Annotated in this window: 178 protein-coding genes, 2 tRNA genes and 3 pseudogenes; 93 read left to right on the forward strand and 90 right to left on the reverse strand. The window is 65.3% G+C overall.

The features are described 5' to 3' along the window. Nucleotides 1–89 precede the first annotated feature (89 nt). Nucleotides 90–917 carry an inositol monophosphatase family protein gene (locus tag AC1RNP_RS14640; RefSeq protein WP_493052184.1) on the reverse strand — a complete coding sequence of 276 codons (828 nt, stop codon included), beginning with the start codon at nucleotides 915–917 and terminating at the stop codon, nucleotides 90–92. Between the two features lie 88 nt (nucleotides 918–1005). On the opposite strand from AC1RNP_RS14640, the gene AC1RNP_RS14645 reads away from it, so the two are divergent. After that, the gene (locus AC1RNP_RS14645; protein ID WP_493052018.1) at nucleotides 1006–1767 is read left to right on the forward strand and encodes an RNA methyltransferase; all 762 of its coding nucleotides are present in this window, start codon (nucleotides 1006–1008) and stop codon (nucleotides 1765–1767) included. Between the two features lie 154 nt (nucleotides 1768–1921). Here AC1RNP_RS14645 and AC1RNP_RS14650 read toward each other — a convergent pair whose 3' ends face one another. Together AC1RNP_RS14650 and AC1RNP_RS14655 are read right to left on the reverse strand one after the other, a co-directional pair. Next, nucleotides 1922–2581: an exopolysaccharide biosynthesis protein gene (locus AC1RNP_RS14650; protein ID WP_493052019.1), complete on the reverse strand. Its 660-nt coding sequence runs from the start codon at nucleotides 2579–2581 to the stop codon at nucleotides 1922–1924. Beyond that, complete coding sequence (locus AC1RNP_RS14655) at nucleotides 2571–3878, reverse strand: hemolysin family protein (protein ID WP_493052020.1); 1308 nt, start codon at nucleotides 3876–3878, stop codon at nucleotides 2571–2573. The genes AC1RNP_RS14650 and AC1RNP_RS14655 overlap by 11 nt, the downstream gene beginning before the upstream one ends. A 228-nt stretch (nucleotides 3879–4106) precedes the next feature. On the opposite strand from AC1RNP_RS14655, the gene AC1RNP_RS14660 reads away from it, so the two are divergent. Further along, nucleotides 4107–4733: a DUF47 domain-containing protein gene (locus tag AC1RNP_RS14660; RefSeq protein ID WP_226468776.1), complete on the forward strand. Its 627-nt coding sequence runs from the start codon at nucleotides 4107–4109 to the stop codon at nucleotides 4731–4733. Between the two features lie 138 nt (nucleotides 4734–4871). Continuing rightward, the gene (locus AC1RNP_RS14665) at nucleotides 4872–5993 is read left to right on the forward strand and encodes an inorganic phosphate transporter (RefSeq protein ID WP_493052021.1); all 1122 of its coding nucleotides are present in this window, start codon (nucleotides 4872–4874) and stop codon (nucleotides 5991–5993) included. A gap of 36 nt (nucleotides 5994–6029) precedes the next feature. Here the strand turns inward: AC1RNP_RS14665 and AC1RNP_RS14670 are convergent, their stop codons facing one another. Further along, a complete protein-coding gene (locus AC1RNP_RS14670; protein WP_493052022.1) occupies nucleotides 6030–6440 on the reverse strand; it encodes a hypothetical protein in 411 nt (136 codons plus the stop codon). A gap of 47 nt (nucleotides 6441–6487) precedes the next feature. Here AC1RNP_RS14670 and AC1RNP_RS14675 point away from each other — a divergent pair. Together AC1RNP_RS14675 and AC1RNP_RS14680 are read left to right on the forward strand one after the other, a co-directional pair. Beyond that, a pseudogene (locus AC1RNP_RS14675) lies at nucleotides 6488–6811 on the forward strand (MGMT family protein); the annotation flags it as partial. Nucleotides 6812–7044: 233 nt separating this feature from the next. Continuing rightward, on the forward strand, nucleotides 7045–7710 hold the full coding sequence (locus AC1RNP_RS14680; protein WP_493052023.1) for a rhomboid family intramembrane serine protease: 666 nt from the start codon (nucleotides 7045–7047) through the stop codon (nucleotides 7708–7710). A 91-nt stretch (nucleotides 7711–7801) separates the two neighbouring features. On the opposite strand, the gene AC1RNP_RS14685 is transcribed toward AC1RNP_RS14680, so the two are convergent. The 6 genes from AC1RNP_RS14685 to AC1RNP_RS14710 all read right to left on the reverse strand — a co-directional run bounded on the left by AC1RNP_RS14685 (nucleotide 7802) and on the right by AC1RNP_RS14710 (nucleotide 17206). Next, nucleotides 7802–9865, reverse strand: coding sequence for a M13 family metallopeptidase (locus tag AC1RNP_RS14685; protein WP_493052024.1), 2064 nt, complete (start codon nucleotides 9863–9865; stop codon nucleotides 7802–7804). Nucleotides 9866–10031: 166 nt separating this feature from the next. Beyond that, nucleotides 10032–12155: a M13 family metallopeptidase gene (locus tag AC1RNP_RS14690; protein WP_493052025.1), complete on the reverse strand. Its 2124-nt coding sequence runs from the start codon at nucleotides 12153–12155 to the stop codon at nucleotides 10032–10034. Between the two features lie 123 nt (nucleotides 12156–12278). Beyond that, nucleotides 12279–13460, reverse strand: a complete 1182-nt coding sequence (locus AC1RNP_RS14695; protein WP_493052026.1) for a low temperature requirement protein A — start codon at nucleotides 13458–13460, stop codon at nucleotides 12279–12281. A 10-nt stretch (nucleotides 13461–13470) separates the two neighbouring features. After that, complete coding sequence (locus AC1RNP_RS14700) at nucleotides 13471–13725, reverse strand: hypothetical protein (protein ID WP_493052027.1); 255 nt, start codon at nucleotides 13723–13725, stop codon at nucleotides 13471–13473. Between the two features lie 99 nt (nucleotides 13726–13824). After that, complete coding sequence (locus tag AC1RNP_RS14705; RefSeq protein ID WP_493052028.1) at nucleotides 13825–15528, reverse strand: CHASE2 domain-containing protein; 1704 nt, start codon at nucleotides 15526–15528, stop codon at nucleotides 13825–13827. Between the two features lie 13 nt (nucleotides 15529–15541). Next, complete coding sequence (locus AC1RNP_RS14710) at nucleotides 15542–17206, reverse strand: FecR family protein (protein ID WP_493052029.1); 1665 nt, start codon at nucleotides 17204–17206, stop codon at nucleotides 15542–15544. Between the two features lie 507 nt (nucleotides 17207–17713). Between AC1RNP_RS14710 and AC1RNP_RS14715 the strand changes: the two genes are divergently transcribed. Beyond that, nucleotides 17714–19063, forward strand: coding sequence for a DEAD/DEAH box helicase (locus AC1RNP_RS14715; protein ID WP_493052030.1), 1350 nt, complete (start codon nucleotides 17714–17716; stop codon nucleotides 19061–19063). Between the two features lie 24 nt (nucleotides 19064–19087). On the opposite strand, the gene arsC is transcribed toward AC1RNP_RS14715, so the two are convergent. From arsC to trxA, 8 genes are all read right to left on the reverse strand, one after another. Continuing rightward, nucleotides 19088–19507: an arsenate reductase (glutaredoxin) gene (arsC, locus tag AC1RNP_RS14720; protein WP_493052031.1), complete on the reverse strand. Its 420-nt coding sequence runs from the start codon at nucleotides 19505–19507 to the stop codon at nucleotides 19088–19090. A 20-nt stretch (nucleotides 19508–19527) separates the two neighbouring features. Next, nucleotides 19528–21345 (reverse strand): DUF885 domain-containing protein, encoded by a 1818-nt coding sequence (locus AC1RNP_RS14725; RefSeq protein ID WP_493052032.1) that lies wholly within the window; start codon nucleotides 21343–21345, stop codon nucleotides 19528–19530. Nucleotides 21346–21434: 89 nt separating this feature from the next. Beyond that, entirely contained in the window at nucleotides 21435–22196 is a 762-nt protein-coding gene (locus tag AC1RNP_RS14730; protein ID WP_493052033.1) for a queuosine precursor transporter, read from the reverse strand. A gap of 92 nt (nucleotides 22197–22288) precedes the next feature. Further along, the gene (locus AC1RNP_RS14735) at nucleotides 22289–22720 is read right to left on the reverse strand and encodes a DUF3592 domain-containing protein (protein WP_493052034.1); all 432 of its coding nucleotides are present in this window, start codon (nucleotides 22718–22720) and stop codon (nucleotides 22289–22291) included. 43 nt (nucleotides 22721–22763) lie between these two features. Further along, nucleotides 22764–23456, reverse strand: coding sequence for a DUF502 domain-containing protein (locus AC1RNP_RS14740; RefSeq protein WP_493052035.1), 693 nt, complete (start codon nucleotides 23454–23456; stop codon nucleotides 22764–22766). Between the two features lie 131 nt (nucleotides 23457–23587). Then, nucleotides 23588–25714: a bifunctional serine/threonine-protein kinase/formylglycine-generating enzyme family protein gene (locus AC1RNP_RS14745; RefSeq protein WP_493052036.1), complete on the reverse strand. Its 2127-nt coding sequence runs from the start codon at nucleotides 25712–25714 to the stop codon at nucleotides 23588–23590. Between the two features lie 135 nt (nucleotides 25715–25849). Further along, nucleotides 25850–26308: a DUF4442 domain-containing protein gene (locus tag AC1RNP_RS14750; RefSeq protein WP_493052037.1), complete on the reverse strand. Its 459-nt coding sequence runs from the start codon at nucleotides 26306–26308 to the stop codon at nucleotides 25850–25852. Between the two features lie 66 nt (nucleotides 26309–26374). Next, a complete protein-coding gene (gene trxA, locus AC1RNP_RS14755; protein WP_493052038.1) occupies nucleotides 26375–27259 on the reverse strand; it encodes a thioredoxin in 885 nt (294 codons plus the stop codon). Between the two features lie 118 nt (nucleotides 27260–27377). On the opposite strand from trxA, the gene AC1RNP_RS14760 reads away from it, so the two are divergent. Both AC1RNP_RS14760 and AC1RNP_RS14765 read left to right on the forward strand, forming a co-directional pair. Further along, nucleotides 27378–27773 carry a hypothetical protein gene (locus tag AC1RNP_RS14760; RefSeq protein ID WP_493052039.1) on the forward strand — a complete coding sequence of 132 codons (396 nt, stop codon included), beginning with the start codon at nucleotides 27378–27380 and terminating at the stop codon, nucleotides 27771–27773. A 75-nt stretch (nucleotides 27774–27848) separates the two neighbouring features. Continuing rightward, nucleotides 27849–28454 carry a DUF998 domain-containing protein gene (locus tag AC1RNP_RS14765; protein WP_493052040.1) on the forward strand — a complete coding sequence of 202 codons (606 nt, stop codon included), beginning with the start codon at nucleotides 27849–27851 and terminating at the stop codon, nucleotides 28452–28454. Here AC1RNP_RS14765 and AC1RNP_RS14770 read toward each other — a convergent pair. The 4 genes from AC1RNP_RS14770 to AC1RNP_RS14785 form a co-directional block, all read right to left on the reverse strand. Next, the gene (locus tag AC1RNP_RS14770) at nucleotides 28433–29389 is read right to left on the reverse strand and encodes a cyclase family protein (RefSeq protein ID WP_493052041.1); all 957 of its coding nucleotides are present in this window, start codon (nucleotides 29387–29389) and stop codon (nucleotides 28433–28435) included. The two genes, AC1RNP_RS14765 and AC1RNP_RS14770, sit on opposite strands and share 22 nt — an antisense overlap. A 100-nt stretch (nucleotides 29390–29489) precedes the next feature. Continuing rightward, nucleotides 29490–29741 carry a SemiSWEET transporter gene (locus tag AC1RNP_RS14775; protein WP_493052042.1) on the reverse strand — a complete coding sequence of 84 codons (252 nt, stop codon included), beginning with the start codon at nucleotides 29739–29741 and terminating at the stop codon, nucleotides 29490–29492. Further along, nucleotides 29738–31087, reverse strand: a complete 1350-nt coding sequence (locus AC1RNP_RS14780) for a metal-dependent hydrolase family protein (protein ID WP_493052043.1) — start codon at nucleotides 31085–31087, stop codon at nucleotides 29738–29740. Before AC1RNP_RS14780 ends, AC1RNP_RS14775 begins: the two co-directional genes overlap by 4 nt. A gap of 78 nt (nucleotides 31088–31165) precedes the next feature. Beyond that, nucleotides 31166–32347, reverse strand: coding sequence for a M23 family metallopeptidase (locus tag AC1RNP_RS14785; RefSeq protein WP_493052044.1), 1182 nt, complete (start codon nucleotides 32345–32347; stop codon nucleotides 31166–31168). Between the two features lie 280 nt (nucleotides 32348–32627). Between AC1RNP_RS14785 and leuS the strand changes: the two genes are divergently transcribed. From leuS to rlmH, 6 genes are all read left to right on the forward strand, one after another. After that, nucleotides 32628–35354, forward strand: a complete 2727-nt coding sequence (gene leuS, locus AC1RNP_RS14790; RefSeq protein WP_493052045.1) for a leucine--tRNA ligase — start codon at nucleotides 32628–32630, stop codon at nucleotides 35352–35354. A 76-nt stretch (nucleotides 35355–35430) separates the two neighbouring features. Next, nucleotides 35431–36018, forward strand: a complete 588-nt coding sequence (locus AC1RNP_RS14795; RefSeq protein WP_493052046.1) for an LPS-assembly lipoprotein LptE — start codon at nucleotides 35431–35433, stop codon at nucleotides 36016–36018. A gap of 39 nt (nucleotides 36019–36057) precedes the next feature. After that, nucleotides 36058–37086 (forward strand): DNA polymerase III subunit delta, encoded by a 1029-nt coding sequence (gene holA, locus AC1RNP_RS14800; protein WP_493052047.1) that lies wholly within the window; start codon nucleotides 36058–36060, stop codon nucleotides 37084–37086. Continuing rightward, complete coding sequence (gene nadD / locus AC1RNP_RS14805; protein WP_493052048.1) at nucleotides 37083–37748, forward strand: nicotinate-nucleotide adenylyltransferase; 666 nt, start codon at nucleotides 37083–37085, stop codon at nucleotides 37746–37748. Before holA ends, nadD begins: the two co-directional genes overlap by 4 nt. 29 nt (nucleotides 37749–37777) lie before the next feature. Then, nucleotides 37778–38200, forward strand: a complete 423-nt coding sequence (rsfS, locus tag AC1RNP_RS14810) for a ribosome silencing factor (protein ID WP_493052049.1) — start codon at nucleotides 37778–37780, stop codon at nucleotides 38198–38200. Nucleotides 38201–38275: 75 nt separating this feature from the next. Beyond that, nucleotides 38276–38746 carry a 23S rRNA (pseudouridine(1915)-N(3))-methyltransferase RlmH gene (gene rlmH / locus AC1RNP_RS14815; RefSeq protein WP_493052050.1) on the forward strand — a complete coding sequence of 157 codons (471 nt, stop codon included), beginning with the start codon at nucleotides 38276–38278 and terminating at the stop codon, nucleotides 38744–38746. A gap of 131 nt (nucleotides 38747–38877) precedes the next feature. Here rlmH and AC1RNP_RS14820 read toward each other — a convergent pair whose 3' ends face one another. Beyond that, a complete protein-coding gene (locus tag AC1RNP_RS14820) occupies nucleotides 38878–39549 on the reverse strand; it encodes an energy transducer TonB (RefSeq protein ID WP_493052051.1) in 672 nt (223 codons plus the stop codon). A gap of 492 nt (nucleotides 39550–40041) precedes the next feature. Between AC1RNP_RS14820 and AC1RNP_RS14825 the strand changes: the two genes are divergently transcribed. Together AC1RNP_RS14825 and AC1RNP_RS14830 are read left to right on the forward strand one after the other, a co-directional pair. Then, complete coding sequence (locus AC1RNP_RS14825; RefSeq protein WP_493052052.1) at nucleotides 40042–42822, forward strand: TonB-dependent receptor; 2781 nt, start codon at nucleotides 40042–40044, stop codon at nucleotides 42820–42822. A gap of 389 nt (nucleotides 42823–43211) precedes the next feature. Further along, nucleotides 43212–46040 carry a TonB-dependent receptor gene (locus tag AC1RNP_RS14830; RefSeq protein WP_493052053.1) on the forward strand — a complete coding sequence of 943 codons (2829 nt, stop codon included), beginning with the start codon at nucleotides 43212–43214 and terminating at the stop codon, nucleotides 46038–46040. A 123-nt stretch (nucleotides 46041–46163) separates the two neighbouring features. Here AC1RNP_RS14830 and AC1RNP_RS14835 read toward each other — a convergent pair whose 3' ends face one another. Further along, on the reverse strand, nucleotides 46164–46907 hold the full coding sequence (locus tag AC1RNP_RS14835; RefSeq protein ID WP_493052054.1) for an SIMPL domain-containing protein: 744 nt from the start codon (nucleotides 46905–46907) through the stop codon (nucleotides 46164–46166). A 122-nt stretch (nucleotides 46908–47029) separates the two neighbouring features. Here AC1RNP_RS14835 and AC1RNP_RS14840 point away from each other — a divergent pair, with 122 nt between their 5' ends. The 4 genes from AC1RNP_RS14840 (at nucleotide 47030) to tldD (ending at nucleotide 54617) form a co-directional block, all read left to right on the forward strand. After that, nucleotides 47030–47644 carry a Maf family protein gene (locus AC1RNP_RS14840; RefSeq protein WP_493052055.1) on the forward strand — a complete coding sequence of 205 codons (615 nt, stop codon included), beginning with the start codon at nucleotides 47030–47032 and terminating at the stop codon, nucleotides 47642–47644. Next, nucleotides 47641–49161 (forward strand): ribonuclease G, encoded by a 1521-nt coding sequence (rng, locus tag AC1RNP_RS14845; RefSeq protein WP_493052056.1) that lies wholly within the window; start codon nucleotides 47641–47643, stop codon nucleotides 49159–49161. The genes AC1RNP_RS14840 and rng overlap by 4 nt, the downstream gene beginning before the upstream one ends. A gap of 27 nt (nucleotides 49162–49188) precedes the next feature. Next, nucleotides 49189–53067, forward strand: coding sequence for a YhdP family protein (locus tag AC1RNP_RS14850; RefSeq protein ID WP_493052057.1), 3879 nt, complete (start codon nucleotides 49189–49191; stop codon nucleotides 53065–53067). A 98-nt stretch (nucleotides 53068–53165) separates the two neighbouring features. Next, nucleotides 53166–54617, forward strand: a complete 1452-nt coding sequence (tldD, locus tag AC1RNP_RS14855) for a metalloprotease TldD (protein WP_493052058.1) — start codon at nucleotides 53166–53168, stop codon at nucleotides 54615–54617. A 122-nt stretch (nucleotides 54618–54739) separates the two neighbouring features. Here the strand turns inward: tldD and yjgA are convergent, their stop codons facing one another. Beyond that, entirely contained in the window at nucleotides 54740–55294 is a 555-nt protein-coding gene (gene yjgA / locus AC1RNP_RS14860) for a ribosome biogenesis factor YjgA (protein ID WP_493052059.1), read from the reverse strand. A gap of 98 nt (nucleotides 55295–55392) precedes the next feature. Here yjgA and pmbA point away from each other — a divergent pair, with 98 nt between their 5' ends. The 5 genes from pmbA to AC1RNP_RS14885 all read left to right on the forward strand — a co-directional run bounded on the left by pmbA (nucleotide 55393) and on the right by AC1RNP_RS14885 (nucleotide 60620). Continuing rightward, on the forward strand, nucleotides 55393–56784 hold the full coding sequence (pmbA, locus tag AC1RNP_RS14865; RefSeq protein WP_493052185.1) for a metalloprotease PmbA: 1392 nt from the start codon (nucleotides 55393–55395) through the stop codon (nucleotides 56782–56784). Nucleotides 56785–56865: 81 nt separating this feature from the next. Further along, a complete protein-coding gene (locus tag AC1RNP_RS14870; RefSeq protein ID WP_226470059.1) occupies nucleotides 56866–57243 on the forward strand; it encodes a DUF4870 domain-containing protein in 378 nt (125 codons plus the stop codon). A gap of 160 nt (nucleotides 57244–57403) precedes the next feature. Next, complete coding sequence (locus tag AC1RNP_RS14875) at nucleotides 57404–58879, forward strand: DUF1800 domain-containing protein (RefSeq protein ID WP_493052060.1); 1476 nt, start codon at nucleotides 57404–57406, stop codon at nucleotides 58877–58879. A 2-nt stretch (nucleotides 58880–58881) separates the two neighbouring features. Next, a complete protein-coding gene (locus AC1RNP_RS14880) occupies nucleotides 58882–60039 on the forward strand; it encodes a DUF1501 domain-containing protein (RefSeq protein ID WP_493052061.1) in 1158 nt (385 codons plus the stop codon). Nucleotides 60040–60167: 128 nt separating this feature from the next. After that, complete coding sequence (locus tag AC1RNP_RS14885; protein WP_493052062.1) at nucleotides 60168–60620, forward strand: DUF4870 domain-containing protein; 453 nt, start codon at nucleotides 60168–60170, stop codon at nucleotides 60618–60620. Nucleotides 60621–60700: 80 nt separating this feature from the next. On the opposite strand, the gene AC1RNP_RS14890 is transcribed toward AC1RNP_RS14885, so the two are convergent. From AC1RNP_RS14890 to tilS, 3 genes are all read right to left on the reverse strand, one after another. Continuing rightward, complete coding sequence (locus AC1RNP_RS14890) at nucleotides 60701–61600, reverse strand: polyprenyl synthetase family protein (protein WP_493052063.1); 900 nt, start codon at nucleotides 61598–61600, stop codon at nucleotides 60701–60703. Between the two features lie 10 nt (nucleotides 61601–61610). Further along, nucleotides 61611–61874, reverse strand: coding sequence for an exodeoxyribonuclease VII small subunit (locus AC1RNP_RS14895; RefSeq protein WP_493052064.1), 264 nt, complete (start codon nucleotides 61872–61874; stop codon nucleotides 61611–61613). A 112-nt stretch (nucleotides 61875–61986) separates the two neighbouring features. After that, complete coding sequence (gene tilS / locus AC1RNP_RS14900; protein WP_493052065.1) at nucleotides 61987–63321, reverse strand: tRNA lysidine(34) synthetase TilS; 1335 nt, start codon at nucleotides 63319–63321, stop codon at nucleotides 61987–61989. 103 nt (nucleotides 63322–63424) lie between these two features. On the opposite strand from tilS, the gene AC1RNP_RS14905 reads away from it, so the two are divergent. Together AC1RNP_RS14905 and lepB are read left to right on the forward strand one after the other, a co-directional pair. Beyond that, nucleotides 63425–64486: an NADH:flavin oxidoreductase/NADH oxidase gene (locus AC1RNP_RS14905; RefSeq protein WP_493052066.1), complete on the forward strand. Its 1062-nt coding sequence runs from the start codon at nucleotides 63425–63427 to the stop codon at nucleotides 64484–64486. Nucleotides 64487–64547: 61 nt separating this feature from the next. Next, nucleotides 64548–65222 (forward strand): signal peptidase I, encoded by a 675-nt coding sequence (gene lepB, locus AC1RNP_RS14910; RefSeq protein ID WP_493052067.1) that lies wholly within the window; start codon nucleotides 64548–64550, stop codon nucleotides 65220–65222. 18 nt (nucleotides 65223–65240) lie between these two features. Here the strand turns inward: lepB and AC1RNP_RS14915 are convergent, their stop codons facing one another. The 5 genes from AC1RNP_RS14915 to rnhB all read right to left on the reverse strand — a co-directional run bounded on the left by AC1RNP_RS14915 (nucleotide 65241) and on the right by rnhB (nucleotide 72595). Further along, entirely contained in the window at nucleotides 65241–65981 is a 741-nt protein-coding gene (locus tag AC1RNP_RS14915; protein ID WP_493052068.1) for a tetratricopeptide repeat protein, read from the reverse strand. A gap of 51 nt (nucleotides 65982–66032) precedes the next feature. Continuing rightward, nucleotides 66033–66992 carry an acetyl-CoA carboxylase carboxyltransferase subunit alpha gene (locus tag AC1RNP_RS14920; RefSeq protein WP_493052069.1) on the reverse strand — a complete coding sequence of 320 codons (960 nt, stop codon included), beginning with the start codon at nucleotides 66990–66992 and terminating at the stop codon, nucleotides 66033–66035. 200 nt (nucleotides 66993–67192) lie between these two features. Continuing rightward, nucleotides 67193–70747 (reverse strand): DNA polymerase III subunit alpha, encoded by a 3555-nt coding sequence (gene dnaE, locus AC1RNP_RS14925; RefSeq protein ID WP_493052070.1) that lies wholly within the window; start codon nucleotides 70745–70747, stop codon nucleotides 67193–67195. A gap of 280 nt (nucleotides 70748–71027) precedes the next feature. Beyond that, nucleotides 71028–71657 (reverse strand): hypothetical protein, encoded by a 630-nt coding sequence (locus AC1RNP_RS14930; RefSeq protein WP_493052071.1) that lies wholly within the window; start codon nucleotides 71655–71657, stop codon nucleotides 71028–71030. 275 nt (nucleotides 71658–71932) lie between these two features. Next, entirely contained in the window at nucleotides 71933–72595 is a 663-nt protein-coding gene (rnhB, locus tag AC1RNP_RS14935) for a ribonuclease HII (protein ID WP_493052072.1), read from the reverse strand. Between the two features lie 371 nt (nucleotides 72596–72966). Here rnhB and AC1RNP_RS14940 point away from each other — a divergent pair, with 371 nt between their 5' ends. Then, nucleotides 72967–74721, forward strand: coding sequence for a peptidoglycan-binding protein (locus AC1RNP_RS14940; protein ID WP_493052073.1), 1755 nt, complete (start codon nucleotides 72967–72969; stop codon nucleotides 74719–74721). A 65-nt stretch (nucleotides 74722–74786) separates the two neighbouring features. Here AC1RNP_RS14940 and lpxB read toward each other — a convergent pair whose 3' ends face one another. The 12 genes from lpxB to pyrH form a co-directional block, all read right to left on the reverse strand. Further along, entirely contained in the window at nucleotides 74787–76025 is a 1239-nt protein-coding gene (gene lpxB, locus AC1RNP_RS14945) for a lipid-A-disaccharide synthase (RefSeq protein ID WP_493052186.1), read from the reverse strand. A gap of 78 nt (nucleotides 76026–76103) precedes the next feature. Beyond that, the gene (lpxA, locus tag AC1RNP_RS14950) at nucleotides 76104–76889 is read right to left on the reverse strand and encodes an acyl-ACP--UDP-N-acetylglucosamine O-acyltransferase (RefSeq protein ID WP_493052074.1); all 786 of its coding nucleotides are present in this window, start codon (nucleotides 76887–76889) and stop codon (nucleotides 76104–76106) included. A gap of 1 nt (nucleotide 76890) precedes the next feature. Continuing rightward, a complete protein-coding gene (gene fabZ / locus AC1RNP_RS14955) occupies nucleotides 76891–77346 on the reverse strand; it encodes a 3-hydroxyacyl-ACP dehydratase FabZ (RefSeq protein ID WP_493052075.1) in 456 nt (151 codons plus the stop codon). Then, on the reverse strand, nucleotides 77346–78365 hold the full coding sequence (lpxD, locus tag AC1RNP_RS14960) for a UDP-3-O-(3-hydroxymyristoyl)glucosamine N-acyltransferase (RefSeq protein WP_493052076.1): 1020 nt from the start codon (nucleotides 78363–78365) through the stop codon (nucleotides 77346–77348). Before lpxD ends, fabZ begins: the two co-directional genes overlap by 1 nt. Before the next feature lie 23 nt (nucleotides 78366–78388). After that, complete coding sequence (gene bamA, locus AC1RNP_RS14965; RefSeq protein ID WP_493052077.1) at nucleotides 78389–80974, reverse strand: outer membrane protein assembly factor BamA; 2586 nt, start codon at nucleotides 80972–80974, stop codon at nucleotides 78389–78391. A 71-nt stretch (nucleotides 80975–81045) separates the two neighbouring features. Continuing rightward, entirely contained in the window at nucleotides 81046–82410 is a 1365-nt protein-coding gene (gene rseP, locus AC1RNP_RS14970) for an RIP metalloprotease RseP (protein ID WP_493052078.1), read from the reverse strand. 15 nt (nucleotides 82411–82425) lie between these two features. Then, nucleotides 82426–83655: a 1-deoxy-D-xylulose-5-phosphate reductoisomerase gene (gene dxr / locus AC1RNP_RS14975; protein WP_493052079.1), complete on the reverse strand. Its 1230-nt coding sequence runs from the start codon at nucleotides 83653–83655 to the stop codon at nucleotides 82426–82428. Then, a complete protein-coding gene (locus tag AC1RNP_RS14980; RefSeq protein ID WP_493052080.1) occupies nucleotides 83652–84476 on the reverse strand; it encodes a phosphatidate cytidylyltransferase in 825 nt (274 codons plus the stop codon). The genes dxr and AC1RNP_RS14980 overlap by 4 nt, the downstream gene beginning before the upstream one ends. 76 nt (nucleotides 84477–84552) lie before the next feature. Beyond that, nucleotides 84553–85317 (reverse strand): polyprenyl diphosphate synthase, encoded by a 765-nt coding sequence (gene uppS / locus AC1RNP_RS14985; protein ID WP_493052081.1) that lies wholly within the window; start codon nucleotides 85315–85317, stop codon nucleotides 84553–84555. A 14-nt stretch (nucleotides 85318–85331) separates the two neighbouring features. After that, the gene (frr, locus tag AC1RNP_RS14990) at nucleotides 85332–85892 is read right to left on the reverse strand and encodes a ribosome recycling factor (RefSeq protein ID WP_226470032.1); all 561 of its coding nucleotides are present in this window, start codon (nucleotides 85890–85892) and stop codon (nucleotides 85332–85334) included. A 162-nt stretch (nucleotides 85893–86054) separates the two neighbouring features. Next, nucleotides 86055–86975: a cation diffusion facilitator family transporter gene (locus tag AC1RNP_RS14995; protein ID WP_493052082.1), complete on the reverse strand. Its 921-nt coding sequence runs from the start codon at nucleotides 86973–86975 to the stop codon at nucleotides 86055–86057. A gap of 153 nt (nucleotides 86976–87128) precedes the next feature. After that, nucleotides 87129–87851: a UMP kinase gene (pyrH, locus tag AC1RNP_RS15000; protein ID WP_226470030.1), complete on the reverse strand. Its 723-nt coding sequence runs from the start codon at nucleotides 87849–87851 to the stop codon at nucleotides 87129–87131. Between the two features lie 436 nt (nucleotides 87852–88287). On the opposite strand from pyrH, the gene AC1RNP_RS15005 reads away from it, so the two are divergent. The 4 genes from AC1RNP_RS15005 (at nucleotide 88288) to AC1RNP_RS15020 (ending at nucleotide 93790) form a co-directional block, all read left to right on the forward strand. Beyond that, a complete protein-coding gene (locus tag AC1RNP_RS15005; RefSeq protein WP_493052083.1) occupies nucleotides 88288–88881 on the forward strand; it encodes an RNA polymerase sigma factor in 594 nt (197 codons plus the stop codon). After that, nucleotides 88878–89906 carry a FecR family protein gene (locus AC1RNP_RS15010; protein WP_493052084.1) on the forward strand — a complete coding sequence of 343 codons (1029 nt, stop codon included), beginning with the start codon at nucleotides 88878–88880 and terminating at the stop codon, nucleotides 89904–89906. Before AC1RNP_RS15005 ends, AC1RNP_RS15010 begins: the two co-directional genes overlap by 4 nt. A 244-nt stretch (nucleotides 89907–90150) precedes the next feature. Continuing rightward, nucleotides 90151–93030 carry a TonB-dependent receptor domain-containing protein gene (locus AC1RNP_RS15015; RefSeq protein ID WP_493052085.1) on the forward strand — a complete coding sequence of 960 codons (2880 nt, stop codon included), beginning with the start codon at nucleotides 90151–90153 and terminating at the stop codon, nucleotides 93028–93030. A gap of 64 nt (nucleotides 93031–93094) precedes the next feature. Beyond that, entirely contained in the window at nucleotides 93095–93790 is a 696-nt protein-coding gene (locus AC1RNP_RS15020; RefSeq protein WP_493052086.1) for an AIM24 family protein, read from the forward strand. A gap of 152 nt (nucleotides 93791–93942) precedes the next feature. On the opposite strand, the gene AC1RNP_RS15025 is transcribed toward AC1RNP_RS15020, so the two are convergent. The 6 genes from AC1RNP_RS15025 to AC1RNP_RS15050 form a co-directional block, all read right to left on the reverse strand. Further along, entirely contained in the window at nucleotides 93943–94746 is an 804-nt protein-coding gene (locus AC1RNP_RS15025; RefSeq protein WP_493052087.1) for a M15 family metallopeptidase, read from the reverse strand. Nucleotides 94747–94819: 73 nt separating this feature from the next. Further along, on the reverse strand, nucleotides 94820–95425 hold the full coding sequence (locus tag AC1RNP_RS15030; protein ID WP_493052088.1) for a PH domain-containing protein: 606 nt from the start codon (nucleotides 95423–95425) through the stop codon (nucleotides 94820–94822). Next, nucleotides 95422–95607 carry a type II toxin-antitoxin system antitoxin gene (locus tag AC1RNP_RS15035; protein ID WP_493052089.1) on the reverse strand — a complete coding sequence of 62 codons (186 nt, stop codon included), beginning with the start codon at nucleotides 95605–95607 and terminating at the stop codon, nucleotides 95422–95424. Before AC1RNP_RS15035 ends, AC1RNP_RS15030 begins: the two co-directional genes overlap by 4 nt. Nucleotides 95608–95630: 23 nt before the next feature. Continuing rightward, nucleotides 95631–95816 carry a hypothetical protein gene (locus AC1RNP_RS15040; RefSeq protein WP_493052090.1) on the reverse strand — a complete coding sequence of 62 codons (186 nt, stop codon included), beginning with the start codon at nucleotides 95814–95816 and terminating at the stop codon, nucleotides 95631–95633. A gap of 37 nt (nucleotides 95817–95853) precedes the next feature. Then, nucleotides 95854–96717 carry an SPFH domain-containing protein gene (locus tag AC1RNP_RS15045; protein ID WP_493052091.1) on the reverse strand — a complete coding sequence of 288 codons (864 nt, stop codon included), beginning with the start codon at nucleotides 96715–96717 and terminating at the stop codon, nucleotides 95854–95856. 142 nt (nucleotides 96718–96859) lie between these two features. Further along, nucleotides 96860–97798 carry a hypothetical protein gene (locus AC1RNP_RS15050; protein ID WP_493052092.1) on the reverse strand — a complete coding sequence of 313 codons (939 nt, stop codon included), beginning with the start codon at nucleotides 97796–97798 and terminating at the stop codon, nucleotides 96860–96862. A gap of 184 nt (nucleotides 97799–97982) precedes the next feature. Between AC1RNP_RS15050 and purT the strand changes: the two genes are divergently transcribed. Together purT and AC1RNP_RS15060 are read left to right on the forward strand one after the other, a co-directional pair. Beyond that, nucleotides 97983–99206 (forward strand): formate-dependent phosphoribosylglycinamide formyltransferase, encoded by a 1224-nt coding sequence (purT, locus tag AC1RNP_RS15055; RefSeq protein ID WP_493052093.1) that lies wholly within the window; start codon nucleotides 97983–97985, stop codon nucleotides 99204–99206. 37 nt (nucleotides 99207–99243) lie between these two features. Further along, nucleotides 99244–99609 carry a hypothetical protein gene (locus AC1RNP_RS15060; protein ID WP_493052094.1) on the forward strand — a complete coding sequence of 122 codons (366 nt, stop codon included), beginning with the start codon at nucleotides 99244–99246 and terminating at the stop codon, nucleotides 99607–99609. Between the two features lie 77 nt (nucleotides 99610–99686). On the opposite strand, the gene AC1RNP_RS15065 is transcribed toward AC1RNP_RS15060, so the two are convergent. The 5 genes from AC1RNP_RS15065 to AC1RNP_RS15085 all read right to left on the reverse strand — a co-directional run bounded on the left by AC1RNP_RS15065 (nucleotide 99687) and on the right by AC1RNP_RS15085 (nucleotide 108830). Then, complete coding sequence (locus AC1RNP_RS15065) at nucleotides 99687–101375, reverse strand: AMP-binding protein (RefSeq protein WP_493052095.1); 1689 nt, start codon at nucleotides 101373–101375, stop codon at nucleotides 99687–99689. A gap of 19 nt (nucleotides 101376–101394) precedes the next feature. Continuing rightward, nucleotides 101395–102576, reverse strand: coding sequence for a lipid-transfer protein (locus AC1RNP_RS15070; protein ID WP_493052096.1), 1182 nt, complete (start codon nucleotides 102574–102576; stop codon nucleotides 101395–101397). 22 nt (nucleotides 102577–102598) lie between these two features. Next, nucleotides 102599–106093: a peroxisomal multifunctional enzyme type 2 gene (locus tag AC1RNP_RS15075; protein ID WP_493052097.1), complete on the reverse strand. Its 3495-nt coding sequence runs from the start codon at nucleotides 106091–106093 to the stop codon at nucleotides 102599–102601. Nucleotides 106094–106175: 82 nt separating this feature from the next. Further along, nucleotides 106176–107324, reverse strand: coding sequence for an acyl-CoA dehydrogenase family protein (locus tag AC1RNP_RS15080; RefSeq protein ID WP_493052098.1), 1149 nt, complete (start codon nucleotides 107322–107324; stop codon nucleotides 106176–106178). Nucleotides 107325–107585: 261 nt separating this feature from the next. Next, a complete protein-coding gene (locus tag AC1RNP_RS15085) occupies nucleotides 107586–108830 on the reverse strand; it encodes a CaiB/BaiF CoA transferase family protein (protein WP_493052099.1) in 1245 nt (414 codons plus the stop codon). Nucleotides 108831–109101: 271 nt separating this feature from the next. Here AC1RNP_RS15085 and AC1RNP_RS15090 point away from each other — a divergent pair, with 271 nt between their 5' ends. Beyond that, nucleotides 109102–110169 (forward strand): AraC family transcriptional regulator, encoded by a 1068-nt coding sequence (locus AC1RNP_RS15090; protein WP_493052100.1) that lies wholly within the window; start codon nucleotides 109102–109104, stop codon nucleotides 110167–110169. A gap of 30 nt (nucleotides 110170–110199) precedes the next feature. Here the strand turns inward: AC1RNP_RS15090 and AC1RNP_RS15095 are convergent, their stop codons facing one another. The 3 genes from AC1RNP_RS15095 to AC1RNP_RS15105 all read right to left on the reverse strand — a co-directional run bounded on the left by AC1RNP_RS15095 (nucleotide 110200) and on the right by AC1RNP_RS15105 (nucleotide 112356). Further along, nucleotides 110200–110787: a peroxiredoxin family protein gene (locus AC1RNP_RS15095; RefSeq protein WP_493052101.1), complete on the reverse strand. Its 588-nt coding sequence runs from the start codon at nucleotides 110785–110787 to the stop codon at nucleotides 110200–110202. A 263-nt stretch (nucleotides 110788–111050) separates the two neighbouring features. Continuing rightward, nucleotides 111051–111761, reverse strand: a complete 711-nt coding sequence (locus AC1RNP_RS15100; RefSeq protein ID WP_493052102.1) for an arginyltransferase — start codon at nucleotides 111759–111761, stop codon at nucleotides 111051–111053. A 10-nt stretch (nucleotides 111762–111771) separates the two neighbouring features. Next, entirely contained in the window at nucleotides 111772–112356 is a 585-nt protein-coding gene (locus AC1RNP_RS15105) for a hypothetical protein (RefSeq protein WP_493052103.1), read from the reverse strand. Between the two features lie 146 nt (nucleotides 112357–112502). Here AC1RNP_RS15105 and AC1RNP_RS15110 point away from each other — a divergent pair, with 146 nt between their 5' ends. After that, on the forward strand, nucleotides 112503–113069 hold the full coding sequence (locus AC1RNP_RS15110; protein ID WP_493052104.1) for an EF-hand domain-containing protein: 567 nt from the start codon (nucleotides 112503–112505) through the stop codon (nucleotides 113067–113069). A 213-nt stretch (nucleotides 113070–113282) separates the two neighbouring features. Here the strand turns inward: AC1RNP_RS15110 and AC1RNP_RS15115 are convergent, their stop codons facing one another. From AC1RNP_RS15115 to AC1RNP_RS15125, 3 genes are read right to left on the reverse strand one after another with little or no spacing between them, the layout of a single operon-like run. After that, nucleotides 113283–114098: a putative signal transducing protein gene (locus AC1RNP_RS15115; protein ID WP_493052105.1), complete on the reverse strand. Its 816-nt coding sequence runs from the start codon at nucleotides 114096–114098 to the stop codon at nucleotides 113283–113285. Between the two features lies 1 nt (nucleotide 114099). After that, complete coding sequence (gene tesB, locus AC1RNP_RS15120; RefSeq protein WP_493052106.1) at nucleotides 114100–114996, reverse strand: acyl-CoA thioesterase II; 897 nt, start codon at nucleotides 114994–114996, stop codon at nucleotides 114100–114102. A 28-nt stretch (nucleotides 114997–115024) separates the two neighbouring features. Beyond that, nucleotides 115025–115615, reverse strand: a complete 591-nt coding sequence (locus AC1RNP_RS15125) for an N-acetylmuramoyl-L-alanine amidase (RefSeq protein WP_493052107.1) — start codon at nucleotides 115613–115615, stop codon at nucleotides 115025–115027. Nucleotides 115616–115638: 23 nt separating this feature from the next. Between AC1RNP_RS15125 and AC1RNP_RS15130 the strand changes: the two genes are divergently transcribed. The 8 genes from AC1RNP_RS15130 (at nucleotide 115639) to AC1RNP_RS15165 (ending at nucleotide 124707) form a co-directional block, all read left to right on the forward strand. Further along, nucleotides 115639–116139, forward strand: coding sequence for an MOSC domain-containing protein (locus AC1RNP_RS15130; RefSeq protein ID WP_493052108.1), 501 nt, complete (start codon nucleotides 115639–115641; stop codon nucleotides 116137–116139). 2 nt (nucleotides 116140–116141) lie between these two features. Then, complete coding sequence (locus AC1RNP_RS15135) at nucleotides 116142–116666, forward strand: alpha/beta hydrolase (RefSeq protein WP_493052109.1); 525 nt, start codon at nucleotides 116142–116144, stop codon at nucleotides 116664–116666. 160 nt (nucleotides 116667–116826) lie between these two features. Next, nucleotides 116827–118977, forward strand: a complete 2151-nt coding sequence (gene rlmKL, locus AC1RNP_RS15140; RefSeq protein ID WP_493052110.1) for a bifunctional 23S rRNA (guanine(2069)-N(7))-methyltransferase RlmK/23S rRNA (guanine(2445)-N(2))-methyltransferase RlmL — start codon at nucleotides 116827–116829, stop codon at nucleotides 118975–118977. 217 nt (nucleotides 118978–119194) lie between these two features. Continuing rightward, nucleotides 119195–119806 carry a class I SAM-dependent methyltransferase gene (locus tag AC1RNP_RS15145; protein WP_493052111.1) on the forward strand — a complete coding sequence of 204 codons (612 nt, stop codon included), beginning with the start codon at nucleotides 119195–119197 and terminating at the stop codon, nucleotides 119804–119806. A gap of 82 nt (nucleotides 119807–119888) precedes the next feature. Continuing rightward, the gene (locus AC1RNP_RS15150; RefSeq protein ID WP_493052112.1) at nucleotides 119889–120749 is read left to right on the forward strand and encodes a pirin family protein; all 861 of its coding nucleotides are present in this window, start codon (nucleotides 119889–119891) and stop codon (nucleotides 120747–120749) included. Nucleotides 120750–121020: 271 nt separating this feature from the next. Then, complete coding sequence (gene asnB, locus AC1RNP_RS15155) at nucleotides 121021–122721, forward strand: asparagine synthase B (RefSeq protein ID WP_493052113.1); 1701 nt, start codon at nucleotides 121021–121023, stop codon at nucleotides 122719–122721. 206 nt (nucleotides 122722–122927) lie between these two features. Beyond that, nucleotides 122928–123437 (forward strand): hypothetical protein, encoded by a 510-nt coding sequence (locus AC1RNP_RS15160; protein ID WP_493052114.1) that lies wholly within the window; start codon nucleotides 122928–122930, stop codon nucleotides 123435–123437. A 19-nt stretch (nucleotides 123438–123456) separates the two neighbouring features. Beyond that, nucleotides 123457–124707, forward strand: coding sequence for a hypothetical protein (locus AC1RNP_RS15165; protein ID WP_493052115.1), 1251 nt, complete (start codon nucleotides 123457–123459; stop codon nucleotides 124705–124707). 89 nt (nucleotides 124708–124796) lie between these two features. On the opposite strand, the gene AC1RNP_RS15170 is transcribed toward AC1RNP_RS15165, so the two are convergent. From AC1RNP_RS15170 to parC, 3 genes are all read right to left on the reverse strand, one after another. Next, entirely contained in the window at nucleotides 124797–127220 is a 2424-nt protein-coding gene (locus tag AC1RNP_RS15170) for a penicillin acylase family protein (RefSeq protein WP_493052116.1), read from the reverse strand. Nucleotides 127221–127317: 97 nt separating this feature from the next. Then, complete coding sequence (locus AC1RNP_RS15175) at nucleotides 127318–127977, reverse strand: thiopurine S-methyltransferase (protein WP_493052117.1); 660 nt, start codon at nucleotides 127975–127977, stop codon at nucleotides 127318–127320. Further along, complete coding sequence (gene parC, locus AC1RNP_RS15180) at nucleotides 127977–130220, reverse strand: DNA topoisomerase IV subunit A (protein WP_493052118.1); 2244 nt, start codon at nucleotides 130218–130220, stop codon at nucleotides 127977–127979. Before parC ends, AC1RNP_RS15175 begins: the two co-directional genes overlap by 1 nt. A 166-nt stretch (nucleotides 130221–130386) precedes the next feature. Here parC and AC1RNP_RS15185 point away from each other — a divergent pair, with 166 nt between their 5' ends. Both AC1RNP_RS15185 and AC1RNP_RS15190 read left to right on the forward strand, forming a co-directional pair. Next, nucleotides 130387–130647, forward strand: a complete 261-nt coding sequence (locus tag AC1RNP_RS15185; RefSeq protein ID WP_493052119.1) for a hypothetical protein — start codon at nucleotides 130387–130389, stop codon at nucleotides 130645–130647. A gap of 185 nt (nucleotides 130648–130832) precedes the next feature. Further along, the gene (locus AC1RNP_RS15190; protein WP_493052121.1) at nucleotides 130833–131144 is read left to right on the forward strand and encodes a peptidase; all 312 of its coding nucleotides are present in this window, start codon (nucleotides 130833–130835) and stop codon (nucleotides 131142–131144) included. 79 nt (nucleotides 131145–131223) lie between these two features. On the opposite strand, the gene AC1RNP_RS15195 is transcribed toward AC1RNP_RS15190, so the two are convergent. Continuing rightward, nucleotides 131224–131308 (reverse strand) — tRNA-Leu (locus tag AC1RNP_RS15195). 96 nt (nucleotides 131309–131404) lie between these two features. On the opposite strand from AC1RNP_RS15195, the gene rnr reads away from it, so the two are divergent. From rnr to AC1RNP_RS15240, 9 genes are all read left to right on the forward strand, one after another. Further along, a complete protein-coding gene (gene rnr / locus AC1RNP_RS15200) occupies nucleotides 131405–133897 on the forward strand; it encodes a ribonuclease R (RefSeq protein ID WP_493052122.1) in 2493 nt (830 codons plus the stop codon). 171 nt (nucleotides 133898–134068) lie between these two features. Continuing rightward, the gene (gene rlmB, locus AC1RNP_RS15205; protein ID WP_493052123.1) at nucleotides 134069–134827 is read left to right on the forward strand and encodes a 23S rRNA (guanosine(2251)-2'-O)-methyltransferase RlmB; all 759 of its coding nucleotides are present in this window, start codon (nucleotides 134069–134071) and stop codon (nucleotides 134825–134827) included. A gap of 34 nt (nucleotides 134828–134861) precedes the next feature. Then, nucleotides 134862–135131: a CBU_0592 family membrane protein gene (locus tag AC1RNP_RS15210; RefSeq protein ID WP_493052124.1), complete on the forward strand. Its 270-nt coding sequence runs from the start codon at nucleotides 134862–134864 to the stop codon at nucleotides 135129–135131. Nucleotides 135132–135265: 134 nt separating this feature from the next. Next, nucleotides 135266–135586: a quaternary ammonium compound efflux SMR transporter SugE gene (gene sugE, locus AC1RNP_RS15215; RefSeq protein WP_493052125.1), complete on the forward strand. Its 321-nt coding sequence runs from the start codon at nucleotides 135266–135268 to the stop codon at nucleotides 135584–135586. 82 nt (nucleotides 135587–135668) lie between these two features. After that, on the forward strand, nucleotides 135669–136079 hold the full coding sequence (locus AC1RNP_RS15220; RefSeq protein ID WP_493052126.1) for a hypothetical protein: 411 nt from the start codon (nucleotides 135669–135671) through the stop codon (nucleotides 136077–136079). Between the two features lie 61 nt (nucleotides 136080–136140). After that, complete coding sequence (locus tag AC1RNP_RS15225) at nucleotides 136141–137433, forward strand: TolC family protein (RefSeq protein WP_493052127.1); 1293 nt, start codon at nucleotides 136141–136143, stop codon at nucleotides 137431–137433. After that, nucleotides 137430–138665 carry an efflux RND transporter periplasmic adaptor subunit gene (locus AC1RNP_RS15230; RefSeq protein ID WP_493052128.1) on the forward strand — a complete coding sequence of 412 codons (1236 nt, stop codon included), beginning with the start codon at nucleotides 137430–137432 and terminating at the stop codon, nucleotides 138663–138665. The genes AC1RNP_RS15225 and AC1RNP_RS15230 overlap by 4 nt, the downstream gene beginning before the upstream one ends. A gap of 69 nt (nucleotides 138666–138734) precedes the next feature. Further along, on the forward strand, nucleotides 138735–141893 hold the full coding sequence (locus AC1RNP_RS15235) for an efflux RND transporter permease subunit (protein ID WP_493052129.1): 3159 nt from the start codon (nucleotides 138735–138737) through the stop codon (nucleotides 141891–141893). Beyond that, nucleotides 141890–142798: a cation diffusion facilitator family transporter gene (locus AC1RNP_RS15240; RefSeq protein ID WP_493052130.1), complete on the forward strand. Its 909-nt coding sequence runs from the start codon at nucleotides 141890–141892 to the stop codon at nucleotides 142796–142798. The genes AC1RNP_RS15235 and AC1RNP_RS15240 overlap by 4 nt, the downstream gene beginning before the upstream one ends. Here AC1RNP_RS15240 and rnt read toward each other — a convergent pair. From rnt to pstS (AC1RNP_RS15290), 10 genes are all read right to left on the reverse strand, one after another. Continuing rightward, nucleotides 142795–143433 carry a ribonuclease T gene (gene rnt, locus AC1RNP_RS15245; protein ID WP_493052131.1) on the reverse strand — a complete coding sequence of 213 codons (639 nt, stop codon included), beginning with the start codon at nucleotides 143431–143433 and terminating at the stop codon, nucleotides 142795–142797. The two genes, AC1RNP_RS15240 and rnt, sit on opposite strands and share 4 nt — an antisense overlap. A 58-nt stretch (nucleotides 143434–143491) precedes the next feature. Continuing rightward, complete coding sequence (locus AC1RNP_RS15250; protein ID WP_493052132.1) at nucleotides 143492–144265, reverse strand: HvfC family RiPP maturation protein; 774 nt, start codon at nucleotides 144263–144265, stop codon at nucleotides 143492–143494. Further along, on the reverse strand, nucleotides 144262–145140 hold the full coding sequence (locus AC1RNP_RS15255; RefSeq protein WP_493052133.1) for an HvfB family MNIO-type RiPP peptide maturase: 879 nt from the start codon (nucleotides 145138–145140) through the stop codon (nucleotides 144262–144264). The genes AC1RNP_RS15250 and AC1RNP_RS15255 overlap by 4 nt, the downstream gene beginning before the upstream one ends. 92 nt (nucleotides 145141–145232) lie before the next feature. Then, a complete protein-coding gene (locus AC1RNP_RS15260) occupies nucleotides 145233–145751 on the reverse strand; it encodes an HvfA family oxazolone/thioamide-modified RiPP metallophore (protein WP_493052134.1) in 519 nt (172 codons plus the stop codon). A 48-nt stretch (nucleotides 145752–145799) separates the two neighbouring features. Continuing rightward, nucleotides 145800–146378 (reverse strand): RNA polymerase sigma factor, encoded by a 579-nt coding sequence (locus AC1RNP_RS15265; RefSeq protein ID WP_493052135.1) that lies wholly within the window; start codon nucleotides 146376–146378, stop codon nucleotides 145800–145802. A 204-nt stretch (nucleotides 146379–146582) separates the two neighbouring features. After that, the gene (phoU, locus tag AC1RNP_RS15270) at nucleotides 146583–147287 is read right to left on the reverse strand and encodes a phosphate signaling complex protein PhoU (protein WP_493052136.1); all 705 of its coding nucleotides are present in this window, start codon (nucleotides 147285–147287) and stop codon (nucleotides 146583–146585) included. Between the two features lie 142 nt (nucleotides 147288–147429). After that, nucleotides 147430–148263, reverse strand: a complete 834-nt coding sequence (gene pstB / locus AC1RNP_RS15275) for a phosphate ABC transporter ATP-binding protein PstB (protein WP_493052137.1) — start codon at nucleotides 148261–148263, stop codon at nucleotides 147430–147432. Nucleotides 148264–148290: 27 nt separating this feature from the next. Beyond that, complete coding sequence (gene pstA / locus AC1RNP_RS15280) at nucleotides 148291–149181, reverse strand: phosphate ABC transporter permease PstA (RefSeq protein WP_493052138.1); 891 nt, start codon at nucleotides 149179–149181, stop codon at nucleotides 148291–148293. Beyond that, nucleotides 149181–150152, reverse strand: a complete 972-nt coding sequence (pstC, locus tag AC1RNP_RS15285; protein WP_493052139.1) for a phosphate ABC transporter permease subunit PstC — start codon at nucleotides 150150–150152, stop codon at nucleotides 149181–149183. Before pstC ends, pstA begins: the two co-directional genes overlap by 1 nt. An 85-nt stretch (nucleotides 150153–150237) precedes the next feature. Further along, on the reverse strand, nucleotides 150238–151332 hold the full coding sequence (pstS, locus tag AC1RNP_RS15290; protein WP_493052140.1) for a phosphate ABC transporter substrate-binding protein PstS: 1095 nt from the start codon (nucleotides 151330–151332) through the stop codon (nucleotides 150238–150240). A gap of 199 nt (nucleotides 151333–151531) precedes the next feature. Between pstS (AC1RNP_RS15290) and AC1RNP_RS15295 the strand changes: the two genes are divergently transcribed. Continuing rightward, entirely contained in the window at nucleotides 151532–152179 is a 648-nt protein-coding gene (locus AC1RNP_RS15295) for a LysE family translocator (protein WP_493052141.1), read from the forward strand. A 114-nt stretch (nucleotides 152180–152293) separates the two neighbouring features. On the opposite strand, the gene pstS (AC1RNP_RS15300) is transcribed toward AC1RNP_RS15295, so the two are convergent. Further along, nucleotides 152294–153313 (reverse strand): phosphate ABC transporter substrate-binding protein PstS, encoded by a 1020-nt coding sequence (gene pstS / locus AC1RNP_RS15300; RefSeq protein WP_493052142.1) that lies wholly within the window; start codon nucleotides 153311–153313, stop codon nucleotides 152294–152296. Between the two features lie 237 nt (nucleotides 153314–153550). Here pstS (AC1RNP_RS15300) and AC1RNP_RS15305 point away from each other — a divergent pair, with 237 nt between their 5' ends. After that, nucleotides 153551–154852, forward strand: a complete 1302-nt coding sequence (locus AC1RNP_RS15305; protein WP_493052143.1) for a LysM peptidoglycan-binding domain-containing protein — start codon at nucleotides 153551–153553, stop codon at nucleotides 154850–154852. Nucleotides 154853–154931: 79 nt separating this feature from the next. Here AC1RNP_RS15305 and AC1RNP_RS15310 read toward each other — a convergent pair whose 3' ends face one another. The 4 genes from AC1RNP_RS15310 to AC1RNP_RS15325 form a co-directional block, all read right to left on the reverse strand. Beyond that, nucleotides 154932–156080 (reverse strand): OprO/OprP family phosphate-selective porin, encoded by a 1149-nt coding sequence (locus tag AC1RNP_RS15310; protein ID WP_493052144.1) that lies wholly within the window; start codon nucleotides 156078–156080, stop codon nucleotides 154932–154934. 169 nt (nucleotides 156081–156249) lie between these two features. Beyond that, entirely contained in the window at nucleotides 156250–156951 is a 702-nt protein-coding gene (gene nth / locus AC1RNP_RS15315) for an endonuclease III (RefSeq protein ID WP_493052145.1), read from the reverse strand. Next, nucleotides 156948–157337: a hypothetical protein gene (locus tag AC1RNP_RS15320; protein ID WP_493052146.1), complete on the reverse strand. Its 390-nt coding sequence runs from the start codon at nucleotides 157335–157337 to the stop codon at nucleotides 156948–156950. Before AC1RNP_RS15320 ends, nth begins: the two co-directional genes overlap by 4 nt. A 7-nt stretch (nucleotides 157338–157344) precedes the next feature. Beyond that, complete coding sequence (locus tag AC1RNP_RS15325) at nucleotides 157345–158127, reverse strand: enoyl-CoA hydratase/isomerase family protein (protein WP_493052147.1); 783 nt, start codon at nucleotides 158125–158127, stop codon at nucleotides 157345–157347. 222 nt (nucleotides 158128–158349) lie between these two features. Between AC1RNP_RS15325 and AC1RNP_RS15330 the strand changes: the two genes are divergently transcribed. From AC1RNP_RS15330 to AC1RNP_RS15340, 3 genes and pseudogenes are all read left to right on the forward strand, one after another. Next, on the forward strand, nucleotides 158350–159060 hold the full coding sequence (locus AC1RNP_RS15330; protein WP_493052148.1) for an FKBP-type peptidyl-prolyl cis-trans isomerase N-terminal domain-containing protein: 711 nt from the start codon (nucleotides 158350–158352) through the stop codon (nucleotides 159058–159060). Between the two features lie 212 nt (nucleotides 159061–159272). Continuing rightward, nucleotides 159273–160135: pseudogene (locus AC1RNP_RS15335) on the forward strand (NUDIX hydrolase). Further along, nucleotides 160132–161004, forward strand: a complete 873-nt coding sequence (locus AC1RNP_RS15340; RefSeq protein ID WP_493052149.1) for a sulfurtransferase — start codon at nucleotides 160132–160134, stop codon at nucleotides 161002–161004. The pseudogene AC1RNP_RS15335 and the gene AC1RNP_RS15340 overlap by 4 nt, the downstream one beginning before the upstream one ends. A gap of 48 nt (nucleotides 161005–161052) precedes the next feature. On the opposite strand, the gene AC1RNP_RS15345 is transcribed toward AC1RNP_RS15340, so the two are convergent. Continuing rightward, entirely contained in the window at nucleotides 161053–161826 is a 774-nt protein-coding gene (locus tag AC1RNP_RS15345) for an enoyl-CoA hydratase/isomerase family protein (RefSeq protein ID WP_493052150.1), read from the reverse strand. Between the two features lie 46 nt (nucleotides 161827–161872). On the opposite strand from AC1RNP_RS15345, the gene AC1RNP_RS15350 reads away from it, so the two are divergent. The 4 genes from AC1RNP_RS15350 to AC1RNP_RS15365 are packed head-to-tail and all read left to right on the forward strand — an operon-like array spanning nucleotide 161873 to nucleotide 163515. Then, complete coding sequence (locus AC1RNP_RS15350) at nucleotides 161873–162322, forward strand: copper chaperone PCu(A)C (RefSeq protein ID WP_493052151.1); 450 nt, start codon at nucleotides 161873–161875, stop codon at nucleotides 162320–162322. 35 nt (nucleotides 162323–162357) lie between these two features. Then, nucleotides 162358–162786 carry a TIM-barrel domain-containing protein gene (locus tag AC1RNP_RS15355; RefSeq protein ID WP_493052152.1) on the forward strand — a complete coding sequence of 143 codons (429 nt, stop codon included), beginning with the start codon at nucleotides 162358–162360 and terminating at the stop codon, nucleotides 162784–162786. After that, entirely contained in the window at nucleotides 162786–162941 is a 156-nt protein-coding gene (locus tag AC1RNP_RS15360) for a hypothetical protein (RefSeq protein WP_493052153.1), read from the forward strand. Before AC1RNP_RS15355 ends, AC1RNP_RS15360 begins: the two co-directional genes overlap by 1 nt. A gap of 58 nt (nucleotides 162942–162999) precedes the next feature. Further along, nucleotides 163000–163515 (forward strand): DUF5110 domain-containing protein, encoded by a 516-nt coding sequence (locus tag AC1RNP_RS15365; protein WP_493052187.1) that lies wholly within the window; start codon nucleotides 163000–163002, stop codon nucleotides 163513–163515. Here AC1RNP_RS15365 and AC1RNP_RS15370 read toward each other — a convergent pair. Then, nucleotides 163397–163810 (reverse strand): acyl-CoA thioesterase, encoded by a 414-nt coding sequence (locus tag AC1RNP_RS15370; RefSeq protein WP_493052154.1) that lies wholly within the window; start codon nucleotides 163808–163810, stop codon nucleotides 163397–163399. The genes AC1RNP_RS15365 and AC1RNP_RS15370 overlap by 119 nt on opposite strands. A 2-nt stretch (nucleotides 163811–163812) precedes the next feature. After that, nucleotides 163813–166683, reverse strand: a pseudogene (gene uvrA, locus AC1RNP_RS15375) (excinuclease ABC subunit UvrA); the annotation flags it as partial. Nucleotides 166684–166970: 287 nt separating this feature from the next. Here uvrA and rplU point away from each other — a divergent pair. The 3 genes from rplU (at nucleotide 166971) to cgtA (ending at nucleotide 168855) form a co-directional block, all read left to right on the forward strand. Further along, the gene (gene rplU / locus AC1RNP_RS15380) at nucleotides 166971–167291 is read left to right on the forward strand and encodes a 50S ribosomal protein L21 (RefSeq protein WP_226469961.1); all 321 of its coding nucleotides are present in this window, start codon (nucleotides 166971–166973) and stop codon (nucleotides 167289–167291) included. 12 nt (nucleotides 167292–167303) lie between these two features. Continuing rightward, the gene (gene rpmA / locus AC1RNP_RS15385; RefSeq protein ID WP_493052155.1) at nucleotides 167304–167555 is read left to right on the forward strand and encodes a 50S ribosomal protein L27; all 252 of its coding nucleotides are present in this window, start codon (nucleotides 167304–167306) and stop codon (nucleotides 167553–167555) included. A gap of 193 nt (nucleotides 167556–167748) precedes the next feature. After that, nucleotides 167749–168855: an Obg family GTPase CgtA gene (gene cgtA / locus AC1RNP_RS15390; protein ID WP_493052156.1), complete on the forward strand. Its 1107-nt coding sequence runs from the start codon at nucleotides 167749–167751 to the stop codon at nucleotides 168853–168855. A gap of 88 nt (nucleotides 168856–168943) precedes the next feature. Here cgtA and rpsT read toward each other — a convergent pair whose 3' ends face one another. After that, on the reverse strand, nucleotides 168944–169210 hold the full coding sequence (gene rpsT / locus AC1RNP_RS15395) for a 30S ribosomal protein S20 (RefSeq protein ID WP_493052157.1): 267 nt from the start codon (nucleotides 169208–169210) through the stop codon (nucleotides 168944–168946). Between the two features lie 170 nt (nucleotides 169211–169380). Here rpsT and murJ point away from each other — a divergent pair, with 170 nt between their 5' ends. From murJ to AC1RNP_RS15520, 25 genes are all read left to right on the forward strand, one after another. After that, nucleotides 169381–171039 (forward strand): murein biosynthesis integral membrane protein MurJ, encoded by a 1659-nt coding sequence (gene murJ, locus AC1RNP_RS15400; protein ID WP_493052158.1) that lies wholly within the window; start codon nucleotides 169381–169383, stop codon nucleotides 171037–171039. Between the two features lie 121 nt (nucleotides 171040–171160). Continuing rightward, the gene (locus AC1RNP_RS15405; protein WP_493052159.1) at nucleotides 171161–172111 is read left to right on the forward strand and encodes a bifunctional riboflavin kinase/FAD synthetase; all 951 of its coding nucleotides are present in this window, start codon (nucleotides 171161–171163) and stop codon (nucleotides 172109–172111) included. Between the two features lie 158 nt (nucleotides 172112–172269). Further along, nucleotides 172270–175065 (forward strand): isoleucine--tRNA ligase, encoded by a 2796-nt coding sequence (gene ileS, locus AC1RNP_RS15410; protein WP_493052188.1) that lies wholly within the window; start codon nucleotides 172270–172272, stop codon nucleotides 175063–175065. Between the two features lie 157 nt (nucleotides 175066–175222). Beyond that, complete coding sequence (gene lspA / locus AC1RNP_RS15415; protein ID WP_493052160.1) at nucleotides 175223–175738, forward strand: signal peptidase II; 516 nt, start codon at nucleotides 175223–175225, stop codon at nucleotides 175736–175738. Between the two features lie 10 nt (nucleotides 175739–175748). Next, nucleotides 175749–176699 (forward strand): 4-hydroxy-3-methylbut-2-enyl diphosphate reductase, encoded by a 951-nt coding sequence (gene ispH / locus AC1RNP_RS15420; protein ID WP_226469954.1) that lies wholly within the window; start codon nucleotides 175749–175751, stop codon nucleotides 176697–176699. A gap of 83 nt (nucleotides 176700–176782) precedes the next feature. After that, nucleotides 176783–176858 (forward strand) — tRNA-Thr (locus AC1RNP_RS15425). 581 nt (nucleotides 176859–177439) lie between these two features. After that, nucleotides 177440–181072, forward strand: coding sequence for a bifunctional diguanylate cyclase/phosphodiesterase (locus AC1RNP_RS15430; RefSeq protein ID WP_493052161.1), 3633 nt, complete (start codon nucleotides 177440–177442; stop codon nucleotides 181070–181072). A 683-nt stretch (nucleotides 181073–181755) separates the two neighbouring features. Then, on the forward strand, nucleotides 181756–182172 hold the full coding sequence (locus AC1RNP_RS15435; RefSeq protein ID WP_493052189.1) for a low molecular weight protein-tyrosine-phosphatase: 417 nt from the start codon (nucleotides 181756–181758) through the stop codon (nucleotides 182170–182172). 38 nt (nucleotides 182173–182210) lie between these two features. Next, entirely contained in the window at nucleotides 182211–184421 is a 2211-nt protein-coding gene (locus AC1RNP_RS15440; RefSeq protein ID WP_493052162.1) for a polysaccharide biosynthesis tyrosine autokinase, read from the forward strand. 266 nt (nucleotides 184422–184687) lie between these two features. After that, nucleotides 184688–187018, forward strand: a complete 2331-nt coding sequence (gene wecB / locus AC1RNP_RS15445; RefSeq protein ID WP_493052163.1) for a non-hydrolyzing UDP-N-acetylglucosamine 2-epimerase — start codon at nucleotides 184688–184690, stop codon at nucleotides 187016–187018. 77 nt (nucleotides 187019–187095) lie between these two features. Continuing rightward, nucleotides 187096–188355, forward strand: a complete 1260-nt coding sequence (gene wecC, locus AC1RNP_RS15450; RefSeq protein ID WP_493052164.1) for a UDP-N-acetyl-D-mannosamine dehydrogenase — start codon at nucleotides 187096–187098, stop codon at nucleotides 188353–188355. Between the two features lie 37 nt (nucleotides 188356–188392). Beyond that, nucleotides 188393–189733 (forward strand): oligosaccharide flippase family protein, encoded by a 1341-nt coding sequence (locus AC1RNP_RS15455; protein ID WP_493052190.1) that lies wholly within the window; start codon nucleotides 188393–188395, stop codon nucleotides 189731–189733. A 32-nt stretch (nucleotides 189734–189765) separates the two neighbouring features. Beyond that, nucleotides 189766–190242, forward strand: a complete 477-nt coding sequence (locus AC1RNP_RS15460) for an acyltransferase (RefSeq protein ID WP_493052165.1) — start codon at nucleotides 189766–189768, stop codon at nucleotides 190240–190242. 10 nt (nucleotides 190243–190252) lie between these two features. After that, nucleotides 190253–190789 carry an acyltransferase gene (locus tag AC1RNP_RS15465; protein WP_493052166.1) on the forward strand — a complete coding sequence of 179 codons (537 nt, stop codon included), beginning with the start codon at nucleotides 190253–190255 and terminating at the stop codon, nucleotides 190787–190789. 21 nt (nucleotides 190790–190810) lie between these two features. Further along, a complete protein-coding gene (locus AC1RNP_RS15470; protein WP_493052167.1) occupies nucleotides 190811–192148 on the forward strand; it encodes an oligosaccharide repeat unit polymerase in 1338 nt (445 codons plus the stop codon). Further along, nucleotides 192145–193314, forward strand: coding sequence for a glycosyltransferase family protein (locus tag AC1RNP_RS15475; RefSeq protein WP_493052168.1), 1170 nt, complete (start codon nucleotides 192145–192147; stop codon nucleotides 193312–193314). The genes AC1RNP_RS15470 and AC1RNP_RS15475 overlap by 4 nt, the downstream gene beginning before the upstream one ends. Nucleotides 193315–193316: 2 nt before the next feature. Next, nucleotides 193317–195458, forward strand: a complete 2142-nt coding sequence (locus AC1RNP_RS15480) for a bi-domain-containing oxidoreductase (protein WP_493052169.1) — start codon at nucleotides 193317–193319, stop codon at nucleotides 195456–195458. A 7-nt stretch (nucleotides 195459–195465) separates the two neighbouring features. After that, complete coding sequence (locus tag AC1RNP_RS15485; protein ID WP_493052170.1) at nucleotides 195466–197115, forward strand: heparinase II/III family protein; 1650 nt, start codon at nucleotides 195466–195468, stop codon at nucleotides 197113–197115. 4 nt (nucleotides 197116–197119) lie between these two features. Further along, nucleotides 197120–198367 (forward strand): glycosyltransferase family 4 protein, encoded by a 1248-nt coding sequence (locus tag AC1RNP_RS15490; protein WP_493052171.1) that lies wholly within the window; start codon nucleotides 197120–197122, stop codon nucleotides 198365–198367. Between the two features lie 151 nt (nucleotides 198368–198518). Beyond that, entirely contained in the window at nucleotides 198519–199148 is a 630-nt protein-coding gene (locus tag AC1RNP_RS15495; protein ID WP_493052172.1) for a YdcF family protein, read from the forward strand. A gap of 237 nt (nucleotides 199149–199385) precedes the next feature. Continuing rightward, nucleotides 199386–199712 carry a hypothetical protein gene (locus AC1RNP_RS15500; protein ID WP_493052173.1) on the forward strand — a complete coding sequence of 109 codons (327 nt, stop codon included), beginning with the start codon at nucleotides 199386–199388 and terminating at the stop codon, nucleotides 199710–199712. 127 nt (nucleotides 199713–199839) lie between these two features. Continuing rightward, on the forward strand, nucleotides 199840–200946 hold the full coding sequence (locus AC1RNP_RS15505; protein ID WP_493052174.1) for a polysaccharide biosynthesis/export family protein: 1107 nt from the start codon (nucleotides 199840–199842) through the stop codon (nucleotides 200944–200946). Nucleotides 200947–201007: 61 nt separating this feature from the next. Next, complete coding sequence (locus AC1RNP_RS15510; RefSeq protein WP_493052175.1) at nucleotides 201008–201682, forward strand: YjbF family lipoprotein; 675 nt, start codon at nucleotides 201008–201010, stop codon at nucleotides 201680–201682. Further along, nucleotides 201679–202488: a capsule biosynthesis GfcC family protein gene (locus AC1RNP_RS15515; protein WP_493052176.1), complete on the forward strand. Its 810-nt coding sequence runs from the start codon at nucleotides 201679–201681 to the stop codon at nucleotides 202486–202488. The genes AC1RNP_RS15510 and AC1RNP_RS15515 overlap by 4 nt, the downstream gene beginning before the upstream one ends. An 11-nt stretch (nucleotides 202489–202499) precedes the next feature. Further along, on the forward strand, nucleotides 202500–204743 hold the full coding sequence (locus tag AC1RNP_RS15520; protein ID WP_493052177.1) for a YjbH domain-containing protein: 2244 nt from the start codon (nucleotides 202500–202502) through the stop codon (nucleotides 204741–204743). Nucleotides 204744–204754: 11 nt separating this feature from the next. Here the strand turns inward: AC1RNP_RS15520 and AC1RNP_RS15525 are convergent, their stop codons facing one another. Continuing rightward, on the reverse strand, nucleotides 204755–205363 hold the full coding sequence (locus AC1RNP_RS15525) for an FMN-dependent NADH-azoreductase (protein ID WP_493052178.1): 609 nt from the start codon (nucleotides 205361–205363) through the stop codon (nucleotides 204755–204757). Between the two features lie 83 nt (nucleotides 205364–205446). On the opposite strand from AC1RNP_RS15525, the gene AC1RNP_RS15530 reads away from it, so the two are divergent. Continuing rightward, the gene (locus tag AC1RNP_RS15530) at nucleotides 205447–205872 is read left to right on the forward strand and encodes a winged helix-turn-helix transcriptional regulator (RefSeq protein ID WP_493052179.1); all 426 of its coding nucleotides are present in this window, start codon (nucleotides 205447–205449) and stop codon (nucleotides 205870–205872) included. A gap of 16 nt (nucleotides 205873–205888) precedes the next feature. Here the strand turns inward: AC1RNP_RS15530 and AC1RNP_RS15535 are convergent, their stop codons facing one another. From AC1RNP_RS15535 to glmS, 4 genes are all read right to left on the reverse strand, one after another. Continuing rightward, nucleotides 205889–206380, reverse strand: coding sequence for an iron chaperone (locus AC1RNP_RS15535; RefSeq protein WP_493052180.1), 492 nt, complete (start codon nucleotides 206378–206380; stop codon nucleotides 205889–205891). A gap of 25 nt (nucleotides 206381–206405) precedes the next feature. Beyond that, nucleotides 206406–206816, reverse strand: coding sequence for a VOC family protein (locus AC1RNP_RS15540; RefSeq protein WP_493052181.1), 411 nt, complete (start codon nucleotides 206814–206816; stop codon nucleotides 206406–206408). Nucleotides 206817–206845: 29 nt separating this feature from the next. Beyond that, entirely contained in the window at nucleotides 206846–207295 is a 450-nt protein-coding gene (locus tag AC1RNP_RS15545; RefSeq protein WP_493052182.1) for a helix-turn-helix transcriptional regulator, read from the reverse strand. 53 nt (nucleotides 207296–207348) lie between these two features. Continuing rightward, a partial coding sequence (gene glmS / locus AC1RNP_RS15550; RefSeq protein ID WP_493052183.1) for a glutamine--fructose-6-phosphate transaminase (isomerizing) occupies nucleotides 207349–208305 on the reverse strand: 957 nt, incomplete at its 5' end.

A 208305-nucleotide genomic window follows, 5' to 3' on the forward strand; every position in this document is an offset into this window, starting at 1 on the left:
CGTTTTTCTTTGGTTCGTTTCTTTTGACGCTTATCAAAAGAAATGAACTCGGCCGCGCAGCGGACGAAACGCCTTTGCTTTTAAAGGAATCAGGAAAACGCCTGCAAATACCCGGACGCCACAATCGCCTTCTGCAACGGCTCAACAATCTTCACATTACCCGCGATCAACTGCCGCGGCCCGGTCTCGATATGCACCGGCCCGGTATTGGATCCGCGGAAATCGCAAACCCGCCCGCCGGACTCACGTACCAGCAGGATGCCGGCAGCAATGTCCCAGGGCTGGACGCCGGCTTCGAAATAAGCGTCGCTGCGGCCACAGGCGACGTAGGCGAGGTCGAGTGCGGCCGATCCCGTCCGGCGGATGTCTTCCGCTTCAGTGAGCAAGGCATCCACACATTTGAGATGAGCCGAGACGCGCTTGCGCTCGCGCGGCGGAAAGCCGGTGATCAGCATCGCGCCGTTCAGGTCCTTGCGCTCGGATACGCGGACGCGGCGCTCGTTGAGCTGCGTGCCGGCGCCGCGAGTTGCGGTAAAAAGTTCATTGCGCAACGGGTCGAAGATCACCGCGTGCAGCGGGTCGGGGCCTTCGCACAGCGCGATCGAGACGCACCAGTGCGGGATGCCGTGCAGATAGTTGCTGGTGCCGTCGAGCGGGTCGATCACCCAGGTGTAGCGGCTTGGGCCGCGATTGCCCTTCTGGATGCCGCCTTCCTCGCCGAGGATGGTGTACTCGGGGTTGGCGCGCTTGAGTTCCTTGATGATCTCGACCTCGGCCAGGCGGTCGACCTCGCTGGCATAGTCCATGCGGTCCTTTTCGACCACGTTGAGCGCATCCAGCCGGTGCATGTTCCGTAGCAGGACATTGCCGCCGGCGCGCGCCGCCTTGATCATCACGTTGACAGCGGGTTTTTGCATCGCGGACAGCTCCGGGCGCAGAGGGGGGATCGGAAGGAAAAGAGCGAACCGGCTCAGTGGCCGGGCGCGCAGTTTACCATTTGTCACCATGAATCCCGACACGACATCGTTCCCCCGCATCCGTATCGTGCTGGTGGGCACCCAGCATCCCGGCAACATCGGCTCGGCGGCGCGCGCGATGAAGACGATGGGCCTGCACCGGCTGTCACTGGTCGCACCGCAACGCTTCCCGCATGCCGACGCCGAGGCCATGGCGGCCGGCGCCGGGGATGTGCTCGAGTCGGCGCAGCGCCACGAGGCGCTGGCCGAGGCGGTGGCTGATTGCCGTCTGGTGCTCGGCTGCACCGCGCGCAGCCGGCGCGTGCAGTTGCAGGAGCTGATGCCGCGCGATGCGGCCGCGCGCATGCTCGCCGTGGCGCGGGAGGGCGGTGAAGTGGCGCTGCTGTTCGGGCGCGAACGCACCGGCCTGGAGAACGAGGAATTGCAGCTCTGCCATGCGGCGGTGCATATCCCCTCGAACCCGGATTACGGTTCGCTCAACCTCGCCGCCGCCGTGCAGGTGCTGACCTACGAACTGCGGCTTGCGATGCTGTCCGCGGGCGAGATCCCGCAGCGGGAGGATGGTGCGCGTGCCGATTCTCCAGCCAGCCACACGCAGATGGAAGGATTCTTCGAACAGTTGGCGCAGACCCTGGACGACATCGATTTCCACAAGGGCAGGGCGCCGGAGTCGGCGATGCGCAAGCTGCGCAGATTGTTCCTGCGCAGCGATCTGGATGAGCGCGAGGTGCGCCTGCTGCGAGGCATCCTCACCGATGCGCAGCGGATGGCGAGGATTGCGCGCGAATAGCCCGCTTTTCCTTCTCCCTCCGGGAGAAGGTGGCGCGAAGCGCCGGATGAGGGCGGGACAGCGACTTGCCATGAAACGGTTTCGTGGGTCGGAATTTTCCTGCCCTCATCCGCCCTTCGGGCACCTTCTCCCGGAGGGAGAAGGAAAAGCAGCGCTATCGCAAGTGGTTGATCCACTCCATTACCAGCGATGCCAAATTCCCTGACAGCACGCCGGACACGACAATCGCCGTGGCGCCAGCCACCCAGGCCACGCTCATCAACATGCCATCGCGCTCCAGAAGCGCCAGCGCGAACAACAGCAGCAGCGCGGCGAACAGATAGTTGGTGAGCGGAATCGGCAACGACAGCAGCAGGCCGAGCAGGACCAGCAACAGGCCGCTGAGGAAGTTGGCGAGACGGTGGTCGAGCAGCGCCGTCCAGCGCGGTTTGACCAGGCGTTCGAGGCGGCTCAGCCAGGGCGACAGCCGGTGCTCGAAGCGAATCATCGCGCTGCGATGCAGCCCGCGCTCGGCGATAAACCGCGGCAGCCACGGGCGATGCAGGCCGATCAGCAACTGCGCGCCGATCAGCACCGCCAGCGGGCCGCTGATCACGCCGCCGACCGGCACGGGGATGAAGGCGGGCAGGGTGGCGACGAACAGCAGCATGCCGAAGGCGCGCTCTTCGAGCCCGGCGAAGACATCGCGGAAGCGGATCTGGTCGTCGGGGTCGCCATGGGTGAAGGCGGCCAGCAGTGCGCGGGTTCCGCTCGCTTCCAGACGGGATTCTTCGGCGCGGCGGTCATCGCCCGCGCCGTTCGGTTCAGGCCTCATCGTGTTCGGGTTCGGCGATGCGCCGGAGCAGCAATTTGTCGACGCGCGGACCATCGAGGTCGACCACTTCGATGCGCCAGCCGTTCCAGTCGAAATATTCGGCGACGTTGGGAATGCGGCCGAAATGCGCGATCGTCATGCCGGCCGCGGTGTGGTAGTCGTAATCGCTCTCCAGTGGCAACTGGCCGCCGCCGAGCAGCTCACGCAGATTGTCGATGGTGAGACTGCCGTCGACCAGATACGAACCGTCTTCGCGCGCCACCACCAGCGGCGTGGCATCGCCGCCGTCACTGGTTTGGGTGCGGCCGATCACGGTTTCCATCACGTCGTTGATGGTGACCAGACCGGTGATGTCGCCGTACTCGTCCACCACCAGGGCCAGCGACTGCTGTTCCTCGCGCAGGATTTCCAGCAGTTTCAGCGCAGGCGTGGATTCGGAGACGAACAGGGCTTCGCGCAAATACTTGAACAGGTCGAACTCGGTCAGCTCGATGCGATCGATCAGCGACTTGACCTCGAGCACGCCCACCACGTCGGCGTCGCTGCCGCGATAGACGGGATAGCGCGAGAACGGCGTTTCACGCATCACCGCCAGGTTCTCCTCGAAGCTTTCGTTCGCGTCGAGCCAGGCGATGCGCATGCGCGGCGTCATCAGGCTCTCGGTGCTGCGATCGCCCAGGCGCAGCACGCGATTCATCATGTTGCGTTCGTCTTCGTCGATCACGCCCTGCTCGTGACCTTCGCTGACGAGCAGACGGATTTCCTCTTCGCTGATGGCGTTGCGGGCATCGTCGCGGATGCCGAGCAGGCGCAGGACCAGGCGGTTGATCACGCCGAGCGTGGCGACCGCGGGTTTCGCGAACCTTGCCAGGGCATCGAGCGGAATCGCGACCCTGCTGGCGATGCCTTCCGCGTTGGTCAGCGCCAGGCGCTTGGGAATCAATTCACCGAAGATCACCGAGCCGGCCGTGATCAGGGTCATCGCGGTACCGATGCCGATCGGTCGCGCGTAGGCGTGGGCGCCAGGCAACAGATCGTTGAGCCAGCCGGTGATGATCAGGCCGATCGCCTCGCCGCCGAACATGCCGGCCAGCAGGCCGATCGCGGTGATGCAGATCTGCACGGTGGAGAGCAGGTTGTCCGGATGCTCGGCCAGTTCCAGGGCCTTGCGGGCGCCGCGGCTGGTCTCACCCATCTGCTTCAGGCGCGACTTGCGCGAGGTCATCAGCGCCATCTCCGACATGGCGAAGAAGCCGTTGAGCAGGACCAGCACGATGACGACCAGGAGCTCGATCATCCTTGGCCCCCGTCAGGGCTGCGGCCATGCGCGTTCCTCGCGAGGCGGGCGCGGAGAAGGCGATCGGGCGGGGGTGGGGGTAGCGGCGAATCGTCCATAGGTCGCGTCCGGGGACGCCTGGGCATCATAACAGGACCTCTGAATGGCCCCGCCGCGACCCGGAATTGACGCAAAACCGTCATAATCGCGCCTTCGCCACGCCCTCCAGACGCGACGAGGCCCTTTCAGATGTTCTCCCTGCAGACGATTTTCGGTTCCGGCAAGCAGTTCTATGCGCTCCTGAGCGAGGCCGCCGAAGGCGCCCACGACAGCGCCCAGGCCCTGCATCAGATGATGCGGGCGACCAACCGCCAGCCGGCGCTGGATGCCTTCAAGCTGGCCCGCCAACGGGAGCGGACCGTCTCCGACAAGATCAGCAAGGCGCTGGTCGACAGCTTCATCACGCCGATCGAGCGCGAGGACATCGAGGCGCTCGGCTCGGCCCTGTACAAGATTCCGAAGCAGATCGAGAAGTTCGCCGATCGCTATTCGCTGGCGACGCATCACCTGGAAGGCATCGACTTCGCCCCGCGCGCGGCGATGCTGGAGCAGGCCGCGGCCGTGGTCCGCGAGATGGTGCACGAGCTGTCGAAGCTCGACATCGACCGCATGACCGCGCTCAACGAGAAGCTGCGCGCGATCGAGAACGAAGCCGATCGCCTGATGCTCGAGCTGTACCGCGACATCTATTCGGGCCGGCTCGATTACCAGCAGATGTTCCTGCTGAAGGAGTTCTTCGAGATCCTGGAGAAGGCCATCGACCGCTGCCGCGAGGCGGGCGTCGTCGCCTACCAGATCGTGCTAAAGAATTCCTGAGGGACCTGGCCATGACCTTCGTGTCTTCCGGCTCCGGTGCCACGGGCATCGGCTGTGCCGATGCCCTCAAACCATGTCTCCACAACCCCGCCTCGCCGCTGTGCGGCGGGGCCGCCCCCTTAACTTAAGGGGGCCAAGATGCTGACTTTATTGTTAGTCGTCATCCTGGCCGCGTTGATCTTCGAGTTCATCAACGGATTCCACGACACCGCAAACTCCATCGCCACCGTCGTCGCCACCAAGGTGCTGACGCCGGGGCAGGCGATCATGCTCGCGGCCTGCACCAACCTAGCCGGTGCGTTCTGGGGCACGGCGGTGGCCAAGACGATCGCCTCGGGGCTGGTCGACACCGATGTGGTCAACGTCACTTCGCAGGTGCTGATCTGCGCGTTGCTTGGCGCGATCGTCTGGAACCTGATCACCTGGTGGCGCGGATTGCCCTCGTCCTCCTCGCATGCGCTGATCGGCGGCCTGTGCGGCGCCGCGCTGGCCGCCGCGCACAACAACTGGGCCGCGCTGATCTGGTCGAAGGCGGGCGATGCCGGCTGGGACACCAACAAGGGGTTGTTGTGGAAGGTGGTGATGCCGATGGTCACCTCGCCGATCGCCGGCTTCACGCTCGGCGTTCTGATCATCACGCTGCTGTATCTGTTGATCGCCTCGCTCACGCGCGCGGGCGGCCCACTGGCGCGCATCGCGCGACCGCACTGGGTCAACGCCTTCTTCGGCAAGGCGCAGTTCGTTTCGGCCGCCTACATGGGCTTCGCGCACGGCCGCCAGGATGCGCAGAAGACGATGGGCATCATCGCGCTCGCGATCTTTTCCGCGCAGACCGGAGGCTTGTTGGACAACCTGCCGCCGTGGCTGCAGTTCCTGCATCCGGATGGCGGCAAGGACGATATCGACCGTTGGGTGATCGCGACCTGCGCGCTGGTGATGGCGGCCGGCACGGCTTCCGGTGGCTGGCGCATCATCAAGACGCTCGGTCACAAGATGGTGAAGCTGCATCCGATCGACGGCTTCGCCGCGGAGACGGCCTCCGCCACGATCCTGGTGACGGCCGCGCATTTCGGCATGCCGGTATCGACCACGCACAGCATTTCCACCGCGATCATGGGCGTGGGCTTCGCCAAGAATCCGCGCGCGCTGAAGATCGGCGTGATCGAGCGCATCGTCTGGGCGTGGATCCTGACGATTCCGGCGGCCGGTGGCGTCGCCTACGGGCTGTTCCGGTTGTTCGCGTTCGCCGGTTGGACTTGATGCCGCCGCTTCTCCCGCGGGAGAAGGGATGCGATATCAGAGCAGATCGCCCTCGGCGGACAACGCGCGTTCGAGGCGATCGCCCATGCCGCCGATTTCCAGGATCAGACGATCGAGCTCGGCTGCGCTCAGGCCATCGTAGGGGCGGTTCTCGCACAGTTGCAGATAGGGCACGCCGTCGAGATCGCCGATGGCGAGATAGCCGACGCGGCTCTGCCAGTTGAAGGCCAGTGCGCGCTTGCCATCGATGCCGGTGGTGGGCGCGATGACCGTGCTCACGCGCAGGTAGTTGCGGTCGTCGTCGTCCTGCAGCTCCGAGAGGAAGATCGCCTGGTGGCGGCGACCGCCGTCGAGAGAAAGCTCCACGCACAGCACATAGGGATCCTGCATGGTGACGCGGAAGGATCCGGCGACGAGGTGGTGGCGGATTTTCTCGAAGTTCTGCATGAGCCGGCGGGCGAGCAACAGGGGAAGGGGGAGGCTATGCTAACGCAATGCCGGAACGATCCGCTGAAGACCGCATCCTCGCCGCGATCCGCGCGATTCCGCGCGGACAGGTCGCCGGCTACGGGCATATCGCCCAGCGTGCAGGCCTGCCGGGCCGGGCACGGCTGGTCGCGCGCATCCTGGCCGGCAATGATGACTCGAAATTGCCCTGGCATCGCGTGTTGCGCAGCGATGGGCGCATCGCGTTCCCGGAAGGATCGCGTGGGTGGCGTGAGCAGTCGCAGCGGCTGCGTGCTGAGGGCGTCAGGGTCGAAAGCGGCCGTGTGCGGATGCCGCAAGCGGATGTTTCGCTCGATGCGATGATCTGGGGTGAACCGGGGCGCTCGCAGGACGAAGCGCCGGGCGGCGCCAAGCGTTCCGTCAAGACACCAAAGCCATCCTCGTCAGGCCGGGCGCGTGCCGCGAAGGGCGGACGTCCCGCGGTGGTTTCCGGTGCTCGGAAGAAGGTAAACAAAAAGGCATCGGGATAGGTGCGAGCGCCGGCCAATCATGCGATTGGCTCGTGCATTGCCGGTATCATGCGCCGGCAGTAGAAGGAATCCGGATGTTCACCAATCTCCCGCCCGTCATCAAGGCGTTACTGACTCTCAATGTCCTGGCGTTTCTCCTTCAGTTGCTGATCGGAGAGCCACGATATGCCTTGTTTGAATTGTGGCCCTACGTGCCTGGGGGCATCCCCGAATTTGGCGGCGGACAATTGTTCATGCCATGGCAGTTGTTGACCTATGGCTTCCTGCACGATCCGTCGAATTACGCGCATTTGATTTTCAACATGCTCATGTTGCTGATGTTTGGTTCACCGCTCGAATACGCATGGGGGAGCCGCCGGTTTCTTACGTATTATCTGGTCTGTGTTTTCGGCGCGGGCCTGTGTCAGCTGATGCTGACCACTTGGATGGCGACACAAGGCGGTAATATCGGGCCGACGATCGGCGCATCCGGCGGTGTATTCGGGTTGTTGCTGGCCTACGGCCTGCTTTTCCCGAACCAGCGCGTGATGTTGTTGATTCCGCCGATCCCGATGAAGGCGCGCACGCTGGTGATCATCTACGGCGCGATCGAACTGCTACTCGGATTCACGGGCTTGCAGCCGGGCGTCGCGCATTTCGCGCATTTAGGCGGCATGTTGTTCGGCTGGCTGCTGATCAATTACTGGCGCGGCAAACCACCGTTCAGTCGCAGCGGCTCGCCGCGGATACGGCGCTTCTGACGCGCGATACGGCCTGACGAGAATTCGAAGGGCTCGCATGCGAAAACGGCGCGGATATCCGCGCCGTTTTCGTTTCCGGACATCCTGACGCCTAGCGCCAGATCGACACCTGCTGCTCCGGCTTGAGCTGCATCGGCGGCAGCGCGGCCGGCTTGGCCTTGCCCTTGCCGGTCTTGCCGCTCGCGGCGGCGGTGCAGCTGAAGGCTTCGCCGAAGGCGGGCTCGTTCATCAGCGGGCCGTTGGCGCGCCACTGGCCGGGGGCATGCACGGAGGTCGCGGCCATGCGGGTGGCGATGTCCGCGGACATCTGTTCGCGCCACAACTGCGCCCAGCCCTGGAAGAAGGATTGCTTGGACGTCTCGGACAAGGCCGGTTGCGCGGTGGTGAGCGCGTCCCAGGCGAGTTCGACGCCGGCGAGGTCGGCGACGTTCTGGTCGAGCGTCTGCGCACCGTTGACACGGACGTTCTTGAGGTCCGGATATGTGTAGCCGTTGTATTGCATGGACAGTGGCGCGGTGCGCGCGTCCCACGCGGCGACATCGGCTGGCGTCCACCATGTCTTCAGCTCGCCGGCAGTGTTGACGAGGCTGCCCTTCCTGTCGATGCTGCGGCTGAGTTCGTGCCCGACCATGGCGCCGTAGGCGCCGTAATGCGCGGCGGCATCCTGCGTCAGGTCCAGGATTGGTGCCTGCAGCGCGGCGGCGGTGACGATCAGGCGATTCTGCGCGATGTCGTAAGCCAGTGCCGGGTTTTGCGGCAGCACGTCCCAGCGGCGGTCGGCGTTGCCGCGACCGATGCGCTTCATTTCCTCGCGATGCTGCCAGGTGGACGCGATCAGCATGTTGCCGCCGAAGCTGCCGCGGCCCATCGGCTGCACGCTGTAGTCGAGATCGCGGCGCGGCGCGCCGATTTCGATCTTGAGCTTGGCGACCTTGGCCTTGGCTTCGGCCTTGGTCGGTTCGGCCATCCAGGTGCTGCGATCGATGGCGCGGCCGAGCGCGTCACGCACTTCGTTGGCGATGGTCTCAGCGCGCGATTTGGTGGTGGCGGGCAGATAGCGGCCGACGTATTCGCGCCCGAGCATCGGGCCGGCGGCGTCATTGATGGCATCCAGCACGAGTTGCTGGCGCGTCGGCTGTGTCGTCTGGCCGCGCAGCACGCGGCCGCGGAATTCGAAATCGGCGTCGCGGAAACTCTTCGACAGGTACTGCGCCATGGCATCGCCGACCTGGAAGCGCAGGTAGGCCTTCCATTGCTCGGGCTTGAGGCTGTTGATCAGCCCGTCGAGTTCGGTGAACAGCGCAGGATTGGCAAGGGAAACGCTGTCGTCCTTCACGCCCTGCGCCTTGATGAAATCGCCGAGCTGCAGGCGCTTGTAGGTCTTGCCGAGCGAGGCCACCGGCACCAGCGCGTAGTTGGCGCGCGGGTCGAGCAGTTGGGCCTCGGGCTTGGAGACGCGGGCGATGCGCGTTTCCAGATCGATCACCAGCTGCGCCTGCGCCGCCAGCTTGTCGGCGGGCGTGCCGGTCAGGGCGAGGATCTTCTGCACGTAGTTGTTGTAGCGGCCGAGCAGGGCGCGCGTGTCGGCGTCGGTGCGGGTGTAGTAGGCCGGATCGGTGAGGCCGGTGCCGCCCTGGGTGAAATAGCCGACGTGGCGGGACAGGTCGGCGAGATCGACGTCGGCGCTGAAATTGAAGACGACCGGAATGCCGACCTGATGCAGCGCGGCGATCGAGGGCGGGATGTCCTTGGCGCGCTTGATGCCATCGATGCGCGAGAGCAGGGGCGCGATCGGGTTGGCGCCGTCGCGTTCCACGGCCTCTTCATCGAGGCCGCTGGCCCAGAAGTCGCCGAGGAGCTTCTGCACGTTGTTCTGCGGCGACTGCATCGCGGCGTTGAGCAGGTCGCGCTGCTGCTGCTGGGCGAGGCTGTACAGCTGGCTCAGCGCGGACACCGATCCGCTGCCGCCGACGATGGTATTGCTGGCCAGCCAGTCCTTGTTGGTGAAGCTGTAGAAGTCGGTGCAGGCGGTGGCCGCGGGGGCAGCCTTCTTGGCGGGCGCGCGCTTCTTCTTGGCGGCGTCGGCGTCGTGCGCGGTCAGGCCGGCAACGAGGGTCAGGCTGAGGACAAGGACGAGAGGGCGCAGCTTGGGCATCACGGGATCCGCACAGGGAAGTCGCGGGAGTTTAGCAAGCCGCGGTGGTACTTCCTGAATCCCGTGGGGCAAACCCTTCTCAGCAAGCGCTTTTCAGCGGGACCTTTTGAAGCGGGCCCTTTTCAAGCGAACCCCTCCCCCGCGAACGGGGGAGGGGCTTCGGGCATCACCAGATCACGACCTGCTTGTCGCCGTCACGCACCATCGCGTCGCCGGCCTTGCACTGGAACGCGGCGGCGAACGCGGGCAGGTTCGACGGCGCGCCGATGGCGCGGAAGGTGGCGGGGGCGTGCGGATCGGTGGTCAGACGCACCTTGAGGTTTTCCGGCGTGTACTTGGTGCGCCACACCGTCGCCCAGTTGAGGAAGAAGCGCTGGTCGCGGGTGAGGCCGTCGGTCTTGGGATCGGGCTGGCCGTCGGTAGCCTTCTTCATCGCGTCGTAGGCGGTGGCGATGCCGCCGAGGTCGGCGATGTTCTCGCCCAGCGTGAGCTTGCCGTTGACGTGCTGGCCGCCGGCGTCGTAGCCGTCGAACTGCTTCACCAGCTTGTCGGTGAGAGCGGTGAATCCGTCGGAATCAGCCTTGGTCCACCAGTTCTCGAAGTTGCCGCTGGGTCCGAAGCGCGAGCCCTGATCGTCGTAGCCGTGGGTCATCTCATGGCCGATCACCGCGCCGATGCCGCCATAGTTGAGGGCATCGTCGGCCTTCAGGTCGAAGAACGGCGGCTGCAGGATCGCGGCCGGGAACACGATCTCGTTCTGCTGCGGGTTGTAGTAGGCGTTCACCGTCTGCGGCGTCATGCCCCATTCGCTCTTGTCGACCGGCTTGCCGATCTTCGACAGCTCCCACTTGTAGTTGAACTCGTTGGCGGCGAGGACGTTGCCGAGATAGCTGTCGCGGTTGGTGCTCAGGCCGGCCCAGTCGCGCCACTTGTCGGGATAGCCGATCTTGGGCGTGAAGGTTTCCCACTTGGCGATGGCCTTCTTCTTGGTCTCGTCGCTCATCCACTTCAGGTTCTCGATGCGGGCCTTGAGCGCGGTGCGCAGGTTGCCGACGAGCGTCTCCATCTTCGCCTTGGCATCGGGCGAGAACGCGACCTTGACGTACAGCTGGCCGAACGCTTCGCCAGCCTCGTCCTCGATGGTGTGCAGCACGCGCTTCCAGCGCGGCTGGATTTCCTTCTGGCCGTTGAGCGTCTTGCCGTAGAAGTTGTAGTTCTCCTGCACGAAGGCATCGCTCAGGTACGGCGAGGCGGCGTCGACGGTGTGGAAGCGCAGATAGGCGCGCCAGGTCGCGGGGGCGGTATCGGCGATCACCTTGCTGACTTCCTCGTGGAAGGCGGGAATGGCGAGCGAGAACTTCGCCGGCGCCGCAACGCCCTGCGCTTCGAAGAACTTGGTCCAGGGGAAGTTCGGCGTCAGCTTGTCGGCGTCGGCGAGCGTCACCGGGTTGTAGTACAGCGACACGTCGCGCGAGAGTTCCTCGCTCGACTTCGATGCCTTGGCCAGGCGTGTTTCGAATGCCACGATTGCCTTGGACTGCTCGGCCGCGTCGGCGGCGGCCACGCCGGACAGTTCGAGCGTCTTGGCGACGTGCGCCTGGTACGCGTCGAGCTTGTCCTTCTTATCCTTGTCGGAGTAGTAGCTCTTGTCGGGCAGGCCCAGGCCGCCCTGCATCGCGTAGGCGATGTTGACGGTGGAATCCTTGAAATCGGGTTCGGCGTCGAAGCCGAACAGCACGTTCTCGCCCTTCGCCGCGGTCTTGCGCAGGTAGTCGGCGATGGCGTCCTTGTCGTTGAGCGCGTCGATAGCGGCCAGGCGTTCCTTCAGCGGCTCGATGCCCTGGGCGTTGACCTTGGCTTCGTCCATGCCGGTCGACCAGAAGTCGCCGACGATCTTTTCCACGCCCGTGGCCTTGGTGTCGGCGGCGGCCTGTTCGGCCAGCTGGTGCTGCGCGGCGATCGAGCGCTCGGCCAGGATCGAGAAAGCGCCCCAGGAGGTGCGATCGGCCGGGATCTCGTTGGCGGCCAGCCACTTGCCGTTGGCGTAGGCGCCGAAGTCGGTGCAGGCGTTCTTGGTGCTGTCGAGGTCGTTGACCGAGAAGGCGTTGTATTGCGGCAGCTTGCTTTCGTCGAGCGTGAGCTGCTTCGCTTCGGTGGCTTCGGGTTTTGCGGCCGATGTGTCGGCGGCGGGCGCCGGTGCCTCGCGGTTGCAGGCGGACAGGGCCAGGGTGACGGCCAGGGACAACAGCAGGACGCGTGGGGCCTGCACTTGAAGAAGTTTCGCGCTCACAGACGGACTCCGGCCCGGATCGGGCTTTGCAAAGAAGAATGCCTGCCGCGCGAGGCGACAGGAGCCAGGGACGATACCCCGCGAGCCGGCGACCGGCGGGTGTCGAAGGTCATAGGAAAACGGTTACGCCACGCGCGCCGGCCGGCGCAAGGCGAGGCTTTCCCAGGCGGCGACCAGCATCAGCACCGCCGTGGTGATCGCCCCGAGCGCCAGCGCCGAGAACAGGTGCGCGTAGGCGAACGGCAGCAGCGCCAGCAGCAGGAGCAGGCCGATCAGGTGCGACAGCGGCGGCAGCCAGCGATCGTTGGTCACCCATTTGAACAATGCGTTGCCGAGCAGATACAGCGTCGGGCCACCGAGGATCGCGGCGATGCCGGCATCGCTGGCGTGGTCGGGATGCATGAGCACCAGTTCGTCCGCCACCGCGCACACGATGATGCCGGCCACGATCGGCAGGTGCAGATAGGTGTAGGCGATGCGCGCGATGCGGCCGGGGTCGTCGGAATGTGCGAAGCGATGCGTGGCGCGCTCGGCGCTGGTGTCGAAGTACAGCCACCACATCGCCACGCTGCCGAGGAAGGCGATCAGGAAGGCGGCGACGGCATCGAAGCTGCGTTCCAGTTCGGCGAAGGTGGCGCCGGTGACCAGCAGCGATTCGCCGAGCCCGATGATCACGAACAGCGCGCAGCGTTCGGCCAGATGGTGGCCGTCGACATCCCAGTCGTCGGTGGTGGAGCGGCCAAGTCCCGGCACCCAGAAATACAGCGAGGGCGAAACGAATTCGATCGCCAGCGCCACGCCCCACAACCACAGCCGCATCTGGCCCTCGTGCAGACCGCCCGTGATCCAGAGCACGCCCGACAGCAGCAGCCAGATCAGGATGCGCTGGAAGTTGCGGCGTCGCTCGGTCGGTTCGTTCCGCACTGCCCACAGGAAGAACAGCGTGCGGCCGATCTGCATCGCCACGTAGGCGCCGGCGAAGCTCGCACCATGTTCGGTGAAGGCCTCCGGGATCGCCGAGGACATCAACAATCCCGCCAGCATCAGCGCGAACAGACACACGCGCACCGGCTGCCGCTCCGGGTCGAGCCAGTTGGTCACCCACGAGGTGTAGATCCACACCCACCACACCGCCAGCATCAGCATGCCGACTTTCAGCGCGCCGGCTAGGTCAAGATGCGCGAGCAATGTGTGCGAGAGCTGGGTGACGGCGAAGACGAACACCAGGTCGAAGAACAACTCGACCATGCCGACCTTGCCGCTGTCGTGAGTGCCGCGGCCGCGCAGGAGACTGGGCTTCGTCATCGGTTCGCGATCAGCGCAGTTTGCGATAGAGCAGGCCGGCGACGGCGGCCGGCACGGCGAAGATGACGAGGAAGATCGGGAATTCGTCGGCCACCGAATAGCCGGCGGTGGACACGCCGACCCACATGTTGATCGCCGCGCCGATCAGCCACAGTGGCAGGAAGACCAGCACCGCCTTGCGCCGCGATGCGCCAGCCAGGCGCGCGATGAGCAGACAGAGCGCCAGCAGGGCGAAGCCGCCCAGGATCACCAGCAATGTGTGCATCGTTTTCCCCGTGTGCGAAACAATGGTGAGTTTGCGGTCGATGATGACTGTTTTCGTCCGCCGACGAATGGCAAGACGGCGAGGCGCGACGAAGACATCTCAACCGACCAGCTTGATGTCGAACTGTGTTTCAGAGTTCTCCGGCGTCCACACCGGCGCGCGGTAGCTGCAGTTGCGGCCGAGCTCCTTGGCGCGATACAGCGCGACGTCGGTGCGGCGGATCAGCAGGTCCGGACGGGTATCGCTGCCGGGATCGCAGCTGGCCACGCCGATACTGACCGTCACCACCGGCGCGACGCCTGAATCGGCATGCGGAATGGCGAGCGCGCGCACTTCATCGACGATGGCGTCGGCAATCGCGTAGGCGGTGAGGCCGCTGGTCTCGGGCAGGATGACCGCCAGCTCGTCGCCGCCGTAGCGCGCGGGCAGGTCGCGCGGGCGTCGCGCATGCGTGGAGACGGCCTGGGCGACGCGTCTCAGCAGGTCGTCGCCGGCCTGATGGCCGTACCGGTCGTTGTAGTGCTTGAAGTGGTCGACGTCGATCAGAAGCAATGACAGCGGAGCCTCGCTGCGACGCGCGGAGGAGAGCTCGCGCGCCAGGATCGTATCGAACAGGCGTCGGTTGGCCAGCTGCGTGAGCGAATCGTAGTGCGCCTGGCGCTGCGACTGGCGCAGGTCGAGGAACAGCCACAAGGCGACACTCGCCAGCAGCGTCACCAGCGCCGGCATCGGCGCGAACCAGATGTGCGCGCGATACAGCAGCAGGGCGCTGGAGAGCAGCACGACCATCATTGCGATCGGCACCATCCAGCCGATGCTGCGCATGCGCACGCGAAACAGCAGCCAGGTCGGCAACAGCACCGCGAAGATGCCGGCACCCAGTTGCCAGCCGTGCTCGAGCGGGACGATGGTGTGCCCGTTCAACAGCATGTTGAGCAGCGAAGCCTGGTATTCCACGCCCGTGATGCGGCCATCGCCGGGTTGCATCGGAGTGAGGATGGTGTCGCCGGTGCCGTAAGCGGTGGCGCCGACCAGGATCCAGCGATCGCGCAGCAGATTGTCCGGGATGTGCCCATTGAGGACGTCGACGTAGGACACCTGCTGGAACCCGGCGCCCGCCGACACGTAAGGGATCAGGACGCAGTAGTTGCGGTTCCACAGGTAGGGCGATGCATGGTCGGCGTGTGCCTCGCGCAATCCCGGAACGGACTTGCCCGTCGTCGTGTCCAGATTGCGCAGCGCCAGTGCCAGCACCGGCCAGTGCGCGTCGCCGAGACCGGCGTACAGATGCGCGTCGCGGGTGATGCCGTCGCGGCTCTCGTCGACCGCGACGTGTCCCAATCCCGCCGCCGCCGACACCAGCGCGGGCAGGGGCAGCACTTCCACCGGCGGACCGTTGGGCTCGGATGGCTCGGCCAGCACCGGCAATATGACGCGGCCGTGGCGCTGGATCGCTTTCGCGAGTGCGGTGTCGCCGTCGGGATCGGCGCTGTCCGGTTCGGCGAACACTACATCCAGCGCGACGCCGCGTGCGCCGACGCGGTTCAACCGATCGATCAGGTCCGCGTGCACGCGCCGCGGCCACGGCCAGCGTCCCAGCGCCGAGACGCTCTTGTCGTCGATGGCGATGATCACGATGCTGTCGTCGGCACGTTCGCCAGCGTGACGCAGCAGCGTGTCGTAGACCCGGTAATCGGCTTTCCAGGTGAGCTTGCCCAGCGTCAGCAAGATCACGCACGCGATCGCGGCCAGCGTTACCAGCAACGCCAGCGGAAACGATTTGCGGCGGGAACGGCTGGACATGCGTCAGCGCATCTCAGAGCGCAAGCAATATCAATACCACGCCGCCGCCAATCGCGGCGATGCGGCAGGAGAGACATCCCAGCTTGATGGTCTGGGTCGGTCCGTAGGGACCGGCATAACCGTCGCTCTCGATGGTCTGGATGCGCGCATACCAGGTCCCGGTACGCAGTTTGGGCAATGTGATCTGGTTCTCGTCCAGTTCGCGGTCCACCTCCAATTTCGAGAAGTCGGCCTTGCGCGAGAGCTGGAAGCGGAAACGCTGACCCTCCGCGCCGGCCGGCCAGCGGATTTGCAGCGTGCGCTTGTCGGTCGCCGCCGCCTCGCTCTGCAGTTCCGGTCCCGGGCCGGGGGCGCGCACGTTGAAATGCTGGCCTTCGCTGAAGCCGGTGGCGCGGTCCTCGCTGTCGATGGCGGCCACGCGCCACTGATAATCGCCCGGCGCGAGCGGTTGCGGACTGCGCAGATCGGTCGACTTGATGGTCTGATCGACCAGCGGCGCATCGAAGCCGGCGGCGCTCGCCAGCTGGAAGCGATAGCGCACGCCGTCGCCCATCGAGGCCCAGCGGAAGCGTGGACGTTCGGCATCGGTGCTGCTGCCTTCGGTCGGCGCGATCGCGAACGGCGGCTGCCGTGCCGCGTGCACCGACACGGTGGCGTCATGACCTTCGATGTCGCGGTCGTCGATGGCGCGCACGCGCACGCTGTAGGTGCCGTCCGGCAGCGCGGGCAGCGCGTCCTGCGCCGCGTCGACGACGCGATCGTGCAGCAGCGTGACGAACTCGGGTGTCGCCGAGACCTGCACGCGATAGCGCGCCGCGCCCGGTACGGGCTTCCAGGTCAGGCGCGCGGGAATCTGATCGAGCGAAAGCGCGATCGACGCCGGTTCCGGCGCCGCCAGCAGTTCGCGCGGAGGCAGCGGACGATCGTCGGCGCCGCTGGCCGTGCCCTGGCCGCGCTTGAGCAGGACCTGTCCGCCGCCGCCACTCACCGCGACCTTGCCTTCGGTGACTTCGGCCTGCGAGCGCGTGCCGTCGCTGCCGATGCGGAATTGCGTGCCGCGCACGCTGGAGATCGTATTCGGTGTGGCGATGATGTAGTTCGCCGCCGGCCCGTGCATCGGACGCACGGCATTGCCGGCACGTCCGCGCGGCAGGCGCAGGCGGGTGTCGGTCATGCCGGTGGCGCCGTAGGCGCTGAGCTTGTCGAGCACGAGCTCGCTGTCGCCTTGCAGCAATAGCCGCGAACCGTCGGCGAACTGCAGCGTGAGGTTGGCGTCGGCGGCGGTGCGCAGCGTGGCGCCGATGCCGAGTTGCATGCCTTCGGTGACGGGCGATTCCTTGCCGCGCGCATCGCGCGCGGTGGCGCTGCCTTGCACGCCGATCACCTTCGCCTTCGCCGGCTGTTGTTTCAGCCAGGAGACGGGGAAGCGCATTTGTGATCCTGGCGGCAGACGCAGAGGATCGGCGACGTTATTGTGCTCCTGCAATTTCTGCCACGGCACGTCGCTGCGGAGATACTTCGCGGCCAGATCCCAGACGTTGTCGCCCGGACGCACCCGGTAACGCCATTCCTGCGCCGTCGCGCTCGCGGCGCAGCACAGGATCGCCAACCCCAGCAGCGCTGCGATCCAGCGCCGGAAAGTCTGCGAGCCGGAGCGACCGGCGGCACGGTTTGGCAAACAAGTTGTGACGTATGCCCGGTTCAAGAGTGAGGATTCCCGTCCCTACCAAACGAATATTGTCCGCGAAAACCCGGGCCACCGTACAACTTGACGGCCGTCGCGCCGCCCTGTACGAGTGTCCGGATCGGTGCCGGCTGGCTTCGACCGCCGGAATCGGCTACAATTCCCCTGTTCTGCAACATGGCTTGATCCTGCTTTCGGGCAGTCACGATCCTGGTATGTCAGTCGGGGAAGGGGCTTTTACCTACGCCTGTCCCCCCACTTATCCCGCACGTGAAGCCGGAGACTTCGCCCCTTGGTCGGCGGAGCTCGATGTCGCGCAAACACGGCCCGGAGCGTCCGGCAGCCGTTCAACCCTCACTCGCAGCGCGGTTTTGGATAGCTCCGGGTAAGCAATCGTGCCGTTCCCACGGCCGGATGGTCGCACGCCTCACTGCGCTCATGGCGCGGTTCGATGTGCGGTTTTCGGGCGCGGATGGCCGATTTTTCGGAGTTATCGATAACATGAGTTTTGAAACCCTCGGGCTCTCGCCCGCGCTGCTGCGTGCACTGGCCGACAGCCAATACACCGTTCCCACCCCGATCCAGGCTCAGGCCATCCCGTTGGCGCTGGCCGGCCACGATCTGCTCGGTGGCGCCCAGACCGGCACCGGCAAAACCGCTGCCTTCAGCCTGCCGCTGTTGCAGCGCCTGGCCAAGCAAACCCCGCCTAACGGCCCGCGCAAGCCGCGCGCGCTGATCCTGGTGCCGACCCGCGAACTTGCCGTGCAGGTCGCCGACAGCCTGAAGACCTATGGTCGTCAGCTGCGTCTCAACGTCACCACCATCTACGGCGGTGCCGGCATGGGGCCACAGGTTGACAACCTGCGGCGCGGCGTCGACATCCTCGTGGCCACGCCCGGCCGGCTCATCGACCATCTCGAGCGCGGCAGCGCCAAGCTCGACGCGGTGGAAATCCTCGTCCTCGACGAAGCCGATCGCATGCTCGACATGGGCTTCCTGCCTGCGATCAAACGCATCATCAATCGCGTGCCGAAGGAGCGCCAGACGCTGTTGTTCTCGGCGACTTTCGAGGAGCGGATCAAGGCGTTGGCGATGGAGTTCATGCGCAACCCGAAACAAGTGCAGGTGACCGCGCGCAACACCATTGCCGAGACTATCGTGCATCGCGCGCATCCGGTCGACGGCTCGCGCAAGCGCGATCTGCTGATCAGCATCCTGACTTCGCGCCACACCGATCAGGTGCTGGTGTTCGGCAAGACCAAGCACGGCTGCAACCGCCTCGCCGAACAGCTGGAAACCGCCGGTCTCAAGGCCGTCGCCATCCACGGCAACAAGAGCCAGGCACAGCGGCAGAAGGCGCTGATCCAGTTCAAGACCGGCAAGGCACGTATTCTGGTCGCCACCGACGTCGCGGCGCGTGGTCTCGACATCCCCAATCTGCCGCTGGTCATCAACCATGACCTGCCGATGGTGGCCGAGGACTACATCCACCGCATTGGCCGCACCGGCCGCGCCGGTTCGACAGGCGAGGCGCTGTCGCTGGTGTCGCCGGAAGAGGGTGGCCTGTTGCGTCAGATTCAGCGCATGCTCAACGCCGACATCGTGATGGACACGGTGCCGGGTTATGCGCCGAGCAAGCCGATCCGTCTCGATGCGCCGATCCCCAAAAATGGCGGGCAGCGTGCAACCAGCCAGAAGCCGGGTGGCCAGCGTCCGCCGACGCGCGCAGCAGGCAAGCCCGCGCATCGCGCGCATGGCAAGCCCGCCTCGCGCGGCGCGCATCCGCATGCGGGACCGAAGCAGCATCGCGGCAGCGGCAAGCCCGGGGCGAGGCGCGATACGCGCGCATAAGTTCGCAACAAGGGGCCGGTCGCGTCAGAGGACGCGCCGGCCTTGTTCGTCGATCACCACTTCGCCATCTTCCTTCGTGAACGGTCCGCGCTGCGCATCCGGCAGGATGTCGAGCACGAGTTCCGAGGGCCGGCAGAGCCGTGTGCCGAGCGGCGTGACGACGATCGGACGATTGATCAGGATCGGATGCGCCAGCATGGCGTCGATCAAGGCTTCATCGGACAGCGCGGGATCGCCCAGGCCGAGTTCGGCGTAGGGCGTTCCCTTTTCGCGCAGCACTTCGCGCGCGCTCAGACCGCAAGCGGCGATCAAGCCGATCAGCGTGTTGCGGTCGGGCGGCGTCTTCAGGTATTCGATGACGGTTGGCTCGACGCCGCTGTTGCGGATGAGTGCGAGTGTGTTGCGCGAGGTGCCGCAGGCGGGGTTGTGGTAGATCGTGATCATCGTTGCGGTAGTCCGTCGACTCAGCCTTTCTTCTTCTCGGCGATCCAGCGATCGATCTTGCTTTCCAGGATGTCCAGCGGCACGGCGCCGTCCTTCAACACCTCGGCGTGGAATTCACGGATGTCGAAGTTCGCGCCAAGCTCACGCTCCGCTTTCGCGCGCAGCGACTTGATCTTCAATTCGCCAATCTTGTAGGCCAGCGCCTGTCCTGGCCAGGCGATGTAGCGTTCCGCTTCCGCGGTGGACTGGACTTCGCTCTCGGCGGAATTGTCGAGCATGTATTGGATGACTTGCTCGCGGGTCCAGCCCTTGCTGTGCAGTCCGGTGTCGGTCACCAGACGGATCGCGCGCCAGAGTTCGTTCTGCAGGTAACCGAAATAGTCGTAGGGTGATTCGTACACGCCCAGGCTCTTGCCGAGCGATTCCGCGTACAGGCCCCAGCCTTCGATGAAGGCAGTCTCGCCACCGAAGCGGCGGAAGGCCGGCAGGCTTTTCAGTTCCTGCTGCAATGCGATCTGGAAGTGGTGGCCCGGGATCGCTTCGTGCAAGTAGAGGTCTTCCGCATCCCAGGTCTTGCGAGTAGGCAGGTCGTAAGTGTTGACGTAGAAGATGCCGGGACGCGAGCCGTCCTCGCTCGGCTGCATGTACTCGCCGCCGGCCGCGGATTTCGCGCGGAACGCCTCGACCGGGCGAATCTCGAACGGGGCTTTCGGCGTCAGCGAGAACTGTTCGGGAATGCGCTTGTTGATCTTCGCTTCGAGCGCGCGGTAGTAGGCCAGAAGGGTGTCTTCGCTCTTGAAGCTGAACTTCGGATCGGACTTCATGAACTGGAAAAAGTCCTGGAGAGATCCCTTGAAGCCGGTCTCGGCCATGATCTTGCGGATCTCGCCGTGGATGCGTGCCACCTCGTCGAGCCCGATCTGATGGATTTCGGCGGGCGACATGTCGGTCGTCGTCGATTTGCGCGCGCCGTAGGCATACCAGGCCGCGCCGTTCGGCAGCTTGTCGAGGCCAACGCTGTCGCGCGTCTTCGGCAGATATTCCTTGTCGATGAAAGCGTGGAGCTTGCGGTAGGCGGGCATGATGCGTTCGCCGATCATTTCGCGATAAGCCTGGGTAAGCCGCGTCTTGTCGGAGGCGCTGAAACTCGCGGGCATCGACTGGATCGGTCCCCACAGCAGCGTGTCCTCGGGCTTGTCCTTGATCAGCGCATCCAACTGCGGCAGCACCTTCTCCATCAGCGCGCGCGGCTGCACCACGCCGGCCTTGATGCCCTGCCGCATGTTGTCGATGTCGGTATCGATCAGCACCGGCAGGCGATTGCCGCGCGCGAGCCAGTTGTCGTAGTCCTTCACTGTCTTGAACGGCTGCGCGCCGGTGCCGGAACCGAACTGCACGGCGGCGATGGGCAGGCTGAACATCTGGTTCACCGGCATCATCCAGTCGGGATACTGGTAGGACTCCAGATCGTCCTTGGCTTCGCGCACGAAGATCTGGTAGCTGATCAGGTCTTGTCCGGCGAGGCCGTCCGCGCCGATCGCTTCGATCTTCTTCAGCCAGTCCTCGGTGAACTTGCGCGTCTTGTCCCGATATTCGGCGCTGCCGGAATCCGGCAGCTGATCGTTGTAGCGGTTGTCACCCTGGAACGTGGCCTCGACCGGATGCAGCCTCAGGTACGCCTCCCAGTATTCCGCGTACAGCGTATCGAGCTTGGCCGCCTTGACGCTGGCGGGCGTGGTCGCGGCATCCGTCTTCGCGGTTTCGGCATGAACGGACAGGACGGTGCCTGCCGCGACCGATGCGATCGCGAGGCTGAGAAGAAGCGGACGAAGGGTCATTGCGTGCTCCCGGGACAATTTCGAGGACTATCCGCATGCGGACTGTGGCTCGCATGGGCCGAAGGTCACCGCGATGGACCAGCAGTGAATTAAGCGGCTGCCGCATGCTCGCGCAATTCCGCCGCGCGTGCATGACCAAGATAGCGATGGATGCCGGCGCGAGCCAGGTACAACAGCGGAATCAGTGCGATCGCGGCCAGCATCTTGTAGACATAGTTCAAGCTGGCGACGGCGGCGAACAGCGACATCGGCCAATGCTGCGGGCCAAGCACGAATGCGATGTAGAGCACAACGAAGCTGTCGACCAGCTGTGACACCGCGGTGGAACCGGTCGCGCGCAGCCAGGCGTGGCGATCACCGGTGCGGCGTCGAATGCGGTGATAGATGGTGACGTCGATCAATTGTCCGAGGATGAAGGCGATCAGCGAACCCCAGATCGTCCACAGGCCTTGCCCGAACACCGCTGAGAACGCGGCTTGGTAATCGGGCACGCCCTGATCCTTCGCCACGCCCACCCACCACGATGCCGGCGCGAGATGGATGGCGATGAAGGCGAAGGCGAAGCCGTACACGATCAGCGCCGCCGCCAGCCAGCTGATGAAACGCACGCCGCGACGGCCGAAATATTCGTTGATCGTGTCGGTCATGATGAACACGATCGGCCACAACAGCGTGCCCGCGGTGAAGTTGAGCGAACCGGTCTGTCCGAACAGGTTCCACTCCAGCGGCTTGATGCCGAGCGTGTCCTCGAGCGCGAAGATCTTCACGCCGATGAACTCCGCCAGCACCGCGTTGACGCAGAAGAAGGCGGCGAGTCCGATGAACAGCTTGGTGGCACGATCCTGCAGCATGGTGGGAGACGCCTTGGAACGGAACTAGGAAGCGTGGGATACGAGAACGCGCAGGATACGGCATGCCATCGGCGTAGGGATGCCGTGAGTCGTCATGGGGCGGCGATTGATTTCAGGACGAATGTCGCGGAGATGATTACCAATACCAATCCTCCGATCAACAAGCTACATCCTCCAACCAGGAGAAATCGGGTGCGTGGCGGTTGGCCGTCAAGGGCAACGATCTGTGGGTCCTCAGGGTCGTACCTGAGCGAGACTTGTTCGCGGGCGCGGAGCATCGTGCTGTCATCTGTCATCCCGACAGGCGCGACCACTTGTTTTCCATCTTGTGTCTGGAAACTCACCATGGTGGTGCCGTTGTTCAATGACGCCGGAGTGGTGACGATGAGCCCGCTGCTGGCGAGCATTCGCTGATTGCGTGCGCGTTCGACAGGAAGACGAACAAAGCATAGTCGAAAGCTGAGGGCGGCTATCGCAATCCCGGCGAACAGCCCCAGGATTCCAAGCAGCATCAGGTCTTCCATGGTGCGGGCTTCCCGTCCGGATAGTGGGCTTGCGTCCGCGCGTCTAGTGTGAGGGCGCGGTGCTGTTGCCGGGAGCACGCGGAGGATCGAACGGAATCGTCTCCGGGGCCACCGCGCCGCCGGAGATGATGAAGCTCATCGCCTGGTCCACGGTCCAGTCGGTGGGCGTGATCTTTTCCACCGGCACGATCTCGAGGTAGCCGGAAGTCGGATTCGGCGTGGTCGGTACGTACACGGCGGCCAGTTCACGGCCGCTGCCCGCTTCGCGGATCACGCGGGTGACGAAGCCGACCGATTTCATCTGGCTGTGCGGGAAGTCGATCAGGACCACGCGCTGGGTGCCGTCCGGCTTGGTCTGCAGGATGTCGAGCAGCTTGCGCGCACTGCCGTAGATCATGTTGGCCAGCGGCACTCGGGCGACCAGTGCTTCGAACCAGCCAAGCAGGCGCTGCCCGACCACGCGTCGCGCCAGCCAGCCGACCAGCAGGATCACGAACAAGGTGGCGATCATCGCGATCGTGGTCTGCACCCAATCGTCGCCGAACCAGCTGAGCAGGCGCGGATCGGCCGCGGCGATGCGCTGCGACAGGGGCTGCACCCAGGGCTTGCTGAGATCGCTGAGCAACACGAAGACGAACTTGATCACCACCCAGGTCAGCCAGATCGGCAGCAGGGTGAGCAGGCCGGTGAGGAACAGCCGCTGCAGGCGGCGGCTGGTGGAGGTGTTGGTGCTCATGGCGGTGATTCTACGGTGTCCGCCATGAGTAGAGAAAAGCGTGGTCGCTTGTTTCGTCATTCCCGCAAAGGCGGGAATGACGGGCAAAAGCAGGCAATGGCCGTTCCACGCGATCGGCGCTCGAATAGTTCTCAGCGCTTGGCGAGCACTTCCGGCAAATCACTGATCAGGCGAATGCCGACATCGTCATAGCCACGGTCCGAGGGGAGCGGGCGGGTTCCCTTGGCGCCGCGCCAGCTGCTGCCGTTGCTGATGCGCTTGTCGCAGCCGCCGCTGCAATCGTTGTTCCATTCGGCGACGGTGCGCACCTGTTCCGGATCGGCGGGCAGCAGCTTGGCTTCGTTCGCATTCGGCAGGCGATAGCGGCGGCCGTCCTGTGCGCTGCGCCACTGCGCATAGGCTTCGGCATCGGCCCACGAGACGCAGACGACAGGCTGGCTGCCGACCTGGGCGAACCCCGGCGATTTCCAGTTGCGCGGCGCGAAGATGCGCAGCAGCGAGCCGCGCTCGCGGCATAGGGCCATGTCGCGATGCGTGGCGGCGGCGAAGCGCGCGTATTCGTCGCGGGTGACCGGTGCGGCCGATGCGGCGAATGCGAGGCCGTTGCTGCGGACCAGCACCATGTTGTCGGCCTGTTTCAGGCGATCGCCGGGCGCGGGAATCTTCTCTGCGCGCGCGGCGAGCTTGCGCAGGTTGGCGGTTTCGATCACGCCCACCGTCTTCGCGCCGGCGATCGCCTTCTTGCCGGCTTCGCGGTCGAAGTCCTCGGAAGCGCGCGCGACACGTGCGTCGTAGGCCTTCTCGACCTCGGCGCGCAAGCGTGCGATCGCCGGATGTCCCGGCTGCTGCATGCGCTGCGCGAGCTGCGTGGCGGCGGCGATCTGCTGCTTGGCGCGCGCATCCTCGTCCTTGCCGATGGCGCGCACGGCCTCGCGGCTGAAAGCGTCGACGAGACGGCCGATGGCCGGCACCAGCGCGTCGTAGCCGGGATCGCGCTGGCGAGCCGCGAGCAGGCTGTCGAAGGCGTTGCCGTTTTTCGGGGTGAGCAGGCGGCCGGCGCGGATCTGCGCATCGGCGGCGGTGACCCAGCGTTCGGCTTCCGAAGTCGGCGCGGCGCGCAGCATCGCCTTGGTGGGATCTTCCTCGGCCAAAGTGGCGGCGGGTGCGGCTTGTTCGATCGGTTTCTGGATCGCGGCGGAAGTATCAGTCGACGGCATCACGATGGTGATGGCGGGCGGCGCGGGTGGTGTCGCCGCGACGGCGTTGTCCTTTTCGCTTTGCCCGTGCAGGAACAGGCCGAGCACGGCGGCGACCACGACCAGCACGCCGAACCAGCCGAGCAGTGGCATCGCGCCGAGCACGCCGGCACCGCGGCGCAGCGCGGGCACGGCGAGGATTTCGCGCGTCACCTGCCGGTGCGGCACCTGGTCGAGACTTTCCTGCATGTGCCGCGCATCGCGATAACGCTTGAGCGGTCCCTTCGCCAGCGCACGGTCGAAGAAGCGCTGCCAATGCCGCAGCCGGAAGGGCAGGCGTGGAATCGGGTCCTTGACGTGCATCACCGCCATCGACACCGCATCGGCGGCGTTGTAAGGGAGTTCGCCGGCCAGCATTTCCCAGGCCAGCACGCCGACGGCGTAGAGGTCGGTACGGTGGTCCACTTCGTCGCCGCGTGCCTGCTCCGGCGCCATGTAGGCGGTGCTGCCGACGGCGAAGCCGGTGGTGGTGACGCGCGCGCCGTAGCCGCGACGCAATGCGATGCCGAAGTCGGCGAGCATCGGACGGTCGGCGTCGTCGAAGAGCACGTTCTCGGCCTTGACGTCGCGGTGGATGGTGCCGCGTGCATGCGCGTAGCCGAGCGCCGACAGCAGCGCATGCAGGATGTCGCGCACGCGCTGCGGGTCCATGCCGGCTTCGCCCGCCGCGGTGATGCGTTCGCCGAGATGGCCGCGCGAGAGATGCGGCATCGCGTAGTAGGGCAGGCCATCGCTGGTGCGCCCGACTTCGTAGATGCCGACGATGTGCGGATGTTCCAGGCGCGCGATGGTGCGCGCCTCGTTCTCGAAGCGGCGGCGGCTGACTTCGTCGGCGAGGGCCTCCGGCCGCATCACCTTGATCGCGACCTGGCGATCGAGCGAGAGCTGGTCGGCGAGATAGACGGTCGACATGCCGCCGCTGCCGATCACGCGCAGCAGGCGATAACCGGCGATCTCCGGCAGCGCCGGATCACGAGGCTTGTCCTGTGGCGCCTTGTACATGCGTCCCCCTGTTAACCTGCGGAGAATACGCGCTCCCGGCGTTAACAGAATGAATATGTACAGCCTGGTGCGCGGTGTACAGCGCGACGCTCGTCGCGGTTCGGATATCCGGGGATATCGTGGGGATGTCGCGACTCAGCCCTGCGGGGTTTCGCGCTTGCGACGGACATAGATTTGCTTGCGCACCAGCGCCACCGTCTCGCCGCCGGCATCGGTGACCGGCGTCTCGAACCAGTGCAAGGTTTTCTCGCCGCCCGCTGTCGCGGCGCGAATCGCATCCAGCGCGGCATCGTCCAGATCGAAGCGCGCGGTGACGGTGCCGCGCCCCGGTTTGATGAAGTCGATCGTGGCGGCCTTGTCCCAGACGATGTAGCCGCGCCCCAGCGCCTGCATCGTCATGATCATCCAGAACGGATCGGTCATCGCGAAGAGGCTGCCGCCGAAGTGGGTGCCGACATAATTGCGGTTGTACCAGTGCTGGCGCAGGTCCACGCGCACGCAGCGCCAGCCGGCGCTGATCTCGCGGACGCGGATGCCGCTGAAGAGGAACGGCGGCCACAAGTTCATGATGTGGCGGAACTTGGACGGAGACATGCGGCAACGGCCTCGGACGGAAACGAGGCGGAGCCTACCATACGCAAAGGTATGGTTCGTGCCGGGTCAGAACAGCAGCGACGACATCTTGCGGCGGTAGCGGCCCACCAAATCCTCGTCCTCAACCACGCGGAAGGCGTCGATCAGCACCTTGCGCGGCAGTCCGTCCTCGAAATTGCGGTTGCGGCGAAGCATTTCCAGCAGTTGTTCGAGCCCACCCTCGGCATCGCCGGCGACGATGCGCCGCACGCCGAGCAGATGGCGGGCGCGCAGGTCGTCACCGTTGGCGGCGATGGCCGCTTCCAGCGTCTGCGCCGGGGGGGCGTCCTTGAGCAGGGCCGCGAAGCCGAGCCGGGCGCGGGCGCGGATCGTGCGGTCGTCGGTGGACAGATTGGCGGGAAGGGCATCGAGCAACTGCTCGGCTTCGTGCGCGCTGCCGGTCTGCAGCAGGGCGAGGGCGAGATCGAGCTTGAGTTCGGCCTTGTCCGGCTCGGCTTCGACCGCCTTGCGCAGGCGCATCACCTCGGCATGCGGATCGACGGGGGGTGCGGCCGCGGGTTCGACGTCCTCGGCCGGCTGGGCCGGCTCGATGCCGTGATGCTTGAGGAACTGGCGGACCTGGCCTTCCGGCAGCGCGCCCTGGAATCCGTCGACGATCTGGCCGCCCATGACCAGGAACACGGTCGGGATCGAGCGGATCTGGAAGGCGGAGGCGATCTGTGGTTCCTGCTCGGTGTCGACCTTGGCCAGTTGGAAGGCGCCGTGGAACTCGGCGGCCAGCTTCTCGAGGATCGGCCCGAGCGTCTTGCACGGCCCGCACCACTCGGCCCAGAAATCCACGAGCACCGGCGTCTGCAGCGATTTCTGCAGGACGTCGGCTTCGAAGGTGGCGGTGGTGGCGTCGAAGACGTGGGCGGCGGATGCGTCGGGAGCGGCGGTTTGGGGAAACATGCGGAGTCCGGGCGGGGAGGCTATCGGCAGTAGATTGTGCCTGGGGCGGCGATTTCCAACCGAATGTTCCCCCCGAATGGCCGGGTCGGATGTCACCATAAGAACATCAGAGGCCGCAGTGACCAAAGGGGACGATGTGGAAAATCCTTATCAAAGCCCGAATTCGGCCGTTTCGGTGCGGGAGCAACGCAATCCCGCGCTCGACGATGTCGTGTCAGGGCAGAAACTGGTGATCTACGCCATCCTCCTGTATTTCGTCGCGGCGGCGTCGCGCGCGATCCTCGGCCCGCTCGCGTTGTTGCCCATCCTGATCTGCCTTGGCATGTCGTGGGTGGGGATCTACAAGATCGGCCGCGGCCTGGGATATCCGGTGTGGGGCAGGATCCTGCTTCTTCTGGTGATGCTGGTGCCGCTGGTGGGATTGCTGGCGCTGGTCGTGCTCAATTCCCGCGCCACGGCGAGGCTGGAGAAGGCCGGTTATTCGGTCGGCTTGCTCGGGGCACGCGATTACTAGATCGCGGAGCGGACGACGGATGCATCGCAGCTGGAAAGCCGGATTGGCCGAAATCTTATTGCGCCGGGGAAGCGCATGAATCGCGCTGCGCGCGCGGCGGCCTGGACCGCCGCATTGCTGTTCGCCGGTTGCGTGATCGTGTTCGGAAGCGGGCTGGAAGGCTATTCGCAGACGCTGCATCCGGTTGCATTGCTGGGAGCGCAGGGCATCGCACGCGCGCCGGTCTTCAATCTCGCGGGATTCGTGCTGCCAGGACTGCTGCTGGCATTCGTGGGCTGGCGTCTGCGCGAAGCGCAGCCGGCGAATGCGCCCTGGTCGCTGCGCATCGGTGCTTGGCTGGTGATGCTGTCGGCGCTCGCTTTCGCGATACAAGGCGTGCTGCGTCTGGATCCGCAAGACCTGGAAGCCGCCGGCAGTCGGTTGCACGCCTCGGCGTGGACCCTGTGGTGGGTGGCCTTCGCCGCAGGCGCGATCCTGATCGCTATCGGCCGATGGCGTGGTGGCGACGATTCGTTTCCCGCCTGGGCGGGCGTGCTGGCCGCAACGGTGCTGGTGATGCTGGCGCTGTTCGGACCGTTGGTGATGCCGGCGGCGATCGCGCAACGCGCGGCGTTCGCGCTCTGGTTCCTGTGGTGGCTCGCGCTCGCGCGTGCGGCGCGTCAGGCAGGGAGCGTGGCGTAGGCGCGGACGGGGAAGGTGCCCATCCCGTGCACTTTCACCGGCACCGCGCTGAAGCGAAAGCCATCGATCGGCAGCTGATCGAGCCGGCACAGATGCTCCACGATCGGAATGCCCGCGCGTAGCAGCGTGCTGTGCACGGGGCGCTCGCCATCCTCGGTGTCGTCGATGTTCAACGAATCGATACCGACCAGCTTCGCGCCGGCATCGCGCAGATGGATGGCGGCTTCGGCCGTCAGATAGGGATGGCCTTCGAAATACCGGTCCGTGCGCCAATGCCGCGACCATCCCGTTTCCACCAGCACCGCCTTGCCGCGAATGTCGCTGGCGAGGAAGGCTTCGCGGCCGATCGCGCGGTTGCCGGCGCCAGTGACGCGCACGACCACGGCATCGAGTTCCGCCAGCGTGTCGAGTTCGAGCCCGGCGAGATCGGTGCCGTCGGCATAGCGATGGAAGGGGCTGTCGAGATAAGTGCCGGTATTGGCGACCATCGTCACCTGGCCGATGTGGAACTCGGTGCCGTGCGCGTAATGCGCGCGCGACTGCTCACGGCTCAAGTAATCGCAGACGATCGGCGCCGGTATCCCCTTGTAGGTGATCATGCCGTGCTCGATGCTGTGGCTGAGGTCGATGAAGCGCGCGTCCGCGCTTCCGGCCGCGTTGATGGAAATCTCGCCACGCTTGTGGCGTTCGCGGATGATCCGCTTGTTGAGGATGCGGATGGCGCCGACCATCAGCAGGCGCAGGTCGCGGACGATGTAATCGCCCAGCTCGCGGTCGGAGATGTCGTCGCCGTCGATGTCGAGGCGGAAGTCCTGGCCCTGGATGCCGCCACCGTTGGAGAAGTCGATTTCGAAATCGAAGACGGCGCGATTTTCAACAGCGCGCTTTTCAACAGAGTGCTTCTCAACGGCATGCTTTTCTTCGTTGTTGTCCATGGAGCATCCCGTTGGCGAAAGCAGGCATGCTACGGCGACTGGTCGCGACAGAGTAGTGAACGGTTCGAAACCCTGCGTTGAATGAAATGCGCGGCTGCGCTTATCCGTAGCGAAGCTTCAGCACCAGGATCGTTGCCGCCAGCAAGAAGGTGATCGCGTTCGAGATGATCATCGGCCATGAATGCAGCAGCAGGCCGTAGCCGAACCAGCAGACGATGCCGATCGTGAAGATCACGTACATCCCGAGTGAGATGCCGCGGGTGTCGCGCGTGCGGATGGTCTTCAGCGCCTGTGGCACGAAGGCCACCGTGGTGAGCGTGGCCGCGATGGCGCCGAGCCAGTGCGCGTTCACTGCACGGCACCGCCCGATGCGGAAGCGCTCTGCGCCGGGCGCTTGTAGATCGCGCCGTCCTTCATCACGAAGTCCACCTTCAGCACATTGCCGATCTCGGCGACCGGATCGCCGGGCAGGGCGATGATGTCGGCGCGCTTGCCGGTCTCGATCACGCCCTGGTCGCTGGCGCCGAGGACCTCGGCGGCACGGATCGTCGCCGCCTGCAGTGCGTAGGCGGCCGGCATGCCGGCTTCGACCATGTAGAGAAACTCGCGCGCGTTGTCGCCGTGCGGGCCGACACCCATGTCGGTGCCGAAGGCGATCTTCACGCCGGATTTGTAGGCCTTGGCGGCGGTGTCCTGAATCTGCGCGCCGATGCGCGCCGCCTTGGGGCGCACGATCTCGGGGTAGTAGCCATCGACCTTGGCCTTGTCGGCGACGAAGCGGCCGGCGTAGATCGTCGGCACGTACCAGGTGCCTTTCTGCTTCATCAGCGACATGACCTCGTCGGTCATATAGGTGCCGTGCTCGATGCTGGTCACGCCGCCCAGCACCGCGCGCTTCATGCCTTCGGTGCCGTGCGCGTGCGCGGCAACCTTGTAGCCGTAGTCCCTGGCCGTGTCGACGATGGCCTTCACCTCGTCCACGGTGAACTGTGGCGCGTCGCCGGACTTCGCATACGACAGCACGCCGCCGGTGGCGGTGATCTTGATGACGTCGCTGCCGTCCTTGTAGCGCTGGCGCACGGCCTGGCGGGCGTCGTCGATCGAGTTGATCACACCCTCGGTGGGGCCGGGTGGGCCGAGCAGGTGCGACAGCTCGGAGTTGTAGCCGTTGGTGGGATCGGCATGGCCGCCGGTGGTGGCGATCGACTTGCCGGCGGCGAAGATGCGTGGTCCGCGCACCAGGCCCTGGTTGATCGCGTCGCGCAAATGCGGCGCCACCTCACCCCCCAGGTCGCGCACGCTGGTGAAGCCGGCCAGCAGGGTCCTCTCGGCGTAGCCGACGCTGCGGAAGGCGAAATCGACCTCGTCCAGGCGGAAGCCTTCGGAATAGCTCTGCGGGCTGGATTGCGAGCCCAGATGCACATGCAGGTCGGTCCAGCCGGGCAGGCAGGTGCGGCCGGCCAGGTCGACGGACTCGGCATCGGGAATTTCGGCGCGTCCGGGCACCACGTCGGCCACCTTGCCCTCGCGCACCACTACGGTATGCGCGCCGAGGACGCGGCCGTTGCGGCTGTCGAACAGATGCTCGCAATGCAGTGCCGTCGTCTTGGTGACAGCCGTCGGAGCATCGGCGGCGGACAGAGGCGCGGTTGAAGCCAAAACGATGGCGGATGCGAGTGCGGGGGCGATTCTATGCACGGAGATTTCCCTGGAGAAGAAATTCGCGGGGATCATAGCGGCATGCGGGAGGCGGGTCGTATCTCGCGGGATGCATGGCTACGGTTTCGGCGCTGCTTCGAATTTCAAGACGACATTGGTGGCGGGGCGTTCTCCACTGCGACGGGCATCCGCCGGCGCGGAGTAGGGCTGCCAGCGTTTCTTGCCGAGATCACCGATCGCCTCGTAACGGCCCAGGACCTCGAACCCGTCGAACACGTATGGCACGCCTTCGGCACCGAGCGGCGAGTCGGCATCGGCGACATGGAAATGCAGATGCGGACCCGTTGAATCGCCGGTGAAGCCCAGCGAAGCGATGACGTCGCCGCGCCGCACGCGCTGTCCCGGGCGAACGCGCAGGCTGCCGGGCTTCAGGTGCTCGTAAAAAGCGTAGCGGCCATTGCCGATATCAAGAGCGACGTAGTTGCCGCTGGCATCGGCGATCGGATGGCTGGGATGCGCGGAAATCGTGGCGCTTTCAACGACATCGTCGCGAGTGGACGCAATCACGCCGTCGGTGACGGCCAGGACGTCTTCGCCGTAACCGTACCAGTCGGTCACCTGATCGCTGTCGCCATTTTTGGAGCGTTCTTCGCGTCCCTGGTCGTCCAGCTTGACCCAGTCGATGGCATAGCGGCCCGGAAGAAATGCGCGGCCGTCGACCGCATAGAACACGCGGCGATGCCCGCGCGGCCACGCGGGATCATGGATCGCCGCCCAGGGCCCGCCCCGCAGTGGCGGGCCGAGCGACGGCGGCGGCGTCTCGAGCACGGCGACGCGGGCGCCCTCGACGATGGCGTTGGGCTCGATCGAGGCGTCCATGCCGGCGATGGCGTACTCGACGCGATGCCGCAATTCGCGCGGCATCGCGCAGTCGCGGACCGGCACCTCGATGTAAAGCACCGCACGCATGCCCGGGGCGATCTCGCGCTTGTCTTTCTGCCCCGTCGTCGTCAGGCCCGGTCTTCCGAGACTGTGGTCAAGTGCCTGCCCGCGCAGATCGATCAGAGATGCGCCGGCCGCATCGAGAACCTGGACATGCTGGAGCGTCAAGGCATCGTCCGCGAAATTGCTGAGATGCAATTCGTACACGAGCTGCGGAACGCCGGCGATCTTCAGCGGAGTCGGCGCCAGCGGCACCTGCATGTCGAACGAGGTGCGCATCGGCACGGCGGCGATGGCGCCCGGGAGCCAGGCCGCGACAAGGCAGAACAACGCCGCCAACGATGCTGCGCTGCGCATGGATCGATGCTGCCTCATCCCCGATTCTCCAGAAGCATGCAAAGGCGAGCGTGCGAATTTGCCTTGTCTTCCACCGAATCTCATGTGCTGTCCGTCATCGGCGATCCGTCGGCGTCCATGCCATTTCCGGCCTGCCGGCCCGATGCGGTAGCGCGCTCCGCCAATCCTTGGCGCGCCTGGCACCGGTGCTGTCGGCGCTCCGGCGATGGCGGCGAATGCTGCGCTGCGGTAGGCTTTCCGGCCCTGATCCTTTCCGCCTGGCCGCGCGCCAGCCGTCCCCGTGTCCGCCGAAACCGCCGCCTACGACCCCAAAGCCGTCGAAACCGCCGCCCAGCAGTACTGGGCCGACACCCGTGCCTACGAGGTGCGCGAGGATGCTTCGAAGCCGAAGTATTTCTGCCTGTCGATGCTGCCGTATCCGTCCGGCGCGCTCCATGTGGGCCACGTGCGCAACTACACCATCGGCGATGTGATCAGCCGCTACCAGCGCATGACCGGCAAGAACGTGCTGCAGCCGATGGCATGGGACGCCTTCGGCCTGCCGGCCGAGAACGCAGCGATCAAGAACAACACCGCGCCGGCCAAGTGGACCTACGCCAACATCGACCACATGCGCGCGCAGCTGAAGTCGATGGGTTATGCCATCGACTGGTCGCGCGAGTTCGCCACCTGCCGGCCCGAGTACTACGTGCACGAGCAGCGCATGTTCGTGCGGCTGATGAAAAAGGGATTGGCCTATCGCAAGAACTCGGTGGTGAACTGGGACCCGGTCGACCAGACCGTGCTGGCCAACGAACAGGTGATCGACGGCCGCGGCTGGCGCACCGGTGCTCTGGTCGAGAAGCGCGAGATTCCGCAGTGGTTCCTGAAGATCACCGACTACGCGCAGGAACTGCTGGATGGCCTCGACACGCTGTCCGGCTGGCCGGATTCGGTCAAGACCATGCAGCGCAACTGGATCGGCCGCAGCGAAGGACTGGAAATCCAGTTCCGCATCGAGGGCGAGGACGCGCCGCTCACCGTGTTCACCACGCGCCCCGACACGCTGATGGGCGTGACCTTCATTTCGATCGCCGCCGAGCATCCGCTGGCGCATAAGGCCGCGCAGGCCAATCCCGAACTGGCCGATTTCATCGAGGATCTGCGCAAGGGCGGTGTTTCCGAAGCCGAACTGGAAACGCAGGTGAAGCGCGGCATGGATACCGGCCTGCGCGCGATCCATCCGATCAGCGGCGAGGAAGTGCCGGTGTGGGTGGCCAACTTCGTGCTGATGGGCTACGGCACCGGCGCGGTGATGGCGGTGCCGGGGCACGACCAGCGCGACTGGGAATTCGCCAAGGCCTACGGCCTGCCGATCCGCATGGTGGTGGTGCCGCTGGATGTGCGCGATGCGCTGAGCGAGATCGCCTCCGACGTCGAACGCGCCCAGGACCCGATGCGTGCCGCGCTGGGTGGAAGCGGTGCGGTCGATGTCTACGACACCGGCGCCGCGGTGCAGGTGGTGGAAGCCTTCGAGCGCGGTATCCAGGAAGACGCGGCCTACACCGAGCGCGGCTGGCTGGTGAATTCCGACGAATACAACGGCATGGACTACCGCGAGAGCTTCGACGCGCTGGCGGCGAAGTTCGAGCACGACGGCCGCGGCGCGCGCCGCGTCAACTACCGCCTGCGCGATTGGGGCGTGAGCCGCCAGCGCTACTGGGGTTGCCCGATCCCGGTGATCCTGTGCCTGAAGTGCGGCGACGTGCCGGTGCCGGAAGACCAGCTGCCAGTGCTGCTGCCCGAAGACGTCGCCTTCTCTGGCGTGCAGTCGCCGATCAAGGCCGATCCCGCATGGCGCAAGACGACCTGCCCGCAATGCGGCGGCGCGGCCGAGCGCGAGACCGACACCTTCGACACCTTCATGGAGTCGAGCTGGTACTACGCCCGTTACACCTCGCCGGGCGCGAGCGACATGATCGACGAGCGCGCGCGCTACTGGCTGCCGGTGGATCAGTACATCGGCGGCATCGAGCACGCGATCCTGCATCTGATGTATTTCCGCTTCTACCACAAGCTGCTGCGCGACGCCGGCCTGGTCGACAGCGACGAGCCCGCGACGAACCTGCTGACGCAGGGCATGGTGGTGGCGGAAACCTTCTATCGCGAGAGCGCGACCGGCAACAAGGAATGGTTCAACCCCGCCGACGTTGAAATCCTGCGCGACGAACGCGCCAAGATCACCGGCGCGGTGCTGAAGAGCGATGGCGAGCCGGTCGCGATCGGCGGCATCGAGAAGATGTCGAAATCGAAGAACAACGGCGTCGATCCGGTGATGCTGGTCGAGCAGTACGGCGCCGACACCGTGCGCCTGTTCTCGATGTTCGCCTCGCCGCCGACCATGTCGCTGGAGTGGAGCGATGCGGGCGTTGAAGGCATGGCCCGCTTCCTGCGTCGCTTCTGGCGCGAGGTGACCACGCACGTCGCGCAGCCGGATCATCCGCAGGTCGATGTCTCGACGCTGACGCCGGCGCAGAAGACGCTGCGCCGCCAGCTGCATGAAACCATCCAGAAAGTGGGCGACGACTACGGTCGTCGCCACAGTTTCAACACCGCCATCGCCGCGCTGATGGAACTGCTCAACGCGGTGTCGAAGTTCGACGACATGAGCGACCAGGGCCGCGCACTGCGCCACGAAACGCTGCAGACGATGGTGCTGCTGCTCAACCCGGTGACGCCGCATGTCAGTCACGCCCTGTGGCAGGCGCTCGGCCATGCCGAGACCGTACTCGAGGATGTGCCGTTCCCGCAGGCCGATCCCGCCGCGCTGGTGCGCGACAGCGTGACGCTGGCGGTGCAGGTCAACGGCAAGCTGCGCGGCACGATCGAGGCCGCCGCCGACGCGCCGCGCGAACAGATCGAAGCCGCGGCCCTGGCCGAACCGAACGTGGCGAAGTTCGTCGAAGGCCAGCAGATCCGCAAGCTGATCATCGTGCCCGGCAAGATCGTCAACATCGTTGTTGCCTGAACGCGAAATGGCGGCGGAGCGCGATCCCGAACCCCTCGCGCTTGCCGCCCATAGCCGTCTCGTCCAGACTGCGCGCATGAGAAAAGCCCTTCCGAGCAGGCCCCGCCTTCTTCGAACCGCTGCGATCGCCGCCCTCGCGCTGGCCCTGACCGCGTGCGGATTCCATCTGCGCAGCGCGCTGACGCTGCCGCCGGATGTCGGCCAGATCCTCGTGGCGTCGCGCAACCCCTACAGCCCGCTGGCGCAGTCGGTGGTGCAGGCGCTGGAGCGTGCCGGGGTCGAGGCGTCGACCGAAGGTCCGCCTACCGGCAAGGCGGTGTTGAACGTCGTGTCGGAAAAGTGGGGTTCACTGCCGATCAGCGTCGACCAGTACGGCCGCGCGCAGGAATTCACGCTGCGCTACGCGGTGGTGTTCTCCTTCACCAAGGCTGACGGCTCCGTGTTCGTGCCGAAGCAGGTGGTGGAACTGGCGCGCGATTACGTGTCGTCGCCGACCAGTCCCACCGGCGCCGAGAGCGAGGTCGACCTGCTCACCAAGGAAATGCGCAAGGACATGACGGCGGCGATCCTGCGCCGCATCGATGCCGCGGCGCGTTCGCCGAAGCCGGAAACGCCGACCGAGCCCACGGACGTCACGCTGCCCGATCTCAACGCGCCGCCCTGATCAGGATGCGATGAGCGGAATGTCGGTCGCGATGCTGGCATGGAACTGAGCCCGGAACGCCTCTCCGCGCAATTGCGCGCCGAGCCGCTGCGTCCGGCCTATCTGATCGCCGGGCCGGAGCCGCTGCGCGTGATCGAGGCCGCCGACACCGTTCGCGCGCAGGCGCGCGAGCAGGGCTACGCCGAACGAGAAGTGTTCGATGCCGACGGCCGCGATTTCGACTGGGACGCGCTCGCGGCGAGCTTCCGCGCCCCGAGCCTGTTCTCCGCGCAACGTCTGATCGAACTGCGCCTGCCGACCGCCAAGCCCGGCAAGGACGGCGCCGAGGTCATTGCCGACTATTGCGCCGAGCCGCCTGGTGACACCGCGCTGCTCATCACTGGCGGCGAGTGGAGCCGCCAGCACGGCGGCAAGTGGAGCGAGGCCATCGCCCGCATCGGCCATCTCGTCGTCGCCTGGGCGGTGAAGCCGCACGAGATGACCGACTGGGTCGAAAGCCGTCTGCGCAGCCGCGGCGTGCACGCCGACCGCGATGCCGTGCAGCGGCTGGTGCAGCGCGTGGAAGGGAATTTGCTGGCGGCCGCGCAGGAGATCGACAAGCTCGCGTTGCTCGCCGATGGCCAGCCGCTGGATGCCGCGCGCATGGAGTCGCTGGTCGCTGATGCTGCTCGTTTTGACGTGTTCCGCCTGATCGACGTCACGCTTAACGGTCAGCCCGCGCAGGTTTCACGCATGCTCGCCGGCCTGCGCGCCGAGGGCGAGGCGGTGCCGGCGCTGATGGGCATGGTGGTGCGGGAACTGCAGCTCACGGCCGCGCTCGCACGCGTGCAGGCGCGTGGCGGCAACCTCGCCGCCGAGTTCAAGGCGCAGCGCGTGTGGGATTCCAAGCAGGCCACCTATCGCCGTGCACTGCAACGTCACGCCGCGCCGCGCTGGGAGCGTTTCGTGGCCGAAGCCGGCCGCGTCGACCGCATCAGCAAGGGGCGCGCGGCGGGAGATGCCTGGCAGGTGCTCGAACGCCTGCTGCTGGCGGTGAGCGAAGCCAAGGCGGCATCCCTCGTCTCGTGAAGCTGCGCGTCTACTACGGCGGCACCTTCGACCCCGTCCACAACGGCCATCTGGCGATCGCGCGCGCCGCGCATGCCGCCCTCGACCGCACGATCCGGCTGATGCCGGCCGCGGACCCGCCGCACCGTCCGCCGCCGGGCGCCGACGCGCAGCAGCGCGCGGCGATGCTGGATCTAGCCGTGGCCGGCGAAACCGGCCTGTGCGTCGATCGCCGCGAGCTCGAGCGCGAAGGCCGCAGCTACAGCATCGACACCCTGCACGCCCTGCGCGCCGAATACGGCCCCGAGGCGCCCCTGGCGCTGCTGGTCGGCGCCGACAGCTTCCTCGCGCTGCCGACCTGGAAGGACTGGCGCGGCCTGTTCACCTTCGCCCATTTCGTGGTGGCCGAGCGTCCAGGCAACCCGCTCGACGACGGCCTGCCCCCTGAACTCGCCGCCATCGTGTCCGGACGCTGGGCGAGCGTCCCTTCCGACCTCGAAACCGCGTCCGCTGGCCGCATCTTCCGCCTGCGCCAGCCGCTGCACGACGAATCCGCCACCGAAATCCGCGATCTGATCGCCTCAGGCGAGCCCTGGCGGGACGGCGTGCCCACCGCCGTGGCCGACTACATCGAACGGCACCATTTGTACGGTCACGAGCCTCGGCGATCGTCTTCGTTATAATTCAGGCGCAACCCCATGAGTCAGTGCCCTTGACCAGTCCCGCCCAAGTCATCAAGACCCGTCTTCCCAACCCGCCGCCGTCGGCCGAAGCCTTGCTCAAGGCCGTCCACGCCGCCGTCGAGAACCTCAAGGCCCAGGATGTCGTCGAGATCGACGTCCGCGGCAAGACCAGCGTCTGCGATTTCATGATCGTCGCTTCCGGCACTTCGTCACGCCACGTCAAATCGGTGGCCGACGAAGTGATCAAGCACGCCAAGCAGCTCGATTGCCAACCACTCGGTGTGGAAGGCGAACGCGAAGCCGAATGGGTGCTGGTCGACCTCGGCGACGTCGTCGTCCACATCATGCTGCCGCGCGTGCGCGAGTTCTACGCGCTGGAGCGGCTGTGGACGGTCGGCGACCAGCCGCCGGAAGACGCCGATTCGGAAACCGCGGCCGAACGATCGCTCTGAGCCTTTCTCTCGTCCGTCGATGACGGATGGGAGCAGGGGCGGAGCGGCTCGTGTCGCTGAGGCTACTATCCGCGCATGAAAGCCCGCCTGATCGCTGTCGGCGAAAACGCACCGGACTGGGTTGCGGAAGGCTTCGCCGAATATCGCAAACGCCTCTCGCACTGGCTGCCGCTCGATCTGGTCGAGATCGCGCCGGGACTTCGCGGCAAGAATCGCGACGTCGCACGCGCCACCCAGGACGAAGGCGCGCGCGTGCTGGCCGCGTTGCCGAAGCAGGCGCATGTCGTCGTGCTTGATGGGCGCGGGACGCTGCACACCTCCGAACAACTGGCCCAGCGTCTCGAACATTGGCGCGGGCAGGGGCGCGATCTCGCATTCCTGATCGGCGGGCCGGAAGGACATGCTGCGGAAGTGCTCACACGTGCGGACGAGCGGTGGTCGCTGGGGCCGTTGACGTTGCCGCACATGCTGGTGCGGCTGGTGTTGGCCGAGCAGCTGTATCGCGCTGCGGCGTTGCTGGCGAATCATCCTTATCACCGCGCGTAAAACATTGGCGATACGGGGCGCCCGATCCACATTCCGCCGCGGAACGAGAGCAGGCTGCGTTTCTGAAACAGGTGTCTGTGGAAAAGAAAGCCCGCCTTGATGGCGGGCTTTCGTATTGATTGTCTATCCAATCATTGGAGCTTGAAGTCGATCGGGATGTTGCCGATTGCCTGTACCGGCTGTCCGTCGCGCGTCGCCGGCCGGAAGGCCCACTTCAACACGGTGCGCCGTGCCAGTTCGTCGAGCTGCCGTGTGCCGCTGCTCTTCAGAATCTTGACTTCCAGCGGTTTGCCATCGACATCAACCAACACTTGCAACAATACCGTTCCCTCCGCGCGCGCCATCATGAGCTCGCGGGTGTACTTCGGCGGCGGCGCATGCAGATATTCCAAATGCGCGCCAGCTATAGGCTCGGTTGAAGCGATCGTTGTGGGTGGCGCGGTGACGGCAGGCGTAGTGACGACGGGATCGGCAGGTATCGTGCCCATCGGATCGATGATTTGCTCCGATAGCGGTGGATCGACAGCGGGAGGCGTCACGACGGGTATCCGTGCCGTGGGCTGAGTGGTGGGGGTAACGGGAACCGTTGTCGGTGGTGGAGTCGGGGGCGGAGTTACCTTCTCCGGCGGCATGTACCAGATAAACGGCTTGTCCGGCTGAGGCAGCAGACGTGCTGCTGGCACTAGCAACAACATCAGGATCGCTATGTTGAGCGCGATCGCACCTGTCGTAGCAACGATGCGAGAGGCTTCGACCTTGTCCCAGGGGATATGAAAAGAAGAGCGAGCGTGTTGCAGCACCATGACCCACCTCCATTGGTTGCACAGCACAATCGATAACGCGCGTAGCCCACATCCGGGGTTAGGTCCTGCGATCCGGACGCCACGGCGAATCAAAATTGCGCTAGTTCGATGCTGCGGTGCAAGAGGGTGGGGTGGGCAGGTGCCTCGGATTTCGAATCGGCGGGGTCGACCGATCAGCGCATCCCCGGAACAGTCGGTTCGCGTCAGAACGCATCCGTCTCCGTAAGAGCTTCAAATCATTGAATTTCTTACAGGTTGGAAGCGAGGCCTCGCCCCCTTCCTGATGCCTTGCGGGCGAGCCGGGTTTCCTGACTGGAACCAAAATCACATATTTCCTGAACCGGATGTCAAGATTTCCCGGCAGGGTTTAAATATTGTTAAAACCCATCTAGTATCGGCCTCTGGGTGGTCGGGCTAGGGGCTTTGGCCCGGCAATCTTAGGGATCGCCCAAGCGGGGAGCAAAATTTGTTATTTCATTTTTGGAGAGAGAGATGAACTTCAGACGTAACTGCCTGCGCGATGCCATCGCGCTGGCGATGACGACGGGCGTCGTTGCCTTCGCCGGCACCGCGGCAGCCCAGGAAGAGCCCAAGACCCTCGATCGCATCGAGGTCACCGGCTCCAACATCCCGCGTACCGATACCGAGACCGCTTCGCCGGTGCAGGTGATCACGCGCGAAGAGATCGATCGCACGGGCAAGACCACTGTCGCCGAATATCTGCAGACACTGACGATGGACGGTCAGGGATCCGTTCCCAAGACCTTCGGCAACGGCTTTTCACCTGGTGGTGCTGCTATCTCGCTGCGTGGTCTCGGCGCGGGCTCGACGCTGGTCCTGTTGAACGGTCGCCGTATGGCGCCGTATGGCCTCGCTGACGATGGTCAAAAGGTTTACACGGACCTGAGCACCATTCCGTTGGAAGCCGTCGAGCGTATCGACGTACTGAAGGACGGCGCATCGGCGGTGTACGGTTCCGACGCCATCGCAGGTGTCGTGAACATCATCCTGCGTAAGGATTTCACAGGCGTTACCGTGAAGGGCTCATACGGCATTTCCGGCGACGGCGACGGCGATACCCGCAAGGGATCGATCACGGCCGGCTGGGGCGACATCTCCGCGGATGGCTACAACTTCTTCTTCAGCCTTGAGGGCGCCAAGAGCGACAGAATCAAGCTCACCGACCGTCGTAACCGCAAGTGGATCGGCACCGGTGATACGCGCCCCTGGGGCTACGGTATCGGCGGCAATCTGCCTGGCCGTATCACTGGCGGTGGCACGGCTGCGGGTGGTGGCCCGACCGGCGCCTTGGAAGATCCGGCCACGCATCTATTCGCGTCGTTGCCGGGCTGCTCGCAGTTCTCCGATGTGAGCCCGCAGGATCCGGCTGGCGGCTGCCTTTGGGACGTGGCGCAGTTCCGTGACCTGACTCCCGAAGAGTCTTACGTGAACCTCTTCACCCGCGGAACGTTCGCCATCAACGACAACGCCGAACTCTACACCGAGTTCAGCTATTCGAAGAAGAAGAGCGAGTTCCACAACACTCCGTCGGGCGTATCCGGTGCATGGGGTTATCCGGGCGGACCGGTAAGTGCCAATAGCGGCCCCGGGGCGACCGTGCTTGGCGCAGACCATCCGGATAATCCGTATGGCGCGGCCGCTCGTCTTCGTTATACGGCATTCGATGTTGGTCCGCGCGTCAACAATACCGACATGGACTTCGTGCGCTTCTTGGCCGGCGTCAAGGGTACGGCAGGCGCTTGGGATTACGACGTTGGTTATTTGCACTCGCAAACTCGCCTGACCAATGAGCGTAAAGGATTCCTCCAATACAGCCATGTGTTGACGGCGTTGACCGATCCCAACAGTCCTGTGGGTTATTGGCGCATCGGTGCCAATTCTCATCTGAACTCGCAAGCACTGTACGACTACATTGCGCCCACGATTTCTTCCAAGGGCAGCAGTGACCTGGATATCGTCGACGCCAAGGCATCGAGAACTCTGGCTGATCTGCGCGGTGGTGCGCTTGGTCTTGCGGTCGGTGCCGAGTATCGCCGTCAGTCGGTGAGCCTGACGCCGACGACCTTCACCGATCTCGGCGACATCATTGGCCTCGGATATTCCGCTTACGACGGTACTGAAGAAATCGCGAGTGCGTATGCTGAATTGGTCGCCCCCGTGTTGGAGACCCTGGAGCTGACCGGCGCGCTGCGTTTCGACAGCTACAAGGATGGCGATAACTCCACCACGCCGAAAGTCGGAATCAAGTGGAAGCCTGTCAACTGGCTTGCGTTGCGCGCAACGTATGCGGAAGGTTTCCGCGCTCCGAACGCGGCAGAGTCGGGTGATGGTGGTATTGCAGCCTTCAGTACCGCGCGTGACCCGGTTCGATGCGCTGCGCCAGGTCATGAGCCTCAGGATTGCAATGCGGGTAACGTTGCCATCATTACTTCGCCCAATCCTGACCTGAAGCCTGAGAAATCCAAGAGCTACACGGTCGGTCTGGTGTTTGAGCCGACGCCGAATACTTCGTTGACCTTGGATGCATTCCGGATCAAGCGTGAGGACGAAATCTTCGGTGGCAGCACCGATGCCGCGATCGCGGCTGGTGGTCCCAACGTGATTCGTGGCGACAACGACATCCCTGGCACCCCCAACAGCGGCACCATTCTTGCGGTTCTGGTCGGTTATGAGAACGCAAGCGCCACGACTGTGAGCGGTTGGGACCTGGATATTCGCCAGCGCTTTGAGTTGGGTGACTACGGCAAGCTGACGCTCGACCTGCAGTGGACCCGCATCAACTCCTTTGAACGAGAGGATGTGGATGGCACCAAGCATGAGTTCGCAGGAACCCATGGCAACTGCGATGTCACCAACTGCATCGGTACGCCAAAGGACAAGGCGAACTTCGGTGTCACTTGGGATGTCAACGACTTCAGCGTCAGCAGTGTAGTGAACTGGCGTACAAGCATGACGAACACGGCCGAGCGGGTCACGCTGGTCAGTCCTGCTGATGAGAACTGCGCATCTCACTTCGCCGACGGCACGAATGCTCCGCGTGGCTGTTCGCTGGGATCGTTCTATACCATCGATCTGTCCGGGCGCTGGAAGCCGAGCGACAATTGGGAAGTGTTCGGTTCGGTGTCCAACGTGACGGACAAGATTGCTCCGCTCGATCCGTTGACCTACGGCGCCATCAACTACAACCCGATGGATTTTGACGGTGCGCTTGGCCGTTATTACACGGTTGGTGTGAAGTACACCTTCAAGTAATACGGTTTCATCGTGGCAAACAAAGAACCCCTTGCTTCGGCAAGGGGTTCTTCTTTTTTGTGCCACGAATAATCAAAGCGAACGCCGTGTCGCGTTGCTGCGCGTGCCACATCGTAGAGCGCCCTTGTTTACTTCATTGGCATGCAGCGTGTTTGATTTCGCTTAGCGCGAGAAGTGTGCAGCTGTGCGATGGAGCTGAGGTTGGGTGTACTTAACGGCACTTTAATTACATCCGAAACCGCCATAGAATCGGCCGTCCATGCTGAAAGGATGATGCATGGATGCAATAAGTGATTGAAATAATTGATGTTTATTGAGCTTGACGGCTAGTGTCAGCGTGTTTCTGGGACGGTTGTCACGCATCTTGAAGACCTTAGAGAGAGAACAACATGACTACGAAGACCCACACGCTGCGCGATGCGATCGCGCTAGCGCTCGCTGTCGGTTCCGCGGCGTTCGCAACCGCAGGTACCGCCTTCGCGCAGGATGCTTCCGGCGAAGAACCCAAGACGCTCGACCGTATCCAGGTCACTGGTTCCAACATCCCCCGCACTGATACCGAAACATCTTCGCCTGTGCAGGTGATCTCCCGTCAGGAGATCGACCGTACGGGTAAGACGAATCTCGCCGACTACCTGCAGACGCTGACGGTCGACGGCGCAGGCACGATCCCCAAGAGCTTCGGCAACGGCTTCGCTGCCGGTGGTACTGGCGTGTCTCTGCGTGGCCTGGGCGCCGGCTCCACGCTGGTGCTGCTCAACGGCCGCCGTATGGCGCCGTTCGGTCTGGCCGACGACGGTTCGAAGACCTTCACCGACCTGAGCACCATCCCGTTGGAGATGGTTGAACGCGTCGAAGTGTTGAAAGACGGCGCTTCAGCGATCTACGGTTCCGATGCCATCGCGGGCGTTGTCAACGTCATCCTGCGCCGCGACTTCACCGGTGCGGTGGTCAAGGGTTCCTACGGCATCTCCGAAGAAGGCGACGGCGAAGAGCGTAAGGGCTCGATCGCTTGGGGTACCGGCGATCTCAGTGCCGATGGCTACAACTTCTTCTTCAGCGTTGAAGGGGCCAAAACCGACAAGATTCGCATCAAGGATCGTCACGACCGCAAGTGGATCGGTAGCGGCGACTCGCGTCGTTGGGGCTACAGTCTGATCGATAGCAACCTGGCCGGCCGAATTAACGGCAGCGGCAGTTCGGCAGGCTCGTCGCCGGTTGGAGCTGTGCGTGGCGGCCCGGACAATAGGTTCCAGGCGCTCGGCAATCCTGGCGATTGCGCTGCGCTGACCAACATCGCTGATCAGACGGGCTCGGGCGGCGGCTGCCTCTGGGATCCGAACCAGTTCGCCGATCTGTTGCCCGAAGAGAGCTATGTCAACGTCTTCGCGCGCGGCACCTTTGTACTGTCCGACTCGGCGGAGCTGTACACCGAGTTTGGTTACTCGAAGAAGAAGAGCGCCTTCGCCGGAACACCTTCTGGCGTAGCAGGTATCTCTGGTTTCCCGGGGGGGGTTGTCAACAGTAACGATGGTGCCAACGCTACGATCATTAGCGCCGATCATCCGGACAACAACCTCGGCATCGAGGGGCCGTTCCGTTACTCCATGTTCCCGAATGTCGGTACGCGTCGCGGCGAGCTCGAAAACGACTTCATGCGTGCGCTCGTCGGCGTGAAGGGCACGGTCGGCGCGTGGGATTACGATGTCGGCTACCTGCATTCGCAGACCTCGCTGGACAACGTGCTCAACGGCTATATCCGCAAGAGTGTCCTTGACGAAGTGCTGACCAACGGCAACAACGCGTACGGCGGATGGCTGCGCCTGGGTGCCAATGCCGGGCAGACCCCGCAGTCCGTGCTCAACGCGGTTTCGCCGACGATCCGCTCCACCGCTGATACCGGCTTGGACCTGGTGGACGTGAAGTTCTCGCGTTCACTGATGGATCTGAAGGGGGGCGCACTGGGCTTGGCCGTCGGTGCCGAGTGGCGCCGTTCGACCGCGACGCTGAACCCGACGACCTATACCGATGTTGGCGACATCATCGGTCTGGGTTACTCGGCTTTCAGCGGCAGTCAGACCGTAAGCGCAGCTTATGTCGAGTTGAATGCCCCGGTGCTGGAGTCGTTGGAACTCAGCGTGGCCGGTCGCTTCGATAGCTACAAGGGCGGCGAGAATTCCTTCACGCCGAAGTTCGGTGTGAAGTGGAAGCCGGCCGATTGGATCGCGCTTCGCGCCTCCTACGCGGAAGGTTTCCGGGCGCCGAATCTGGCAGAGACGGATGGCTCGTCTGTGGGTTTCGCCACTGTGCTGGATAACGTGCGCTGCCCTTCGGACCCTCTTCCTCCCGGCTGGCCCGCCGATGTGCAGTGCAACCCGACGGTTGCCTTTGCCAATCAGCCCAATCCCAACCTGAAGCCCGAAGAGTCGAAGAGCTACAGCGCCGGCTTTGTGCTGCAGCCGATAGAAAGCATGTCGCTCGCGATCGATGCTTGGCAGATCAAGCGCACCAACGAGATCACACAACTCAGCTCCGACCAGGCGATCGAACAAGGTCTGTTCTTGCGCGGCGACGACTTGATCAACGGTATCCCGGGTACCGGATCACTGTTGGCGATCTTCACGCCATACATCAATGCGACCTCGTCGAAGGTTCGTGGCGTCGATCTGGACTTCAATCAGCGCTTCGACCTGGGTGATTACGGCAAGCTGCGTCTCGACATGCAATGGAGCCATCTGATCACCTGGGAGCGCACGGATGGCGGCGTGACCACGAACTTCGCTGGTACGCACGACAACTGCAACGTAACGAACTGCATCGGCACTCCGAAGAACCGCATCAACCTGGGGTTGACCTGGGATTATTCGGATTGGAGCGTGAGCGGTGTAGTCAACTATCGCGGGAAGTTCGATAACACCGAACCGCTTAACGGTTCCGAGTGGGATGCGGACAAAGGTCAGTACTCCTGCGTGACGGCGTATGCGGATGGCCGTGACGCCCCCGGTAGTTGCGAAATCCCGTCGTTCTACTCGATCGACCTGTCGGCCAACTGGAAGGCGACGGATTCGTGGGAAGTGTTCGGTTCGGTGCAGAACGTGACCGATCGTATCGCTCCGCTCGATCTGACCACCTACGGTGCGCTGCACTACAACCCGCTGGATGTCGCGGGTGCGATCGGCCGTTACTTCACGATCGGTGCGAAGTACACCTTTAAGTAATACAAGCGGTACGTTTCATCGCAGTAAACAAAGAGCCCCTTGCCGAAGCAAGGGGCTCTTCTTCTTTGTGTCGCTATAAAGTCCGCGGCCGCCGTGCGCGATGCACGGCAGCCTTAAAGCGGATCAGCGGCCAAGCTCGAACACGACGTCGAGATTCGCGCTCAGCGTGGTCTCGCCGGGCGAAACCGGCGAGGAGGCATCGAACGCCTCGGCCTTGGCGGCACGCATCGCCATCATCGGCACCGGCGGACGGAATCCACCGCCTTCGCTGACGCTCACGATCCGCTTCACCTGCATCCCCAGCGACTTGGCGTACATCTCGGCGCGCTTTTGCGCCTTCTCCAGCGCAGCGCGGCGGGCTTCGTCGTAGACGGCTTCCGGCTCGTCGATCTCGAAGCTCGGGCCGTTGACCTGGTTGGCGCCGCTGGCGACGAGGGCGTCGAGCACCTTGCCGAGCTTGCTGATGTCGCGGACCTTGATGTTGACGGTGTTGCTGGCTTCGTAGCCAGTGATCTGCGGCGGCTGGTTCTCGTTGTACTTGTAGTTCGGGTTGACGTTGATGCCGCTGGTCTGGATGTCCTTCTCGGCGATGCCGGCGGACTTGATCGTGGACATCACCTTGGTCATCTGCTCGGCGTTGGCACGCAGGGCGGCGTTGGCGTCCGTGGCCCGGGTGACGACGCCGGTGGAGAGCGTGGCGACGTCGGGCGTCCGCTTGGCCTCGGCCTGGGCGGAAACCGAGAGCAGGGTGCCGTCGCTGGTAGCGTAGGCGGGGGCGGCGTTCTGGGCGCAGGCGGTGGTCATCGTGGTCACACTCAGGGCTAGGGCGCTGGCGAGCAGCAGCGGGCGAAGGGTGATGCGGGGCATGGAACTCTCCTTTTCGGACGAGGGCTAGGGTTGTCAGTCCCTAGTGAACGGGTCGTGAGTCGGAACGGGGTTAAATGATCCATCATCCAGGGCGTTGATGGGCCGCAGGGTATCCTTGTCCGATGCTGTATCTCGCTTCGCAATCGCCGCGCCGCCGCGAACTGCTGGCCCGTTTCGGGCTGGCGTTCGAGGTGCTGGACATCGACATCCCCGAACGTCGCGAGCCCGGCGAGTCGCCTCTGGGCTACGTGAAGCGGGTCGCGCACGAGAAAGCCGCGGCCGGGCTGCAGCGTGTGGATGCCGACGCCACGGTGCTGGCGGCCGATACCGAGGTGGTGCTGGACGATGAGGTCTTCGGCAAGCCCCGCGACGATGCCGACGCGGCGGCGATGCTGCGCCGGCTGTCGGGGCGCACGCACGAGGTGATCTCGGTGGTGGCGCTGGCCTCGAACGGGCGCGTGGCCGAGGCGGTCAGCGTCACCGAGGTCAGCTTCGCCGCGCTGGACGATGCCGCCATCACAGCCTACGTCGCCAGCGGCGAGCCGCGCGGCAAGGCGGGGGCGTATGCCATCCAGGGGGCGGCCGAGGCGTTCGTGCGGCACCTGTCGGGCAGCTATTCCGGGGTGATGGGGCTGCCGTTGCACGAAACGGCGCGGCTGCTGCGGGAGTTCGGTGTCCACCCGGAGGCGGCGCGGCGCGTTATCCCTTCCATGCTTCCGACAGATCAGCCGGCATGACCGAGGAAATCCTGGTCAACGTCACCCCGCGCGAAACCCGCGTCGCCGTGGTCGAGAACGGCATGCTGCAGGAGCTGCACATCGAGCGTGGCTGGAGCCGCGGCGTGGTCGGCAACATCTACAAGGGCAAGGTCCAGCGGGTGATGCCCGGGATGCAGGCGGCGTTCGTCGAAATCGGGTTGGAACGCGCGGCCTTCCTGCACGCCAATGACGTCATGCGCACACTGCCGGCGGCCGAGCTGCGCGGCGATGCGCTGAAGGGCGAGGACATCGAAGGCGACGACGGAGTGCGTCCGCCGCCGCCACCCGTGCCGCCGATCAGTGAACTGCTGCGTGAAGGGCAGGAGATCGTGGTGCAGGTGGTGAAGGACCCCATCGGCAGCAAGGGCGCGCGACTGACCACGCAGATCAGCATCCCGTCGCGCTATCTGGTGCTGCTGCCGCAGTCGCGGGTGGTGGGTGTGTCGGCGCGCATCGAGGACGAGATCGAGCGCCTGCGCTTGAAAGCGCTCGTGAGCGAACTCGCCATCCAGGGCAGCCATCACGGCTACATCGTGCGCACCAATGCCGAAGGCCAGGCCTCGGAAGCGCTGGCGGAAGACATCGCCTATCTCGGCCGCGCCTGGGCGCTGATCGAGCAGCGCGTGCGCGAGGCGCGCGTGGGTACCTGCGTGTACGAGGACCTGACGCTGCCGATGCGCGCGGTGCGCGATCTGATGCGGCGCGACGTCGAACGGGTGAAGGTCGATTCGCGCGAAACCTGCGATCGCCTTCGCGCCTTCGCCGCGCAGTACATGCCCGACCTCGCCGAGAAGATCGAGCACTACAGCGGTGCGCGGCCGGTCTTCGATCTGTATGGCGTGGAGGACGAGATCCAGCGCGCGCTGGAGAAGGAAGTCCCGCTGAAATCCGGCGGCTATCTGGTCATCGACCAGACCGAGGCGATGACCACGGTCGACGTCAACACCGGTTCCTTCCTTGGCCAGCGCAATCTGGAGGAAACCGTCTACCGTACCAATCTGGAGGCGGCGCAGGCGGTGGCGCGCCAGCTGCGCTTGCGCAATCTCGGCGGCATCATCATTATCGATTTCATCGACATGAACGATGCGGAACATCGCCGTCAGGTGCTGCGCACACTGGAGAAATCACTGGCGAAGGATCACGCCAAAACCACGGTCTACGACTTCTCGCCGCTGGGCCTGGTCGAGATGACGCGCAAGCGCACGGTGGAGAGCCTGCAGCGCCAGCTCAGCGAGCCCTGCCACGAATGCGGCGGCCGCGGCATGCTCAAGACCGCCGAGACCGTGACCTACGAGATCTTCCGCGAGATCGTGCGCGCCGTGCGCCAGTTCGAGGCCGCGCGGCTGCTGGTGATCGCATCGCCCAAGGTGGTGGCGCGCATCACCGACGAGGAATCCGCGGCCGTGGCGGAACTGGAGGAATTCCTCAGCAAGTCGATCCGTTTCCAGGCCGACGAGCAGTATCTGCAGGAGCAGTTCGATGTCGTGCTGCTTTGAGTCGTATCGCTTGGCAATGGCGGGCTGATGTCGACGCTGCGCCGCAACCTCCGCCATCTCCGCCGCTGGGCGTGGTACGCGATCGCGATCGTGCTGGTGTTGATGGCGCTGACGGCCGGCGTGGTCAGCCAGTTGCTGCCGCTGGCCGAGCGGCATCCGCAGTGGGTGGCCGAATGGCTTGGCGAGCGGGTGCATCGTCCCGTGCATTTCGATCGACTCAAGACGCAATGGACGCGTCGCGGCCCGTTGCTGCAACTGGAAGGTCTGCGCATCGGCGACGGCACGGAGACGTTGCAGATCGGCACCGCGGAAATCCTCGTCTCGCAGTACGCCGGTCTGTTGCCGGGACGTTCCTTTACCGAACTGCGTCTGCGCGGTCTCGACCTCACCTTGCAGCGTGACGATGCCGGCCGCTGGCATGTGCGCGGTTTGCCGGGCGAACGCCAGTCGACGGAGGATCCGTTCGCGCCGCTGGAGGGATTGGGCGAATTGCAGGTCATCGGCGGCAAGTTGCGCGTCGATGCGCCTGGCATCGGCATCCGCACGCAGATTCCGCAGATCGACCTGCGCCTGCGCGTGGATGGCGAGCGCGTCCGCATCGGCGCGCGCGCGCGCCTGCGCGAGGACACGACTTCAGCCGGCGGCACATCGGCTGGAGGGACATTCGAAACCCGGTCCGATTTCAATCGCCGCAGCGGTGATGGTCGCAGCTATCTGATCGCCGAGGATGCCGATCTGTCGGCCTGGACGTCGCTGTTGCACTTCGCGGGCGTCGCGGTGGCGCGCGGCAGCGGCCGCATCGAAGTCTGGGCCGATCTGAGCAAGCATCGCGTGACCGGCGTGACCGTGGAATCCGAACTGGCCGATCTGCGCCTGCAAGGCGCGGCGATCGCGGGCCGAACGGTGGTGCCATTCATCGATTTCGAGCGTCTTGAAGTAGACGGGCGCGTGCGCATGGACGCGGACGGTTGGCGTTTCGATGCATCGCGTCTGCGTCTGGGCAGCAAGCGCGAGCCGCAGACGCTCGACGGTTTCGTCGTCGCCGGTGGGAAACGCTTCGCGCTGCTGGCCGATCGCGTCAATGCCAGTCCGCTGTTCGCACTCGCGGCCTTGAGCGATCGCCTCGATCCGGGCACGCGCACCTGGCTGCTGGACAGCAAGCCGGAGACGCTGCTGCATGGCATCGAAGTGGCAGGCCGTGTCGATGGTCCGGTGCGCGTGCGCGGCCGCATCGAGAATCTGCGTTTCGCGGCGCACGGCACCACGCCCGGCATCAGCGGGCTCTCGGGCACGCTGGATGGCGATGGCGACGGGTTCACCTTCGCTTTCGATCCGGCGACGACATTCCGTTTCGACTGGCCGCCGGGTTTCGGCGCGCCGCACGATGTGCATCTGTACGGCAGCATCGCCGGTTGGCGCGAAGGCGCCGGCTGGAAGGTGGAAACCGGCGCGCTGCGCATCGACGGCGTCGGCTACGGCGCCGACGTGCGCGGCGGCCTGTGGTTCCAGGGCGACGGCACCAAGCCCTACATCGATCTGGCCGCGAAGCTCGACGACGTCGCCGTGCCGACCGCCAAGCGCTTCTGGGTGCGGCACCGGATGTCGGTCAATACCGTGCGCTGGCTCGACAACGGGCTGGTGGATGGTCATGTGCAGAACGGTCGCGCCGTGGTGTCTGGAGATCTCGACGATTGGCCGTTCCGCAGCGAGCCGGGGCAGGCGGCGAAAGGCCTGTTCGAAGCGGATGCGCATCTCGCCGACGCGATCGTGAAGTTCCAGCCGGAGTGGCCGCAGATCGATCATCTCGACGGCGAGGTGAATTTCCTCGCCGACGGATTCACGGTGAAAGGCAAGGGCGCGATCGCCGGTGTGCCGATCACGAAGCTCGAGGCCGGCATTCCGCGCTTCGACAAGGCCGAGCTGGCCGTGCGCGCCGACATCGCCGGGGATGCCGGCGCGGCGCTGACGTTGATGCGGCAGAGCCCGCTGCACAAGCGCATCGGCGAGACGCTCGACAATCTGAGCGCCAGCGGGCCGCTCGCATCGCAGTTCGCGCTCGATATCCCGTTGCATCGCGGTGTGCCCGATCCCTACGTGCCGAGGATCGCCGGCACCGTGGCGCTGGAGGGCGCCAGGCTCGGCGAGAAGCGCTGGAAGCTCGCGTTCGAAGATGTGCGCGGCACGGCGAAGTACGACGAGAAAGGTTTCGATGCGGAGCGGCTGCGCGCGTTGCACGAAGGAAGCCCCGGAACGCTGTCGTTGCGCACGGGACCCGGTCATGTGCGTGATGCATCGCAGGCGTTCGAGGCCGAACTCAACACGGTGAGCGATGCCGATGCGCTGCTCGATCGCGTTTCCGACATGGCGTGGTTGAAGCCGCACGTCGACGGGCGTTCGACGTGGACGGTGGGTGTGACGATTCCGAAGACGCCGGCATCCGCATCGGCGATTGCTCCGCCGACGTTGCTGCAGCTGCGCTCCGATCTGGTCGGAACGCGGTTCGCGCTGCCGGCGCCGTTGAACAAACCGGCGTCAGTGGCCTTGCCCACCAAAATTGAAACGCCGCTGCCGCTCGGCGAGGGCGATATCTCGGTCGCGTTCGGACAGCGGATGGCGTTGCGCGCGCGCAGCGCGAACGGGCGCACCGGCATCCGCATCGTGCTCGGCAGCCATCAGGTGACCGAGGTGCCGCCGGCGTCTGGCCTGATCGTGAGCGGCCGGACGCCCACGCTCGATGCGATCGACTGGGCGGCGCTGACGATGGGCGGGGAGGGCAAAGGGCTGGCGCTGCAGCGCGCGGATGTCAACGCGGATCGCCTCAATCTCGTCGGCGGCAGTTTCGCCAATGCCCGCCTCACCGCGTCGCTGGCAACAGGCGGAACGGCGGTGCAGGTCGAGAGCGCCTCGCTGGCCGGTACCGTGACGCTGCCGCGCGCGGAAGGCGCGGCGATCGTCGGCAAATTCGACCGGTTGTACTGGACGACGGCGAAGCCCGACGCGAAGCCATCCACGACAACGGCAGCGAATGCCGCTGCCACACCGCCGGCCGATGATGCGAACACGATCAATCCGGCGAACATTCCACCGTTGCAGCTGTCCGTCGACGATCTGCGTTTCGGCGAAGCCCAGCTTGGGCAGGCGACGCTGCACACGCGTCCGGTGCCAGCGGGCCTGCGCATCGAGCAACTGCAGACGCGCGCACCGAAGCAGCAGGTGGATGCGAGCGGCGATTGGCTCGGACGCGGTGCCGCGGCGCGCACGCGGCTCAAGGTCGATGTGAAAAGCGGGGATTTCGGCGCCCTGCTGGCTGGTTTCGGCTTCGGTGGACGGCTCGCGGGCGGTCATGGCGATGCGCATCTGGATGCGGCCTGGCCGGGCGCGCCGGGTGGATTCAAGGTCGCCGCGCTGGAAGGTTCGCTGTCGCTGGCGATCAAGGACGGTCAGCTGGTGCAGGTGGAGCCGGGCGCTGGCCGCGTGCTCGGCCTGCTCAGCGTCGCGCAGCTGCCGCGGCGGCTGATGCTCGATTTCCGCGATTTCTTCTCCAAGGGATTCGCCTTCAACCGGATCGGCGGTGGCGTGAGTTTCGGCGCCGGCCAAGCGCGCAGCAACGACATGAAGATCGAAGGGCCCGCGGCCAACATTCAGATCAGCGGCGCCGCCGATCTGCGCTCGCAGACCTTCGATCAGACGATCGAGGTGCAGCCGAAATCCGGCAACCTGCTGACCGTGGCCGGTGCGCTCGTCGGCGGTCCCGTCGGTGCGGCGGTGGGCGCCGCGGCCAATGCGGTGCTGGGCAAGCCGCTGGGGGCGGTCAGCGCCAAGACCTATCGCGTCACCGGACCCTGGAAGGATCCGAAGGTGGAAGTGGCGAGCAGCAAGAGCGCACCGGCCGTCGACAAACGCTGACGGCGGATACGCGTTAATCTGCTCTTTCCCCAGTGTTCCGGTGGGCGCGGCCGCCGGATCGCTTGCGATCCCTGCGCGCCGCCCCAACCTCAACGTTCATGCCTAACCAAGACAGTCCTCTCGTTCTCGCCCAGTCCCTCCTGCTGTCGCCCGCCGGCCTCGATGCATCGGGGCTGGAGCGCGCCTTTGGCACCCTGCTGGGGCCGGGCATCGATTTCGGTGACCTGTATTTCCAGCACGCGAGACGCGAAAGCTGGACGGTGGAAGACGGCATCGTCAAGGACGGTGCGCATTCGATCGAGCAGGGCGTCGGCGTGCGGGCGATCTCGGGCGAGAAGACCGGTTTCGCCTATTCCGACGACATCAACGGCCAGGCACTGCTGGCGGCGGCGCAATCCGCGCGCGCCATCGCGCGGGAAGGTGATGCGCACAGCGCGCGGTCGCTGATCGCAGGGGCGGGACGTTCGTTATATGCAGCGCAGGACCCGGTGGACGCGCTCGGCAATACCGCCAAGGTCGAGGCGCTGCGGCGCGTCGACAAACTGCTGCGGGCCGCCGATCCGCGCGTGAAGCAGGTGGTGGTGAGCCTGTCCGGCGGCGTCGACACGATCCTGGTCGCGCGCAGCGACGGCGTGCTCGCCGGCGATGTGCGTCCGCTGGTGCGGCTCAACGTCCAGGTGATCGTCGAACAGGACGGCCGCCGCGAATCCGGCTACGCCGGCTATGGCGGGCGTTATTCCTACGAAGAGCTGCTGGGCGACGGCAAGCCGGAAAAGTTCGCGCGCGAAGCGCTGCGCCAGGCGCTGGTGAACCTGGAAGCCATCGATGCGCCTGCCGGCGTGATGCCGGTGGTGCTTGGTTCCGGCTGGCCGGGTGTGCTGTTGCATGAGGCGGTCGGGCACGGGCTGGAAGGTGATTTCAATCGCAAGGGCACCTCGACCTATGCCGGTCGCATGGGCCAGCGCGTGGCGTCGAAGGGCGTCACCATCGTCGACGACGGTACGCTCGCCAATCGTCGCGGCTCGCTCAACATCGACGATGAAGGCACGCCGACGCAGTGCACCACGCTGATCGAGGATGGCGTGTTGACCGGTTACATGCAGGACACGCTCAACGCGCGCCTGATGGGCGCCAAGCCGACCGGCAACGGCCGCCGTGAATCGTTCGCGCATCTGGTGATGCCGCGCATGACGAACACCTACATGCTGGCCGGGCAGGACGATCCGGAAGAGATGATCCGCTCGGTGAAGCGCGGCCTGTACGCGGTGAATTTCGGCGGTGGCCAGGTCGACATCACCAACGGCAAGTACGTGTTCTCCGCCACCGAGGCCTATCTGATCGAGGATGGCAAGATCACCGCGCCAGTGAAGGGCGCCACGCTGATCGGCAACGGTCCGGAAACCATGCAGCGCGTGAAGATGATCGGCCACGATCTGGCGCTGGACGAAGGCGTCGGCGTCTGCGGCAAGGATGGGCAGAGCGTGCCGGTGGGCGTTGGGCAGCCGTCGCTGCTGATCGATCAGCTGACGGTGGGCGGGACGAAGGCGTGAGAGCGCGCATGCTTGGCGGACGCCCACAAGGCGTCTGCTGCGATCTCGAACACCCGGCCATGGATGGCGGCGGGACAACGTCCATGAATTCCCGCCTGCGCGGGAATGACGAGCAAAAGCGCTCAGCCTTCCGGGGCTTCGTCTTCTGCTTCCGGCTTTTCGTTTCCGAGCAATTCGCGCAACTCGCGAAACAACTCCCGATAGCTGTGCGGCGGTTTGTTCTTCGCCCGCTCGTCTCCCGCATTGCGGATCAGCGTGCGCAGGCGTTGACGATCGGCGCCGGGATGCGCGTCGAGCAGTTCACCGAGCGCCGCATCGCCTTCCTCGAGCAAGCGCTCGCGCCAGGACTCGGCACGATGCAGCAACGCGTTCTCGCGCCGCGCAGCCTCGCCGCCGGCGTCGAGCGCGTCGCGGATGGCATCCAGCGTCTCGTCCTCCTCGCGGCGCATCTGCTTGGCGAGATACGCCATCTGGCGCTTGCGGGCGATGTGCGAGGTGATGCGTCGCGCCTCGGCGATGTGCGGAAGCAGGTGCTCGGGGATCGGCAGCTTCGCGAGCTTGCCGGCGTCGAGGTCGGCCAACTGGTGCGCCAGCGCCAGCACGTCGAGCGCTTCGCGCCGCTGCTGGGTGCGGCTGGGTGAAAGAAATTCGCCGGTGGCTTCGTCGCGCCCGCGCATCGTCAACTCCAAAAAACAGCATGATCGTGTCGTTTCGCGCAGGCGCGAGCGATCCAATCAAGGCATGAACAAGGCAATAGGATAGTCCATTGAACGCAATCATCGATCCCGCCGCCGTATCCGCCCGTGACGACAGCCAGGGGCGCCTGGACGCGCTCGCCGAACTGTCGCAGCGCCTGCTCGCGCGCGCGCGCACCCGTGGCGCGACCCAGGCCGAGGTGTCCTGTTCGGAAGACCGCGGCCTCAGCGTGAACGTGCGCATGGGCGCGGTGGAAACCGTGGAGTCGACGCGCGACCGCAGCATCGGCGTCACCGTCTATTTCGGGAAGCGCAAGGGCAGCGCCAGCACGGCGGACCTGCGCGAGGACAGCCTCGATGCGACCGTCGACCAGGCCTGCGCGATCGCGGAGTTCACCGAGGACGACCCGGCCGCGGGCCTCGCCGAGCCCGAACTGATGGCGACGGACCTGCGTGAATTCGACACCTGGCATCCCTGGGCGCTCGATGCCGACCGCGCGATCGACCTCGCGCTGGCATGCGAGGCGGCCGGCCGCGACGTCGACACGCGCATCGGCAATTCTGACGGCGCCTCGGTCGGCAGTAACGAATCGCTGGTCGTGTACGCCAATTCCCATGGCTTCATCGGCCGGGAGCGCGATACCCAGCACAGCATCGGCTGCGCACTGATCGCCGGTCGCGGCGAGGACATGCAGCGCGACGGCTGGTACAGCGTTGCATTGGCCGAATCGGATCTGGAATCGCCCGCCGCGATTGGACGCCGTGCTGCGCAACGCGCGCTGGCACGCCTGTCGCCACGGCAACTGCCCACCGGCGAATATCCGGTGCTGTTCGCCGCCGAGATGGCGCGTTCGCTGATTGGCCATCTCATCGGCGCGGTCTCCGGCGGCGCGCTGTACCGGCGCGCCAGTTTCCTGGTCGACAGCGTCGGCACGCAGCTGTTTCCGGACTGGTTCTCCATCGTCGAGCGACCGTGGCTGATGCGCGGACTGCGTTCGGCCGCGTTCGACAGCGAGGGCGTGGCCACGCGCGAGTCGGCGCTGATCGAGGGCGGCGTGCTGCAGCGTTACGTGCTCGGCAGCTATTCCGCGCGCAAGCTCGGCCTACAGACGACCGCGAACGCGGGCGGCATGCACAATCTCGAGGTCGCGGCTGGCGGTGCCGGCGCTTCCGGATCGGAGTCCGGGGCAAGCCTCGAAACAATGCTGCGCGGTATGGGGCGCGGCCTGCTCGTCACCGAGCTGATGGGGCAAGGTGTGAACGGCATCACGGGTGACTACTCGCGCGGCGCGGGCGGTTTCTGGGTGGAGAACGGCGAAATCGCCTATCCGGTCGATGGCATCACCATCGCCGGCAATCTGAAGCGCATGTTCCAAGGCATCGAGGCGGTGGGAAGTGATATCGACCCTCGCTCGCACCTGCACACGGGCTCGATCCTGATCGGTCGGATGACGGTGGCCGGCTCGGACTGAGCGCGCAGCCAGCGTGCTTTCGATGTACTCTTTCGCTTTCGGGCGCGGATGCCCCGTGCCCGTCATTCCGGGGAGTTCATGATGAGCGATTTCAACGAAGCAACCACGCCTCCACCCGCGCCGACGGGTGCTGCGCCGCAGGAGGACAGAACCCTTGCACTGATCGTGCATTTGTCGGGCATTGTCCTCGGATTTATCGTCCCGCTGATCGTCTGGTTGATCAACAAGGACAAGCCGGAGAAGAGCTTCCTCAACGACCAGTCCAAGGAAGCCCTGAACTTCCAGATCACGCTGCTGATCGTCTATGTGATCGGCATCATCCTTTCGATCATCCTGATCGGTGCCCTGATCAACCTGGCCGCATGGGTGGCATGCCTGATCTTCAGCATCATCGGTGGCATCAAGGCCAACGAAGGTGTGGCCTATCGTTATCCGTTCGCGCTGCGTCTGATCAAGTAATCGCGTGAACAAAACCGGCAACGCCGACGCGCTCGGCGTTGCCGGTTCAGCACGGAATAACCGTTCTGTAACGAATAATTGCATCTCTCCGGTTCGGTGGCGGTCAACTTACCGCCACCACGTGCGTTGATAATGCCGTCTCTGCTTCTGGAGTGGTGCAATGTCAGCACAAGAGGCGGCCAGCGCCACCAACCGATTCGGGCTTGGTGCGAAGCCCGGTGAATTGTCCGCGGCATCCGATGCGCGCGGTTGGCTGCATGCGCAGTTGCGCAAGCAGCCGGCATCGACGGCATTTCAGGAATTGCCGAATAGTCTGGAGTTGCTGCGGCGCGAGGCCGCCTATCAGCAGCTTCGTCGTATGCAGAAGGGCGATACGGATCCGGCGCCGACGCCCGCGCGGATCCCGGACATGGCCGCGCGCATGCCCGCGGTTCCCACTAAACAAGCACTGTCGCCCGAACGCCGTGAACTGACGCAGCTAGGTCTTGCCGACATCGCGGCGCGTTATCGCTATGCGGTGACCACGGATCAGCCGTTCGTCGAACGTCTCGTGCGTTTCTGGTCGAACCATTTCGCCGTCTCCATCGACAAGTCGACGGCGCGTCTGTATGCCGCGCCGATGGAGCGCGAGGCGATCCGCCCGCATGTGCTCGGCCATTTCGGCGACATGCTGTTCGCCGTGGAAACCCACCCGGCGATGCTGCGCTACCTCGACAACGTCGCCTCGGTCGGCGGCGATTCGAAACTGGTGCACTGGCAGGCCGTGCGTGCGCAGCGCAAGGGAGGCAATGGCGACGACGGCATGCCGATGCGCAAGCTCGGCCTCAACGAGAACCTGGCGCGCGAGATCATGGAGTTGCACACGCTCGGCGTGAACGGTGGCTACACGCAGGCCGACGTCACCGAGTTCGCGCGTGCGATCACCGGCTGGAGCGTGCCGGCGCCGCGCCAGCTCACCGATGCGCGCAGCGGCTTCGTGTTCCGCGCCAACGCGCACGAGCCTGGCGCGCGACGCATCATGGGCAAAAGCTACGCCGAGGACGGCGAGGCGCAGGGCAGGGCGGTGCTGCGCGATCTCGCCGTGCATCCGGCCACCGCCCGGCATCTGAGCCTGAAGCTGGCGCGGCATTTCGTCGCCGATGCACCGCCGGACGCGCTGGTGCGGCGGATGGCGAAGGCCTATCTCGACAGCGGTGGCCAGCTCATCGCGCTGTACGCGGCGCTGGTCGACGACGATACCGCCTGGGCGCCGACGGCGCGCAAGTTCAAGACGCCGGATGACTTCGTGGTGTCGGCAATGCGTGCGGGCGGATTCACGCTCGATCAGCGTCCCGGGTCGCTGCCGAATCTGTTGCGCGAACTCGGCCAGCCGATCTTCACTCCGCGCTCGCCAGCGGGCTTTCCCGATACGACCGGCGACTGGGCGGCCGGCGATGCGCTGCGCAAGCGATTGCAGATCGCCGAAACCTTCGCCAATCGTGTCGCGGGTGATCGCACGCCGTTGCAGATGGCGAACGAAGCGCTTGGCGAAGCAGTGGTACGTGGAGATTTTGCTTCGATGTTGCAGCGTGCGGGCTCGCCGCGGGAAGGCTACGCCCTGCTGTTCGCCAGCCCCGCCTTCCAATGGAGGACCTGACGATGAATCTCTCTCGTCGCCGTTTCGTGCTGGGTGTCGGCGGTACCGCGTTGTTGACGGTATGGCCCGGCATCGGTGCGCTCGCCGCGCAATCGAACAAGACCACGGACACGCGTCTGCTCGTGGTGATGCTGCGCGGCGCGATGGACGGCTTGCATCTGCTGCCGCCATACGCCGATCCCGCGTACCTGCGCGCGCGCGGCGCGCTGGCGGTGCAGGACGGGCTCAAGCTCGATGGAAATTTCGCCTTGCATCCGCAGATGAAATTCGCGCACGAACTGTACGGCAAGCGCCAATTGCTGCCGATGCTCGCCATCGCGCCGCCGTATCGGCAGCGCTCGCATTTCGAGGCGCAGGATTGTCTGGAGAACGGCACCGCAAGCCCCGACGGCGCGCGCGACGGCTGGCTCGGACGTTGCGTCGACGCGATGCCGAAGGTGGAAGGCGTGGCGCTCGCGCCGGTGATGCCGCTGTCGCTGCGCGGCACGCGTCGCGCGGAAACCTGGTCGCCACCGTTGACGCAGGAAATCCAGGCCACGCTGTTGCAGCAGCTGCAGCCGTTGTACGCGGCGGACAAGCAGCTCGCGAATGTGTACGCCGATGCCGTCAATGCGCCCGAGATCAATCAGATGCAAAGCGGCGGCAAGCGCGGCGGCTTCGGTTTGCCGCAGGCGATGACGGCGGCGGCGCAGCTGATGACAGGCGCGGGCGGCTTGCGTGTCGGTTTCGTCGAGGACAGCGGCTGGGACACGCATCGTGGCCAGGCCGCGGCGTTACAACGCAAGTTTGCCGAACTCGATGCCGGCCTGCGTGCCGCGCGCGATGGCTTCGGCGACGCTTGGGCGCGCACGATGGTGGTGGTGGTCACCGAATTCGGCCGCACCGTCGCGGTGAACGGCACCGGCGGCACCGATCACGGCACCGGCGGGCTGGCACTGGTGGCCGGCGGCGGCGTGCGTGGCGGGCGCATGCTCGGCGATTGGCCGGGCCTCCAGCCCGCGCAATTGAACGACGGCCGCGATCTGCGTGCGACCGCCGATCTGCGCGCGTTGTTCAAGGGCGCGCTCGGCGAGCATCTGGGCGTGCCGGAATCGGCGCTGGAGACGAAGATCTTCCCCAACAGCAGGAGCGTGCGCGCCCTGGACGGCCTGCTGGCCTGATTCGCGCCTGAATATCCATCTCAGGGCCTGGGTAGGCCATCGGTTGGGTGACTTCGGTCGGATTGAGTCGCGGGCGAATGCCCCGATCGTGAGTCACGGGCCGGAACGTTTCCGGCCGGAGAGCCGCGATGCAAGACACCACCTTCAACGATTCGTCCATGCAATCCGTCGGCGAGAGCGAACGCCACTGGGCGGCGATGGCACATCTGTCGGCGTTGCTGCTCGCCTTCCTCACCAGCTGGGCCGCGGGTCTGGCCGGCGTGCTGGCCGCGGGCGTCATCTATCTGATCAAGCGCAACGACTCCGCCTTCGTGGCCGCGCATGCGCGCGAGGCGGTCAATTTCAATATCAGCATGTTCCTGTACGCGTGCATTGCCGTCGCGGTTGGCGTGGTGCTGGTGGGCGCGACCGTGCTGACGCTGGGCATCGGCGCGATCGTCACCGCGCCTGCGGGCTTGCTGCTGGCGGCACTGGCCATGGCCATCGCGGTGATGTGGCTGGTGTGCAGCATCATCGCCGCGATCAAGGCGTGGAATGGCGAGGAATATCGGTATCCGTTGACGCTGCGTCTGCTGCGTTGAGCGTAACGCTCGTCATTCCCGCCTTCGTGGGAATGACGAGAAAAAGAAGTTCGGTTTGGGAAGAAACAGGCCGGAAACTTCTAGTGCATGCGCTCGATGGCTCGACGTCCGAGCGCGGCGAGCGCCGCCGCGCGATCCCCGAACGGTTGCAGTGCATCCTGCATGGTGCGCGCAAGGGTCACGAGGCGCTCGCGTGAAGCCTCCAAACCGATGAGGGCGGGGAAGGTCGCCTTGGCCTGGGCCGCGTCCTTGCCGGCGGTCTTGCCGAGCGTGGCGCTGTCGCCTTCGACGTCGAGCAGGTCGTCGCGGATCTGGAAGGCCAGCCCGAGCGCGTCGGCATAGCGATCGAGCAATGCGCGCGCGTCGGCGTCGGCGCCCGCCGCGATCGCGCCGAGCCGCACGGAGGCACGCAACAGCGCGCCGGTCTTCATCGCGTGCAGGCGTTCGAGATCGGCGAGCGCGGTCGCGTCCGCCGCGCCGGTGGCGTCGATATCCAGGGCCTGTCCGCCGCACATGCCGCTGGCGGCGGCGGCGAGTTCGCGCAGCATCGCCACGCGCGCGTCCGCGCTCGCGGGCGCGTCGGCCAGCGTCGCGAATGCCAGCGACTGCAGCGCGTCGCCGGCGAGGATGGCGATGGCTTCGTCGTAGGCGACATGCACGGTGGGCTGGCCACGGCGCAGGGCGTCGTCGTCCATCGCCGGCAGGTCGTCGTGCACCAGCGAATAGGCGTGGATCAGTTCCACCGCGGCGGCCGGCGCGTCGAACAGCGCGGCATCGGCGCCAGCGGCGTCCTTGAACACGGCGCCAGCGGCGTACACGAGCAGCGGCCGCATCCGCTTGCCGCCGAGCAGCACGGCATGGCGCATCGCGGCATGCAGGCGGTGCGGGGTGATGCCAGGATCGGGCAGCACGCGCGCGAGCGCGGCATCGGCGCGCAGGCGCCAGGCTTCGATCGATGTGTCGACTGCGGACGAACTCACGCGGTCGGGCTCAGACGTCTTCGGCGCGCGGCGTGCCGAACGGTTCGGCGGCGGCGGGATTCTCGGGATCGCTGAGCAGGCGCACGCGCAGCTCGGCCTGTTCCAGTGCCTGTTGGCAGCGGCGATACAGGCCGACGCCGCGTTCGTAGGCGGCCAGCGATTCCTCCAGGCTCATCTCGCCGTGCTCCATCTTCTCGACGAGTTGCTCGAGCGCTTCGAGCGAGTTCTCGAAATCGGCGACGGGGGAGGTTTCCGCGGAGGATTTGCGTGCCATGGGCGCAGTTTACGTCAACGGTCCAAAGGATGTTTCGACGGATGTATCGAGGCCATCCATGGCGCAATGGGCTGGCTTCGGCGAGTCGGCCTGGCCATGCGTGGCCAGGCGCTCATTGGCGCACGCGCGATGGCTCGTAAGTATGCTTCTGAGCCCAGCATAGCCGTGAGCCGTTCGCGCGCAGCCAGGCATCGAAGGTCGCCGAATAGACGAGATCGCCCGCCGCCAGCACTTCGCCGGCGGCGTTGCGGAGGATCGGCAGGCGCTCGCGTTCCCAGGGCGGAACGCCGAGGTCCTGCAGCACGTGCTTGAGCGCGTGCGAATGCGTGCGCCCGGGCAGGACGATGCGTTCCCCGCCGCGCCGCGTGCCGGCTTCGAGCGGGGACTCGAAGCCGTCCGTTCCTTCGAGAAGCAACGAACCGCCTGCGGGTAGCACGAGCGGTGCCCGGCCATCCCACGCGGCATGCCAATCCTGCGGCAGCGGCGCGCATTGCATGCCGGCGTGCAGCAGGTCACGCCAGCGCCGGATGATGGCGCCGTGCCAGGCGAATTCGCTTTCCCGATCGTCGGTGGCCGTGAGCAGGACGGTTTCGATCTGAGAAACGCCTTGCGCCGGCAAGGGTGGCAGTGCGAGCGATTCGATCCAGCGCCTGAGCACGCGCGCGCGGCGCGCAAGTGGCAGCGCGAGCAGGCGAGGCGCGGACAAGGCTTGGGGATCGAGCGTGCGTGCGCTTGCGAGTGCCGTGGCATCGTCTTCCTCGAGCAATGTCTGTGTTTCACCAGACAGCTGCGCCGAACGCGCGAGCGCGGCATCGGATTCAGGCCAGCGCTCGCGCAGCAGCGGCAGGATGCGGTGGCGCAGGAAATTGCGGTCGTGGTCGAGGCTGCTGTTGCTCGGATCATCGATCCAATGCAGGCCATGTGCCCGTGCATAGGTCAGCAATGCACCGCGCGGTGTTTCGAGCAAGGGGCGCCACAACCAGGCGTGTCCGAAGCGTCGCCATGGATGCATGGCAGCCAGTCCGTCCGTGCCGGATGCGCGGAGGGCGCGCAGCAGGAACGTCTCGGCCTGATCGTCCCGATGATGGGCGAGGGCCAGGATTTCGTTCTCGCTCAGGGCCTCGGCGAATGCGCGCCGTCGCGCCGCGCGCGCGGCGGCTTCGATTCCCTGGCCGCCGTCGCGGTCGACTTCGACACGCACGACCTGCAGTGGCACATCGAGCGACAGGCAGACCTCGCGGCAATGCTCCGCCCAGGCATCCGCATCGGCATGCAGGCCGTGATGCACATGGATCGCGCGCAATCCGCGTTCGCGCATCGCCGGTTGCCGCGCGAGCAGGTGCAGCAGCACGCCGGAATCCAGGCCGCCGCTGAAACCCACCAGCACGCCGCGTGTCTGCGTGTCGGGCGGAATGGGGAGGATGTCGGGCGGCGATGCCTCGTTCATGGCGCGATGTTGCCACGTCGCCGCAATGCAGTGATCCACCGGCAATGCCGAGCCGCCCCCCGTGCTTGCCTATAGTGGAATGCCGTCCGCAGACCGAACCCGCATGAGCGCCCTGTTCGCCCCGTTCCCGCAGCGCAGCCTCACCCTGAAGAACCGCATCGCCGTCTCGCCCATGTGCGAGTACTCGGCCGTCGACGGCATGCCGGACGACTGGCATCTCGTGCATCTGGGCAGCCGCGCGGTGGGCGGTGCGGCCGCCGTGATCACCGAGGCCACCGCCGTGTCGCCGGAAGGGCGGATTTCGCCGCAGGACACCGGCCTCTGGAACGACACGCAGGCCGAGGCCTGGGCGCGGATCACGGCCTTCGTGGCGGCGCAGGGTGCGGTCCCGGGCATCCAGCTCGCGCATGCCGGGCGCAAGGCCAGCACGCACGCGCCCTGGCTTGGGCATGGCGAGGTGCCGCCGGCCGAGGGCGGTTGGCAGACGGTGGCACCGTCGGCGGTCCGCTTCAGTGAGGATTACCCGCTGCCGCAGGCGCTCGACGCCGACGGTATCGGCAAGGTCGTCGCCGATTTCCGTGCGGCGACGCTGCGTGCGCTGGAGGCGGGTTTCCAGTTGATCGAACTCCACGCCGCGCATGGCTATCTTCTGCATCAATTCCTGTCGCCGTTGTCGAACCGGCGCGAGGACGCCTGGGGCGGCGGCTTCGACGGTCGTACCCGCGCATTGCGCGAAGTGATCGCGACCGTGCGCGAGGTCTGGCCGGAGCGGTTGCCGCTCTGGCTGCGCATTTCCGCGACCGACTGGGTCGAGGGCGGGTGGAACATCGAGGAAAGCGTCGAGCTGGCACGCATCGTGCGCGGGCTTGGCATCGATCTCGTCGACACCTCCAGCGGCGGCCTGTCGCCGCGGCAGAAGATTCCGGTTGAGCCGGGATATCAGGTGCCGTTCGCGGCGCGCATCCGTCGCGAAGCCCGTATCGCCACGGGCGCCGTCGGGCTGATCACGGAGCCGGAACAGGCGGAGCGGATTGTCGCGAGCGGCGATGCCGACGTCGTGGTGATGGCGCGGGAGCTGTTGCGCGATCCGTACTTCCCGCGTCGCGCCGCGAAGGTGCTCGGAGGCGAGTTGCAGGCGCCCGCGCAGTACCTGCGGGCGTGGTGAGAAAGGGCGCCGGTCGCCGCTGAGGGTCTGCTAGAGTCGTTCCGGGTTTTTGGGGAAAGCCATGGCGACCGCAAGGCAATGGATCGCGAAGGGATTGCTGTCGTTGGCGGTGCTGGCTGCGCTGGCTGTCATCGCCATGTACGTGATCAATCCGTTCGGAGTGCGATCGCATGATCCACGGCAGCGGATCCTCGGTTTTGGGGTTTATCGCGTGCCTGCCAGCAGCATGTTGCCCACGCTGAAGACGGGCACGTTCATTTTCACCAATGCGGGCTACTACCGGAATCATGAGCCGGCACGTGGCGACATCGTGGTTTTCTCGCCGCCGCATCATCCCGATCAGACATGGGTCAAGCGGGTGGTCGGGTTGCCCGGCGACCACATCGTTTACGAAAACAACGAGGTCACCATCAACGGCAAGCCGGTGTCCTATGAGCGGATCGGTGCTTACGAAGGACATGGCAGGGATGCCTACATGACCGGCGCCGCCGAGTTGCGCGAGAACCTTCCAGGCCACCCACATGCCATCCTGGAGATGGAGAATCTGCCATTCGTCGATCAGGGCGAAGGCGATTGGGACGTGCCGCCGGGCCACTACTTCATGATGGGCGACAACCGCGACCGTAGCGACGACAGTCGCTTCTGGGGCACCGTCCCGCGCGAGGCCTTGTACGGCAAGGTGGTCAGCAGATTCGAAGGATTTGCCGGCCTCGAAACTCCGCCGGGACAGCAATAGCCGGCGGCATCGATTTTTTCAGAGCGCTTCGCGCTTGGCGATATCGATCCACTCGCGCTGTTCGCGCTGGTAGTAGCTCGGCGCCAGCTTCGCCCGTTTGATGGTCTCGGCGAACAAGGCGCCCGCCTTGGCGAGTTCGCCGTTGCGCTTGAGCAGCAAGGCATAGCGCACGCGCGCTTCCTCGCCGGGATAGCCGCCCGCGACGACGGCTTCGTATTCGTGCAGCGCGGCGGCGACTTCGCCGCTGGCCTCGACCGTGCGCGCATACAGCAAATGGCCGTCGCTGGAGCGGAAGTCGGGATTGGCGGCGATGAGCTCATCCAGTGTCTGCTTCGCCTGCTGCGGCTGTTCGAGGGCGAACTGCGCCTTGGCCAGCCCGAGCATGAGGTTCGGGTCGGTCTTGTAAAGACCCTTGAGGGCGGAGCGGTAGAGCTCAGCCGCCTGCTGGTAGTCGCCGCTGAGCAGGCTCTGCTCGGCGAGGCGTCGGCGGTTGTCCTGGGTGTCGGCGATATCGAGCTGGCGGCTCGCCTTGCGCTTGCCGCGTTCGGGATCGATACGGTCGTGCACGCTGCGCACCACGCGCCGTGCGCCGCGGCTGTGGCGCATCTCCGGCAGCACTTCCGCGAACACGTAGATCGCCACGGCGATGAACGATCCGATCAGCAGGAGGAAGATCCAGTACATCGGGCGCCCGGTCCGGATGACGTGCACGGCGCAGGTGATCTGCAGCAGGACAGACAGGATCAGGATAGGGCTCATGGGATCAGGCTCATCGACATTCCGTGTGCGTTGTCGCGTCGTGCGTTTGCTTCAGGCTGCTTCGTAAGCACCGTAGCCGCGCAGGCGGCGGTAGCGCTTCTCGATGAGTTCGTCGGCCGGAATCCCTTGCAGCGCATCCAGTTCGTTGAGCAGCACCGCTTTCAGTCGCGTCGCCATCTGTTTCGGATTGCGATGCGCGCCGCCGGTCGGCTCGCGCACGATCTTGTCGATCAGGCCGAGTTCGAGCAGGCGCTTGGCGGTCAAGCCGAGCTGTTCGGCGGCGTCCTTGGCCTTGTCGGCGGTTTTCCACAGGATCGAGGCACACCCTTCCGGCGTGATCACCGAGTAGGTGCTGTATTCGAGCATCAGCGTGCGGTCGCCGACGCCGATGGCGAGCGCGCCGCCGGAGCCGCCTTCGCCGACCACGGAGCAGATGATCGGTGTGCGCAACTCCGACATTTCCAGCAGGTTGCGGGCGATGGCCTCGGACTGGCCGCGCTCCTCGGCACCGATGCCGGGATAGGCGCCGGGCGTGTCGATGAAGGTCAGCAGCGGCAGCTTGAAGCGCTCGGCCATCTTCATCAGGCGCAGCGCCTTGCGATAACCCTCCGGGCGCGGCATGCCGAAGTTGCGGCGCACCTTGGACTTGGTGTCGCGGCCCTTCTCGTGGCCGATGATCATCACGCTGCGGCCGTCGATGCGGCCGAGGCCGCCGACAATGGCGCTGTCGTCGGCGTAGGCGCGGTCGCCGGCGAGCTCCTGGAACTCGTCGCAGATCACGCGGATGTAGTCGTAGGTGTACGGCCGCGCCGGATGGCGGGCGAGCTGCGAGACCTGCCAGGGCGTGAGGTCGCGGAAGATCTGCGCGGTGCGCAGCCGCAGCTTGTCCTGCAGGGCGTGTACTTCGGCGTCGACGTTGACCGCCGGGCCGGTGCTGGCCTGGCGCAGGTCCTGGATCTTGGCCTCCAGGTCGGCAATGGGTTGCTCGAAGTCCAGGTAATTCGGGTTCATCAGCGGGATGGCCGCGGGAAAGGGGACAGTCTAGCCGAAGGATCGCCTTTTCCCTTCTCCCTCCGGGAGAAGGTGCCCCACAGGGGCGGATGAGGGAAGGAGGATCCAGACCCACGGGAGCGTTCCCTGGCAAGTCATTATCCTTCCCTCATCCGGCGCTTCGCGCCACCTTCTCCCAAGGGGAGAAGGGAGAGCAACTGCTAATTCGCCCAGGGTCGATTGCCCATGGCCACCCGCACCGTCCGCACGCCGGGCTGGGCGCGCAGGCTGCCGGCGAGGTCGGCATCGACCCGCACGCCGTTGCTGCCGTTGAGATCCAGCGTGCCGGCGGTGCCGGCCGGCAGCAGCAGGTCGTAGCGCAGGGGCGTGTTGCCGGGGCGATGCTGGGCCAGCACGTGCTCGATGCGGTCGAGCAGGCCCGGGACGCGCAGGTCCAGGCGCAAGGCCAGTTGCTGCGCGCTCTGCGGACAGAGCTGGCGATAGTCCCAGCAGCGCCGCGCGCGCAGGGAGAAACCGCCGCTGAACTCGTCCTCGCGCAGGCCGCCCTCGACGATCAGGATGCGGTCGCGCGTGAGCAGCTGCGCGAATTCGAAATAGGCCTCGGCGAAGAACGCGCATTCGATGCGGCCGCGTCCGTCCTCGAGCTGCACAAAGGCCTGTGAATCGCCGCGCTTGCGCATGCCGATCACCATGCCGGCAACGATCGCGGTGGTTTCCTGGCGCCAGCTGCGGCCTTCCTGCGAGCGTCCGCCCTGTTGCGAGCGCTCCCACACGGTGTCGAGCTGGCTGAGGTCGGTGCCCACCAGCAGCGTGAGTTCGTCGCGGTAGGGATCGATCGGATGGCCGCTCAGGTAATGGCCGAGGGTGTCGCGTTCGCCGTTGAGCTTCTGCGCCAGCGGCCATTCCTCGGTTTCCGGCAGTTCGATACGCGAACTGGAGGCGGGTTCGGCGAAGCCGCCGAACAACGAGTTCTGGCCGGCTTCGCGTTCGCGCGCCATCTGGTCGGTGGCCTTCAGCACTTCCGGCAATTGCAGCTGCAGCGATGCGCGATTCTTGCCGAGCGCATCGAGCGCGCCGGCGTTGGTCAGTGCTTCCAGCGTGCGCCGGTTCAACTTCGACGATTCCACGCGGCGGCAGAAGTCGAGCAGGTCCTCGTACTGGCCGGAGCGTAGACGCTCGGACGCGATGGCCTCGCAGGCGCCCTGGCCGACGCCCTTCACCGCGCCGAGGCCATAACGGATGGTGCGTTCGTCGATCGCCTCGAACATGTAGTTCGACGCGTTGACGTCCGGCGGCAGCACGGTGAGGCCGAGCGCGCGCGCTTCGTCGAGGAACATCACCACCTTGTCGGTGCTGTCCATGTCCGAGGACAGCACTGCGGCCATGAACTCGGCGGGGTAGTGCACCTTCAGCCAGGCGGTCTGATAGGCGACCAGCGAATAGGCGGCCGCGTGCGACTTGTTGAAGCCGTAGCCGGCGAACTTCTCCATCAAGTCGAAGATCGGGCCGGAGACGCGCGGTTCGATGTTGTGGTGCTCCTTCGCACCGGTTTCGAACTTGCTGCGCTCCTTCGCCATCTCCTCGACTTTCTTCTTGCCCATCGCGCGGCGCAGCAGGTCGGCGCCGCCCAGCGAATAGCCGGCCAGCACCTGCGCGGTCTGCATCACCTGTTCCTGGTAGACGAAGACGCCGTAGGTGGGCGCGAGCACGGGTTCCAGCAGCGGATGCGGATACTTCACTTCCGCACGGCCGTGCTTGCGCTCGATGAAGTCCGGGATCAGGTCCATCGGGCCTGGCCGGAACAGCGAGTTCAAGGCGATGAGGTCTTCGAAGCGGTCGGGTTTCGCGCGCTTGAGCAATTCGCGCATGCCGCGGGATTCGAACTGGAACACCGCGACCGTTTCACCGCGTGCGAACAGCTCGTAGGCTTTCACGTCGTCGAGCGGCAGCGATGCGATGTCGAGCGGTGCCTCCTGCAGGTGCGCGCGATGCGCGTTGATCGCCTTCACCGCCCAGTCGATGATGGTGAGCGTGCGCAGGCCGAGGAAGTCGAACTTGACCAGCCCGACGGCCTCGACATCGTCCTTGTCGAATTGCGTGACCGGGTTGCGGCCGCGGCCCTCGCCGTCGTGTTCGGCGAACAGCGGGCAGAAATCGCTGAGCGGGCTCGGCGCGATCACCACGCCACCGGCGTGCTTGCCGGCGTTGCGGGTGAGGTCTTCCAGTTGCAGTGCGAGGTCGATCAGATCGCGGACGTCGTCCTCGTCGTTGTAGCGCTGGATCAGTTCGCTGCTGGACAGTTCGGGATCGCGTTGCGCTTCCTCCGAGCGGCCGAGCGCGTCGTCGAGGCAGACGCCCAGCGTCAGCGGAATGAGTTTTGCGATGCCGTCGACGAAGCCGTAGGGGAAACCGAGCACGCGGCCGGCGTCGCGCACCACCGCCTTCGCCGCCATCGTGCCGTAGGTGATGATCTGGCTGACGCGGTCGCGGCCATACTTCGCCGCGACGTAGTCGATCACCTCGTCGCGGCGATCCATGCAGAAGTCGATGTCGAAGTCCGGCATCGACACGCGTTCCGGATTGAGGAAGCGTTCGAACAGCAGGTCGTAGGGCAACGGATCGAGATCGGTGATGCCCAAGGCCCATGCGACGAGCGAACCGGCGCCCGAACCGCGTCCCGGGCCGACCGGAATGCCGTGGTCCTTCGCCCAGTTGATGAAGTCGGCCACGATCAGGAAGTAACCGGGGAACCCCATCTTGATGATGACGTCGAGCTCGCGATCCAGCCGCGCTTCGTAATCGGCGCGGGTGTAGCCGTCGGCGACGGGATGTTTCTGCAAACGCTTGACCAGGCCGTCGCTTGCCTCGCTGCGGATCCAGGAATCCAGCGTGTGATCCGACGGGACCGGGAACGCCGGCAGGAAGTACGTGCCCAGGCGCAGTTCGAGATTGCAGCGCTGCGCCAGCGCGACCGCGTTGTCGATGGCGTCGGGCACGTCGGCGAACAGTTCCGCCATTTCGTCGGCGGATTTCAGGTATTGCTGCGGTGTGTAGTCGTGCGGACGGCGCGGATCGTCGAGCACGCGGCCGGACGCGATGCACACGCGCGCCTCGTGCGCGTCGAAGCCGCTCTCGTCGAGGAAGCGCACATCGTTGCTCGCCACCACGGGAATGCCGAGTTTCGACGCCGCATGCAGCGCGAACGTGTTGTAGGCGGTTTCGCCCTCCAGGCCGGCGCGGGTGATTTCCAGATGCAGCCGGTCGTCGAACGTGCGTTGCAGATCGGCCAGCACACCTTCGGCGAGATCGTGACGGCCGCCTTCGGCGAGCTGTCCCGCCTGCGCCTGCCGTCCCGAGAGGGCGAACAAGCCTTTCACGGCAGAGCCGTCGTTGCTCTCCTTCAGCCAATGCGGGCGCACCACCACGCCATCATGGCGCTGTCCTTCCATCCACGCGCGCGTGAGCAGGCGCGAGAGCGCCAGATAGCCGTCGTGATCGCGACACAGCAGCGTGAGCCGCGATGGCGCCTCGTCGCCCTCGGCGATGAGCACGTCGGCACCGGCGATCGGCTTGATGCCGGTGCCCTCGGCGGCGCGGTAGAACTTCACCAGCGAGAACAGATTGTTGCGATCGGTCACCGCCACCGCTGGCAGGCCGAGCGCGGCGCAACGCTTGACGAGTTCCGGGATGCGGATCGTCGAATCGGCCAGCGAATACTCGCTGTGCAGGTGGAGGTGGGCGAAGCGTGCGGGCATGAACGGGACGGCTCAGCAGACCAGTCCGAGGCAGTGTCGCGCCACGATGGCCGGTCTTGCGAACGAGTGATCGACCCGCAGGTTAGGGCGTGGGACGGACAGGAACAAGGCTTGACATCGCCGCTCGGATTGAAAGCGACGGACACCGGCCGTGTCTGGTTGCCGGGATCGGAATCCGGTCGAAAACGCCCTCGCCCCGAGATGGGGAAAGGGCGTGTCCCGATGCCCGCGGAGTGCTCGGCGGGTGGGGAGCGGCGACTTGCGGGATCAGATCACCCGGTCACACCACCCGGAATGGCCTGTGCTCCGCCGCGTGCGGGTCCGGGCCGTAGTGCCGCGTGTGAACGCGCAGGCGCTGCGACGCCAGGGCCAGTTCGTCCAGGCGGTCGCGGACCCAGGCCGCGCGCTGGGCGTCGCCGTCGCCGGTCGGGTGCCGCGTGGTGCGGTAGTCGCAGAAATCGCGGTAGTCCTCGACTTCCTCGGCGAATGCCGGCCAGGTCAGCTCGATCAGCAGCACGTCGTCTAGGCGGCCGAGCAGCGGCACGTGGTCCGGGATCAGATCATTCTCGAGTTGCACGTAGTCGTTGAGCTTCTTCATCCGCATGCGCTGCGCCTCGGTGCAATCCCAGTCGGCATCCGCGCACATCGCGCGTAGTTCGTGCAGGCGGTGGAGGCGCTCGCCGATCTCATATTCCGCCTGTTCCGGCGGCATGTCGTTGAGCCAGTTGATCAGCCGCCGCAGGCGTGGGACATCGACACGCGGCGCATCCGGATGCAGTTCATGGATTAGCGCGTCGAACCGGGCGACCGCCGAGGGCTGCAGCGCCGGCACGCCCGTGGCCGGCCGTCTGGCGTTCGGCGAGGCGGCCCCACCCAGTGGAGGCATCGAGGAGGAGAAGGAGAAGGCCATGGAACACCTCGGATTCCGGCCTGTCATTGCATCGGACGGCCCCTGACCGGAAAGGTGGCGCGTCCGGCATCGTCAAGACGAACATGCTGCGTGCGCGACCTCAGTGTGCGCACGTTTCCTTCGGTGCGGGCGTGACGCGACGCACAGCACGCCTACCGGCATCGCAAGCGGCTTAGCGATTTTTCATCTGTGTGCAGGCCGCATCATGAGCCTGGATTGTCCATTCCGGCGGCACCCGCAGTCATGTGACGCGCAGTGTCAATGCGCTGAACCAGTCAGCCAATCGATGCGTTTTGCGGAAGCAGAGATGCTCCGCATTCACGCACCGGCGCGAAACTGCGGCGGTGTTGCGGACATGGCCCATGCAGCGACAGCGCCTGCAAATGCGCGGGCGTGGGATAGCCTTTGTGCGCGTCGAAGCCGTATTGCGGATAGTCGACGTGCAGCGCGCGCATGGCGCGATCGCGCGCGACCTTGGCCAGGATCGAGGCCGCCATGATCGCCGGATCGAGCGCGTCGCCGCCGATCAATGCCTCGGCCGGGCAGGGCAGGTCGCGCGGCAATCGATTGCCGTCGATGCGCGCGAATTGCGCGGCGGGCGTCAGCGCGCACAGGGCCCTGCGCATGCCGACGAGCGTGGCCTGCAGGATGTTCAGCGCATCGATCTCGTCGGCTTCGACGAATTCCACGCGCCAAGCCAGCGCGCGTTCCATGATCAGCGGATACAGCGCCTCGCGACGCGCTTCCGGCAGCTTCTTGGAGTCGTTGAGGCCTTCGATGGGGCGGTCCGGGTGCAGGATGACTGCGGCTACCGTCACAGGACCGGCCAATGGTCCACGTCCGGCTTCGTCGATTCCTGCTATTAACGGTAATTTAACCATCGAATTCGGTAACCTGAACGTCCCCAAGGATTGGGGGCATCGCAAGACATGGAACATTCGGATGAAGTCTAAAGGAATCGAAAGCCTCGACCGGCGGCCTGCCACTTCGGGGAACCCCTCTCACCGCGAATCCCTCTGGTCGGCTGACCGGAGTTGGTCTTGTCATGTCAGCGCGGCGTCGGCTTCGACGTTTGACATGACATTCCCCCGAAACGCGCCGGCCCGCTCCGCGGGATGACCACCGGAAGTTTGATCGCGGGCCACTCAAGCGCGCGCCTTTCGCGATAAACCGGCAAGGCGGGCGCGGGCAGGTTCGCGTACCACGGAAAAACGGAACGGCATGAGCCATCAAGGTCTGATGTCGATCCAGCACGAGAAATCTCTTCAATTGGCAAAGCTCTGATCCCCACTCACTCAGGAGGTGATTTGTGACGGATAACATCGATACGAGGAATTTGGATGCCCTGGCGGGCGCGGTCTATTTCACCGTCGGGCGCGGAACCGAAGGCGGCAGCGCGTCGTACCGCCTGTCGGTCGCCGGTGTCGACAAGAGCGAATGGGGCCAGGTCAGCGCGGTCGCCGCGAACAGCGGCTACAGCATGGGCACGATCCAGGTCGATTTCGGACAGCGCGGCACCTGGCCGCTCGGCGCGATCGAGAACCGCAAGCTCAACGAAGGCGAGAAGACGTACGTCGATGCCGTCATCGAGCAGGCTTCGGCCTACGCGAAGCAGCATGGCCTGAAATTCACCGACGACCTCGCGCAGCTGCGCACCGATCTGCTGACGCACGGCAACGGCGAGGGCAAGCGCTCCTCCATCACCTACATCGATACCGACACCCGCGACAGCATCAATGCCTGGGCGTCTTCCGATGAAGGCAAGAAGTGGATCCACAGCAACATCGACTATCCGCAGGTGAGGAACGCGACGCAGACCGCGATGTCGATCCTCGACAAGCACGGAAGCAATGTGCCGGAGGATCGTCGCTTCGAAGCCATCAACATCCTTGCCAAGACCGCTAACCAGTTCCCGAGCCAGTTGGAAAAACTGGAGAAGGTGCTGAAGGACGGCGGCGATTACGACGCGCTGCTGGCGAAGACCAAGGAGATCAAGGGCACCTATTCGTTCTATGACGGCCCGAAAGCGGCGTCGGTGGCGGAAAAGTACGAGAACAATTACGGCGATCCGAGCAAGAAGGAAGCGCTCGACCGCGCGCATGCCAAGGTGAGCAAGCGCGACTTCGATCCGAACACCGAGAAGACCGACGAGGATCTCAAGCAGGCCAAGGCCGCGCTCGGTGGCGGTTCGCAGAGCAAGTCGTCCGACGCCGTGCTCGAGCAGGGCGAGAGCGGCAAGAAGGTCCGCAAGCTGGAAGCGAACCTCGCCGGTCTCGGCTACGTCGATGCCCAGAGCCAGGTGCTCGCGGTGGACGGCAAGTTCACGGCCGAGACGAAGCAGGCGGTGGAAGCCTATCAGCGCGGCGCCAATCTGCAGCCGGTGGACGGCAAGGCCGGTCCGAAGACCCTGGGCTCGATCGACGAGACCGTGCGCGGGTTGCAGGAAAACCTCAACAAGCTCGGCGTCACCGGTCCAAACGGCAAGGCGATCGGCGTGGATGGTTATTACGGCGACGGTACGCGTGATGCGGTGAAGGCGTTCCAGGAAAAGAACGGGCTGGACCCCACGGGCATCGCCGATCCCAAGACGCTCGATGCGATCAAGAACAAGGCGCAGCAGTTGGGCCAGACCGACCCGGTGCGTCCGGTCGATGCCAAGCCGGAGCCCGCGCCGCAGTCCGAGGCCGAGCGTCTGGGTCGCGCGAATCCGATCTTCAATCAGGCCATGCAGGCGCTGGAGAAGCTGGGCCCCAACGGCGGCTTCGCGAACCGCGAGCAGATGGAGCGTGCCGCCGGCACCATCGCCTTTGAAGCCAAGGTGACCGGCATGGAGCGGGTCGACAAGATCGTGGCCAGCACCGACGGCAAGGGCCTGATCGCCGTGCAGATCAATCCGAACAATCCGCATGACGTGAATCGCGAATACGTCGACAAGTCGCATGCCGCCACGCAGCCGTTGAACCAGAGCCTGCAGCAATTGAACGCGGAGACGCAGCGACAGGATCAGGAATCGCGCAAGATCATCGATGCGCCGATCGCGCAGCCTGGGCGGGCATTTGCCTGAACCCGGCGGGAGCGGTGTGGAAGCACCGCTCCGGTTTCATCCGGGCTGTTACTTGGATGAGTAGTTCACGCGACGCCCGCATCCGCGGGCGTCGTCGTTTCCGCGCCGAGGAATTCCGAGATCGCATCGGCCGCGCGCGCGGATGCATCCTGTCGCAAGGCCAGGTGCAGCTCGCGATAACGCGCCTGTAGCGATTCGACCGCATGCGGATTGCGGAACCAGGCGAGTACCGCATCGGAGAGCTTGTCCGGTGTGCAGTCATGCTGCATCAGTTCCGGCGCGAGATCGGCGCCCGCCAACACGTTGGGTAGTGCGTAGCGATCGACCTTGAGCATGCCGAAGCCCTTCACGATCGAATAGGTCAGCGGCGCGATCCTGTAGCCGACCACCATCGGCCGCTTGGCCAGCATCGCTTCGAGCGTGGCGGTGCCCGAAGCGAGCAGGACGACGTCGGCCGCGATCATCGCCGTGCGGGCGTTGCCGTCGATGAGCTGGATATCCGGCGCCGCGATTCCGGCATCCGGCAGCAACCGTTCGATCGCCGCGCGGCAGGCGGCGTTGGCGGCGGGCACGACGACCCGCAGCCCAGGCAATTGCGCCGCCACGCGTGCGGCCGCGGCGAGGAACGGCGCGCCGAGACGGCCGATTTCGCCCAGACGCGAACCGGGAAGCAACGCCAGCACAGGCGCGTCCTGCGCGAGGTCGAGGCGCGCGCGCGCTTGCGCGCGATCCGGATCGAGTGGCATCTCGTCGGCGAGCGGATGACCGACGAAACGCGCATCCACGCCATGCTTGGCATAGGTCGGCGGCTCCATCGGAAACAGGCACAGCACGCGCGAAGCCGACAGGCCGATCTTCTCCGCGCGCTTTTCCCGCCACGCCCACACCGATGGACTGACGTAATGCACCGTGCGGATGCCGCGTGCCTTCAGCCAGCGTTCCACGCCGAGATTGAAATCAGGCGCATCGATGCCGACGAAGACGTCGGGCTGCCACGCCAGCAGGCGTTTGCGCAGGTTGCGTCGCAGTTTCAGCAGGCGCGGCAGGTGCGAGAGCACTTCCGCCAGCCCCATCACCGCCAGCTCCTGCGCATCGAACCACGTATCGAGGCCGGCGGCGCGCATCGCGTCGCCGCCGACGCCCGCGAACTGCGCATCGGGAAAGCGCTTGCGCAATTCGGCGATCAGGCCGGCGCCGAGCAGGTCACCGGAAGCTTCGCCGGCGCACAGCGCGATGCGTTTCGGCGCGATGATCGGTAAGCCGGGGTCGGAAGAGGGCAAAGCGGGCTCACTGCTGGAGGCAATGGGCGCATTTTGCCGCGATGGCGATACTTTTGCCTGTCTCCCGCCAAACTCGAAGGCAGGGCAGGGGAAATGCGGGTTTCAGCGCAGCAGCGGACGCTCGCCGCTATCGATGAATTCGAGGAATGCGCGAACGTCCTCGCTGCCCTGCGCGAGCTCGCCGAGCTTGGCGCGTGCCTGCTCCAGCGTGTCGCCCGAGACGTAGAGCGCGCGATAGGCGCGCTTGATCGCACTGATGCGTTCACTGTCGAAGCCGCGGCGCTTCAGGCCCTCGCTGTTGATGCCGCGCGGGCGTCCCTGTTCGCTCTGCGCCACCATCACGAATGGCGGCACGTCGCCGGAGATCAGCGCGCCCATGCCGATGAAGGCGTGCGCGCCGATGCGGCAGAACTGATGCGCGCCGGAGAAGCCGCTCATGATCACCCAGTCGCCGACGCTGACGTGTCCGGCCAGCGTGGTGTTGTTGGAGAACACGCAGTGGTTGCCGATGTGGCAGTCATGCGCGACATGGGTGTAGGCGAGCAGCCAGTTGTCGTCGCCGATGCGGGTGACGCCGCCGCCGTTGCCGGTGCCGCGATTGAGGGTGACGAACTCGCGGATCACGTTGCGGTCGCCGATCACCAGTTCGACGCGTTCGCCCTGGTATTTCTTGTCCTGCGGATCGCCACCGATGGCGGCGTGGCCGTGGATATGGTTGTCGCGGCCGATCCGGGTGGGGCCGAGGATGCTGCAATGCGCGCCGATGCGCGTGCCTTCGCCGATCTCCACGTCCGCACCGATGACGGTGAAGGCGCCGACCGAGACATTGGCGCCGAGTCGTGCCGACGGATCGATGACCGCGCTGGCATGAATGCCCGCGACTGACATGTCAGACCTTCACCTCGGCGCAGAGGATGTCGGCACTGGCGACCTGCTGGTTGTCCACGCGGGCGATGCCGCAGTACTGCGTCATGTTGCGGATGGTGCGCTTGATCGTGACCTCGAGTTCCAGGCGGTCGCCCGGCACCACCATGCGCGAGAACTTGGCGTTGTCCACCTTCACCAGATACGACAGCCGCCCTTCCTGGCTGCGGGGTTGGCTGACTTCGCTCAGCACGCCGCCGGCCTGCGCGAGCGCTTCGATCACCAGCACGCCCGGCATCACCGGATGGCCGGGGAAATGGCCCTGGAAGAAATGCTCGTTGCAGGTGACGTTCTTGTAGGCCAGGACGCGCTTGCCGGGTTCGAGCTCGGTCACGCGATCGACCAGCAGGAACGGATAGCGGTGCGGCAGATACTGCCGGATGGCGGCAATATCCAGGGGCAGAATGATTTCGGAGGACATCAGGATTCCTTATCGCGCGCGCCGAGTTTGCGCGCCATTGCATCGAGTTGTTTGAAGCGTGCGGCGCTCTTGCGCCAGTCGCGGTTGTCCATCAGCGGGGTGCCGGAAGAATACTCTCCTGGCTCGCGGATCGAATTCGTCACCAGGCTCATCGCCGTGATCATCACGCGATCGCAGATTTCCAGGTGCCCGAGTACGCCGGCGGCGCCGCCGATCAGGCAGTAGCGGCCGATGACGGCGCTGCCGGCGACCGCCGAGCATCCCGCCATGGCGGTGTGTGCGCCGATGCGCACGTTGTGGCCGATCTGGATCTGGTTGTCGAGGCGGACGTCCTCTTCCAGCACCGTGTCCTCGATCGCGCCGCGGTCGATGGTGGTGTTGGCGCCGATTTCGCAATCGTCGCCGATCACCACGCCGCCTTGTTGCGGCACCTTGATCCAGCGGCCCTGATCCATTGCCAGGCCGAAACCGTCGGCGCCGAGCACGGCGCCCGGATGGACGAGCACGCGCTTGCCCAGCCGCACGCGACGCACGAGCGTGATGCGTGCGACCAGTTCGCAGCCGGCGCCGACTTCGCAATCCTCGCCGATCACGCAGCCCGGGCCGACGATCGCGCCGGCATGCACGCGCGAACGCGCGCCGATGGCGACGAACGGGCCGATCTGCGCGCCAGGATCGATGTCCGCGGACGGGTCGATCACGGCGCTGGCATGGATGCCCGGCTGCACGGCCGCGGGCGGATCGAACAGCGCGGCGATCTTGGCGAAGGCGACGTAGGGATCAGCGGCGATCAGCGCCGTGCCCCCATAGCCTTCCGCGTCGGCCGCGCGCATCACCACGACGCTCGCGGCCGAATCGGCGAGCTGCGGGCGATAGCGTGGATTGGAGAGGAAGGCGAGCTGTCCGGCGCCGGCTTTCGCGAGCGTCGCCACGGAGTCGACACGCACCGCGCCATCGCCGTGCAAGGCGATGGCGAAACGTTCGGCCAGTTCGCTGGCGGAGTACGAGGCGCCGGCCATGGCAATTGACCGATACGGCGGCGTCAGAACGCGCCGCCGAAGGTGAACTGCAGGCGCTCGATTTCGTCGGCTTCCTGGGTCTGCACGCCGTTGGCGTCGTACTTGCTGCCCTGGTTGCGCAGCGGGAACGCGTAGCTGATCGAGATCGGGCCGACCGGCGCGCGCCACATCAGCGCGATGCCGTAGGACGCGCGCAGTTCGCCGGCGTCGAAGCTGTCGTAGTCCTTGTAGACGTTGCCGAAGTCAAGGAACGCGGAAATGCGAGCCGCCGGGCTGTCGAACAGCTTCGGGAAGAACATTTCAAACGACCCGACCGTCTTGAACGAACCACCGATCGGCTGCATGTAGCGGGCATCGGTGTAGCCGTAGGGTGCGTCGCGCGGACCGAGCGTGTTGTCGCGATAGCCGCGCACCGAGCGCGCGCCACCGGCGTAGAAGTTTTCGAAGAAGGGCAGGCCGGTGGCGGTGAAGCTGTCGGTCTGGATCGTGCCGGGCGGGCAGCTGCCGGAACCGGCCGCGCTGCTGGTCGTGACGCTGCTGCCGCCGGGCGGAATCACAGGGCCGCCGGGCAGCGCCTGGCAGCTGACGAGCGTCTTGTCGGAGCCGTAGCTGTCGCCGTAGCCGACTTCGAAGCGGGTGTTGAGCACCAGCGCCCTGGAGATAGGCCAGTACTTCGAGAACTCGTAGTTGAGCTTGTAGTACTCGGCGGTGGAGCCGGGCAGCGTGGTTTCCAGCGAGATGCGGTTCAAGGTGCCGGCGGTGGGCTGCAGGTAGTCGTTGCGCGTATCGCGCGACCAAGCCAGCGTCGTGCGCCAGGAGTGGAACGTGCGTTCGCCGAGCGCGTCGATGTACTTCACGATGCTGTCGGGCGTGCTGCCGCGATAGGTGAAGATCTCGTTGCGATCGAGGGCGAACGACGCGCGGACCGAATCAGACTCGGACAGCGGCAGGCCGAACACGACTTCGGCGGCGGCGCTGGTGGAGGAGTACTGCGCGGTGTTGTATTCGGAGTTGTCGAACTCACGCCACCACAGGTTGTAGCCCAGCGTCAGGCCGTTGTCGGTGAAGTACGGGTTGAGGAAGGAGAACGAATAGCGCTTCAGGTAGACGTTGCGCTGCGCTTCCACGGAGACCTGGTTGCCGCTGCCGAGGAAGTTGTTCTGCGTCAGCTGCACGGACGTGGTCAGGCCGGCCAGCTGCGAGTAGCCGAGGCCGAAGACGAAGCTGCCGGAGGTGGTTTCCTTGACGTTGAAGACCACGTCGACTTCGTCGTTGCTACCGGCCACCGGCTTGGTTTCGACGTCGACGCTGCCGGGCTCGAAGAAGCCCAGGCGCTGCAGGCGCAGCTTGGAACGGTCGACGGCCACCTGCGAGTACCAGCTGCCTTCGAACTGGCGCATCTCGCGGCGCATCACTTCGTCGGAGGTGCGCGTGTTGCCCTTGAAGTCGATGTGGCGAACCATCACGCGCGGTCCCGGCACCACCTGCATGTTGATGCCGACGGTGCGGTTTTCGCGATTGACGTCCAGGTCCGGATTCACGCGGGCGAAGGCGTAGCCGATGTTGCCGAGCGTGGCCGTGATCTGGTCGGAGCTGAATTCCAGCAGCGCGCGCGAGAAGGTCTGCTCGGGCTTGGCCAGCACCATGCGCTCGATCTGCTCCTTCGGCAGGATCGTGTCACCGCTCACCTCGACCTTGGAGATCTTGTAGATCTCGCCCTCGGTGAGGCCCATGGTGAGGAACATGTCGCGCTTGTCGGAGCTGATGGCGACCTGCGTGCTGTCGACGTTGAAGTCGATATAGCCGCGATCGAGATAGAAATTGGTGAGCTTCTCGAGATCGCCGGAGAGCTTCTCGCTCGAATACTGGTCGTCGCGGCGGTACCAGCTCAGCCAGTTGCTTTCGGACGATTCCCAGGTGTCGGTGATCTGCTTCTGCTCGAAGGTGTCGTTGCCGACCAGGTTGATGTGGCGGATCTTGGCCGCCTTGCCTTCCTTGATGGCGATGGTGACGTCGACGCGGTTGCGGTCGAGCTTGCTCACCGTCGGCGTCACTTCGACGTTGTACTTGCCCTTGTTGTTGTACTGGCGCTTCAGTTCCAGCGTGACCCGGTCGAGTGCGAGGCGGTCGAAGGTTTCGCCCTCGGCCAGGCCGATGTCCTTCAGGCCCTTGAGCAGGTCCTCGCTCTTGATGTCCTTGTTGCCGGTCAGGGTGAGCTTGTTGATCGCCGGACGCTCGGTGACGGTGACGACCAGGATGTCGCCCTGGCGATCGACCCGGATGTCCTCGAAGAAGCCGGTCTTGTACAGCGCCCGCACCGCCTGCGCGATGCGGCTCTGGTCGACGGTGTCGCCGCGCTCGATCGGCAGGTAGGTGAACACGGTGCCGGCGCCGATGCGCTGCAGGCCGTCGATGCGGATGTCGCTGACGGTGAAGCCGGTGTTGTTCACCACCGGTGCGGGCGTGAGTGCGGGTGCGGCGGCGGGAGCGGTGGAGGGTGGCGCGATGCCGAAAGCGGCCTGCGGATCGGTCGCCTGCTGGGCCCAAGCGGGGGCGGTAGCCGATGCGAGGGCGAGGACAAGCAGGCGGCGGGTCGGAATACGCGTCATCAATACAGGTCCACGGTGAAATGCAAAGGGCCGGCCGCGGGAGGCGGCAGCAGGGGTTGCGGGTCAGACAGTCAACGCACGAAGTTGTTCAGTATGTCGTTGTAGAACGCCAGGCCCATCAACCCCGCCAGCAAAGCGAGGCCGACATATTGCCCGGCGGCCATCGCACGCTCGCTTAACGGGCTGCCCTTGACCAACTCAATAAGGTAATACAGGAGGTGACCCCCGTCCAAGAGCGGGATCGGCAGCAGGTTGAGGATGCCGAGGCTGAGCGAGAGCAGCGCCAGCACGGTCAGATACCAGGCCAGGCCCTGCTGCGCCGAGGCGTTGGCGACGCGCGCGATGGTGATCGGGCCGGCGATGCTGTTCTGCACCGAAACGCGACCGCTGAAGACACGGGCGGCCATTTCGAACAGCTGCTTGGTCTGGTAGCGCATTTCGCGGAATGCGGCGGGAACCGCTTCGATCGGGCCGTAGCGCTGGATCGCGTCCTTGGGAGGGAATTCGAACTTGCCAGATGCGATCCCGAATCCCCAGTAGCTCGAATTGCCATCCTTGCGGGGCGTGAGACGCGGCTTGAGCGGAAGCGCCAGGCGATCCCCGTCACGCTCCACCTCGACCATGACCTCGACGTCGCGCGGTCCAAGCTTCTGCATCATCGGGATGATGTCTTCGAACGACTGCACGGGCTCGCCGTCGATGGCGGTGATGCGATCGCCCTCGGCCAGGACGCCCCAGGCGGCGCTATTGGGTGTGATGCTGCCGATGACAGCCGGTTGCAGTTCGTATCGCGCCTGCAGCCCGATGGCGGACAAGGCAGCGCGTTCGTCGTGGTCCTCGGGAATGCGCGACAGCTTCAGCGTGCGCGTGCGCTCGTTGCCATGCGCATCGCGCACGCGCAAGGTGGCGTCCTTGCGATCGAGCGCATCCGGCAGCAATGCCATCAGCACTTCGCGCCAGATCGGAGTGGCGCGTCCGTCGACTTCGAGCACGGTGTCGCCGCGCTGCAATCCGGATTCCGCGGCGATGGCGGACACCTGGCCGACCACCGGCGCGTAATCGGGGCGCCCGACCACGAACATCGCCCAGAACAGCACGACGCAAAGGATCAGGTTGGCGATCGGACCGGCGACGACGATCGCGATGCGGCGCCAGACCGATTTGTTGTTGAAGGCCTGCTCGGCTTCGGCCGGCGCGACGTCGGTCTCGCGCTCGTCCAGCATCTTGACGTAGCCGCCAAGCGGAATCGCCGCGATGACGTATTCGACGCCGTCCTTGCCGATGCGCGTCCACAACGGCCTGCCGAAGCCGATCGAGAAGCGCAGCACCTTGACGCCGTTGCGGCGCGCCACCCAGAAGTGGCCGAATTCGTGGAAGGTGATCAGCAGGCCGAGGCCGACGATGTACCACCACACGGAGCCGATGATTTCGAGCATGCGGAGAACCTGTTCTCAGACTCGCTGGGCGTGGTGGGGCAGGGCGGAAGAAACGTGTTGCCGCGCGCGCAGATCGGCCTCGCGCAGGGCGTTCAGCGAGTCTGCGGGCGCCGACGGTAGCGCCGTCAGTGCGTCTTCGACCAGGGCCGGAATGGACAGGAAACCGATCTGGCCCTGAAGAAAGGCTGAAACTGCTATTTCGTTGGCTGCATTGAGGATCGCGGGGGCCGTGCCGCCGGTGTCCAGCGCAGCATAGGCCAGCCGCAGGCAGGGGAAGGCGTCGAGATCGGGCGCCTCGAAATCGAGCCGGCCGTGAGCCAGCAGGTCGAGTCCGCCGACGCCGGAAGCGATCCGCTGCGGCCAGGCGAAGCCGATGGCGAGCGCGGTGCGCATGTCGGGCAGGCCGAGCTGGGCCAGGGTGGAGCCGTCGACGAATTCCACCAGCGAGTGCACCAGGCTCTGCGGATGCACCAGCACGTCGATTTGCGCGCCGGGCAGCCCGAACAGGTGGTGGGCCTCGATCACTTCCAGGCCCTTGTTCATCAAGGTGGCTGAATCGACCGAGATCTTCGGCCCCATCGACCATTTCGGGTGCGCCACCGCCTGCGCGGGCGTCACCGCCGCCAAGCGCTCGCGCGTCCAGCCGCGGAACGGGCCGCCCGAGGCGGTCAGCACGATCCGGCGCACGTCCTCGCGGGCGGCCGGCAGGCAGCGGCCGGGCGTGCTGGCAGGATGCCCGGTCTGTGCTTGCGCGGTCGGCAGGCACTGGAAGATCGCGTTGTGTTCGCTGTCGATCGGCACGATGGTGGCGCCGTTGGCATCGGCGGTCGCCATCAGCAGTTCGCCCGCCAGCACCAGTGATTCCTTGTTGGCGAGCAGCAGGCGTTTGCCGGCGGCCGCGGCGGCCAGGGTGGAATCCAGCCCGGCGGCGCCGACGATCGCGGCGACCACCGTGTCGCAGGCGGCATCGGCCGCCAGCGTCGCGAGCGCGCCCGCGCCCGCGTGGGCCTGCGTCGGCAGGCCGGCATCGCGCAGGCCGTCGCGCAGCGCAGCGAAGCCGGCTTCGTCGGCGATCACGGCATGGTCGGGGTGGTGCCGGCCGCACAGCGCCAGCAGCGCCTCGACATTGCTGCCGGCCGCGAGCACGGAAGCGCGCAGCGCATCCGGATGGCGCGAAATCACGTCCAGCGCGGAGGCGCCGATCGATCCGGTGGCGCCGAGGACGGCAACGTTCTGCACGGTCAAAGTCCCAGCATTTCCTTGCCGATCAGGAACACCGGCAACGCCGCGAGGACGCCGTCGATGCGGTCGAGGACCCCGCCGTGTCCCGGGATCAGGGTGCCGGAATCCTTGGCCCCGACATGCCGCTTGAGCAGGCTCTCGAACAGGTCGCCGACCACCGAGAACAGCACGGTGACCGCGCACAGCAGCATCACCGCCGGCAGCTGCACCACCGTCGCGCCCGCGTACCAGCCCATGACGAGGCCGATCACTATCCCGGCCAGCAGGCCACCGGCCAGGCCTTCGACCGTCTTGTTGGGGCTGATCCGCGGCGCCAATTTCATCCGGCCGAACTGGCGGCCGGCGAAATAGGCGCCGGAATCGGCCGCCCACACGATCATCAGCGCGGTCAGCAGCCAGCGGTGGCCGTAGGGTTGGTCGCTGTGGATCAGGACCAGGGCGCACCAGGCGGGCAGGGTCGCCAGCGTGCCGGCGGCAAGCTTGAACACGCGCGCATGGGTGTCGTGATCGGAGGCGAAGCCGTAGAAGCGCAGCCACAGCAGCGACACGACCCACCAGCCCACGCCTACCAGCGCCGCGATCTGCAACAGCACCAGCGGCCGGCCCGAGGCCCACAGCAGCAGCACCATCAGCAGCAGATTGAGGACGAGCAGAACGGTGCGCTGCAGCGTGTCGTCGATCTCGGCCAGCTTCAGCCATTCCCACAGGCCGAGCAGGAACAGGATCGCCGCCAGCGCCGCCATCCACGGCGTCGGCAGGAACAGGATCGCCAGGATCGCCAACGGCGCCATCAAGAGCGCGGCGATCACGCGGGTCTTGGTCATGCGCCCCGCTCCGGAAAAGGGAGCCGGAGAGATATGAGGGAAGGACTGCCTGCCGAGGCGGCCGGATGGAAGGGACTCATGGCGTGGATTCTTCCATGGCGGCGATCTGCGCGCCTGTCAGGCCGAAGCGGCGCTCGCGCCCGGCATAGTCGTCGAGGGCGCGTTGCAGGAGGGCGGCGTCGAATTCGGGCCACAGGGTCTCGGTGAACCACAATTCGGTATACGCCAGCTGCCAGAGCAGGAAATTGCTGATGCGCAGGTCGCCACCGGTGCGGATGAACAGGTCCGGCGCCGGCAGGTCGGCCAGGGCCACGCGCGTGGCCAGGAGCGATTCGTCGATCTGTTCCGGCCGCAGGCGGCCGGCGGCCACGTCTTCGGCCAGCGCGCGAGCCGCCTGCGCGATGTCCTGGCGGCCGCCGTAGCTGGCGGCGATGGTAAGCGTGAGGCGCGTATTGGCACGGGTCTGGGCCTCGGCCGCTTCCATGCGCTCGCGGATGGCTTCGCCGAAGCGTTCGCGTTCGCCGATGAAGCGGATGCGCACCTGGCGCCGGTCGAGTTCCGCCACCTCGCGCTCGAGCGCACCCAGGAACAGCTTCATCAGCGCGCCGACTTCCTCCTCGGGCCGTCCCCAGTTCTCGCTGGAGAAGGCGAACAGCGTCAGCGCCTCGATGCCGCGCTCCAGGCAGAAATCGATGCACAGATTCACCGCCCGTGCGCCGGCGCGGTGGCCGATCACCCGCGGACGCTTACGCTGCGCGGCCCAGCGTCCGTTGCCGTCCATGATGACGGCGATATGGCGCGGAACGCGGGCGGCTGCCTGCGCGGGCGGGGACTCGCTCATCCGGGTCAGGCCTCTCAGACGGCCATCAGTTCCTGTTCCTTGGCCTTGACCACCTCGTCGACGTCCTTGATCGCCTTGTCGGTGAGCTTCTGGATCTCGTCCTCGCTGCGGCGCTCGTCGTCCTCGGTGATGGCCTTGTCCTTGAGTAGGTCCTTGACGTGCTGGTTGGCGTCGCGGCGGATGTTGCGGATCGCGACCTTGGCGTTCTCGCCTTCACCGTGCACCACCTTCGAGAGCTCCTTGCGGCGCTCCTCGGTGAGGGCCGGAAGGTTGATGCGGATCACGGTTCCGGCGGTGTTCGGCGTCAGTCCGAGGTCGGAGGCGAGGATCGCTTTCTCCACCGGGGCCACCATCTGCTTCTCCCAAGGGGTGATGGTGAGCGAGCGGGCGTCGGTGATGGCGATGCTGGCCACCTGCGAGAGCGGCATGTCGGAGCCGTAGTAATTCACTTTCAGGTGCTCGACCAGCGACGTCGAGGCGCGGCCTGTGCGGATCTTGCCAAGGTCGTGGCGCAAGGCTTCCACGCTCTTCTGCATGCGCGTCTGCGCGTCCTTCTTGATGTCGTTCGGCGTCATCGACTGGCTCCGGGTTTCGAATACGTAACCGGAGGATTATAGCCGTAGCGCGAACTCAGACTCTCCCTTTCAGACGGAACGAGGCGGGGAACTCATGCTGCATTGCCGCGCGGCTTGGCCGGGCCGCGTCTGAATGCCATCTCGATTCAGGTCTTCCTTTGCTCAGTGCGCGTGAGGTGCCCGGTCGTGGCGATCGTGCTCGCAGGCCTTGCCATGTTCGATCTGCAAGGTGGGGTGGTTGATGCCGAAGCGATGGTCGAGGTCGTGCGCGAGGCGGTCGATGAAGGCGTCGTGGTCGTTGTTCCCGGGGCGCACCAGATGCGCGGTCATCGCGATCTCGCCCGCGCCCAGCGACCAGATGTGCAGATGGTGCACGGCGGCCACGCCGGGTTGCGCGCCGAGGAATTCCAGCACCTTGGCCTGATCGATGCTGCCCGGCACCGCGTCCATCGCCGCGTTGAAGCTGTCGCGCAACAGCCCGAACGCGCCCGCGGCGATCACCACGCCGATCAGCAGCGCGGTCACCGGATCGAGCCAGCTCCATCCGAACACGTACATGCCGATGCCGGCGAGGACGGCGGCGAGCGACACCGCCGCGTCGGCGACCAGATGCAGGAACGCGCCGCGACGATTCAGATCGTGGGCATGGCCGTCGCGCACGAACCACGCGGCCGCGAGGTTGACGAAGATGCCGATGGCCGCGACCACGATCACCGGCAGGGCGGGGATCTGCGGCGGCGCGTTGAGCCGGCCGACGGCCTCCCAGGCCAGCGCGCCGGAAAACGCCACCACCAGCAAGGCGTTGGCGAGCGGCGAGAGCAGCGTCGCGCGGCGCCAGCCATAGGTGTGGCGATCGGTCGGTTGGCGCCGCGCCAGTGCCGCCGCGGCCCAGGCCAGGCCCAGACCCATCACGTCGCCGAGGTTGTGCACGGCGTCGGAGAGCAGCGCCAGCGAATCGGTCAGGAAGCCGTAGCTGGCTTCCAGCACGGTGTAGGCGAGGTTGATCAGCGTGATCGTGGCGAACGCGCGCGTCGAGGAGAGATGCGCGTGGCCGTGGGCATCGGCGTGGTTGTGGCTGTGCATGCCGGGATGCTGGCATGCCGCCGATGCGGACACTATTACGGGGACGGCAGCCAGTAGCCGGTAGCGGTCAGGGCTTGCCGCTTTTGCCTTTGCCCGTCATTCCCGCGGCGGCGGAATGACGAGCGGGCGTCGGATGCTTTTCAGGTTTCCGCGTCAGGCGCGATTGCGCACCAGCGTCCCGATCGGCTCGCCGCGCAGGATGCGCAGCAGCTGCCCCGGCTGCGCCATGTCGAAGATGCGCAGCGGCAGATTGCTGTCGCGGCACAGCGCGAACGCGGCGGTGTCCATCACGTTGAGGTTGCGGGCGATCACTTCGTCGTAGGTCAGGGTGTCGAAGCGCTTGGCATCCGGGTTCTTCTTCGGATCGGCATCGTAGACGCCGTCGACCTTGGTGGCCTTGAGCAGCAGGTCGGCGCCGATCTCGATCGCGCGCAGCGCCGCGCCCGAGTCGGTGGTGAAGAAGGGGTTGCCGGTGCCGGCCGCGAAGATCGCGATGCGGCCCTTTTCCAGGTGACGGATGGCGCGGCGGCGGATGTAGTCCTCGCACACGTCGTTGATCTTGATCGCGCTCATCACGCGCACGCGCGCGCCGAGCTTCTCAAGCGAGTCCTGCATGGCCAGGGCGTTGATGACGGTGGCGAGCATGCCCATCTGGTCGCCGGTGACGCGGTCCATGCCGCCGGCCGCGAGGCCCGCGCCGCGGAAGATGTTGCCGCCGCCGATCACCACGCCGACCTCGGCCCCGGCCTGCTGCGCCTCGATGACCTCGCGCGCCAGGCGGCCGATCACCTTGGGATCGATGCCGTAATCCTCCTCGCCCATCAAGGCCTCGCCGGACAGTTTCAACAGGACGCGGCGATAGGCGAGTTGGGTCATGGGCGGTCTCGTGGGGGGCGATGAGCGCGGAGATTCTAGCAGGGTGCCATCGGCAGCGACTCCGGGCCCGTGCCGAATTCGTGACTTGAAAAGCGCGCGGGAAGCGCGTTTTTCAACACCCGTGACGCCTTCATCGCGCATCGCGCATCCGAAGCATCGCGCGGCGTGTGCGAAAGCGGGTAGGGAAAACGCCGCGATCCGCGTTTCCGTAGGCATGGACAGACTTGTCATGCTGCGAAAAAACGAGGGAGCAAGGCTGCGGACAGGAGTGCCGCGCGGCTTGACACAGGTGCCTCTGGCAACGTGTTACAACTGCAACCATGCCGACCCAGTCACGATCGCAGCCGCCGTTCCCGCCTTTCGCGTGCCCGGCCCGCGTTCGGCCACCTTCCACCTTCATGCCCTGGCGCCGCGGCCGGGGTGGCGACGCAGGCGCATGAGCTCGGCGGCACCGAACGCGCGCGATCCCGGATCGCTGCAGGAGATCGAAACGGCCGACGAGTACGACACCTCTCCCGGATTCGTCGCCTTCGTGCGCGATCACCAGGAGGCGCTGATCGCCTTCCTACGCAAGCGGGCGAACGAGGAAGATGCCCGGGACATGGCCCAGGAAGCGATGGTGCGGCTGATGCGCTATCGCAACCAGCCGCATGCCCAGCTGCGCGCGCTGATGTACCGCATCGCGCTGAACGTCTTCAACGACCGCGGCCGCCGCGGGCAGTCGCACCATGTCGCCGTGCATGTCAGCTTCGATGACGACATGCTCACCTTGCCGTCCACGGAACTGGCGCACGACGAGCGCATCGACAACGAACAGACCCTCGCGCGCGTGCGCGATGCCATCCTGCGCCTGCCGCCGCGTTGCCGGCAGGTCTATCTGCTGAACCGGATCGAGGGCATGCGCTACGCCGAAGTGGCGCGGCATTGCGGGATTTCCGTCAAGGCAGTGGAGAAACACATCGGCAAGGCGCTGCAGGTGCTGCGCGATTGCCTGCCGCAGGACGCGGGCGGCAGCGGAGGCCTGCGATGAGCGCGACTTCGCAGGGCACAGCTTCCCAGGGCGTGACTTCCCCCATGCCCTCGCGCGACGGCCGCGCCGAGGCCTGGGTGGCGCGTCTGATGGCGCCGGATTGCAGCGACGCCGAGCACCGGGAGTTCGAGGACTGGCTGGCCGAATCGCCCCGGAACATCGACGCCTATCTGGACGCCGAGCGCGCCCACGCGCTGGCGGCGCAACTGGCGGACGACGAGTTCATCCGCGCCGCCGCCCGTGGCGCGCGACGCATGCCGCCGCAGGGCGGGTGGCGCCGCTGGATGCCGATGGCGTCGATCGCCGCCACCGTGGCCGCCGTGGCCGTTGGCGCTGCGATCTGGCGGATGCAGCCGGCGGACGTGCCCGCCACGGAGGTCTACGCCACGGCGATCGGCGAGCAGCGCGATCAGGTCCTGTCCGACGGTACCCGTCTGCTGCTCGATACCGATTCGGCGATCGACGTCCGCTTCGGCGCGAGCGAGCGCCTGGTCGAGGTGCGGCGCGGGCGTGTGCAGATACAAGTCGGCAAGGACCAGCGGCCGTTCCTGGTGCGGGCCGGCCAGACCGTCGTGCGCGACATCGGCACGACGTTCCAGGTGAGCCGTGGCACCGGCGCGGCCGTGCAGGTCGGTCTGATCGAAGGCATCGTCCAGGTCTCGCTCGGCGAGGGCACCGGCGCGCCGCGCCGGACCCTGGCGCCAGGCGAACAAGTGGCCGTCGACGCCGCCGGCAAGCTCGGCGACAAGCGCGGGCTCGATCTGGAAACCGCGCAGGCCTGGCCGCGCGGCGACCTGATCTTCCGCGAGCGTCCGCTGGGCCAGCTGCTGGAAGAGGCCAATCGCTACTCGACCACCCAGTTGCGGCTCGGCGACCCGTCGCTGGCCGGCATCCGCATCAGCGGTGTGTTCCATGCCGGCGACCAGGCCGCGCTGACCAAGGCGCTGGAGCAGGGATGGGGGTTGCGGGCCGAGCGTACCAACGAGCACGAGGTCGTGCTGCAGCGGCAGGCCGGTTCGAAGTAGATCGCGTCCGGATCCGCGACGATCGGGCCGATTTTGGCTCGCTCTGCGATCTGAGCCATCCAGGCTGGTGGGCGGGGCGGACACCCCGTGCATTCACGGATGAGCGGCCGACTCCGCCGCGTCGGCGGCGCCTCGCGAAACGCGACCTCCGTGGCAGAATAGCCCCCAGCCCGCGTGGCAGGGGGACGTGTCCACCGCTCGGGGGATTGCTGCGGCTGTGCGCCGCCCCACGACGCGGGACTGCATGGCCCGATTCTCAATCAGCACGCGCTCAAACAACACGCGCCAAGACAGTAAGCGCAGCCTGCTCGGTTGCATGCTGTGGCTGTGGGCGGTCCTGATCGCGGGGGCGGGCTGGCCTGTGTCGCAGGCGCTGGCGGCTGATCCAGGGGCCGCGGTCCGTTTCGATATCGCCTCCGGCCCTCTCGAAAACGCACTGGAGACGCTGGCGCGCCAGGGCCGCGTGCAATTGCTGTACTCGCCGTCGCTGGTGGCCGGCCGACGCAGCGCGGGCCTCCGGCTCGAACTCAGTCCCGCCACCGCCCTCGAACGCCTGCTGCGCGGCAGCGGTCTGCACGCGGTGCCCGTGAATGCCGACACCTATCTCCTCAAGGCGCTGCCCGTGCCGGCGCAGCGGCCGCGCGTGGCGATCGACGTGCCGAAACCGGAGCGGCCGACACTGACCACCGAGATGACCTCGGTGCAGGTGACCGGCAGCCGCATTCCGCGCAGCGACATCGACATGGTCTCCGCCTTCCCGCTGACCGTGATTTCGCGCGAGGAAATCGAGACCAGCGGCAAGCAGACCCTGTTCGAACTGCTGCGCGCCCAACCCGGCATGGCGGCGCATCACCCGATCTCCGTGTCCACCGACGGCGCCGACGACGCGCAGCAGCCGTTCGCGGTCGCGGCCACCACCAGCCTCGGCGCACTCGGGCCGCGCGCGACGTTGTTCCTGGTCGACGGCCAGCGCGTGGCGAACTATGGCCTCGTCTCGTCCGATCTCGGCGGTCTGGTCGATCTCGACAGCATCCCGCTCAGCATCGTCGATCACATCGAGATTCTTCGCGGCGGCGCCTCGGCCATCTACGGCGCCGACGCGATGGCTGGTGTGGTCAACATCATCCTGCGCACCTCGCAACAAGGCGGCGAGGTCACGATGCGCTACGGCCTGTCCGAACGCGGCGACGCGGCGGAGCGGCGCCTGTCCTTCGGCGTGGGACAGGAGACGCGCAGTGGCGGCGGCGTTTTCGTCGGCGGCGAATATTTCCGGCGCGAGGAACTGCTGGGTGCCGATCGTGACTGGCGCACGCTGGACCGGCGCGACGATGGTCTTCCCGATGAGCGCTATCGGCTTGGCTACGTCGACGATTTCGACGGTCGCCTGTTGCAGTCGTATTGCCGCGGCGCCGCGCCGACGACGACCGTCGGCTGCCTGTTCGATCCGCCGCGCGGCGCCAGCCTGCAGCCGGAGATGCGGCGCGCGACCGTCTATCTGCACGCGCACCAGCCGGTCGGCGAGCGCGGCGAACTGCATGCGGAAGTGCGTGCCGGCAGCCTGACGCAATGGCTGCACAACGCCCCTGTCCATTTCAAGGTGCAACCGTGGTTCGGTCATCCGGACAGTCCGGATGGCGTGCCTTTGTACTATGCCTTCGACGATCTCGGTCCGGTCCGCAACAAGACCGAGGAAGACACGCTCGATGTGACCGCAGGCGCCCGCGGCATGTGGGCCGATTGGGGATGGGATCTGACCGTGGGGCATCATCAGAACCGCGTCGTCAGCCGAACCGATGGCCTGGTGCGCAACAGCGCCTTTAATCCGAACCAATACCGTTTCTCGGGGCCGAACTCGCCGGAATTGCTGGCCACGATTTCGCCGCGCATCACCACGCGCGGCAAATCGGTGCTGCAGCAGGCGTCGTTCAACGTCGGAGGCCCCTGGTTCCCGCTGCCCGGCGGTGTCGCCCGGGTCGCGGCCGGTATCGAGTACGGACGCGAATCCCTGCGCCATCGTCCCGACGCCCTCTTGCTGGCCGACGATGTGGCTTCGGCGGAGGAGAAGATCGCGATCGACGATCGTCGCGACAACGCCGCCGTGTATGCCGAGGTGAATCTGCCGCTGTGGCAGCGCCTGCAGGCGGATCTCGCCGCGCGCGTCGATTACCGCGAAGGCTATGGTCACAGGCTATCGCCGAAACTCGGACTGAAGTGGAGCTTGAATGACAGCCTGACGCTGCGCGGCGCGTTCGCCACCGGCTACCGTGCGCCCAGCCTGTTCGAATTGCGACGCCCCAATGTCAACGAGGGGCTTGAGTCCGTTCTACGGAGTGACGTGCCTGGTCCCTGTGCCATCGAGATTGATGACACCCGATGCCTGGTGGACCGCAGTTCCATCGAGAATCCCGACCTGCGCCCGGAAACATCCCACAGCGCCGTGTTCGGCTTCATCTGGTCGCCATCGCCGCGTTGGAGCATCAGCCTCGATCACTACCGCATCCAGCGCCGCAACGAGATCGTTCGCGTCATGTCCCCGCAGGATGATTCCTCCTTGTTCAAGGACAGCGTAAGACTCAGCGAAACAGGTGGGGTCCTCAACATCTACGAGTACTACGGCAACGTTGGCAGGACGGAGTCGAGCGGTTGGCAGTTCGACACCCAGTACCGGCTTGAAACGGAACGCCATGGTCGGTTCGTGTGGCGGATCTCCGGCGACTGGCTGCAGGAACTGCGTCGTCGCGCGCATGCCGGTGCGCCCGAGATCGATTACGCGGGATACGGCGCTCCCAGGAAGAGCCTGCTGGCATCGATGCAATGGAACATCGACGACTGGAATGCCGCGCTCTGGTTGCGCTGGTTCGGCACGCGCAAGGTGACCGATGAGCTTCAGGCCAGCTGTCCCGCGGAGAACGCGGCGGCACGCCGCTGCACCACGCCAGGCTCGACGACGCTCGATTTCGATCTGGCCTGGTCCGGAATTCCGCGCTGGCGTTTCGCCTTGAACGTGCAGAACCTGACCGATCGCGAGCCGGTCAATTACCAGATCGAGGATGGCGGTTATTCGGCCAACTATGACGATCCGCGCGGACGCTACTACCTGCTCAGCGCGACGTATCACTTCTGACACGCGCACGGGTGCCGCACATCTGCGCTAGGATCGCGCCACCATTCACAAGGAGCTGAACATCATGGCCGTGCAAACCCTGCAGGAATTTCTTTCCCACTCGAAGGAAAAGGATGCCAGCGGCGACGCGTTCGAACTCGAAAGCTCGCATCTGCTGGAAGTGCGGCTCGACGGCCTGGTCTGGGCCAAGGCCGGTTCGATGGTGGCGCGCAAGGGCAGCGTGAAGTTCACCCGCCAGGGGCTGCTGGAGCAGGGGCTCGGCAACCTGCTGAAGAAGGCGATGACCGGCGAGGGCATGCAGCTGATGAAGATGGAAGGCAACGGCCGTGTCTATCTCGCCGATGCCGGCAAGAAGATCACGCTGCTGCGACTGGCGGGCGAGGCGATCTTCGTCAACGGCAACGACGTGCTCGCGATCGAGTCCACCATCGACAACCAGATCACGATGATGCGCAAGGTCGCGGGCATGTTGTCCGGCGGCTTGTTCAACGTGCGTCTCAGCGGTCACGGCATCGTCGCCATCACTTCGCACTACGAGCCGCTCACCTTGCCGGTGAATGCGTCGACCGGTCCGGTGTTCACCGATCCCAATGCCACCGTTGCCTGGTCGGGCAGCCTGACACCGGAGATCGTCACCGATATTTCGATCGGGACGCTGTTCGGACGCGGCTCTGGCGAAAGCGTGCAGCTGAGGTTCGCGGGCGAAGGCTGGGTGGTGGTGCAGCCTTACGAGGAAGTCGTGTTTCAAGCCAAAGAGTGATTGGCTGTCGATCGAGATCGGATGAAGCGGCGCGCTTTCGATGGTGTCGCTTTACCGATTTCGGAGCTTCCTGTTCATCGCCGTGCCCAAGTGTGCTGATCTAAACCCGCAACCAACGCATTGGCCTGCAGTCGATACCGATCGAGCGTCGACTAAGCGCGGGCCAATGCCCAATGCCAGGGTTCGTACACGATCCCGTTCGGGTTGCCGCGCGGATAGCTCATGACGAAGCCATAGGCCGCCGCGTTGCGTTCGAGCCAGGCGAAGGCCTCCGTCCGTTCGAAGGATTCCTCCGCTGGCGGTTCACCCGGTGTGCCGATGTCGAGTGCGAGCCCGGAATGGTGCTCCGAATAGCCTGGCGCGGCATTCACGGCGAGGATGTCGTCGACGCTGAGTCCGCGCGCGAGTTTGCGTTCGAAAATGCCGAGCTGGTAATCGTGGCTGCGGTATCCGGAGATCGATTCCAGCAACACGCCTTCGAGCAGCGCGGCGGACTGCATGCTGCGCCATGCGCGCGCGGCATCGATGTGCAGCCAGAGCGGACGCCGATAGCGGTCGAAGCCGGCGAGGGCGAGCCACGCCGGCTCGGCGACCAGCGCGAGGCCGGTGTGCGCGGCATAGCCTTCGGCGTCGATGCCGAGGGCGTCGAGACGATCGTGCAGGCGGTGCAGGGGCAATTCGGCGACGGTGTCGATACCGGAGCGTCGATGCTCTGAGACGCGATCCAGGGCATCGAGCGCTTCATCGACGCCGGGTTCGTGCGCCCAGCGCTGTACCAGGGGCAGGAGGCCCTCGGGCAGTTCCGCAGCGAGATAGCGGCCGTCACGCTTGCGGCGCAGGACGTGCCTTGCGCGGGCGAGCGTGCGCGCGTCGCGGTTGCTGCGCGCGCGCAGCAGGTGCGCGGGCCACAGTTCGATGTCCGGGGTGTTGATCAAATGCAAGGGACGGGCGCGCATGACGGGAGCATAGGACGTGTGGCGTGCTTTTGGCCACGCCTTCGGCGTTCCGCGCCGAAGTAGGGTGTCGCGTTCAGCCCTGCAGGCGTCGAGGAGCCGGCGGCGCGCCGGATTGCGCGATGCGTCGCAGTTCGTCGAGCAGCGCCTGCGGTTTCTCCGGGCTGAGCAGGAGCAGCTTGCCGTCGCGCTGCGGCAGCACCAGCACGCGCTTCCGGTCGGTCAGCAGGCAGAACGCGCGGTGACGGTTGCGCAACAGATATTGGCCGGCCTTGAAGCCGGGCAGGCCGAAGGCGAACAGCGGCAGGATCGGCTTGAATTGGACGTGCTCGTCGAGCGAGAGGATCCGCGCGCGCTCCAGCAGCAGATCGTCGACCGCGACGCGGCGCGTGTAAAGCAGCGCGGCTGCGACGACGAGAGTGCGGTCGTTAAGGGAGATGCGGCGATGCAGCAGCATGATCAAAGGACCGATCACCACCAGCGCGATGGCGAACGGTACGACCAGCCACCACGGCACGGGATTGGTGGGCGGCTGCTGGTGTGGCTGCATGTACGCGATGACCACGAGCGTCACCCAGACCGCGACCAGCAGTCCCCACGAGAGACGATGCAAAGGTGCGAGCGGGAAGTCGCGAGCGGGTTTCGTCGTCTTCATGCGCCTGTCCGACAGGGAGGTGCTCATGGTTCGTTCTGGTCCGGCGGATCTTCGTTGCGGTTCGGCAGCCGCCCGGCCTTGCGCAGCGCATCCCGCAGCACGTATTCGATCTGCGCGTTGAGGCTGCGCAACTCGTCGTCGGCCCAGCGTTGCGCCGCGGCCAGCACGTCGGCGCTGATGCGTAGCGGGTAGGCTTTCTTCTCGCTCATCGATCTCGCGTGCCGTGGGCGGGCTAGAGTGCGCCGTGCGTGGTCGCGATCGCGATGCCCGTGGCGAGCAGGGCGAGGGAGGAGATCCCCGCCGCGACGAGCCCGCGCCGCCATTTGCGCTGGCCGCGGCGACGCAAAAGCATCGCCAGCGGCAGGATCGGCAGCAATGCGATCAGGACGGCGGCACCGCTGTAATGCACTGTATCCATGATGGTTCTCCGATGAAGAGAGGGCGGTGCGCCGTGCTCAGTACAGCGTACCGGCGTTGACGATCGGCTGCGTGGCGCGATCGCCGCACAGCACCACGAGCAGATTGCTGACCATGCTGGCCTTGCGTTCCTCGTCCAGTTGCACCACGCCGTTCTTCTGCAGTTCGGCGAGCGCCATCTCGACCATGCCGACGGCACCGGCGACGATGCGCGTGCGCGCGGCGATGATCGCGTTGGCCTGCTGGCGCTGCAGCATCGCCTGCGCGATCTCCGGTGCGTAGGCGAGGTGGCTGATGCGCGCGTCCAGCACTTGCACGCCGGCGTCGGCGAGGCGGTCGCCGAGTTCGTCCTTCAGGTGCTTCGAGATCTCGGTGGCATGGCTGCGCAGCGCAATCTGTCCATCCTCGTGCTGGTCGTAGGGATAACTCGTCGCCATCGTGCGCAGCGCGGATTCGGTTTGGATGTGCACGAAGCTCTCGTAGTCGTCGACGTTGTAAACCGCCTCGGCGGAATCCACCACTTGCCAGACGATCACCGAGGCGATCTCGATCGGGCTGCCGTCGAGTTCGTTGACCTTGAGCTTGCCGCTTTCGAAATTGCGCACGCGCTGGCTGACCTTCCTCTTCGAGTAGAAGGGGTTGTTCCAGCGCAGGCCGTTGTCCTTCACCGTGCCGACGTACTTGCCGAACAGGCTCAGCACCGCGGCCTGGTTGGGTTCGACCATGTAGACGCCGAACAGGCAGAGCAAGGCGATCAAGCCGATCGGAAGCGCGATGGCGGCGGGCGCCCACTGCTGGGCGGCCACGCTGGTCAGGACGACGTAGCCGGCGCCCAGGCAGACGACGAACAGCCCGAGCAGAACGGGAATGCCGGGTAGCGAGCGGGTCGGGTTTTCTTTCATTGGGTGTCTCCTCATCCCCTGAGTGGATGAGATATTGATATCAATTTGATATCACATTGTCAATCGAGCGGGCGCAATCGGCTAGCCGCATTGGTAAGCGATTGATTTTCCTTTGTTTGATTGGAAGGCCGAGCCGGCCGGCTCAATCGGTGTTGAGGTAGAGCAGTGGCGCCGGCGCGAATTCGCCGGTCGCGAACAGGCCGCGTCCGCCCTCGGCCCAGCCGATGGCCTCGGCCTGCGGCAGCCAGGGCAGTTCATGCACGACAGGCTTGCCGGCGAGCGCCTCGGCCCAGCCTTGCCGGTCGCGGCGCCGGTACAGCAGCACTTCGCTGTAGGTCATCACCGCGATGCGACCGCGATCGGGTGCGATGTCGGAGGAGGTGACCTGATGGCGGATGCGGGCCATGCGTGGATTGGCTTGCAGTTCTTCTTCCGTGGGCAAGGGGACGCCGGCGAGGGTGCCCAGCTTCGCGGCGGTCTGCACCGCATCGTCGCGCGGGCGCAGCGGCACCGCGAACAATTCCGGCGGCGTGCGCTTCTTCGAGATCAGCAAGACCTGTCCGAGCACGGGATCGACCGCGATCGCTTCGCAGTCGCGCGCGCCGTCCGGCCAGCGGAACGCGATCGACCAGGCCGGATGCAACACGCGCTTCGACGCCGGTGCGTCGAGCGCCTGGGGCTCCTCGATGACGTGCAGCTGCAGGCTGCGCCGCAGGCCGCCGTTGTCGCCGGTATCGGCGATCATGAGGTAATGGCGGCCATCGAGATCGAAGGCCGCCAGATCCTCCCAGTCAGTGTTCGCGGCGCCATCGATGCGGAACGTGGCCAGCAATTGCCCGCGCGTGCCGATCGCGAACAATTGCGGCGCATTGCCGCCATCGTCGAGCATCCACAGCACGTCCTCGTGCGTGCGCGAGGCGGCGAGACCGCTCACCTCGTCGAGCCGCTCGTCCATCAGCATGCCGGACAGCTGCGCGAACGGCGGCTTCTGCACGCTGCAGGCCGCCAGCTGCGCCAGCGCGGTGAATACCGCGAGCGGCAACAGCAACTGGCGTAGCGGATCGCGAAGCGGCCTCGGCATGCACGCAGCATGGCATCGCGGGATCGTTCGCGGAAGCGGCCGCGAGGCACTTGCGCTGCCCGCGGGAATACTCCTCGCGGGACGCTGCGTTGCGGAGGAGGTTTCGTCCGCAATGACGCGAGGAAACAGCCGTGGCGGCGCCCACGCGTTTAAAATGTCGGCTCCCGCACTCGCAAGGCCCCGCATGTCCTCCTCCGTCGTCATCGGCACGCCGTATTCCGAACACGCGCTGCGCGTGCTGCTGCTGGGCTCCGGCGAACTCGGCAAGGAGGTCGTCATCGAGCTGCAACGCTTCGGCGTCGAGGTGATCGCGGCCGATCGTTATGCCGACGCGCCCGCGATGCAGGTCGCGCATCGCCGTCATGTGCTCGACATGCTCGACGGCGCCGCGATCCGCGCGCTGATCGAGCTGGAAAAGCCGCACCTGGTGGTGCCGGAGATCGAGGCGATCCACACCGAGACGCTGGTGCAGCTGGAACAGGAGTTCGCACGCACTGGTGCGGCGACACGCATCATTCCGACGGCGCGCGCCGCGCGCCTGACCATGGATCGCGAGGGCATCCGCCGGCTCGCGGCCGAGACGCTGGGCTTGCCGACCTCGCCATATCGCTTCGTCGATACACGCGAGGACTATCGCGAGGCCGTGCAGGCACTCGGTCTGCCGTGCGTGATCAAGCCGGTGATGTCGTCTTCGGGCAAGGGGCAAAGCCTGGTGCGCACGGCGCAGGAGATCGATCCCGCCTGGGATTACGCGCAGACCGGTGGCCGTGCCGGCGCCGGTCGCGTGATCGTCGAAGGGTTCATCGATTTCGACTACGAGATCACGCTGCTGACGGTGCGCCATGCCGGCGGCACCGCGTTCTGCGCGCCGGTCGGACACTTGCAGCGGGACGGCGACTATCGCGAAAGCTGGCAACCGCAGCCGATGTCACAGCAGGCGCTCACCCGCGCGCAGGAGATCGCAAAGGCAATTACAGACGATCTCGGCGGCTGGGGCCTGTTCGGCGTGGAGCTGTTCGTGAAGGGCGACCAGGTGTGGTTCAGCGAAGTCTCGCCGCGGCCGCACGATACCGGCCTGGTGACGCTGGTGTCGCAGGAGCTGAGCGAGTTCGCGCTGCATGCGCGTGCGATCCTTGGTTTGCCGATCCATGCCGACAGCGAAGGCTGGATCGCGCAGATCGGTCCGTCGGCATCGTGCGCGGTGCTGGCGCAGGGGCATGGCGTGCCGGTGTTCAGCGCCGTCGAGGCGGCCTTGCAGACGCCACACACCGCGCTGCGCCTGTTCGGCAAGCCGCGCGTGGAAGGACAGCGCCGTGTCGCCGTCACCCTCGCGCGTGGCGCGGACATCGACGACGCGCGACGCGTGGTGCGCGAAGCCGCGGCGGCGCTGATCGTGGAATTGCGGTAACCGACCCTAGAATCGAATCTTCCCGGAGCAGACAGGCATGAACGATAGCAACGGCTACGCGGTGTTCTTCTTCCCGCAGGCGCTCGAGGCCCTGGGCGAGGCGATCAAACCCTACCTGCAGGAGAGCCCGGCCGGTCCGCACGTGGTGTGCAACGAGATCGACACCGGTGGCGCGCTGATCGAGATGACCTTGCACGGGCGTTCGCCGGAAGGCCGCGAATTGGCACTGGAACTGATGGTGCCGACCGGCATGGTGCGGATGGTGGTGTCCACGCACAGCGATGGCCTGTTCGGGTTCACGCCGCGCATGGAGGCGGCGGCCGCGTCCGCGGCGACGGTGTCCGCGCCGAAACCCGCACAAGATGCTGGGGCACCGAGCGAACAAACGAAAACGGCGGGCTGACGCCCGCGCTGCTCATCCCCGCCCAGGCGCGTGGTGCTTGGGCATTCGTGAGCGCGTGAACCCATGGTTCGCCAGGCTCACTCACTCCAGACGATCAACTGCTCGCGATTGTGCGCATGCTCGCGCACCCGCGCGCCGTAGCGGTCCTCGATCACGTCGCGCTTCACTTTCATGGTCGGCGTCATGATGCCGCTGTCGATGTTCCAGATCTCGCCGACGATATAAAGCTTGGCGATCTTCTCGTGGTCTTCCAGCGCCTGGTTGACCGCTTCCATGTCGGCCAGCAATTCCCGTTCCAGCGACTGCCGGTCCTGCAGCCGCGAATGTGGCGTCAGCGTGAGGATCATGATCGGCTGCGTGAGCTGGGTGCCGACCAGGCAGAGCTGGTCGATGTTGATGTTGCGCGCCATCGCGCTTTCGATCGGAGCGGGCGCGACGTACTTGCCTTTCTGCGTCTTGAAGATGTCCTTGACGCGGCCGATGACGTACAGATAGCCGTCCTCGTCGAGGCGGCCCTTGTCACCGGTCCTGAGCCAGCCGTCCTCGGTGAAGACTTCCTGTGTGTGCTCGGGATCGCGGTAGTAGCCGAGCATGACGCCGGGATGCTTGAGCTGGATCTCGCCTTCCTCGGACAGGCGGAAGCCGCTGTCGGACATCGGTCTGCCGACCGAGCCGAACCGGGTGTGCTCGGCGGTGTTCACCGCGCCGTAGGCACCGGACTCCGTCGGGGCGCAGCCCTCCTGGATCAGGATGCCGAGCTTGTCGCGGAACCATTCCAGCGTCGTCACCGGAATCGGCGCGGCGCCGGTGAGGCAGAACCGCGCGTTGTCGAGGCCGATGGCGCGGCGCAGCTTGCGCCGCACGATTCGGCCGATGACGGGCAGCGACAGCAGGAAATCCAGGCGTTTTTGCGGCACCTTCTGCAGGATGCCGGCCTGCAGGCGCATCCACACCAGCGGTACGGCGATGAACCGGGTCGGTGCGACCTGCGGCAGCTGCTGCGCCAGCTTGTCCATGGATTCGAGGAAATGCACTTCCGCGCCCCACAGCAGGCTGCCGCTCTCCACCGCCAGGCGCTCCAGGAAATGCGCAAGCGGCAGGTAGGAGAACAGGCGCTCGTTCTCGCACAGTTGCGGCGCGACGTTGTTGAAGGCCGCGCGCAGCCAGCGCATGTTGCTGGCGCTGAGCATCACGCCCTTGGGATGGCCGGTGGTGCCCGAGGTGTAGATCAGCAGATACAGCGCGTCAGGATCGGGCGCGGTGTAGTCGCGCAAGGGTTCGAAGCGAGTGCTGAACGTGTCCCAGTCGGTGTCGCCGCGTGGCGCCGTGGGGTAGGGCATGCGGATCTTCAGGATACCTTCCGGGATCGCTTCCAGGAACTGCGGGCCATCCATCATCGGGCCGAGGAACAGTGCCTTGGCGTCGCAGTGCTCCAGCACGTAGGTGGTGATCTTCTGCGCCTGCTTCGGATACAGGCCGACCGGCACGTAGCCCGCCATCTGGATGGCGAGATCGGCCATGAACCAATGCGCGGTGTTGAAGCCGGAGATCGCGATGCGGCTGCCCGGCGGCCAGCCCTGCGCGCGCAGGGCGGCTGTCATGCGGCCGACCTGTTCGGCGGCCTCGCTCCAGGTGTATTGCAGGGTCTGTCCGTCGACCGGTTGGAACAGCCACGGCTGGTGCGCCTTCTCGCGCGCCAGCCGCAACAGGATTTCGACCGGCAGCTCCTGCATGCTGGCTGCCGTCCCTCCCACGGTGTCTTTCATCGGTCGACGTTCTCCCCCGTCAGTCGCGCCTGTACATCGTCACGACACAAGCGCCGCCCAGGCCGAGATTGTGCTGCAGGGCGATGCGCGCTCCATCCACCTGGCGCTTGTCGGCAGTGCCGCGCAATTGCCAGACCAGTTCGGTGCATTGCGCCAGGCCGGTGGCGCCGAGCGGATGGCCCTTCGACAGCAGGCCGCCCGAAGGGTTGGTGACGAATTTGCCGCCATAGGTGTTGTCACCGTCCCAGATGAATTTCTCGGCGCCGCCTTCCTCGCACAAACCGAGCGCTTCGTAGGTGAGTAGCTCATTGGCGGTGAAGCAATCGTGCAGCTCGACCACGTCGATGTCGGACGGGCCGACGCCGGCCTGTTCGTACACCTGCTTCGCCGCCTCCTTGCTCATGTCGTAGCCGACCATCTTGATCATGCTCTTCGGCTCGAAGCTGGAGGCGTAATCGGTGGTCATGCTCTGGCCGGCGATGTAGACCGCGTTGCTGATGCCGTGCTTCTTGGCGAACGCGTCCGAGCACAGCACCGCCGCGCCGGCGCCGCAGGTGGGCGGGCAGCATTGGAAGCGGGTGAGTGGGTCGAAGACATCGTCCGAGGCGAGGATCTGCTCAAGGCTGAGCTTCTCGTTGAACAGCGCGTAAGGATTGTTGCTGGCGTGGACGCGCGCCTTCACGGAAATCTTGGCGAAGGTTTCCTTCTTGGTGCCGTGCTGCCAACGGTATTCGCGGCCGGCGCCGCCGAACATCTGCGCGGCGGCCGGCGCGGAGTTGAAGCCCTGGATATCGGCCATCACCTGTGCGTGCTGGCCGAGCGGGGTTTCGCGGTCCTCGAACTTGGAGCCGAGCGCGCCCTTTTCCATCTTCTCGAAGCCGAGCGCGAGCACGCATTCGGCGGCGCCGCTTTCGATCGCCTGCCGCGCCAGCCACAGCGCGGTCGAGCCGGTGGAGCAGTTGTTGTTGACGTTGATCACCGGAATGCCGGTGAGGCCGAGCTCGTACACGGCGCGCTGGCCGCAGGTGGAATCGCCGTAGACGTAGCCGACGTAGGCGTGCTGGATTTGCTCGTAGGGGATGCCGGCATCCTTCAGCGCGATCTGCCCGGCCTCGCGAGCCATCTCGTAGTACTCGGGGCTGGCGCCAGGCTTGGTGAACTTGGTCATGCCGACGCCGATGACGTTGACGCGGTTGCTCATGATGGACTCCTTGACGAACTTGTTAGGTCAGCGCCTCGACCGCGCGAGGCTTCGAGTTGGATGACAGCAGGGTGTGGAGGCGGTCAAGCTCGCGTGCCAGCAGCACATCGCCGTCGACGCGCAGACGGCCGCGCTGATACAGGTCGTGTGCCTGTGCCTTGCCGCCGGTGAGATCGGCGAGGTCGGCATCGTCGAGCGTGAACGTGGCGTCCGCCTTCGGCGCGCGTCCGGATTCGACGCTCGGCTTGGCGCCGTTGAAATCCAGCACCCAGTCGGCGGCGGGGTCGCGCAGGTGGAACTGCACGACGCGTCCGGCCAATCCGCCGGCGGCCTTGGCGTCGGCGGCGAAGCGCGCCTTGAGCGAGGAGAAGATCGAGGATGCGCGACCCGCCGCCGTGGAGCCTGCCGGTGCGGCGGCCGCGGGCGTCGCGGCCTGCGCGGGAGCAGGCGCGGAAGCGCGTTCCGCCAACACCGATTCCAGCAGCTTGGGATCGATCTTCTGCAGGAAGGTGAGCTTCTGCGTGGCCATGATGTTGCCGGTGATCTTGAGCTTGCCGCCGAAGTAGAGCTTGGTGGGATCGGCTTGGCCCGTGCTCATCGCCAGCCAGTCGTCGTTGCTCAGTTCCAGTGTGGCGTCGGGCTTGTCGGTGGTGCCGGACTTGATCGAACCGTCGCCGGACTTCAGGTCGATCACCCAATCCGAATCGGGGTTCTTGAGCTTGAACTGGAACACGGTCTTGACTTGATCGCCCAGGCCCTTGTTCGCCGCGAAGTGTTTTTCGATCACCTTGAAGATGTCAGCCGTGGTCGGGCCGGCCGGTTGCGCGGGCGCGGCGGCCGGTGCGGCGGCGGTGGCCGCCGGGGCCGCACTGCCGGCACGCGAGGCGAGCACGCCCTCCAGCAGCTTCGGATCGATCTTCTGCAGGAACGTGAGCTTCTGCGAAGCCATGATGTTGCCGGTGATCTTCAGCTTGCCGCCGAAGTACAGCTTGGTCGGATCGACCTGGCCGGTGCTCATCGCCAGCCAATCGTCGTTGCTCAGTTCCAGCGTGGCGTCGGGTTTCTCGGCGACGCCCTGGCTGACCTTGCCGTTGCCGGATTTCAGATCGAGCGTCCAGCTCGCGTCCGGGTTCTTCAGTTCGAACTGGAACAATGTCTTGACCTGATCGCCGGTGCCCGGATGCGCGACGAGGTGCTTTTCGATCACGGTGAAGATGTCGGCAGCGGTCGGTGTCACCGGTGCAGCGGGAGCGGCCGCAGGCGCGGCGGTCACGGCGGCGCCGGCGCGCGCGGCGAGCACGTCTTGCAGCAGCTTGGGATCGATCTTCTGCAGGAAGGTGAGCTTCTGCGTGGCCATGATGTTGCCGGTGATCTTGAGCTTGCCGCTGAAGTAGAGCTTGGTCGGGTCGGCCTGCCCGGTGCTCATCGCCAGCCAGTCGTCGTCACTCAGTTCCAGTGTCGCGTCGGGCTTGTCGGTGGTGCCGGACTTGATCGAGCCGTCGCCGGACTTCAGGTCGATCACCCAATCCGAGTCGGGATCCTTGAGCTTGAACTGGAACACGGTCTTGATCTGATCGCCCAGGCCCTTGTTCGCCGCGAAGTGTTTTTCGATCACCTGGAAGATATCGGCCGTGGTCGGTGTCGCGGGCGCGACGGGCGCTGACGCCGCGGCAGGCTGTGCCGCTGCGGGAAGCGCCGCGGGCTTGGCCTTGGCCTGCGGAATCTCCGCGTAGAACTCGACGGCGGCATGGCTGATCGCCAGCTCGTCGCGCTCCTTGATGCGGGTTTCGAACACGATGCGCTGATCGGATTCCTTCCACATCCGCGTCACCAGCGTCTCGCCCGGAAACACGGACTTGGCGAAGCGCACCTTGATGCTCTTGAACCTGCGGCCGTCGTTGTTGGCGAAAGCCTTGATCACGTGGCGACCGACGAAGCCGTAGGTACACAGGCCGTGCAGAATGGGTTTGTCGAAACCGAAGGCCTTGGCGAAGTTGGGATCGGCGTGCAGCGGGTTCCAGTCGCCGGACAGGCGGTAGAGCAGGGTCTGGTTGGGATCGATCTGTTCCTCGATCACCGCATCGGGCTCGCGTGCGGGCGGCGTGTTCGCTTCGCCCGACGGACCGCGATCACCGCCCCAGCCACCGGCGCCGCGCACGAAGTTGGTGATCTCGTTGTAGGCCAGCTTCTCGCCGTTCTCGTCCAGCGTGTCCACGGCCAGAACCACTACTGCGTTGGGATCCTTGTCGTAGGCGGTCTTGAACCGGACCACGTGCTTGAGCTTGGCGTGCGGCGGCAGCGGACGCAGCAGTTCGGTGTACTGCTCGCCATGCAGCAGGCGGTCCAGGCCGTAGTTCAGCCCCTTGATCGTGCGGCCGTCGCGGGCGAGGTTGAGGTAGGTGTTGACCGCGGGCATCACCGCATAGGTCGGCAACGCCTGGAAGCCGTCGCCGAGTTCGTAGACGAAGGGCAGTTCCTTCGGATCGAGCGCATCGCGCGCGGCGCCGACGCCGAGCGCGTACAACGACAGATCGCGTTCGTCGTATGACGACTCGGCTTCGATCACGTCCTTCGACGCTTCGTCCAGATCGATGAACTCGTTGCCGCCCAGGCGCGGCTTGCTGGCGTTGTCGAGGATCGAGGTGAACGATTCGGCCGGCGTATTGGGATGGGTCGTGGTGCTGAAGTCGGTGATCTTGTCCCACTTGGCCGCCACGTCCTCGACGCTGACGCCGCGCTTGCCGCCCAGGAAGACGCCTTCGGTGCGTTCCCAGCGCAGCTTGCCGATGAAGCCGGCGCCGACTTCGAAGAGGCCCTTGGTTTCCTGGCAGCTCTCGTGGCACAGCCATGCCACCAGCGGGCTGACGTATTCGGGCTTCAGCAGGTCCATGACGTCCTGCGGCAGCACTGTCGAGAGCAGGCGCGAGGCCGCGGCCGGCGCGATGGTGTTGACGTGGATGTTCTTGCTGCGGCCTTCCTCGGCCAGCGTCTGCGCGAAGCCGACCAGGCCGAGCTTGGCGGCGCTGTAGTTGGCCTGGCCGAAGTTGCCGTAGATACCCGCGGCCGAGGCGGTCATGATGATGCGGCCGTAGTTCTTCTCGCGCAGGATCGGCCAGGCCGCCTGGGTGACGCGCATCGAGCCGAGCAGGTGCACGCGATAGATCAGGTCCCAGTCCTGCTCGGTCATCTTCTGGAAGCTGACGTCGCGCAGGATGCCGGCGTTGTTGATGACGATGTCGACGGTGCCGAAGGCATCGAGCGCGGTCTGCACGATCTTGGCGCCGTCTTCGACCGAATCGTAGTTGGCCACGGCTTCGCCGCCGGCGGCCTTGATCTCGGCGACCACGGCATCCGCGGCCGAGGAGGACTTGCCATCGCCGTGCGCGCTGCCGCCGAGGTCGTTGACCACCACGCGCGCGCCGCGCGATGCGAAGGCGAGCGCGTGCGAACGTCCGAGACCGGCGCCGGCGCCGGTGATGATCGCGACTTTTCCGTCGAAGCGAAGTTGATCTGTCATGTCGTGTCTGTCTCTAAGTGATGTCTTGCTGTTGTCTTCTTGTTCGTCATCCCGGCGAAAACCGAGGTGACGGGGGAGGGCATCAAAGCGTCCGCGCGATGATTTCCTTCATGATCTCGTTGGTGCCGCCATAGATGCGCTGCGCCCGCGCATCGACGAAGGCGCGGGCGATCGGATACTCCAGCATGTAGCCGTAGCCGCCGTGCAGCTGCACGCACTCGTCCACGACCTTGCACAACAGGTCGGAGCACAGGTATTTCGACGCAGCCGCGGCGTCGATCGGCAGTTCGTTTTTCAGCACCAGTTCGATGCAGCGGTCGACGAACACGCGCGCCATGGTGATTTCCGACTTCATCTCGGCCAGCTTGAAGCGCGTGTTCTGGAAGCTCGCCACCGGCTTGCCGAAGGCCTTGCGGTCCTGCACATAGCTCTTGGTGATCTCGAAACAGGCTTCCGCGCCCGAGATCGAGGTGATGGCGATGATCAGGCGCTCCCAGGCGAGCTCCTGCATCAGCATCATGAAACCCATGTTGAGCCCGTCCGCGCCGCCGAGCACGTTGCTCTTGGGGATGCGGACGTTGTCGAAGAACAGCGGCGCGGTGTCCTGCGCCTTCATGCCGACTTTCTTCAACGGCTTGCCCTTGGTGAAGCCGGGACGGTCTGCCTCGATCAGCACGAGGCTGATGCTTTTCGCGCCGCCCTCGCCACCATCCATGCGCACGGCGACGATCACCAGATCGCTTTGCAGACCGTTGGTGATGAACATCTTCGAGCCGTTGATGAGGTAATCATCGCCGTCCTCGGTGGCCGTGGCCTTGATGCTCTGCAGGTCCGAACCGGTGCCCGGTTCGGTCATGGCGATGGCGCCGACGGTCTCGCCGCTGGCCATGCGCGGCAGCCAGGTGCGCTTCTGTTCCTCGGTGCCGTAATGCAGCAGATAGTTGGCGACGATGTCCGAATGCAGCGCGAAGCCAACGCCGCTGGCGCCGGCCATCATCTGCTCTTCCATCATGATCACGCTGTGCAGGCGATCGCCGCCCTGGCCGCCGTATTCCTCCGGGATCGCGCAGCAGAGCAGGCCGAGTTCGCCGGCGCGGTTCCAGGCGGCTCGATCGATCTGTCCCTGTTCTTCCCAGGCTTCGTGCTTGGGGGTGATCTCTTCGGCGAAGAACCGCTTCGCGGTGCGGCGGAATTCGTCGTGGCCGGCGTCGAACAGGGTTCTGGGCAGCATTGGAATCTCGTCGGTGGCGGTGCGTGGCCCGCCGTCATGGCGGGCCCATGGTTTTCAATCATGCGTTTGAATGAATCGTGCGGGTGAGGCGGTATCGCGCCAGAATGCTTAGCATTTTGGGCCACGAATTGGCGGATGTGACCGCGGCCGCCCTTGGCGGCATTTCACCGCTTTCGGACATCCCGGTCTGACGACCCGGCCCGGAATCCCAGGTGGGCGGCTGCGGCCAATGTCGACACGACATCGGCCAGGCGCGGCCGTTTATCCCAGGGCTTCGATTTCGGACTCACTCACTCCATAACGACGCAGAACGGCCAAGGTATCCGCACCCAGCGCGGGCGTATCGCCTTTGATGGTCGCGGCATTCTCGAAACGGATCGGGCAGGCCAGGGCCGGCTTGCCGTGGAAGTCCTCGACCATGTCGCGGGCGCGGACCTGCTCGTTGCGCAGGGCTTCCTCCAGTGTCAGCACGGGCGTCGTGCAGCAATCCGCCTCGGCAAACACCCGCTGCCATTGTTCGAGCGTGCGCAGCCGGAATGCCGGCGCCAGCAACCAGTGCAGCGGCGCGAGACGCTTCTTGAGTTTTTCCGGCTCGCGCTGTAGCGCGGTCCAGCGGTCGAGGCCGCCATCGCGCGGCGCGGCTTCGCCGCTGGAGGCGTTCGTCTTCGGTTTGCCACCATCGCCGACCCAGGCGAATAGGAGTCGCAGCGGCCCTGGCAGCGAGGCTTTCAGCGCACGCAGCAATCGCAGGAAGAATTTCGCCTCCAGCGCCCCGACCGCCAGATAGCGGCCGTCGCGGCAGCGATAGAGCCGGTAATTGGGCAGGGACCCGGTCAGCACGTCGCGTCCGCGCGCGGGCAGGCTGCCCTCGCTGCGGATCGTCGACAAGGCGATCTGCTGCAGCGCGAGCGTGCCATCGAGCATGGCGACGTCGACCATGCAGCCTTCCCCGGATGCGCGCGCGCCCAGCACCGCGGCGAGGATGCCGATCGCACCGGTGAGCGAGCCGCCGGCGATGTCGGCGATCTGCACGTTGGCCAATGCGGGCGCGTCGCCGGCGCGGCCGATCTGGTCGAGGACGCCGGCATAGCTGCAGTAGTTCATGTCGTGCCCGGCGAGATCGCGGTACGGGCCGGTCTGGCCGTAGCCGGTGATGGCGGCATAGACCAGCTTCGGGTTGATCCGTTTCAGCGTCTCGTAGCCGCAGCCGAGCTTGTCCATCACGCCGGGGCGGAAGGATTCGACCACCACATCGGCCTGTTCCACCAGGCGATGGAAGGCGGCCACGCCGGCCGCGCTGTTCATGTCCAGCACCACCGACTGCTTGCCGCGATTGACGAGGGCGAACAGTTCCGGCGACAGCTCGCGCGTGTAATCGCCGCCGCCGGAATGCTCGATCTTCACGACCTCCGCGCCAAGCTGCGCCAGGTAGAGGGTGCAGAACGGTCCGGGCAGCAGACGCGTGAGATCCAGGATGCGGATACCGGACAACAAAGGGTTGCTCATCTCGACTCGCGGGCAGGAAGGGGGCGGAATGTCAGGGCTTGTCTCTCGAAATCGCCGGCGGCGCAAGATCGAATCGACGATCGCTCGCGTGCCGGATGCCGAATGTCGCCACTGCGCAGGCGCATCGCATGTGCAAGTGCAACATCGGGCAACGTGCAGTTTCGTCGCTGCGAGCCGTTTGCAATCAGTGGGCATCGTGTCAACATGATTAGCATTTAAGGCCGTCCGACCCGTTCCGCTCTTCATGCCGACGACCTCCGGAACTCATCGCTTGCACGCTCAAACGACCGCATCGGGCGATTCGCGCCCTCGTCCGGCCCTGCGCAATTCGCTGCCAGCGGCTTACCTGCGCATCCTGCTGGATGCGGCGGCGGAGCGGGGCGTCGACATCGAAGCGGCTCTCGCCGGCAGCCGCCTGACGATGGACATGCTGAACAGCCCCGACATGCGGGTGATGGCGCGCGATGCCGCGGACGTCATGCGTCGCGTGGTGGCGGCGAGCAGTAATGTCGGCTTTGGCATCGAATTCGGCCTGCGTTCGATCCCGACCGCGCACGGCTATCTCGGCTACGCCGCGATGAGCGCGCGCAACCTGCGCGAGTCGATCGATCTGATGGTTCGCTACGAGCATCTGCGCCAACGCGATGTCACGCTGAACCTGCAGTTCGATGGCGATCTGGCCATTCTCGAAGCGCACGAAACGCACAATCTCGGTTCGTGGCGACAACTCTTCCTGGAAGGCATCCTGGTCGGCGTCTACCGCATGTTCGGTTTCCTGATCGGCGAGGCGCAGCCATGGTGCGAACTCTGGTTCGACTGGCCGGAGCCGGACTACTTCGCCCAGTACAAGTCACGCCTGCCGACGGTGCGCTTCTCCATGCCGTCGGTGCAGGTGCGTTTCCCGCAGGCCTATCTCGAGCGCCCGCTGATCACCGCCGACCGCAGTGCCGCGCAGCACGCGCTGGAGCAGATCGAACGCGAGGCGGCGATCTCCAGCGTGCCGTCGCTGACGCTGCTGGAACGCATCCGCGCCAAGATTCGCCTGAGCGAGCGCGGCAACTATCCGCCGCTCGCCGAGGTTGCTTCGCAGCTGTACATGTCCAGCCGCACGCTGAAACGCAAATTGAGCGAGCTGGGCACCGGCTTCCAGGAACTGCTCGACGAAGCGCGCCGCCGAGATGCCATGCGCATGCTGGCCGACCCCGATATCAGCATCCAGCACATCGCAACAGCACTGGGTTACAAGGATCCGCCTTCGTTCACGCGCGCCTTCCGGCGCTGGAGCGGGACGACGCCAAGCGCCGCGCGCCGGAAACTGTTGGGATTGTCGTCGGACTGACGCGTGGTTCCAGTCGGGACGACGTCGACGTCATCCTGGATCAGCAGTCGTCGTTGCTTTCGCTTCCTGCGACGGTGTGACCGCTTTCAGGATCGCATCCATCTCGTCCTGCCGGTCGAAGACGCCGAGGTGCGAATGCCTGACGCGTCCTTGCGCATCGACGACGACGAGCAACGGCACGGCCTGGGCCTTGAACAAGGCCAGTTTTCTACGATCCGACAGCGTCGCGATCGGAAATCCGAATCCGTGTTCGTCGGCGTAGCGACGCACCGCTTCGGACTCGCCGTCCGCCACGCCCAGCATCTGGACACGGGCCGAGTCCGAGGCCAATTGTTCGGCCAGCTTGCGCACCAGTGGCGCGGACTGCTTGCAGTACGGGCAGGTGGACGTGAAGAAATACAGCACCTGGAACTGCTTCGGCGCGGTGCCGATCACGACGGAATCGCCGCCCAGCGACTTGGCCGGAATCTCCGGCACCCACATGCCGGCGTAGGGTTCGAAGGCGCGCTTCTCGAGCGCGTCCTTCTGCTGCCGCAATTCGCGGTTTTGCCAGGCGAGCACGACCACGAGCGCCGCGGAAAGCAGTAGTCCAATCGATAGCCAGGGAATTCGGCGCATCTGTGTCGTCCGCGTCAGGCCGGTTGAGGCCTGCGCACTGTGCGAACCGTCATTCCCGCCGTCAAGCCGCATTGCATCCGATCCGTGATCCCGTGCGCGTTGATCGATGCATGCTGCAACGCAAAAGGAATCGCCGTGCGATGTCGCAAACCGGAACGCTACGCGAATAGCGCGTGCGCAACGATGAGCGATACGCGCGCGCCGGAAACGAAGGCTACTGCAGCGGGGCGTGCGTTGAAGCGTTGATGCCCTGAAAGCATCGACTAAGCGCGGTCCCTCACCCACTTCCTGCCGTCGAACGACTCGAGCGGATGGAAATTCCGCTTGTAATCCATCTTGGCGTGGCCATCGATCCAGTAGCCGAGATAGAGATGACGCCGGCCATCGCGACGCGCCCATTCGATCTGGCGCAGGATCGCCAGCGTGCCGAGACTGCGCGCCGCTTCGTCCGGATCGTAGAAGGTGTAGACGGCGGACAGCGCGCCGTCGGCCAGGTCGGTCACCGCGACGGCGATGAGGCGGCCATGCAGGCGCAATTCGAGGAACCGTCCCTGCGACCAGCTGCCGATCAGGAACTGGTCGAACTCGGTCGCGCCGTGATCGTCCATGCCGCCGCCGATATGGCGCGTGCCGAGATAGCGGCGATACAAGGCGAAGCGCTCGTCGTTGCGCTTGGCGGGCAGCACGCGCTCCTCGACGTCGGCATTGCGCGCGAGGCAGCGGCGCTGGCTGCGGTTGGGAGTGAATTCGTCGACGGGAATCCTTACCGCCACGCAGGCCTGGCAATTCGGGCAGTGCGGTCGATAGACGATGTCGCCGGAACGGCGGAAGCCCCAGCCGAGCGCGCGCGGGTACACCTGCAGCAGGCGCGGATCACGCGGATCGAGCACGAGATCGCGCGCGATGCGCTCCGGCCAGTAGCCGCAGATGTGCTCGCCGGTGTGAAACAGTCGCAGGTCGTCGACGTCGCGCATGGGGTTCGTCCTAGACCTGTCCCGCGCGCAGGAGCAGCAGGAACGAGGCACCGGCGATGGCGCCCGTGGCGGCGCCGGCGACCAGATCGCGCGGCACGTGCCGTGACAGCGACAGGCGCGACCAGGCGATGCACGCGGCGAAGATGAGGCCGGCGAGCGTGGCCCACCACGCCAGCGGCGCCAGCAGGCAGGCGGCGAACACCGCGAAGGCCAGATGCAGCGACAGCTTGCACCAGCGCGCGGTGAGCAGCGCGACGAGGATGATGGCCGCCGAGAGCGCGAGCGCGGCCGGGACGCCACGCGTGGCGCCCGCCATCCAGGCGACGGCCGCGCCGGCGGTCAGGACGATCAGCAGGAAACGGTTCAGGCTGCCGCGCTCGCTGCGGTGGCTTGCGTCGATGTGTCCCCAGCGCTCGCGGTGGACCTGCCACCATGAATACGCCATCACCAGCACCGCGGCCGCGCCGAGGCCGGCGGCGAGCTGCCACGCCTGCGTCATGGAGCCGCGGCCCGCCTGCGTGGCCAGCAGGGCCAGCGACAGCACGGCCAGGGGATGGCCGAGGATCGAGACGGTGCGAGCGAGGGCGGAGGACATGGGAGGAGCATACCGCCGGCGTCTCGCAACGGCTGCGATTGCTGTCGCTGGTCTTCAGGTTGCCCGCGGGCGGCGGTCAACCGGCGCTGGGATCGCGCGTTGATCGAGGCATGGCACGGCCGTGCCTCGACCAGGAGATTCCCGACATGACCCGCAAGACCCTACTCGCCGTTTCGCTGCTGACCCTGCTGGCTTCCGGCGTGGCGCTCGCCGCGCAGTCCGATACCACCGGCACCACGGCCGCGCCGCGCGGCCATCTGGCCCAGCTCGACAAGAACGGCGACGGCGCGATCGATCGCAGCGAAGCGGCGACGGCCCCGCGGCTCGCCGAGCGCTTCGACGCGATCGACACCAACAAGGACGGCAAGCTCAGCGCCGATGAACGCGCACAGGTGCGCGGCGGCATGATGCACCACGATCGTCGCGGCAAGTGGAAAGCGCTCGATACCGACAAGGACGGCCGCGTCAGCCGTGCCGAAGCCGCCGCGGATCCGAAACTGTCCGAACGCTTCGCGGAAATGGACGCCGACAAGAACGGTTATCTCGACCGCGAGGATTTCCAGGCCCGCGCCGAACAGCGCCAGGCCGAGTGCTTCGTCAAGGCCGACGCGGACAAGGATGGCAAGCTGAGCCCGGAAGAGTTCTCCGCTGTCCGCGAGGCCTGCCATGGGCCGCGCGGGAAGATGCTGGACGCGCCGGCGCCGAAGTCCTGATCGGGAATCTTGACGACAATTGCGTTGCCAAACCGGCCGCCGCGCGTCATGGCGCGGCGGCTGTCGAGTTCTTGAAGCTTTCAACAATCAACGAATGAGCCACGCTCGTCATCCCGGCGAAAGCCGGGATCCAGTTTTTTCTTGAGACAGTCGCTTGGTGAACGAGAAGCTGGATCCCGGCTTTCGCCGGGATGACATGCATTTAGGACGTTTTCATAGCGGCTGGACCACGCGCCAGCCGTCACCTTCCGGCCGCACCTCGAACCAGCGCGGCACCACCGGTCCATTGCCGCGACGGCGCACGAAATAGACGATGCCGTAACCCGAAGGCGCGCTGCTCTCGTAGCGGCCCACTGCCAGCACCAGTGGTAACACATCGCCGTTGCCCTGCACCGGGCAGCGCGAGACCGGCAGCACCGTGGCCTGCGTCTGCGGCAGCGAGGCCAGCAGCGCGGGCGAGGGGTCGCGCGCATCGACGGCGATGCACACATGGCTGCCGGCTTCCTTCGGAATATCGCCGCGCAGCACCGCCAGCGCGAGACTGTCCGGCACCGGCGTCTTGCCGCGCGGCAATTCCGCCGTGCTGACCATCGCCACGGGCCTGGGCGCGGTTGCCGACACCGGCGTGCGATTCGAGCGCCACGACATGAAGGTCAGCGCGATCACGGCGGCGATCACCGCGATCAGGCCGAGCTTGATGCGGAAGGCCCGGCGCTCGCCGCTGCTCCGGGCGCCGCGGTCGGGAAGTTCGTTGCGGAAGCTCATCGCGAGATAGCTGTCGGGCGCGTTGCGCGAGGAATCCATCAGTCCGGCCTCGCGCAGCATCTCGCGCGCACGCGGCTGGTCCTCGGACTTGACGATCCACACCGCCGGCATCTGCTTGCCGTCGTCGCGATAACTGAAATTGCCACGGATCGCGCTCTTGTACGAGCGCCCGTTGGTCACGCGCGTTTCGATGCCGGCCTCTTCGAGCAGCTTCGCGACCGCTTCGACGTTTTCCAATCGCGCGCTGGAGAAGACCTGTCTCATCTCAACTCTTTGCCGGAACGTGCGTCGCCGCGTCGGTGGCCGTGGTGACCCGGATCATGCCTTCCTGGGCCGTGCTCGCCACCAGCTTGCCGTCGCGATCGAAGATCTGGCCGCGCGCCAACCCGCGCGCGCCCTGCGCGCTGGGGCTGTCGATCGAATACAGCAGCCACTCGTCGGCGCGGAACGGACGGTGGAACCACAGTGCATGATCGAGCGAAGCCATCTGCACGTTCGGCTGGTAGTAGCTGATGCCGTGCGGGAAGGTGGCGGTGCCGAGCAGCTGGAAATCCGACGCGTAGGCGAGCAGGGCGCGATGCAGTTCGGGCGCGTCGCCGACCGGCTCGCTGAGCCGGAACCAGACCTGCTGGAACGGCGGCCGCTTCGGCGGCTTGAGCTCGTCGCGCGGATAGACGTGGCGGAATTCGAACGGGCCGGTGCGATCGAGCCAGCGCTGGATCTTGATCGGCAGCTTGGCCAGCACTTCCTGCGGCACCGCGTGCGCGGGGTCGATGTCCTCGGGCTTGGGCACTTCCGGCATCGACAGCTGATGCTCGACGCCTTCCTCGCGTTCCTGGAACGAAGCCGCGCAGAAGAAGATCACCTGGCCGTGCTGGATCGCGGTGACGCGCCGCACCGAGAACGAACCGCCGTCGCGGGTGCGGTCGACGTCGTAGACGATGGGATGTTCGATGTCGCCGGCGCGCAGGAAATAGGCGTGCAGCGAATGCGCGTCGCGCGGCGCCGTCATCGTCGCCTGTGCCGCCGACAGCGCCTGTCCCAGCACCTGGCCGCCGAATACGTACTTGGTGCCGATGTCGCGGCTCTGGCCGCGGAACAGGTTGTTCTCCAGCCGTTCCAGCGAGAGCAGTTCGATCAGTTCGGAGACGGGGGAGGCCATGGGCGCCGGTGTCGTGGGCAGACCCGGATTATACGGGCGCCCCGCGGCCGGCCTCCGGTTCGGACGGCTGCAGGCGTTGCAGCGCCGTCGTCGCCATTACCTGCGGCCAGGGGAACAGTGGTCCGGGGTCGAGCTTGCGCCGGACTTCCAGTGCTGGGTCGTCGCTGGCCGGCTCGGTCGTCGTGTCGAGTTCCTCATGGCCGGCGATCCAGCGCAGCGACGGCAGGGTTTCGCTCAAGCGCTCCAGCAGCAACAGCAACGCGGCGATCTGTGCCTGCGGATAGGGTTCCTGCATCGCCTGGTGACGTGAATCCAGCCAGTGCGGGTAGCGGCCAGTGTTGACCAGTTCAATGCCGATCGAGCGCGGGTTGTAGCCGTGCACATGATGGGCGATGCGCTCGTGCGGCACGTACTGCACGGCGCTGCCGTCGCGATCGAGGTACCAGTGGCCACTGTTGCCGGTGCCGCTGGCCGGGTACAGCACGCGTTCGCCGTAGTCGCGCGCCGTGGCCAGGTCGGGGAGTTCGGTGCAGTGGATGACGACTAGATCGATCTGCGAAAGCGGGCGCGGGTCGAGCTTGTCGACGTAGGGAAGCGGGTCGATCCGAGCGGCGGTCATGACCGCGATGCTAGCATTCGTCTATGTCGCTCCCGTCCCCGAATTCCGAACTGTATCGCCTGATGTCGCAATTCCCGCGAGGGGGCCGGGTCGAATGGATCGGCCTGCGCCCGGCGCGCGACGTGCCGATGCGCGAGGTCGACGAAGTCGATGCCCAGGCCGGCGGCGGACTGGCGGGAGACCGCTATGCCGGCGGCAGCGGCAATCGCGGCATTACGCTGATCCAGGCGGAGCATTTGCCGACGATCGCGGCGCTGAGCGGCCATGCCAGCGTGCCGCCCGCGCTCCTGCGCCGCAACGTCGTCGTCTCCGGCATTCCGCTGATCGCGTTGAGGGATCGGCGCTTTCGCATCGGTGATGTGTTGCTTGAAGGCGTGGATGCCTGCGATCCATGTTCGCGCATGGAGGCGGCGCTCGGTCCCGGTGGCTACAACGCGATGCGCGGGCACGGCGGCTTGTGCGCGCGCATTCTCGAAGGCGGCAAGTTCCGCATCGGTGATGCCGTGACCTGGGTGGAAACCTGAGCATGCGCGGCCATTGCATCCTCTCGCACGGCTTCGAAAGCGGACCGGACGCCACCAAGGTGACGGCGCTGGCCGAGGTCGCCGAACAACTGGGCTGGACGCACGAGCGTCCCGACTACACCGACCTGGACGCCAAACGCGAGGTCAGCGACCTCGGCGACGTGCCCACGCGCGTGCAGCGCCTGCATGCGCTGGCGCGCGAGGCGGCGGTGCGTGGTCCGCTGGTGCTGGCGGGATCGAGCCTCGGCGCCTGGATTTCAGGCCAGGTCTCGCTGCAGGTGCCGGTCATTGGCTTGTTCCTGATGGCGCCGCCGGTGTCGATGGGGCCGGCGCCGGCGCTCGATGCCGCGCACGTGCCGGTATCGATCATCCATGGCTGGGACGACGAACTGATTCCTGCGCAGAAAGTGATCAACTGGGCACACCCGCGCCGTGCGCGCGTGCTCATGGTGGACGACAGCCATCGCCTGTCGGCGCACGTGGCCGCGTCGGCGGAAGCGTTCGCGGAGTTGCTGCGACGCTTTTGATTTGCTTTTCCTTCTCCCTCCGGGAGAAGGTGCCCGAAGGGCGGATGAGGGCAGGAACTGACTCGCCGAGATACGCTCCCAGGAAAGTGATTTCCCTCCCTCATCCGGCGCTTCGCGCCACCTTCTCCCGGAGGGAGAAGGGAAAGCGGAAAGCGATTTCATGAAATTTTTCGTCTCCTGCGCCAAAGGCCTCGAATACCTGCTCGTCGACGAGTTGCAGGCGCTGGGCTGCGCGCGCGCCAGCGCCGCGATCGCCGGCGTCAACGTAGAAGGCGAGGAGATCGATGCGCAGCGCGCCGTCCTGTGGTCGCGACTGGCCAGCCGCGTGCTGTGGCCGTTGACGGAATTCGACTGCCCGGACGAACAGTCGCTGTACCAGGGCGTGGCGGCATTGCCGTGGCATGACCATCTCGACGCCACGATGACGCTGGCGGTGGACGCACACGTGGCGGGCGAGGCCATCACGCATGCAAGGTATGCCGCGCAGCGGGTGAAGGACGGCGTGGTCGACGCGATGCGCGCACACAGCGGTGAGCGGCCAAGTGTGGATGTCGATGCGCCGGATCTGCGCCTGAATCTCGTCGTGCGCAAGGGCAAGGCAATCCTGTCGGTGGATTTGGGCGGCGGTCCGCTGCATCGTCATGGCTGGCGCCGTGCGCAGGGCGAAGCGCCGCTGAAGGAGAACCTCGCCGCCGCCGTGCTGCTGCGCGGTGGCTGGCCGAAGCTCTACGCGGAAGGCGGCGGCCTGCTCGATCCGATGTGCGGCAGCGGGACGCTGCTGATCGAGGGCGCGCTGATGGCGGCGGACGTCGCCCCGGGCCTGCTGAGATATGCGGGCGAACTGCCCACGCGCTGGCACGGCTTCGACATCGCGACATGGACGAAGCTGGTCGAGGAGGCGCAACTGCGCGAGCGCGCCGGACGCGCGGCCTTGCGAGACGTTTTCGACGGCGGCGATCTCGATCCGCGCGCGATAGCGACAGCGCGCGAAAACGCCACCGCCGCGGGATTGCGCGATGCGATCCGTTTCGATGTGCGCGATGTCGCCGTGCTGCCCGTGCAATCGAATCCGCGCGGCCTGGCCGTGTGCAATCCGCCCTACGACGCGCGTCTCGCCGCGGACCCGGAGCTCTACCGCGCACTGGGCGACGGTTTGAAGCAGGCCGTCCCGAATTGGCGTGCGAGCATCCTCTGCGGTGATGCGGAACTCGCGCATGCCACCGGTTTGCGCGCGCAGAAGAAATACCAGCTGTTCAACGGCGCCCTCGAATGCAGCCTGATTATTTGCGATCCGATCAAGCCGGCATCGCGCGAGGCCGCCGAGCCACGTGCCTTGTCGGAAGGCGCGCAGATGCTCGCCAACCGGCTGCGCAAGAATCTGCGCGCCCTGAAGTCCTGGCGCGCACGCGAGGCGATCGATTGCTATCGCGTCTACGACGCCGATCTGCCGGAATATGCGGCGGCCATCGATGTCTACACGGAAGCCGATGATCCCGAGGCACTCTGGCTGCATATGCAGGAATACGCCGCCCCGGCCGCCATTCCGGAAGCCGATACGCGGCGCCGCTTTGGCGAAGTGCTGGCGGCCGCGCGCGAGGTGTTCGGTCTGCCGCGTGAGCGCATCGCGACGAAGACGCGCTCGCGAGGCAAGGGCGGCAGCAAATATGCACATATGGGAGCAGGACGCTTTGATCGCAAAGGCGAGATGCTGGTCGTGCGTGAAGGCGCCGCGCGCCTGCGCGTGAACCTGTTCGATTATCTCGATACCGGCCTGTTCCTCGATCATCGCCCGTTGCGCAAGCGGATGTCCCAGGAAGCGCGCGGTAAGAGCTTCCTCAACCTGTTCTGCTACACGGGCGTGGCGACGGTGCAGGCCGTGGTGGGCGGCGCGACTTCCACGACGAGTGTCGATCTGTCGGCGACCTATCTGGAATGGCTGGCCGATAATCTCCAGGAAAACGGTTTTGGTGGTTCGGCGCACCGCCTGGTGCAGGCGGATGCGCTGACCTGGCTGGAGGCCGACCGTGGCCGCTACGACCTGATCTTCTGCGACCCGCCCACGTTCTCGAATTCCGCGCGCGCCGACGATTTCGACGTGCAGCGCGAACACGTGCGCCTGCTGCGCGCCGCGGTGGCGCGCCTGTCGCCGGAGGGCGTGCTTTATTTCTCCAACAACTTCCGCCGCTTCAAGCTCGATGCCGAGGCCATCGCCGGGTTCGCCACCTGCGAGGACATCAGCGCGCAGACCATCCCGCAGGATTTCGCCCGCAATCCGCGCATCCATAAAACCTGGGCTTTGCGGCGTACTTAACGCATTCGACAAAGTGATCGTCATTCCGGCGAAAGCCGGAATCCAGTTTTTGTGAAAGCCATGCGCTTATTGAGTGAAAGGTCGGATGACCAGCCATTCGGCTGTTGGGACCGGGCTTTCGCAAGGAATGACGAACTGAGTGCCGATCCGCTTTTTCCTCCGACACGGACAGGCCCGGTTAACAAAGTCGGAATCCTTCCATGGTCATGATGGCCGCATGACCAACACGCTCGAAAACGCCATGCCCCACTGGATGCTGCTGCTGCGGCAATGGCTGAAGCACCCCCGCCGCACCGCCGCGATCGTGCCGTCGGGGCGGGAGCTGGCCTCGGCGATGTTGGCCGAATTGCCGCCGGGCACACGCCGGGTGATCGAGCTCGGCGCGGGCACGGGCGTCTTCACCGAACGTCTGCTGGCCCATGGCATCGCGCCGCAGGATCTGCTGTCGATCGAGCTGAATCCGGCCATGCACACCCGCCTGCAACGGAGATTTCCGCAGGTGCACATCGTCCACGGCGACGCGCGCGAGATGGAGGCGATCGCGTCCGCGCATGGCTTCGCGGGCGAGGGCAAGGCCGATGCGGTCGTCTCCGGACTGGGCGTGCTGTCGATGCCGCGACGGGTGCAACACGACATCTACGCCGCGGCATTCGCTTGCTTACGCGAGGATGGACGGCTGGTGCAGTTCACTTACGGCCCGCAGGCGCCGCTGGCTTCCGGGGTGGCGGAGGAGCTGGGCCTGGAGGCGGAGCGGGGCGCGTTCGTGCTGCGCAACATCCCGCCGGCGACCGTCTATGTGTACCGGAAGGTCGGCGCCGCGCCGATGTAACCCTCCGTTCCATCAGCCGCCCTGTTGGCGGCGCGGGCATGGCCGCAGAGTTGGGGCATCTAGACCCCGACGAGAGATCGCCATGAACGCCACCACTCGATTCCATGCCGCCCGCGTGACCCGCAAGATCCGTGGCACCGCCGCCTCGGACGGTGCCGGCGTCAAGCTGACCCGCGTGATCGGCGGCGCCGAGCTTCCCGACCTCGATCCGTTCCTGCTGCTCGACGAATTCGGCACGGACAAGCCCGAGGATTATCTGGCCGGCTTCCCCGACCACCCGCACCGCGGCTTCGAAACCGTGACCTACATGCTCGATGGCCGCATGCGCCACCGTGACAACCACGGCAACGAAGGCCTGCTCGGCCCGGGCAGCGTGCAGTGGATGACCGCCGGACGCGGCCTGGTGCACTCCGAGATGCCCGAGCAGCAGGCCGGCCGCATGCGCGGCTTCCAGCTGTGGGTGAACCTGCCGGCGAAGGACAAGATGACCGTGCCGAAATACCAGGAATTCGCCGCCGAGCGCATTCCGGTGGCGACGCCCGCCAACGGCGTGACGGTGAAGGTCATCGCCGGTGCCGTCGGTGACGTGCGCGGGCCGATCGCGCAGCCGGCGACCGATCCCGTCTATCTCGACGTCGCGCTCGAGCGCGGCGCCACCTGGGAATATGTCCTGCCGGAAGGCCACAACGCATTCGCCTACGTGTTCGAGGGCGAGGCGAAGCTGGGCGAGGGCGAGGATGTGCGCGTGCTTGCGACCCACGAACTCGGCGTTCTCGGCGGCGGTGATCTGCTCAGGATGGAGGCGGGCGGCGAGAGTGCGCGGCTGATCCTGGTCGGCGGTCATCCGCTGCGCGAACCGGTCGCCCGCTACGGCCCGTTCGTGATGAACACCAGACAGGAAGTGATGCAGGCCTTCGTCGATTTCCAGGAAGGCAAGTTCTAGGCCCGTGACCCAGCCCCTCTCCCGTGCGCGGGAGAGGGCAGAAAGCGCTTGCCAAACCCACAGCGGACCGGTTAGCGTCTGACCCATGCCGTTTGTCACCTCCATCGCCAACGCCCAGCGGAACGTCAATAACCGTTCCAATAACCGCACGCCCACAAGGCGGGTCGGCGGCTAGGTGCGAGCGAGCATCCAGCATCCCCGAAACCCGCGCCTGGCGCGGGTTTTTTGTTTCTAAGCCTCGCAATTTCAAAACACTACTGGAGACATCGCGATGTGTTCGATCCTCGGAATCTTCGGCCTGCAGACGGGCGATGATCTGCCCGCCCTGCGACGACAGGCGCTGGAACTCTCGCAACGCCAGCGCCATCGCGGCCCGGACTGGAGCGGCGTGCATGCCGACGAGGGCGCGATCCTGGTGCATGAGCGTTTGGCCATCGTCGATCCGGCCGGCGGCTCGCAGCCGCTGAAATCGGCCGATGGCCGGCTGGTGCTCGCGGTCAACGGCGAGATCTACAACCATCGCGAACTGAAGAAGGAACTGCGGCACGAGTACGACTTCCAGACCGGTTCCGATTGCGAGGTCATCAACGCGCTGTATCTCGAGGATGTACTCGACCAGGGCGGGCCGGAAAACTTCCTCAACCGTTTGAACGGCATCTTCGCCTTCGCGCTCTGGGATCGTGATCAGCAGCGCGTCCTGATCGCCCGCGATCCGATTGGCGTCTGCCCGCTGTACTGGGGCCATGATCGCGAAGGGCGCCTGTGCGTGGCTTCCGAGATGAAGGCGATCGCCAGCCTGTGCGCGGACGTCGCGCAGTTCCCGCCGGGCCACTACTACGACAGTGCCACGCGTTCGCTGACAAAATATTACGAGAAGCCGTGGCGCGACTACGCGACGACGCAGGGTGTGCAAGTCTCGGCGCAGGAGTTGCGCGAGGCTTTTGAGCGCGCCGTGCATCGCCAGTTGATGACCGACGTGCCTTATGGCGTGTTGCTCTCGGGTGGACTGGATTCCTCGCTGGTCGCCGCGTGCGCCGCGCGCTTCGCACGCAAGCGCGTGGAGGACGACGACGTCTCCGAAGCCTGGTGGCCGCGTCTGCACTCCTTCGCCATCGGCCTGGAAGGCTCACCCGATCTCGCCGCCGCGCAGATCGCGGCCGATGCGCTCGGAACGGTGCATCACGGCTTCAAGTACACCTTCGAGGAAGGCCTGGACGCACTGCCGGATGTGATCCGCCACATCGAGACCTACGACGTCACCACCATCCGCGCCTCCACGCCGATGTACCTGCTGGCGCGACGCATCAAGGCGATGGGCGTGAAGATGGTGCTCTCGGGCGAGGGCAGCGACGAGATCTTCGGCGGCTACCTCTACTTCCACAAGGCACCGAACGCGCGCGAGTTCCACGAGGAACTGGTGCGCAAGCTCGACGCGCTCTACAACTACGATTGCCTGCGCGCCAACAAATCGATGATGGCCTGGGGCGTGGAGCCGCGCGTGCCGTTCCTCGACGTCGAATTCCTCGACGTGGCGATGAAGATGGATGCGCAGGCCAAGATGGTCGACAAGCAGAACGGCCGCATCGAGAAGGCGATATTGCGCGAGGCCTTCGACGGTTATCTGCCGGAGTCGATCCTGTGGCGGCAGAAGGAGCAGTTCAGCGACGGCGTCGGCTACGGCTGGATCGACGGACTCAAGGCGCATGCGGAGAAGCAGGTCAGCGATCGCGAACTCGCCGCCGCCGACAAGCGCTTCCCGATCAATCCGCCGCTGACCAAGGAAGCGTATTTCTATCGCAGTTTGTTCGAGCAGGCGTTCCCGTCGCCGGCCGCGGCCGAGACGGTGCCTGGTGGCAAGTCGATCGCCTGTTCGTCGCCGGCTGCGTTGGCCTGGGATCCGGCTTTCGCAGGCGCTGCCGATCCCTCCGGCAGGGCGGTGGCCGGGGTGCATGCGGCGGCGCTGACGGGATGAAGGCGGATGAAAAGCCGCGTGGTTCCTCGGGTTGTGTCCCCCGGCAGCCGGGGTTAGATTGTTCCGCGCCGCCCCGCGCATCAATGGAGGATGCCTTGCGAGTCACCGTCGCTTCGAGGATGGGCCTGCCGGCAGTGCTTTGCGTGCTCGTGGCATCCGCCTGCGCTACAGCTGAAACATCATCCAAGGCCAAGGAAAACACCGTCATGACGACAACTGTTTCCACTGCCGATCATCCCGCGCTCAACGCGCAGGAGATCGGAGAGCGTGTGCTCACGCTGATCCAGAGCATTCACGGCGCCGGCGACATCGCGGCCGACAACATCGAGAAGCAGACTGGCTTGCGAGTCCGGGTCAATCCGGACGATCCCAACGACTACGGCGTCACCGGCAAGCTGACCGACGTGTGGTACTACGGCTTGCGCACGATGTCGGCCGATCCGGGCCAGAAGCCGAACCGACTGTTGTTCCAGTTCAACGACCAGAGCAACACCGGCGCCGACATGACGCCTGTCTGCGTCGATTTTGACGAGTATCACAAGACCCTGACCGAGGCTGGTTTCAAGTCGACACGGCTGCGGAATCGCACGGACACGCAGGATTATTGGGATTTCGCGCGCGGGAACGTCGAGGTGACCGTCTACGTGCGAGGGAAGCGCACGCCCGATGATCCGCAGGCCTGCGTTTCGATGCTGATCATCAACGCTTACGGCTGACAGACAGGAGCATAAGGACATGGTAACGCCGGAAGAGACAAGACTGGACGAGATGCTCAGGGATTTCGAGCGTCGTTTCGACAATGATTCCCGGCATCCGGGACGGAACTTGCGGGACCTGATCGATCGCACCCCGGAACTGCGGGATGTCGTGCTCGAATCCATCAGGCGTGGAAACCTGGAACGATTCGAGGACCGGCGTCCGGGCGGCGGCGTGGGCTCGTACAACGCGGAAGCGCGGATGATGCGGGTTTCCGTGGATCAGCTCGAGCGCGCCGACCGCAATCCGCAAGCGGCCAACACCGTGCTCTTCACGATGGGGCACGAGTTGCAGCATGGCGTCAATCGTCAGGACATCCTCGATCAGGACGCCAATCTGCGCAGGCAGGCGGCGACCATCGCCGCAGGGCCGTCTCCGCACGACTACACCGGCCTGCTGCGGAACTACAACGAAACCTCACGCAATCTCGAGGTGAACGCCGAGATCGCCGGTTTCAACATGGTTGTGGACAGTGTCAGGCGGCGCAATCCGAACGCGACCCTTCGGGACATCTACGATGCCTCGCCGGACGACATGCGGGCGTATATCAACGCCGATCTGAGTACCAATCCGCCGACGTACACACCTCGGCCCGGCCTGCCGGGTCTGACGGCCGAAAATGGTTTCAGGATGGGAAGCGCTGACGCCGCGGGCGTGAACAGGTATTTCTACGAAGCCGCCGGTTACCCGGAGGGTGAAATCGGCAGGGCGATGCGGATGATCCGGCGGGAGGAGGATCAGGCGCAGGCGGCGAATCCCGGGCGCCCCGCGCCGGACATTCGTGTCGATCTCGATGCGCTTGGGATCGGCGGAGCCCCCTTGCCGTCCGGATTCCGCGACAGCAGCCGCCATCGCCAGCCAGGCGAGCCGGAGGCGCAGGACCCGCGCAGCGCCGGTCATCCCGATCATGGCTACTACCAGATGCTGCGTGACAGGCTGCCGCCGGAGGTGCCGGACAACGCAGTCGCCCACGCGATGTATCTGGCCAAGGAGAACGGCATGACCGAGCCGTCCAGGGTCGATGCCGGTCAGATCAGCTATACCAATGGCAGCGTCTGGGTGGGCGGCACCACCCCCGGCTATCGCGTCAACGCCGATCCGGCGCAGTCGCCGCCCATGGCGCAGGTGTCCGAGCAGCTGGAATCTCAACGCGGCCAGCAGCTGGAAAGCACGCGCGCGGTTCAGCAGACGCAGAACGAGACGCGGGCGCATGCACCGCATGCGCTCTGAGCCGAACTCGCTCCCGGATTGACGTTGCGAAGAGGCGGGCAGAAGCCCGCCTCTCCTTCATGCGGCGCTGAGAGACAGGCGGCCCTCGCTCAGCGCGAGGATCGCGTGGGCGTCATCCGCAACTCGTGCGCCGGGGCGCCCGGCAGGAACGGCGTCGGCCGCCCGTGCACCCAATCCTCGTGTCCGGCGCCCCAGAACGGCGACAGCGGATTCCCGCTCTGTCCACCGGGCATGTGGATGATGCCGTCGGCTTCGTGCCCGGGCGACACCACCATGCGTTCCGATGCGCCGAAATCGGGCGCGACCACGCGCGGCATGTTGTGGTCGCCGTCCAGCGGATCGGATGGCATGCACAGGAAGCGCGTGCCGATCAGCGGAATCGCCTTGGCCAATGGATGACAGATGCGCGCGGTGTTGGCCTCGCCCCAGGTGCGGCTGGCGAGTGGCCCCTGTGTGGACAGGTCATCGCTCACCTCCTTGGCGGCGTCTTCCAGCAAGGCATCCCAGGAGTCGTAACGACGCGGCAACAGATGCGCGGGGCGCTGCGTGACCAGTGGCCACACCACGCCTTCCAACTGCGCGCGCTTGGGCATCACGAAATCGTCGCCGAGCGCGGCCTGCGCGGGCGCGGTCAGGCCGTCGGCGATGCGTGCGACCACCGCCAGCCGCCACGCGCGCACCAGGCGATAGCTCACCGAATTGGCGACGGCGCGGCCTTCCCAGGTTTTCGACGCCACGGCGAGCGCTTGCAGGGCTGGCGCGCGCGCGCGGGCCGATTCGCTGCGCAGCAGTTCCCACCAGCGCTGCAGGAACACGGCGCGATCGTCGAGCTGAATCGCCAGCAAGTCGTGCTCAGTGAACTTGCCTTTGGCCAGAAGATCATCGCGGATCTGCTGCGCGCGGGCGCCGAGATCGTAGCCGCCGTCACCGACCTGTCGCAGTGCCTCGCCATCGAGCGTGCGGGCGTTGGCCGTCCACAGGCGCGCGTTGGCCGGATCGATCAGGCGGGGGTTGTCGAGGGTCGAGATATTCCAATCCGAGCAATAACCAGGCTGCGGCGCCTCGGTTGCTGTTTCGGGAGGCTGCGGTTGCACCGGCGGTTCGGCGCCTTCGACCAGCCGCTGCGTGGAGCATCCGGGCGTGCGTTGCGGCAATGGTCCGAGCAGGCGCCAGGCGATCCGTCCCTGCGCGTCGGCGACCAGCAAATTCTGGGTCGGGATCGCGGCGTGTTCGGCGACCGTGAGCGCCTGATCGAGATTGCCCGCGGCGGCGAAATCGGAGACGCCGAAGTTGAGTGAACCCGGCAGGTGTGCCGTCCAGCGCAGCGCCAGCGCCTTCCCGTCCGCTTGTTCGTGCAGGATTGGTCCCCACGCGGTTTCCTTGACGTCGAAATCGACCGGCGCGCCTCCCGCGACCCGAATCGTTTCGCGATGCGTAGTGATCCCATCGCAGGAGGTCGCCGCCGCGCCCGGCTTGCAGGGCGTGACCTGCTTCCAGTCGGTCGTGTCGGCATAGCTGTTGGTGAAGGCCCAGGCGACGTGGCCGTTGCTGCCGACCACGATCGCGGGCAGGCCCGGCAGGCTGAAGCCTTGCACGTCGACCTTGCCCCCGGGCGCGCGCGGATCGGGGTAGCGCAACCGCACGCGGAACCAGATGTTCGGCGCGCGCAGGCCAAGATGCATGTCGTCGGCGATGATCGCGCGCCCGTCGCCGGTGAGCGCGCCCGCAACGGCGAAGTTGTTGCTGCCAGAGGCGGGGCCTTCCTTCGATGTGAACGGTTTCGGCTCCGCGGGCACCGGCAGCTTGCGCAGATCGAGCACCTCGGGGCCGGGCAGCGTCGCGTCCGCGCGGGGCTCTCCGAACAACGGCGCATCCCAGGGCGTGCCGTCGAGTGAGAGCAGCGCGTACAGCGCAGGTGGCACGTGCTGCTGGATTTTCCACAGGGCGAATTCGCGTTCGTCCGTGGAATCCTGCAGATCGAAATACATCGCATAGCCGGTGAGGGCGGAATCGGCCGGCGTCCACGCTTGTGGCGATTGCCGCAGCAGCAGATACGGCCAGGGGCGTACCTTGAGATCGGCGAGTCCGGCGTTGACGCCCTCGCTATAGGCGCGTAGCTGTTGCAGCTTGCCGCCGGCGAATGCGTCGAGATGTGCGTCGACGCGCGCGCGCAGGCGATGCGTGCGGTGGCGCTTGTCGAGATCCACCGCGCGCGCGCCCACCAGTTCCGACAATTCACCAGCGGCCGCGCGCCGCAGCAGGTCCATCTCGAAGTAGCGCTCCTGCGCGTGCACGTAGCCGAGCGCGCGCACGGCATCGTCGGCGTTGGCGGCATCGATGGTGACGACGCCAAGCTTGTCGCGCTGGATCGTCACCGGCGCGGACAATCCCGAAAGCGCGACCTCGCCATCCAGTGTCGCCAGACTGCCGCGAAGCAGCCACCAACCCGTCCCGACCGCGACCAGCACGAGGACCAACAACAGGACGACGACGCGCTTCAGCCACTTGGCCATGGGATCCCCCGGTTCGGTTTCCGCCATTGTAGGCATAGCCCGGTCGTAGGCTGAGTGTCCGGTTCGCGAACCGTGATCCCCGGTGTCAGGGGTTGTTTCAGGCGTTACGGCGCAAGCGATAGGCGGTCGTGTGCAGCGCGGTCACGCCCGCGGCGGAGAAACTGGGTTCCTGCGCGAGGATGTCGCGACGCTCGATCGGCTCGATGGTCCAGCCGTCCGCGAACAAGCTGCGCACTTCGGCATCGTCGACCGAGAACGGCGGGCCGGCCTTCTCGTGCTGCGGGTATTCCAGCGTGATCAGCAGACCGCGGCATCCGGCCGGCAGGCTGGCATACGAGGTCGCGAGATAGCGCCGGCGCAGATCGGCCGGCAGCGCGATCAGTGCGGCGCGATCGTGGACGCCGGCGCAATCGGCCAGCACCTCGGCATCGAGCGCGAAGGCATCGCCGCAGATCAGTTCGTAGGGGCCCGCGACATAGTGGGTGCCGTAGCGCGAGACATGCGTCGCCGGCGACAGCCCGTTCTCCTCGAAGAATTGCCGTACCGCCAGCTCGGAAAGCTCCACACCCAGAATGCGATGCCCGCGCGCGGCGAGCCAGGGCATGTCCAGCGTCTTGCCGCACAACGGCACGAACACGCGGCTGTCCGTCGGCAGCGACAGCGCATCCCAGTGCTGTTCCAGCAGGGGCGACACGCGCGCCTGGTGGAAGCCGATCTGGTTGTCGTGCCAGCGCTGGTGCCAGAACTCCGCTTCCATCATTCCACCGACAATGCGTCGACTTTCTGCCAGCCGCGCGGCAGCAGGCCGCCGCGTGAGGCGCGCGCCCCGACGTACTCGTCGAGGTCCTTGAACGACAGCGACATGGTGCGGCTGCCGGATTTCACCTGCAGCGTGCCGCCGGGCGACACCACCGCGATCGCCACCACGCGTTCGGTGCCGCGCTTGGCCTTGGGAATCTCGATCAGCTTGTTGCCCTTGCCCTTGTCGAGTTCCGGCAGTTCGGTGATGGGGAAGGCGAGCAGATGCCCGGCACTGGTGACGGCAACCAGACGGTCCTTGGCCGGATCGGCCACCGCCACGGGCTGCACCACGACCGAGCCCGGCGTGAGCGACAACATCGACTTGCCGGCCTTCTGTCGTCCTGTGAGATTCTCGAAACGCGTGACGAAGCCATAACCGTGCGAGGACGCCAGCACGAAGCGCGTGTCGTTGTCGCCCGTTACCAGCGCCTGGAACGAAGCGCCGGCCGCCGGCGAGAAGCGCCCGGTGAGCGGCTCGCCATTGCCGCGCGCCGACGGCAGCGTATGTGCCAGCGTGGAATAACTGCGCCCGGTGGAATCGAGGAAGGCGACCTGCTGCGTGCTGCGGCCCTTGACCGCCGCCAGCAAGCCGTCGCCTTCGCGATACGACAGCGACGCGGCATCGATATCGTGGCCCTTGGCGGCGCGAATCCAGCCTTTCTCGCTGAGCACGACAGTCATCGGTTCGCTGGCGACCAGTTCGGTTTCGTCCAGCGCCTGCGCGGCCTCGCGCGAGACCAACGGAGAACGGCGGGCATCGCCAAACTTTTTGGCATCCGCAAGCAATTCTTCCTTGACGAGCTTTTTCAGCTTTGCTTTTGAGCCGAGCGTCGCGATCAAACGGTCGCGCTCGCTGTCCAGTTCGTCCTGCTCGCCACGGATCTTCATCTCCTCCAGGCGGGCGAGCTGCTTCAGCTTGGTGTCGAGGATGTAGTCGGCCTGGTCCTCGCTGAGCTTGAAGCGCTTGATCAAGGCCGCCTTGGGCTCGTCCTCGGTGCGGATGATGCGGATCACTTCATCGAGGTTGAGGAAGGCCACCAGCAAGCCTTCCAACAGGTGCAGGCGGCGCTCGACCTTTTCCAATCGGTGGTTGAGGCGCTTGGTCACCGTGTCGGTGCGGAACACCAGCCATTCCGACAGCAGCATCTTCAGGTTCTTCACCTGCGGACGGCCGTCCAGACCGATCACGTTGAGGTTGACGCGATAGCTCCTCTCCAGATCGGTGGTGGCGAACAGATGTCCCATCAGCTGATCGACGTCGACGCGGTTGCTGCGCGGCACCAGCACCACGCGCACGGGATTGGCGTGATCGGATTCGTCGCGCAGGTCTTCCAGCCATGGCAGCTTCTTGGCGCGCATCTGCGTGGCGATCTGCTCGATCACCTTCGACGGCGACACCTGGTAGGGCAGCGCGGTGATGACGATGTTCTGGCCTTCCTTCACGTAAGTGCCGCGGGCGCGCACGCCGCCGTTGCCGGTTTCGTAGATCGCCAGCAGGTCGGCGGCGGGCGTGATGATCTCGGCCGTGGTTGGATAGTCGGGGCCACGCACGTGTTCGCACAGGTCGCGCACGCTGGCGTCGGGATCGTCGAGCAGGCGCACGCAGGCGCTGACGATTTCGTTCAAGTTGTGCGGCGGCACGTCAGTGGCCATGCCCACCGCGATGCCGGTGGTGCCGTTGAGCAACAGGTGCGGCAGGCGCGCCGGCAGCCAGGTGGGTTCTTCCAGCGTGCCGTCGAAGTTCGGCGTCCAGTCGACCGTGCCCTGGCCGAGTTCGCCCAGCAGCACTTCCGCGATCGGCGTCAGCTTGGATTCGGTGTAGCGCATCGCCGCGAACGATTTCGGATCGTCCGACGAACCGAAGTTGCCCTGGCCGTCGATCAGCGGATAGCGGTACGAGAACGGCTGCGCCATCAGCACCAGTGCCTCGTAGCAGGCCGAGTCGCCATGCGGATGGTATTTGCCGATCACGTCGCCCACGGTGCGCGCGGACTTCTTCGGCTTGGCCGCTGCGTTCAAGCCCAACTCGCTCATCGAATAGATGATCCGGCGCTGCACCGGCTTGAGCCCGTCGCCGAGGAAGGGCAGGGCGCGGTCGAGCACCACGTACATCGAATAGTCGAGGTAGGCGCGCTCGGCGTATTCGCGCAGCGGAATTTGTTCGAAGCCGTGGAAGACGGGGCGGACGGGGTCGGCCATTGGCGGATGCGTTCTCGGGTGTTGCGTGGACAAGCCCACAGTTTAACCGGCCGCTCCGGGTCGGATTAACGTTTTTTCATCCTGCGGAAAGCCGCCGGCATGATCCGCGCGCATAACTTGCGCATCGCAATCCCGCAAACCTTCCGCAATCCACCGGAGAAACGCCATGACCCGTTTACTGCTTCCGATCGCCGCCGCCGTCGCCATCGGACTGGCCGGCGGCGCATGGACGCCCGCGCATGCCGCGGCCAAGCCCGTCGCCGCAGCGACGACCGCCAAACCGGCCAAGTTCGCCGCCGCTGGGCAGGCGAAGCAGGTCTGCCGCGATGCCAAGGGCAAGTTCGAGAAGTGCCCGCAGGCGCAGACGCAAACCAAGGCCAAGCGCTGCCGCGATGCGGCGGGCAAGTTCACCAAGTGCGCGGCCTGAGCGAAAGCCGCTGACAGGCAGGTGACGGGAACGGCAGTGGTTGCGAGGGTGGCCACTGCCGTTCTTTGTTGCGTGGAATGTGAGCCGGGAGCGTTTGTCAAACGCGCACCCGCTGGATAGAGTCGCGGAACATGCCCGTCATGCCGGCCCAGGCCGAAGCAGGGGCGACGAGAGGGAGAGTTCCGATGCGACCGTATCGACCGTATGCAGCAGCCGTCGTTGTTCTGATCGTTGCGGGCCTGACGGCCTGCGCCAGCGACACATCGGCACCGCAGCAAAAGACGGAACCATCAGAGGCGACCGCGCCCGTTCCCGTGCCCGGTTCCGATCGCGATCCGCACGGATGCATTCCCTCGGCGGGCTACGCCTGGTGCGCCAGCACCAACAACTGCGAGCGGCCGTGGGAACTTGCCAAGGAGAAGGGCTTCGAGAACACGGCGGAAGCCTTCGACAGCTACTGCAAGAATCCGCCCGACAAGCCGCAGACCGGCGGATGATCCAACGAAAAACCCCCGCTTTCGGCGGGGGTTTCTGTTTGGAGCCGACGACGAGCGAGGTTGCTCGAAGTCAGGAGTCTGGTGCCCAGGAGAGGACTCGAACCTCCACGGTGTTACCCGCTAGTACCTGAAACTAGTGCGTCTACCAATTCCGCCACCTGGGCAGGTGAGCCGCGTATGTTGCTGCGCGAGACGCCCGTTGTCAACGGAGTGGGCGGCGGGGGCGGGTTCCGGACGCCGGGACGTGTAACATCACGGCAATGGCAAAAACTCCCAGCAAGCGCGGCGGCAGCCGCGGCAAGTCCCCTGGCAACAAGCCGGCCGCGCCGAAGCGCGGCGGCGGGGCGAAGGCGTCGGGCAAGGCCCGCAAGCTCCCCGGATGGATGCCTGAATCGGCGATGTCCGCGTCGGCCGGAAAGCCCGGGCCGCAACCAGGCAAGCAATCCGGCAAGCGTGATCGTCCCGCCCCCGCCGGCAAGGCGAAGCCGTCAGCGCAGCGCGGCGGGTCGGGCGGAAACGGCGCCCCCCGGGACCCGCACGCCGCGCGCGAGGCGGAGCGCTACGAGCGCCCCATCGCCAGCCGCGAGGCGATCCTGCAACTGCTGGCCGATGCCGGCGGGCCGCAGACGGCCGAGGCGCTGGCCGAGCAGTTGCAACTCACCGAGCCCGACCGCTTCGACGCCCTGGGCAAACGCCTGGCGGCGATGCTGCGCGACGGCCAGCTTCTGCAGAACCGGCGCGGTGGCTACGTCCCGGCGCAGCGATTGGACCTGATCCCGGGCACGGTGATCGCCAATCCGGAAGGTTTCGGATTTCTGCGCCCCGAACCCGGCACTCCCGGCGCCGGCGACGACCTGTTCCTGCCACCCTACGAGATGCGCAAGGTCATGCACGGCGACCGCGTGCTCGCCAGCATCACCGGCGTGGATCGTCGCGGCCGTCGCGAAGGCGCGATCGTGGAAGTGCTGGAACGCCGTCTGAGTCGACTGATCGGGCGGTTCGAGCTGGAATCCGGCGTGAGCTACGTGGTGCCCGACGACCGCCGCATCCAGCGCAACGTGCAGATTCCCGCCGACGCGCGCGAGGACGCGCGCCACGGCCAGCTGGTGGTCTGCGAGATCACGCAGCCGCCGACTGCGCAGCGTCCGCCGATCGGTCGCGTGCTCGCGGTGCTGGGCGACAAGCTCACGCCGTCGCTGGTGGTGGAGGCCGCGATCCACGGCCACGAGCTGCCGCACGAATTCCCGCAGGAAGTGCTCGCCGAAGCGACCGCCGTGCCGCTCACCGTCGATGCCGCCACCGCCGCGGCCCGCGTCGATCTGCGCAAGATGCCGCTGGTCACCATCGACGGCGAGGACGCGAAGGATTTCGACGACGCGGTGTATTGCGAGGCCAACCGGAATGGTTTTCGCCTCGTCGTCGCCATCGCCGACGTCTCGCACTACGTGCAGCCCGGAACACCGCTCGATGATGAGGCGCAGAAGCGTGCCACGTCGGTGTATTTCCCAGGCTTCGTGGTGCCGATGCTGCCGGAGACGCTATCCAACGGTATCTGTTCGCTGAATCCGAAGGTCGATCGCCTGTGCTTCGTCTGCGACATGCAGATCGGACGCGATGGCGAGGTGACCACGTCGAAGTTCTACGAAGCGGTGATGAATTCGCACGCCCGCCTGACCTACACCCAGGTCTGGAAGGCGGTCGGCGAGGACGATGCCGAAGCGAAGGCGCAGGTCGGCGCGCTGCTGCCCGACGTGCAACGCCTGCATCAGCTTTACGCGATCCTGGCGAAGGCGCGCGAGAAGCGCGGTGCGATCGAGTTCGAATCGTCGGAAACGCGCTTCGTCCTCGACAACAAGGGCGAGGTGACGCAGGCCGGCATGCTGGTGCGCAACGACGCGCACAAGCTGATCGAGGAATGCATGATCGCCGCGAATGTTGAGGCGGCAAAATTCCTGCTCGCCAAGCAGGTGCCGGCGCCGTTCCGCGTCCACGACAAGCCGCCGGAATCGAAATACGAAGATCTGCTGGAATTCCTTAAGGAATTCAGCCTGCGCATGCCGCCGTGGGCGAAGCTGCAGCCGCGCGACTTCACCCAGTTGTTGAAGAAGGTCCGCGAGCGTCCGGACGCCGCGCTGATCGAGTCGGTGCTGCTGCGCAGCCAGAGCATGGCGGTGTACACGCCCGACAATCTGGGTCATTTCGGCCTCGCGCTAGCGGCCTACGCGCACTTCACCTCGCCGATCCGGCGCTATCCGGATCTGCTGGTGCATCGCGCAATCAAATATGCGCTGTCCGGGAAGAAGGCGAGCGGCTACCTATATACGCCACGCGAGATGGCGGCGCTGGCCCTTCAGTGTTCCGAGCGCGAGCGTCGCGCCGACGAAGCCGAGCGCGAAGTCGACGAGCGCTACCGCGCCGCCTGGATGGAACAGCACGTCGGCGGCGAATTCGATGGCGTGATCAGCGGCGTGACCAGCTTCGGGCTGTTCGTCGAACTGGACGACTCCAAGGTCAACGGCCTCGTCCACGTGACCCAGCTGCCGAACGACTATTACCATTTCGATCCGGTGCGCAAGACGTTGTCCGGCGAACGGACCAGCCGCAGCTTCCGCCTTGGCGATCGCGTGCGGGTGGTGGTGCTCAAGGCGAGTCTGGAGGAGCGGAAGATCGATTTCCGTCTCGTCGAGGAGCGTGGCGCGAAACCGCTGCCGCCACGTGGACAGCCGGCGAAGCGGGCGAAGCAGAAATACTGAAACAATCGCTTTTCCTTCTCCCTCCGGGAGAAGGTGCCCCGAAGGGGCGGATGAGGGAGGGGGAATTCAAGCCCACGGGAACATTCCGAAGCGAGTCATTCCCGCTCCCTCATCCGGCGCTTCGCGCCACCTTCTCCCGGAGGGAGAAGGGAAGCCAAGCAAGGGCAAGGCATGAGCAAAGACAACCAATGGATCGTCGGCATCAACGCCGTCGCCGCCGCCTTGGAGCACGATGCGGAACACGTCCGTGAAGTGCTTCTGGAAGCGGGCGCGAAGAATCCGCGCATCGTCGAGATCGAAGGCGCCGCGCGCCGCGTGGGCATCGACGTGCGCCGCGTCGCGCAGCAGGCGCTCGATGGCGTGGCCGGTGGCCTGCGCCACCAGGGCGCGGCCGCGCGCTACGCCGCGGCGAAGACCTGGGACGAGCACGAACTTTCCGCACTGGTCGAGGCGGCCGAAGGCAGGGCGTTGCTGCTCGTGCTCGACGGCGTGCAGGATCCGCACAATCTCGGCGCCTGTCTGCGCAGCGCCGCGGCGGCCGGCGTCACCGCGGTGGTGATTCCGAAGGACAAGGCCGTGCAGGTCAACGCCACGGTGCGCAAGACCTCCGCGGGCGCGGCCGACAGCATTCCCGTCGTGCGCGTCACCAATCTCTCGCGCACCTTGCGCGATCTGCAGAAGCTGGGCGTGTGGATCTATGGCCTTGCCGGCGAAGCGCAGAGTTCCCTGTACGCGCTGGATCTGCGCGGCAACGTCGCGTTCGTGCTCGGCGGCGAAGCGGACGGCCTGCGCCGGCTTACACGCGAGCATTGCGATCAGTTGGTGACAATCCCGATGCCGGGGCTCGCCTCGGCGGCGGTGGAAAGCCTCAACGTGTCGGTCGCGGCCGGCGTTACCCTGTTCGAGGCCGTGCGCCAACGCCAACAATGAATCAGATCAAGGCAACTCCGGAGGGAACATCGATATGAATATCCAGTGGTACGACTGGGTCGGCATCGTCGGCACGTTGATGGTGCTGTTCGCCTACTACCTGCTGCAGGCGGGCCGTTTGCACGGCAACGGATTGCTGTATCAGTTGCTCAATCTGTTCGGCGCGGCCGGCGTGCTGGCTTCGTTGTACGGCAAGTTCAATATCGCGGTCTGCTTGTTGATGGTGGTCTGGCTGGTGATCAGCGTGTACGGCCTGGTGCGGACCGTGAAGGGCGGCGGGGCGCCGAAAACGCCGACACCTTGATCATTCGCGGCGTGGTTAGATGGCGGTCAACCTTGTCGGCTCCGATCGTGCGAGAGTGACCGCCACACAGGAAGCGGGGACGGCCCCGCCTCTCCAACGCATCCGGGGACGGCCCCAACGATTGGAGGCGTCTCATGCCCTGGATCATTCTCGTGCTCGCCGGTCTGTTCGAGATCGGCTGGGCGATTGGCTTGAAATACACCGAAGGCTTCACGCGGCTCTGGCCCAGCGTCGGAACGATCGCTGCGATGGTGATCAGCCTCGGACTGCTTGGCGTCGCCATGAAATCGCTGCCGGTCGGCACGGCCTACGCGGTGTGGGTGGGCGTGGGCGCCGTGGGTACCGCGATCCTCGGCATCGTGCTGCTTGGAGAACCGGCGAATGCGGGGCGGCTGGTTAGCCTGGGATTCATCGTCGCCGGCATCATCGGCCTGAAGCTGGCATCCGCTGCATGATCGCGGCAAGGCGGGATGTTTCCGGTCATCGTGCCTGAAGTGAAATTGTGTAACTCCCGCGCCTCTCGCTAGGCTTGCGCCCATGGCTCGCCGAAAGCGCCACCGCCGACCGATCTCCCTGCTGCGCCTGTGCCTGCTGGCATTGCTGTCGCTCGGCCTGGTGTTGCAGCCGCTGTTCGCGGCGGTGGGCGAGTTGCACGAGTTTGCGCACGATCCCACCGGTACGCATGCCGTCCTGGATGGCGGGGACGTCGCAAAAGACAGCGCTGCGAAGAGCGACCCCACGAAAGATGCGGGCGACAAGAGCGACCCGTCCGGCCTGCATTTGCTCCTCGAATACGCGCACTGCTGCGGGCAGATGCCGCTATCGCCGTGGCCCGCGGCCGCATCGGCCACCGTCTTTCCCGTTGTCGGCGATTCGCCGCAAGCCGAGCCGCAGCTGCCGCTGCAGGCACGCGCCTTCATTCCATTCCGTCCCCCGATCGTTGCTTGAGCGCATGACCGGCCGCTGAGCGGCCGACGTTCACTCTTGCAATCACATCGAGGGATTCTTCATGTTCGTGCGACTCGCGGCCGTGGCCGCCTGGGTCGTCGCGTGCGCGCTGGCGTTGCCGGCGCGAGCGACCGATCCTCCCGTTTCCCAAGTGTCCGAAATCGTTCCAGACATAGTGCAGGCGCCCGCCGATCTTCGCGCCGCGGTGCGCGAGGCATGGCTGCGTTATCCAGGCCAGCGGGCTGCGGAAGCCCGGCTTGCGGCATCGAAGGCGCGCCGTGATGCCGCGGCGCAACCGCTCTACAACCCCGAACTCGCATTCGCACGCGATGACGAGGGCACGGATGTCACCACCACCGCAGGCGCGTCGTTGACGCTGGATCTGAGCGGCAAACGACGTACCCGCCGCGATGCCGCCGATGCCCGCGTCGACCAGAGCGTGGCCGACGCGCGACTGCGACGCCGTGATTTCGTCAGGCAATGGTTTGTGGGCTGGTCGGCATTGCAGAGCGCGCAGCAAGGCGTCGCCGTCGGTGAGCGTCGGCTGGCGCTGACGCGCCGCTTCGCGGAGATCGCAGGCAAACAGTTCGCGGCCGGTGACATTTCCGGCGCCGAACGCGACCTCGCGCAACTCGCGCACGACGAGGCACAGGCGCAGCAGGCGACGCTGGTGGCCGAGCGCGCACAAGCCGAGGCCGTGTTCCGCTCCATCGGCGGCGACGTGCGCGCGCTCGCATCGCAGGCGTTGCCAAGCGACGGGCTGCCGCTTCCGGATGCTGCTGCAGGCAATGCCGATGTCGAAGGCCTGCCGGAATGGCAAGTGGCCGATGCGGCGGCGCGCGCGGCCGACCGGGAAATCGCGGTGGCGCGTCGCAATCGCATTCCCGATCCGACCGTGGGATTCAACACCGGACGCATCCGCATGGGCGGCGCCAGCGACAACGTGTTCGGCGTTTCGCTCAGCATCCCGCTGTTCGTGCGCAACTCCTACCGCGCCGAAGTGGTTGCCGCGAACGCGGAGGCCGATGCGGCGAACGCGGAGCGGCAACGCATCGCCGTGGAACTCGCCGCCGAGCGGCAGCGATCGATCGATAGCTACGCATCCGCGCGGGCGGCATGGAAACAATGGCGCCTCAGCCGCGCCACCGACGTCGAGCGTCGTGCCGAGCTGCTGGAGCGTACCTGGCGCGAAGGCGAGATTTCCACGTCCGAATACCTGCTGCAACTGAAGCAGTCGCTCGACACCGCCCTGGCTGGCGCCGAACTCGAAGCGCGTCTCTGGCAGACCTACACCGACTATCTCGCCGCCACCGGCCGCATCGAACGCTGGGCCGGTCTGGAGGATGCGCAATGAACGAGAACATCATCATGAAAACACGGGCCATGGTAGCGATGCGAACGATCCTGACGCCACTCGCGGCCTCGCTGCTGATCGCGCTTGCCGCCTGTTCCAACGAAGCTCCATCGAACGCCTCGGCATCCGCGAAAACCGACGGGCAGCAGGCCGCGACCGACATCAAACCGAAAGAGGAGGCGGCAGGAGCCGATCACCAGGAGGATGGAGAAGGTCATGAAGAAAGCGAAGGCGCAGCGGCCACGGTTTCGATGGATGCGGCCGCGATGCAAGCCGCCGGCATCCGCATGCAGGCGCTCGCGCCTTCCGCGATCGGCGGGCAGCTGCGTGCGCCTGGTGAAGTGCTCGACAACGCCTACGGCACCACGCTGATCACACCGCGAGTGGCGGCGCTAGTGGTGCGGCGGCATGCGAAACTCGGTGACGAGGTACGCGGCGGCGCGCCGCTGGTGACATTGGCCAGCGTCGATGTCTCCGACGCGCAAGCCGAACTGCGCATCGCCGAGCAGGAATGGCGACGCGTTTCGGCGCTGGGCACCGAAGCGGTTTCGGGTCGGCGTATCGGGGAGGCCAGGATCGCCGTCGATCGCGCGCGCGCGAAAGCGCAGGCATACGGATTGCCGGGAACGTCGAGTGGCAGCGTCAATGGTCAGTTCACCCTCAGCGCACCGCATGCGGGGCGTATCACCGAGGATGATTTCGTCGTCGGCGAGCGCATCGAGCCCGGACGAGCGCTTTATCGCCTTGTCGATGAAAGCACGGTCTGGGTTGACGCACGCCTGCCTCCGGGCAGGGTGCCAGAGCTGAAACCTGGTGCCGAGGCGACCATCGTCGCCGGTGGCGAACGCATCACAGGCAAGGTGCTGCGCACCTCGCATCGCACTTCCGAGAGCACGCGGAATGCCGTAGTGCGGATCGAGGTACCGAACGTGGACGATCGTCTGCACGGCGGCGATTTCGTCGACGTCTATCTCGATGCGGGCAGCGGTGGCACGTCGCGATTGAGTGTCCCGACCACGGCGCTGGTGCAGATGCAGGGCGATACCGTGGTGTTCCGCCAGAATGCCACGGGCACGTTCGAAGCGGTGCCGATCCGGGCCGGCGCGGTCGTCGGTGACGTGACGACGATCGAGGAAGGATTGAAGCCGGGCGATCGTGTCGTGGTCGAAGGCGCGTTCGCCGTCAAGGCGGGCATGCTCAAGTCGCAGCTGGGAGAAGGGCATGGGCACTGATGACATGCGAATCCTTCGCAAGCGCGTGCACGTCCCGGTGCGCATTTCTCAAAGCATGGGGGGCGAGTCATGTTGAACCGCCTCGTCGAACTTTCCCTGCGTTACCGTTTCCTGGTGCTGATCATCTTCGCGGTCGTGGCCTTCCTCGGCATCAGCGCGGTGCGCAGTGTGCCCATCGATGCGTTTCCGGACGTCACGCCGGTGCAGGTGAACGTCTATACCGAGTCGCCTGGACTGGCGGCGGAAGACGTCGAGGAACTGCTCACCACGCCGGTGGAATCCGCGCTGGCGGGTTTGCCGAAAGTACAAGAGATTCGCTCGGTCAGCCTGTTCGGATTGTCCTACGTCTCGGTGTACTTCAGTGACGACACCGACATCTTCTTCGCGCGGCAGCTGGTCAACGAACGCCTGCAGGAAATCGGCGATCGCTTGCCGGAAGGTTACGGCAAGCCGTCGATGGGGCCGAACACGTCCGGTCTCGGGCAGGTGTACTGGTACACCATCGAACGCGCGCCCGGCGTCAGCAAGCAGCAGGTCAGCGACATGGACCTGCGCACCTGGCAGGAATGGACGGTGCGATTGATCCTGCGCACCGCGCCGGGTGTCGACGACGTCAGTTCCTGGGGCGGCGGCGAGCGACAGTTCCAGGTGCGGATCGATCCGCAGAAACTGTACGCACGCGGGCTCGGCTTCGCCGACGTGATCAATGCCTTGCCCGCCAACAACGGCCAGGTCGGTGGTAACGTCATGGATGTCGGGCGCGAGCAGTTCCTGGTGCGTGGCCTCGGCCTACTCAAGTCGACCGAGGACATCGGCGCGATCGTGCTCAAGGCCGTGGATGGCGCGCCGATCTACTTGCGCGATGTCGCCGAAGTGGTGGAGGCGCCGGCACCACGCTTCGGCGCGGTCACACGTGATGGAGAGGAGGTGGTGCTCGGCATGGCGCTGTCCCGCATCGGCGAGAACGCGCGCAACGTCGTCGCGGCGGTGAAGGGCAAGCTCGACGTCGTGCGCGCGGCCCTGCCCAAGGGCATCGTATTGAAGCCGATCTACGAGCGTACCGATCTGGTCAACAAGGCGGTCGGCACGGCGACACGCGCGCTGATCGAAGGCTCGCTGCTCGTGGCGGTGATCCTGTTCCTGTTCCTCGGCGAACTGAGATCCGCGCTGGTGGTGATCGTGACGCTGCCGTTGGCAATGTTGATTGCATTCATCGGCATGGGACAGTTCGGCCTGTCGGCCAATCTGATGTCGCTGGCGGGTTTGGCCATCGGCATCGGCATGATGGTGGACGGCGCGGTGGTGATGGTGGAGAACGCCTTTCGCATCATGGCCGAGCGTCGTGCGCATGGTGAACACGTGGGCGGCGCCTTGAACAGCCGTGTCTCCGCGGTGCTCGCGGCGGCGCAGGAAGTCGCCAATCCGATCGCTTTCGCCATCCTGATCATCATCGTCGTGTTCCTGCCGCTGTTTTCGCTGGAAGGGCTGGAAGGGAAGATGTTCAAGCCGATGGCCTTCAACATCGCCTTCGCGATGGCGGGTTCGTTGATCCTCAGCCTGACGCTGATTCCTGTGCTGGCCTCGATGATCCTCAAGCCCAAGGAAGAGAAGGACACCTGGCTGGTCGCCTGGCTGAAACGGCGCTACCAGCCGTTGCTGGAATGGGCGCTCGCCCGCAAGAAGACGGTGGTGGGCATCGCGCTGGCGGCGTTGCTGGCGAGCCTGGCGCTGTTCCCGTTCCTCGGCAAGGAATTCATGCCGCAGTTGCAGGAAGGTTCGATCATGTGGCGCGTCACCGGGATTCCTTCCACTTCGTTGAACGAGTCGATCCGGACCAGCAACGTCATCGCCAAGGCATTCAAGAAGTTCCCGGAGGTCGAAACCACGTTGGCGATGATCGGCCGCGCGGAGAAAGGCGAAACCGCCGACGTCAATTACATGGAAATCTACACCGCGCTCAAGCCGGAGGAGGAGTGGACCAGCGGCCGCAACATCAAGCAGTTGGAGGAAGCGATGCAGGAGACGCTGGAGAAGGAAGTGCCCAACGTCGTTCCTGGCTATACCCAGCCGATCCAGATGCGCGTGGAGGAATTGATCTCTGGTGTCCGCGCCACGCTGGCGTTGAAGCTTTACGGCACCGATCTCGGGCAGCTCGATCGCCTGAGCGGGCAGATCAAGGGCGTGCTGGGGAAAGTGCCGGGCGTCGCCGATCTGTCGCTGGAGGCCAATGTCGGCAAGCCGCAGATCCGTATCAAGGTCGATCGCCAGGAACTGGCGCGTCATGGCATGAATGCCGAGGACGTGCTGACGATCGTCCGCAATGGGCTGGGCGGCGAACCGGTCAGCGTGTTGCTGGACGGTGTCAGGCGCTTCGATATCGCGGTGCGGCTGGATGAGGCGACGCGCGGTTCGGTGGAGGCGTTGCGGCGGATTCCGCTGCGCACATCGGCGGGCGCGGTGGTGCCTTTGTCGGAAGTTGCGCAGATTGAAATCGCGGAAGGCTATTCCTTCGTGCGCCGCGAGCAGTTGCAACGCTATGCCGTGATCCAGATGGACGTGCGCGGCCGTGATATAGACGGTTTCGTCAAGGAAGCCAATGCCGCGATCGGGAAGCAGGTGAAGCTACCGCCCGGTTACTGGATCGAGTGGGGTGGTGCGTTCGAGAATCAACAGCGCGCGTTGTCGAAGCTGGCGGTGATCGTGCCGGTGACGATTTTCTTCATCTTTGTCCTGCTCTACACGGCATTCAATTCGGTGAAATACGCCGCCTTGATCCTCGCCAACGTACCGTTCGCCACGATCGGCGGGCTGGTGGCATTGTTCGCGACGGGGCAGTACCTGTCGGTGCCTTCGGCGATCGGTTTTATCGCCGTGTTCGGTGTGGCGATGCTCAACGGCATCGTGCTGGTGAGCTTCCTCAACGAACTGCGCGGCAAGGGCCTGTCGCCACGCGAAGCAGTGAGGCAGGGCACGGCCTTGCGCCTGCGCCCGGTGCTAATGACCGCCAGCGTGGCGATCCTGGGCCTGGTGCCGATGCTGCTGTCGAGCGGTGTCGGCGCGGAAACCCAGCGGCCTCTGGCGACGGTGGTGGTCGGCGGATTGATCAGCTCGACGCTGTTGACGCTGATCCTGCTGCCGGTGCTGTACGAGTGGCTGGAGCATCGTGTCGAAAGCAGGCATGCCGGAAGCGAGCACGGTCGAAGCAAGCAGGAGGAGGATGTCACATGAGCGCGGGACACGATCACGGCGCGGGCGAAATCCGCCACGAGAAGCCATTGTGGTGGGCCTTCGGCCTGACCGCGGCCTTCCTCGTGGCGGAGGTGGTGGGCGGCATCGTCACCAACAGTCTCGCGCTGCTGTCCGACGCGGCGCACATGGGAACCGACGTGATCGCGCTGGCGATCTCGTTGTTCTCGGTGCGGTTGAGCCGGCGTCCACCGGACGCGAAGCGCAGCTATGGCTACGCGCGCATGGAAGCGCTCGGCGCGATGATCAACGGTGGTCTGCTGTTCGTGGTCGCGATCTACATCCTCTGGGAAGCGATCGGGCGCTTCCGGCAGCCGCCGGAAGTCGCCTCCACGGGCATGCTGGTGATCGCGGTGCTGGGATTGGTGGTGAATCTGGTTTCGATGCGCCTGCTGCGCGCGGGCAGTGGCGATAGCCTCAACGTCAAGGGCGCCTATCTCGAAGTCTGGGCCGACATGCTCGGATCGATCGGCGTGATCGCGGGGGCGATCGTAATCAAGCTCACGGGATGGACGCCGGTGGATCCGATCGTCGCTGTCCTGATTGGCCTGTGGGTATTGCCCCGTACCTGGATGCTGTTGCGTCAGGCCGGCAACGTGCTGATGCAGGGCGTGCCGGAGGGACTATCCCTGGATGAAATACGCAAGACGCTGCTGGCGCAGCCCGGCGTGGTCTCACTTCATGATCTGCATGCCTGGGCCTTGGGGTCGCGCGAACCGGTGCTGAGCGCGCACGTCGTCATCGATGCGGAGGCGTCATCGGATTGGATACGCGCCGAACTGGCGAAGATGCTGGAAACCCGCTTCGGCATCGAGCACTCGACGCTGCAGGTCGAGCAGGAAGACTGCAGCAGGAACGAGACGGCACCGGGTGATCTGCACGCCTAGGCGCGCTCCCGGCTCCACTGATTGGCGATCCTGCAGAACAGCTGTGCGGTACGCTCGGTGTCGTAGACCGCCGAATGCGCGTCCTCGCTGCTCCATTCCATGCCGGCCGCCTGCACGGCGCGGGCGAGCACGGTCTGGCCGTAGGCCACGCCCGCCAGCGTCACGGTGTCGAACACGCTGAAAGGATGGAACGGGCTGCGCTTGTGGCCGGTGCGCGCGATCGCCGCGTTGAGGAAATTGAGGTCGAAGTGCGCGTTGTGGCCGACCAGGATCGCGCGCTGGCAATCGTGCTTGCGCACGGCGGTGCGCACGGTCGCGAAGACGTGGTCGAGCGCTTCGCGTTCCGGCTTGGCGAAGCGGAACGGGTGATCGATGACGATGCCGGTGACTTCCAGCGACTTCGGATCGATCTGCGTTCCGGGGGCGGGCACGACATGCGCGCTCGCGCCTTCGCCGGGGATGAGCCGGCCTTCCTCGTCGAGGTCGATCGGCAGCACCGCGATTTCCAGCAGGGCGTGGCGGTTCCAGTCGAAGCCGCCGGTTTCGACGTCCACGACGACCGGAAGAAAGCCGCGGAAGCGCTCGGACATCTTGCGGAATGTGGGGAAGGCGGCGCTCGGATCGGCTTGCATCATGCCGCAAGCCTATCAAAGCTGGCGGCAGGGACGGCAGTTGCGGTTCCCGAAGCGGGAACTAGGCGCGCGTACCCAATACCGTGCCTTCCTCGCGAAGCCGCGCCAGCATCGCCTGGCCTTCATGCAGGAAGGCGTCGACGTCCTGGGCCGCCGCTTCTCCGGCGAGGGCCAGCAGCTGCTGATGACCGGTCAATTCCGGTTCGAGGTCGAGGCGTTGCAGCAGGCGGTAGGTCAGCGGGCTCAGCGCATGGAAACTGACCTTGCCGCTGCTCTCGCGCCGGAGCAGCAACAGCGTGGGTTGCAATGGCGGTGTCTCGGGCCGGTAGTCGGGGCCGATCCGGTTCACCGGCCAGGCATAGGCCAGCGGCCACGCCAGGGGGGAGAGGACGGGGCTGCACGCCAGCAGGTCGCCGCCGGGGTCGTGAGGAATGTCGTGGATGGAGGCTTCGCTGATCTGCAGCGCCAGCTCCACCCACTCGTAATGGGCGAGTTCGTACAGCCAGGGGGGATCTCCGATGCCGCCGCGCTGGCCATAGGGCTCGATGAGCCGCGCTTCCAGATAGCGCAGGAACTCGCGCGGCAGTTCCGGGAACAGCGGGGTGCGGCATTCGTGGTCGCGGTAGAAGTCGCGGATCAGTGTCTGCCATCCCGCATCGCCGTAGATGCGGCGCAGCACCGGGAAATTGCCGGCGAGCAATCCCGAGACGTTGTTGAAGAACAGTTCGCGATAGATCTTCAGCCGGCGCGGCTCGATGCCGGACGGTGGCGCGACGCTGTCCGGGTCGCGGATGTAGGCGGCGAGCGCATCCTGTTGTTGCTGCAGGCTGCTCATCGGTTCGCGGCTCCGGCTCTCGGTGTTCGGACGTTCGCGGATGCGTCCGCGTGCATCGCCAGTTGCCGACGGACGGTGCCGAGTTCGTCGACCAGTTCCTCGAAAGGCGGGAAGTTGAAGTCACGTTCGAGCAGTGTCGGCTTGCGGCCGTGCACGCGATACGCCTCGGCCAGAAGATCCCAGACCGGGTCGCTGACGCTGGCACCGTGAGTGTCGACCTTCAGGTCCTCGGCCTCGTCGTAATGGCCGGCGACGTGGATGTAGGCCACGCGCTCGCCCGGAAGTGCGCGCAGGAATGCGTAGGGATCGTAGCGATGGTTGGTCGCATTGACGATGATGTTGTTGACGTCCAGCAGTAGTTGGCAATCGGCCTCGCTCAGCACCGCATTGACGAAATCGATCTCCGGCATCGCTTGGAATGGAGCGGCGTAGTAGGAGATGTTCTCCACCGCGATGCGCTGGCCGAGGATGTCCTGGGTGCGGCGGATGCGCGCGGACACGTGCGCGACGGCTTCCTCGGTGAACGGCAGCGGCAGCAGATCGTAGAGCTGGCCATGGCTGTCGCCGCAGGCGCTCAGGTGCTCGCTGTAGATCGCGACCGAGTGCTTGTCCATGAAGCGGCGCACTTTGCGCAGGAACGTTTCGTCGAGCGGCGCCGGGCCGCCCACGGAAAGCGACAGTCCGTGGCAGACGAGGGGATAGCGGGAGATCAGTTCGGCGAAACGATCGCCGAGCACGCCGCCGACGCCGATCCAGTTTTCGGGCGCGGCTTCGAGGAAATCGAAAGTACCGGGGATGGCCGCCTGCAGCGGATCGAGCAGGGATCTGCGCAGCCCCAGTCCGGCGGCATCGGGAGCGAGAGGCTGAGGACGCATGGAGTCGGAGGCAACGTCAGGGAGAAGGCATGCAACGCATGCCGCGTGTGACAAACCTCCCCCTGCGAGAGGGGGAGGTTCGATGACTCACATCAGACGGAACCACCGCACCTGCCTTCACCGCACTTGCCCTCGGCACCCTTGTCGCCGGCCTTCTTGTCGGCGCCGCACTTGCCTTCGTGGTGTGCTTTTGCCTCGGCTTCGTCGACGAAGCCGTCCTTGTTGGTGTCGATGCTGTCGAACTTGGCGTCTTTGCCGGGATGGGCGGTGGTGAACTCGGCGCGCGAAACCTTGCCGTCCTTGTCGGTGTCGGCCTTGGCGATACCGCACTTGCCCTCGCCACACTTGCCTTCACCGCACTTGCCTTCGGCCTTCTTGTCGCCGCCGCAGCTGCCTTCCTTCTTCGCCTTGTCGCCGCCACAGGAACCTTCCTTGGCCTTGTCGCCACCGCAGGAACCTTCCTTCGCCTTTTCGGACGTGGTGGCGTCCTGCGCGCCCAGCAGGTAGCCCTGCGCCAGCTGCGTGGATGCGAAAGCGGAACCGGACAGCATCAAGCCGCCGGCAAGGGTGGCGCCGATGGCGAGTGCGACGGGCTTCTTCGTGTTGGACATGATGCTCTCTCCTATTGATACGGGTTGGACCCGCAAGGGGTGGTGATGTTAACCGGCAACGGTTAAGGCTTCGGGAATCTCGGGTGCGGGGGACAGGTATTGTCGCGCCAGGCTGCGTGCGCGATGCAAGCGGGCCTTGGCGGCTTCGGGATGGAGCTCAAGCTGCGTGGCGATCTCGGCGATGGTCAGGCCTTCCAGGTCGCGCAGCAGGACGATCTCGCGATAGTGGGTGGGCATGGCCGCCAACGCCGCGGCCACGTCGCGAACCAGCCCATCGGGGGCGGGGTAGTGCGGGCCGTCGATCTCCTCGAGGGTCGGCAACAACACCAGATGCCGGCGCGCCCGCTTGAGGCGATTGCATTCGCGTTTGATGATGCGGAACAACCAGGAGGTGTAGGCCTCCAGCGCGCGCAGGCCGCCGAGTTTGCGCGAAATCAGCAGCAGGCTTTCCTGCACGGCGTCCTCGACATCGTTGACCTCGCAGTGATATTCGGCATAACGGCGCAGGTCCTGGCGCGAATGCGCGAGCACGCGTTCAAGGGCGGCGCGATCCCCCGAGCGCGCTCGTTGGAGCTGCTGCTGGAATGCGTTGCCGGTGTTGCTGGACTCGGCGGACTGATCGGTCATGGGCTCCCTGTGTGGGCAAGATAACGGATGACGATCATCCGCACGCCATACAGGAGGCCGGCAGGGCGGCGGGCGTTGCGCCCGGCCGCAAAGATTGGCTGAATGGATTCAGCGCTGGTTTATCCCCGGAAGCCGGGATGCGCGATCGAAGTTGCAGTGCAGCATGATCCCGCGCGGGGCGGGAAGCCTGCCTCGTCAGGCGGCTCAGGCCGCCGTATTGGTCTCGTCGCGCTTTTCGCGGGGCGGCAACGGTTCCTCACCGTGCACCTGGAACCAGATGTTCTCGGCGATGTTGGTGGCGTGATCGCCGATGCGCTCGATGTTCTTGGCCATGAACAGCAGATGCGTGCACGGTGTGATGGCGCGCGCGTCTTCCATCATGTAGGTGAGCAGTTCGCGGAACAGGCCGGTGTACTGCGCGTCCAGGTCGGCGTCGCGCGCGCGGATCTTCACCGCCACTTCGGCGTCGTTGTCGCGATAGGCCTCCAGCACGTCGCGCACCTGCTGCGCGGCCAGCGCGCCGAGGGCGTGCAGACCGCGGGTGTGCGGCAGCGGCGGTGCCAGGTTGAGCGCGATCGAGCGCTTGGCGACGTTGGCGGCATAGTCGCCGATGCGTTCGATGTCGGAGACGACGCGCAGCGTGGAGAGGATCTCGCGCAGATCGCGCGCCAGCGGTCCGCGCAGCGCCAGCGTCATGGCATCGTGGCTGATCGTGCGCTCGAGCGTGTCGATCTCTTCGTCGTTGCCGATGATGCGCTCCGCGGCGCGGTCGTCGCGCCGCTCGACCACATCGAGCGCGGCCTCCAGCTGCGCGGTGGCCATTTCGCCCATGCGCAGGACGTCGCCCTGGATGCGGCGGCGTTCTTCGTCGTAGCTCTTGACGATGTGGTCGTGGGGCTGGGTGCTCATGATGTCGGGTCCTGTTTTTCGCTCCCTCCCCTGCGAATGCAGGGAAGGGTTGGGGAGGGGTTTCGGCTTTTGCGAGGCGGGCTTGGCGCTACGCGCCTCGCACCTCCTCCCGGCTTCCCCCTGCAAGCAGGGGAGGAGAAAATCAGCCGAATCTTCCGGTGATGTAGTCTTCCGTCTGCTGCTTGGTGGGATTCGAGAAGATCGTTTCGGTCGCGCCGTGCTCGATCAGATCGCCCAGGTACATGAAGGCGGTGAAGTCGGATACGCGTGCGGCCTGCTGCATGTTGTGGGTGACGATGGCGATGGTGTAGTCCACCTTCAACTCCTCGACCAGCTGTTCGATGCGGCTGGTGGAGATCGGGTCCAGCGCCGAGGTCGGTTCGTCGAGCAGCAGGACGCTCGGCTTGAGCGCCACCGCGCGCGCGATGCACAGGCGCTGCTGCTGGCCGCCTGAAAGGCCGAGCGCGCTTTGCGAGAGCTTGTCCTTGACCTCGTCCCACAGCGCGCCCTGGCGCAGGGCATGCTCGACGCGGTCATTCATTTCCGACTTCGACAGTTTCTCGTGATGACGGATCGCGTAGGCGATGTTTTCGTAGATCGTCATCGGGAACGGCACCGGCTTCTGGAACACCATGCCGACCTTGCTGCGCAACCGGTTCATCGGGTACTTCGGCGAGAGGATGTTCTCGCCGTCGAGCAGCACATCGCCGGTCGCCGTCAGCTTCGGATACAGCGCGTAGATGCGGTTGAAGATGCGCAGCAGCGTGGATTTGCCGCACCCCGAAGGGCCGATCAGTGCGGTGACGCGCTTCTCCGGAATCTCGAGGTTGATCGACTTCAGCGCGTGGAACTTGTCGTAGTAGAAGTCGAGGTTGCGTGCCGCGATCTTGACCGGTGCCGCCGCGGGCTCGGTCGCGCGCGATTGCGTCGCGATCCTGCGCGGGGCGGTGTCTTCGATGTGGTGGAGATCGTTCATTGGGGAGTTCCGGATGGATCGTGCGGACTAGTCATGCGAGATGCGCTTGCGCAACAGCAGCGTGCGCGCCCCGAGGCTGACCAGCAGGACGAAAACGGTGAGCACCAGCGCGCCGGCCCAGGCCAGCGTGCGCCAGTTGTCGTACGGGCTGCCGGCGAACTGGTACATCACCACCGGGACGCTGGCCATCGGTTTCAGGATGTTGTTGCTGTCGTAGAGATTGCCGAAGGCGGTGAACAGCAGTGGCGCGGTCTCGCCGCTGATGCGCGCCAGTGCCAGCAGGATGCCGGTGACGATGCCCGCCGAAGCGCTGCGGTACAGCACCTGGATGATGACTTTCCATTGCGGCACGCCGAGCGAGAGCGCGGCTTCGCGCATCTGCGCCGGCACCAGCCGCAGCATCTCGTCGGTGGTGCGCACCACCACCGGAAGCACAATGAAGGCCAGCGCGATCGCGCCGGCGAGCGCGGAGAAGTCGCCACGGGCCAGCTGCATCACCACCAGCGTGTAGACGAACAGGCCGAGCACGATCGACGGCGCCGACAGCAGGATGTCGTTGACGAAGCGAACCACCGTGCCCAGCTTGCGCGCGTTGCCGTATTCGGCGAGCCAGGTGCCGGCGGCGATGCCGAGCGGCGTGCCGATCAGGATGCCCATCGCGCACATCACGAACGAGCCCTTGAAGGCGTTCATCAGGCCGCCTTCTTCCATCGGCGGCGGGGTGATCTCCGTGAACAGCTTCCAGTTGACGCCCTGGATGCCGCGCGACAGCAAGGTCCACAGGATCCAGGCGAGGAAGATCAGGCCGAAGACCGCGGCGACGCAGGACATCGCCAGGGCGATGCCATTGATGATCTTGCGTCGACCGTACAGTTTGTCCGCGTAACGTTGTTCGGCGGTCAGCGTGGGAGCGTTCATCAATTGCCCTCCTTGCGCGAGAGCTGCATCAGCATGAAGCGGGCAATGGCGAGCACGATGAAGGTGACGATGAACAGCACGAAGCCGAGCAGGAGCAGGGCGGAGCGGTAGGTCTGCGTTGCCTCGCCGAAGTCGTTGGCGATCAGCGCGGCGATCGTGGTGCCGGGTTCCAGCAGCGAGGCCGACAGCGAGACCGAGTTGCCGACCACGAAGGCGACCGCCATGGTTTCGCCGAGCGCGCGGCCGAGGCCGAGGAAGATGCCGCCGATCACCGCCGAGCGCGTGTAGGGCAGCACGATGTCCCAGCTCACTTCCCAGCGCGTGGAGCCGAGTGCGTAGGCCGATTCCTTCAGCCGCGTCGGCACGGTGAGGAAGACCTCGCGCATCACCGAACTGATGAAGGGGATCACCATGATCGCCAGCACGAAGCCGGCGGTCAGGATGCCGATGCCGAGCGGCGGCCCCTGGAACAGGCGGCCGATAACCGGCAGCGTGCCGAGATTGTCGTTGAGCCAGGGCGTGACGTATTCGGTCATCACCGGCACCAGCACGAACAGGCCCCACATGCCGTAGATGATCGAGGGAATGCCGGCGAGCAGTTCGATCGCGCTGCCGACCGGGCCACGCAGCCAGCGCGGCGCCACTTCGGTGAGGAACAGGGCGATGCCGAAACTGATCGGCACGCCGATCAGCATGGCGATGATCGCGGTGACGATGGTGCCGTAGATCGGCGCCAGCGCGCCGTACTTGTTCTCGACCGGATTCCATTCCGTGGAGTAGAAGAAGCTGAGGCCTTCCTGCGACAGCACGTCGCGGCCGCCCCACAGCATCGACAGCGCCGCGCTCGCCAACGCCACCAGCACGAAGATGACGGCGCCGGTGAGCGCGTAACGGAAGAAGCGATCGTTGCGCGCGTCACGGATGTCGCGCCCGGTGGGCGCGATTTGTGCGGAAAGGGTAGTGGCGTTCATGTCGTGCGTGTGCCTTGCGACTGCTCGTTCCCGCTGTGGTGGGGATGCTGTGTCTTGCCGTCATGGCCCGCGACGCGGGCCAGGATCATCCCTTGAACTCGGACGCCCAGTACGCTTCGATCTGCTGTACCAGTTCCGGTGGCAGCGGCACGTAATCGAGCGACTTCGCCTGGTCCTGGCCCTGCTCGTAGGCCCACTTGAAGAACTCCAGCGTGTGCTTCGAGCGCGCGGCATCCTTCGGCTGCTTGTGCATCAGGATGAAATTGGTGGCAGTGATCGGCCAGGCATCGGCGCCGGCCGCGTTGGTGATCACCAGGTTGAAGTCCTTGGCGTTCTTCCAGTCGGCGGATGCGGCGGCGGCCTGGAACGATTCCGCGCTTGGCTGCACGAAGTTGCCGGCGGCGTTCTGCAGCGCCAGGTAGGTCATCTTGTTCTGCAGCGCGTAGGCGAGTTCGACATAGCCGATCGAGCCCTTGATCTGCTGCACATACGAGGCCACGCCTTCGTTGCCCTTGCCACCGACGCCGCCCGGCCACTGCACCGAGGTGCCTTCGCCGACCTTCGACTTCCAGTCCGCGCTGACCTTGGACAGGTAGTTGGTGAAGTTGAAGCTGGTGCCGGAGCCGTCCGAGCGGTGGACGATGTTGATCTTGGTCGAGGGCAGCGTCACGCCGGGATTCGCGGCGGCGATGGCCGGATCGTTCCAGGTGGTGACCTTGGCCAGGAAGATGTCGGCCAGCAGCGTGCCGGTCAGGCGCAGCTTGCCGGGTTCGATGCCTTCGAGATTGACGACCGGCACGACGCCACCGATCGCCGACGGGAACTGGCCCAGTCCCGCCGCCGCGAGTTCATCGCTGGGCAGCGGCTTGTCGCTGGAACCGAAGTCGACGGTGCCGGCCTTGATCTGCGCGATGCCGCCGCCGGAACCGATGGACTGATAGTTGACCTTGTTGCCGGTGGTCTTGTTGTAGTCGGCCGACCATTTGGAGATCAACGGATAGATGAAGGTCGCGCCGGCGCCGGTGATCTCGGCGGTGACCTTGTCGCCGCTCTGCGCGGCGTCCGCGGCGGGTTCGGTGCCGCTCGCGGCCGGTGCCTGTTCGCCACTGGGCTTGCAGGCCGCGACGAAGAGCAAGGTGGAGAGGGTCAATGCGGCCAGGCGGACCGGGGCGAGATTCATGGGTGACTCCAAGTGGAAACCGGCCTGCGGCCGGCGTTGTCGATATGAAATGATGTTTTTGTTACAACCAAATGACGAACGAGACAGGTGACAAGCTGGCGGAGAAAACGGCCTGAAATGCTCAGCCCCACCGCCGAGTCGCCGTGATCGGTGATTCAGCGTCACACTGGCTCCCTGGGCGCTCCGCCGGGCGCCGTTCATGCCGAGGCCCCCGATGCCGCTGTTCGATGCCCACACCCTGATCGCCTATCTGGCCGCCGCGGTCGTGCTGGTGCTGATGCCGGGGCCCGGCACCGCCTGGATCGCGGCGAACGCCGCCGGTGGCGGCATGCGCCGCGGCGTGCAGGCCGGCCTGGGGCTGGAAACGGCGACCCTGCTGCATGCGGTGGCCGCCGGCCTCGGCTTGTCGGCGTTGCTGGCGACCTCGGCGCTGGCGTTCGAGGTGATCAAGTATTGCGGCGCGGCCTATCTGATCTGGCTCGGCATCAAGGCCTGGCGCAGCGGTGGGGAGGTTTCCGGCGCGGAAGAGGAGGCGGCGCCGGTGTCGGCGCGCAGCGTCTATCTGCGTTCGGTGTTGACCGGCCTGCTCAATCCCAAGGTGGCGCTGTTCTTTCTCGCGTTCCTGCCGCAGTTCGTGCGTCCGGAGCGCGGAATGGTGTGGCTGCAGTTCCTGATCCTGGGCGCGTTGCTGGCGGCGGTCGGTTTCGCCAACGATCTGTTCCTGAGTTTCGCGGTCGGCCGTTTCGGACGCCGTTTTCGCGGCGGTGCGGGACGCTGGCGTCAACGCGTGACCGGCACGGTGTTCATCGCGCTCGGCCTGCGGCTGGCGGCGCAGCAGCGCGGCTGAAGCGGTGGTTCAACAAAATCGATTCAACAAAATCGGCCAACAAAAATTCGCCCATAAAAAAAGCGGGCCCGAAGGCCCGCACTGGATCAGGGAGAGGACCCACAGGAGAGAGCATCAATAAGACATGTTCTGCGACCAGTACGCTTCGATCTGCTGCACCAGGCTGTCGGGCAGCGGTACGTAATCGAGCGCCTTGGCCTGGCTGTCGCCGTTGGCGTACACCCACTTGAAGAATTCCTTGGCGTTCTTGGCGCTCTCGGCGTTCTTCGGCTGCTTGTACATCAGGATGAAGTTGGTGGCGGTGATCGGCCAGGATTCCTCGCCGCCGGCATTGGTCATCACCAGATAGAAGTCCTTGGCGTTCGCCCAGTCGGCGCCCGCGGCGGCGGCCTGGAAGGTTTCGTCGCGCGGCTGCACGAAGTTGCCGGCGGCGTTCTTCATGCGCGTGAAGGTGAGCTTGTTCTGCAGCGCGTAGGACAGTTCGACGTAGCCGATGCCGCCCTTGATCTGCTTCACGTAGGCGGCGACGCCTTCGTTGCCCTTGCCGCCGATGCCGGCCGGCCACTTCACCGAGGTGCCTTCGCCGACCTTGCTCTTCCAGTCGCCGCTGACCTTGGAGAGATAGTTGACGAAGTTGAAGGTGGTGCCCGAACCGTCGGAGCGGTGCACGACCGTGATCTTGCTGTCGGGCAGCTGCACGCCGCCGTTGAGGGCGACGATGGCCGGGTCGTTCCACTTGGTGATCTTGCCGAGGAAGATGTTGGCCAGGGTTTCGCCGTCGAGCTTCATCGCGCCCGAGGCGATACCCGGCACGTTGACCACCGGCACCACGCCGCCGATCACCGACGGGAACTGGGCGAGGCCGAACTTGGCCAGATCTTCCGGCTTCAGCGGCGCGTCGGAGGAACCGAAGTCGACCGTGCCGGCCTTGATCTGGGCGATGCCGCCGCCGGAGCCGATCGACTGGTAGTTCACCTGCTTGCCGGTCGCCTTGGCGTAGTCGGACGACCATTTGCTCATCACCGGATAGATGAACGAGGCGCCCGCGCCGGTGACATCGGCGGCATGAGCATTGACGGTAAAGGCCGCCGCCAGCGCGAGCGTGGCGAAGCGGACGTTGATCTTGCTGAACATGAAGAAGTCCCCCGGATGGGATGCAGGAAAGAGGCGGGCGTCGCCCGGCTGTGCACATTGCATAACGGTTTCGTGACAATTTGATGGCAGGGGGCGGCCGCCAACGGTGGCCAGCCATCGCAAGGAACCCGATCCGATCCGTGATCCAGTGCCCGCGGGCCTAGGGTCGTCCCCAGATGTCATCGGCAGCGTGCGGCGTTAGCGTGTGGGAGCCTTCATTTCCGCGGGTTTCCCAGCATGGCAAACGGCGATATTTCCTACGCGGGCCCGAAGTTCAGCGACTCGGCCCTGGTCACGATCGACGAAGTGAAATCGGGCGAGGTCAAGCCACCCGATGGCACGACGCCGTACACGGTCCAGCCCGGCGACAACCTGACCCGAATCGCCGCCGAGAACGGCTACGGCAATCCGCCGAACATGCAGGCCTTCTACAAGGACAATCCGCAGTACGCCGAACGCAATCCCGACCTGATCTATCCGGGCGAGACGGTGTTCGTGCGCGGCAAGGAAGGTTCGCCCGAGAAGACCGATGCCGCCGCACGCGACCTGAGCGATACCAAGTCGCAGCCGGCCAGCACCGATTCCCAGGTCACCGGCAAGGAAAGCGCCACGGCCGATGCCGAGGCCAATCTCGATGCCGCCGTCCGGCAGGAGATCGCCGCCGGCGGTGATCCCAACGACATCAAGTCGCGCTTGAAGGCGCAAGATCTGCCCAACGTCAGCGATGCCGACATCGACCGGATCGTGGACGCCGCCTCCAAGCCGGCGAGCGCTTCCAATCCCCTCGGCGGTTCGCGCGAAGGCGCGCCGCTGACGCCGGCCGCCGACGCCAACGCCGCCGCCAAGTCCTACGATCAGGCACGTGGTCTGCATGTCAGCACCGACAGCCAGAGCACCAACAAACAGAATCAGCTGACCAAGGCGCAGGACGATTTCAAGGCCGCGGTCACCGAGGAGTTGGCGCAGGGCACCAGCGCCGATGAAATCAAGGCGCGCTACGGCAACGATCCCGATCTCAACAAGATGGTCGATCAGGTCCTGTCCACCGGACGCGCGGCGCATCAGGTATCGGAGGCGCAGTCCAGGAGCGCCAGCACCGACAGCCAGGTCACCGGGAAGGAGAACGCGATCGCGGCGGCGAAGATCGATCTGGAACAGTCGATCCGGAGCGAACTGGCCAGTGGCTCCAGCCCGGATGTCATCAAGGCGCGCCTGAAGGCCGACGAGCACGTGAAGCTGGATGACGCGACCATCGACAAGATCGTCGATGCCGCCGGCAAGCCGGCGAGCGCGACCAACCCGATCGGCGGCGAAGCCACGCAGAGCGCGCCGCTGTCGTCGGCCTACGACACCAACACCGCGGCGAAGACCGTTGCCGACGTGCACGGCCAGAACGGCGACACCAAGACCGCCGACGAGGCGTTCGTGAATGCCGCGAAGCAGGAGCTTGGCGAAGGCGTGAGCGTGCAGGAACTGAAGGAGCGCTACGGCAACGACGCGACCTTGAACAGACTCATCGATCAGGCGGCCGCGAAGTAAGCGATACCGTTCCCAACCGCGAACAAAAAAAGAGCACGGCCGCCGGCCGTGCTCTTTTTGTTTGCGCTTGTCGCGGGAATTACCAGTAGAACTGCACGCGTGCTTCAGTGATGCCCGGATCGTCGCTGACGTCCTTGCGCTCGCTGTTGACCTTCACGTAGTTCAGCATGAACTTGAAGTTGGAGCGCCAGTACCAGTTCACGCCGGCCGTCCAGGTGTTCATCTTGCCGCCGTCCACGTCGCCATCGTTGAGGTCGATGGTGTCGTAGCGCAAACCGACCTGCCACATGCCGCTGGCGGGTTCGTCCGGCAGCGGGGTGGTGGGCACGCCGCCCTTGTAGCCCCAGGTTTCGCCGGTGATGTTCCACAAGCCCTGCAGGTAGCCGCCGGTGCTGGTGTAGTCGTCGTGGTCGTAGCGCTTGATGTCGCTGTTGTAGTACTCGCCCTGCAGCTTGAACGGACCGTGCACCCACATGCCTTCGAAGCTGGTGGTGGCGACGCGATCGGTGTCGGTGAAGTTGCCGGCGTCGACCAGGCGCACGGTGGCCAGATCGGCGTTCGGGCGCGACCGCACGCGGAACGTGTCGGAATCGGTGTCGTAGTTCACGTAAGCCAGGCCGAAGTGCAGGATGTTGCCCTTCTCGTTGATCGGCGCGAAGGTGCCGCGCACGCCGTAGCCGCTGCCGTGGGCGAGGTTGCGCGTCAGTTCGCGGCCGAAGGCGCTGGCGGTGATGCTCCAGTCGCTCTGGCCATAGCTGTAGGAGCCGCCGAGACGGCGCGCCACCGCATAGGTGTTGGTGACGTTGGCCTTGGCGATGAAGTCGTTGTTCTTGGTGCTGGACAGTTCTTCCAGGCTGTTGGGCTGCTTGTACTGGCCAACCTGGAGGAAATGGTTGCTGTCGCCGCCGATCTTGTACTTGACGTTGACGTCGAGCCACTTGTCGGCCTTGGCGTCGTAACCCACGACCCAGTCGAAGTTGTAGGGGCCTTTGCCCTTGAGGACGATTTCGGCGCGGCGGAGTTCGAACTCGCTGTTCTTGCCATTGGCGTTATCGCCGCCGTTGAGGTCGACGACATCGTTGCTGAACCAGTTCGCATCGGCCTGGACCAGACCTTCGAAACTGACTTCGGAGCCGCCGATCTGATCGATAACGATTTCAGCATGAGCGACGGGCGCGGCGACGGCCGCCAGCAAGGCGACCGCGAGGGTGGAGCGGGAGAGTTTCATGGCTGGGCCCTGGGGCGTGGAGAGACGCCGCGCAGGTTATGGCGTGAATATTTCGTTGAGATGACAGCGGGCGCGGGACGCAACACACGCCATCCTCAAGAGTCCCGCGTCGATTTTGCGTTTCCATGACCAAGTGATGACGAAGCCGCATCTGGCGGGCCGGCGGTCGTCAGAAGGGGCCCGTCTTCACTCGCTCCCCGGGAGTCTTGTCGGGGAACCGGCACAGATCCCAGATCACGCACTGCGGGCAGTCCGGCTTGCGCGCCTTGCATACGTAGCGGCCGTGCAGGATCAGCCAGTGGTGGGCGTCCTGCCGGTATTCGGCCGGCACCACCTTCAGCAGCTTGTCCTCGACCGCGCGCACGTCCTTGCCGGGCGCCAGCCCGGTGCGGTTGGAGACGCGGAAGATGTGGGTGTCCACGGCGATGGTCGGCTCACCAAAAGCGGTGTTGAGCACCACGTTCGCGGTCTTGCGGCCGACGCCGGGCAACGCTTCCAGCGCCTCGCGCGTGCGCGGCACTTCGCCGCCGTGCTGGTCCAGCAGTTGCCGCGACATCGCGATCACGTTCGCGGCCTTGCCATTGAACAGGCCGATGGTGGCGATGTAGCGCTTCAAGCCTTCCTCGCCGAGCGCCACCATTTTCGCCGGCGTGTTGGCGACGGGGAACAGATGCCGCGTGGCCTTGTTGACGCCGACATCGGTCGCCTGTGCCGACAGGATCACCGCGACCAGCAGTTCGTATGGCGTGGAATAGACGAGTTCGGTGGTGGGTTTCGGATTGAGTTCCGCAAGACGCGAGAACAGTTCGCGGACTTCATCGGGCTTCAGCGTCTTGCTGCGGCGATTTGCCGCGGTCTTGGATGCGGTCATGGCTTGCCTGCCGCCTTCGCCTTGGCGCGCGCCAGTGCCGCCGCCGCCGCGGGAGGCAGTGAAGGTGTTCGTGCATCGACAGGATTGCGCGCGGGCGCGCGCCGCGCCGCGCGCTCGGCTTCGCGGCGTTGCAGGCGTGCGTTGCGTGCGCGATAGCGGTCACGCGCCGCCCAGGCATCGGCCAGTCGTTGCCGCGTCGCGCGAATGCGCGCGGAATCCCGCGCGGTTTGCGCGTCGCTGGAATCGCAAGCGGGGCAGAGTGCGTAACGCATCAGGCCCGCATCGATGGCGGCGTCCACGTCGTCGGTGTCCAGCAACCGGATCAGCCGCGCGCGCAGTTCGCTATCGCAGCCGTCAACGTGATCCGATTCTGTGGGAGTGGACATCGAAGCCTCAGTGTCCGTGGAATTCCGGCTTCCGACGTTCCAGGAACGCGGAAGTGCCTTCGCGCATGTCGTCGGTGGAGAAGATCAGGCCGAACTGCGCGGTCTCGTATTCCAGACCTTCCTCGAGTCCGGTCTCGCCGCCGTGGAGGATGCAATCGAGGATGCCGCGCAACGCCAGCGGCGCCGCCGCCGCCAATTGCGTGGCGAGTTTCATCGTCTCCGCTTCCAGTTCCGCCGCCGGCACCACGCGATTGACGATACCGAGCTGATGCGCGCGCGCGGCATCGATCGGCGCGCCGCCAAGGCACAGTTCAAGCGCCGCGGCGCGGCCGGCCAGCCGCAGCAGGCGTTGCGTGCCGCCGAATCCCGGGATCAGCCCGAGATTGATCTCCGGCTGCCCGACCTTGGCGCTGTCGGCGGCGATGCGCAGATGGCAGCACATCGCCAGCTCCAGGCCGCCGCCCAGCGCGAAGCCGTTGATCATCGCGATCACCGGCTTGGGCATGCGCTCCACGCGCCGCATCATGCGTTGGCCGCGCTGCGAGAAGTCGCGGCCCTGCACTGGCGTCAGGCCGGCCATCTCGGCGATGTCTGCACCGGCCACGAAGGCCTTCGGGCCCGCGCCGGTGAGCACCACGACCCGCACGGCAGCGTCTTCGGCGGCGGCATCGAAGGCGACGTGCAAGGCGTCCAGGGTGGCCGCGTTCAACGCATTCAGTTTTTCCGGACGGTGCACGGTGATGACGCGGACGCCGTCACGGTCGGAGATCAGCAGGGGCGAATCGGACATAAGAGCCTGTATTTAGGTGGAAAATCCGCATGGAACGCGCGGGCCTGGAATTTTCGAGGAACCCGCCATTCCGATGGAACTTGTCGGGCCGGCGAGGGTCGTAAGGGCAGTCGTCAGTGGCGATTCAGCCCGGCGGCGGGTATCCTACCCCGTCCAAATGGGGCGGTTCGACCGCCCCAAGTCTTGTTGGCCCATCCACGGAATTCCTGGAGACTCATCAGCATGAAGTTGCGTTTGCTTGCCGCTGCCCTCGCGGCTCTGACCCTGACGGCCGGCGTTGCCTCGGCCCAGGACACCACCTCCGAGAAAGGCAAGCTGAGCTATGCGATCGGCTATGACATGGGCAGCAACGTTGCCGATCTGGTCGAGAATGGCGAAGCCGTCGATATCAACACCGTGATCAAGGCACTGCAGGACGCCTACGGCAAGAAGCAGCCGGCGGTTCCGGTCGATCAGCTGCGCACCGTGGTCAAGAGCATGCAGGACCGCCAGCTGGCCAAGGCCAAGGCCGCGTTCGAGAAGGTCTCGGCCGAGAACAAGACCAAGAGCGATGCCTTCCTCGCCCAGAACAAGGCCAAGGCCGGCGTGAAGACGCTGCCGAGCGGCGTGCAGTACCGCGTCATCAAGGATGGCAGCGGCGCCAAGCCGACCCAGGCCAGCGAAGTGACGCTGCAGTACAAGGGTTCGCTGTCGGACGGTCAGACCTTCGTCGACACCGCCAACCCGCCGCAGGGCCAGAAGGGTGGTCCGGTGAGCCTGAAGGTCAGCCAGATCCCGCTGACCGGTCTGCGCGAAGCGCTGACGCAGATGACGCCCGGCGCGAACTGGGAAGTGGTGCTGCCGGCCGCGCAGGCCTACGGCAACACGCCGCAGTCGCCGGTGGGTCCGAACCAGGCTGTCGTGTTCAACGTCACGCTGGTCAGCGTGAAGTGATTTGAACGCATAGCGTTCAAGTCATCCCCGCGCAGGCGGGATCGAATGACTTGCTACTGATCTATCTATTGCGCCGGCTAAATGCCGGCGCAATTTTTTAGCGCTTGTTTGTCGCTGCGAATGTTGGGGCAAGTCCTCTGTTGCCGTCCTTGGCGAGATTGTTCTGCTTCGGAATGCCCGGCGTAACTTTTTCCCGTATCCTCACTTCTGCAATGACATCCCTGCCTCTCAATACTCCGATTCGTGCGATTCCGACGCCATGCATCGGAGTGTGCACGCTCGACGAGGGCGGGTTCTGTCACGGGTGCCATCGCAGTTCCGTGGAGATCACGCGCTGGCTGCAGATGAGCGACGACGAGCGCCTGCATCTGATGCGCGTCGTGTTGCCACAGCGCGGAGCCGCGCGCGCATGACGATGACGGACGATTGGCTCATGGAGATTCCGCTGCGGCGCATCGAACGCGCCCTGCATCCGCTGCAGACGGCGCCGTCGGGCGACGCCTGGAACCGGGACGAGATGATCGATCTGCTGCTGCCCGAGAGCGGCAAGGCCGCCGATGCCGCGGTACTGGTGCCGCTGATTCCGCGCGACGGCATCCTGCAGGTACTGCTGACGCGGCGCACCGATGCACTGCGCCACCATGCGGGGCAGGTCAGCTTTCCTGGCGGCCGCATCGAATCCGCCGATGCCGGTCCGGCCGCCGCCGCCTTGCGCGAAGCGCAGGAGGAAGTCGGCCTCGCGCTGCAGCTGGCGCGGCCGCTCGGGTATCTCGATCTGTTCGACACCATCACCGGATTCCGCGTGCTGCCGGTGGTGGCGCGCGTCGATCCGTCCTTCGTCGCCGTGCCGCATCCGGACGAAGTCTCGGACGTGTTCGAAGTGCCGCTCGACTGGTTGATGACGCCGGAGAATCTCGAACTCGTCGAAGTCGAATATCGCGGGCGGACGCGTCGCGTTCCCGAGTTCCGTCGCCCGCCCAGCGCGCCGACGCAGCGCATCTGGGGCGTGACGGCGGCGATTCTGTACAACTTCCGGCAGCGCCTGGAACAAATTGGCGGGGAGACGCACGCATGACCGCGATCTGGACAACACTGGTGCAGGCCGAAGCCCTCGCGGATGCGCTTGGCCGCGACGATCTGGTCGTCTTCGATACCCGCGCCTCGCTGGCCGCGCCGGGTGCGGGTGAAGCCGCGTATCGGCAGTCGCATGTGCCGGGCGCGCTGTATGCGCACCTTGATCGCGATCTGTCGGATTTGAGTTCTCCGCACGTGTCTGGCGCGGGCAGGCATCCCTGGCCGGACGTCACCGCGTTCACGGCATGGCTGGGCTCGCGGGGTGTGACACCGACACATCAGGTCGTCGCCTACGATGACGGCGATGGCGCCTATGCGGCACGGTTATGGTTTTTGCTGCAAGCATTGGGCCACGAACGCGTCGCGGTGCTGGATGGCGGTTGGACGCGCTGGAACGCGCTGGAACTGCCGGTGGATGCCGCGATTCCCGAGCCTGTGCCACGGACATATCGTGCGACATCAGAGGCTCGATTCGATCATGGTCGGCTGCTCGATGCCGAGGCCGTGCAAGCGCATCTGTCGCGGGGCGGCCTGTTGGTCGATGCGCGCGCGGCCGAACGCTTTCGCGGCGAAGTCGAGCCGATCGACCGCAAGGCCGGGCACGTACCGGGCGCAGTGAATCGGCCTTATGCGCGGAATCTCGTCGAGGGGCGCTTCAAGTCTCCGGGACAGTTGGCCGAAGAGTTCGCGCAACTGTTTGAAGGGCGTGCGCCGCGAGATGTCGTGGCGATGTGCGGCTCCGGCGTCACCGCCTGCCATCACCTGCTGGCGATGGCGCATGCGGGGCTGGCGGGAGCGAAGCTCTACACGGGTTCGTGGAGTGGCTGGATCGAAGATCCGGTGCGTCCGATCGCTACGGACGGAAACTAGAAGCCGTCATTCCCGCTTTCGCGGGAATGACGAGCAAAAGCTGGCCGCTTATTTCCCCAGCTTCGCCACCAACGCACGCAACCCTGCTTGCGTATCGGGATCGCTCCAGGCATCGATGAACATGTCGAGATGGATGCGCTCCGGCTTCAGCGCGGCGATCAGGTCCGCACGCGCGAACGCGCGCGTCTGCAGCATCGGCGAACGCGGCAGCTGCAATAGCTGTTCGAGCCATGCGCGGGCGCGCAGCGGCACTTGTTCGATTTCGGCCAGTTCGTCCACCAGCCCCAATGCCAGTGCCCGCTCGGCGCTGACCATCTCGCCGGCGACCAGCAGGCGTTCGGCGCGATAGGGGCCGACCACGCGGCGCATCAGCTGCTGGATGCCTTCCGGAGCCGCCAGGCCGACGCGGGTTTCGTTGAGGCCGATCTGGAACGGGCGATCCGGGGAAGGACTGTTCGCCATCACCCGATAGTCGCAGCACAACGCCAGCACGCAACCACCGGCGGGCGCATGGCCGGCGATCGCGGCCACGACTGGGATCGGGCTCTCGGTCAGCGAGCGGGCCGCGGCGAAGAAGCTTTCCCAAGCGGCTTTCAGCGTCCCCTTGTCCTGCAGGCTCAGCAGGTAGGGCACGTCGAGCCCGGCCGAGAACACCTTGGGGCCGCCGGCCAGCACGATGCCGCCGACACCGTCGCTCACGGCGCGCGCCACCGCGTCCGCCAGCGCGGTGCACAGCTCGGGATTCAAGGCATTCACCGGCGCGCGCGCCAGGCGCAATTCGCGGATCTGGCCGTGGTCATTGCTCTCGATCAGTGCGGTCATGCGCGGTGTCCAGCGTTCGTTGCGGGGAGGGCGTTATCATAGGGGCATGAAGCGCATCCGCCACCTCCTGCTGTCCGCGTCCGCATTTTTCCTGCTGGTATCGTCTCCGGCGTTCGCCCGCGACTGTCAGCCGCAGGTGCGTGAGGGCTGGGTGAGGCTCGGCCCGGCCGGCATGCCGATGATGGCCGGCTTCGGACGCATCGAGAATCGTTGTTCGGTGCCGGTCACGATCACCGGCGCCAGCAGCCCTGCCTTCGGCAGCGTCGAGCTTCACGAAACGCGTCTGGTCGATGGGGTCAATCGCATGCGCCCCGTGCCCGAACTGCGCATCGCACCCGACAACTCGGCAGTGCTCAAGCCGGGTGGCATGCATCTGATGCTGATGAAGCCGCATGCGACGCTGCAGGCCGGCAGCAAGGTGGTGGTGGAATTCGAATTGTCAGGCGGCGGCAAGCTGCTCGGTGAGTTCGAGGTGCGCAAGCCCAACACGCCTTGACGTTTCCGAAAACGAAAGCAGCTCTCTTTCCGTGCTTGCGGTGCACGGAATATTTCGCGTCCGGGGATGAGCGGCGCCTGTTCGTGCTCACGCGCTCGAATTTTCTCGGTGGGCAGCGTTATGCGGCCACCTGGACCGGTGACAACGCCTCGTCGTGGGAACATCTGAAGTTGTCGATTCCGATGTCGATCAATCTCGGGCTGTCGGGGCAGCCGTTCAGTGGTCCGGATGTCGGTGGTTTCGGCGGTAAGGCCGAGGCGGACTTGTGGGCGCACTGGATCGCGGTCGGTGCGTTCTATCCGTTCTCGCGTGGTCACGCGATCAAGGACGGGCCGCGCAAGGAGCCGTGGGCGTTCGGACCGAAGGTCGAGAAAACCGCGCGCATCGCGATCGAGCGCCGGTATCGTCTGCTGCCGTATCTCTACACGCTGTTTCCGAGGCTTCGCTCACCGGTGTGCCGGTGATGCGGCCGGTGTTCTTCGCCGATCCGCGCGATCCCGCCTTGCGCGGAGAGGAGCAGGCATTCCTGTTGGGAAGCGATCTGCTGCTGGGCTCGGGAGCCGAAACTGCCTTCGGGCATCTGGAGGAAATTCTCGCTGGTGGATGGCGATGCCAATGATCTGTATCAGGCGGAGCTCAAGCTGCGTGGCGGCGCGATCCTGCCGCTAGGCAAGATCGTGCAGCATACCGGCGAGGAATCGTTGGATCCGCTCACGCTGCTGGTCAGTCTGGACGACAAAGGTGTCGCGGAAGGTCGGCTGTATGAAGACGCGGGCGAGGGATACGGCTACCAGAAAGGCGATTACCGCCTCACCACTTATCGCGCCGAAGTCAAGGATGGCGCGGTGCATGTGACGATCGCGCGCGGCCACAGCGCGGCGTGGTGGTGCAGGTGCTCACCGATGCGGGAATGTTCAGTGCCAAGGGCGAGGAAACGAGCAGCATCGTGGTGCCGCTGTCAGAGGTCGGGAAGAAATGATGCATCACCGCTGAAGAGCGGAAGCAGTCCATGTGCCGTCCGCCGATTTCATCCTTGTCTGCCCGCCGTGGCGGGCTGCGGCGTTCACGAGAACCTCAACGCTCCGCAGCCGTGCGCACGATCTCGGGCAACGGTGTCGGCCGTCCGCTGCGACGATCGATCCACACCATCACCACGTGGCCATCCGCGTGCAGTGTGCTGCCGTCCTCGCTGACGATGGTATGGCTGATGGTCAGGCTGCTGTTGCCCACGCGCTCCGCATAAAGCTCCACCGCGACGCTCGCCGGGTAGGGAATCGGCACGCGGTAGTTCATCTGCACGGCGGCCAGCAGCGGCGCGGTCTCGTCGACCGACCAGTTGTCGTAGAACGAGTCGAACCAGCGGATCCGCGCCTCCTCCAGATACGTCATGAAATTGGAGTTGTTGACGTGGTTGAACGCATCCAGATCGCGCCAGCGCAGTTCGATCGGCAGGCGGAACAGCATCTTGCGGTTGTCGAGGCTCATCATGCGGCAGCGGCTTTCTTGCGCGAGGGTTTCTTGGTGTTGTTCTCCGCGCCGAGCATCTTGGCGAGGAACTGTCCGGTGTAGGAGCGCGGCTCGCGTGCGAGATCTTCCGGTGTGCCCTCGGCGAGAATCTGGCCGCCACGATGTCCGCCCTCGGGGCCGAGATCGACCACCCAGTCGGCGGTCTTGATCACGTCGAGGTTGTGCTCGATCACCACGATCGTATTGCCATCGTCGCGCAGCTTGTGCAGCACGGTGAGCAGGTGCTCGATGTCGTGGAAGTGCAGGCCGGTGGTCGGCTCGTCGAGGATGTAGAGCGTACGGCCGGTATCGCGGCGCGAGAGTTCCTTCGACAGCTTGACGCGCTGCGCCTCGCCACCGGAGAGTGTGGTCGCCGGCTGGCCGAGCTTGATGTAGCTCAGGCCCACGTCCATCAGCGTCTCGAGCTTGCGCGCGAGCGCGGGCACCGGCTCGAACAGCTTCAGCGCGTCCTCGACCGTCATTTCGAGCACGTCGTGGATGCTGTGGCCCTTGTAGAGGATCTCCAGCGTCTCGCGGTTGTAGCGCTTGCCGTGGCAGACGTCGCAGGGCACGTACACGTCGGGCAGGAAGTGCATCTCGACCTTGATCAGGCCGTCGCCCTGGCAGGCCTCGCAGCGGCCGCCACGCACGTTGAAGCTGAAACGGCCCGGCGAGTAGCCGCGCGCGCGCGATTCCGGCACTGCCGCGAACAGTTCGCGCAGCGGCGTGAACAGTCCGGTGTAGGTGGCGGGGTTGCTGCGCGGTGTGCGTCCGATTGGTGACTGGTCGATGTCGACGACTTTGTCGAATAAATCGAGGCCCTTCACTTCGCGATACGGCGCCGGCTTGTGCGAAGCGCCGTTGATCTCGTTGGCGGCCAGCGCGTACAGGGTGTCGTTGATCAGCGTCGACTTGCCGGAACCCGACACGCCGGTAATGGCGGTGAACAGGCCGGCGGAAATCGTGAGATCGACGTCTTTCAGATTGTTGCCGGAGGCGCCGAGCAGCTTGAGCTGCATCTTCGGCTGCGCCTTGTGGCGCAGCGACGGCACCTCGATGCGGCGCTTGCCGCTGAGGAATTGTCCGGTTACCGAACGCGGCGCTTTCAATACTTGCGCGTAGTTGCCTTCGGCGACGACTTCGCCGCCATGCACGCCGGCACCGGGGCCGATGTCGACGATATGGTCGGCCAGGCGGATCGCGTCCTCGTCGTGTTCGACCACGATCACGGTGTTGCCGAGGTCGCGCAGGCGCGTCAGCGTGCCGAGCAGGCGCTCGTTGTCGCGCTGGTGCAGGCCGATGGATGGTTCGTCGAGCACGTACATCACGCCGACCAGTCCGGCGCCTATCTGCGAGGCGAGACGGATGCGCTGTGCCTCGCCGCCGGAGAGCGTGTCGGCCTTGCGTTCCAGCGTGAGGTAGTCGAGGCCGACGTCGACGAGGAAGCTCAGGCGTTCACGGATTTCCTTGACGATCTTGGTGGCGATCTCGCCGCGCCAGCCGGGCAGCTTGAGTTGGCCGAAGAAGCTGAGCGCCTCGTCGATCGGCAGCACCACAATCGAGGGCAATGCGCGATCGGCGACGAACACGTTGCGCGCGGAACGGTTGAGGCGCGCGCCGCCGCAGTCGGGGCAGGGGCGTTCGCTGATGTATTTCGCCAGTTCCTCGCGCACCGCGGCCGATTCGGTCTCGCGGTAGCGTCGTTCGAGGTTCGGCAGGATGCCTTCGAACTTGTGCTTGCGCTGGTATTTGCTGCCGCTGTCGCTGAGATAGGTGAGGTTGATCTGCTCGTTGCCGCTGCCGTACAGCACGATCTGCTGGATTTTCTCCGGCAGCGCCTGCCACGGCGTATCGACGTCGAACTTGTAGTGCTTGGCCAGCGACTGGATCATCGAGAAGTAGTAGGCGTTGCGGCGGTCCCAGCCGCGCATCGCGCCCGCAGCCAGCGACAGTTCCGGATGCGCGGCCACGCGCGACGGATCGAAGAACTGGCTCACGCCGAGGCCATCGCAGGTCGGGCAGGCGCCGACCGGCGAGTTGAAGGAGAACAGGCGCGGTTCCAGCTCCGGCAACGAGTAGTCGCAGACCGGGCAGCTGTACTTGGAGGAGAACAGCAGCGGGTCGGCTTTGTCATCGTCGAGCGAATGCACCGCCGCCATGCCGTCGCCGAGCTTGAGCGCGGTCTCGAAGGATTCGGCCAGGCGCTGCTTGATGTCCTCGCGCACCTTGAAGCGGTCGATGACGGCCTCGATGGTGTGCTTCTGGCGCAGCGCCAGCGGCGGTACCGCGTCGATCTCGTGCAGCTGGCCGTCCACGCGCACGCGCACGTAGCCTTGCGCACGCAGCTGCTCGAGCACCTGCGCGTGTTCGCCCTTGCGCTCGCGAATGACCGGCGCCAGCAGCATGTAGCGTTTTTCAGGATCGAGGGCCAGCACCTGGTCGACCATCTGGCTGACCGTCTGCGCCTCCAGCGGATAGCCGTGGTCGGGGCAGCGCGGCAGGCCGACGCGGGCGTAGAGCAGGCGCAGGTAGTCGTAGATCTCGGTGATGGTGCCGACGGTCGAGCGCGGGTTGTGCGAGGTCGACTTCTGCTCGATCGAGATCGCCGGGGACAGGCCCTCGATATGATCGACATCGGGTTTTTCCATCACGCTCAGGAACTGGCGCGCGTAGGCCGACAGCGACTCGACGTAGCGGCGCTGGCCCTCGGCGTAGATGGTGTCGAAGGCCAGCGACGACTTGCCCGAGCCGGACAGGCCGGTGATCACGATCAGCTTGTCTCGCGGCAGGTCGAGATCGAGGTTCTTCAGATTGTGGGTACGGGCTCCGCGGATGCGGATGGTGTCCATCGCCATCGGGTGGGGGGTCCGGTTGGGCTGTGCCCGGGGCGGCCGGGCGGGAAGGGCGGCAGGGAGCAATCGATCAGCCTACCGAGCCGATGATTTGGGGGCAAATCAAAAGATTGCCAGTGTCGGAACGGGGCGTCTCACTGGCTGAGACCCGCCTGTCCGGGCCCCTTCCGGACAGGGCGGGAAGGAGGTGGGGCCGGGTTGACCGTAACTCGCTGAATCCCCTACAATTCCGCTTCTGTCCGCCCTCGATGGCGGGCAGCGACCACAATAACTACAGAGGAAGCTTGGTCATGTACGCAGTTCTAGTCACTGGCGGTAAGCAATACCGCGTGATGAAGGGCGAGACGATTCGCGTCGAGAAGCTCGACGCCGAAGCCGGCAAGGAGATCACGTTCGACAACGTGCTCATGCTCGGCGACGGCGAGGGCGTCACCCTCGGCGACGCGCTGAAGGGCGCGACCGTCACCGCCACCATCAAGTCCCACGGCCGCGCCGACAAGGTGCGCATCGTGAAGTTCCGCCGCCGCAAGCACCATCGCAAGCAGATGGGCCACCGGCAGCATTACACCGAAATCGAGATCACCGGTATTGCCGGTTCCGGTAACAAGTAAGGAGTCGCAGTCATGGCACATAAAAAGGGCGTAGGTTCCTCGCGCAACGGCCGCGATTCCAACCCGAAGTACCTCGGCGTGAAGATCTACGGCGGCCAGGCCATCGAGGCCGGCAACATCATCGTGCGTCAGCGCGGCACCCAGTTCCATCCGGGTATGGGCGTCGGCCTCGGCCGCGACCACACGCTGTTCGCGCTGGTCGATGGCAAGGTCGAGTTCTCGACCAAGGGTCCGAAGAAGCGCCGCACCGTCAGCATCGTCTGATACGCGAGTCCCTTCGCAAGAGCCCGCACACCTCCGCCGCGCGATGGCGCGGCTGCGATGTGCGGACTTCCCATGAAGGGCGGCGCGAACGACGTATCGCGAAGAGCCCCGCTACGGCGGGGTTTTTCGTTTATGCCCGTTGCGCGAAGCATTACTTCTTCGCTACTTCACCGAACACTGCGACAATCCCCGTATGAAACTCGTCGACGAAGCTGAAATCACCGTAACCGCTGGCAACGGCGGCAACGGCTGCGTCGGTTTCCGCCGCGAGAAGTTCATTCCGCTCGGTGGCCCCGATGGTGGCGACGGCGGCGACGGCGGCAGTGTCTGGCTCGAAGCGTCGGAGAACCTCAACACGCTGGTCGATTTCCGCCACCAGAAGCAGTTCCGCGCCCAGCGCGGCGAGAACGGCATGGGGCAGCAGAAATACGGCAAGGGCGGCGAGGACATCACCATCGTCGTGCCGGTCGGCACCGTGGTGACGAACGTCGAGACCGACGAGGTGATCGGCGACCTCACCCGCCACGGCGAGCGCCTGCTCGTGGCCAAGGGCGGCAAGGGCGGCCTCGGCAACATGCACTTCAAGAGTTCGGTGAACCGCGCGCCGCGCAAGGCGTTGCCGGGACTGCCGGGCGAGGAGCGCACGCTCAAGCTGGAACTGAAGCTGCTGGCCGACGTCGGCCTGCTCGGCTTCCCCAACGCCGGCAAGAGCACCTTCATCCGCGCGGTATCGGCGGCGACGCCGAAGGTGGCGGACTATCCGTTCACCACGCTGTACCCGAATCTCGGCGTGGTGAGCGTCGAACCGCATCGCAGCTTCGTGATCGCCGACATTCCCGGGCTGATCGAGGGCGCCGCCGATGGCGCCGGGCTCGGCAGCCTGTTCCTGCGCCACGTGCAGCGCACGCGGCTGCTGCTGCATCTGGTCGACATCGCGCCGATGGAGGGCGTGGTCGATGCCGATCCGGTCGAGCAGGTGCGCGCGATCGAGCACGAATTGCGCAAGTACGATCCGGCGATGCTGGAGAAGCCGCGCTGGCTGATCCTCAACAAGGCCGACCTGATGTTCGAGGACGAGGCGCAGGCGCTCGCGCAGGAGATCGTGGCCGCGCTCGGCTGGGATCAGCCCTGGTACCTGGTCTCGGCGATCGGCCGCGAGGGCACCTGGCCGATCATGCTGGATGTGCAGGCCTTCTTCGATCGCTTGCGCGAGGAAGCGCGCGAGGCCGAGCAGGCGGGTGAAGGCGCGGCCGGCGAAAGCGACGTCGACAAAAGCGGAGCCACCCCGGATGCGGTCTGAGCCGCGGGCAACAAAAAACCCGGCCGAAGCCGGGTTTTTCGCAGCGCACCCAAGGAAGACCCCAGGCGGGCTGCGTGATGCAGGCTTTTTAAGCGGCGATCGCCTTGATGCGCGCGGTGAGGCGGCTCTTGTGGCGGGCGGCCTTGTTCTTGTGGATCAGGCCACGGGCGCTGAAACGGTCGAGGATCGGCTGAGCGATCTTGAAGGCTTCGTTGGCGCCAGCGGCATCGTTGGCTTCGATGGCCTTCAGCACTTTCTTGACGGCGGTGCGCAGCTGCGAACGCTGGCTGTTGTTGCGCAGGTTGCGCACGACGGCCTGCTTGGCGCGCTTCTTGGCGGACTTGATGTTGGCCACGATGGGATCCTGGAAACTGGTGTAGAGATGGGGTCTGAGAAAAACGATCCGGGTGTGCCCGGGAAAAGCAAACCAGGCGCACGCGGGGAAAGCGAGCCAAGTATTCTGGTGGATTCAGGGACTTGCGTCAAGAACAAGTTTAGGGCAGGCCCCCGGGCGGGAGGGCAGGCATGAGCGCGCCCGAACCGTCCGCCGCCGTCCCCGCCCCCCAGCCGCGCAAGGCCGGTCTGCTGCGCTCCACGGCCGTATTCAGCTCGATGACCTTCCTGTCCCGGATCTCCGGGCTGGTGCGGGACCAGGTCTATGCCGGCAGCTTCGGCGCCAGCCCGGCGATGGACGCCTTCTTCGTCGCCTTCCGCATTCCGAATTTCATGCGCCGGCTGTCGGCCGAGGGCTCGTTCTCGATGGCCTTCGTGCCTGTGCTGGCCGAGTACAAGGCCAAGTACGACCACGCGGCGGTCAAGGAACTGATCGATCGCGTGACCGGCACCCTGCTGGCGGCCCTGCTGGTGCTGACGGCGGTGGTGGTGCTGACGGCGCATTGGGTGATGCCGCTGTTCGCGCCGGGGTTCGGCGTCGACACGGAGCAGGGGCGGCTGGCGACGCAGATGCTGCGCATCACCTTCCCCTATGCGCTGTTCATCTCGCTGGCCTCGCTGGCCGGCGGCATCCTGAACAGCTATCAGCGTTTCGCGATTCCTGCCCTGTCGCCGGTGTTGCTCAATCTGGCGATGATCGCGGCGGCGCTGGGCGTGGCGCCGTTCTTCGATCATTCGGTGCTGGTGCTGGCCTGGGGCGTGTTCGTCGCCGGCATCCTGCAGCTGGTGTTCCAACTGCCGTCGCTGGCAAAGCTTGGCGTGCTGCCGCGCCCGCGCTGGGGCGGACGGCATGGCGGCGTGCGCAGGGTGATGAAGCTGATGGTGCCGACGCTGTTCGGTTCCTCGGTGGCGCAGGTGAACCTGCTGCTCAACACGATGGTGGCCTCGCTGCTGATCGGCGGCAGCGTCACCTGGCTGTACTACACCGACCGGCTGCTGGAATTCCCGCTCGGCATGTTCGGCGTGGCGATCGGCACGGTGATCCTGCCGCATCTGTCCGGGCGCCATGCCGCGACCGATCCGCACGGTTTTTCGAAGGCCCTGGACTGGGGCCTGCGCCTGTGCCTGCTGATCGGCGTGCCGGCGTGTCTCGGGCTGATCCTGTGCGCCGAGGCCCTGACCGCGACGCTGTTCCAGCACGGCAAGTTCTCGGTGGAGGACACGGCGATGACCCGCCTCAGTCTGATGGCGCAATCGACGGCGGTGCCGGCGTTCCTGCTGGTGAAGGTGCTGGCGCCGGCGTTCTATTCGCGGCAGGACACCAAGACGCCAGTGAAGGCGGCGGTGGTGGCGGTGATCGCCAACGCGATCGCGACATTGCTGTTCCTGGCGGGTGCGCTGTGGCTTACCGACGCGGGTCGTGCGGCGCTGCAGACCGCGGGCGGGCGGCCGTTCGAGGCGCTGGGCCTGATGCCGGGCGCGCATGCCTGCCTGGCCCTGGCGATCGCCCTGGCGGGCTGGCTCAACGCCGTGCAGTTGTGGTGGTACCTGCGCAGGGCCGCCGTGTACGAGCGGCAGGCCGGCTGGGGACGTTTCCTGCGGCAGCTGACGGTGGCGGCGATCGGGATGGCGGCCGTCGTGCTCGCCCTGCTGGTGGTCTGGCAGGACTGGACGGCATGGCCGTGGTGGGAGCGGGTGTGGAAGCTGGCGGTCGTGGTCGCGGGCGGCGGAGCGGTGTACGGCGGCCTGTTGTGGCTGCAGGGCATCCGGCCGCGGGATTTGCGCCATTGATCTGATGTCGTTGCGGGTTCAGTGCCGCAATCCGGTGGCGTTGCCAGGGCGGAAGTCAGATGAAGCTGCTCCCCCAGCTATACTTGAACGTTGCGGTTCCACCGCAATCTTGTAGGAGTTCATGAGCAGGCTGTTCCGCGACGTCGATGGCGGTCCGTTGTGTCCGCAGGGGAGCGTGGTCTGCATCGGCGCCTTCGACGGCCTTCATCTGGGCCATCGCGCGCTGGTGCGCCACGCCGCTGCGCGTGCGCGCGTGCTTGGCGTGCCGATGGTGGCGCTGAGCTTCGAGCCGCTGCCGCGCGAATTCTTCGCCGCCGCGGGTCATGCGCCACGGCCGCCGCGGTTGAGTCTGGCACGCGCGAAGTTCGAGGGGCTGAGCGCGCTCGGCGCCGATCTGGTCGGCCTGCTGCGGTTCGATGCGCATCTGGCCTCGATGAGCGCGGAAGCGTTCGTGCGTGATGTGCTGGCGCAGCGCCTGCAGGCGCGCGAGGTGCATGTCGGGCCGGAATTCCGCTTCGGCCATCGCCGTGCGGGTGATCTGGACACCTTGCAACGCGAGGGCGCAACGCACGGATTCACCGCCGAAGCAATCGCGCCGGTGTCGGTCGATGGCGAGCGCATCTCCAGCACACGCATCCGTGCGGCGCTCCAGGCCGGCGAGTTCGCGACGGCGACGCGGCTGCTCGGCAAGCCGTACACGATCGGCGGACGCGTGGTGCGCGGCGAGCGGCTGGGACGCACGCTCGGGTTTCCCACCGCCAACCTGCGCTTCGGCAACAAGACGCCGGCGCTGTCCGGCATCTACGCCACGCGCGTGCATGGCGTGGGTGAGTTTCCGATGCCGTCGGTGTCGAGTTTCGGTACGCGGCCGACGGTCGGCGGCATCGAGCCGTTGCTGGAGGCGCACCTGTTCGATTTCGACGGCGATCTCTATGGCATGCATATCGAAGTCGAATTCGTCGCCAAACTTCGCGACGAAGAAAAATTCCCCGATCTGCCGACACTGGTCGAGCAGATGAACCGCGATGCCGCCAGGGCGCGGGAAATACTCTCAGAGGTCACATTCGCGTGAGTCGTTATGTTCGTCCCTGAACAAGAGCCCGCACGTCCATGTGCGGACTTTCCACTGAAAGCACTGCAATAACAGGCATTAACGTGAAATCTGCTGATTCGGCTGACGAGAACCAACGCTACAAGGCCACGATCCACCTGCCGGCCACCGATTTCCCGATGCGCGGCGATCTGCCCAAGCGCGAACCGGAAACGCTGGCGCGCTGGGAGGCGGAGGATCTGTACGCGCGCATCCGTGAGGAAGTATCCGGACGCGAGAAGAAGTTCGTGCTGCACGACGGCCCGCCGTATGCCAACGGCGTGATCCACATCGGCCACGCCGTCAACAAGGTGCTGAAGGACGTGATCGTGAAGTCGAAGCTGCTCTCGGGCTTCGACGCGCCCTACGTGCCGGGCTGGGATTGCCATGGCCTGCCGATCGAGCACGCGGTGGAGAAGAAATACGGCCGCGTCGGCGACAAGATCGATGCCGCCGCGTTCCGCGTCAAATGCCGCGAATACGCCGCCGAGCAGATCGATGGCCAGCGCCGCGATTTCAAGCGCCTGGGCGTGATCGGCGACTGGAACAACCCGTACCGCACCATGGATTTCCGCTACGAGGCGGACATCGTGCGTTCGCTGGCGAAGATCGTCGAGCGTGGTCACGTCGTGCGCGGCTTCAAACCCGTGCATTGGTGCTTCGATTGTCAGTCGGCGTTGGCCGAGGCCGAGATCGAATACGCGGACAAGCAATCGCCGGCGGTCGATATCGCCTATGCGGCGAAGCAGCCGCAGGAGTTGGCCGCGACGTTCGGCACGGTGCTGCCTGAGGATGTCGAAGTCGCGGTGCCGATCTGGACCACGACGCCGTGGACGCTGCCGGCAAGCATCGCGGTGACGCTCGGTGCCGAACTCGACTACGTGCTGGTCGAAGGCCCCGCGCATGCCGGGCGCCGGCGCTGGCTGGTACTGGCGGAAGCGCTCGCGCAGAAGGCGCTGTCGCGCTATGGCGTGGACGAAGTCGTCGTGCACGGCCGCAGCAAAGGCGCGGGACTTGAGAGCAAGTTGCTGCGGCATCCGTTCTATGCCGAACGCGATGTGCCGCTGTTGCTCGGCGAGCATGTCTCGGCCGAGGAGGGCACCGGCGCCGTGCACACCGCGCCCGGCCACGGCCAGGAAGACTTTGTCGTGGGTCAGCGCTACGGCCTGATCGAGAAATACACGGCCGCGCAATTGAATCCCGTCGATGGACGCGGCCTGTACCTGCCGTCGACACCGCCGGCCGGTGATGCCGTGCTGGCCGGCCTGCACATCTGGAAGGCCAACGATGTGCTGATCGCGGTGTTGAAGGAGCGTGGCGCGCTGCTGGCGCACTCGGTCATCACCCACAGCTATCCGCACTGCTGGCGCCACAAGACGCCGGTGATCTTCCGCGCTACGCCGCAGTGGTTCATCTCGATGGAGCAGGCCAATCTGCGCCGCGATGCGCTGACCGCGATCGACAACGTCGACTGGGTGCCGGACTGGGGCCAGGCACGCATCCGCGGCATGATCGAATCGCGTCCGGACTGGACGATCTCGCGCCAGCGCTTCTGGGGCGTGCCGATCGCGCTGTTCTACGATCGCGAGACCGGCGACATGCATCCGCGTTCGGCGGAACTGATGCGCCAGGTGGCCGATCGCGTCGAGCGCGAGGGCGCCGATGCCTGGTATGCACTCGACGCTGCGGAGTTGTTGGGCGCTGACGCCGAACGCTACGAGAAGGTCACCGACATCCTCGATGTCTGGTTCGACTCGGGCGTCAGCCATGCCTGCGTGCTCGAACAGCGCCCGGAGGATGGCCTGCACAAGCCGGCCGAACTCTATCTCGAAGGTTCCGATCAGCATCGCGGCTGGTTCCACAGCGCGCTGCTAACCGGCGTGGCGATGGACGGTGTCGCGCCGTACCGGCAGGTGCTCACGCACGGATTCACTGTCGATGCCGACGGCCGCAAGATGTCGAAGTCGCTGGGCAACATCATCGAGCCGCAGAAGGTGATCGGCACGATGGGCGCCGACGTGCTGCGCCTGTGGATCCTCTCCACCGACTACCGCAACGAAATGTCGGTGTCGGATGAGATCCTCAAGCGCAGTGGCGACGTCTACCGGCGCCTGCGCAACACCGCGCGCTTCCTGCTCGGCAACTTGAATGGATTCGATCCGGTTGCGCACCTGCGCCCGCTCGACGACATGGTCGCGCTGGATCGCTGGATCGTGCATCGCACCTGGGAAGTGCAGCAGAAGATCGTCGACGCCTACGAGCGTTACGATTTCGCCGAGATCGTGCAGGCGCTGTCGAACTTCTGCAGCGTCGATCTCGGCTCGCTGTACCTGGACGTCACCAAGGATCGCCTCTACACGATGCCGGAAGACTCGCGCGGCCGGCGCAGCGCGCAGAGCGCGATGTTCCGCATCGCCGAGGCGTTCGTGCGCTGGATCGCGCCGATCCTCTCGTTCACCGCGGACGAGATGTGGCGCCACCTGCCGGGCGCACGCAAGGACAACGTCCTGTTCGAGACCTGGTACGCAGGCGTCGAGCCGCTGCCCGGGACCGCCGCGCTGTCCGCCAAGGATTTCGACGCGCTGCTCGCGCTGCGCGAGCAGATGACGAAGGTGCTGGAGCCGATGCGTGCTTCCGAGGAGATTGGTGCCGCGTTGCAGGCGGAGATCGCGCTGCGCTGCGGCGTCTCCGATCAGAACTGGCTGTCGCCGCTGGTCGATGAACTCCGCTTCTTCTTCATCAGCGGTGATGTTTCGATCGATGCCGACAGCGATGCGCACGGCATCACCATCGCCGCGACGCCGACCACGAAGCCGAAATGCGTGCGCTGCTGGCAGCATCGCGCCGACGTCGGCAGCGTGGCCGCGCATCCGGGGCTGTGCGGTCGCTGCGTCTCCAATGTCGAGGGACCAGGCGAAGACAGGAAGTGGTTCTGACTTTCCCTTCTCCCTCCGGGAGAAGGTGCCCCGAAGGGGCGGATGAGGGCGGGAGAGTTCCGAGTCATGGAACCTTCCATGGCCGATCATTCCTCTCCCTCATCCGGCGCTTCGCGCCACCTTCTCCCGGAGGGAGAAGGATTAGAGGCAACAGCTTATGACCAATCCAAAACCCAATGCGTTGATCTGGCTGCTGGTCTCGGTGGCGATCATCGCGCTCGACCAGTGGAGCAAGGCCTGGGTGCTGTCCAGCCTGCCCGAGTACCAGCCCATTCCCGTGATCGAAGGTTTCTGGAACTGGTATCGCACCTACAACACCGGTGCCGCTTTCAGCTTCCTGTCGGATGCCGGCGGCTGGCAGAAATATCTGTTCACCGCGCTCGCGGTGGTGATCAGCGGCGTGATCACGTACTGGCTGGCGCGCACGCCGCGTCGTGACTGGCGGACGGCCTTGCCGTTTTCCCTGGTCGTGGGAGGCGCACTCGGCAACGTCATCGACCGCCTGATTCACGGCCACGTCATCGATTTCATCCAGTGGTACTGGCGCGATTTCTACTGGCCCGCCTTCAACATCGCCGATTCGGCCATCGTCGGCGGCGCCGCGGCGATCATCCTGTTCGGGTTGTTCCAGCGCAAGCCCGCGAATGGCGTCCGTACCAGGGCAGGGGAGTAGACTAGGCGTCATGGACATCGTCCTTGCCAATCCCCGCGGTTTCTGCGCCGGTGTCGACCGCGCGATCGAGATCGTCAAGCGCGCCATCGAAACGCTCGGCGCGCCGATCTACGTGCGGCACGAGGTCGTGCACAACCGCTACGTGGTCGACGACCTCAAGCGGCGCGGCGCGATCTTCGTGGAAGAACTCGGCGAAGTGCCCGACGGCGCCACGGTGATCTTCAGCGCGCACGGCGTTTCGCAGGCGGTGCGCGGCGAAGCGGCGCGGCGCGAGCTCAAGGTGTTCGACGCGACCTGCCCGCTGGTGACCAAGGTGCACTTCGAGGTGGCGCGCCATTGCCGTGCCGGCCGCGACGTGGTGCTGATCGGTCATGCCGGTCATCCCGAGGTGGAAGGCACGATGGGGCAGTGGGATCGCGAAGGCGGTGCCGGCCGCATCTATCTCGTCGAGGACACCGACGACGTCGCCGCGCTTGTGGTCGGCCAGCCGGAGAACCTGGCCTACACGACGCAGACGACGCTGTCGGTGGACGACACCCGTGGCGTCATCCAGGCCCTGCAGAACAAGTTCCCGGCCATTCAGGGGCCGAAGAACGACGACATCTGCTACGCCACCCAGAATCGCCAGGACGCGGTGCGCGAACTCGCCCAGCAGTGCGATCTGGTGCTGGTGGTCGGCTCGCCCAACAGCTCCAACTCCAACCGCCTGCGCGAGCTGGCCGAGCGCGAGGGCGTGGAGGCCTACCTGATCGACGGGGCCGAGCAGATCGACCCGCGCTGGGTGGAAGGTCGGCGCCACATCGGCGTCACCGCCGGCGCTTCGGCCCCGGAAGTGCTGGTGCAGGGCGTGATCGATCGCCTGCGCACGCTCGGAGCCGCGGGGGTACGGGAGCTGTCCGGGGAGCCGGAAAGCATGGTGTTCGCCCTGCCCAAGGAGTTGCGCGTCCAGCTGGTCGATTGACCGGCAGGGCCGTGAAACCTAAAATCCCGCTTTCTCGCGGACCCGTCCGCGGCGCCCGGCGCAGTCGCCGCGGCACATTCTCCGCCGGAATAGCTCAGTTGGTAGAGCGGCGCATTCGTAATGCGTAGGTCGTAGGTTCGAATCCTATTTCCGGCACCATCCCACGGATGTCTTCGATGCGCCGCAAGCGCTTCGGATGTTGACGAAAACCCCGCCAAGCGCGGGGTTTTTTGTCGCCTGGAATGCCCCCCGCCGCTCCGACGCGAGACACTCGCAGCTCGGGACATTCCTTAATCCATTCCATACATGGCGGTGGTGGCGACGTGAAATATCGAAACCGTCGCCGCCGGCCAAGGCGTTGCATGAATGAAGGGCGGTGTTATCGAAAACACTCCATTCAAGGCACGTCCGATACGTCGGCGCAATGCCGAAATTTATCGGAAAAAGGCGTTTGCCGGACAAAAATATTGTAGTAGGGTTGATCGTACCAACGAACAGCTGTGGCATGCATGTCGATGATTCCCCGTTCGATTTCATCTCATTCGTTGTGGTTCAGGCATGAGATGTGGAGATGGCTGTCATTCGCAAGCTTGGCGAATGAGGCGTGTGTGTCGAAGCGTGCGGCTGCGCCGCGACTGGGGGCCAGGTAATCCGGATTTGGGATGCACTGCGGATTCCCGCATGCGGAGCTGTGGTAACTGGCACTCCATGCGGCAACTGCTTGCTCCCAGTGCAAGACCATGAAAACACCCGTCGGAGAAGATGCCCAAGGTGGCTCGGCAGCGATTCGCGAGCCGGGGGATTTTCTGTGCCGGGTCATCGATCAAGCGGCGATCGGCATGGTGCTTCTTGGGCAGGATGGACGTTGGCGCTATGCGAATCCGGCGTTTCAATCCCTGGCGCAATACGGCTGGGAAGAATGCGTGGGCTGGGCGGTCGATGATCTGCTGCATCCCGAGGAGCGGGAAACGGTCCGCGACCGGTTCGTCGCGCTGCAATCCGATGGCACGAATACCTATCGCGCCGAGCATCGCTGCATCCGCAAGGATGGCAGCACGCTGCGTGGCCTGATCACGCTTTCCGCTCTGCGGGAAGTGGGTGCGGATTCTCCGTTCCGTTATCTCCTGCAGATCATCGACATCGGCATGCAGCAGCAGGTGGATGCCGATCTGAAGGAAGCGGAGTGGCGCTGGAATCAGGCGCTGCAGGGTTCCCAGCAGGTTGTGTGGGACTTCTACGTTCCCTCGAACATGGTCTGGGTCTCGCCGCAATGGAAGGAGATGCTCGACCTGCCGACCGATGAGCGGGTGCATCACATCGCCGACTGGCTCGGCAAGATGCATCCCGATGACCGCGAGCGCCTGATGGAGGCGACCGAGCAGGTTCGCATCAGCGGCAATCCCGATTTCGACGCGGTCTATCGTCTCCGGCACTCGAACGGACATTGGATCTGGGTGTTGAGCCGTGGCCGCGTGGTCGAATACGCGCCTGATGGCTCCATCCGGCGGATGATCGGAACGATCGTGGACATCAGCCGCCAGAAGGAGATGGAAGCGCAGCTCACCGCAATGAACGAGCGGTTGCAGGTTGCGCTGGAAGCCTCCGGCGCCGGCATCTTCGATGTCAACCTGGTGACGGGGCTGTGCGTGTGGGATGAGCGGATGCACGCGCTCTACAACGTTCCGGTGGGTGAGTTCGATGGAACGCGCGAGATGTGGCTCCGCTTCATTCATCCGGACGATCTGTCGCGGGTGCTGCGCGAGTACGAGGCGAAGGAATCCAGCACCGCCTTGACCGTCGAGATCGATTTCAGGATCCAGCCCGCCGGCACGACGTCGGTCCGGCATGTCCGCTCCCTGACCAAGGTGTTCCGGGATGCCCAGGGCACGCCGGTTCGACTCGTAGGAAAACACTGGGACGTGACCGAGCAGATCGAACAGACCATGCAATGGCGCGACACGCTCACCCTGCTGGAAGCGGTGATGAGCGGAACGCCCGATCTGATCTTTGCCAAGGATCATGACGGCCGGTATCTGCTCGCCAACAGATCCGTCGAGAAACTGATGGGAAGGCCGGGAGCCGAGATCATTGGCAGGCATGATGCCGAGATATTCCCCCCCGAAATCTCGAAGCCACTGATCGAAAACGATCGCCGTGTCATGCAAAGCGGCGAGCCATACACGATCGAGGAAGTCGCTGTCGTGGACGGCGTGTTGCGCACCTACTCCTCGACCAAGGCGCCGCGCAGGAGCGAGCGTGGCGAGATCATCGGCACGATCGGTATTTCCCGCGATGTGACCGACGTGAAGGCGGCGGAGGCGGCGCTGCGTCAAAGCGAGTTGCGCTGGCAGTTCGCGCTCGACGGTTCCGGCGACGGCATCTGGGACTGGGACACGCGAACCGGATACGTGTTCTATTCCCGCCAATGGAAGGCGATGCTGGGCTACGAAGAGGACGAGATCGGCTCGACCGTGAGCGAATGGTCCGATCGCGTGCATCCGGACGATCTTCCGCGCTGCTGGACGATCATCAACGATCACTTCGATCGCGGTACTCCCGATTTCACCCTGGAACATCGCATGCGGGCAAAGGACGGCTCGTGGCGCTGGATCTACGACCGCGGAAAGGCCATCGAGCGCGCGGAGGATGGCCGGCCGTTGCGCGTCATCGGAACGCATACCGACATCACGGTGCTGAAGGAAGGCGAGAGCGCGATCTTTGAGGAAAAAGAGCGGTTGCGGATCACGTTGCATTCGATCGGCGACAGCGTGATCACCACGGATGCCCACGCGCGGATCACCTTCATGAACCCGGTCGCCGAGCGGATGACAGGCTGGTCGGCGACCGAAGTCATCGGGCGGCCGTTGCTCGAGGTGTTCCGCCTGGTCGACGACGCGGGGAACACCATTTCGGATCCGGTCGAAACCTGTTTGCGGCAGATGCGTCCGTTCCATCTCGACAGCGACGCCGTCCTGCTCGGCCGCACCGGAGAGCGGCGTCACGTGCGCGATTCGGCGGCGCCGGTGCGCACGGCCGCGGGCGAAATCGTCGGCGCAGTGCTCGTGTTCCAGGACGTGACCAAGGCGCGGACCTTGCAGCAGGCGCTCGAGCACTCCGCCAGCCATGACAGCCTCACCGGCCTGCCCAATCGCGCCGCGTTCGAGCGTGAACTGCGCGAGGCGAGCCGGCAGCCAGGACGCGAGCACACGCTGTGCTTCATCGATCTGGACCGCTTCAAGATCGTCAACGACGATGCCGGACATGCCGCCGGCGATGCATTGCTGCGCGAGGTCGCCAATCTGCTGCGCAGAGGCTCCCGCTCTCAGGATCTGGCCGCGCGTCTCGGTGGCGATGAGTTCGCGCTGCTGCTGCGCGACTGCGCGATCGGCGATGGAGAAAGGATCGCCACGCAGCTGTTGCGCGATATCGGTCGCCTGCAATTCGCCTGGAACGCGGTGTCCTATCGCATTGGCGCCAGCATGGGGCTGACGATCGTCGGCCGGGAGGCGCTACGACCGGATGAGCTGATGGATCAGGCCGACGTCGCCTGCTATCGGGCCAAGGCGGCCGGACGCAATCAGATCGCGATCTATGGAGACGACGATGCGACGACGCAACAGCATCGCGAAACCCGGATCGCGACCAGCATCCGGAATTCCATCGAGGCCGGACGTTTCCAGCTCTTCGCCCAGCAGGTCCTGGACTTGAGGGTAGGGAAGCGAGCCCGTCACTTTGAAATCCTGCTGCGCATGCTGGACGACGAGGGCGGGATCGTGGAGCCGGCTGTCTTCATTCCCGCGTCGGAGCGCTACGACCTGATGGGGACCCTGGATCGCTGGGTGGTTCGCACGACACTCCGGAATTACGGGCCTCGGTTATGCGCGATCGAGGATCTGTCGATCGCGATCAATCTCTCGGGCAACTCGATCAGCGATCCGTTCTTCTGGCCGTTCCTGCAGGAGGAGCTCGCCGTCTCCGGGCTGGCGCCGGAACGACTGCATCTGGAGATCGCCGATGCCACGATCATCAACAATCTCTCGGCCGCGCGGCGCTTCGTGCCCAGTGTGCGCGCGGCGGGGTGCCGCGTCATCCTCGATGATTTCGGCACGGGGACCAGTCCCTTCACCTATCTGCGGCAGTTTCCGGTCGATGGCTTGAAGATCGATGGCAGGCTCGTCAGCGAAGTGACGGGCAGCGAGATCGACCGCGCGATCGTCGAATCGATCAATACGATCGGGCATCGTCTCGGCGCGATCACGATCGCCGAGCAAGTCGAGGATGAGGCGACTCTGGCGCTGGTTCGCGCGATGGGGATCGATCAGGCGCAGGGATTTGCCATCGCGCGTCCGGAACGGCTTGACAATTTACTCTGACGAATCTTTCGGTTATCGCCGATCGTGAGCAATCGCTAGCGACGAGATGTCTATCTGTAAAAGTTTCGTTGGAAATTTGTCCAGGGGACGCAATCAGACAGACTGTCCTTGTCGCGCGGCCATCCCATAACGGCCATCGAATGACGTGTCAACGACAAACTCGATTTCAACGGCGACGTGTCGTTTTTTTGTGCAATCGCGCTTTTCTGAATAACAGTTCCATCACGAACATAAATATTTGCACCGCTGTTCGTCATCATCAGGCTTCAGGACGAGTGCATGTGTGATACGCGACATTGAAAAAAGTATGGCTTTTCCACTGTGATATCGAACATTGCTTGCAATCGCTTGTCGAGTTGTTCCCTTCGTTCGATCCTTTGTTTCGCGCTTGGCAGATGCGTGGGTACATCTGGATCGCGCACAAACTTCTAGACAGTTTCACTTCGCATGTGATGCGTATCACGGCACTGAACGAAATTCATGTCGTTCAAGAAACTGTCTTGACGCTTTCATATCCTCACTTTTACATTTCGTGCTGCGATCAAGGTGGGTGATCGCATTCTGATCGCTTCATGCGATCCAAGCGCGCTCACCATGGATGGGTGTGTCGCATGTCTTCACCCATCGGAGCCTTCCGAAGAAATTAGGAAAGCGAAGAGGCTCGCGTGTTCACCAAGATCCTTATGGTTTGTGTCGGCAACATATGCCGCAGTCCCACTGCGGAAGTTCTCTTGCGCCACCGCGTGGGCGGCAAGGGCATTCGCGTCGAATCTGCCGGTCTGGCCGCGTTGAGCGGCAGTCCGATCGATCCTCTCGCCCGTGAAATCCTCGAAAACCAAGGGCTGTCGGCGGATGGGCACATCGCCAGGCAGCTCGACGCCTCGCTGATCGATGCCTCCGATCTGGTGCTGGCGATGGAAGGCCGCCATGTGCGTGCCATCCACCGCATCGCGCCACATGCGCGGGGCAAGACCTTCCTGCTCGGCAAATGGCAGGACGATGCGCCAATCCCGGATCCGTATCAGCAGGATCGTGCCGTGTTCGAGCACACCTACCGCATGATCGATACCGCGGTGGAAAGCTGGCGCAATTATTTATGACGAAACACAGGGGATACCGGATGAAACAGGGCTCGTAAATGCCGATGAAACCATCGCTGCCAGGCAGGCAGGACGCCAGCGAAGAGATCGATCTCGCTTCATTGCTGGGCACGTTGATCGACCACAAGTGGTTGATCGCGACCGTCACGGGGATCTGCTTCGTCCTCAGCCTGGCCTATGCGCTGTTGAGTGCTCCGGTCTACCAGGCGACCGCGATGATTCAGGTCGAGCCGAAGACGCCGACGCTCCCGGGGCTGGATGATGTCTCGCAGATGCTCACCGAGTCGGCGCCGCAGGCGGTGACCGAGATCGCGTTGCTGACTTCGCGCTCCGTGATCGGCGAGGCCGTCGACGAATTGAACCTGGACATCGACGTGCATCCGCGCCGGTTTCCGCTGGTCGGCGGCTTCATCGCACGGCATGCCGCCGACGGAGCGGGGCCGGCGCCGGCATGGTTGGGCATGAACAGCTATGGATGGGGTGGCGAACAACTGACCATCGACACGCTGGAAGTGCCGGGTGCCCTGGTCGGCAAGCCGCTTCGCTTCGAGGCCGGAGAATCCGGCGCGTACCAGCTTTACGACGAGGACGACAATCTGCTCGCGAAAGGCCACGTCGGCGAGACCATCCGCAACGGCGCGGTGAAGATCCACGTCGCGAAGATGCAGGCGAATCCGGGCACCATGTTCGACGTCGTGCGGCAGCGGCAGCTGGCGACCATCGCCGCCGTGCAGAACAACATCACCGCCAGCGAGAACGCCAAGGACTCGGGCATCATTCTATTGAGCTACGAGCTGCGCGATCCGGACATGGCGACCGCCACGCTCGCCGCGATCGGCAAGCAGTACATCCGCCAGAACATCGAGCGCAATTCGGCCGAAGCCGCAAACAGCCTGCGCTTCGTCAAGGAGCAGCTGCCCAAGGTGCGCGGCGAGCTGGAGAAGGCCGAAGGCGCACTCAATGCCTACCAGAGCAAGGCGCATTCCGTCGACATCGGCCTGGAGACCAAGGCGATCCTGGATCAGATCGTGGCCATCGACACGACCCTGTCGCAGCTCAGGATGCAGCAGGCGGAGGTCGAGCGTCGCTACACGTCACAGCATCCGGCTTATCGCGCGCTGATGAAGCAGATCGGCGGGCTCGAAGCCAAGCGGCAGACGTTGACCGACAAGACCAGTGATCTTCCGCAGACCCAGCAGGAACTGCTGCGCCTCACCCGCGACGTCCAGGTCAGTACCCAGACCTATACCGGCCTGCTCAATCAGGAGCAGCAGTTGGACATCGCGCGCGCCGGTACGGTCGGCAATGCCTACATCATCGATCCGGCGGTCGTCGACGTGACGCAGCCCGTGCGGCCGAACAAGCTGAGGATCATCGTGATCGGCACGTTCCTCGGCGCATTCCTGGTCGTTGCCTGGGTGTTCCTGAAGCAGATGCTCAACCGCGGCGTCGAGGATGTGCAGGCGATCGAACAGTCCGGTCTGCCGGTCTACGCCTCGATCCCGATGAGTCCCTACCAGCGCGACCACGAAAGCCTCAGCCGGCAGCGCATGGGCAACGGAAAGCCATACCTGCTGGCCATCGACGCGCCCAACGACCTCGCCATCGAAGCGCTGCGCAGCCTGCGCACCAGCCTGCACTTCGCCATGCTCGAGGCCAAGAACAACGTGCTGATGATCTGCGGCGCGAGCCCGGGCGCCGGCAAGACGTTCGTGTCCACCAATCTTGCGGTGATCGTCGCCCAGACCGGCCAGCGTGTGTTGTTGATCGACGGCGACCTGCGCCGGGGCATGCTGCACCGGATCATGGGGCACGACAATGCGCACGGCCTGTCGGAGCTGCTGGTCGGAAAGGTCGAACTCGACAAGGCCATCCATCGGTGGCCGTCGCTGGAGGGCGTGCACTTCATCTCGCGCGGACCGGCGCCGCCGAATCCTTCCGAGCTGCTGATGCACCAGAACTTCAAGGCGCTGATGAAGACCGTCTCGGAACAATACGACCTGGTGATCATCGACACGCCGCCGATCCTGGCGGTGACCGATGCCGCGATCATCGGGCATCAGGCCGGAACCAGCCTGCTGGTGGCGAGGTTCGGCGTGAACAGATTGAAGGAGCTCGCGCTCGCCAAGCAGCGTCTCGTGCAGAACGGCATCGAGCTGAAGGGCGCGATCTTCAACGCCGTGGAGCGGCGTTCTGATAGCTACTACGCATATGGATATGAGTATGCGTCGAGCAAGGCGGAGGCCTAGCAAAATGCGCGCCTTTCATTTGCGCGTGATGTTGATGTGAAAGAGGAGACTCCGAAATGAATCGACTAGAGAACGCTCACAAATTTTTATGCACTCATCTCCAGATTCGAAACGTGTGTATTGCGCAGACATGCACCTGTAATTTGAACTGATCATCGTACGCTCGCGTAGCCTGTTTCGACAGGTTGCGAAGTGCGCTTATCCGGTCGGCCACAGGGGGAGACCGGTCACCACATTGCTCCATTTATCCAAGGCTGTTCCCCCACATGGCCAGGCCCGACATACAACTCGCGATCGCGATGGCGATCGCTCTCGCTGCAACATCTCTAGCAATCTGGAAAATGCATCCGTTGGCGGCCCGGCTCGGGCTCGTCGACAAGCCGAATGCCAGGAAACGCCATCACGGCCATGTGCCGGTGATCGGTGGGCTGTGCTTCTTCGCCGGCATGATCGCCGGGCTCCTGTATCTCGGTATCCCGGATCGCTTCACGGTCTGCCTGCTCGCCAGCACAGGATTGATCGTGCTGGTCGGTGCGATCGACGACGCGCGCGACCTGAGTGCACGCTCCCGTCTGGTGGTGCAGGTGGCGGCGGCCTCGATCATGATCGTGGGCAGTGGCGTCTACGTGCGCGACCTCGGCGATCTGTTCGGAACCGGCAACATCCACCTGGGCCTGCTCGGCATTCCGTTCACGCTGTTCCTGGCCGTGGGATTCATCAACGCCTTCAACATGCTCGACGGCATAGACGGCTTGGCCGGCAGTCTCGGGCTCGCTGCCATCCTCGGGTTGCTGATGTTCACGCAGGGGCCGTCGACCGACGTCTCCGCGCTGCTGGTCGTGCTGTCGATGGCGCTGCTGCCGTTCCTTTTCGTGAACCTCGGCGGCTGGCGTTCCCGGAAGATCTTCATGGGCGATGCGGGCAGCATGCTGATCGGGCATGTGCTGGCCTGGAGCCTGGTCTACTTCAGCCAGTCGCCGATCGCGCAGATCCGGCCGGTGGAGGCGCTGTGGTGCGTCGCGTTGCCGGTGCTCGATTTCCTTGCCGTCGTCTATCGGCGCCTGCGCAGGCGGCAGTCGATCCTCAAGCCGGATCGGCAGCACGTGCATCACATCCTGATCGACGCCGGCCGCACGCCGCGCGAATCGTTGGCGATCATTGTCGCGGCCGCGCTGGTGATCACGGCCTTCGGCTATTCGCTGCGAGGCCTGCCCGTTGTGGTCAACCTGCTGGCGTTCGTCGGATTGCTGCTGCTGTACTCGATGGTGTCCTGGCGCGCCTGGGTGCGCGTCGCGCCGGCCGTCGCCGATGCCGTCGTTCGTCCGGCAGGACAGATGTTGTCCGTCGCATCGCCGCTACAGCTGCGTGAGCAGGACGGCCGCGTCGCGCCGGTGCCGCTGACCGATCGCGCCCCGTCTCATGCGCGCGGCAATGTGCCGAGCGCGCGCACGGTCAAGACGTTGTGCGTGTTCGGTACACGGCCGGAGGCGATCAAGATGGCGCCGCTCGCGCTTCGGCTCGCCAACGATCCGCGTTTCGATGCGCGCGTCTGCGTCACGGGCCAACATCGCCAGATGCTCGATCAGGTGCTTGACCTGTTCGGTGTGCATCCGGAATACGACCTGGACATCATGAAGCAGGGCCAGGACCTGACCGACATCACCACGGCGATCCTGAGCGGCATGCGCCGTGTGCTGAAGGAGTTCAAGCCGGACGTGGTGCTGGTGCACGGCGACACGTCCACCACGCTGGCGGCGACGCTGGCGGCCTACTATCAGCAGATTCCGGTGGCGCATGTCGAGGCCGGTCTGCGCACCGGCAATCTGTACTCGCCGTGGCCGGAAGAAGCGAACCGCAAGCTGACGGGTGCGCTCGCGGCGCTGCATTTCGCGCCGACGCGGCAGTCGGGCGCGAACCTGATCGCCGAAGGCATTCCCGAGGAACGTATCGCGGTGACCGGCAACACGGTGATCGACGCGCTGCAGCAGGTCGTCGCCCGCATCGATAATGATCCGGCATTGCGGCAGTCGCTCGCGGCGCAGTTCCCGTACTTGTCGCGGGACAGGCGGATCGTCCTGGTGACGGGACACCGCCGCGAAAGCTTCGGTGGCGGTTTCGAACGCATCTGCCATGCGCTGCGCGAGACTGCGCAACGCCATCCCGATGTCGACATCGTTTATCCGGTGCATCTGAATCCGCAGGTGCGCGAGCCGGTGAACCGCATCCTGCACGGCATTTCGAATGTCTATCTGGTCGAGCCGCTGGAATACCTCTCGTTCGTCTATCTGATGAACGAGTCCTACCTGATCCTCACCGACTCCGGCGGGATCCAGGAGGAAGCTCCTTCGTTGGGCAAGCCGGTGCTGGTCATGCGCGACACCACCGAGCGTCCAGAGGCGGTGGAAGCCGGCTCCGTGCGACTGGTGGGGACCGATCAGGTCTCGATCAGCTCGGGCATCAGCCTGCTGCTCGACGATCGCAGTGCGTATGACGCGATGAGCTTCGCGCACAACCCTTACGGAGACGGCATGGCCTGCGAACGCATCGTCGATGCCCTGGCGGTGCTGCATTCGCGCGAGTCGCTGCTCGCCGCCTGAACGAATTCCAAAAAAAGCGGTATCGACAAATCAGAACCACATTTCCTCCGACAAGCGAGGAACCAAGGAGTATTGCAATGAGTTTCAACACCGTCTCCGTGATCGGCCTGGGATACATCGGTCTGCCGACCGCAGCAGCTTTCGCGTCGGCGCGGGTCCAGGTGATCGGCGTGGACATCAACCAGCACGCGGTCGACACCATCAATCGCGGCGAGATCCATATCGTCGAACCCGACCTCGACGTGTCCGTGCGCGCGGCGGTCTCTGGCGGCTATCTCAAGGCCTCGACCTCGCCGGAGCCGGCGGACGCTTTCCTGATCGCGGTGCCGACGCCGTTCAAGGGCGATCACGTGCCGGATTTGAGTTACATCGAAGCGGCCGCCAAGGCGATCGCGCCGGTTCTGAAGAAGGGCGACCTGGTCGTGCTCGAATCGACATCGCCGGTGGGCGCGACGGAGCAGCTGGCTGGCTGGCTGGCGCAGGCGCGGCCCGATCTGCGCTTCCCGCTGCCGGGTCATGGCGGTGAGATCGACGTGAACATGGCCTACTGTCCCGAGCGCGTGTTGCCGGGCCACGTGATGCGCGAGCTGGTGGAGAACGACCGCGTCATCGGTGGTCTGACACCCGCCTGTTCGGAACGTGCCTGCGCGCTCTACAAGATTTTCGTGCGCGGCGAGTGCATCGTCACCAATGCCGGCACGGCCGAGATGTGCAAGCTCACGGAGAACGCGTTCCGCGACGTCAACATCGCCTTCGCGAACGAACTGTCGGTGATCTGCGACAAGCTCAAGATCAATGTGTGGGAGCTGATCCAACTGGCGAATCGCCATCCACGCGTCAACATCCTGCAACCGGGCCCCGGTGTCGGCGGACACTGCATCGCGGTCGATCCCTGGTTCATCGTCGACAGCGCGCCGGAAGAGGCGCGCCTGATCCGCACGGCGCGCGAGGTCAACAACGACAAGCCCGGCTGGGTGATGAGCAAGGTCGACGAAGCCATCGCGCAGGTACAGGCGGACGGCAAGCCCGGCGAGGACCTGACGATCGCGGTGTTCGGCCTGTCTTTCAAGCCGGATATCGACGACCTGCGCGAGAGTCCGGCGCTTGAGATCGCCACCGAACTCGCCGAGCGGCATCCGGGCCGCGTGCTCGCGGTCGAGCCGCACATCAGCGAACTGCCGGCCCGGCTCAATTCGGGCAAGGCAATCCTGGTGGATGCGCCGACCGCCAGCGATCGCGCGGATGTCGCGGTGCTCCTGGTCGACCACAAGGTGTTCCGCGAGCAGCCAATGCCCGCGCGCGCAAAGATCGTAGACACAAAGGGAATCTGGAACTGAGTTCAGCGCCAGTGCCAGCAAGGAGGATGCCGTCGTGATGCGACGGCTGATCACTACTGCCGGGTTCTCGGCGGTAGGCATGGCTGCGTCCAGAGGCGCGGCATTCCTCGGGATTTTGGCGATTGCCCATTTCCTGGGGCCGGCCGCGTTCGGTCAGTTTTCATTGATCCAGACCACGGCGCTGCTGTTCACGACGTTCTGCGCGCTCAGCCTCGGGCAGATGGCGACCAAGATCACCGCGGAGGCGCTGGTGACGGAAGATCCGACGCGGCTCGGCACCGCGCTGACCGTGTCCTATGGCTCGGCGCTGGTGGCATCGCTCGTGTTCATGGTGCCGTTGCTGGCGTTGTCGCCGTTGTTGGCATCCAAGGTCGGGGGAGCCGAAGGCTTGTCAGGCGCGTATGCCGCCTCGTCGCTGCTGGTGCTCACCGGGTTCCTGACCTCTGTACAGAACGGCGTCACGCTGGCGCTGCACAGCGTCAGGCAGCAGGCACTCGCGAATCTGGTGGTGGCGCCAGTGGTGTTCCTGATGATGCTCGCCGCCGCTTCGCAGCGCGGTGTCGGTTGGGCGATCGCGGGCTATATCGCAGCGCAGCTGATCATCTTCCTGAGCCAGGAGCGCGTGGTGCGCCGTTATCGCAAGGAGCATCGGGTGCCCTGGAAATGGCGCACGACCGGGCGCGAGGACTGGGCCGTGCTCTGGCGGCTTGGATTGCCGTCGTCGCTGGCGGGATTGCTCACCTTGCCCAGCGTCTGGCTGTCGATGGTGATGCTCTCGCACAGCATTGGCGGTGTCGCTGCGGTTGGCAACTTCTCGCTGGGCAATCAGGCGCGTTCGATGCTGCTGTTTGGTGCCGGCGTGATTGCCAACGCGGCGTTGCCGATGTTGTCGGCGGCGGTCAGCCGCAACGATCGCGATGGCGTCACCACCGCGATGCGCCGCTCCATCCTGCTGGTGACGGGAACGACCGCCGTCATCGTCGTTGTCGTCGCGGTGCTCGCACCGTTCGTGATCCAGCGTTTCGCGCCGGCCTATGCCGGTTCGGTGGTGCCGCTGCAATGGCTGTTGCTGTCCGCGGTTGCCACCGCGCCCACCGCGATCATGATGCGGAAGGCCACTGCGGACGGGCGGCCTGGTGTTCTGCTCGCCGGAAACGCGGTCTTCGCCGTGGTGCTGCTCGCGGCCGCGTCCGTGGCGATGCGCTTGCATGCGGGCGCGACCGGACTTGCCATCGCTTATTTCATCGCCTCGTCCATCCAGTTGTTGGCGTTTACATTCCTGACACGAAAGAGCCTCCGTCAGCCCGCTCCAAGCGCGCATAGCGCTTCATCAAGACCAGCCTCATCAAGGTCGGCCTCATCAAAATCGGCATCATGAACATCATTCGTCTTCTGAAGAAAAGCATCATCTTGACCACCATCCGGGTCGGTTGGCTGATCAAGCCAGGCCTGGTCACGCGTTTGTATGCGTGGTACCTGCGCTCGGAAGGCGCGTGCGTGGAGGGCACGCCCAACTATCTGTCGGCGAAGATCTGGTTCGACGGCACCGACTATTCACTGATCACCCTGGGCGAGGGCTGCACCATCTCGAGCAACGTCCGCGTGCTGACCCACGATGCCGCGGTGAACACGGCGGCCAAGGAACTCGGCATCCGCTTCAATCCGCCGAAGATCCGCACCGGAGCGGTGAAGATCGGGCGACATGCCTTCGTCGGCACCGGCTCGATCATCATGCCCGGCGCCGACATCGGCGCGGGGTCGATCGTCGGCGCGGGCAGTGTCGTGCGCGGAATGATTCCGCCGCTGAGCATCGTGGTCGGCAATCCCGGCAAGGTGATCGGGTCCGTCAGCGAATACCTCGACAAGCTGTCGGCGCGGGGCGAGTAGGGCGAACGCGATGACGCGGCTTTCTAAGATCTGCTACGTGCTGGTCAGAACGCTCTCGGTGTTCGGGCTGCCTGGCCTGCGCACGTTCCGGGGGCGCGTCTATCGCTGGCATTTTGCGGCACCGCGGATGAGTGTGTCGGATCGTGTCATGGTGGTGGCCGCGCACAAGAGTCCAACCGCCTCGATTTTCTTCTCGGAAGGTGTCGAGCTGGGAGCCGACAGTTACATCGACTATTCCGGTGGCGTCCGCGTCGGCGCGCATGTCGCGATTTCTGAAGGAGCGAAGATCTTCACCCACAACCACGTCGTCCGTTCCGGACATTCGAACTGGCATCGCAATCCCATCCAGTTCAGTCCGCTCGAGATCGAGGACGAGGCCTGGGTTGGCGCAGGCGCGGTCGTGTTGCCGAGGGTGAAGCGGATCGGACGTGGCGCGATCGTCGGTGCCGGCGCAGTGCTGGGCGAGGACGTGCCCGATTACGCGGTCTATGCCGGAAATCCCGCGCGCGAGGTCTACAAGCGCGATGTCTCCGGACCGAAACCCTAGAGCATAGAACGGGAGACCGACATGTCCATGCTCTATTTCATTTTCTTCGTACTGCTCGGGCTGCTGGCGTTCGCCAGGATCGGCGGTCGAATGGATCGCATGTATCACAGCCCGATCTATGCCTTCATTCTGGCTATGGCATTCATCTACGGGTTCATGCCGTGGGTGAAGGAAATCTTCGATATCCAGACCTATCCGTTCCCGTATTCGTTCGATGCCAAGTTTAGTGCGCTGACCAATTCGCTGATCTATACCCTGATGGGAATCGTCGGCTACTGCGCCTGCGGCGGCCTGCATCATCGTGATTTCCCGGAGGTTCACAGCATGACGGGGCGTGAGCATCTGCGCGCGCTGCTGATCCTCGGGATCCCTTCCTTCTTCGCGGTGCTGTACCTGGCGAAGACGATCAGCGGATACGATCTCGCGTCCTACATGAAGGATCGTATCGTGCTCCGGCGCGGCCTGGGGCCGGCGGTCATCCTCGCCTTCACCGCGATCTGTTATGGCGCCGTGGTGGTGACGAACTACTTCACGGAAAAGAGGGAAGGGCGGGCGCCATCACGCTTGCGCCTGTTGGTGATCCTGGGCGCGATCTTCGCCCTGGCGGTGGCCTTCGTGGCGATGGGCAATCGCAACTTCGTCTTCATCCTGATCGCGATCGTGCTGCTCGCGCTGTTGTCGATTTACGCGGGGCGGATGGGGCGGATCATGCTGTTGTTCCCCGCGTTGCTGGGAATTGCGATCGGTTTGTCGCTATGGGCCAAGGTGAGGACGACGCTGGATACCTCGTCGGCGGGCACGGTGACCGAGGTCGCCAGCGAAGGCGCGCTGCCGCTGCTGGTCTATGGCTTCAACGGTGCGTTCGGAAATGCCGAGAATCTGGTCTGGCTGGCTTCAAACGATCGCAGTTGGGATCTGCTTTACGGCAAGACCATCTATGCGGCGCTGGTGAATCCGATCCCGCGTTCGCTGTGGCCTGACAAACCGTTCGGTGGCGGTCCGGAATTGCGCAACATGATCTATCCGGGCTCGTACACGCTCGATGGCGAAAACCTGACCTCATACACCACGGGATTGCCCACCGAGGGCTATATGAACTTCGGTCTGCTGGGGCTCTTCCTGTTCGGCGCATTCAACGGCGCCTGCTTGGCATGGGCACGCAACATCTACGCGCGCCACTCCTCGGTGACGCCGCTGGGCGTGGTCATGTACAGCTACTCGGTCTTCATGTTCGCCTTCGGCTTTCTGTACATGGAATTGCTGGGCGGATGGAGCCGCTATTTCATCACGATGCTGTTGCTGAGCGGTGTCGCATGGATTGGCGACAAGCGCTTCAGGACGTCGAGGAGTTTGGCATGAAGGCGATCATCCTCGGCCAGGGAAATCCCTATCTGAAAAATCCGTACCTGAGCAAGCTGGCGAAGGTGCTGGAGGCCGCGAACGTCCCGTACGAATTCTGGGTGTGGAGCCGCGATGGCGCGCTGGAGCCGTTGCCGAAGGTGAAGGTGGTGCTCCGGTTCGGTTCCTGGGGCGGCGGTGCGGTCAACGCGCTCGGCTATCTGTTGTGGATGGCGACACTGACCTTGCGTGTCCTGTTCCGGCCGAAGGCAGGCGTGTATTTCTGCTCGCGCCTGGATGCGGCGGTGCCCTGCGCCTTGGCCGCTGTGCTGGCCGGTTGCCGCTACGTTTTCCTCGATCGCGACAAGCTCTCGAAGAGCTATGCCTGGCCGAAACCCGTGCGCTGGGTGATCGAGCGGCTCGAATCCTTCGTCGGCAGACGCGCCATGCTGCACGTCGTTCCCGGCGCTTCGCGCGTGACCACAGGAGACGCGGGCAACGTGCGCATCGTGCGCAACACGCCGCACAGCGATGTCATTGCGCAAGCATGGCGACTACGAGAGACGATCCCGTCACGGCAGGGACGCTTGCGTGTGCTCGTGAGCGGCCTGATCTCGCCGGAGCGCGGTGCGACCATGGCGCTGCGCGCGTATGAGGCATTGGCCGGCCAGGACATCGAGTTCATCGCTGCCGGACGTTTGCTGGGCGCGGATGCGCAGCATCTTGCCGAGAAGCTGGGGTCCGCCTATCGCGGCATCGTCAGCAACGAAGAAGCGTTGGCGATGTTGTTGTCGTCGGATGTCGTACTGGCGCTGTACGACCCGGCGTTGGAAATCAATCGGCTCGCCGAACCCAACAAATGGTTCGACTGCGCCGCCTTGCAGGTGCCCTTCATCACCAATCGCGGGCTGGAAACCTCAGCGCCTTTCGAGGAGCTCGACGCCTGTTTCCTCTGCGACTACGGCGATGCCCCAGCGCTAGCGGCGCTGCTGCGGAAGTTGGCGGATCAGCCTGAACTGCTGCAGGACAAGCGCGAAGCGCTGGCGGCGATGCGGTTCGAGGCCTGGGATCAGGCGATGGCGCGGATCGTCGGCGAATGCTTCGGCGAGCAGCGATTGGGCCAAGGCAAGCTGTCGATTCCCGCTGCCACGCCGATAAGAAATTCAACCTCTCCCCATTCGGAATGAACATGCAACAGATCCTGCAAAACCTGCGCGACGGCAGTACCGAGATCGCCGATGTCCCGGCGCCGGCGCTGCGTCGCGGCCATTTGCTGATCCGCAGCGAGGTTACGCTCGTCTCGGCGGGAACCGAGCGCATGCTGGTCGAGTTCGGCAAGGCCAACATGCTGCAGAAGGCGCGCCAGCAGCCCGACAAGGTGCGCATGGTGCTGGAGAAGGTCCGCACCGATGGCCTTGCCGCCACGTTCGATGCGGTGCGCAGCAAGCTCGATCAGCCGCTGCCGCTGGGCTACTGCAATGTCGGGACCGTGGTTGGCGTTGGTGCCGGTGTGAGCGGGTTTTCGATCGGCGATCGCGTCGTCTCGAACGGCAAGCATGCCGAAGTGGTGTCGGTGCCGGTCAACCTGTGCGCGAAGGTGCCGGATGATGTGTCCGAGGATGCCGCCGCCTTCACCGTGCTCAGCGCGATCGCGTTGCAGGGCATCCGCCTCGTCAATCCCACGCTTGGCGAGTGCGTCGCCGTGACCGGGTTGGGCCTGATCGGTCTGGTGACGGTGCAACTGCTGCGCGCACATGGCTGCCGCGTACTGGGCATCGATTTCGATCGTGCCAAGCTGGCGCTCGCGCGAGAATTCGGTGCGGAGACCGTGGATTTGTCCGCTGGCGAGGACCCGGAAGCCGCTGCAGCCGCGTTCTCGCGCGGCCGTGGCATGGATGCGGTGATCATTACCGCGTCGACCAAGAGCAACGAGCCGGTGACACAGGCGGCGCACATGTGCCGCAAGCGCGGTCGTATCGTGCTCGTGGGCGTGACCGGGCTCGAACTCTCCCGCGCGGATTTTTATGAGAAGGAGCTTTCGTTCCAGGTGTCGTGCTCCTACGGCCCCGGACGCTACGATCCTTCCTACGAGGAGCGCGGCAACGATTACCCGGCGGCCTTTGTGCGCTGGACCGAGCAGCGCAACTTCGAGGCAGTGCTGGACATGATGGCCGGCGGCAAGGTCGACGTATCGGGATTGATCAGCCATCGCTTCCGCATCGATCAGGCCGAGAAGGCATATGCATTGCTCGGCGGTGGTGAACCCTCGCTCGGCATCCTGCTCGATTACGAGCAGGACGAGGACAATGCGGAAAGATTGCTTCGTCGCAGTGTTCCACTTCCTGCCGCCGTTCCCGTGTCACGTGAGGGTGGTGCGCAGGTGGCGTTCCTGGGGGCGGGCAACTATGCCGGGCGCGTGCTGATCCCGGCTTTCGCCAAGGCCGGTGCGCAACTGCATACGGTGGTGTCGAGCGGGGGGGTGAGCAGTGTACATTTCGGCCGCAAGTTCGGCTTCCGCAATGCGAGCACCGATACGGTCGCTACGTTGCGTGACGAAGGGGTCGACGCAATCGTCATCGCCACCCAGCACGGTACCCACGCCGACCTGACCCATGCCGCCTTGCAGCAGGACAAGCATGTCTTCGTGGAGAAGCCGCTGTGTCTCACGCTCGACGAACTGCATGCGATCGAGCATACCTATGCCGAACGGGCGAGACGCGGTATTGCGCCGGTGCTGACGGTCGGATTCAACCGTCGCTTTTCGCCGCACGTGCAGAAGATCAAGTCGCTGCTGGCGGGCGTGAAGGAACCGAAGTCGTTCGTGATGACGGTCAATGCCGGCGCCATTCCGGCTGAGCACTGGACCCAGGACAGTGAGACCGGCGGCGGTCGATTGATCGGGGAGGCTTGTCACTTCGTCGATCTGCTACGTTATCTGGCCGATGCACCGATCACAGGACATCAGCTGACGGCGGTCGGCAACGTGCCGGGCGTCGGCATCCGCAGCGATCGTGTCAGTTTCACGCTGCAGTTCGCCGACGGTTCGTTCGGCACCGTGCATTACCTCGCCAATGGTCACAAGGGATTCCCGAAAGAACGATTGGAGGTGTTCACCGCCGGACGCGTGCTGCAGCTCGACAACTTCCGGCGCATGCGCGGCTACGGCTGGCCTGGCTTCGCCAAGATGAATTTGTGGGGGCAGGACAAGGGGCAGGTCGCGTGCGCGGCGGCTTTCGTGCAGGCGATCCGCGGGCAAGGGCCGGTGCCGATTCCGGTCGAGCAGATCTTCGAGGTGGCGCGTGTCACCATTGAACTCGATGCAGCGGTCTGAGCGCGGTATGAACTGGCTGTCGAAGTCCGCACAGTTCTGGCATACGGTCCGCTATCTGCGGCCGGTGCAGGTGTACGGACGCGCGTGGCATCGGTTGCATCGGCCACGCATCGACGCACGCGCAGCACCGCCGTTGACCCGGCGTGCAGGCTACTGGCGCGGTTGTGCGCGCGCCGATTCGATGTCCGGGCCGATGCGATTCCGTTTTCTCAACGAAGAGCATGCGCTGCGCAACGACGAATGGAACACGGCGGCGCTGCCCAAGCTGTGGCTCTACAACCTGCATTATTTCGATGATTTGAACGCCGACGGCGCCGCGGAGCGGATCGAGTGGCATCGCGCCCTGATCGCGCGCTGGATCGTGGCCAATCCGCCGGGGAATGGCAACGGATGGGAGCCTTACTGCCTGTCGCTACGCATCGTGAACTGGGTCAAGTGGCAATGCACCGAGCGGCGTCCGGGCAACGGAACCGCACAGCGCGTCATGCTCGACAGCCTGGCGACGCAGGTGCGCTACTTGCGCGGGCGGCTTGAGCGGCACCTGCTCGGCAATCATCTGTGGGCGAATCTCAAGGCGTTGATCTTCGCCGGTGTCTTCTTCGAGGGAAGCGAGGCCGATCGCTGGCGCGAGGCGGGTCTGCGAGGTTTCCGGCGCGAACTCGACGAACAGATTCTCGCCGACGGCGGGCACTTCGAACGCAGCCCGATGTATCACGCCATCCTGCTGGAGGACCTGCTCGACCTGATCCAGCTTTCGCAACGCTATCCCAACGCTTTCGGTGATCATGACGTCGGCATCTGGCGCGATCATGCGGTGCGGATGCTGCGCTGGCTCGCAGTGATGACGCATCCAGACGGCGGCATTGCATTCTTCAACGATGCCGCGCACGGCATCGCTCCGACGTTGGCGCAGCTCTCGGCATACGCGTCGCGCCTCGGGATCGTGCCGCCGCCGCCATCGATGGCAGCAGTACAAATGCTGCAGGAGTCGGGCTACGTGCGATTGCAGAATGAGCGCGCCGTGGTCATCGCCGATGTCGGCGATATCGGGCCGGATTACCTGCCCGGACACGCCCATGCCGATACGCTCAGCTTCGAACTTTCGGTTGATGGGCGCCGTGTTCTCGTCAACGCCGGCACTTCCTGTTACGACACCGGCCCCGAGCGGTTGTGGCAGCGCGGGACCGCCGCGCATAACACGGTGGAGATCGACGGCCAGGATTCGTCGGAGGTGTGGAGCAGTTTCCGCGTCGCGCGCCGCGCGCATCCGCTGGCTGTCGATGCCGGCACTTCAGGCGGCGGCGTCTGGTTGACCGCGGCGCATGACGGTTATCGGCGTCTGCGCGGGCGGCCTCTGCACAGACGGCGCTGGGATCTGCGCGCGGACGGCTTGCTGGTGGAGGATATGGTCGAGGGCGATCACGAGAATGCGATCGCGCGTTTCCGCGTCGCGCCGACTTTCGAAGTCGGCGAGGACGCGTTGCAGGATGAAGTAGGGCTTCGCATTCAGTGGTCAGCCGAAGGCGGGCGCCGCGTGCAGGTTGTTTCGGGTCTGTACTACCCCGAGTTCGGTCTCAGCCGTTCCTGCGCGGTCATCGAGGCTACGCTGGTGCGTCCCGGCATGCCGTTGTCCACACTGTTTGCTTGGCAGGACTGAGGCCATGCGGATCCTGTTCCTGTCCGACAACTTCCCGCCCGAAGGCAATGCGCCAGCGACGCGAACCTATGAGCACGCGATTCGCTGGGTGCAGGCAGGTCACGAAGTCACCGTCATCACCTGCGCTCCCAATTTTCCGGAAGGCAAGCTTTTTCCCGGCTATCGTAATCGTCTGCGGTCCGTCGAAAACATGGACGGCATCCGTGTGGTACGGGTGAAGACTTACATCACCGCCAATGAGGGGTTCATCAAGCGCACGCTGGATTATCTGAGCTTCATGGCCAGTTCCGTCGTGGCGGGGTTGTTCGAGCGGCGCCCTGACGTGGTCGTGGCGACCTCGCCGCAGTTCTTCTGCGCGCTCGGCGGCTGGCTGCTCACACGGTTGCGTGGTCTGCCTTTCGTCTTCGAGTTGCGCGATCTCTGGCCAGCCTCGATCACCGCCGTCGGTGCGATGAGGCGCAGCCTGGCGGTGCGCTTGCTCGAAAAACTGGAGATGTTCCTCTATCGCGCCGCCGATGCCATCGTGCCGGTGACGCATGCGTTCCGTGACGAGCTGATACGGCGCGGCATCGATCCCGCCAAGATCCATGTGGTGCTGAATGGTGTCGATTTGTCCCGTTACGTGCCCAGTGATCGCAGCGAAACGCTCGCACGGCAATATGATCTGCAGGAGCGCTTCGTGGTCGGCTATCTCGGGACGCACGGCATGGCGCATGGCCTGGATTCGGTGGTCGAAGCGGCCCAGTTGCTGCGCGGACGCAATGACATCGCCTTCTTCTTCGCCGGAAGCGGAGCCGAGCGTGCCCGTGTCGAGTCGTTGGTCGAAGAGCGCGGTCTCGACAATGTCCGCATGATTCCGCGGCAGCCAAAGGAGATGATGCCGCAGCTGTGGAGCTTGTGCGATCTGTCACTGATCCCGCTGCGCGACAACGAAGTGTTCGCGAGCGTCATTCCATCCAAGCTATTTGAAGGCATGGGCATGGGCATTCCGGCGCTGATGTCGCTTCCGCAAGGGGAGGCGACGCAGATCGTTCATGAAACCGGTTGCGGCCGTTGCGTGCCGCCCGAGGATGCGCGCGCGATGGCGGATGCGATCGCGAGTCTGGCGGACGATTCCGACGAGCTGGCACGGCTGCGCAGCAACAGCTTGAAGGCCGCACCCGCTTATTCACGTGACCGCCAGGCCGAGCTGATGGCGGATATCCTGGCACGCGTCGCCGAACTGCCGGCATCGCAGCGGCAGGCCGCCTGAGGTCGCGTGTACCGTCATGTTGCAAGCATTGAGTGCATCGCTCGCATCGCTGAGCTATCCGCCATATCTGTCGCTAGCACTGGCGGTGTTCGCGGCGATGGCATGGGGGTTGCGCTGGCGTTGGATCGCGGGCGTGTGCCTGGCCATCGCAGTGCTGTGGTCGATGATCTGGTCGCTCCCGGGCGCGGCCAATGGTCTGATGCGATCGTTGGAGCGCGAAGGGTTGTCGGTGCCGTCGGACAAGCCGGTGCATGTCGATGCCATCGTCGTGCTTGGTGGCGGCACCGGAGCGCCGGAATGGTTCGATGGCGGGGATGTCGATGCGGCCGTGCTTTCGAGCAGCCGCGCCGCGACTGGCGTTCGCCTGTGGCGCCAACATCACGTTCCCGTGATTCTGTCGGGCGGCCCGGCACAGCATGCGACGAGCGAGGCACGCATCATGGCCACGGCGATGGAGCATCTCGGTGTCCCCGATGCCGCCCTTGTATTGGAGGAGCACAGCCGCAATACGCGCGAGAACGCCAGATTCTCGGCGCGGCTGGCGCGGGAGCGCCGCGTTCAAGCGGTGTTCCTCGTCACTTCCTCGATGCATATGCCGCGCGCGGCATTGTTGTTCAGACGCCAGGGGCTGGAAGTGATCCCGATCGCCGTGAACGAATCCTCGCGCTATCGACACGAGACATGGCTGCCAACACGCAGCGCATTACGCCGAAGCGGCCGCGCGCTGAAAGAGTGGGGCGGTCTTCTGGTGACGAAAATGAATGTTCAAAAGCATGAATGAATATTCGAATGCCTGAACAAATAACATCTTGTAAACATCTCTCACTCATTGCGCATGAGTGTGTGGAGATGCGTGAAAAACAGGAAAAGCGCCCACGATCCGCAAATAGCGTGACGCAATTCGCTTCAATGCTAAACAACATCCGTTCACGCGCTTTTTCTGTCATCTGTGTGCAGGCTATACTCCGAACAGGGGACTGCACTTCTGACGATCATTCATCCGCTAGGAGCTTGTCTCATGAACAGAATTCTCTTCGCGTTGCTGGCAGTTGGATTCGCCGGTCAAGCGGCCGCCCAATCCGCCGACGAGCAATCGCAGCAGCCGCAACCGCAAGCCGCGTCACAAGCATCACCGCCGGCGGCAGCTGCATCGCCCACGCTGCCGGGTGCGCAGGGTGCGGCCTCCGCCTCGCAGGGAACTTTGGCGCCGGCGGACACGGGCAATGGCGTCGCGGCCGCGATCGCTGGTGCGTCCGGTCAGAACAACCGTGGCAACGATGGCACGGGCGGTACCGGCGGCACGGGTGGCACCGGCGGTACGGGCGGCACCACCGGCACGCGCTAACCGCGGATTCGATCAGCGCGGATTTGATAAGCGCGAATTCGATAAGCACGCACCCGATTGAACGCGGGAAGGTGCCGGAGGCTTCCGGCACCTTCGCTTCGCCTGTCACCAGGAATCATCACTTCACATGAGAATGCTTAACGGCCTCGTGGCCGTCGCTGTCGCCTCCGCTCTGAGCGGCTGCATCTGGGCGCCCGGCCAGCACATGTCGACGAATCAGTTCGTGCGCGACGGCTCCGTCGAGGAGGGGCATGTCGTCCTCGTGCCCATCACGCCGAAGCTGATCGCGATGGATCGCGCGGTTGCGCCGCAAATCGAGTTGCCCGCGGAGCTCCGCGACTATCGGCCGGAGCCGTATCGCATCGGCGCCGGTGACACGTTGTACGCAACCGTCTGGGATCACCCGGAAATCACCATGGCCGCGGGTACGCAACAGCAGCCACAGGCCAACGGTCGTCTCGTGCGTCCTGATGGCACCTTATTCTTCCCCTATGTCGGCAATGTGAAAGCGGCGGGATTGACGCTGGAAGAGCTGCGCGCCCAGATCACGCGCGAGCTGTCGCAATACGTTGCATCGCCGCAGCTGGACATCGGCGTCATCGAATACGGCAGCCAGATGGTCACGGTGCAGGGCGCTTTCGTGAAGACCGAACGCCAGCCGATCACGTCGACGCCGCTCACGCTCTCGCAGCTGATCGGCAACGCCACCGTCAATACCGAGCAGGCCGACTTGTCCGGACTGGTGCTCACGCGCGACGGGCGTGATTATCCTCTCGATCTCGACGCGCTCAATCGCGATGGCAAGACTGCTTCCGACATCTACCTGAAGGGCGGCGACCGCGTCTTCCTGCCTTACAACGATCGCAAGGAGGCTTACGTGATCGGCGAGGTGGTGCGGCCGATGGCGATCAACTTCAAGACCACCGATCTGAGCCTCACGCAGGCGCTGGGACGGGCGGGGGGGCTCAACCAAACTACGGCCAAGGGCAAATCCGTCTACGTGATTCGTGGCGTGGAGGACATGCAGAGCGAACCGGCCACGGTATATCAGCTCGATGCCGCTTCGCCGGCGGCCTTCGCGATCGGTTCGCAGTTCCGCGTCAAGGCGGGCGATGTCGTGTACGTCGGTCCTGCGGGGGTGACGCGTTGGAACCGCTTCCTGGCGCAGTTGCTGCCGCTGTCGGGCATCATCAGCAACGCGGCGCGCGCGCAGAACGATCTCGGCAGTAACTAGACCGGGACTCCCGCACTTGCGCACGCCGGTCCGCTACCGACTGCCTGACAGGGGGCGCCGGATGAAGTACGGCGCTGCGCGCCTGCTCGTTCGTCTGGCGTGGTTGTTTGTCGTCGTCGTGCTGGCGGGATGCACGACGTTGTCGTTGTCCAATCTTGATAGCCTCAAGCAGGCGGTCCGACATCGCCCGACGCTCGCGCCCACGGCCGCCGAAGTCGCGGCCCGGCCTTACTACCAGCTGCTGGCATCGACGCCGGAAGGCGATGCGCTGCTCGTGCTCGGCAACATCGATGACGGACGCGAGGCATGGTACGGCGCGAATGGCGTGATCGTGTTCATCGAGCATGGGCGCATCGTCAAGACCGCGGGCCTGAAGCAGAATCTCGACAATACGATGTCGCCTGCGGATGATCCGTTCGTGGCCGGTCTGCATCGGTTGACGGCGCCAGCGCAGTACGTGCGTGTCGAAGACTGGACGCCTGGATATCGCTTCGGCGTGCAGGTGCAGGCGCATCTGGTCTCCGCCGGACAGGACACCATCGAGATTCTCGGTGCCGCGCATCAGGTGATGCGAGTCGAAGAGCGTGTCGAGGCCGCGGCGGCGGGGTTCAGCGTGCGTAACCGTTACTGGGTCGATCCGCGCGACGGCTTCATCTGGAAGAGTGAACAGACGGTGGCACCCGGCGAATCGATCACGCTGGTACAGCTGCGTCCTTATCGTCCGGTGACGCAATGAAGCGGGAGAGCCGCGCGCGCTTCAATCTTCGGAAAGCGGCCTGGTGCGTCGCCATGCTGGCAGCCGTGTGCACGGAAAGTGTGTTCGCCCAAACCCGCATCCAGGTCGAAGGCGAGGTCGATGCTCCTGGCATCGTCACGCTCGAGGGCAAGGCAAGGCTCGACGACGCGGCATTGGCCGCGAAAGTGCGGCCGCGCGCCTACGTGGCGGCCGCCGCATGGCTTCGGCCTTCGCTGGTGCCGCAGCAGACACGTCTCAAGGCGGGATTGTTGTTCGATCTCGAATTACTGAAGACGTTGGCGGGACAGCACGGCGACACGAGTGCTGGGGGGCTGGCGACGCGCATGGCGGACCAGTTGCGTGCGTTGCCGGTGACCGGCAGGCAGCCCGCATTGCTCGATGGCCGTGTCCTTGAGGTGGATGCGGCGTCGAACCTGCTGGTGTCCGAAGGTGATCGTCTCGTCTATCCCGCGCGGCCGGAGACCGTGCGCATCGTCGGCGCGGTCGAGCACGATTGCGTTCTGCCGCATGTCCCGTTGCAGGACGCGCGACTGTACCTATCGGGCTGCGCGACCGCGATCGATGCGGATCAGGACACGATCCAGGTGATCCAGCCCGACGGCCGCGTCTTCGAACAGGGCATCGCGCTGTGGAATCGCGGCGCGCCGATTCCGCTCGCGCCTGGCGCCGTGCTGTACGTGCCACTGCGCAGGAGCCTGATCGATCCGATCGATCCCGCGTTCAATCGCGAGATGGCTGAGTTCCTCGCGACGCAGCCGTTGCCGGCCGCGCATTCCGGACCGTGAGGAAGGATCGCGTGAAGCGGAAGGCCTGGCAACGGAAACGGTGTGCAAAGCACGGAAGAAGTGCTTCATCGCCACGCGCCTGTGGCGGCGTCGAGAAACCTTCGGCGGACAAGGTCCGCAGTTTTCTCCTGGTCGGCACCGGATGGCTGGCCGTCAGCGTGGCATACGCGGGCGAGGCGCCCACGCAAAGCGATTTCGGTGGCGCGGGCTTCTGGCAGACGCCTTCGGCGCGCATGGCGGAGGAGGGCGAGCTGACATTCACCGCCAACCGCATGGAACCCTACACCCGCTACAACGTGACCTTGCAACCGTTCGAGTGGCTGGAGACGAGCTTCCGCTACATCGCGGTCACCAACCGGCCGTACAGCCTGTCGCCATCGCTCAGCGGCGATCAGTCGTACAAGGACAAATCGATCGATGCCAAGGTGCGCCTGATGAAGGAAAGCAGGTACTGGCCGGAAATCGCGATTGGCGGCCGCGATATCGGTGGTACCGGCCATTTCGGCAGCGAGTTCGTCGTTGCAAGCAAGCGCTTCGGCGATTTCGACACCAGTCTGGGGTTGGCCTGGGGCTACATCGGCAATCGTGGTGATTTCAGCAATCCGTTCGGTTTCATCGATGACAAGTTCAAGACGCGTCCGGGGCGCGATGATCTGTCGGGGACCGGCGGCGAATTCAATACCGTCCGATACTTCAGGGGGCGGCCGTCGCTGTTCGGCGGCGTGGTGTACCAGCGCCAGGGCAGTCCCTGGGTGTTCAAGCTGGAATACGAAGGCAACGACTACAAGCACGAGCCCAGGCCGAACAGCCGGCGGAACGAGCCTCAATTCAGTCGTCTGGAGCAGCGTTCGCCGTTCAACGTGGGCGTGGTCTACCGGGTCAATCGCAATCTCGATCTGAGCGTGGCCTACGAGCGCGGCACGACGACGATGTTCGGCCTGACGCTGCACACGAACATCGGCGGCACGCGCGGTCCGACCAAGGCACTGGATCCGCCACCGTCCGAGCGTGTCATCGGGATTGATGCTGAGAAGCGTTCAGCCGATCAGATGGATTGGTCGGTGGTCAGTCGCGAGTTGCACGCCAATGCGGGCATCCGCGTTTCGAAGATCGCGCTGCGCGGACGCGAACTGTTGGTAACGGGTGAGCAGGATCGTTATTTCTATCCGGCCAAGGGGCTCGGCCGTGCTGCTCGCGTCCTCGACAAGCATCTGGATGCGGGCGCGGATTGGTTTACCGTGGTGTCGACCCGTGAGGGGCTGCCGGTGGTTGAAAGCAGCGTCGATCGGAATCGCTTCAACGCATTCCTCGATCACGATATCGATCTGAAGACCTTGCGTCTTTCGGTCGAGCAGAACGCGCCGTTGGCTGCGCCGGAAAAGGTGCTGTATCAGCCGGAGCCGGATCGCTACACCGGCGGTTTCTCGGTCAGCTACAGCCAGAATATCGGCGGTCCGGATGCTTTCGTTCTCTATCAGCTGGGTGCGAATTACGACGCGGAATTCCGTTTCACCCCCAATCTCTGGTTCAACGGGACGCTGCATGGCAATGCGATCAACAATTACGACCGCTTCAAATACACTGCGCCGAGCCGGCTGCCACGCGTGCGCACGCATATTCGCGAGTACCTGACCACGCGCCGCATCACCATGCCGATCTTCCAGCTGACCGCCACGCGCCGGCTCGGCGTCGATTGGTATGGAATGGCCTACGCCGGCATGCTGGAAAGCATGTACGGCGGTGCCGGTGGTGAAGTGCTGTATCGGCCGTTCGGCGAGCGATGGGCGATCGGTGCGGACGTCAACTGGGTCAAGCAGCGCAGTTTCGAACAGGATTTCAGCTTCCGGAACTATCACGTCGTGACCGGACACGTGACTGGCTATTTCGATCTCGGCTACAAGGGCAAGGACATCACGCTCGCGGTCAGCGCCGGCCGTTACCTGGCGCGCGACTGGGGTGTGACCTTCGATGTTTCGCGTTCGTTCCGCAATGGCGTGCGCATGGGTGCCTATGCCACCTTCACCAATGTCTCCTCCGAGGAGTTTGGTGAAGGCAGTTTCGACAAGGGCATCTACGTGTCCATTCCCTTCGACTTGATGCAGGGGCGCTCCACGCCGAACCGCGCACGCTTCACCTGGGCGCCGCTCATCCGCGATGGCGGCGCCAAGCTGGGGAAACAGTACTCGTTGTACACGCTGACCGAGGATCGCGACAGCGATCTGTTCAACGACAATCTCGACAAGATCGGCGAGTAGGGAACAGGAATTCAGGCCGCCTGCAGTTGCGCGGCCTGCTGCAAACCGCCTTGCAGGGATTGTTCTGCCTGTTCCGGGCTGATCCTGACGCCTTCGGCGCGGACGACATCGATTTGCGTCACACCAAGGAAGCCGAAAAGGCTGCGCAAATGGCTTTCCTGATGCTCGAACGCTGCCGCTGGGCTGTCGGGGCCGTAGATGCCGCCGCGCGAGGAAGCGATGACGACGCGCTTCTCCCCGAGCAGGCCTTGGGCGCCGGCTTTGCTGTAGCTGAATGTCTTTCCGGGCATCGTGATCGCGTCCAGCCACGATTTGAGCTGGCTGGGGATGCCGAAGTTGTACATCGGCGTACCGATCACGATGACATCGGCGGCCAGGACTTCTTCCAATACCGAGGACAATACTTCCGCATCACGCTGGAATTCCGGCGTCTGCTGTCCTTGGAAGATGCCCGCGGCGATGTTCCCGGAGAATTGCGGGACCGGATTGGCCGCCACATCCCGATAGGTCACCTGCGCTTGAGGGGCGAGTTCGCGCAAGCGCGCGACGGCAGCAGCGGAGAGTGTGCGACTGAAGGATTGTTCGCCATTGATGCTGGAATCGATATGGAGGATTTTCATGTGCCTGGAGATTATTGCCTTGGGCACACGAAATTATTGGCGTACAGTGTTTCCTTCAAGAAGGATTATTTTTCTGACCTAGTATGGAAAACCATACCGACCAAGATATTTGCACCGGTTCGCAGGAAAGTGTGTTCGCCTTTCACGACGAAGTGCGTAAGGCGATCCAGTCGATCGGTGGAAAGTGGAAACTGGAAATTCTCTGGCTTTTGAGCCGGCGCACGCATCGCTTCAACGAATTGCGGCGTGCCATTCCCGGCGTCACGCAACACATGCTGACGGCGCAGTTGCGGGAGCTGGAGGCCGACGGTCTCGTTCGCAGAACGGTGTATCCCGAGATTCCGCCGCGTGTGGAATACGAAGTGACCGAGGACGTGAAGCAATTGCGCCCCGTGTTCGAGGCGGTTTTCGCTTGGGCGGCGGGGCAGAGGCCGAGTCGCCAAGCCGGGAAAGCGGCCTTGGCGAAAAATAATTCGGCGCGTGTCCTCTCGAATCCGAGTCAGGGATAGGAACGGCGACGAACCATCAGCTTGTCGCTGCCTTGATGAGCGCGACGATCCTGGCTTCTTCGGCAGTGGTCAGTTTTTTGAGCGCGAAGGCGACCGGCCAGAAGGCGCCATCGTCCAGATTTGCCGTGTCGCTGAAGCCCAGGGTTGCGTACCGCGTGTTGAACTTCCGCGCGCTCTGAAAGAAGCAGAGGACCTTGCCGTCCTTCGCATACGCCGGCATCCCGTACCAGGTCTTGGGCGAGAGGATTGGCGCATTGGCCTTGATGATCGCGTGGAGCCGCGTGGCCATGGCGCGATCCGGCTCCCGCATCTCGGCGATCTTTGCGAGCAGGTCGCTTTCGCCATCGGCCTTCGCTGTCTTTGCGCGCGCGCCGCGGCTCGCTTCCGTCTTCAGCTCCTGAGCGCGTTCCTTCATCGCCGCGCGTTCTTCGGCCGTGAATTTTTCTGCCTTCTTGCTGGCCGTGGCAGTGCTCTTGGTGGATTTCGGGGTATCTTTCTTCGGGCTCATGGAAACCTCCTCGTGCGGATTCGGGTCAGCGCAGCTGCTGGATGCGGATCATGTTGCCCGCCGGGTCGCGCACGGCGCAGTCGCGGGAGCCCCAATCCTGTTCGATCGGTTCCTGCATGATCTCGGCGCCCCTGGTCTGAAGCCGCGCGAAAACGTCATCGAGATCGGCCGTGGCCAGCATGAGGGAGGCGTAGGTGCCCTTGGCCATCATTTCGGTGATGGTGCGGCGCTCGTCATCGGTGATGCCGGGTGTGGCTTCCGGCGGATACAGGACGATGGAAGTGCCGGGCTGGCCGGGTGGGCCGACCGTGATCCAGCGCATGCCCTGGTATCCGACGTCCTTGCGCACCTCGAAGCCGAGGGTGTCGCGGTAGAAGGACAGGGCGGCGTCCGGATCGTTGTGCGGAAGGAAAGTGGAATGGATGCTGATGTCCATGGCGGTCACGCTCGGTGTGGATGAGGCCGTCATGCTAGATCGGGTTCGGGCGTCGGCGCTTCTCGATTCCTGATCGGTCTGGTCACCTGCTTCGCGATGCACGGCGGCATCCCGTCTGTCGCGCGGGCCGCGTCGCGCCGGTAGACGCTGGGCGGCACGCCGACCAGTTCGGTGAAGCGGGTGCTGAAGGTGCCCAGCGACGAGCAGCCGACCGCGAAGCAGACGTCGGTGACGCTGAGGTCGCCGCGCCGCAGCAGCGTCATGGCGCGTTCGATGCGCCGTGTCATCAGATAGCTGTACGGCGACTCGCCGTAGGCGAGCCGGAACTGACGGCTGAGATGGCCAGCCGACATGTGCACGCCGCGCGCCAGCGCCTCGACGTCCAGCGGCTGCGTGTACTCGCGATCGATGCGATCGCGAACACGGCGCAGCCGGGCGAGGTCGCGCAGATGTTGCGCTGCGGAAGGGGTGCTGGTCATCCGCGCGATCGTGCCACGTCGCACCGGCACCTACCAAGACGCCTGGCCAAACGCTATTCGACCGTCACGCTCTTGGCGAGATTGCGCGGCTTGTCCACATCGGTGCCGCGGGCCAGGGCGGTGTGGTAGGCCAGCAGCTGCACCGGGATCGTATGCACGATCGGGCTGAGCACGCCCACGTGCCGCGGTGTGCGGATCACGTGTACGCCTTCCGATTCGCCGAAGTTGCTGTCCTGGTCCGTGAACACGAACAGCTCCCCGCCTCTGGCCCGGACTTCCTGCATGTTCGACTTCACCTTCTCCAGCAGGCTGTCCTTCGGTGCGATGACCACCACCGGCATCTGCGCATCCACCAGCGCCAGCGGGCCGTGCTTCAACTCGCCCGCCGGATACGCCTCGGCGTGGATGTAGGAGATCTCCTTCAGCTTCAACGCCCCCTCCAGTGCGATCGGGTAGTGCACGCCACGCCCCAGGAACAGCGCGTGCTGCTTGGGCGCGAAGCGCTCGGCCCAGCCGGCGATCTGCGGTTCCAGGTTCAGCGCGTGCTGCACGCTGCCGGGCAGGTGGCGCAGGTCCTCGATGTAGCCGGCCTCCTGTTCGGCCGTCAGCTTGCCGCGGAGCTTGGCCAGCGTCGCCGCCAGCGCGAACAGTCCCACCAGCTGGGTGGTGAAGGCCTTGGTCGAGGCCACACCGATCTCGGCGCCGGCGCGGGTGTAGAACACCAGCTTGCTGGCACGGGGAATGGCGCTCTCGGGGACGTTGCAGATGGAGAGCGTCTTCTCCTGTCCCAGCGACTTGGCGTACTTGAGCGCCTCCATGGTGTCCAGGGTCTCGCCGGACTGGGAGATGGTCACCACCAGGTGCTTCGGATTGGCCACCGCGGTGCGGTAGCGGTACTCGCTGGCGATCTCCACGCTGCACGGCAGCCCCGCGATGGCCTCGATCCAGTAGCGGGCCACCGAGCCGGCGTAGTAGCTGGTGCCGCAGGCCAGGATCTGCACGCCTTCCAC

This window comes from Luteimonas sp. GW821-FHT14E02 (assembly GCF_058803905.1).

Excerpts from the sequence above, each read along its gene's own strand:
- AC1RNP_RS15095 (WP_493052101.1), bottom strand. The coding sequence starts at position 110,787 with ATGCGCCGAATTCCCTGGCTATCGATTGGACTACTGCTTTCCGCGGCG.
- AC1RNP_RS15075 (WP_493052097.1), bottom strand. The coding sequence starts at position 106,093 with ATGACAGATCAACTTCGCTTCGACGGAAAAGTCGCGATCATCACCGGC.
- AC1RNP_RS14660 (WP_226468776.1), top strand. The coding sequence starts at position 4,107 with ATGTTCTCCCTGCAGACGATTTTCGGTTCCGGCAAGCAGTTCTATGCG.
- pstC (WP_493052139.1), bottom strand. The coding sequence starts at position 150,152 with ATGAACGCCACTACCCTTTCCGCACAAATCGCGCCCACCGGGCGCGAC.
- AC1RNP_RS15110 (WP_493052104.1), top strand. The coding sequence starts at position 112,503 with ATGACCCGCAAGACCCTACTCGCCGTTTCGCTGCTGACCCTGCTGGCT.
- murJ (WP_493052158.1), top strand. The coding sequence starts at position 169,381 with ATGAGCGCGCCCGAACCGTCCGCCGCCGTCCCCGCCCCCCAGCCGCGC.
- AC1RNP_RS15430 (WP_493052161.1), top strand. The coding sequence starts at position 177,440 with ATGAAAACACCCGTCGGAGAAGATGCCCAAGGTGGCTCGGCAGCGATT.
- AC1RNP_RS15050 (WP_493052092.1), bottom strand. The coding sequence starts at position 97,798 with ATGCCGAGGCCGCTTCGCGATCCGCTACGCCAGTTGCTGTTGCCGCTC.
- rnt (WP_493052131.1), bottom strand. The coding sequence starts at position 143,433 with ATGATGCAAGCCGATCCGAGCGCCGCCTTCCCCACATTCCGCAAGATG.
- AC1RNP_RS14820 (WP_493052051.1), bottom strand. The coding sequence starts at position 39,549 with ATGGTGCTGCAACACGCTCGCTCTTCTTTTCATATCCCCTGGGACAAG.
- nth (WP_493052145.1), bottom strand. The coding sequence starts at position 156,951 with ATGACCGCATCCAAGACCGCGGCAAATCGCCGCAGCAAGACGCTGAAG.
- AC1RNP_RS15350 (WP_493052151.1), top strand. The coding sequence starts at position 161,873 with ATGAAGCGCATCCGCCACCTCCTGCTGTCCGCGTCCGCATTTTTCCTG.
- AC1RNP_RS15435 (WP_493052189.1), top strand. The coding sequence starts at position 181,756 with ATGGTTTGTGTCGGCAACATATGCCGCAGTCCCACTGCGGAAGTTCTC.
- AC1RNP_RS14930 (WP_493052071.1), bottom strand. The coding sequence starts at position 71,657 with ATGGCCTTCTCCTTCTCCTCCTCGATGCCTCCACTGGGTGGGGCCGCC.
- AC1RNP_RS15340 (WP_493052149.1), top strand. The coding sequence starts at position 160,132 with ATGACCGCGATCTGGACAACACTGGTGCAGGCCGAAGCCCTCGCGGAT.
- lspA (WP_493052160.1), top strand. The coding sequence starts at position 175,223 with ATGACCAATCCAAAACCCAATGCGTTGATCTGGCTGCTGGTCTCGGTG.
- AC1RNP_RS15070 (WP_493052096.1), bottom strand. The coding sequence starts at position 102,576 with ATGAGCAACCGCGTCAACGTCATCGGCGTCGGCATGACCAAGTTCACC.
- AC1RNP_RS14640 (WP_493052184.1), bottom strand. The coding sequence starts at position 917 with ATGCAAAAACCCGCTGTCAACGTGATGATCAAGGCGGCGCGCGCCGGC.
- AC1RNP_RS14915 (WP_493052068.1), bottom strand. The coding sequence starts at position 65,981 with ATGAGCCCTATCCTGATCCTGTCTGTCCTGCTGCAGATCACCTGCGCC.
- ispH (WP_226469954.1), top strand. The coding sequence starts at position 175,749 with ATGGACATCGTCCTTGCCAATCCCCGCGGTTTCTGCGCCGGTGTCGAC.
- AC1RNP_RS15360 (WP_493052153.1), top strand. The coding sequence starts at position 162,786 with ATGCGGCCGGTGTTCTTCGCCGATCCGCGCGATCCCGCCTTGCGCGGA.
- rpmA (WP_493052155.1), top strand. The coding sequence starts at position 167,304 with ATGGCACATAAAAAGGGCGTAGGTTCCTCGCGCAACGGCCGCGATTCC.
- wecC (WP_493052164.1), top strand. The coding sequence starts at position 187,096 with ATGAGTTTCAACACCGTCTCCGTGATCGGCCTGGGATACATCGGTCTG.
- parC (WP_493052118.1), bottom strand. The coding sequence starts at position 130,220 with ATGGCCGACCCCGTCCGCCCCGTCTTCCACGGCTTCGAACAAATTCCG.
- AC1RNP_RS15240 (WP_493052130.1), top strand. The coding sequence starts at position 141,890 with ATGAGCGCGGGACACGATCACGGCGCGGGCGAAATCCGCCACGAGAAG.
- AC1RNP_RS15170 (WP_493052116.1), bottom strand. The coding sequence starts at position 127,220 with ATGGCCAAGTGGCTGAAGCGCGTCGTCGTCCTGTTGTTGGTCCTCGTG.
- AC1RNP_RS15160 (WP_493052114.1), top strand. The coding sequence starts at position 122,928 with ATGACGACAACTGTTTCCACTGCCGATCATCCCGCGCTCAACGCGCAG.
- AC1RNP_RS15015 (WP_493052085.1), top strand. The coding sequence starts at position 90,151 with ATGGCCCGATTCTCAATCAGCACGCGCTCAAACAACACGCGCCAAGAC.
- uppS (WP_493052081.1), bottom strand. The coding sequence starts at position 85,317 with ATGAGCGAGTCCCCGCCCGCGCAGGCAGCCGCCCGCGTTCCGCGCCAT.
- AC1RNP_RS14850 (WP_493052057.1), top strand. The coding sequence starts at position 49,189 with ATGTCGACGCTGCGCCGCAACCTCCGCCATCTCCGCCGCTGGGCGTGG.
- AC1RNP_RS14830 (WP_493052053.1), top strand. The coding sequence starts at position 43,212 with ATGACTACGAAGACCCACACGCTGCGCGATGCGATCGCGCTAGCGCTC.
- AC1RNP_RS14825 (WP_493052052.1), top strand. The coding sequence starts at position 40,042 with ATGAACTTCAGACGTAACTGCCTGCGCGATGCCATCGCGCTGGCGATG.
- pstS (WP_493052142.1), bottom strand. The coding sequence starts at position 153,313 with ATGTTCAGCAAGATCAACGTCCGCTTCGCCACGCTCGCGCTGGCGGCG.
- AC1RNP_RS15115 (WP_493052105.1), bottom strand. The coding sequence starts at position 114,098 with ATGAGACAGGTCTTCTCCAGCGCGCGATTGGAAAACGTCGAAGCGGTC.
- AC1RNP_RS14730 (WP_493052033.1), bottom strand. The coding sequence starts at position 22,196 with ATGCTGCAGGATCGTGCCACCAAGCTGTTCATCGGACTCGCCGCCTTC.
- AC1RNP_RS15010 (WP_493052084.1), top strand. The coding sequence starts at position 88,878 with ATGAGCGCGACTTCGCAGGGCACAGCTTCCCAGGGCGTGACTTCCCCC.
- AC1RNP_RS15100 (WP_493052102.1), bottom strand. The coding sequence starts at position 111,761 with ATGCGCGACGTCGACGACCTGCGACTGTTTCACACCGGCGAGCACATC.
- AC1RNP_RS15465 (WP_493052166.1), top strand. The coding sequence starts at position 190,253 with ATGACGCGGCTTTCTAAGATCTGCTACGTGCTGGTCAGAACGCTCTCG.
- AC1RNP_RS15510 (WP_493052175.1), top strand. The coding sequence starts at position 201,008 with ATGAAGTACGGCGCTGCGCGCCTGCTCGTTCGTCTGGCGTGGTTGTTT.
- holA (WP_493052047.1), top strand. The coding sequence starts at position 36,058 with ATGGAACTGAGCCCGGAACGCCTCTCCGCGCAATTGCGCGCCGAGCCG.
- AC1RNP_RS15540 (WP_493052181.1), bottom strand. The coding sequence starts at position 206,816 with ATGGACATCAGCATCCATTCCACTTTCCTTCCGCACAACGATCCGGAC.
- AC1RNP_RS15310 (WP_493052144.1), bottom strand. The coding sequence starts at position 156,080 with ATGAAACTCTCCCGCTCCACCCTCGCGGTCGCCTTGCTGGCGGCCGTC.
- rnr (WP_493052122.1), top strand. The coding sequence starts at position 131,405 with ATGGCAAAAACTCCCAGCAAGCGCGGCGGCAGCCGCGGCAAGTCCCCT.
- AC1RNP_RS15020 (WP_493052086.1), top strand. The coding sequence starts at position 93,095 with ATGGCCGTGCAAACCCTGCAGGAATTTCTTTCCCACTCGAAGGAAAAG.
- AC1RNP_RS14920 (WP_493052069.1), bottom strand. The coding sequence starts at position 66,992 with ATGAACCCGAATTACCTGGACTTCGAGCAACCCATTGCCGACCTGGAG.
- wecB (WP_493052163.1), top strand. The coding sequence starts at position 184,688 with ATGGCCAGGCCCGACATACAACTCGCGATCGCGATGGCGATCGCTCTC.
- AC1RNP_RS14705 (WP_493052028.1), bottom strand. The coding sequence starts at position 15,528 with ATGTCCAGCCGTTCCCGCCGCAAATCGTTTCCGCTGGCGTTGCTGGTA.
- arsC (WP_493052031.1), bottom strand. The coding sequence starts at position 19,507 with ATGATCACGATCTACCACAACCCCGCCTGCGGCACCTCGCGCAACACA.
- AC1RNP_RS14700 (WP_493052027.1), bottom strand. The coding sequence starts at position 13,725 with ATGCACACATTGCTGGTGATCCTGGGCGGCTTCGCCCTGCTGGCGCTC.
- AC1RNP_RS15305 (WP_493052143.1), top strand. The coding sequence starts at position 153,551 with ATGGCAAACGGCGATATTTCCTACGCGGGCCCGAAGTTCAGCGACTCG.
- rlmKL (WP_493052110.1), top strand. The coding sequence starts at position 116,827 with ATGAAATTTTTCGTCTCCTGCGCCAAAGGCCTCGAATACCTGCTCGTC.
- AC1RNP_RS14880 (WP_493052061.1), top strand. The coding sequence starts at position 58,882 with ATGAATCTCTCTCGTCGCCGTTTCGTGCTGGGTGTCGGCGGTACCGCG.
- rlmH (WP_493052050.1), top strand. The coding sequence starts at position 38,276 with ATGAAAGCCCGCCTGATCGCTGTCGGCGAAAACGCACCGGACTGGGTT.
- AC1RNP_RS15515 (WP_493052176.1), top strand. The coding sequence starts at position 201,679 with ATGAAGCGGGAGAGCCGCGCGCGCTTCAATCTTCGGAAAGCGGCCTGG.
- tesB (WP_493052106.1), bottom strand. The coding sequence starts at position 114,996 with ATGGCCTCCCCCGTCTCCGAACTGATCGAACTGCTCTCGCTGGAACGG.
- AC1RNP_RS14750 (WP_493052037.1), bottom strand. The coding sequence starts at position 26,308 with ATGTCTCCGTCCAAGTTCCGCCACATCATGAACTTGTGGCCGCCGTTC.
- fabZ (WP_493052075.1), bottom strand. The coding sequence starts at position 77,346 with ATGTCCTCCGAAATCATTCTGCCCCTGGATATTGCCGCCATCCGGCAG.
- lpxD (WP_493052076.1), bottom strand. The coding sequence starts at position 78,365 with ATGGCCGGCGCCTCGTACTCCGCCAGCGAACTGGCCGAACGTTTCGCC.
- AC1RNP_RS15035 (WP_493052089.1), bottom strand. The coding sequence starts at position 95,607 with ATGAGCGAGAAGAAAGCCTACCCGCTACGCATCAGCGCCGACGTGCTG.
- AC1RNP_RS14840 (WP_493052055.1), top strand. The coding sequence starts at position 47,030 with ATGCTGTATCTCGCTTCGCAATCGCCGCGCCGCCGCGAACTGCTGGCC.
- AC1RNP_RS14895 (WP_493052064.1), bottom strand. The coding sequence starts at position 61,874 with ATGGCACGCAAATCCTCCGCGGAAACCTCCCCCGTCGCCGATTTCGAG.
- AC1RNP_RS14670 (WP_493052022.1), bottom strand. The coding sequence starts at position 6,440 with ATGCAGAACTTCGAGAAAATCCGCCACCACCTCGTCGCCGGATCCTTC.
- AC1RNP_RS15185 (WP_493052119.1), top strand. The coding sequence starts at position 130,387 with ATGACCCGTTTACTGCTTCCGATCGCCGCCGCCGTCGCCATCGGACTG.
- AC1RNP_RS15295 (WP_493052141.1), top strand. The coding sequence starts at position 151,532 with ATGCCGAGGCCCCCGATGCCGCTGTTCGATGCCCACACCCTGATCGCC.
- AC1RNP_RS15235 (WP_493052129.1), top strand. The coding sequence starts at position 138,735 with ATGTTGAACCGCCTCGTCGAACTTTCCCTGCGTTACCGTTTCCTGGTG.
- AC1RNP_RS15330 (WP_493052148.1), top strand. The coding sequence starts at position 158,350 with ATGAAGTTGCGTTTGCTTGCCGCTGCCCTCGCGGCTCTGACCCTGACG.
- bamA (WP_493052077.1), bottom strand. The coding sequence starts at position 80,974 with ATGACGCGTATTCCGACCCGCCGCCTGCTTGTCCTCGCCCTCGCATCG.
- AC1RNP_RS15345 (WP_493052150.1), bottom strand. The coding sequence starts at position 161,826 with ATGACCGCACTGATCGAGAGCAATGACCACGGCCAGATCCGCGAATTG.
- AC1RNP_RS15265 (WP_493052135.1), bottom strand. The coding sequence starts at position 146,378 with ATGACCGATCAGTCCGCCGAGTCCAGCAACACCGGCAACGCATTCCAG.
- AC1RNP_RS14740 (WP_493052035.1), bottom strand. The coding sequence starts at position 23,456 with ATGAGCACCAACACCTCCACCAGCCGCCGCCTGCAGCGGCTGTTCCTC.
- AC1RNP_RS14980 (WP_493052080.1), bottom strand. The coding sequence starts at position 84,476 with ATGACCAAGACCCGCGTGATCGCCGCGCTCTTGATGGCGCCGTTGGCG.
- AC1RNP_RS15255 (WP_493052133.1), bottom strand. The coding sequence starts at position 145,140 with ATGCGTCCTCAGCCTCTCGCTCCCGATGCCGCCGGACTGGGGCTGCGC.
- AC1RNP_RS15475 (WP_493052168.1), top strand. The coding sequence starts at position 192,145 with ATGAAGGCGATCATCCTCGGCCAGGGAAATCCCTATCTGAAAAATCCG.
- AC1RNP_RS15085 (WP_493052099.1), bottom strand. The coding sequence starts at position 108,830 with ATGAGCAACCCTTTGTTGTCCGGTATCCGCATCCTGGATCTCACGCGT.
- AC1RNP_RS15045 (WP_493052091.1), bottom strand. The coding sequence starts at position 96,717 with ATGAAAGAAAACCCGACCCGCTCGCTACCCGGCATTCCCGTTCTGCTC.
- rng (WP_493052056.1), top strand. The coding sequence starts at position 47,641 with ATGACCGAGGAAATCCTGGTCAACGTCACCCCGCGCGAAACCCGCGTC.
- pstS (WP_493052140.1), bottom strand. The coding sequence starts at position 151,332 with ATGAATCTCGCCCCGGTCCGCCTGGCCGCATTGACCCTCTCCACCTTG.
- AC1RNP_RS15440 (WP_493052162.1), top strand. The coding sequence starts at position 182,211 with ATGCCGATGAAACCATCGCTGCCAGGCAGGCAGGACGCCAGCGAAGAG.
- AC1RNP_RS14745 (WP_493052036.1), bottom strand. The coding sequence starts at position 25,714 with ATGTACAAGGCGCCACAGGACAAGCCTCGTGATCCGGCGCTGCCGGAG.
- AC1RNP_RS15225 (WP_493052127.1), top strand. The coding sequence starts at position 136,141 with ATGTTCGTGCGACTCGCGGCCGTGGCCGCCTGGGTCGTCGCGTGCGCG.
- AC1RNP_RS14770 (WP_493052041.1), bottom strand. The coding sequence starts at position 29,389 with ATGGACAACAACGAAGAAAAGCATGCCGTTGAGAAGCACTCTGTTGAA.
- rnhB (WP_493052072.1), bottom strand. The coding sequence starts at position 72,595 with ATGTTCCATGTCTTGCGATGCCCCCAATCCTTGGGGACGTTCAGGTTA.
- pstA (WP_493052138.1), bottom strand. The coding sequence starts at position 149,181 with ATGAACGCTCCCACGCTGACCGCCGAACAACGTTACGCGGACAAACTG.
- AC1RNP_RS15530 (WP_493052179.1), top strand. The coding sequence starts at position 205,447 with ATGGAAAACCATACCGACCAAGATATTTGCACCGGTTCGCAGGAAAGT.
- AC1RNP_RS14875 (WP_493052060.1), top strand. The coding sequence starts at position 57,404 with ATGTCAGCACAAGAGGCGGCCAGCGCCACCAACCGATTCGGGCTTGGT.
- tilS (WP_493052065.1), bottom strand. The coding sequence starts at position 63,321 with ATGAACGAGGCATCGCCGCCCGACATCCTCCCCATTCCGCCCGACACG.
- AC1RNP_RS15455 (WP_493052190.1), top strand. The coding sequence starts at position 188,393 with ATGCGACGGCTGATCACTACTGCCGGGTTCTCGGCGGTAGGCATGGCT.
- AC1RNP_RS15005 (WP_493052083.1), top strand. The coding sequence starts at position 88,288 with ATGAGCTCGGCGGCACCGAACGCGCGCGATCCCGGATCGCTGCAGGAG.
- AC1RNP_RS15220 (WP_493052126.1), top strand. The coding sequence starts at position 135,669 with ATGGCTCGCCGAAAGCGCCACCGCCGACCGATCTCCCTGCTGCGCCTG.
- AC1RNP_RS14995 (WP_493052082.1), bottom strand. The coding sequence starts at position 86,975 with ATGCACAGCCACAACCACGCCGATGCCCACGGCCACGCGCATCTCTCC.
- AC1RNP_RS15405 (WP_493052159.1), top strand. The coding sequence starts at position 171,161 with ATGAGCAGGCTGTTCCGCGACGTCGATGGCGGTCCGTTGTGTCCGCAG.
- AC1RNP_RS15210 (WP_493052124.1), top strand. The coding sequence starts at position 134,862 with ATGAATATCCAGTGGTACGACTGGGTCGGCATCGTCGGCACGTTGATG.
- cgtA (WP_493052156.1), top strand. The coding sequence starts at position 167,749 with ATGAAACTCGTCGACGAAGCTGAAATCACCGTAACCGCTGGCAACGGC.
- AC1RNP_RS15370 (WP_493052154.1), bottom strand. The coding sequence starts at position 163,810 with ATGATGAGCCTCGACAACCGCAAGATGCTGTTCCGCCTGCCGATCGAA.
- AC1RNP_RS14885 (WP_493052062.1), top strand. The coding sequence starts at position 60,168 with ATGCAAGACACCACCTTCAACGATTCGTCCATGCAATCCGTCGGCGAG.
- AC1RNP_RS15470 (WP_493052167.1), top strand. The coding sequence starts at position 190,811 with ATGTCCATGCTCTATTTCATTTTCTTCGTACTGCTCGGGCTGCTGGCG.
- AC1RNP_RS15325 (WP_493052147.1), bottom strand. The coding sequence starts at position 158,127 with ATGTCCGATTCGCCCCTGCTGATCTCCGACCGTGACGGCGTCCGCGTC.
- AC1RNP_RS15485 (WP_493052170.1), top strand. The coding sequence starts at position 195,466 with ATGAACTGGCTGTCGAAGTCCGCACAGTTCTGGCATACGGTCCGCTAT.
- tldD (WP_493052058.1), top strand. The coding sequence starts at position 53,166 with ATGCCTAACCAAGACAGTCCTCTCGTTCTCGCCCAGTCCCTCCTGCTG.
- AC1RNP_RS15505 (WP_493052174.1), top strand. The coding sequence starts at position 199,840 with ATGAGAATGCTTAACGGCCTCGTGGCCGTCGCTGTCGCCTCCGCTCTG.
- AC1RNP_RS15145 (WP_493052111.1), top strand. The coding sequence starts at position 119,195 with ATGACCAACACGCTCGAAAACGCCATGCCCCACTGGATGCTGCTGCTG.
- trxA (WP_493052038.1), bottom strand. The coding sequence starts at position 27,259 with ATGTTTCCCCAAACCGCCGCTCCCGACGCATCCGCCGCCCACGTCTTC.
- AC1RNP_RS15165 (WP_493052115.1), top strand. The coding sequence starts at position 123,457 with ATGGTAACGCCGGAAGAGACAAGACTGGACGAGATGCTCAGGGATTTC.
- AC1RNP_RS15545 (WP_493052182.1), bottom strand. The coding sequence starts at position 207,295 with ATGACCAGCACCCCTTCCGCAGCGCAACATCTGCGCGACCTCGCCCGG.
- AC1RNP_RS15525 (WP_493052178.1), bottom strand. The coding sequence starts at position 205,363 with ATGAAAATCCTCCATATCGATTCCAGCATCAATGGCGAACAATCCTTC.
- AC1RNP_RS15030 (WP_493052088.1), bottom strand. The coding sequence starts at position 95,425 with ATGAGCACCTCCCTGTCGGACAGGCGCATGAAGACGACGAAACCCGCT.
- phoU (WP_493052136.1), bottom strand. The coding sequence starts at position 147,287 with ATGAGCACCCAGCCCCACGACCACATCGTCAAGAGCTACGACGAAGAA.
- lepB (WP_493052067.1), top strand. The coding sequence starts at position 64,548 with ATGGCGACCGCAAGGCAATGGATCGCGAAGGGATTGCTGTCGTTGGCG.
- AC1RNP_RS14665 (WP_493052021.1), top strand. The coding sequence starts at position 4,872 with ATGCTGACTTTATTGTTAGTCGTCATCCTGGCCGCGTTGATCTTCGAG.
- sugE (WP_493052125.1), top strand. The coding sequence starts at position 135,266 with ATGCCCTGGATCATTCTCGTGCTCGCCGGTCTGTTCGAGATCGGCTGG.
- pstB (WP_493052137.1), bottom strand. The coding sequence starts at position 148,263 with ATGAACGATCTCCACCACATCGAAGACACCGCCCCGCGCAGGATCGCG.
- AC1RNP_RS15175 (WP_493052117.1), bottom strand. The coding sequence starts at position 127,977 with ATGGAAGCGGAGTTCTGGCACCAGCGCTGGCACGACAACCAGATCGGC.
- AC1RNP_RS14685 (WP_493052024.1), bottom strand. The coding sequence starts at position 9,865 with ATGCCCAAGCTGCGCCCTCTCGTCCTTGTCCTCAGCCTGACCCTCGTT.
- AC1RNP_RS15105 (WP_493052103.1), bottom strand. The coding sequence starts at position 112,356 with ATGTCCTCCGCCCTCGCTCGCACCGTCTCGATCCTCGGCCATCCCCTG.
- AC1RNP_RS15060 (WP_493052094.1), top strand. The coding sequence starts at position 99,244 with ATGAACGATAGCAACGGCTACGCGGTGTTCTTCTTCCCGCAGGCGCTC.
- AC1RNP_RS15230 (WP_493052128.1), top strand. The coding sequence starts at position 137,430 with ATGAACGAGAACATCATCATGAAAACACGGGCCATGGTAGCGATGCGA.
- AC1RNP_RS15150 (WP_493052112.1), top strand. The coding sequence starts at position 119,889 with ATGAACGCCACCACTCGATTCCATGCCGCCCGCGTGACCCGCAAGATC.
- AC1RNP_RS14905 (WP_493052066.1), top strand. The coding sequence starts at position 63,425 with ATGAGCGCCCTGTTCGCCCCGTTCCCGCAGCGCAGCCTCACCCTGAAG.
- dnaE (WP_493052070.1), bottom strand. The coding sequence starts at position 70,747 with ATGCCCGCACGCTTCGCCCACCTCCACCTGCACAGCGAGTATTCGCTG.
- AC1RNP_RS14680 (WP_493052023.1), top strand. The coding sequence starts at position 7,045 with ATGTTCACCAATCTCCCGCCCGTCATCAAGGCGTTACTGACTCTCAAT.
- AC1RNP_RS15080 (WP_493052098.1), bottom strand. The coding sequence starts at position 107,324 with ATGCTGCCCAGAACCCTGTTCGACGCCGGCCACGACGAATTCCGCCGC.
- AC1RNP_RS15260 (WP_493052134.1), bottom strand. The coding sequence starts at position 145,751 with ATGTCCAACACGAAGAAGCCCGTCGCACTCGCCATCGGCGCCACCCTT.
- AC1RNP_RS14650 (WP_493052019.1), bottom strand. The coding sequence starts at position 2,581 with ATGAGGCCTGAACCGAACGGCGCGGGCGATGACCGCCGCGCCGAAGAA.
- AC1RNP_RS14785 (WP_493052044.1), bottom strand. The coding sequence starts at position 32,347 with ATGCGCAGCGCAGCATCGTTGGCGGCGTTGTTCTGCCTTGTCGCGGCC.
- AC1RNP_RS14735 (WP_493052034.1), bottom strand. The coding sequence starts at position 22,720 with ATGGAAGACCTGATGCTGCTTGGAATCCTGGGGCTGTTCGCCGGGATT.
- AC1RNP_RS15025 (WP_493052087.1), bottom strand. The coding sequence starts at position 94,746 with ATGCGCGCCCGTCCCTTGCATTTGATCAACACCCCGGACATCGAACTG.
- AC1RNP_RS14655 (WP_493052020.1), bottom strand. The coding sequence starts at position 3,878 with ATGATCGAGCTCCTGGTCGTCATCGTGCTGGTCCTGCTCAACGGCTTC.
- AC1RNP_RS15135 (WP_493052109.1), top strand. The coding sequence starts at position 116,142 with ATGCGCGGCCATTGCATCCTCTCGCACGGCTTCGAAAGCGGACCGGAC.
- asnB (WP_493052113.1), top strand. The coding sequence starts at position 121,021 with ATGTGTTCGATCCTCGGAATCTTCGGCCTGCAGACGGGCGATGATCTG.
- AC1RNP_RS15500 (WP_493052173.1), top strand. The coding sequence starts at position 199,386 with ATGAACAGAATTCTCTTCGCGTTGCTGGCAGTTGGATTCGCCGGTCAA.
- AC1RNP_RS15125 (WP_493052107.1), bottom strand. The coding sequence starts at position 115,615 with ATGACCGCCGCTCGGATCGACCCGCTTCCCTACGTCGACAAGCTCGAC.
- AC1RNP_RS14645 (WP_493052018.1), top strand. The coding sequence starts at position 1,006 with ATGAATCCCGACACGACATCGTTCCCCCGCATCCGTATCGTGCTGGTG.
- AC1RNP_RS14870 (WP_226470059.1), top strand. The coding sequence starts at position 56,866 with ATGAGCGATTTCAACGAAGCAACCACGCCTCCACCCGCGCCGACGGGT.
- yjgA (WP_493052059.1), bottom strand. The coding sequence starts at position 55,294 with ATGCGCGGGCGCGACGAAGCCACCGGCGAATTTCTTTCACCCAGCCGC.
- frr (WP_226470032.1), bottom strand. The coding sequence starts at position 85,892 with ATGACGCCGAACGACATCAAGAAGGACGCGCAGACGCGCATGCAGAAG.
- ileS (WP_493052188.1), top strand. The coding sequence starts at position 172,270 with ATGCGCGGCGATCTGCCCAAGCGCGAACCGGAAACGCTGGCGCGCTGG.
- AC1RNP_RS15130 (WP_493052108.1), top strand. The coding sequence starts at position 115,639 with ATGTCGCTCCCGTCCCCGAATTCCGAACTGTATCGCCTGATGTCGCAA.
- AC1RNP_RS15190 (WP_493052121.1), top strand. The coding sequence starts at position 130,833 with ATGCGACCGTATCGACCGTATGCAGCAGCCGTCGTTGTTCTGATCGTT.
- AC1RNP_RS15535 (WP_493052180.1), bottom strand. The coding sequence starts at position 206,380 with ATGAGCCCGAAGAAAGATACCCCGAAATCCACCAAGAGCACTGCCACG.
- AC1RNP_RS15040 (WP_493052090.1), bottom strand. The coding sequence starts at position 95,816 with ATGGATACAGTGCATTACAGCGGTGCCGCCGTCCTGATCGCATTGCTG.
- AC1RNP_RS14765 (WP_493052040.1), top strand. The coding sequence starts at position 27,849 with ATGAATCGCGCTGCGCGCGCGGCGGCCTGGACCGCCGCATTGCTGTTC.
- AC1RNP_RS14835 (WP_493052054.1), bottom strand. The coding sequence starts at position 46,907 with ATGCCCCGCATCACCCTTCGCCCGCTGCTGCTCGCCAGCGCCCTAGCC.
- AC1RNP_RS14695 (WP_493052026.1), bottom strand. The coding sequence starts at position 13,460 with ATGACGAAGCCCAGTCTCCTGCGCGGCCGCGGCACTCACGACAGCGGC.
- AC1RNP_RS15250 (WP_493052132.1), bottom strand. The coding sequence starts at position 144,265 with ATGAGCAGCCTGCAGCAACAACAGGATGCGCTCGCCGCCTACATCCGC.
- AC1RNP_RS15490 (WP_493052171.1), top strand. The coding sequence starts at position 197,120 with ATGCGGATCCTGTTCCTGTCCGACAACTTCCCGCCCGAAGGCAATGCG.
- AC1RNP_RS14715 (WP_493052030.1), top strand. The coding sequence starts at position 17,714 with ATGAGTTTTGAAACCCTCGGGCTCTCGCCCGCGCTGCTGCGTGCACTG.
- AC1RNP_RS15480 (WP_493052169.1), top strand. The coding sequence starts at position 193,317 with ATGCAACAGATCCTGCAAAACCTGCGCGACGGCAGTACCGAGATCGCC.
- rplU (WP_226469961.1), top strand. The coding sequence starts at position 166,971 with ATGTACGCAGTTCTAGTCACTGGCGGTAAGCAATACCGCGTGATGAAG.
- AC1RNP_RS14795 (WP_493052046.1), top strand. The coding sequence starts at position 35,431 with ATGAGAAAAGCCCTTCCGAGCAGGCCCCGCCTTCTTCGAACCGCTGCG.
- purT (WP_493052093.1), top strand. The coding sequence starts at position 97,983 with ATGTCCTCCTCCGTCGTCATCGGCACGCCGTATTCCGAACACGCGCTG.
- AC1RNP_RS14725 (WP_493052032.1), bottom strand. The coding sequence starts at position 21,345 with ATGACCCTTCGTCCGCTTCTTCTCAGCCTCGCGATCGCATCGGTCGCG.
- pyrH (WP_226470030.1), bottom strand. The coding sequence starts at position 87,851 with ATGACCCAACTCGCCTATCGCCGCGTCCTGTTGAAACTGTCCGGCGAG.
- AC1RNP_RS15065 (WP_493052095.1), bottom strand. The coding sequence starts at position 101,375 with ATGAAAGACACCGTGGGAGGGACGGCAGCCAGCATGCAGGAGCTGCCG.
- AC1RNP_RS15320 (WP_493052146.1), bottom strand. The coding sequence starts at position 157,337 with ATGTCCACTCCCACAGAATCGGATCACGTTGACGGCTGCGATAGCGAA.
- rlmB (WP_493052123.1), top strand. The coding sequence starts at position 134,069 with ATGAGCAAAGACAACCAATGGATCGTCGGCATCAACGCCGTCGCCGCC.
- rseP (WP_493052078.1), bottom strand. The coding sequence starts at position 82,410 with ATGCTCGAAATCATCGGCTCCGTGTGGTGGTACATCGTCGGCCTCGGC.
- lpxA (WP_493052074.1), bottom strand. The coding sequence starts at position 76,889 with ATGTCAGTCGCGGGCATTCATGCCAGCGCGGTCATCGATCCGTCGGCA.